Raw genomic sequence first — 216,257 nt, forward strand, 5'->3', positions numbered from 1 at the left:
ATCGGCGTGATGCAGGATTCCTCGCCCGGCTGGTGGGTGTCGGACGCCAAGACTAAAGCGCTCGAGGCGTTCAATCGAGAGTCCGACCCTGCCAAGCGCGCCGCGCTCTTCGGGGACGTCCAGAAGGTCTTCTATGACGAGGTGCCCGCCTTCAAGGTCGGCGACTTCAACGCGGTCGCGGCGAAATCCCCGGCGCTTCACGACGTAACGCCCGCCCCTTGGCCGTATTTCTGGAACGCGTGGCTTTCGCGCTGATCCAGCCGCTACGCCCGTCAGGAACGCTTCCGGCCTCGAAGGGGGCCAAGCGTTCCGACCACCGCCGCCGCCGCGCCGAGGGACCTATGATCCGCACCATCGCCCACCGCCTCCTCGGCATGCTGGTCGTCATGCTGATGGTCGTCACCATCGTCTTCGTGATCGTTCGCGTGACGCCTGGCGACCCGGCGGCCGTGATGCTGGGGCCGGACGCGACGCAGGCCGACATCGCGGCCTTGCGCTCGCAGCTCGGCCTCGACCGTCCGCTTCTCGTGCAATATGTCCAGTATCTCGCCGATGTGGTGCGCGGCGATTTCGGCCAGTCGATCTTTCTCGGCCAGCCGGTTCTGTCGGCGCTGGCCGACCGGGCCGAGCCGACCTTCTTTCTCACCCTGTTCTCGCTCGGCCTCGCCGTCGCCATCGCGCTGCCGATCGGCATCTATTCGGCCTATCGGCGCGGCTCCCTGTTCGATCAGGCGGCCACAACGCTCGCCATGCTGGCCGCCAGCATCCCGAGCTTCTGGCTCGGCCTCATCCTGATCCAGTTCTTCGCCGTGCGGCTCGGCTGGTTTCCGACCTCCGGCTACGGGGGTCCGGGGGCGAGCTTCGCGGAACGGATGAGCCATCTGGTTCTGCCGTCCGTGGCGCTCGGGATCGTGTCCTCCGCTCTCATCATCCGCTTCACGAGAGCTTCCATGCTGGACGTCCTCAACGACGACTATGTCCGCACCGCCCGCTCCAAGGGCATGGGCGAGGCGCGCGTCGTGGTGCGCCATGCCTTGAAGAACGCCCTGATCCCGATCCTCACCGTGATCGGCCTGACGGCGGCGCTTCTGGTTTCCGGCGCGGTGGTGACGGAGACCGTGTTCAGCCTGCCGGGCGTCGGCAATCTCGTGGTGAACGCCGTTCTGCGCCGCGATTATCCGGTGATCCAGGGCGCGCTTCTCGTGATCGCGGGTCTCTACGTTCTCATCAACTTCGCGATCGACATGCTCTACATCATCGTCGACCCGAGGGTGCGGTACTGATGGCCGCGGTCGCATCCGCCGCCGTCGGGGCAGCGCCGGGCGGGGCCGGCCAGATCCTTCGCGCCCTTCTTCGGCGCAAGGCCGTGCTCCTCGGCCTTCTGGTTCTTCTCGCCATCCTGCTTCTCGCCGTGTTCGGCCCGTGGCTTTCGCCTTATTCGCCGTCGCGCTTGTCGCTGGCGAGCCGCCTGCGGCCGCCCTCCGGGGTCAACATCCTCGGCACCGACGATTTCGGCCGCGACGTCTTCACGAGGCTTGCCGTCGCTGGCCGCTTGTCGCTTTTGGTCGGCTTTTCGGTGGTCGTGGTGTCGAGCCTCATCGGCGTGACGCTCGGGCTTCTCGCCGGCTTCTTCCGCCGCCTCGACACGCCGCTCGCCCGGCTGATCGACGCGATGATGGCCTTTCCGGACATCCTTCTCGCTATCGCCCTCGTGTCGGCGCTCGGGCCGTCCGTGGTGAATGTCGTGGCCGCGCTCGGCATCGTCTACGCGCCGCGCCTCGCCCGCATCGTGCGCGCTTCGACGCTGGTGATCCGCGAGCTTCCTTATGTCGAGGCCGCCCGCGCGCTCGGCGTCTCGACGCCCCGCATCATGACGCGCCACGTCTTGCGCAACCTCCTGTCGCCGATCCTCGTCCAGGGCACCTTCATCTTCGCCAGCGCCATGCTGGCGGAAGCGGGGCTCTCGTTTCTCGGCGTCGGCGTGTCGCCGAGCGTGCCGACCTGGGGAACCATGATCGCGCAAGGGCGCCAGTATCTCGACCAAGCCCCTTGGATTCTGTTCTTCCCGGGGCTCGCCATCGTTCTCGCCGTTCTGTCGCTGCAACTCGTCGGCGACGGCTTGCGCGACCTCCTCGATCCCCGTCTTGCCAAGGATATCTGAATCCGTGGACGATCAAGCTCTTCTCATCCGCAACGTGCGCCCCGTCGGCTTCACGCCAGGCTCGGCCCCTCAAGGCCACACCGACATCCTCGTCGGCACGGACGGGCGCATCGCCGCCGTCGGCCCGTCCCTCATCGCCCCGCCGGGTGCGCGCGCGATCGACGGGGCGGGAGGTTTCGTGTCGCCCGGCTGGACCGATCTCCACGCCCATGTCTGGCATGGCGGCACGGACATCTCGATCCGCCCGAAGCTCGCCGGCCTTCAGCGCGGCGTCACCACGATCGTCGACGCGGGCTCGGCGGGCGAGGCCAATTTCCACGGCTTTCGCGAATACATCATCGAGCCGGCGCAAGAGCGCATCCTCGCCTTCCTCAATATCGGCTCGATCGGCCTCGTCGCCTGCAACCGGGTGAGCGAGCTCATCGACATCCGCTCCATCGACATCGACCGTACGCTTGCCGTGGTGGAAGCCAATCGCGACCTCATCGTCGGCATCAAGTGCCGGGCGAGCCATGTGATCCTTGGCTCCTGGGGCATCACGCCGGTGAAGGTCGCGGTGAAGGTCGCCAAGATTTTGAAGCTGCCGATGATGATCCATGTCGGCGAGCCGCCGCCGACCTACGACGAGATCCTCGAACTCCTGCGCCCCGCGACGTCATCACCCATTGCTTCAACGGCAAGGCCGGCGGTTCGATCGTCGAGGACGACGACCTTTGGGACCTCGTCGTGAAATGCGCCGACAAGGGCATCCGGCTCGATGTCGGGCACGGCGGGGCGTCCTTTTCCTTCAAGGTCGCCGAGATCGCGATCGAGCGTGGCCTCCTGCCCTTCTCCATCTCCACCGACCTCCACGACCATTCCCTGAACGGGCCGGTCTGGGACATGGCGACCACCATGTCGAAGCTCCTGTCGGTCGGCATGCCCTTCGAGGCCGTCGTCACCGCCTCCACCACCGCGCCGATGTCGGCCGTGGGCCTTTCGACCAGCGATCTCTTGAGCGTCGGCACGAAGGCCGAACTGACCGTGTTCGACCTCGTGGATAGCGATCTGAAGGTGCGGGACTCGCAAGGCGCGCTCGCCACCCTTCACCGGATGTTCGAGCCTCACCACGCGATCCGGGGCACGGTGCATGTGCGCGCTTCGCGCCATATGCCGAAGGAAGGCGAGGCCAAGGTCTGCACCTGCGGGGCGCACGCCTGATGGCGGAGCCCCTCGCCCCCGACACGCTGCTTTCGGTGCGCGATCTCCAAACGCATTTCGTGTCGCGCTCGCAGGTGGCCAAATCCGTGGACGGCGTGACCTTCGACCTGAAGCGCGGCGAAACCGTCGCGGTGGTCGGGGAATCGGGCTCGGGCAAATCGGTGACGAGCCTGTCGATCATGCGGCTTCTGGCCCATCCCGGCCGCATCGTCGGGGGCGAAATCCTCTACCGCGACCGCAAGGGCGGCGTGCGCGATCTCGCCCAAGCCAGCCCCCGTGAGATGCGGGCGCTTCGCGGCACCGAGATCGCCATGATCTTTCAGGAGCCGATGACGAGCCTCAACCCGCTCTTCACCGTCGGCGACCAGATCGCCGAGATGATCCTTGTTCACGAGCGGATCGGGCGCGCGGCGGCGATGGACCGGGCGGGCGAGATGCTGGAACTCGTGGAGATTCCGGCGGCGCGCCGACGCCTCCATGATTACCCGCACCATATGTCGGGCGGCATGCGCCAGCGCGTGATGATCGCGCTGGCGCTGGCCAACAAGCCCTCGCTTCTTATCGCCGACGAGCCGACCACCGCGCTCGACGTGACGATCCAGGCGCAGATCCTCGATCTCTTGCGCAAGCTCCAGCGCGAAATGGGCATGAGCATCCTGTTCATCACCCACAATCTCGGCGTCGTCGCGGAGATCGCTCAACAAGTGGTGGTGATGTATGCGGGCCGCGTGGTGGAGCAGGCCCCGGTCCGCGACCTCTTCGCCCGGCCCAAACACCCCTATACGGAAGGGCTTCTGGCCTCGACGCCGAACGCTGCCCGCGACATCGCGCCCGACGGAACGCGCCGTCCGCTGGTGCCCATACCCGGCAGCGTGCCCTCGATCACAGCCCTGCCGCCCGGCTGCACCTATGCGCCGCGCTGCCGCTACGCCGCCCCGAAATGCACGACAACCGTGCCGCCGCTCTTCACGGTCGGCCCCGCCCATCTCAGCCGCTGCCTGAGGCACGAACTTCTATGAGCGCGCTTGCCCGAACCCGTCCCGAAACGGCTGCTCCGATCCTCGAGGTGGAGGACCTGAAGACGCACTTCCCGCTGCCCCACGGCACGGTGCGCGCGGTGGACGGCGTGTCCTTCACCGTGCGGCGTGGCTCGGTCGTCGGGCTCGTCGGCGAGTCCGGCTCCGGCAAGACCACGGTCGGGCGCTCGATCCTCCGGCTCGTCGAACCGACCGGGGGCGCGGCGCGCTTCGAAGGGCGGGACCTCCTGCGGCTCAGCCCCAAGGAGATGCGCGGCTATCGCCGTCGCCTCCAGATCATCTTTCAGGACCCTTATTCCTCGCTGAACCCGCGCATGCGCGTCGGGGCGATCCTCGCCGAGGCGCTCGACACGCACGGTCTCGCGAGAGGTCCGGCGCGGGCGGGACGCATCGCCGAGCTTCTCACCCGCGTCGGCCTCCAACCCGAACACGCGCGGCGCTTCCCGCATGAATTCTCCGGCGGCCAGCGCCAGCGCATCGGCATCGCCCGCGCGCTGGCCGTGGAGCCCGATCTGATCGTCGCCGACGAGCCGGTCTCGGCGCTCGACGTTTCGGTGCAGGCGCAGATCCTGAACCTCCTGCAGGAACTGCAGCGCGAGTTCGGGCTCACCATGCTCTTCGTCGCGCACGACCTTTCCGTGGTGGAATATCTCTGCGACGAGGTGGTGGTGATGTATCTCGGGCGCGTCATGGAGCGGGGCCCGAGCCGCGAGGTCTACCGCCGCCCGCGCCACCCCTATACCAAGGCGCTGATCGCCACCGCGCCGGTTCCCGACCCGACATCCAAGCGCGACCGACCCATCCTCAAGGGCGACATCCCGAGTCCGATCGACCCGCCGTCCGGCTGCGTCTTTCGCACGCGCTGCCCTCATGCCGAGGCGGTCTGCGCGCAAACACGCCCGCCCGAGGAAGAACTCGGCCCCGGCCACTTCGCCGCCTGCCTGCGCCAAAGCGATCTTGCCGCCGCCGGCCTTCTTTGAGCCGGCCCCTCCCCTTTCCGGAGTTCCCCATCTTGTCCTTCGCTGAAAGCGCCGCTTCGCCGGCCGCCTCCGATCCAGAGCCGCTTGTGCGTCTCGCGGCGCTCGGGATCGTCCTGCCCCCCGCCCCGCCGCCCGTCGCCAATTTCGTGACGCACGTTCTGGAAGGAAAGCTCCTTTACCTTTCCGGGCAGGGCCCGCGCGAAGCAAACGGGCGCATGCATACCGGCAAGGTCGGCGCCGATGTCACGGTGGAGGCGGCCTATGCCCATGCCCGGCTGACCGGGATCAATCTTCTGGCCGTGATGCAGGACGCGCTCGGCGACCTTTCGCGCGTGCGCCGGGTGGTGAAGCTCCTCGGCATGGTGAATGCCGAGCCCGACTTCGCCGAGCATCCCGCGATCATCAACGGCTGCTCGGACCTCTTCGTCGAGGTCTTCGGCGCGGCCGGACACCATGCCCGCTCGGCCGTCGGTTTCGGCTCGCTGCCCGGCCGCATCACCGTCGAGATCGAGGCGATCGTCGCGATCGATTAAAAGCGTGCGCTCAAGGATGCCTTGCCCAGCCGAGCCGCGTTTCGATCCGCGCCGCCGCTTCGCGCACCGCGCCGGCATAGCGTTCACGCGCCTGCTCGACCTTGAAGTCCGGCAGAACGACGGAGATGGTGGCGTTGCAGGCACCATTGCGGTCCACGATGGGAGCTGCGACGCAGGCCACCGAATAAGCGGACTCGCCCGCCTGGATCGACAAACGGTCGCTGAGCGCTGCGGCGGCCTGGCTGGCGAGCGTTTCGGCGTCGGTTTCGGCGCGGCCCGTGGGGGACACGGTGGAACAATGCCGAAACAGCGCGATCCGCTCCTCGTCCGGCAGGTGACCGGCCAGAAGCCGGCCGGACGCCACCCAGTTCAACGGCACGCGCGAGCCGACGCGCGAGGTGACCTGGAAGTGGTCGCGCCCTTCCGCCATGGCGAGCACCACCATCATGTCCGCGTCGCGCCCGCAGATCTGGATCGTCTCGCCGAGCTGGCGGTTGAGATCCATCATCTCTTCCTTGGCGATCGCCATCAGGTCGATCGAGCGTTCGTAGGCCAGCCCGTAATGGTAGAGGCGGGGTCCGAGCCAGATCGAGCCTTCCTCGCCGCGCACCAGAAGACCCTTGCCGACGAGGTCCTCCACGATCGTATAGATCGTGGACAGCGGCGCACTGATCGAATGGGCAAGGTCGTAGGCCGTCGCCGGGCGCCCCGTGTCGCGCAACTGATCCAGAATCTGCAGGATGCGGTCGATGCCGCTGACGCGCGAGCGCCGCGCCGGCCGCTCGGCCTCCCCGCCCTCGCCCGCTTCCTCCGATGCCGCCACCTTCACGTTCATGCCCTTGATCTTCACCCAGCCGGAGCGATCCCATCGCCCGATCATATCGGCCGCCCGCTCCCCGTCCAACCACCTTCGCAATCGAGAGAATGCCGGACATGACCGATGACATCCGCCTCCAGATGGGCCTTCGCCCGATCATCAACGCTTCCGGCACGATGACATCGCTCGGCGCCTCGATCGTCGTGCCGGAAGCGGTGGCGGCGGTCGCGGCGGCCCTGCGGCAGTTCATCGAGATCGGCGATCTGCAGAAACGGGCGAGCGCCACCATTGCCCGGCTGACAGGCGGCGAAGCGGGCTTCGTGACGGCGTCCTGCGCGGCCGCCATCACCTTGTCGGTCGCCGCCACCATGACCGGCGACGACCGCGCCGCCATCGAGCGCCTGCCCGACACGCGGCGCCTCTCCCGCGACGAGGTGGTGATCCAGTCCGGTCATATGGTGGGCTACGGCGCGCCCGTGGATCAGGGCATCCGCCTTGCCGGCGCCAAGCCCGTTCCGGTCGGTCAGGCGACAAGCGCGGAAGGCTGGCAACTGGCGGGCGCCATTACCGAGCGCACCGCCGCCGCGCTTTATGTCGTGTCGCACCACGTGGTTCAGTACGGGCAGATGCCGCTCGGCGAGTTCATCGAGGTCGCCCATGCCAGGGGCGTCCCGGTGATCGTCGATGCGGCCTCGGAATACGATCTGCGCGGGTTTCTGGCGGCAGGGGCCGATCTCGCGCTTTATTCCTCGCACAAGTTTCTGGGCGGGCCGACGGGCGGGATCGTCGCGGGCCGCAAGGATCTCGTGCGCGCCGCCTATCTCCAGAACAACGGCATCGGCCGCGGCATGAAGGTCGGCAAGGAAGGCATCGTCGGCACGATCGCGGCGCTGGAGGCCTGGGAGCGGCGCGACCACCACGGCATCCGGGCGCGCGAGCGCGCGGCGCTCGGTCTCTGGCAGGAAACGCTGGAGCCCTTCGCCGGCGTCGCCCCGGTGATCGAGCCCGATCCGACCGGCAACCCGCTCGACCGCCTGCGCGTCGCTGTCGATCCTTCCGCCGCCCATATCACGGCCTGGGACCTTGCCGACGGGCTCGGCCGGGGCGCGCGCCCGGTGATCGTGCGCGACCACGAGGTGGAGCACGGCTACTTCTACCTCGACCCCTGCAATCTCCATCCGGGACAGGCCGAGATCGTCGCCGAGCGCTTGAACGAGGAACTGGAGATCGCCCGGCGCTCCAATACGGTGATCGCGACGGATCTGACGGAGCGCCGTCGCCGAAGGGCGCGGAGCACCTGGCCGGACTGACAAAGGCGAAGGCTTCGCCGAATAATGCGAAACCGGGCCAGCGGATCGCCGGCCCGGTCTTATATGGTCGATGCGGCTTCGCCGACCGTCCTTACTGCGGGATCGGCGCGTACTTGCCGTCGTTCCAGCGGTTGATGTCGTAGCTGGCGTTCTTCAGGTCGCCCTTTTCGTCGAAAACCACCGGGCCGACCACCGTGTCGATCGGCTGGCCGTTCTTCAGCGCTTCGGCGACCTTGGTCGGGTCGTCGGACTGGGCGCGCTCGATGCCGGCCGCGAAGGCCTGGATCACCGAATAGGAGAACAGGGTGAAGCCTTCGGGCGAGAAGCCGCCGGCCTTGATCTTCTCCACCGCCGCCTTGGCTTCCGGCTTGCCCTGCGGATCGGACGGGAACACGAACAGCGTTCCTTCGCCCGCCGCGCCCGCCACCTGCCAGAATTCAGGGGTGGCGATGGAATCGGGCATGATGAGCTGGAACTTCGTGTCGCGCTCGGCCGCCTGACGCAGGATCAGGCCGGCTTCCGGGTGATATCCGCCGAAATAAACGACATCGGCCTTCGCGCCCTTCAGCTTGGTGACGAGGGCCGAATAGTCCTTCTCGCCGGCATTGATGCCCTCGAACGAGATTTCCTTGAGGCCGCTCGCGTTCATGCTCCGCTGCACGGCCTCCGCGATGCCCTGCCCATAGGCGGACTTGTCATGGAGGATCGCGACATTCTTGCCCGGATAGTTCTTGGCGATCCACGGCCCGATAAAATCGCCCTGCGCGTCGTCGCGGATGTAAAGGCGCATGACCGTCTGCCACCCGTTCTCGGTGGCGGCGTCGGTGAGCTTCGGGTTGGAGGAGGCGGGCGTCATCATCAGCGCGCCGCCATCGGCGTAAACCGAGGATGCGGGGATGCTGGAACCCGAGCAGGCATGTCCGTCGATGAACATGATGCCTTCGCTGATGATGCGGTTGGCGACCGACACGGCCTGCTTGGGATCGCAGACGTCGTCTTCCATCTGCAGGCTGATCTTGCGCCCCATCACGCCGCCCTTGGCGTTGATGTCGTCGGCGGCCGCCTGCGCGCCCTGCTTGAACTGGTCGCCGAGAGCGGCGAGCGGGCCGGTCAGCGGGCCGGCGACGGCGATCCGCAGATCGTCGGCCTGCGCCGCCGTCGCCAGAACCAAGGCGGCCACGGTGGAAAGGAGAGTGATGGGCAGTCGCATGAAGTTCCTCCGGAAAAACTCGCCTCGCCGGAACCCGAACTCTTCCGGCAATTCGACCGTGCCTATGAATTGTTCGAGGTCATGAGTCCACCGACCATCCCGCCTCCCGCGCCTTCCGGCGGACCGAAAGCGCGGTGACGCATGGAAAACTTATCGTGAGCTCGCCCCACCGGTCAGCGACCCGAGCCGGACATCCGTCGCCATCCACCAGTTCCCGGCATTTCGAGCGGCCACGACGAAGCGCAAGGATATCCGCGCCGATCGTCCCGCGTTCCGGACGCATAGGTCGCGTCCAAGCGATCAGCAGCCTCGATTGGGCGCGGCGCGATCTCGATCCGCAGGCGATGGAGGCTGCGGCGGCGCCAAGGTCATCGCCGTCACCGACTCGCGCAACACGCTCGCCGCCCATTGCGACATCGCCCTGGTCGTGCAAACGCTGGAGAATACCGATGTCTAAGAACCGGGGACAGAACCTAGCGGAGGAGGGCTGGCGAGGACTTTTTGTTTCCGGCGAGGCGCCGAGCGCAGTCCATGCAGCGCATGGGCGAGCATCGGCAACGGTCCGAAGGACGGGCGAGACAAGCGGCTCGCCCCGCAGGGGGCGGAAAGGACCGTCAGACCGACCCGCTGGGTTCTGTCCCCGGTTCTAAACGCCGACCCTTTCGCGCATCGCCGCACTCGTCGTCATCGACATCCTGTCGACGACCGTGGCGCCGCGCCGCAGCGACGCCGCCGCCGACCGCATCGACCTGATGAAGCGGCGGCTGAACAACCCTCGTCTTTCCGACGAATAATGAAACCGGAGGAAGCCTCTTGTATCTCGAACGCTTCAAGCTGACCGACAAGATCGCCGTCGTCACCGGCGCGGGCCAGGGCATCGGCCAAGCCACCGCCGAAGCGCTGGCGGAAGCCGGCGCCCACGTCGTCGTCACCGACATGAACGGCGCGGCAGCCGAAGCGGCGGCGGAAAAGATCCGCCAGAGCGGGGGCTCGGCCGAAGGAATGAGCCTCGACGTGACGCGCTCCGACGATGTCGAGCGCGTCCGGCAGGCCGTCATCCAGAAGCATGGCCGCGTCGACATCCTCGTCAACAATGCCGGCATCGCCATCAGCAACCGTCCGGCCGAGACCATGACGGACGATGTCTGGCTGAAGGTCGTCGACGTCAATCTCAACGGCTTGTTCTGGTGCTGCCGCGCCTTCGGCTCGGCCATGCTGGAGCGCGGCAGCGGCAATATCGTCAATGTCGGCTCGATGTCCGGCTTCGTCGTCAACCGGCCGCAGGAACAAGCGCAGTACAACGCCTCGAAGGCGGGCGTGCATCACCTGACGAAGTCGCTGGCCGCCGAATGGGCCTCGCGGGGCGTGCGCGTCAACGCCGTCGCGCCGACCTATATCGAGACTTCGCTGACCGCCTATGTCTATGACGACCCGGAACTGATGAAGCACTGGATCGGCGGCACGCCGATGGGCCGGATGGGCCGCACCGACGAGATCGCCTCAGTCATCCTGTTCCTCGCTTCCGAGGCGTCGAGCCTCATGACCGGCTCGATCGTCACGGCCGACGGCGGCTATAGCTGCTGGTGAAGCGCCGCGGCGCATCCGGTTTTCGGATGCGACGCCGTTGTGGCCGTTTGATCCCTAACGCGTTTGGAACGAACCGTAGTCCATGCCTTGCAGGTCCTCGATGAGGCCGGGACCTTCGGGCCGCCAGCCGAGGCGCTCGCGCGTCCACGTGCTCGACGCCGGCATGTCCATCCGGGCAAAGCCGGCAAGCCAGCCGAAATGCGGCGACGCTTCGTCGGGCATCAGCGACCTGACCGGGAGGGCGAGCCCGGCGCCGATCGTTTCGGCGATCTCGCGAACCGCAACGCCTTCTTCCGCGACAGCATGCCAGCGCGCGCCGTCCTCGTGCTTCTCCAACGCCAATCGGTAGAGACGGGCCGTATCCTCGATCGGCGCCGCCGGCCATCGGTTCTCGCCGTTTCCGACATAGGCCGAGAAGCCCTTCTCGCTAGCCAGATCGATCAACGGCGTGACGAGGCCCTGCTTGCGCGTGTCGTGGACCTGCGACAGCCGGACATAGGCCACTCCAACGCCCTTCTCAGCCACCTCGATACCGGCAAGCTCCGACACGATCCGAGGGTTCGGATGCTCGCGATCGAGCACGTCCTCCCGCGCAGGCTCGCCATGGCCCGGGCTTCCCATGCCGATACCGGAGGTGATCAAGAACGGGCGTTTGGAGCCGGCGAGGACCTCGCCGATCGCTCGGATCACGCCTCGGTCCTTCTCGCAGTTCTGGACGAAGCGTGAGAAGTCATGGTCGAAGGCCGTGTGGATCACGGCATCCGCGTTCTCGGCACCTCGGGCCAGCCCGGCTGCGTCATCGAGATCGCCTCGGAAGGTTTGCGCACCAGCCTCCTCCAGCCACCGCGCGCCCGCATCGGACCGCGCAAGGCCGAGCACCGAATGTCCGGCCTCGATGAGTTCGGGCACGATCCGCGAGCCGATGAAGCCGGTCGCACCAGTCAGAAATACACGCATGGGACATCTCCAGTATCGTCGGCAGCAGATGTCGCGCTGTCGCTTACCGTGTTAAAGTAGTGATCTTATCAGGGTATAATCGCCAACTGGATCGCCTTGTGACCGTATCGACCGCCAACCCGCTCGGGATCTATCTTCGCGATCGCCGGACGCGGCTCGACCCGGCGACGTTCGGGTTCGCCGGCGGACGGCGGCGGACGCAAGGGTTGCGGCGCGAAGAGGTCGCCCAGCGCGCCAATATCAGCCCGACCTGGTACACCTGGCTCGAGCAAGGGCGCGGCGGAGCGCCGTCGGCCGACGTGCTCGATCGTATCGCCAAGGGGCTGATGCTGACGGAGCCGGAGCGCGAGCATCTCTTCATGCTCGGTCTCGGCCGACCGCCCGAAGCGCGCTACAAGCCCGTCGAGGGTGTCACGCCGCGCTTGCAGCGTCTCCTCGATGCGTTCGAGATCAGTCCGGCGATCGTCAAGACGGCGACCTGGGACGTCGTCGGCTGGAACCGTGCGGCCGCGATGCTTCTCACCGACTATGCCAAACTGCCGCGAGAGAAACGCAACATCCTGAGGCTCGTTTTCGCCGATGCGGGGGTGCGGGCTCGGCAGGACGACTGGCAAAGCGTCGCGCGCTTCGTGGTCGGCGCGTTCCGCGCCGATGCCGCGCGGGCCGGCGCAAGCCGCGAGATCACGCAACTCGTCGAAGAGCTTTCGCAAACCAGCCCGGAATTCGACGCGCTTTGGCGTGACAACGAGGTGATCGCCCACGGCGAAGGCGTGAAGCGGCTGCACCACCCAGAACTCGGCTTGGTGGAACTGGAATTCTCTGCCTTCGCCGTCGATGGGCGTCCCGAACTCGGCATGGTCGTCTACAATCCCGCGACGGACGCGGAAGCAACGCGGATACGGACTTTTCTCAAAACGGCTGCGTCATAGCCTGCGCTCATGATCCACGCGATCGATACGTCATTTGGATGGCCTTCGGAGCGCCCTCGCATTCTGCCGCTCACGAAAGGCGCACGGATGCCAAGGCCCTGCTGCTCTGGCGTTGGTTCGCACGGCGCAGGCCTTCGGTGCCGACCGCAAAGGTACGGCGATCCGCTGCATGGGACCACTCCACGGGACGCTTCGTCCCGAACGGTCTAGGGTTCAGGATCCATTGATGTGGAAGGCGCGATCTGATTCAGGCTCCGCAAGGACACCGAATATGAGCGATCTGTATTGGCTGACGGACGAGCAGATGGCGCGGCTCGAGCCGTATTTTCCCAAGAGCCATGGCAGGCCGAGGGTAGACGATCGGCGCGTGCTGAGCGGGATCATCTTCGTCAATCGCAACGGGCTGCGCTGGCGGGATGCGCCGAAGGATTACGGCCCGCATAAGACGCTTTACAATCGTTGGAAGCGCTGGGGTCAGATGGGCATCTTCACGCGCATGATGGAAGGGCTGTCGGCGGGCGCTGAGCGCAAGACGGTGATGATCGACGCGACCTATCTGAAGGCGCACCGCACGGCGTCGAGCCTAGCGGTAGAAAGGGGGATCTCGGCCGCCTGATTGGCCGAACCAAGGGCGGCATGAACACCAGGCTTCATGTTGTTACCGATGCCAACGGCCGTCCCTTGAGCTTCTTCATGACCGCTGGCCAGATCAGCGACGACACCGGGGCGGCAGCCTTGCTGGACAATCTGCCCAAGGCTCAATGGCTGCTTGCCGACCAAGGCTATGATGCCGACTGGTTCAGGGACGCGCTGGAGGAGAAGGGCATCAAGCCCTGTATCCCGGGCCGGAAATCGCGCAACGAGCCCATCAAACACGACAAACGCCGCAACACACGCCGCAACCGGATCGAGATCATGTGTTTGATCCCAGGATTTGATGGTGCAATCTTTTCGCAGGAGTGGAAGGAGGCACTGTGGGCCAGGTTCACCACGCAAGCGCCGCAACGACAGCGGCAGTCCGTCGAGCGATACAGCATAGTCAAGAGAGCCTGAGATCTCTGGCCAAGCGCTACGGCATCAACCCGAAGACCGTGGCCAAGTGGAAGAAGCGGACCTCGACGGCCGATCGCAGAAGCGGTCCGATTGAGCCAAAGTCGACGGTGCTGTCGGTCGAGGACGAAGCCGTCATCGTCGCTTTCCGCCGCCACACGCTGCTGCCGCTCGACGACTGCCTCTACGCGCTTCAGGCATCGATCCCGCATCTGACGCGGTCATCATTGCACCGGTGTCTTCAGCGCTACGGCATCTCCCGCCTTCCTGATGTCGAAGGCGACAAGCCGCGTCGCTCCAAGTTCAAGCACTATCCGATCGGTTACTTCCACATCGATATCGCCGAAGTTCAAACGGCCGAAGGCAAGCTCTACCTTTATGTCGCCATTGATCGCACGAGCAAATTTGCCTTCGTCCAGGTCGTGCGCAAAACCGGACGAACCTCTGCCTCTGCCTTCCTGATCGCCTTGATCGAAGCGGTGCCCTACCGGATCCATACGGTGCTCACCGACAATGGCATCCAGTTCACGTTCCCGCCCCGCTACGCCGATGGGCCGACCGCCCGGTACATGACGCACATGTTCGACATGCGCTGCCGGGAGAACGGCATCGAACATCGACTGACGAAAGTGAAGCACCCCTGGACCAATGGCCAAGTCGAGCGGATGAACCGCACGATCAAGGAGGCTACCGTCAAACGCTTTCACTACGACGACCACCAACAGTTCGAAACGCATCTCTCGAACTTCGTCTCAGCCTATAATTTTGCACGCAGGCTGAAGACCCTCAAAGGGCTCACCCCGTACGAGTTCATCTGCAAACAGTGGACTTCTGAACCGGAACGATTCACGCTCGATCCAATCCATCAAATGCCGGGACTAAACAGCTAGACCGTATCCGACAAAAGCGGGACGCTTTGCATGTCGCCGCCGTCATCGCCGTGGGATTGATCTTGCGCTGAAGGGCCGGAAGGAGCCTGTTCGCTCCGGGGGCCTGCTGCCGAGGTAAGTCAACATTTCAGCGCGGAACCGACCTTATCCGGCTAGTTGGCCGCGCGAGACCTGGCGGGCGCTGTCGCGTCCGATCCCTTTCGCGCCAGATAGACTTCGATGCCGGCGCGGGTCAGGAACGAGGCTATGGCGATCAGAATGGCCACCCAGCGAATGCGCTGCTCGTCCCTCTCGACCTTCGTTTGCCGCGATGCCAGCAACGCCTTCTCGTTCTCGGTGATGTCGCCGATGGTATGCCGGATGGCGTCCATCGTCGCTTGTTCCATCATAGCGACCTCGCGTCGGCGAGCGGCCTCGAAGCCTTGAGTATCGTGCAGCCGGATCGACGCGGCCAGTTCGTGGAGCTTGCCGTCGACCAGCTCGTTCAATCGTCCGACGCGCGCCACCTGTCCGGCATTGTCGGCGATCTGCGCCGAGAGGGTCATGCGCAGCGTCGAAAGGCGGTCGAGAGCTTTGTCGTAAGGGTCGAGATAGCGCCGGTCGCCGCTGAGGAGATAGCCGCGCTGGCCGGTTTCCGCGTCGTCGAGCCCGATCAGGACGTCCTTGGTGGTATCGATCGCTTCATAGGTATGAACCACCAGCCCCTGGTGGTCGCTGAGCAGGCGGTGGGTCCAGGTGGTGGCGATCACGCCCGCCGCGATCACGATTCCGACCGGGATCGAGCGCAAAAGCACGGGCGTCGTCAGATAGTGCTCGCGCACCGCCCGCCACGACCAGACGCTCACCATCTGCGTCCGTTCGCGTCGGGCCCGAGACGGCCACCCGGAATGCCATGACGGGGCCAGGAGCGAGCCGAATGATCATCGCGCCAGAGCGCTGCGCTCGGACCGCGTCGCGGACGCTCCCGCGCGCCCCTCACCGGCACCTCGACCGTATCGGCGTCGCTCGATCCATCCGCATCGGTCGCCGTGACACCGAGCCTATGGAGACCGTCAGATGCCCGGCTTCGACATCTTGGTCGCCGGGCAGGTTGAAGAGGAGCGGCCGGACGCGCGCGGCGACGTCGGTGACCTTGCAGACCTGCTCGGGTGTCGCCTGATTGGCGTTATGAGCTTCGTCGCCGAGCGTTTCGAACATCCGCAAACCTGCCCGGCCGTCGCCTTCGCACGCATGGGAATCGCCGAACTGCAGCCATCGAAGCATGACGCGAGCTTTCCGAAGAAGGGAAACGGACAAGAGCCCACCTAGCTCTCCGTTCGAGATTTCCAACGCTTCCCAGGGTCGACCGAACACATGTCCGACAGCCCTGTCGGCCGGTGCGCTCGCGCCCGTGAAGCGACAGGTCTCGTCACGGGCATGATGAATTTCGCTATCCATCGCCGTTTTCCGCATGGGGGCGGGGAATAAAGCGCCTGGGGGTCCGGTTTCTTTCGCGAAGGCACTGCCATTCGGGGAGGGGGCGCATGCGGCATCACTCGAAGGTTTCCAAGGACGGCGCAACGCTCGCGACCCGGTGGGCGGCGTGACGTCGCGCGCGTCTGCCTGAAGCTCGCGTGCGCCGGCGATGCCTCCGCTCGAACTCCTCCTGCCGTTCGCGCTCGGCCTGATGGCCCTGCAACTGACGCCCGGTCCGGACATGCTGCTGATCCTCGACCGGGGCATCTCGCATGGCGGCCGGATCGCCTTCTCCACGATCGCGGGCATCGTGGTGATCGCCGGCGCGATCCAGCTCGGCCTGCTCGTTCTCGGGCTCGGTACCCTCCTTCGCGAGCGGCCCGAGGCCATGTTGATCCTTCGCGCGGTGGGCGCCGCCTATCTCTGCTATCTCGGCTTCCGGATGATGACCACGAGGCTGTCGGTCCTCGATCCGGGAAAGGGGCGGCCGGTCGGCCTCCTCGCAGCGCTTTGGGAAGGCGCGTTCAGCAGCCTCACCAATCCGAAGTCGTTTCTTTTCCTGTTCGTCGTCCTGCCGCAATTCGTCGATCCCCATGCGGGACCGATCTGGCTGCAGATGCTGGCGCTCGGCCTCCTGCACAAGCTGGCCGGTCTCGTGACCCTCGGCTCCGTCGCCCTCGCGGCCGAGCGCATCGGCCGGCTGGTCCGCCGATGTCCCCGCGTGCTCGTCGTCCAGCGCGGCCTTTGCGGCGGGCTGATGGTGGCGATCAGCGCCGTTCTGGCGACGCGCATTCCGTTTCCGTCGTGAAGGGGGGAACCGTTCGACAACGATGCATCTGGCCAATCCCGGCCGGACGTTGCATGCTCGGCGGCATCCGCAACTTGTTCCCCATCGACGAACGCTTTCGCTGAACGGAAACATCGCCATGCCGATACGGATGGTCCGGACCCTCGGCCGGTTTCCCCGCGAACGGTCGTTCGACCGCGCTATCGGCCGCCGCAAACGGCGCGACGCGGCTTTTCCATCTTGAGCGCCGATTCCAAGGCCAAGTTCGATCGTCTCATCCTGCCGCGTCTCGACGACGGCTTCCGCCTCGCCCGCTGGCTGACGGGCAACCCGACGGATGCCGAAGACGTGATGCAGGAGGCCTGCCTCAGGGCGTTTCTCGGTCTGGAGCGGCTGGTCGAGAACAATGTCCGCGCTTGGTTCCTGACGATCGTGCGCAACGCCTGTTATTCGTGGCTGGAAAAGCATCGGCCGGGAATATTTCTGTCCAGCGAGCAATTACAATGGAAGGATCAACGCATCCTGGAGACTGGCAGCCATGAATCCGCGGCCCTCCCCAGCGCGGAAGACATGCTGATCGCGAAGGACGAAGCCCTCCGGCTTTCGCGCGCCGTCGAGGGGCTTCCGATCGCCATGAAGGAGGTTCTGGTTCTCAGGGAATATCACGACCTCACCTATCGGGAGATCGCCGAGATCAGCGGCGTGCCGATCGGCACGGTCATGTCGCGGCTGGCGCGGGCGCGCCAGCATCTTCTCCTCCGGCTGGAGCGAGATGCCGATGAATCCTGACGACAAGACCCATCTGATGCTCGCCGCTTATCTCGATGGCGAGCTGTCCCCCGCCGAAGCGATCGACATGGAGCTGAGGCTCGACGGCGATCCGGTTCTGCGGCGCCTTCGCGACGATCTGGCGGGGTTGTCGCGGGCGGTCCGTCCGCTTCTCGCCGAGCCGCCCGTTCCGGAAGGTCTCAGTGCCCGGATCGCGCAGCGTCTCGACGAGGTCGCCGTCGTGCCGACGCGGCGCGAACCGAAACCCTGGCGGGCGATGGCAGCGATGCTGCTGATCGGACTTCTGGCCGGAGGCGCGCTCGGCTACGGCCTTTCGCTCGCAGGGCAGGCATCCCGAAGCCAGGACCGGGTGCTCGATGCCTTGTATGCCGGGCACCTTCGCGCGCTTGCCGCGCCGCAACCCTTCGACATCGCGTCCTCCGACAGGCATGTCGTGAAGCCGTGGTTCAACGGGCGCACGAGCATCGCGCCCGACGCGCCGGATCTTGGCCCCGACGGCTTTGCGCTGGCCGGGGGGCGGATCGACATCGTCGATGGCGAGAAGGTGCCGACGCTCGTCTACCGGCGGCGCGAGCACGTCATCAGCGTCACCGTCGTTCCGCGCAAGGAAGCGCCGGATGTTGCGGCGCTCGCCCGGCGCGAAGGCTCCAATGTCGAGCGCTGGGACGCTGGCGATCTCACTTATTTCGCCGTGTCCGACCTGAACCGTGCCGAACTCCGCCAATTCGCGACGATCTTCGCGTCGCGCACGGCACCGCGACCCTGACGCCGCTCAGGCATCGGCGGGCGCGGCCGGCTGCGCGCCCTTCGCGACCGAGCGAAGCGACTGCGGTTCGACCAGCATGGTCAGATCGAGCGCGGGCAGGGTGTCGCCGGCCTCCATTGCGTCGGCAAGCACCATCAGCAACAGGAAAACGTCCTCCCGTTGCAGACCGTTTCGGCAGCGTATCTTGCGCAATTCCATCCTCCCTTCCGCGCGGTCCGTTCGCATGCGGGAGATGCGTTCGGTCCTGAGCTCGGGTCCCTCCCTTCGAAACAGGCGGCGAGCTGGATTTATTCCGTCGGCACTCTCATCCGAGCTGAGCTTCCGAGCTACAAGCCGTGCTCGCCTCGTCTTGCGAAGGGCCGGACCGGATCGGCGGAGGACGACACCACGAGGAGCGGTCTTCGCCACTGAGCGGCGTTCGCCAGCGAGTTGTCCGCTCTCAGCTCTTCCGCAGCCGTGCCATGGCAAGGACATCCGCGTCGCGACCGTTGCGAAAGGCGTAGCCGCGCAGCGTGCCTTCGGTCTCGAAACCGGCTTTGTCGTAGAGCCGGATCGCCGGCGCGTTATCGGCGAACACCGTCAGTTCGATGCGGCGAATGTCCAGCCAGTCGTCGGCTGCCTCGACCAGGGCGCGAAGTAACGCCGTGCCGATCCCGCGCCCGGCATGGTCGTCGGCGACCGTCATGCCGAGGCTGGCGACATGGCGGCGTCGGCCGCCGAGCCGCTCCAGCCCCCCATTCCCGACGACGAGATCGCCCAGCACCGCGACGACGTGCAGACGGTCGGCGTTTCCGCTTTCGAGCCAGCGCCTCGTGTCCTCGACGCGGCCGAAGGGCGGACGCAGCGTTCCGGCCCGCACAAGCGGCATGTTGGCGATGGCGGTCAGCCGCTCGGCATCGTCCGGGCGGGAGGCGCGCAGAAACGGCTAGAGCCGGCTCTGGTTCTGCGAAGGTTCGGGCTGGGGCATCGTGGATTCGTCCTTCATCCTTGGCTGAGCCGGACGGGACAGAGGCATGATGGCCATGCCTGCAGACCCGTCACCGTGGCGGCGGGTCTTACGGAACTGATCGCTTCGGCCTAGTGCCGCACGTGTCCCGCACACCCGGCAAGCCGAGTGGGCATGATTGCGTGCGTGAGGCGATGCTCGATCATGGAGTGATCATCATCGGTTCGCCCAGCAGCGTCAAGGGTTGATCCATGCGAGGCAGGGTGACCGCCTTCGACGCGGAAGGCCATCCACCTCGATCGACGAGGCTCCTTTCGCGCCCCATCGCCGCGATCGGGAAAGCGCGCTTGCGTCGCGCCGATCTTTGCCGAAACTATCGGCCAGTGCATTCGGGAGGAACGAGGACGATGCCGATCTTGACGCAAGTAGTTCGAGGCATCCGCGCGCGCATGGGCATGCCGGCCGCATGGCTTTCCGTCGGCGCGGTTCTGGGCGCGGTCGGACCGGCCTTGGCGCAGGACGCAGCCCGCCCGGAAAGCGGCGGGCGCATCGGCACGGTGGAGGAAATCTACAACGGAAAGCTTCTGCCGGACGACGCGGTGGCGACCTTCCGCAACATCGACCGCCTGTTTCCCACCCGCCGGATCGAGGCCGGCGGCGCGGTTCGCGAGCTGCCGCGCGCCGAGCGGCAACTGGGCGAGGTCTCGTTCGGCGTCGGCGAGAAGTTCTACGACCTTTACGACGTGATGGCGCTCGACAGCTTCACCGCGCTTCTGGTTCTGAAAAACGGCAAGATCGCCTTCGAAACCTACCAGCGCGGCAACACGCCCGATACGCGCTGGATGTCGATGTCGGTCGCCAAGTCCATCACCTCGACGCTCGCGGGTATCGCCATTCGGGAAGGCCGGATCGCCGGGCTCGACGCTTCCGTCACCGAGCATGTGCCGGCCTTGAAGGGCAGCGCCTATGAGGGCGTCACCCTGCGCGACGTCCTGATGATGTCGTCGGGCGTGAAATGGAACGAGACCTATACCGACCCGGCCTCCGACCGCCGCGCGCTCCTGAAGGCGCAGATCGCGCAAAAGCCCGGATCGGCGATGAAGCTGATGGCGAGCCTGCCGCGCGCCGCCGAGCCCGGCACCGTCAACAACTACAGCACAGGCGAAACGCAGGTCCTCGGCGAAATCGTGCGCGGCGCGGTCGGCAAGCCGCTCGCCGAGTATCTGTCGGAAAAGATCTGGAAGCCCTACGGCATGGAAAGCGACGCCACCTGGTGGCTGGACTCCCCGGACGGCAGCGAGATCGGCGGCAGCGGCATCAGCGCGACGCTGCGCGACTACGGCCGGTTCGGCCTGTTCTTTCTGAACGAGGGGCGGATCGGCGAGGCGTCCATCCTGCCGGAGGGATGGCGCGACGAGGCCTCCCGGCCGACGCGGTTGAAGGACGGCAAGCCGCTCGACTACGGCTATATGTGGTGGACCGGATGGACGGAAGCGTCGATCGCCGACAAGGCCTTCGCTGCGGTCGGCATCCAGGGACAGAACATCTACATCAACCCGACGCGCAACGTCGTGATCGTCACCTTCGGCGCGCAGCCCAAGCCCACCGACAAGGAGCCCGTCGATCCCCTGGCCTTCTTCGACGCCGTGGCCAAAGCGCTGGATTGAGAATGCCGGCGACATCGAGCGAAGTTCAGGCGCGGACAGGTCCCGCCTGAACGAAGCTCGCTCGAGAGGCCGCGCCGCCGCGGCGATTTTTCCCGTGCCGAGACATCTCGCCCGTCAGGTCGGTGCGTTTTGCGCCGCTTCGTTCCCGGATTTTCGAAGGCGTGGTGCGGCGCGCCGGATCGATGATCGGCGTGATGAAGAACGCGGGCAACTGGCCGACGCGCCGAGATCCGTCGCGAGGGCGCGTGGCAGCGCCCTTTCGCTCGCGTGACCGCAATCTTTCGCTCCACCCTTTGGCAGGCGGCGTTCGCGCTCCAGAATCACGGAACATCGGACTCGACAGCGAGCGATCGGTCCCGAACCTGCCCTCCGCTGCGAACTCGCGCGTCACCGACCGAAAGCTTGGAATGTTCCACCTGAACTTCTCGATACCCTGCCTCTACGTGCTGGCGCGCTTCCTTCTGCCGCTGCCGTGGCGGCGGCGATCGAAGATCGCGGTCGGTGCCCTGCTCCTTTTCGGATCGCAGTATCACCTTTGGAGCCGCCTTTCGTCGGGCTCGGTCTTTTCGCCCGAGTTCCCGCAAGCCGTGGTGGTGGCCTTCAACTGGGCCTTCGGCGCGATCCTGTTCCTGGCGATCATCCAGATCGCGCTCGATCTCGTCGGCCTCGCCAGGCTCGCCTTCCGCCGGCGGACGCCGATCGTTTCGACGCGCGCCCGCTATGGGGCAGCGGTCACCGCGATGGTTCTGGCCGCCGTCGCCGTCGATCAGGCGACGCGGGTTCCCGAACCCAAGGACATCGAGGTCGCGATCCGCGGCCTGCCGTCTGAGTTCGACGGGTATCGCCTTTTGCAGATCACCGACCTGCACCTCAGCCGCCTTTTCCAGGGGAATTGGGCGCGCGCCGTCGTGGAGCGCGCCAACGCGCTCGACGCCGATCTGATGGTGGTGACGGGCGACCTGATCGACGGTTCGGTGGAAGCGCGACAGGCCGATGTCGAGCCGCTCCGCGCGCTTCGTGCGCGGGACGGCGTTTGGATGATCCCCGGCAACCACGAATACTATTTCGGCTTCGAGGCGTGGATGCGTCGGTTCGGCGAACTCGGTCTTCGCGACCTCACCAACCGCCACACGGTGCTGCGCCGCGGCGATGCCGGGATCGTCCTTGCGGGCCTCGCCGATCTGAGGGCTCCGGCGAACGGCCAGGAGGGCCCGGATCTCGACGCGGCGCTGGCAGGCGCCCCGACGAACGCGCCCGTGATCCTTCTGGAGCATCAACCGCGCAATGCCCCCGAGCGCGCCGGGCGCGCGGCCCTGCAACTGTCCGGCCACACGCATGGCGGCATGATCCTCGGCCTCGATCGCCTGTTCGCCCTCGCCAACAACGGCTTCGTGTCCGGCGCCTACCGGGTCGGCGAGATGACGCTTTACGTCAGCAACGGCACGGGTCTCTGGCCGGGTTTCGCCCTGCGCCTCGGCAAGCCGCCCGAACTGACCCGCATCACCCTGCGCCCCGCTGCCTGAAAGCTTGGCGCAGACCAGAACCGTTGGCGGGATGTTCGCTCGACCGCATCCGGCCGGGTTCGACCCGCCTCCTCGGTTTGACCGCGCGGCGCGGATCATCGAAAGCGGGCGGGGCGACGGATTTGGAACGGGCGACGTGCTGCGATCGGAGCGAACGGGACAGGAAGGCAGGCCGTCGCCGACCGGGCTTTCGAAGGTCGCGGGTGACGTGGTCGTCGCGTTCGATGACGTCTCCGTCGGCGCGTTCGGCGATGGCTGCCCGCTTCTTCTGCTGCACGGCGCGGTGCAGACCCGTGCGGTCTGGGAAGCCCAAGTCGGTGCGCTCGCACCGCGCCGGCGCCTGATCGTTCCCGACCTTCGCGGCCACGGCGACACATCGCTGGGGCATTGCCCGCTGACGGTGGAGCGGCTCGCATGCGACGCCTTCCGGCTTCTGGACGCCCTCCAAATTCAGCGCGCCGCCATCTGCGGCGTTTCGCTCGGCGGCATGGTCGCGTTGGAGATGGCCGCACGCTCGCCCGATCGGGTGGCGTGTCTCGTGCTTTCCAATACGCCCACGTCGCTCACCTCGATCGCGTGGCTTCGTTGGCTGATCGATCGTCTCGACCCGCAGGAATTGTTGCCGATCGCCTTTCGTTTTCTCGGCCAGGCGGCGACCGCGCGGCTGGGCCTCGGCATCGCATCGAGGATCGTCGGACCGCAATGGGTGGGACACGTGGCGCGGCGCCACTTCATCCGTGGCTTCCAGCACATGAGCCCGGAGGCGATCGTCGCCACCTACGGCGCGATCGTTTCGGCACTGCCGGTCGATCCTGGCCGCATCCGGTGTCCGGCCCTTTTGATCGCGGGCAGAAGGGATGCCCCCTCCATCGTCGCGCAGATGACGGAACTGGCCGGGACGTTGACGGATGCGCATCTGGAATGGGTGCCGGCCGGGCACGTCGCCTCGCTCGACGACCCGGACGGCTTCAACCGCTTGGCTCTTCGCTTTCTCGATCGGCAGGGCGTGTGAGGCCGAAGGGCCGCGGCCACTGCCAGCCTTCGAGCTTTTCCAGATCGCCGCGGACTTCCTCCGCCATCCGTCCGGCGGTGCCGGCATCCACCAGTCCGGCCTCTTCGGCATGGAGTGCGGCGGTGTCCAGGGTCTCGCACGCGACGAGCGGCACGCCGTGACGCTGGATACGCCGCATCGCCCGCCGAACGAACGGGCTGAAGCCGCTCGGGGTCACGTCGCGAAGATAAACGGCGACGATCCGGTCGCGGTGACGCTGGACGGCTTCGGCATAGATCACGGCGTCGTCCTGCCCCGTGTCGCCGATCAGGAGGAACGACAGCGACGGGTAGCTTGCCAGAATGCGCTCGATGGCCGCGAGCTTGTGACGGCGATGGCTGCCGGTCAGCCACTTCGTCCTGTCGATCCCGAAGTCTTTCAGGAACATCGGACCCGCCGGGATGTCGCGAAGCTGCATGAATGTCTCGAACAGATCGTAGAGGTTCCACGGGCTCGACGAGACATAGAAGATGGGGTTCGTGTCGGCACCCTTCCGTCCGGCGGCAAGCGCCCGGAACAGGTAGGCGACGCCCGGAAACGCGACGCGGCCCTCCGCCGAGTTCAAGGACACCGTGCGCCAGTGCTTCAGGAGGTTCTGCGCGCCAGTCTCGATCAACGTGTCGTCGAGGTCCGAGATGATGCCGAATTCGGGTTCGGCCTCGACGACCCGCACATAGGTCGAGGCTTCCATCGGCTCGAAGCCGTAGCCCGGCGCGCCGGTCAGCGTCATGTCGACGCGCGCCCAGGGTGCCTGGAGGGCGTCGGGCGCAAGCGCGATGTCGACATGAAAATAGCCATCCCTGTCGGTCACGGCCGTGCCGCGGGCATCGCCGATCCGCCATTCCACGCGCGCGTCGCGGATCTCGTCGGTCTCGTAGCGCCGGAAGGTCCGCTTCAGGTTGGTCCAGCGCGAAAGGCTCGGCGGGGCGTTCACGACGCCCTCGTCCTCCACGACGCGGCCGCCGAAACGCAGCCGGCCGTTCGCCGCATAGCCGCGATAGGGCAGCAGCAGCGGGCGGGACACCAACCCGAGCCGCAGCTTGATGCGATAACGCCAGTCATTCCACGCATTGGCTGCGGCGCCGACCGCCCGCAGCGCTGTTCGCTCGAACTTCATGCCCGCTTCATTTGCCAGGTTCGCACCTCGGGGCAAGAGGGAGGCATGCGAACCCGCCACTCGTCCCTCGCAAAAGCCCCTTCGGTCGCCACCCGACTTCCGAACGCGCCGGCGTTGCGCCACAACATCGGCGCTGAGCATTGGGAGGATCGATGACCACAACGGGACGGCTAAGCGGCACATCGGCGATCAACAGGCTGCGCGAGCTCTACGAGGGCGAGAGCGCCGCCGCGCATCGCTTTCGCTACGCGTTGTTCGCCTTCGACCTTCTGACCATCCTTTTCGTGATCGTCACCTCGTTCACGTCCCACGGCCCGATGTTCAAGACGCTCAGCGCGCTTCTCGGCTTGGTGGTCCTCGCCGACTTCCTGGCCCGGCTGGCGATCAGCCGCAGACGCCTTCGCGAGTTCCTCCATGCCTCGACCTGGGCCGACCTCGTCGCGATCGTGTCCTTCTTCGGCGTGGCGCTTGGCGAAGGGGCGGGCTTCCTGCGCATCCTGCGCACGCTGCGGCTTCTTCGGAACTACCGCTTCCTTCAGCGCCTGCGGGGCGACAGCCGGTTCTTCCGCCGCAACGAGGAAGCGGTGCTGGCCGCGATCAACCTTGCGGTCTTCATCTTCGTGATGACCGGCGTCGTCTACGCGACGCAAGCGGAGCGCAACCCGGACATCCGCAACTACATGGATGCCCTCTACTTCACGGTGACGTCGCTGACGACCACCGGCTTCGGGGACATCACGCTGCCCGGAACGGTCGGCCGGATCATCACCGTGGTGATCATGATCGCAGGCGTCACGCTGTTCCTGCGGCTGGCGCAGGTCCTGTTCCGCCCCTCCAAGGTGCGGTTTCGTTGCCCGCAATGCGGCCTGTCGCGACACGACGCGGACGCCGTCCACTGCAAGGCCTGCGGCATCCTCCTCAACATCCCGGACGAGGGTGCCGACTAGCGGAAATCAACGACCTGCTACGGGTGCTGACGCCGGACGGCGTGCGTGTGGCAGCGCTCGCGACACGCATGGGAGAGGACGTACGGGCCCTGGAGCGGCTGGCGGCCGGCGCGCGCTCCGAACTAGCCGGCGAGGTCACGATCAGCGCGCCTGCGGCCTATGCCGCCGCCGTGCTGGCGCTGAAGCTGGCCGAACTCGGACGCCGTCATCCCGGTCTCTCCATTCGCCTTCTCGGCGAGGCTCACCTTGCCTCGCTGGAGCGACGCGAGGCTGACATCGCGGTGCGCCTCAGCCGACCGGAGCGCGGCGAACTCACGGGCGTCAGGTTCGGCACCATTGCCTTCCGCCTTTATGCCGCTCCGGCCTATCTCGCCGAAACGAGCGAGACCGACTGGCGCTTCATCGGCAACGATGGACCGATGGCCGGATCGCCGCAGCAGGCGGCGCTTGGGCGCATTGCCGGCAAGGATCGGTTCGCCTTCCACGCCGACCATGTCGGCATCCAGGCATCGCTCGCCCGAGCCGGCGTCGGCATCGCCATGCTGCCGGACTTCATGATCGGTGAGGACGAAGCGCTCGTCCTCGTCCGTTCCGACGATCCGCCGCTCCTGCGCGAAGTCTGGCTCGTCTTCCACACGGATATGAAAGCCGCCGCGCCGGTTCGCGCGGTGATCGACTGCTTGAGAGAATCTTGATCGGGACGCTGCTTTCCAGAGCGGTCGGCACAGGTCGGACAATCGTGCAGCCGTGAGCGAGTCGTCTTGGGCGGCGATTCGACCAGCGCCTACCTCTATCGAAAGGCGGGGGATGCAGGGTGAACGGGGAAATTTACGACGCGCATCGCTGGTCACCACGAAAGGATCGGTGGTGATCTAGTGGTGACCAAATCGAATCAACCTGAAGGATCAGGCTGAACGGCCGTCCCAACTCACTGCTTTCTTTTGAAAATTTGGAGCGGGCGAAGGGATTCGAACCCACGACCTCAACCCTGGCAAGGTTCAGCATGTGAGAAGCTGGCGCACCCGACAGGATTCGAACCTGTGACCTCTGCCTTCGGAGGGTAAGGCCCAACGCTCAACCACTCTCTTCTGACGTCTATGATGCCCCTGAAAGCCAGCTTCTGCGGGCTTTTTGTCGTTTGACCTGTTATTGACGTCGTAGGCGTTCACTGATGTCTGTGTGGGATGATCTGTGGGACGGCCGGATGGAGGCCCGACATTGGCGGCGAGCGAGATCGATACCCCTTCGAAGAGAGTGCGGCTTCAGGCGCGGCGAAATCCGTATTGGCAAGGCGTCAGCGGTGGCCGAGGGGGCGTCTCGATTGGATATCGTAAGCCAACGTCTGGACCCGGCGCCTGGATTGCGAAGATCGTCGTGGAAGGGAAGCGGATCGAAGAACGGCTCGCTGGTGCGGACGACGATGGCGCTCCGCTCGGCTCGTTGACCTTCCGCGCCGCGATTTCAGCCGCGATCGAATGGAGCCGGCAGCGCTACGCCACCATCGAAGGTCAGAAGGAGGCCGGCTGGACCGTGGCAGGACCGACGGTGCGATCCGCGATCGAAAACTATGCCGCCCGCCGGAAAAAGGCTTCGCCCGTCGCCGGTGGGATCACCGAGGGGCGACTGCGAAAACATGCGCTGTCCGACGAGGCATTCGCCAAAGTCTCGTTGTCGAAGCTGCGCGCCTCGACGATCGAAGCTTGGCGCGGCCGGCTTGCCGTGCGGGACGGCAGCGAAGCGCCTGACGAAGACGAAGGCCCGACGCTGGCGCCCGCAACGCTCAATCGGCTGCTGAACGATGTCCGCGCGGCCTTGAACTCTACCGCTGAAACGCACCGTCGCGAGTTGCCGGCGCACCTGCCGAACGAGATCCGCGTCGGCACGCGCGCCGTTGCGGTGGAAGACGAGGCGCGCAAGCAGCTCCTGACGGACGACGAGGTTCGGCGCGTCGTCGCAGCGGCATTCGAGATCGACGATACGGGCGATTTCGGCCGGCTCGTCATGCTCGCCGCGGCGACGGGCGGCCGGTATTCGCAGCTCCGCGCGCTGAAGGTCGGCAGCCTGCAGCCGGCGGCCTCGCGCATCATGATCGGCGGCTCGAAGAAGGGGCGCGCCGCCAAAGCGAAAGCCCCGGTCGCGGTGCCCCTCGCGCCCGACCACATCGAACGAATGGCGGCAGCGACGGCCGGCCGGGCCCCGGATGAACCGCTTCTAATGCGTTGGGCCTATCGGCGCGCCGAGAAGCCGGCACGCTGGGAGCGGCACGAGCGCCGTGCTTGGGGGCCAGCCTATGAGATCGACAGGCCGTGGGCAGCGACCGTGAAGAGGGCAGGACTGCCGGTGGACACGATCATGTATGCGCTTCGCCATTCGTCGATCGTGCGCGGCCTGCGAGCGAATCTGCCGATCCGCCTTGTCGCTGCGCTTCACGACACGAGCGTCGAAATGGTCGAACGTCATTATGCGGCCTTCATCGTCGACGCGACCGAGGATCTGGCCCGGCGCGCGACCATCTCCTTCGCCGCGACCGTTGCGCCAGAGGACGGATCATAACCCCGATTGACCGCTGCACCCTTACGCCGGTTCTACCTCGTCTTTGTATGTCGTTTGTAACACGTTGCTTGAAGGTTCAATGTAAATCACAAGCATCACTTGACGAACTGAGTTTCTAAAAGCATATTCACGCTGCAACAGCGAAACAGCGGGCTAGATTGCCGATGATCGAATGAGATAACCTCAGCGAGCACTTCCACATGCTCGCCATTCGGAAGCTTTGACATGGCAAGCCGTAACGCAGCCCAAGCCGCGCCCGCCGTTTCGTCGGCAGCATCTCTCCATAACTCGTCTGTCGTGCCGTGGCGCGATCGACCGCTTTTGACCATGCAGGAAGCAGCCGGCATCGCCGGCGTTTCGCAAGCGTCGCTCTACGCGCTCGCGCAGAAGGGCAAGCTGACCCTTCGCAAGTTCGCCGGCCGCACGATGGCCGAGAGCGCCAGCCTCGCCGCGGCACTGGACGGTGCGGAGGCTTGGACACCATCCGACAGGAACGGAAAGGCGCTCGCTGGGCGGCTTGAGCGCTCGCGTGCTGCCTGGGCCGAGTGATCGGCTAAGCCCTTTCCCGTTTCCTCAAAAAGAAACGACGCCCGGGTGCCATCCGCAAGCGTCGTTGGATATTCTTCACGTGGATATTGTAGAGCCTTCGGGCAAACCTGACAATCTGTGGGCCGCCGTTCGCGAACAGCATCGCTCGGTCGCGCCGATTAACGAAAAGCGTGCGCCCTCAATCGAGGCGACGTCTGAACCTCAGCCTCTTCGTGCGGATACCGCCGAGCTGCGGCGCTTCGTCGATCTGGTGTTCCGGCACTGCGCCGGCGTGAAGGGCTGGGTGGCGCTGCGCGGCTTCGAGCACTCGGGTAAGTCGGGGCGGCCGGCGCAATCAGCTTGGTGCCCCTGGGGGCCAAACGGCAACGAGGCCGTTGAATGGTCCGCGAACATGGCGACCGATCTCGCGCGGCGCACGGGCGACGAACGCGCCGTGTTCTCACCGCCCGTTGCGCTGTTCGGCGACGAGAAGAACGCCAGCGAAGCCCGCGCCGCGTCGGCCGCCAACGTCGTCGCGGGACCGGTGATCGCGGTCGAGCTCGACAGCCGCCCTGCGGAGAGCTTGGCGACACTCGAAGGCGTTCTGGGGCCGGCCACCATCATCGTCGCGAGCGGCGGCGTGTGGACCGCACCGGACGGATCGAAACAGGAAAAGCGTCACGTATACTGGCGCTTGGCGCAGCCGGCGACCGACAGGGAAACGCTTCTGGCGTTGACCCGGGCGCGGCGCATCGCGTGCGATCTGGTAGGGGCAGACGCCACAGGCGTCAGCGTGGCACACCCGATGCGCTGGCCGGGGTCATGGCACACGAAAGGCGAGCCGCGACTATGCCGGATCGTCGGCGGCGACGCGGAGCGAGACGTCGATCTGGACGAGGCGCTTGCGGCGCTGGAAGAGGCTGCCAAGGCTGCCGGGGTTTCGGTCGACCAACGCGGTGCCGCGCTGCGAGACGAGCGTCACGGGTTCAAGACGCAACAGCCCTTGTCGGCGAAGACGCTGTCGGACGCCGCGCGGTTGATCCCGAATGGGCCGTACCGCGACGAGGCGGACGCCTGGGCCAAGTGGATTCGCGTCGGCATGGGGTTCTACGACGGCTCGTGGGCTTCGGTCGACGGGCTGGAGGCATTCCACGCCTGGTCCGCGAAGCACGAGTTCTACGATGCCGAGAAGACCGACCAGAAATGGCATCGGTTAACATGCTCGCCGCCGACCGACACGTCGGCCGGCACATTGCTCAAGCTGATGCGCGACGTCGATCCCGAATACGTTCAGGACCGTGAGATCGTCGAGACATGGTTCGAAGAGCCTGGTCGCACAGGGCTGGAAAGCGGAGAAGGTCGTCCCGAAAGCCCTGCTCTGCAGAGCGTTGCAGCGAATGAAGCCGCGAACGGGAATCAGCAGGCTGACGACGCCAGCGCGCCCGTGTTCATCCGCGAGTTGAACAAGCGCCACGCCTTCGTCATGGACAAGGGAAACGCGTTCGTCGTGAACCTTGAGGACGGTTCGGAGATCACGTTCTCGCGCAAAGCCCATTTTCTCGACAGATACGCTAACCGCACCGTCATGAACGGGAAGAAGGAGTCCACGCAAGGCGAGATCTGGTGGGCGCACGACAAGCGTTGGCAGTTCCTGAAGGGCGTGGACTTCGATCCGAACGGCGTGCGGCCCGGTATCTTCAACATGTGGCGCGGCTTTCCGGTCCTCGGGACGCGACGCGAATGGCCGAAGCCCGAAGACGGCTGCGCCCTGATCCTACGCCACATCCGCGAGGTCGTCTGCGCCGGCGACGATAAGGTCGCGGCCTATCTTCTCGGCTGGCTGGCGCACATGGTGCAGCGGCCGGGCGAGAAGCCTGGCGTCGCCGTGATCCTCAAAGGCCGAAAAGGCGTCGGCAAGGACACGCTCGGCGATTACGTCGCCCGCTTCCTTGGCCCATACTACGTCAAGGTTTCCCACCCTTCGCAGCTCATGGGCCGGTTCAACGCGCACCTGGGAGGCAAGCTCCTCATCCATGCGGAGGAGTTGGTATGGAAGAACAAGTCCGAAGAGCAATCGACGCTGCAATCGCTGATCACGGCGTCCGAGATCGCGATCGAACCAAAGGGCGTCAACATCATGATGATGAAGTCGCAGCTCCGGTTGATCGCGACGTCCAACGCCGAGCACGTGGTGCCGGCCTCCGACGACGAGCGGCGCTATCTGGTGCTCGACGTGACGGACGACAAAAGAGGCGACCGATCGTGGTTCGGGGCCTTGCGCGCCGAGATGGAGGGGGACGGCCCCGCCTGCCTGAAACGCTATCTCGAGGGCTACCCTCTCGAAGGCTTCGAGGTCAGGGACGTTCCGGACACCGAAGCGCTATGGCGCCAGAAGGTCGCCTCGGCCTCGCCGTTGGATCGATGGATTCAAGACGAGCTTCTCGGCTCCGACGGCACGATCTGGGAGGAGCCCGACCAGCCGCTCGTCGTCTCGGTGGAGTTCCTTCACAGCCGATATGAAAAGGACACCGGAAGGCGGAATCACGCCCACGTCGACAAGACGGTGCTGGCGAAGCATCTCCAGAAGATCTTCCGGCTCGGGCCTTCGACGCAACCGAGATCTGAGAACCGGGTGCGCGTTCGTACCTTCCCCCCAAGAGAAGAAGCGCGGAAACTTTTCGAAGAGCATTTGGGCGTCAGGCTCGATTGGCCCTGATGGCAGCTTGCCCCGTGACAGGCGTGACACCCTGTGTCGCTGAAAGCCCTGTGGCGTAAGGCTTGGCACGCCTGTCACGCCTGTCACAGCTAATTCTATTCAGTATTCAATTCTATAGAACGACGTGTCGATGTGCGAACCGGACATCCGTAAAATTCCTATAAACGAGTTGGCCGAAATCAGGCGTGACAGGCGTGACAGGCCGTTTTCCGAAGCGTTTTCAGACGCTTGCCTGTCACGGGTGCCTGTGACGACCCCGTGTCAGCGGGGAAAGACCCGTGACGCCGTTCGCGCAGGCTTAGCCGAAGGGCGATATCCCTCCGGGGCCGGGCGTTCATTCGCCAAGATGCCGCCGCTTGATATCCTTCAAGAGTGCTTCCGGCTGGAACCGGCCACGGGCAAGCTCTTCTGGCGAGTTCGACCCGAGGCGCATTTCGCCACGGAGCGAGGGGCGCGGATCTTCAACGGCGCCTGGGCCGGCAGGCCCGCGCTTAACGCCCGCATGGGCAATGACGGTCCGCGGCACGGAACCCTGACGTTGCGTGGTGAGCGCTACCGCCTCCTGGCGCACCGCGTTGCGTATGCTTTGCTGACCGGAGCTGCCCCAACGCTAGAGGTGCGCCATCAGAACGGTGATCGCAGCGCGAACCTGCTCGACAATCTGGTGGAGGCCGCTCATCGCGACATTGCCGTGTCGGCGGGGCGGAAACGTCCGGGTTTGGCGGGCGCATATAAGACGAAAAACGGCAAATGGTGGTCGTGCATCGTTGTAAACGGCCGCCAGATATGGCTTGGGACTTTCGAGACGTATGTAGCGGCGCATCAAGCTTGGCTTGCGGCGCGAGCGGAACGCGAAGCGACTCTGATCGCGGCGAAATCTCCCAACGCGTTCACCTGATGGCGTCAGCGGCAATTTATGCCCGTCTGACGTCGTTAAGTCATTGCTTGTATTAAGCAATCAGGCCAATTGTCGTCAACGCGGAGCGGACGGTCGATATGCGATCCCCGGCAGCTAGAGAAGCTGTCGGCGCTAAACCTGGACAGCTTGTCCAGCACCGAAGCGTCTTTCAGAAGCGAGTTGCTGAATATTTGGTATCGGCAAGACGCTGATTTGATTGAAGAAATCGGCATGCTGCATATTTTCGGCTGTGAATTAGGGGCGGCCTGGTGCTGCATTGTCGCTTCGGCAGATGCTCGGCGGAAACCTCGCACCGCCGAGCCGCCCTTCGCAGCCTGCCCCTGTGCCACGAAGGACCACGCTATCAGGCGCGCTGCAGCTTCAGGCCACTGCGATCAATGGGTCTCGCGCGCCAACCTTGGCCTTCGCCGTGAGGATGCGGTGGACGCTTCCTTTGCCGATCCCGATCTCGGCGGCAATCTGGCCCATCGACAGGCCCCTCGCCGCCAAGGCTTCCACCTTCTCCGCCTGCGCCATCGCGGTCGGCTTGCGGCCCTTGTAGAGCCCGGCCGACTTCGCCTTGGCGATTCCCTCGCGCTGGCGCTCCAGCATCATCTCGCGCTCGAACTGCGAGATCGACATGAGCATGTTGAACATCAGCCGCCCGGTCGCGGTCGACGTGTCGAGACCGCCTTCGCCAGTGCCGAGCGCCAGCACCCGCAGCGCCACGCCCTTCGCGTCGAGCCGTTGGGCAATCTCACCCATATGGACGACGGAGCGAGCCAATCGGTCCAGCTTCGTGACGACGAGCGTGTCGCCTTTTCGTGCGAACGTCATCGCCGCCTCGAGCTGGTCCCGTTTGGCGATCGACGAGACCTGTTCGGAGAAGACTTGTTCGCAGCCGAGTTGCGTCAGGTCGCGCACCTGCGCTTCGAGGCCGGCTTCCTGTTCCAACGTGGAAGTGCGGGCGTATCCGATAAGCATGACGTCCATCCGTTCCAATGACGTCTATGACATTCACAATCTATCGTTCCAAATGTCAATAGTGGTCTATATGGAACGGCCTTCGTTATGATTTGGAACGGTCCGCTGGACCATGCCCTGTGGAACGACAGGGGTCTGGAACCGCGGCCTTCACCCCGGCTTGTTGGCTAGGATGTTGTCGAAACGTGGGAACAGAGCGATGCGGCTAACGAGGCTAGGAGCGATGGCCGCGGTCGCCAATCTGCTGGCGCTGGTGGGCTGCGTGTCCGCCACTCCTACGAGATCGCCGTTCGAGTCCTATAGCCTAGTGCCAGCCACAGGCGCGCGCGGCACGCCCGCGTTCTGCACCGGCTACGCCCGCAATACTTTCGCCAGCACGTTCGAGCTTCACGAGAGTGCCTATAGCGATGCATGGGCCGAACAGCAGGCGAAGGTCAGCGCCGAAGCCGCCTATGAACGCTGCCTGACGGGCCGCACCAACTAAGCCCAACGACCTGTTCACCTGCTCGCGGTATCGCGTTCTGCCTTCGCAAGCCGAGACGGCCGCCATGCGGCAGATCCTCCGCCCGGCCCCCGGTCCACCCCCTGCCTGCACTCCGAACGCGTCAGTAGAAACCGCGGCAACCCCTCGTTAAAATTTGTGGCGCTGAAAAGCAATCGTGCCACAAACGACATACATATACATTGACAAACTAGTATACCGGAAAAAATCTGCGCGAATTTAACTGAAATTCAGTTGACATCTATACCTGTATATTTACGCTCGTTCGCATGCGAACGAAATCGAGCCCTGACGCCTCGCCCCCGCCCGAACCGCCTGCAGCCCCATCACCGCTCGCGATACAGCCTGCGGTACAAGGCAGCGCACCAGTCCCGTGTGATCGCGCCCGAGAAGCCCTCCGGCTGTTCCACCTCGCCGCCGACGTCGAACTCGGTCTCTCGGGCGTCGCCGAGGGTCTTCGCCAGGTGATTGCCGGTATATTGACCGGCGAGCTTGCCGCCGCCGATGCGCGCGATCTCGACGAGCTGCGCATCGCCATGGCGGCAGCCTGCGATCCGACGATCACCGCGGCGCATCGCATGGCGCCCGAAGCGATTCTCTTCGGCATGGGCGCTGCGTCGGGGCTCGTCGCAAACGCGGCCCTGCCCAACGGACAAGGTGATCCGCTGGCGATGATCTTGGACCGCCTGGATCATGCCACCATCCTCGCGGACGAACTGGACGCGATTTTCCGCCGTCGGCGCATCGAGGCGCGCGGCGATCCGCTTCGCCGCCAGGTTCGTTTTCGCAACGCGCTCGCCGACAACGGCGTCGGCGTCGTCCGCCAGTAAGGGGTAGCTATGCCGATCGTCCAAAACCCCGCCATCGCCCAAGGGATCACGAACCTGTCGAAGATGTTCGCGCCGCCGTCCGGTGCCGAGGCGGCAGGATGGGCGCTCGCCAACGAGCGGAACGAGAAGGCGAAGCGCGAAGCGGAATCCTATGCTCGCATGACAGCCGAAGGCGCCTCGCCGTCCATCATCGATCAATTCGGGATCGCATCTGGCGCTTTCACTCCTTCGCAGAGCTATCGAGCCGTCGACGTAGAGAGTGCGGACCGGCGCTATGGCACCGATCGCTCGTTCGAAGCGTCGCGCCTCAACAACACAGCCGACAACGCTCGCGCCATCGCGACGAACGCCGCGACCGTTGCGGGCGATGTCCAGAAGCAGCGCCTGCAAAGCCTCGCCGGCTGGTACGGCCCGATTGCGCAAGACGCTGTTCGCCCGGCCGTACCGTCCGAAATCGCGGCGCTTTACGGTGCGCCCGGCGCGCTGCCGGTCGCGCAGGGCAACCGCTCGCCGATGTCCGAAACCGAAGTCAAAGGCGCAGAGCGGCAGGACCTGCGCGCCCGCGGTCTGCTCACCGACGACGACATGCTCGACGCCATCATCGGCGACCGCGCGCCCGTCGAAGCGATCGGCCCCGACGGCCGGCCGCGATACATGAGCCCAGGCGCCGCAGTGCGAACCGGCGCGCAGCCCGCGCCGCGCTCCCCGCTCGTGAACGTCAATACCGGACCAGGCGGCGACGGGAAGTTGCGCGAGAAGCTCGACGAGGCCGAAGGCAAGCGGTGGAGCGATCTTCAAGGCGCCGCGACCACCGCGTCGGGCTTGCAACAGGATCTCGGCCTTCTCGGCGAGCTGATCGACCAGGCGCCGCAAGGCCCGATCGTCGGACGTTTGGCAGAATACTTTCCCGAGGCGACCACGGCCGGGGCCGCCTTCCAGTCGATCATCTCCCGCGCCGCGCCCGGCCTTCGCGTCGAAGGCTCCGGCGCGACGTCGGACATCGAATATAACGGCATGGTGCGGAGCCTGCCGCGCCTGCGCAACGACCCGGAAGCGAACCGCCTTATCGTCGGCATGATGAAGGCCAAGGCTGACGTGAATGTGCGGCGCGGCGAGATCGTGAACGCCTACCAGAACGGCCGGATCGATGCGGCGCAGGCGCGCGACCAGCTCGGCGCCCTGAACCGGCAGTCGATCCTTTCGCCCGGGCTTCGCGCCATGATCGAACGAGCGGGCGGAAACGAAGCGCCGAGCGCTGCCCCGGCCGCCACGCCCTCCCCCGGGTCCATCGTGGACGGCTTCCGCTTCCGCGGCGGCGACCCCTCTTCCCCCGATAGCTGGGAGCAACTCTGATGCCCGGACCGTGGGAGAAGTACCAGAAGGACGCCCCGCAGCCGACCGGATCGGCCGGCGGCGCGCCGAAGCCGTGGGAGCGGTTCACAGCGTCGGCGCCGTCCCCTGCCGGCGGCTTCGTTGCGCCCGAACCGCCGCCCGGCGTGATCATCCACGGCGGCGACGGGCGATCCTATGTCGCTGACCATCCCGAGATCGGCGTCGAGCGGACCGCGCCGGCCGGCTCGCGCGACGAGGCGATCCAGATGCAAGCCCTTCGCGCCCGTGCCGAGACTGACGGCATGGTCAGCGACGTCGCGCGTGCAGCGCGCCCCTTCGCCCAAGGGCAAAGCCTCAATTTCGGCGATGAACTCGTTTCCGCGATCTTCGCCGGTGCGGAAGGGCTTCGCGGCGGTGACGTCGGCGACGCCTTCGATTTCGGGCAGGAATTTCAGCGCCAAGAGCTGGATCGCCGCCGCCAGGAAGCGCCCCTGACCAGCCTGGCGACCGAGATGGCGGGCGGATTCGCCACCGGCGCGGCGGCAGCGCCGCGCGTCTTTTCCTCGGGCGCGGGCCTCCTGGCGAACACGCTTCGCGGAAGCGCGGCGGGCGCGGCTTCCGGTGCCGCGGCTGGCTTCGGCGGCGGCAGCGGCCTCGACGATCGCCTCGAAGACCTGATCTTGAATGGCGGGATCGGGGCCGGCGTCGGCGCGCTCGTGCCGATCGGCGCGGCCGGCGTGCGCAAGGGCGTGGAAGCCTTCAACGGCGCCCGCGCGGCGCGCGACATCCTTCCGCCCGTCGGCATCGGCCGGCGTACCGCTGACCAGATCGGGCGCGAGTTGCAGCGCGACGCCCTCTCCCCCGACGCGGCACGCGCCGAAGTTCAGCGCATGGGGCCCGACGCGATGCTGCTCGATGTCGGCGACAACCTTTCCGGCGGCGCGGAAGCCGTTGCCAACGCGCCCGGCGCCGGCAATCGGCAGATCCGCGATCGGCTGCGCGAGCGTACCGCTGGCGCGCCCGGGCGCATCGTCGCCGCCGCCGACGAGGCGCTCGGACCGCAACGGAACATGGCCGAAACGGTCGACGACATCATTGCGCGCCGCGGTCGCGAAAGTCGGCCAGCCTACGACGCCGCGCTTGGCCGGCCGATCGAATGGAACGATCGGCTGCAGCAATTCATCGACGAGCCGATTGTGCGCAAGGGTCTGCGCGATGGCGTCGAGCTGCAGCGCCTGGAAAGCCTCGCCGACGGTTCGCCGTTCAACCCGTTGGATTTCGCCGTGACAGGCTTCGACGAGGCCGGCGACCCGATCCTCACCGGCGTTCCCAACATGCGCACGCTTCACGCTGCCAAGCAGGGCTTGGATCAGACGATCGAAAGCTATCGCGATCCCGTCACCGGCCGCCTGCAGCTTGATCCGCGCGGGCGCGCCGTGAACAACGTGCAGCGCGCCTTCATCGACGAACTCGACGCCGCCAATCCCGACTATGCCGCCGCCCGCGCGGCCTGGGCAGGCCCGACGCGCGTTCGAGACGCGATGTCGCTTGGGCAAGACGTGTTCGACAATTCGACACGCCCTGACCAGCTTCGCCAGCGCCTCGCGGCGATGTCCGACGACGAGCGCCAAGCGTTCCAGATCGGCGCGCGCGACCAGCTCTCCGAGATCATGGGCACGGCGCGCCGCGATGCCACGGCCGCGCGCGGCAAGTTCGAGATCGGCTGGAACAGGGAGAAGCTTGGCCTCGTGCTCGGCGACGACGAGCGCGCTGCCGCCTTCCTCGATGCGCTCGGCACCGAAACGCGCTTTGCCAACGGCGCCAACGCGATCACCGGCAACAGCGCCACCGCGCGCCGCCAGGAGCGCATGGGCGAATACAACGGGCAACGCGGCGCGGCCCGCACCGCCGTTGATCCGGCCTCCGGCTTGTGGGGTGACGGCAAGCGCGTTCTCGCGCGTCTCGCCGACGGCGTTCTCGATGGCCGCGCCGCGCGTTCGGCCGAAGAGATGCGCGCCGAGTTCGGCGACGCCGTGTCCCGCCAGGGCGCCGAGCGCGACGAGCTTCTGGACGCGATCATGGGCTACCAGGGCGCCCGGCGCGCCGCGACGGATCGGGCGATCCCGAAGGAAGAACTGACCCGCGCCATCCTCAGCGGCGGCGCGCTCGCAACCATCCCAGCCGTCGGAGGACGATAAGTGGCCGATCCCGTGAAATATACGCCGTCCTACAGCTTCACCGGCAACCCGTCGTTCTTCCCGGCGACCCCGCTCAACGTCGAGTTTCTGAACGTGTCGCAGAGCGTCGCGCAGACGGTCGAAGCGCTGAAGGACGTCCGGCGCTCGGACGGGCGGCTGAAGAACAAAATCGTCACCTTCGACAGCCTCGATGCCGCGCTCCGTTTGCGGCTCGACACGCCGGAGTTCCAGGCCGCGCTCGCCAAGCTGACGCTGATCGCCGCGTCCGACGGCTCCACCGCGCTGCCGCTGACCTACGAGCTTATCCAGGGCAAGCCCTCGTCGCTGGCGGGCTACGGCATCGCGGACGCTTATACGAGCGCGCAGACCGACGCCGCCATTGCCGCGGCCATCGACGCGATTCCCGATCCGGTCCCCGGCGGGGGCGGCGTCCTGTTCGCGACCGAGGCCCAGGCCGTTGCCGGCACGTCCACGGGCGTCGTGATGAGCCCCTTGCGCACGCGCCAGGCCATCACCGGGCTGCGCGCCAAGCCCGACGGCATCGCGGGGCTGGACGCCGACGGCAAGGTCCCCAAGGCGCAGCTTCCGGCGATCTCCACCAGTGCGCCCTCCGTGAAGGACTACGGCGCCAAGGGCGACAACACCACCGACGACACGGCCGCCTTCGAGGCCGCGCTTGCCGCCAACAACGTGCTCTACGTGCCCGCCGGAAAATATGTTCTGACCCGGGCATTGACCAAGACTGGCAATCTCGTCCTGTTCGGCGATGGGCCGGCCGTCACGCAACTGGTGTGGGCCGGGTCCGCCTCGCGAGGCATCCAATCCAATATCTGCAACAGCGGCGATCCGCGCGAGGCGTGTCAGGTTCGCGGCATCGCCCTCATCGCTCGGGAATACGTGGCGGGCAGCGTCGCCCTCAGCATCAAGCGCGCGCAGACGGGCTCCGATGTATGCATGTCGGTCTTGATCCGCGACGTCCTGATCGGCCGCGACACGAATGCCTTTCAGCAGGGCTGGACGCGCGGCATCGATCTCGATGCCTGCACGAACGTCTTCATCGACACCTTCACCTTCGCCGGCAAGGTGACGGGCGGGCCGAGCGGTGGCGAGCCGCAATACGACTCGACGCATGGCATCCGCTTCCACAATGACAGCGGAACGTCCCCGCATCCGACCGTCTTGAACCTCAGTAACTCGGTGATCTTCCATTCCAACAACGGCGTTACGGCCAACGACATGGAAGGCCTTCTCGTCAACGGGTGCCAGATCGTCGGCTGCAATTACGGCGTCGTGGGCCAGGGCACGAGTTCATACGGCGACCCGCATTTCTCCGTCATCGGGTCCCACATCAACTGTTCGGTGCGGTCCATCCTCGTCAAGCGGATGTCCCAGATCGTCATTTCGGGGAACGTCCTCTACTCCCAGCTTCACACGTCCGCCGCTGCGGCGCAGATCGAAGTGTCGGGCGGGTCGAACCTCGTGAAGGTGATCGGCAACGACTTCGAGAACCTGTCGAGCACCTATGCGGCAGATTCGGTCTATTTGGACGACGTTCTTTATGGCGTCGTTTCCGGCAACACGTTCCGTCGGACATCGCCGAACGGCGGCGCTGCGGCGGGAGCCGCCGTCACGCTGGGCGCCAACACGCGGGGCGTCGTGGTCGCCAACGACAACGTCTATACGCCCGAGGTCGCCACGAAGGTTCGGGATCTCGGCACCGGCAACATGCAGCCGGGCTACGGCGGGCGGTTCACCAAATCCGGCAGCCAGACGCTGACCGCGGGCAGTCTGCGGATCATCAATTTCGAGACGACGGATTCGACGATCGGCAATCTTGGCGACAACCTTGCCGACGGCGCTTTCGTCGTTCCGAGCGCGGGGCTTTGGGCGATCTCGGCATCGATCCAATGCAGCTCGGTCGCCATCGACGACACCGTGACCATCAACATTCAGAAGAACGCGGTTTCGGGGAGCCCGATCAAGTCGTTCTCCCCCTTCTTCCGTGAGAATGCGCCCGTCGTCGCGGCGATCGAACACACGACCTGGCTTGAGAAGGACGACGTGATTCGGATCGGTATCAACTCGTCGCAGGCGAGAAGCGCCCTTGCGACCGTCAACACGTTCCTGGAAGTGCGGAGGGCGGCTTGATGGGAACGATTTGGGTTCGCGAGTTCACCGGCGGTCTCGATACGCGCCGCCTGCCCGAGACGTCGCCCGGCGGCGTTCTCGTCGAGGCCAGCAATGGGCACATCAACCGGGGCGGCGAGTTCGAACAGCGCGCGGCCTTCGTGCCCGAGTTCTCGCTGCCGGCCGGCACGGTCGGGTTGGCCTACGATCGCGGCGGGCTCGTTGTGTTCGGCTCGGGAGAAACGCCGGCCGGACTGCCTGAAGGCGTCCGCTATCAGCGTTTGCAGATCCCGAGCGGTTCGCCGGTGGTGCGAATCCATTCCTTCGATCTCTACGCCGGCAAGCTCTACGTTTCCGCCGAGGTTGCCGATGGTGGTATGATTCACTTCTACGACGGTGATTTCATCCGCGACTGGTTCGACGGGCGCGCCCGTGCGTCCTTCGACGTGGTGGAAGCCAACGGCGGCGCCACCATTCAGGTGCTCGTCAACGGCGTGGCGATCTCGCAGGCCGTTGCCTGGGCCGGCACCGCGACCGCGACGGCTTCTGCGATCGCCGCCAGCATTAATGCGCTGGAAAGCGATCCCGAATACACGGCGACGGTCGAAGGCACGAAGGTCAACATCCGCGCGTCGGAAGGCGGCCCGGGCCCGAACGGGCGCCCTGTGACATTCACGACGTCTGGTGATTTCACCGTGTCGCCGGACAGCGGTCTTTCGATTGAAGGCGGCGTCAGCCCCGCCAACACCTACCAGCCCGGCCCCTTCGTCAAGACGATCGGCTCGAAGATGTATTCGGTCTCCGGCCCGAACACGCACTTCTCGGGCGTTCAGCAGCCGACGAAATGGACGACGGACGTGGCGGGCGCCGGTTTCGTCGATATGTCCTCGGAAAGCTCGGGCTCCGAAGAGCTGACCGCGCTGGCGAAGTACCAGAGCTTCGTCGCGATCTTCGCCGAGCGCGTGATTCAGATCTGGTACGTCGATCCCGATCCGCAGCTCAACAAGCAGGCCCAGGTGCTCAACAACACGGGCACCGCGTCGCCGCGCAGCGTGACGCAGTTCGGCGACAACGATCTCTTCTACCTCGACGAGAGCGGGCTGCGGAGCTTGCGGGCTCGCGATGCGTCCAATTCGGCTGCCACGACGGATATCGGCATACCGGTGGACGATCTTGTTACCGACGCCATCCGCGAGCTGACGGAAGCGGAAAGAAGGCGGATCGTCGGCTTGATCGAACCGCGAGACGGACGGTTCTGGTTGATCATCAAAGATCGGATTTTCGTCTTCTCGTTTTTCCCCGGATCGGAGGTCAGCGCGTGGTCCACCTACTCGCCCGGCTTCACGATCGACGAGGCCATGACCTTCAACCGCCGTACCTATTTGCGTTCCGGCGATACGATCTACGTTTATGGCGGCTTAGGCGTCGAAGCGGTCCACGACGATACCGTTGCCGTCGCGCGCCTGCCCTACCTCGACGCCGATACGCCCGTCGTGATGAAGGCCCTCACCGGGGTCGACGTCGCGGCGACGGGCGCCTGGGGCATCGGCATCTCGTTTCGTCCGCAAACGCCGGCCATCTTCGATCGGATCGCCATCGTTCGGGAAACATCGTTCGGGTCGGGCCGCATATGGGCGCAGGGCCGATCGACCCATTTCGGACTGGAGCTGCGCTCCGAAGGCGTCGGGCCGCATCGGCTCGGCTCCGTCGTGCTTCATTACGACAGCAGCGAATGAAGCGGGCGCGTCGAGAAGCGCCGAGGCAGTACGCAACGCGCCTCGGCGCTTCGTGCACGCGGCGGCCGGCAGGAGACGCGCCGGGACGCCGTTGGGCATCCTGACGCGAAGTCGTTGATGATCGGTCACCGGGTGACGGGGGAACCAGATGGAACGGGAACGCTTCTGGACGCGATTATGGGCTACCAGGGCGCCCGGCGCGCCGCGACGGATCGGGCGATCCCGAAGGAAGAGCTGGCGCGGGCAATCATGAGCGGCGGGGTATTAACTCTCGGTGCGGAGCGCTCGCGTTAGAGTTCAGAATGCGCTGGAATCGCAAAGACGCGGTGTTCATTCGAAGCTGAGCGATCACCGGAAAGTTCACTTCAATTCGGGTGTTGCACCGCATTCGGGTGTTGCACCGCATTCGGGGATTTCGAACACATCTGGAACACAAGCGGAAGTTTGACGGAAGTTTGATTGTACCCTACACAGTGGAGGGCTGCATCAAACTCGCATCAATTAATGATCACCATTATCGACCAAGCTGAAGCTGCAATCCGTCGCGTTGAGGAGGGGGAGAAAGCGGCCGATCTTGAAAGCTCTACCCTCGATTTTAAGGAAGATAAGGGATCGCTGGGAGATACAGAGCGTACCGTCGTCGATGCGGCAATCTGCTTCGCCAATTCTGCAGGTGGCATGATCGTAGTCGGAGTTGCAGACAAAGGACGTGGTCCTACCGCCTTCACTGGATGCCGGTTGCAACCTGCTGCAATCCAGCAACGGATTTACGAGCTAACCACCCCTCATTTGTATGTGTCGGCGAGCGTCTCCGATGTCCGCTCAGACTGCCTTCTAATTCACGTCCCCCAGAGTTCTGAAGTTCATTCGGACACGAAAGGGCGTGCAACACAACGGATCAACACCGATTGCATCCCTTTGACGTCCGATGACCATCGACGGATTCGGGAAGAGAAACAGGGGGTAGATTGGTCCGCTTCCCCGACCGACTACGCAATCGATCAGGTCGACGAGTTGTCGATAGCTGAAGCGCGTACTTTGCTTTCTCGATTCTCTGACGAGCGTAGGTTTCTCGCTGAAGCCTCCACAGAAGACTTATTGCGCGGGCTGGGAGCAATAAGTTCTAGAGGAACTTTGAATAGAGCCGGTTATCTTATGTTCTGTCCGAGCAGCGAAGCGGCGGATCTTTTCATCTACCAATATCGCAATACTCCTGGCGGAGAGCCGCGCTTGATCCAGCGGCTAAAACAACCTCTACTGAGTTCGTTTTTGCGTATCATGTCCTTCATTGAAGCGCGTCAATCTACGACGCCAATAACGCTACCAAACGGGCAACAGATATCGATCGAAGATTTCCCAGAAATTGCCGTTCGAGAAGCGTTATCGAATGCACTGTGTCACCGCGATTATGTGCTTTCAGCGCTCACGACGATTGATCATTCTCCTGAAGTTTTCAACGTCACGTCGCCTGGGCCGTTAGTGTCAGGCGTTACAACAGAAAACATTCTGACGACGTCTTCACGTCCCAGGAATCCAGCACTAACGCGCATTGCACGCCATCTCGGAGTTGCTGAGGAGCTTGGTCGTGGCATTGATCGGATGTATCGCGAGCTGATACGATCCGGACGCCAACTGCCAACAATATCTGCAATGAGTGACCATGTTAAACTAACATTTGTCGGCGGGGCTATCGATACGCAAATCGCTCGTTTCATTGCCGGACTGCCCGAAGCAGAGCAGAACGACGTCGATACAATGTTGATTGTTTATCGACTATGCACCACGAAGAATGTGTCTTCCTCGACACTTGCAGGATTACTCCAGAAAACAGATTCCGAATGTGAGGCTATTCTGAAGCGACTTGCCACCGATACGGTTGCAATCTTGGAGCCCACGCGTTCCACATTTAGGCGCTCACATCCCACATACCGGCTAAGAGCATCAGCTCTGAAGGAACTAGGCTATGCAGTCACCTATCAAAGACGCACCACCGATGAAATCGATAGAAAGCTACTCTCGCACCTTTCTGAGTACGGCAAGATAACAAACCGCACGATACAGAACATACTTGACGTAAATGTCTATCGAGCAAGGAATATTATCTCAGATCTAAACAACCGGGGTGTTATTAAGATTATATCTGAACAAAATCGTGGGCCAAAAGTGGAATGGGGACCTGGTCCGAAATTTCTGGAGGTCGCACCGTTGAAAAAAGGGAGGAGAAGAAAATCTGATGCAGATCAAAATAGGAACCCCTCTCTATTCGACAACATGAACGAAGAGTCTATCTATCCTGAGCCTGAAGAATAGTCCGAGTCATTTTAATGATGCGCTGCTGAACGTAACAATCATTTGGCCGTATTATTTGAAGAGTCAGAGTTTAAAGATCTGGGTAGATATCGATAAAGCCCGCGAGATCTATGGCAAACGCCGCAAGCCAGTCGGCGGCGTCCACTTCGACAGATCCTCGCGTCCCATGCCGTCGATCGGCACATAGCGGGCGTCGCTCGTCAGCGTTCGGCACCATGTGCAGCGCCAGCGCAAAGCGTCGATCTGGGCGGCCGGCGCGATGAACCCCACGAAGTCCCAGGCTCGATAAGTCACCCGTTTGCCGCACGCTCCGCACCGAACGACGATCCCGAGCCCTTTGCGGCACGATTCCTCGAAGCTTCCGATCCGTTGCGCCATTCCACAGCCCGTCGCTACGCTGTGAACAAAATAGGAACATTGTCTTCCCATCAAGCCCGATAGCGGGCATGATCGCGGTCACACCGGACGGAGAGCCGCCATGCGCAGACCGATGAAGACGATTCCCATCGAGGATCTGGAAGACGTTGTGGACGAAGTGCTGGCGCTTGTCGGCGGCGATCCCCGCCAAGCCATCATGGCGCTGGTGCGCGGTCAGCACGACATCGCCGCCGAACTGTCCGAAAAGATTTCGGCCGGCTACGAGCGCCGCGGAACACTCCATTGATCGCCGCCGGCCGCCCGAACGCATAACGGAGACGTACCCATGCTTCGCTTCGACAAGCCCGCCCAGCCTGCTCCTTCGGGCAAGGACGCCGAAACGATCGGCATCGACGCCCTCGGCTTTCTCGCCAGTCATGATGAGCTGATGCGCCGCTTCCTGGATCTCACGGGCCTGGAAGTGACGCAGCTTCGCACCGAAGCCGCCAAGCCGGCATTCTTCGTCGGGTTGCTCGACTTCCTTCTGGCGAATGAAGACGACCTGATGGACTTCGCTGGATCGGCCGGGCTGGACCCGAGCGAAGTCGAACGGGCGCGCGATACGCTGACAGTCTGATGGCCGATGATTTGCGCAGGTTGCCACTTTCTTATTGGTGATCTCATGATCGGTAGAAAGGAGGACAACGATGCCACGCAAAACAAAAGAGTCATCAAAGCGTTTGCGTCGCCTACTGGTGGCGGCCCTGCAACAGACCGACCCGGACGCCTATCTGTTTCCGCTAGGCTTCAACCAGAGGAGCCTTTTCAGCGAAATCGAAGCCGCTGAGCAAGAAGAGAAACTGGAAAGGAGCCACGGGATCGAAACGTCGGACAGCAGCACCCCGCCTGTCGGATCGAAGATCTAACCGGATTAACGCCGGTCGCTCCACTGGAATGGCCGGCATAGGTTGTGAGATCCGCTTCGGTTCGCGGCATGGAAATCCGCGAGACGGCCGGGCAAGTCGCTATTCCCACGCAGGATCTTTGCCCGGGTAGTGCAGCCCATTCCGGCGGTAGATGCGGCGCCGGCCGTACAGCTTCTCGGTAAGGCCGTGGAGCCGGTAACGGCCTTCCCATTGCAGCCCTTCCATTATGTCGCCAAGCCTGCAGCCCGGATTGTCAGTCACGAACCGTTCGACACGCACGAGTTCTTCTTCGGTGTGCAATGGGTGCTTAGGTTGTCGCCGCGGTGGAGCCTTCTCGGCTTCTTCCCGCTTCTGCGTTTCCTCTCGTTCTCGAAGCGGCTGCGGCGCGCGCGGATGCTGCTTTGAGTTTGCTCGCTTCTTCGAAGGTGGCGGTACGAGCTGCCATACTGCAGCACGTCGAAACCCGAGCATTTGAATGTGACCGGCGTTGCGCAGCCGTTTCAAAAGGTAGTGCAAAGCATAGCGGTTAAGGTGCGGTAGCTGCTTGCCCAAACCGCTGGCCGCCATTCCCTTGCTCGCCCGAAGAATGGACAAAATGACTTTCGCGTCCGAAGCGAGATGTAGATCCTCCTTCGGCAGCCGCCGCCTGCCTGGCGGGTCCATCGGAGCGTATCCCTCCTTGGATTGAGATAGAAAGGGGCCATTCTGCCGAGCGAGGGCTTCGACTTCTGCCGATTTCGGCCGTGATGCGCGCAAAATGCCTGTCGTCTCCCAAACAGGCCCGTCGGGAGTTGAAGACCGCCGTATCTGTCCGCCCTCTTCGGCATCAGCGAGAAGTTCTCCGAGCCTCTTCGGGTCGATGCCCACCAGCACGCCTAGAAGTTCGTCGAAGGTGGCTGTCTCCCGCTCGCGTATATGTGCGAGCATGTTCAGATACTCGATACTGTCCCCCGGCAAACCAAGCCAACGCGGATCTTCGACGTGCCATTCGTCACCGACTAGGACTTCAATCGGGTTTTGGCGCCTTTTCGCTTCGAACTGCGCGCGCGACAGAAGGCCAGTCCAAAGCGGCGGGTCCTCATCCCGCTTCCTCTTAAGCAAATGGTAGGCGTATTCGCTCGCGGCTTCGGACGCAGACATATCCTCTGGAATGTATTCGCTCGTGTAGACCGCCATGGACATTCGCAGCACACTTTCATCGGGGTCACCGGCTGACGCTGCAGCGATGGCGGTGTGCATGATCGTCAGAAACATCTGCTTCTTGACCGGATCGACATACGGCGGTGGCGAATCCTTACGCGATGGCATGTTCAGGTCCTCCGCAAAGCAGAGGATGAAGCGCAGAACACCAAGCCTTGTCGACAAATATTTTGCCGACCAACGAAGGCCTACAGAACCTACAGCGGAGCGCGCATCCGTTCGACCCGGGCCGCGACGCGGTGCTCAAGATCGCCTTGCGGCTCGGCCGAGGCGGCGAAGCGTTCGGCGACGCGCTGGCAAAGCCGTGGGAGCTGCGTCGCATCCATCTTCAGCCCCTGCGGCCGACCGACGTTTTCGATCATGATCCGCGCGATCATGGCGTCGATCTCGGCGCCGGTGGGAACGCCCCTCGCCTTCTGCCGCTCGCGATAGGCGCGCGAATGGCGGGCCGCCGCGGCCCGGCGCCGGCTGATCCGCCCGCGCCGCGATCGGGCTTTCGGTCGTTCGTCCCGTTCCGCATCCGTCATGGCTCATCCTCGACGATCGGAGCGCCGCCGGCTGCATCGAGGCCGCGACGGTTCCAGGGTGGGTTGAGGCGGTGTATCAAACCGGCCTCGACGCCCAGGGGCATATGGAGCGGCAACCCGTCGACTTCGGCAACCGGATCGGCGAACGGGAGGACGAAAACGGCGATCGGTCCGGCGACGAGCGCCTCGGCAAGCGAGGCATGGACATAACGGGACTGCGATCCCCTCCGCTGGTGCCGAAGGTAGCCCTGCAATCGGGCGCGCGTCCGCTTCGCGCTGCCGACGTACGTCCATTCACCGCCCCGCCGGAAGGCGTAGACGCTCCAGCCGGTCGGTAGCGGCTGGCTCTCATCAAGCCGAACCGTGCTGCCTTCGAGGACGAAGCGGCCATATTCGGCGAAGCCGTCCATCATGCGCCGGACTTCCGCAGCCGCACGCCGGCCCCGCCGCCGTTCTCGGCGATGAACTCGACGCCGGCGGCTTCGAGCGCCGATCGGATCGCATCGACCTTATCGTCGGACACAGCGCGGCGGGAGCGCTCGAAGTCGACGACCGTCGACAGGCCCAACTTCGCCGCTTCCGCGAGCTGCGGCTGCGTCATGTCCAGAAGTGCGCGTCCGGCCCGGGATTGCGACGGCGTCATGGTTCAACATTTTCTGTTGACAGAGGGTTTCGATGCTCCTACCTCTTCAACATTAAATGTTGATTGATGGAGAAGCAAGATGACCAACGTCCCCACCGGGCCGGCCGGCGAAGCCATGTCCGATCCCAGATCCGTTCTCAGCGGATACCACGCGGCGATGTCCGCGCGGATCGCCGTCGATCCCATGCTGGCGATGATCCGCGCGCTTGAGAGTGAACGCGAGCGCTTCAACGCCTCGGACGACCCGGACGACGAGCGCGCCGGCGGGCAGTACTTCTGGCTCTTCGACCAGCTCAAGCGCCGCACGCCGCCGATCTACACCGACGAAGGCGCCATCGCTGCGCTGCAGCTCGCTGCGCGAGAAATGGAGCATTCGACCGGCGGGCTAGAAGAGCCGCTCGTCGCCGCGGCCCTGGCGTTCATTCGGACGGGGCGGGCCTGACGAACAAGCGCGCGTCGACCGATCGACCGAAAAAAAAGACCCCGAGCGATCGCTCGGGGCCTTCTTATTTACCAGAGAGCAGCAGCGATCAAACGCCGACGTCATCTCCGATAGTGCGAAAATTCGTCATGCTCATCTCCTCTTCATAGGCCTCAGTTAATCGCTTTTATGGTCACTATCAACCATAATGAGCCTGAGGTCGTAGACATGCTGCCCTGGCTCAATGTCCGTCAGGTTAACGACGACAGCCGCCTCACCGACGCGAACAATCTCCGAACGGTTAGGTTGCCCCGGTATCTCGACTAAAACGTTGACCTCACGATCTGGAAGGTCGTTGACTAAGCTGACCTGAAGCTTTTGCGCGAACCGTTTGGCCGAATGGCGATTTGGTTCATGTCGACCCCTCACCCAACAGTGGAACTTATGCTCTACCGTTACGGTGGAATTTGGCTCCACCTGAGTGGGATAGGGTCCCTTATCGAAGCTATCAGTGAATTCAAAAGGGCCACTCATTTGGATCCCATTGACCCTGATAAAAGCTAGTTTCGAAGGTTCACCATTGTCTGGCGGCGGAGTTGCGTTGCGGTAAGTAAAATGCGGTTCAAATTCGCACGAAATATCATTGAGATAAGAACGCAAGGTAGCGTTGCTCGTGTGGACTATTCGAAAGCAATCACTGGCTTGATCGTAACCAACTATGCGAATTTCCTTCGTAATAGACTCGGTATATAGCTCGAACAATCTACTCATCTGAGCTGTAATATAATCGATATGACGACCTTCTTGCCCTCTAAGAAGAGCTCGCGCACGGGAGAGAAAGAAGTCTTGTTCCGGCCTAGCCAGCGAGACGAGCACTGACACGAGACCAAGCACAAAAATCAGATACCCACCAATCCAGCCTGCAAAAACCGCGCCTCCAAAGGTTGTTGGGTCTGTCGCAGAGGAGATAAATAACCCAACGCCTAGAGTCATGAGCCCGCTCACGATAGCTAAGCAGACGACCACCTGTGCACGCCAATCTGTTACCAATACCGCCTTTAGGCTCGTCGCAGCCTGTCCCAAACTTTTGGCCAGCTCACGCAAAGATTTGTCCTTCAGAGAATCGTTCTAACACAGCGTCACACGCGGAAGACGAACTGTCGAGACAACGGGCTTAGGCTACCAACCGTAGATAACTTTCGAAGGTGCGGCCAGAGTAGGTTCAGAACGTGGCATAAATTGAAGACGGCTCACAACGTGAGGCCAGCCCCTTGTGTGGGACCGTCCTGTGGGACGCTTCGTCCCGAACCGTTTAAACCGTTGATTTTGTTGGCGCGCCGGTCAGAATATAACTGCGAACACGTATGTCATTGAAATAACAACAGGAAAATGAACGCTCGTCTTTGCGGCTTTGATCAGGAAGCAGCGTTTCGTTAGCACTCAGAGACATGGCCAATCAAGAGCGGCCCATCGCGGCTTCGTTATGCCCCTTGCCGTTCAACGGCCGGAAAGGTTGCGTATGTTTGCCTCCACATGCGTGGACCCGCGACCAGACGCGATCAGCCAATTCCGGCAATCTGTCGGACAGGTCGTCTGTCTAGATCCGCAGCGTATACGTCACTCGATCGGTCGGAGTGACCAGAAGGGAAAATGCGATTGGGCCCCCCTTCGCGTCGAAGACGGTCTTCTCGATACGGAAGACCGGCTGTAGCGAAGACGTCTTCAGAAGAGCGGCTTCCTCGGCCGAGGGGAAGTCGACGTTCAGGACACGCTCGGCGCTGCGAGGGCCGATACCGTAGACATGCTGCAAGGCGGCGTGGAACGAACCGCCCTTCTCGACCGACGCGACGACGCCGCCATAGCGGGGCTTGAGAAAGACCAGGGTTTCGAGCGTCAGCGGTCGCTCATCGGCCAGGAGAATGCGCCGGATCGAGACGGCGATCTCGTTTCCCCCGCTGGCAAGACGCGCCCGCAGGTCACCGGCGAGGGAGCTCTCTCGCACATCGACCACCAGATAGCGGTTGGAGATTCCCTGCTCCTGCAGCGTTTCAGTGAAACCGCCGAGCGAAACGAGGGCTTGATTCAGCTTCGGCGTGCTGACGAGTGTGCCGCGTCCATGCACCTTCTTCAGCACCCCTTCCGCGCAGAGTTCGGCAACGGAGCGGCGCAGCGTGATGCGGCTGACACCGTAGATCCGGCAGAGTTCGGGTTCGGCCGGGAGATAGGAGCCCGGCTCGTAGCGGCCGCTCTGCAGGTCGCCGAGAAGGCGCAGCCTCACCTGATCGTAAAGCGGCGTGCTGTTGTCGTATTCAGAATCCATGACCGCCCGCCGAAGCTCCGAGCGGCTCCCGCGAGCGCGGCTCATGCGCAGTTTCGAGCACGAAACCGGCCGGGACGGCAAGCCGCTACGGCCGATTCCGCGAGGACAAGAGCCGCTCGTCAGTAGCTGATCTTCTTCATGTAGCGGCGCGCTTCCAGCATCGTCTGCTGACGGATATCGGCGATGCGATAGGCGAAGCGCCAGAGCGTATCGAAGAAGATCAGCGGCAGGAGATTGCCCTTGAATGCCTCGTCGAGGCCGGAGAGATCGAGGTCGGCTGCGTCCAGCACCATGATCTTCTCCGGTGAGCCGAACCGGTGGAGAAAGGCGTCGGCCCGCTCGTCCATGCCGCGTGTTTCACTAACACCCTTGAGGAGGATGAAGGCACGCTTCTCGTCCAGCACCTCGAAGGGGCCGTGGAAGAACTCGTTGGCGTGGATCGCCTGCGAATTGATCCACTGCATCTCCATGAGAACGCAGATCGAGAACGAATAGGCCGCGCCATAGGACGGGCCGCTCGCGACCGTATAAACGACATCCTCCCTGGCGAGACGCGGCGCATAGTCGGCGAATTTCGCCGCGAAGCTTTCATGCGCCCGGTCGATCACCGTCTGAAGATTGCCGAGACTGGCGAGAAGCGGCGCCAGCTTGTCCTCGCCGTCATGGTGCCGCACCAGCCCCATGACGATCTGGTAGAGACGCGAATAATTGCTGTCGGCCGCATCGATCGGCACGCCGGTCGTATAGGGCGCCTCGAAGCCCACCGGGAAATCGACGGCGCGCGACAGCGGCGATTGCGGATCGACGCTGAGGCCGATCGTGGCGGCGCCCTTGGCCTTCGCATGTTCGGCAGCGCGCAACGTTTCGCGGGTCGTGCCGGTCATCGAGCATAGGATCACTAGGGACTTCGTGGTGAGAGTGCGAGGATCGCGGCAGACGAACTCCTCGGCGTTCAGACAGTCGGACGGCAGACGGGAATGCCGGTCGAGCAGGTATTTGCCGGGCTGCATGACGGCGAAGGAGCCACCGCAGGCGACGAAGAAGACGTGATCGATCGGACGTCCAGAAAGCCCTTCGAGGGCCTTGGCGACATCTGCATTCAGTTCGATAGGGCTCATGGTCGCTCCTTTCAGGTGATCGTCCTTATTATGACGTCATATGATGTATATATCAATGGCGAGATGAAACCGTTTGTTTGACAGCGCAACGCCGCGTGTGCGAACGTTCTCATGAGCGGAGAATGCGATGATGACAAGAGTTCTGGCTGTGGGCGACAACGTGGTCGACTGCTATCCGGCGACGAACCAAATGTTTCCCGGCGGAAACTGCCTCAACGTCTCGGTGCTCGCGCGTCGGTTCGGGGCGGAGACGGGCTACGTCGGCGCCGTCGGGCAGGATGCGGCCGGCGCGGCGATCCGGACGGCCCTCGCGTCCGAGGGGGTCCGCCTCGATCGCCTTCGCGTCCTGCCCGGCACCACGGCCTATTGCATCATCGGCCACCGAGCGAACGGCGACCGCGTCTTCCTGAAATTCGACCTTTCCGTTTCGATGTTCGAGCCGGACGAGGCGGATGTCGCCTTCGCGGCGGGTTTCGACGCCGTGCATATCGGCCAATCGAGCGGTCTCGACGCGCATCTGCCGCGCTTTGCCGGCGTCTCGCGCCTGTCATACGACTTCTCCATTCGCCGGGAGGCCGAGCATCGCCGTGCGATCGCGCCGCTCTGCTTCCTGGCATCGATCTCGGCGGGCGACCTTTCGCGGGACGAAGCCGACGCCCTGATGCGCGAAACGCTGGCGGCCGGGGCGAAATGGTGTCTCGTCACGCGCGGCGAGGAAGGCGCGCTTCTTGGGGCCGGCACGCATCGCTACGAGACCGCCGCCCATCCCGTCGAAGTCGTGGATACGCTCGGCGCCGGGGATACGTTCGTCGCCCGAACGCTGGTTGGCCTCCTGCGCAAGGAAGACCCGGCCGAACTCATGCGCGCGGCGGCCCGCGCGGCGGCCGAGACCTGTACGCGCGTCGGGGCGATCGGCCATGCGAGCGCAATGGCGGTCGATGCCAGGGACATTCCCGCCCTTGCCAAGGCCTGCTGAAGCGCCGGCTCAGACGGCTTCGGCGAGTTCCCGAACCGAATTGCGCAGGCTCAGACGCGCCGGCAGTACGAGGTGCTGCGGTGGACCGCTTTCGCCACCGATCCGGGCCAGCACGAGCCGCGCCGCCGCGCGGCCCATCTCGTTCAGCGGCTGCTCGATTGCCGTGATACCCGGGCGTACGAAACGCATCCAGTCAAGATCGTCGAAGCAGGCGAGCGAGATGTCGCCCGGAATGTCGAGCCGAAGCGCGCTGACGGCATCCATCACGCCAGCCGACATCAGCCCATCGGCGGTGAAGAGCGCCGTCGGAGCCGGTCGGCCGGAGAGGAGATCGATCGTCTCCTCCTTGGCCGCAACCGCCGAATAGGAACCGACGCGCCGGACAAGGGCCGGATCGACCGGCAATCCGGCCTCCCGATGCGCCTGGAGATAGCCGAGAAGGCGCTGCCAGCTCGGATAGAGCGAGACCGGCGGCGTCGCCGAGAAGGACGTTCGATCGAGGAACGAGCGCACATCGCCGACATCCGAACGCTCGAGTTCCGCGATCATCGCGATTCGTCGGTGGCCGGCACGGATGAGATGGGCGACGCAGTTGCGCGCCGCATTCGTGCTGTCAACCGTGACGGCGTCGGCGGCAAGTTCCTGCACGACGCGATCGATCTGCACGACGGGGCAGCCGGACGCGATCACGCTTTCGAGATAGCGGGCGCTGGCAAGATCGGACGGCGTGACGATCAGTCCGTCGACCTGCTTCTCCACCAGGAGTTCCACCGCCTCGCGCTCGCGCTGGAAAATCTCGTCGCTATTTGTGACGACGAGGCCGAAGCCCTTGGAGCGCGCCACATCCGCGATACCTCGAAGAATGCTGGCATAGAACGGGCTTTCCACATCGCCCGCGACGACGCCGATCGTCTGCGTCTGCCCGGTGATGAGCCCGCGCGCCAGGGCGTTCGGCCGGTAGCCGAGGCTTTCGGCGGCGGCCCGCACCTTCTCGCGGATGTCCTGGCTGGCATAGCCGTAGCCGCCGAGGACGCGGCCCGCCGTGGCAGTGCTGACGCCCGCCAGGCGCGCGACCTCGATGATGGTGGTTTTCTTGGCGCGCTTTTCGGCCATGCCCGTCTTTCCCGGCGGCAGAAACCGCCCTTCTCTTCCGTTTGGTGGCAAAGCTTCGGCCGCTTCGCAACCGACATCGGCAGCCTCTCAGCAAACTCCGTTTCGCCAGAAGGGCTTGACGGGTGCCGCATTTCGTTGAACATATCCTGAGAACGTTCGCACAGTCCATCGTAAACGCGGCCGCATAGGCCCCGCACCGGTGACTGGTCCCCGTTGGCCTCGCGAGCGTCGCCTTCCATCACCCATGCCGGAGACAAGGATGAAGACGTTCGCATCAGCCCTCAAACCCAGTCTCGCGCTCTCGGCGGCTGTGATCGGCCTGCTGGCCGGCGCTGCCCTCGCCAATGCCGCGGAGGTCGTCCCCGCCCTTCACGACGCGCTGCCGGAAGCCTATCGCGCCAACGGCATCAAGATCGCGGCTTTCAACGACTGGCCGCCGGACGAGTTCATGGAGAACGGCGAGTTGAAGGGCTGGAGCATCGACATGGCGAAAGCCATGTCCGAGCGGCTCGGCGTGCCCTTCCATTTCACCGGAACGAGCTTCGACGCGATCATTCCAGGCCTCGTCGCCAAGCGCTTCGATGTCGGCTTCTCGTCCTTCGGCGTCACGCCCGAGCGCCTGGATTCGCTCGATTTCGTACCCCAGCGCATGGAAGGCACCGCCTATGCCTTCCCCTCGTCCAAGTCCTACGAGATCGATTCCGAGGACGATCTCTGCGGCCATAGCGTCGCGGTGATGACCGGCGCCTGGGACTATCAGTACCTCCTCAAGGTCAGCAAGGCGACCTGCACCGATGCCGGCAAGCCGGCGATCGACCTCCAGCAGTTCACCAGCCAGAACGCCGCCGAACTCGCCGTCTCTTCGGGCCGCGTCGAGATGGTGGGCGCGGGCTCCGCCAAGCTCATGTACCTCGCCAAGCAGACCGGTAAGTTCAAGGTCTCGACCCTCATCAGCAACCCGGTGCAGAACGGCATCGGGTTGCGCAGCGGCGATCCGCTGGGTCCCGTCCTGCGTGATACGCTGCAAGCGATGATCGACGACGGCTCCTACAAGGAGATCCTCGACAAATGGGGCGTCGGCGGCGGCGGGCTCCTGACGAAGGCGGTCTTGGTCACCAAGGCGGACCCCGATCCGAAATAACCGTTCGGACCGAGAGCGACGGTTCCGCCCCTCCGGCGGAACCGTTCCATCCACCGTCCCGCGACGACGCCCATGCGACATTCCTCCGACTTGCGACGGGAGCCATGACGACACCCTCCCCCCAACAAACGCCCGGGCGGCCCGACGCCGCGCTGAAGCCGATCCCGCGCAGCCATCCCTCCTGGTGGATCGGCAGCGCCGTCCTCATTCTCGGCCTCGGCATGTTCGTCGCGGCGCTGATCGGCAACGAGAACCTGCAATGGGGTGTCGTTGGCCGCTATCTCTTCGATGCCGAGATCATCGCCGGCCTTGGCCGAACCCTGCTGCTCACCGCGCTCGCCATGGTGATCGGCCTCGCCATCGGCATCGTGCTCGCCGTGATGCGCCTTTCGGCGAACCCGGTCTTCAACAGCTTCGCCTGGGGCTGGATCTGGTTCTTCCGGGGCGTGCCGCCGCTCGTCCAACTGATCTTCTGGTATAATCTGGCGCTGCTCTTCCCGACGATCGGGATCGGCCTTCCCTTCGGCCCGCAGCTCGTCACCTGGGATACGAACAGCCTGATCACGCCGTTCAGCGCCGCGATCCTCGGTCTCTCGCTCACCGAAAGCGCCTATGCCGCCGAGATGATCCGCGCCGGCATCCAGGCCGTCAGCCACGGCCAATCGGAGGCCGCCGCCTCGCTCGGCATGACGGGGGCTCAGACGCTGCGCCGCATCGTCCTGCCTCAGGCGCTGCGGATCGTCATTCCGCCGATCGGCAACGACACGATCTCGATGCTGAAATTCACCTCTCTGGTTAGCGTGCTCGCCCTGCCGGACCTCCTTTATTCGGCGCAGATGATCTATTCGCGCACTTACCAGACCATCCCGCTGCTCCTCGTCGCGACCTTCTGGTACTTGACACTTTCCACCATCCTCACCGTGATCGAGCATCGGATCGAGAAGCATCTCGCAGCCGACCGGCAGGCCAAGGCGGCACGGCCGCGGATCGCTTGGGCCAAACGCATGTTGCTCGGCAGCCGCCGCATTGAGGGAGCCGCGTGATGGAGAGCGAATCGCTGCTGCGTGTCGACAGGATTTCGAAAAGCTACCATCAGCATCAGGTGCTGAAGAGCATCAGCCTCGATGTCCAGGCCGGCGAGGTCACCTGCATCGTCGGACCGTCCGGGTCCGGCAAGTCGACCCTGCTCCGCTGCCTCAACCGCCTGGAAACGCCGGACGAGGGCGTCGTCTACCTGGAAGGCGCGCCGGTCGGCCTCCACTGGAAGGGCGGCAAGCTCTACGAGATGGCGCCGAACCAGCTCGCCGCCCAGCGCCAGCACATGGGCATGGTGTTCCAGGGCTTTCATCTCTTCGCGCACAAGACGGCGCTGGAAAACATCATCGAGGCGCCGATGGTGGTGAAGGGCGTGCCGCGCGAGACGGCGGTGCGCGAGGCGATGGCGCTTCTCGACAAGGTCGGACTTCGCGAACGCGCCGACTATTATCCGCGCCAGCTTTCCGGCGGCCAACAGCAGCGTGTCGCCATTGCCCGTTCGCTGGCCATGCAGCCGAAGGTCATGCTTTTCGACGAACCGACCTCGGCGCTTGATCCCGAACTCGTCGGCGAGGTGCTCACCGTCATGCGCCGGCTCGCCGAAGACGGCATGACGATGGTCGTCGTGACGCATGAAATGGCGTTTGCGAGAGACGTCGCCGATACGCTCGTCTTTATGGATGGCGGGGTCGTGGTGGAGAGCGGTCCGCCGCAGGACGTCATGTCGAACCCACAGCACACGCGAACCAAAGCCTTTCTGTCGCGCGTTCTCGAACCCGCCGCCTGACATTTCTCATTCCGGTCGCAAGATGCAGTTCATCGACGCCGAGGCGGTCCACCGCCTTCTCGACTATCCGAGCCTCATCGCCGCCTTGCGCGAAGCGCATCGCATGAATGCCATGCCGGCTTCGCAGGCCCTCGTCATGGACGAGCCGGGCGCGGGGGAGAACAAATTCGTCTCGCTCCTTGCCTGGGCCGGCGGCGACGTCGTCGCCTCGAAGCTCGTCGGCGTCTTTCCCGGCAACCTGTCGCTTCGCGAGCCCCAACCCTCCGTGCAGGGCCTCGTCGCGCTCTTCGACGGGCGGACCGGCGCCCCGCTCGGCGTTTGCGACGGAACCTCGCTGACCTTCCGAAAGACGGCCGCCGATTCCGCGCTGGGAGCGAGTTTCCTCGCCCGCCAGGATGCAGAGGTGCTGCTCGTTCTCGGCGCTGGCGGACTCGCACCGCATGTCATCGAAGCTCACCGGGCCGCGCGCCCGTCCCTCCGCCGCGTCCTCGTCTGGAACCGGACAATGCAGCGGGCCGAAGCGCTCGTCGCGGAACTCGGACCGGCTGTCGAAGCAGAAGCGGTCATCGATCTCGATGCAGCCTTGGGAGAAGCCGACATCGTGTCGGCGGTAACGATGGCAACGGTGCCGATCATCCGCGGTGCCAGGCTTAAACCCGGTGCGCATGTGGACCTTATCGGCGCCTATCGCCCCGACATGCGCGAGGCGGACGACGACGTGGTGCGGCGCGCGCGACTCTTCGTCGATACGCGCAGCGGCTGCACGGGCTCGGGCGAGATCGCCGACCCTCTGGCACGCGGTCTGATCTCCATCGATGACATCGAAGCCGATCTTTTCGAGCTATGCGCCGGCACGCACGAAGGTCGCCGTTCACCGGACGAGATCACCATGTTCAAGAATGTCGGCGGCGCACATCTCGACCTATTCACGGCGCGCCATCTCCTCGCCCGGGCGAGAGCGGACGGCTGAAGGCGCCGTCATTCCCGCTTGGAATGGCAATCGCGAACAGCCGGTCCGGACATTCCTGCAAGAACGCCTTCGCCTTCCGGCTTGAAAATGCGGACTCGAAGAACATTCGAACCGTGAAGCTCGTCGTCCTTCGGCCCGGGCTCACGCTGCGGTGACGCGCCTCAGCCACTGTCGAAAAGCCTGCAATGGCGGGAAGGCCGTGCGCTTGCTCGGCCATGCGAGATAGTAGCGCTCAGTGCTTTCCATCGGGGCGTCCAGCGGCTCCACCAAGTCGCCGCGGGCCAGTTCCGCTTCGATGAGAAAGCGGGGCAGCAGCGCGACGCCGAGCCCGCCGATAGCCGCCTGGGACGCGATGGCGAACTGATCGATCAGCATTCCCGAAAGCGGCGGGAAAACCACGCCTTGGTTACGAAACCAGCGCTCCCAGGCATCCGGCCGGCTTTCCAGATGGATGAGCGGCACCTCTAGAAGACCCTCCGGACGCGACAGATCGAATTTCCTTGCCAGCGCTTGGCTGCAGGCCGGAACGACGGTCTCGCTCATCAGGAAGTCGAGTTCGGCGCCGGGCCAATGCGGCGCGCCGAAATGAATAGCTGCGTCGAGCTGATCCTCGCCGAAGTCGAACCTTGCGAGACGCGTCGAAAGGTTCAGGGTGATCCCGGGATTGGTCTCGGTGAACTGCGGTAGCCGCGGAGCCAGCCACCGCGTTCCGAATGTCGGCAAGATCCCGAGCTTCAAGGTTCCTCCGGTCGGATTGGCCTTGAAATTCAACGTAGCCTTCGAGATGCGCGACAAGGCTTCGCGAATTTCCTGGGCATAGGCCTCGCCGGCGAGCGTCAAGGTCACTGTCTGCCTTTCGCGCACGAAGAGATTCGATCCCACCGCCTCCTCCAGCGCCCTGACCTGCCGGCTGATCGCGCTCTGCGTCAGATGCAGTTCGGCTGCCGCTGCGGTGAAGCTCTGATGCCGAGCCGCGGCCTCGAAGGCACACAGGAGCGACATCGATGGAAGGAACCGCCGCGAAACACTCATGCCGCCCTCAGCCTGCGTCCACCGACCTTGGGTTCGATGGCGAGTCATTCATTCAATTCATGACATGATACCTCATCATCGTTTGAACGCGGAACGCATCCCTTCCAAAATGGTGGAGGATCGTGGGCACCCCTGCCCGCAATTTCGAGCCTATGCGGAACCGGCGACGAGCGAGATGATGAACGAGCGCACATTCGTTGATGCCGACGAGATCCGGACACGCTTCTCGCGCAGGATGTCAGACATGTACCGCTCCGAGGTGCCTCAATACGGCACACTCATGGAGCTCGTTGCCGATGTGAATGCTGCGACGCTGACTGCAAGCCCGGCCTTGAAGGCCGATCTCGAGCGCACCGACGATCTCGAACGCATCGGGTTGGAGCGGCATGGCGCCATCCGTCTCGGCACGGCGGAGGAACTCTTCACCATCCGCCGGCTCTTCGCCGTCATGGGAATGGTGCCGGTCGGCTATTACGATCTCTCCGTCGCTGGCGTCCCGGTCCATTCCACCGCCTTCCGGCCGGTGCGTGCGGAGAATCTTGCCCGCAATCCGTTCCGCGTCTTCACCTCCCTCCTGCGTCTCGAACTGATCGAGGAGGAGGCCCTTCGTGCCGAAACCGCCGCCATCCTCGCGCGGCGTCGCATCTTCACGCCCGGCGCATTGGCACTGATCGAGCGGTTCGAGGCGACGGGCGGGCTGACCTCGACCGAGGCCGACGACTTCGTGCGCGAGGCCGTGGAAACCTTTCGTTGGCATTCGGAAGCGACCGTCGATGCCGACACCTACGCGCGGCTCTCCAAGGTTCACCGGCTTATCGCCGATGTCGTCTGCTTCAAGGGCCCGCATATCAACCACTTGACGCCGCGCACGCTCGACATCGACGCCGTGCAACACGCGATGCCGGCGCACGGCATCGCGGCCAAGGACGTCATCGAGGGACCGCCGACGCGCCGCTGCCCGATCCTCCTGCGCCAGACGAGTTTCAAGGCGCTGGAGGAGCCGATCCGCTTCCAGGGCGAAGGCGAAGGACAAGCCGGCACGCACACGGCGCGCTTCGGCGAGATCGAACAGCGGGGTCTGGCGCTCACCCGAAAGGGCCGCGCCCTCTACGACGAGCTTTTGTCCAGCGTCCGCGACGCCGGGGGCCAGGGCAATGCCGGCGTGGACTACGCCCGCCGGCTCACCGAAGCTTTCGCTTCCTTCCCGGACGACTACGAGACGCTCCGCCGCGAGGGTTTCGGCTATTTCCGATATGTCCTGACGGACAAAGGCGACCAGGTCAGCTCCGCCGGCCTCGACTCGATGCCGATCGAGGCGCTCATGGCGAGCGGCTATGTCGATGCCTATCCGATCGTCTACGAGGATTTCCTGCCCGTCTCTGCGGCCGGCATCTTCCAGTCCAATCTCGGCGGACATGAGCAGCGCAGCTTTGCTGCCAACGCCAATCAGGGCGCCTTCGTCGAAGCTCTCGGTTCGGCCGTTGAAGACGAGTTCGCCGTTTACGAGAAAGCCGAGGCGCGGTCGATCGCGAGCGTTCGGGCCGGCCTTCGCCACGCCCTCCACCATAGCGCCGCCTGACGTCATGGAGGGGAGGCGCATCCTTCTGGATGAAGAGCCGGATTTCACCGGTTTCGCGCGCAATCTCGCCTCCGAAGGCTTTGCCGGCGACGTCACGGATGGGGTCGCGCAGCGCCTCCTCGCTGCGACGGACAACAGCATCTATCAAGTCCGCCCGGCATTGGTGCTCCACCCTAAATTGGGTCCGGACCTCAACGCCGCGGTCCGGGCGGCCTGTCGCACGCCTGGCCCCGCGGTTGCGTTGACCGCGCGGGGCGGCGGCACCGGCACGAATGGGCAGTCGCTGACGCGCGGTGTCGTCGTCGATATCTCGCGCCACATGAACCGCATCCTCCGCCTCGATGCCGAGGCGCGGCTCGTGACGGTGGAGCCGGGTGTCGTGCTCGATCAGCTCAACGCGGCTCTTGCCCCGTACGGCCTGTTCTTCCCGCCTTCGGTCTCCACCGCCTCGCGCGCGACGCTCGGCGGGATGGTGGCGACCGATGCCTCGGGCAAGGGCTCGCGCATCTACGGCAAAACGTCCGCCTGGATCGAAGCGCTCGACATCGTCCTGTCGGACGGCAACGATTGGACGGTGCGCGCAATGCCGATCGCGGAAGCCGAGGCAATCGCCCTGAGGCCCGATCTCGTCGGCGCGATACACCGAACCGTGCTCGACATCGTCCGCGACAAAGCCGAAACGATTGCTCGCGTATTTCCCGGCCTGAACCGCAGCCTGACCGGCTACAATCTCGAAGGGGTGATCCGCCCGGACGGGCTCTTCGACCTCTCCTTCCTCCTAGCGGGATCGGAAGGCACGCTCGCGATTACCAAATCGATCACCTTGCGGCTCGCCCCACAGCCGAAGCTGAAGGCTCTGGTCGTTGCGCGCTACGCCTCCTTCGATACGGCGCTGCGCGACGTCCAGAACCTTCTCGCGGCGGAGCCTTCGGCGATCGAGGTGCTCGACGATAAGGTCCTGGCGCTGGCATCCCAGGATATCCTCTGGACGGGCATCGAAGGCGTCCTGGGGGGCAGGGCGTCCGAGCCGGTCATGGGTCTGAACTTCATCGAATTCGTTGCCGAAGACGAAGCGACGCTGACGGCTTCGCTGGCGGCGGCGCAAGCGCTTTTGGCCGCCTCGCCGCATCGGGCGATGGACTGGAAACTCCTGCGCGATGCGGGAACGATCCGGCGGCTCTGGCAGCTGCGCGAGAAGTCGGTGGGCCTTCTCGGCCGGCTCGATGGCAAGCGCCAGGGCACGGCCTTCGTCGAAGATACGGCCGTGCCGCCGGAGCGCCTCGCCGATTACGTCGCCGACTTCCGCTCCATCCTCGACCGTCATGAGCTTCGCTACGGCATGTTCGGTCATGCCGATGTCGGCTGTCTCCATGTGCGCCCTGCGCTCGACATGACCGATCCGGCCGACGCGCGCATGATCCGGCTCCTCTCGGACGAGATAGCCTCGCTGACGAAGTCCTATGACGGCCTGCTCTGGGGCGAGCACGGACGCGGCTTCCGGGGCGAGTATTCGCCGCTCTTCTTCGGTCCCGAACTCTATCCGGCGCTGGAGGCGATCAAGGCCGCCTTCGATCCCGCCGACATGTTCAACCCCGGCAAGCTCGCCTCGCCGAACGGAACGGGCCGAGTAGACCCGATCGACGGCGTGCCGCTGCGGGGCGAGGCCGACCGGGCAATCGACGCCGAGCGGGCCGCGGCCTTCGATCGCGCGCTCGCCTGCAACGGCAATGCCGCTTGTCACTCCTGGGCGCTCTCGGAACCGATGTGCCCGTCCTACAAGGCGACGCGAGACCGCGTGCAGTCACCGAAGGGCCGCGCGGTGCTCCTGCGGGAATGGGCTCGGCTCTCTTCCGAGCGCGACCGGGGCTCGCCCGTCGCGCCTGAACTGGAGACTGTCGCCGCCGCGCTGAAGACGAGCCTCGACACCTGCCTGTCCTGCCAGGCCTGCACCAGCCAATGTCCGGTGAAGGTCGACGTGCCGACGATGCGCTCCCGCTTCCTGGCGGACTACTATCGCACGCGGTCTCGCCCATTGCGCGACCGTCTGATGGGGCGGATGGAGCTGGCGCTGCCGCTGGCGCGCCGCTTTCCGCGTCTCGCCAATGCGCTTCTTTCGGCGGCTCCAGTGCGGCGCGGCATCGGGCGACATCTCGGCCTCGTGGATCTGCCGGCGCTGCGTCCGGCGCGCGACATTAGAAGGACGTCGGCGTCCTCCTTCGCCCGCAAGGTCGTGCTCCTTCGCGACAGCTTCACCGCCTCCTTCGACGGCGCCGTCCACGAAGCGGCCGTTGGCGTCTTGGAGCGCCTAGACTACGAGGTGATCTCCTCGCCTGTCTGGCGGAACGGCAAGCCGGAGCACGTCCTTGGATTCTCTGATCGTTTCGCCCGCAAAGCCGAACGTGCCCAGATCATGCGGGAGCGGCTCGGAGCGGATGGGGTTCCGCTCGTCAGCCTCGACGCCGCGACGGGCCTCCTGTTCGAGCGGGAGTACCAAGCCTGTGCGCCACGATCCGAAGCGCCCCGGGTCCAAGCGATCGAAGCCTTTTTGGCCAAGGCCCTCGACGAAGGTGGACTGACCGAGGCGCAAGGCGCATCCGAAAGCGAATTCCGGCTGCATCTTCACTGCACCGAACGCACGGCACGCCCTGAGACGGGAGCGACATGGCTGAAGGTCCTGGCGCATTTCGGCTTGAAGGCGAGCGTTCCCTCGCTTGGCTGTTGCGGCATGGCAGGCATGTTCGGCCACGAAGCCGAGCATGCGGCACTGTCGCGCACGATCTTCGACCAGAGTTGGATACCGGCCCTGGCTGAACATACGCCGGGGATGATCCTGGCGACGGGCTTTTCCTGCCGCTGCCAGACGAAGCGCTTTGCGGGCTTTCGCCCCGCCCATCCGATCGAAGCGATCGCGACGAGACTTGGAGTCCGAGCCCCATGAGGAACGATCCGCGCAGCCACGGCCTCTGGGAAAATTCTGCCCCACCGGCTCCGGTGACGAAGGCGCTGGCGGATGAAGTTCAGGCCGACGTCGCGGTGATCGGCGGTGGCTTCACCGGCTGTTCGGCGGCGCTGCATCTGGCGGAAGGCGGCGTCGATGTCGCCGTGCTGGAAGCAGAGGAGATCGGCTTCGGCGGCTCGGGCCGCAATGTCGGCCTCGTCAATGCCGGCATGTGGGTGATGCCGGACGATCTACCCGGCGCGCTGGGCGAGGTGTATGGCGAGCGGCTGCTGCGCCTTCTCGGCGATGCGCCGCGCACCGTCTTCGACCTCGTCGAGAAGCATGGCATCGATTGCGAGGCCGAACGGCAGGGTACGCTCCATTGCGCGGTCGGGGCGAAGGGCCTTGCCGAGTTGCGGGAGCGCGAGCGGCAATGGCGGGAGCGCGGCGCGCCCGTCCGCCTGCTGGATGCCGAGGAAACCGCCGCCAAGGTCGGTACCAGAGCCTATGCCGGCGCGCTGCTCGACAAGCGGGCCGGCACGATCCAGCCGCTCGCCTATGCGCGGGGCCTTGCCGGCGCGGCGATCGCGGCGGGCGCGAAGCTCTTTACGAGAAGTCCGGTCGTCTCGGCGACGGACGAGGGGCGGACTTGGGCATTGCGGACCCCGAACGGCACGGTGCGCGCGAGGGCCGTCGTCGTCGCGACGGATGCCTATGCGTCCGGCATCTGGCCGGAAGTCCGTCAGGAGCAGCTGCATCTGCCTTATTTCAACATGGCGACACCGCCGCTCGGAGACAATGTGCGGCGCTCCATCCTGCCGGAGCGCCAGGGCGCCTGGGACACCAAGGAGATCCTGTCGTCCTTCCGCTTCGACCGAGCGGGTCGGCTCGTCTTCGGCTCGGTCGGGGCGCTGCGCGGGCCAGGTCAAGCAATCCATCGCGACTGGGGCCGGCGATCCCTCGCCAGGCTCTTCCCGCAACTCAGCGGGATCGATTTCGAATATCAATGGTACGGCAAGATCGGCATGACGGCGAACAGCCTACCGCGCTTCCACCGCCTCGGGCGCGACGTCTTGTCCTTCAGCGGCTATAACGGCCGGGGCATCGCGCCGGGAACGGTGTTCGGCCGCTGTCTCGCCGACCTCCTCCTGGGAAGGATTTCCGAGGCCGAGCTTCCGCTGCCCGTCACCGAAATCGAGACCGTGCCGCGCCGGGCCATACGCGAAGCCTATTACGAGGTTGGCGCGCAAGTCGCCCATCTTGCCGGCGCTCGATTCTAAACTTCTCGCCGCATCCAAACGACAGGACCGACCAAGACATGATCAGCACGTCCGCAGCCCTCGCCCATGAAGCCCGCGACATCCTCGCGAGCCTTGGCCTTTCCCCGGAACAGGTGAGCGACGGCGCCCATGACGTCGTTTCGCCGGTCGATGGTTCGGTCCTCGCCTCGATCCCCCTCGCTGGACCGGCGGAGGCTGCCGAAGCCATCGGCCGGGCTCACGCTGCCTTTCTCGAATGGCGGGCCGTTCCTGCGCCTCGGCGCGGCGAACTCGTCCGCCTGCTCGGCGAGGAACTGCGCGTGCACAAGGACGCGCTCGGCCGGCTCGTCAGCCTCGAAGTCGGTAAGTCGCCCTCGGAAGGTCTTGGCGAGGTCCAGGAGATGATCGACATCTGCGATTTCGCGGTCGGGCTGTCGCGGCAGCTCTACGGGCTCGTGATCCAGTCCGAGCGGGCCGACCACAAGCTGACCGAACAATGGCACCCGATCGGCGTGGTCGGCGTCATCTCGGCCTTCAACTTCCCCGTCGCCGTCTGGTCGTGGAACGCGGCGCTGGCATTGGTCTGTGGCGATGCGGTCGTATGGAAGCCTTCGGAAAAAACGCCGCTGACCGCGCTGGCCGTGCAGGCGATCTTCGATAAGACGGCGGCGCGCTTCGGCGGCGTGCCGGCGGGGCTGTCGACGCTTCTCGTCGGCGGGCGCGATGTCGGGGAGGCCTTGGTGGACGATCCGCGCGTGCCGGTCGTTTCGGCCACGGGCTCGACCCGCATGGGTCGCGCGGTCGGCGAGCGGCTGGCGCGGCGCTTCGCGCGGGCGATCCTGGAGCTTGGCGGCAACAACGCCTCGATCGTCACACCCTCGGCAGATCTCGACCTGACGCTGCGCGCCGTCGCCTTCGGCGCGATGGGCACAGCCGGCCAGCGCTGCACCACGCTGCGCCGCCTGATCGTGCATGAAAGCGTCTATGACCAGCTCGTGCCGCGTCTCGCCAAGGTCTACGGCTCGATCTCCGTCGGCGATCCGCTGACGAGCGAGGCGCTAGTCGGCCCGCTGATCGACTGCGCCGCCTTCGAAGGCATGGGCAACGCGCTGGAGGCGGCGAAGGCGGCAGGCGGCACGGTCCACGGAGGAACGCGCGTCGACGTCAACGGCCCGAATTCCTTCTATGTCCGCCCGGCCCTCGTCGAGATGCCGTCGCAGACTGGTCCCGTTCTGGAAGAGACCTTCGCGCCGATCCTCTATGTCCTGAAGTATCGCGATCTCGACGAGGCCATCGCGCTGCAGAACGGGGTGCCGCAGGGCCTCTCCTCCTCGATCTTCGCCACCGACATGCGCGAAGTCGAGCGCTTCCTGTCGGTGCAAGGCTCGGATTGCGGCATCGCCAACGTCAACATGGGCACGTCCGGCGCCGAGATCGGCGGGGCCTTTGGCGGCGAGAAGGAAACCGGGGGCGGGCGCGAAAGCGGCTCGGACGCCTGGAAGGCTTACATGCGCCGCCAGACCAACGCCATCAACTACGGCCGCTCCCTGCCGCTCGCTCAGGGCGTCAAGTTCGACGTCGATGGCGGCTCGGCCAAGGCATGAGCGCACTTCCCAAAACCGAGCCTCGCGCTTTCGAGCCGGCCGAACGCATCGCCTCGATCGGCGTCTCGGAAATCCTGAAGATCACGGCCAAGGCGGGCGCGCTGAAGCGCGCCGGTCGCCCGATGATCATCCTCGGCGCAGGCGAGCCGGACTTCGACACGCCGGACAACGTCAAGGAAGCGGCGATCCGGGCCATTCGCGATGGCAAAACCAAATATACCGCGCTCGACGGCTCGCCCGAATTGAAAGAGGCGGTGCGCCGCAAGTTCGCGCGAGAGAACGGCCTTGTCTTCACGCAGGACGAAGTAACCTGCGGTGCCGGCGCCAAGCAGGTGCTCTACAACGCCTTCATGGCGACGTTGGATGAGGGCGACGAGGTGGTGATCCCCACCCCCTACTGGACGAGCTACAGCGACATCGTGGCGATCGCGGGCGGAACGCCGATCCTCGTGCCCTGCGGGGCCGAAGCGGGCTTCCGCTTGAGCGCCGAACAGCTCGAAGGCGCCATCACGCCACGCACCCGCTGGCTGCTGTTGAACTCACCCTCGAACCCGTCCGGCGCGGCCTATACCGCGGATGATCTGGCCGCTCTCGCCAAGGTTCTTTGCCGCCATCCGCATGTCTGGGTCATGTCGGATGACATGTACGAGCACATCCTCTATGACGGTCTCCGCTTCGCCACGTTCGCGGCCGTCGCACCGGACCTTCGCGACCGGACGCTGACCGTCAACGGCGTCTCCAAAGCCTATGCCATGACGGGCTGGCGCATCGGCTATGGCGGCGGTCCAGCGCCGCTCGTCAAGGCGATGGCCGTGGTGCAGAGCCAGGCGACGTCCTGTCCCTCCTCGGTCAGCCAGGCGGCGTCGATCGAGGCGCTCTGCGGACCGCAGGCGATCGTCGCCGAGCGGCGCGCCGCCTTCCAACATCGGCGCGATCTAGTCGTCGCCGGTCTGAACGCTATCCCGGGTCTCGACTGCCCAGTGCCGCAGGGTGCCTTCTACACCTTCGCCTCCTGCCGGGGGCTTCTCGGTGCGCGCACGCCGGACGGGCGCATTATCGCAACCGACCGCGACTTCGCCGACTACCTTCTGGACTCCGACGTTGCGGTGGTGCCGGGGTCGTCCTTTGGCTTGGAGCCCTTCTTCCGTATATCGTACGCTACCGCGGAAGAGGAACTACAGACCGCCATCGGGCGCATAAGTACTGCTTGCGAGAAACTCCGTCGATAGACTGTCACGATGAGGCGACGAAGGCGGCCGAAGACCAATCATAGCCGCGCTGGGTCATCCTCATATGCTTTCGGGTGAGCAAAAACGGTTCCAGTGAAGGGTATCTGGCTTGTGACTCTCGCCAGTACCGTGACCGCAACCGCATCGAGCACATGTTCAACCTAGGGCACGCTGGCACGTGAGATCCGGAGACCCGTCGGGTGGTATAGGTGGCGGTGCTCGGCGCTAGAGCGGCGGCGATAGGCGCTCGGCGTCGCACCGTAGCGCTCCTTGAACGCCCGGCTGAAATGAGCGCTGCTCTGGAAGCCGGCAATCTCGGCGACGTGACGGATCGTGTCGTCGGTGTAGAAGAGTTGGTCACGGGCCCGCTCAAGACGGAGGCCAAGATAGTGGGTCGCCGGCGAAACGCCCGAGACGCGCTGGAACAGCCGCTCCACGGTGCGCCGCGAAGCGCCCGCCTGCCGGCATAGCTCGTCGATCGGCAATGGGTAGGAGACATTGGCGACCATCAGCCGAAGCACGCGCTGCCAGACCGGCGAGGAGACGTCCTCCAACGCCGGACGCTGCGGTGTCGTGCCGACGCGCGCGCGCCCGTGGACGAAGCCGTTTGCGACGATCTGCGCGAGCCCCGGCCCGTGATCTTCCTCGATCAGCGTCAGCATCATATCGAGCGCGGCGGTGCCGCCTGCGCAGGTCCAGCGGCCGCGATCGATGACGAAGAGTTCCTCCACCACGTCTGCGTCGGGATAGAGGTCGAGATAGGCCGGGATCGCCTCCCAGTGCAGCGTCAGGCGATAGCCCGCCAGCACGCCGGCCGCGGCGAGCGCGAAGGCGCCGGTGTCGAGCGCGCCGAGCCGAGCCCCGAAGACGGCGCGCCGATGCAGCCAGTCGAGGAGATCGCGTTGGAGCGTGCGGGTGGGGTCGTTGCCCGCGCACACGATGACGAAACCTGGCGAATAGCTCGGCGAGACGGCGCGCGTCGCCTCGATCACCATGCCGTTTCCCGCCGTCACTTGGCCGCCGTCGCCGGAAGCAAAGGCCCAGTCGTAGAGCGTTTCGCCGGCATTTTGGTTGGCGAGACGCAACGCCTCGATCGCCGGCACCAGCGCATAGAGGGGAAATTCGGGCAACAAGGCGAAGCAAATGTCGCGCATCGACTCATCCTCACATATTGGCGCACATGGTCAATCCTGTGGCGCAATCAGTCAATGATCTAGGAATGTAATTCTGCAATCATCGTCGTCGAACAAAGATAATATCGCACCGCACGCAGTTCGAAACGACCCATTCGATAGGATCGAAGGCGACGAAGGTGCGTCCGCGCCCGCGTCATCGCCGTAACGACAAGATTGAGATGAAAATGGACGCAAGTGCGCTGAAAGCCGAACTTCGGGGATGCTACATTACCATCCCCACGATGTTTCGGGACGACGATCTCGAATTGAACACAGGAGCGATCACCCGGCACGTGGACTTTTTGCGAAGCAATGGCGTCGCACGTGGCAATGGGGTTCTCTTGGCAGGCGGCGCGGCGGGCGATTTCTCGACGATGACCTTCGACGAGCGCGTGTGTGTAGCCGAGACGGTGGCGGAAGCGGCGAACGGCGCCGTGCCGCTCGCCATGGGTGCCCAAACGACCAGCACGCGCGAACTCGTCGCGCTGGCACGGGCCGCCGAACGGTTGAAATTCCAATTCATCCAAGTCTCGTGCCCCTTCTACTTCAACCACACCGAAGCCGACTTCCTCGACTACGTGAAGGCTGCGGCCGAAGCGGCTGATGTCGGGCTCATCATCTACAACACGTTCTGGACGAGCGCCGGGGTGTCGTTCCGCACGGTGGAAAAGCTTGCGGAGATTCCGAACGTCATCGGCTTGAAATGGGCGACGCCGCGTACCGACGCGATGGAGTTCGAGGACGTGGTCTCGACCTTCTCCTCGCGCCTCTCGATCATCGACAATCACCTGATGTTCCCACTCAGCCACGCGCTCGGCGCGCGCGCCTTCGAGGTGCACCTCTCGAACTACTGGCCAGCCTGGGGTCTGAAGCTCCTTGCCGATCTGGAGTCCGGCCACTACGCCGAGGTCCAGCGCAATCTCGTCTCCGAAGCCATGCCCTTCTACAAGCTCTGGATGGAGATCGAGGCCGGCTTCACCAGCGGCGACGGCTATCTCGACAAGCTCTGCATGGAACTCGTCGGACTGGATTCCAGCCGCTGCCGCGCGCCGACGCGCGATGTGCGCCACGACTACCGCGAGAAGTGCCGTGACATGCTTCTTCGAACCGGCGTCCCCGGCGTCCTGCCGCACGCCGCGGCCTGACGCGACACACCCATACGATTTTCAAGCAAGGTGCATGAACCGATGCCTAGGAATGTCAGCCATCATACGATCTGGCACGACTCCAACCGATCCAACAATCAGATCTGCACGCGTCTTCTGAAGAATGGCGACATCCTAGCCGTCTTCAACGAGGAGCGATTTCCCTTCCATCACGACAGTGGGCAGACGGTGATGATCCGCTCCCGGGATGGCGGACGCACCTGGGATCCGGCGACGCGCAAGGTCGTGCTGCCCATGACGCAGACGCAGGGAAACTGGGACTGCGGCATCTGCGAGCTTTCGGACGGAACGCTTCTCGTCAACCTCACCATCACCGGCTTCTTCAAGCGTGGCGTGCGCAACGAGCAGCCGTCTTGGAGCGCTCATCCCATGACGCGCGAGTACGGCGACTGGACCTGGGCCTACAAGCTTCAGGGCTGGCTCGGCACCTATGTCCTGCGCTCGACCGACGGCGGCGAAACCTGGAGCGAACCGATGCCGGTGAACATCCGGCCGCTGAAGCATGGTGGCTGCCGGCTCGGCATCTGGGAGTTACCCTCGGGCTCGCTTCTGATGGGCCTGTACGGCCGAATCCGCGGCTACGGCGAGGAGGGCGAAGGCGAATCGACGCGCTCGGCCCTCATGCGGTCGGATGACGGCGGAGAGAACTGGGAGTATTTCTCGACGCTCGCCTATGATCCCGCCAGCATCATCGACTACGAGGAGCCGGCGCTGCTTCGGCTCGCCGACGGCCGGCTCGTGTGTTTCATGCGCACTCACGTCAATCCGTCGAGCGACGCGCGCAACATGGTGATGACGGTCTCAGAGGACGACGGCTTTTCCTGGACGCCGCCCAAATGGACCAACATTTGGGGCTTTCCGGCCGAACTCATCACTCTCCAGGACGGCCGCTACCTCATGGTTTACGGCTATCGCCGTCCGCCTTACGGCGTGCGCGGCGTTATCTCGGAGGATGGCGTCACCTGGGACATCAAGAACGAGTTCGTCATTCGCGAGGGCGGTCTGCCCGGCCAGACCTCGGAGGCCAAGCCGGGCTCCAGTGTGATGACGCCCGGCACCGGCGAATCCTCGGCGGGAGTGGTGTCTCTGACCCATCCCGGCGGGTTCCAGCACATTGGCTATCCCAGCGTCGTCCAGATGCCGGACGGCACGATCGTCGCCTCCTACCATGAGTGGAGCGACGATCCAGCGCCCGTCCAGTATGTGCGTTGCACACGCTTCGAACTCGATCGCTAGGGGCGCAGCGCGATGACCTCCGGCGAGCGGACCATTCTGCGGGACGACAGACGCTATATCGCCCATCCCCATATGGTACGCCTCGCCGGCGGAACGCTGTTGCTCGTCGCGACTTCCGGGCCGCGCCGACCCGTCACGCTCCATCCCCCCCTCGATCCCGATTTCGTCAATCTCGTGATCCGCTCGGACGATGAGGGCGAAACTTGGTCTGCTCCGGTTTTCGCACCGTCACCGGACTTGAGCGGCATGGAATGCGCGGGTCTGACGGCGCTTCCCGATGGCTCGGTGCTGCTCAACCAGTGGCGCTTTCGTTGGTACGCCGAGGAGGAGGCGCCGACACGCTCGGCCGAGCCGCTGCTTGCCGTTGCCGGAGAGCTTCGCGGCGAACTCGACGCCTCGCTCGAACTCGATGGCGGGCCGACTGACACGATCCGCTGGTCGCGCGGGGGCGGCTCCGTCACCGTCTGCCGCAGCCTCGACGCCGGACGTTCCTGGTCGAGCCCCTCGGCGATCGACGTAGCGCCCTATAGCGGCGGTTACGGCCTGCGCGGCGGGCTGGTCCTTCCCTTCGGCGAAATCCTCCTGCCTTTATCAGACGTGCCGCACTACGCGCGGATCTTCCTCGTGCGTTCGCACGACGGTGGCTCGACCTGGTCGTCGCCCGTGCCGGTTGCGGCCGTCGACGGATACGCCTTCGAGGAGCCGGCACCTTATCTGGCTTCCGACGGCTCCATCCTCCTCGTGCTTCGCGAGAACGCCACGCGCCGGCTCCACTCCGTGCGCTCGACCGATGGCGGGCGGAGCTGGAGCACGCCCGTCCCGAACGGGCTCACCGGCTACCCCGCCGATCTCGTCGGCCTCGGCGAGGGGCGCGTCGCGGCCGTCACCGGCTGGCGCGACGCGCCGGGCGAAATCCGACTGCATGTGTCCGAAACCGACGGACGGGCCTGGACTTGCGAGCCCACCTTCGTGGCGGGGAACTTCGGCACGCGCGACTGCGGCTACCCCACCGCCGTCCAACTCCGAAACGGCGACCTTCTCGTAGCCTACTATCGCCGGGACGAGGCGGGGGTCACCGGAATCTATGCACGCCGGGTGGCGCGGGGTGCAGCCGGGTTCGCACAATCACATCATCGGCGGCCGAAAGCGGCCTGAACAGCGGCAACGAGAAAAAGGGACGAACGACATGAGCACTTTCAACATTTCGCGCCGCCGGTTCCTAGAAGGCTCGGTCGCGGCCGGCGCAGCGATGACGACCGGCGGTCTCTTCGCCCCGGCCATAGCGCAGGGAACGACCGAGATCGTCCACTGGAGTTGGCTCCAGGCCTCCGACGGCGAGGTCTGGACGAAAGCGATCGCCGCCTTCAATCAGGCTCATAAGGACAAGGGAGTCCAGATCCGCATGGAACTGGTGCCCGAAGAGCAGTACCGCACCAAGATCCTTGCCGCCACCGCCTCAGGCAGCGCCCCGGACTTCGGTTGGGGCACGGCGGGCAAGGACGCCGCGCTCGCCAAGGACGGTGTGACCGTACCGCTCGACGATCTGGCTAAGGCTGCCGGTCTCGATCTCGCCGATTTCTCGGAAAGCTCGCTGAAGGCGGCGAAGTACCCCAAATACGGTCCCGAGCTGCAGATGGTCCCGATGGACCTGATGAGCCTGCAACCGCTCCTCAACGTTGATCACGCGGTCGCCGCCGGCCTCGACCCGAACGCACCGCCTACCGACGAGGCGAGCCTCATCGAGTGGGCGACGAAGCTGACCCAACGCCAAGGGGATCAGATCACGCGGTCGGGGATCTTGATGACCGGCACCGGCCTTCAGCCAGCAGTTACCTGGGGCATCGTCGCCGAGCAGATGGGCTTTCGACGTGCCAGCGACGATCTGAAGACCGCTGCGGTTAATCCCGAGGCCGGCAAGGCCGCGATGCAGTGGGTGATCGACCTTTTTGACAAGCACAAGGTCTCCGATCGGAACGTCACCGACCGCTACAAAGCGTTCGGTGCGGGCGAGGGATCGATCTTCTGGACGGGCCCTTGGACGCTCGCTGGCTACAAGGAGCAGGGGCTAAACTTCAAGCCGTTCCTCTTCCCAAAGATCGGCAAGGAGCAGGTCACCTATTTCGAGATGGGTGGCCTCCAGCTCTACCGGCAGAAGGACGAAAGTCGGCATGCTGCCACGATGGCGGCCGTGAAGTGGCTGTCGGACAACAGCTTCCTGTGGACGACGGAAGGGCGCGGCGCCTCGCCGCGCAAATCGATTCTCGACAAGCCCGACTACAAGACGGCCGGACTGTCCTGGGATCTGCGCGGCCCCTTCGTCGAGGGCATGAAATTCGCCACCGTCGGCGAGGTCCCGGTTCCCGCGGGGCCCGACTTCACGATCTACACCAATACCGGCTATCTCGCCCGAGCCCTGGAAGGCGTCTGGGTCGGCCAGAAGTCGATCGACGACGCGATGGCCGAGATCACCCAGCAATGGCAGCAGGATCTCGACGACGCCTGAGACCCTCGCGGGCGGCCTTAGCCGCCCGCGCCTGACATCGGGCGGCCGACAAGCTACCCGATCCGCGATCCGCAGGCCTTCGAAGGACAGACCGCTTGGTTGCCATCCACGAGACGATCGCATCGAAGAGCCGCCGTCGCCCCTCCGAGTCGCGCACGGACTGGGTGGCCTATCTCTTTGTGTCGTTTTTTACCGTACCGTTTCTTCTCTTCAACGTCCTGCCTGTGCTGTTCGGCTTCTATCTCGCATTCACCAACTGGTCGATTATCGGGACCCCCAGCTTCGCTGGCTTCGACAACTTCACGCGCGCTTACAACGACCGCCTGCTCTGGCAGGCGTTCTTCAACACGCTGCGCTATGCGCTGGTGATCGTGCCTTCGGTCGTGATCTTGGCCTATCTCGCAGCTCTTTACGTGCATCAGCGCTGGGCTCTTTCTGGCTTGGCGCGCACACTGTTCTTTGCGCCGAACGTCGTGGCCGCGACGGTCGTCGGTCTTGTCTGGGTGGCCGTTCTCGATAACCGGACGGGACCGGTCAACGAGCTTCTGGCGCTCGTCGGCGGACCGTCGATCCCGTGGTTGACGAGCACGCAGTGGGCCTGGGTCGGCATATCGGCGGCTTCGATCTGGTGGGATCTCGGTCTCGCTTTCGTGCTCTTCCTCGCCGCGCTCCAGGACGTGCCGAGGGAACTCGAAGAGGCTGCCACCGTGGACGGTGCGCGTTGGGATCAGACGCTGCGCTATGTGATCCTGCCCGCAACCTGGCCGACTATCGTCATGGTTCTAACGCTGCAACTGATCTCGACGCTGCGTATCTTCAGCCAGGTCTACCTGATGACGGCGGGCGGCCCGGCCGGCACCACGATGTCGGTCATCCAGCACATCTATAACTCGGCGGTGGTGCGCAACATGATGGGCTACGCCTCGGCGGTCTCGATGATCCTCTTCGTCGTGATCCTGACGTTGGCTGCCCTGCAGGGCCGATTCTTGAAAAGGCGGGGCCGATGAGCGCACTCGATCTGTCCGGCGAGCCCGATCCGTCTGCCGGACGCCACACCGGCCGCCCCCTTGGCAAGGGCCTGCTCTGGCTCGTCGGTATGAGCTTCGCGCTGCTCTGGGCGTTCCCGTTCTTCTGGATGGTCTCGACCTCGTTCAAGTCGCCCGGCGAAGCGCTCACCGGCGGTTTGTCGCTGCTGCCCACCGTGCCGACGCTCGACAACTACGCCCGGGTCTTCGCACAATATCCGATGGGCCGCTGGGCCCTTAACAGCCTCGTCGTTTCGGCGACAGCGACCCTCTTCGGCGTCCTTTTCGGGGCGATGGCGGGCTATGCCCTGGCGCGCCTGACCTTTCCCGGACGCAACGTGCTGTTCGCCCTGTTCATCGCCTCGCTCATGATTCCAGCCGAGACGACCGTCGTGCCGATGCTGATCGGCTTTATCAAGGTCGGCTGGGCCAGTACCTATCAGGCGCTGATTCTTCCCTCGATCGCGCAGGTCATCAGCGTCTACATCTTCCGCCAGTTCTTCCTCGATTTCCCGAAGGAGCTGGAGGAGGCCGCCATCGTCGACGGCGCAAGCCGCTGGACGATCTTCTGGCGCATCGCCTTCCCGATCGCGCGGGCCCCGGCGATCGCGGCGACCGTCATCCTCTTCAATCTCAACTGGAACAACTTTCTGTGGCCACTGCTCGTCACCTTTGAGGAATCGATGAAGACGATGCCCGTCGGCGTCGCTGCCTTCGCGCCGACGATCGGCTCGCACACGCAGCTGGAGGGCTATGGCATGGGCATGGCGGCGGTGACGCTGCTCAGCCTTCCGAGCCTCGTGCTCTTCTTCCTGCTGCAGGGCTACTTCATCGCCGGCATCCGCGCCGGCGGCGTGAAGGGGTGAGCCGATGAAACCTCGCCGTCTTCGTCTCTCAGTGTTCGGATAGGCCCCATGGCATCGGTACAGCTTCGCAACGTCCAGAAATCCTACGGGCCGCTCGACGTTGTCCAGAATGTGTCGATCGACATAGCGGACGGCGAATTCGTCGTGCTCGTCGGTCCATCCGGCTGCGGAAAGTCGACGCTTCTGCGCATGGTGGCGGGATTGGAGGCCATTACCGGCGGCGATATCGCGATCGGTGCCAAACGCGTCAACGACCTCCCTTCGAAGGCCCGCAACATCGCGATGGTCTTCCAGAACTACGCGCTCTATCCGCATATGACGGTTGCCGAGAACATGGGCTTTTCCCTGACGCTCGCGGGCACCGGCAAAGGGCAGATCAAAAAGCGCGTGACGGAGGCCGCCGACATCCTCGGCCTCGATGCCCTTCTCGGACGCTATCCCCGCGAGCTCTCCGGCGGCCAGCGCCAGCGCGTCGCGATGGGCCGCGCCATCGTCCGTGACCCGCAGGTGTTTCTGTTCGACGAGCCGCTTTCGAACCTTGACGCCAAGCTGCGCGTCCAGATGCGCGCTGAAATTAAGGCACTGCACCAGAGGCTGGGGACGACAACGATCTACGTCACGCACGATCAGGTCGAGGCGATGACGATGGCCGACAAGATCGTCGTCCTGCGCGGCGGTCGTATCGAGCAGGCCGGCCGACCCCTCGACCTCTACGACCGCCCGGCCAATCCGTTCGTTGCGAGCTTCATTGGCTCGCCCTCGATGAACTTCCTGTCAGGCAGCGTCGAAGGCGCTGCCTTTCTGACCGACGCCGGCGAGTGTCTGCCGGTGCCACCCGGCTGCGCAAGTGCCGCGTTGTACGGCGTCCGGCCCGAGCATGTGGCGATCGACCCCACCGGTCCGATCGCGGCCGAGGTCCTGCTCGTCGAACCGACGGGCTCGGAGACGCAGGTGACGTTCCGCGCGACAGGCGACGCCGCGCGGTCCGAGATCGTCGGTCTCTTCCGCGAACGAACCGATCTCGTTCCGGGTGCAAGGGTCCGTCTCCGGCCCGATCCCGCGAACGCCCATCTTTTCGGTGCCGACGGCTCGCGTCTGAACTGAGCGGCTTCACCCGACCCTTCCATTGGATCGTCCCTTGTCAAAGCCCGTCCTCCTTCTGCGGCCCCTCGACCCGATCGGCATTGCGCTCGGCGATCTCGAACGTGGGGATGCAACCGGCATCGCGGGGCTTCTCGCCACGACGGCCATTCCCAAGGGCCACAAGATCGCACTTCGTGCGATCCGCGAGGGTGAGGCGGTGACGAAATTCGGTACCGTCATCGGCACGGCCTCGGCGGACATCGCTGCCGGTGCCCACGTTCACACCCAGAACGTCGCCTTCCGCGCCTCCGCCGCGAGCCGCAATCTCCAGGCGGTCGGACGCCTCGCTCGTGTGCGCTCCGAGATCCGCTCCGCTTCGACGTTCGAGGGTTATCGTCGGGCGGATGGGCGCGTCGGCACACGCAACGTCCTCCTGGTCATGGCGACGGTGAACTGCTCGGCGACCGTGGCCAAGCGCATCGCCGCGGTCTTCAAGGAGCGGGTCGATCTTACGGCCACCCCGTCCGTCGACGACGTGATTGCGCTGACGCATCAGCATGGCTGCAGCTTTCAGGCCGCTGGCCCCGGTATGGATATCCTGCGCCGGACGCTCGCCGGTTACGCGACGCATCCGAACGTTGCCGGCGTCCTCGTTGTTGGCCTCGGCTGCGAGGACAATCAAGTCGACGGCTTCCTCGCCACCGCCGGCCTTTTGCCGACACCGCTCCTGCGGACCCTCGTGATCCAGGAGAACGGCGGCAGTCTGGCGACCATCGAGGCCGGCGTCGCAGCCTTGCGCGATATGCTCCCGCTCGCGGCCGCTGCGGCACGAACGACGATGCCGGCGAGCTATCTGACGCTTGCTCTCCAATGTGGCGGGTCCGATGCGTTCTCTGCCATCTCCGCCAATCCGGCGCTCGGCGTCGCCGCCGATCTCCTGGTTGCAGAGGGCGGCACCGCCATCCTCTCGGAAACCCCCGAAATCTACGGTGCCGAGCAGCTTCTCCTCGATCGTGCCGCGACGCCTGAGATCGGCGAAAAGCTCATCGGTCTCCTCGAATGGTGGGAGCGGAGCGCGGCCGAGGATGCAGGCAGCCTCGACAACAATCCATCGCCTGGCAACAAGGCGGGCGGCATCACCACGATCCTCGAAAAGTCGCTGGGCGCGGTCGCCAAGAGCGGGTCGAGCCCTCTGGTCGGCGTCTACGCCTATGCGGAGAGGATCCGGACACCCGGCCTCGTCTTCATGGATTCGCCGGGCTACGACCCGGTCTCGGCCACCGGCCAGATCGCGGCAGGCGCCAATGTCGTCTGCTTCACCACAGGGCGCGGCTCTTGCTTCGGCTCTGCTCCCGTGCCCTCGCTGAAGCTTGCCACCAATTCCGCGCTTGCCCGCCGGATGCCGGACGACATCGACGTCGACTGCGGCACCATCGTCGAGGGCATCGCGACCCATGACGAGGTCGGCCATCGGATCTTCGAGGAGATCCTTGCGGCGGCATCGGGCAGGCCGACCAAGAGCGAGGCGCTCGGCTACGGCGAAGCGGAGTTCATCCCCTGGGCGATGGGGCTCATCTATTGAGGACGACTGACATGCGTTACGCACCTTCCGAGCTCAGAGCCTTCGCGGCCGCCCTTCTGGCCGCCGCCGGCCTCGACGGTGACAAGCCGGCCATCGTCGCCGAACGGCTCGTCGCCGCCGACGGGATGGGTCACACGACCCACGGCCTCGCTCAGCTCGGCGACTATCTCGAGGAGATCGAGGCCGGGCGCATGGCCAAGACCGGCGAACCCGCCATCCTCTCCGACCGGGGTGCGGTCGCGGTCTGGGACGCCCGGCGGTTGCCGGGGGTCTGGGTGACTGCGCTCGCAGTGACAACGGCGGTTGAGCGGGCGCGCATTTACGGCTCGGCGTCTATCGCCATCCGGCGCAGCCATCACATCGCCTGCCTTGCCGCCTTCCTGCCTATCGCGACCGACGCCGGCATGATGGTGCTTCTGTCGAGCAGCGATCCCTCCGATGCGCATGTCGCGCCCTTCGGCGGCACGAAGGCGGTCTTCACGCCGGACCCGATCGCCATCGGTATCCCGACGAGCGGCGACGCCATCCTGATCGATACCTCCGCCTCCATCACGACGGCTGGCCTCAGCGCGCGGCTGCGCGGCGAAGGCGGCCGCTTCCCCGGCCTCTGGGCGCAGGACGCCGCGGGGCGGCCAAGCGACGATCCCGCCGTTCTCATCGCCGACCCCAAGGGCACGCTTCTGCCGACGGGCGGAGCCGACCATGGCCACAAGGGTTACGGCCTCGCTCTCATGGTAGAGGCTCTGACCCAGGGACTCTCCGGCTACGGACGGGCGGACGGCGAGAGCGAATGGGGGGCTTCGGTCTTTGTGGAGGTCTTCGATCCCGAAGCCTTCGCCGGCCGAGCGGCCTTCCTGCGCCAAACAGATTTCGTGGCCGAAGCCTGCCGCGCCAATCCCCCGATCGACCCCGCACGGCCCGTCCGGCTGCCAGGCGCCAAGGCGCTGTCCGGCCTCCAGCGGGCCGAAACCGAGGGGCTGACGCTTCATCCGGGCATCCTCTCCGGTCTCGAGCCCTTCGCCAATGCCCTTGGCGTCGCGATGCCGGACGTCCGAACCTAGACGCCCCCTTGTTCTTGATCGACGGAACCGTCCGATGACCCTGTCTCCAGACACGAACCGCTTCCACGACATCGCTGGCCGGCTGACCCTGCCGTCCAATGCCTTCATCGACGGCGCCTATGTCCCCGCGCGTTCCGGCAGGGTCTTCGAGACGCTGAATCCCGCGACATCGGCGGTGCTCGGCACGGTGGCGCATGGCGATGCCGCCGATGTCGACCTCGCGGTCGCGGCCGCGCGTCGCAGCTTTAAAGAAGGTGCATGGTCGCGCTGCGCCCCGGAACACCGCAAGGACGTGCTCCTGAGACTCGCCCAGCTCGTGCGCGATCACGCCGAGGAGCTCGCAGTGCTCGAAAGCATCGACAGCGGCAAGACGATCACCGACTGCCTGGCGGAGATCGGCGAGCATGTGCCGACCTTCTTCCAATGGTACGGCGAGCTTGCCGACAAGAGCTTCGGCAAGGTCGCGCCGACCGGCGAGGACGCGCTCGCGCTGATCCTCAAGGAGCCCGCCGGTGTCGTCGGCCTCGTCCTGCCCTGGAATTTTCCGCTGCTGATGGCCGCCTGGAAGCTCGCGCCGGCTTTGGCAAGCGGCTGCTCGACGGTGGTCAAGCCCGCCGAACAGACCCCGCTCTCGTCACTGCGCCTCGCGGAACTCGCGATGGAGGCTGGTCTGCCCGCCGGCGTTCTGAACGTCGTGCCGGGCTTCGGCGAGACGGCGGGACAGGCCATCGGCCGCCACATGGACATCGACGTCGTCTCTTTCACCGGATCGACGGAGGTCGGCGCGCTGTTCCTTCGCTACGCCAGCGAAAGCAATCTGAAGCCTGTCGGGCTAGAGATGGGCGGCAAGAGCCCGCTAGTGATTCTCGACGACGCCGTGATCGACGACCATCTCGTCACGAACGCGGTCAACGCTGCCTGCTGGAATGGAGGACAGAACTGCTCCGCCAACATGCGCCAGATCGTCCATGCCAGCTTGAAAGACGAGTTCCTCCAGGCCGTCGTCGAAAAGGTCGCGACTTTCAAGGTCGGCGATCCCCTCGATCCCGAGACGCAGATGGGATCAATGGTGACGGACGAGCACCTGCGGCGCGTTTCCCGTTATGTCGAGACCGGCAAGAGCGAGGGGGCGCGCGTCGCCTATGCCGATGAGAAGGTGCGCCCGGACGGCTTTTTTCTTAATCCGACTGTCTTCGATGGCGTTACGCGCAACATGACGATCGCGCGCGAGGAGATCTTCGGTCCCGTGCTCGGCGTTATCGACGTCGCGGACAACGCCGAAGCCCTCGATGTCGCGCTCGACACCCCCTACGGACTCCACGCCAGCGTCTTTACGCGAGATATGGACAAAGCCATGCATTTCGCCCGGCGCCTTCCCTGTGGCACCGTCTCGATCAACTGTTTCAGCGAGGGCGATGTGAAGACACCCTTCGGCGGCTACAAACAGTCGGGCTCGCTGGCGCGTGACAACGGCGTCGAAGCCATGGACCAGTATGTTCAGACGAAGACGGTCTGGGTTTACCTGCGCCCGATGTAGGGCGACCTTTCCCACCGATCGGACGGTGCGATACACAGGTTGTCAGGCCGGCAAGCGTGTTCCACAAAGCGATGGTCGGAGCCATCAAACGCGACTTGAGCTACGGGCGTAGAGGAGTGATCTGGGCGTTCAGTTCCGGTATTTAATGCATCGGATTGACGCACCAAGAATCTTGCTTGAAAGCTCTTGTTCGCCCGACGTTTCCGTGAAGTGCCGGCACACCGAGCGTCTCTGACCGGTAGTGAACCCATTCAGCTACGGCGCTTCGAGGAACAGGTGGTTCGCAGTCAGACTAGGTTATTGGCGCACCCGACAGGATTCGAACCTGTGACCTCTGCCTTCGGAGGGCAGCACTCTATCCAGCTGAGCTACGGGTGCTCCGGCTTTCTCGAAACGAGAAAGGGCGGCGACCGGGTTTCGGTTGCCGCCCTTTCCTAGCCCATCGCTCCCGTCCCGGCAAGGCGCGAATGCGATCGGGAAACCATTCCACGCTCAGGCGAAGGCTCGTTCGCCGGAGCGTTTCACGTGAAACGCGGCTAGCGCACCAGGGCGAGCGCCGGACGGGCCGCCGACAGCGGCATCTCGATGTCCACTTCCAGCGTCGAGACCACGTCGCCGCGATCCATCTTGACGCGGACCTTGTCGCGCTCGATGGCCACGTGCTTGGCGATCACCGCGATGATCTCTTCGCGCAGGACGCCGACGAGGTCGGCCTGGCCGATCTCTGCCCGCTCGTGCTGGAGCAGCACCTGCAGGCGCTCACGCGCCGCCGGCGCGCTGGAAAGCGAGGAACGCTTCTGGAAAAGGGAGAAAAGACTCATGCCGCCCTCCGACCGAAGAAGCGCCCGAACAGGCTCTTGCGATCGCCGGGAACCGTCATCGCGACCGTCTCGCCGCAGAGGCGGCGGGCGGCGTCGCGATAGGCACGGGCCGGCGCGCTGGTGTTGTCGGACATGGTGACCGGCGTGCCGAGGTTGGAAGCGCGCAGCACTTCCATGGATTCCGGCACGATGCCGAGAAGCGGGATCGACAGGATCTCCAGAACGTCGTCCACCTTCAGCATGTCGCCGCGCTCGGCGCGCATCGCGTCGTAGCGCGTCAGGAGAAGGTGCTTCTCGATGCGCTCGCCGCGCTCGGCCCGCGCCGTCTTGGCATCGAGAAGGCCGATGATGCGGTCGCTATCGCGCACCGAGGAGACTTCCGGATTGGTCACCACCACCGCGATGTCGGCATGGCGCATGGCCAGCGTCGCGCCGCGCTCGATGCCGGCGGGGCTGTCGCACACCACCCAGTCGAAGCGCTCGTGCAGTTCCTGCATCAGGACGCCGACGCCTTCGATCGTCAGGTTGTCCTTGTCGCGGGTCTGCGAAGCCGGCAGGAGGTGCAGCGTTTCGATGCGCTTGTCGCGGATCAGCGCCTGGGCGAGCTTGGCGTCGCCCTGAACGACGTTGATGAGATCGTAGACGACGCGGCGCTCGGCGCCCATCACGAGGTCGAGATTGCGCAGGCCGACGTCGAAGTCCACGACGCAGACATTCTGTCCGGTTTCGGCGATCGCCGCACCCAGAGCCGCCGTCGTCGTCGTCTTGCCCACGCCTCCTTTGCCGGACGTCACAACCACTACTTTCGCCATCTCGTCGCTTCCTTCTTGAATTTCGTTGCCGGGTTGGGATTCAGGACAGGGGCTGGGTCTTCAGCATTTCGCCGTCGAGCCAGGCCTGCATGGGCCTTCCGCGCAAGGCCGGCTCGATGTCCTCGGCGGTCTTGTAGAGACCGTCGATGGCGATGAGTTCGGCTTCGAGCTTCTGGCAGAAGATGCGCGCCTTCGGATTGCCGGCGGACCCTGCGAGCGCGCGGCCGCGAAGAGCGCCGTAGATATGGACGGAGCCGCCGGCAATGACCTCGGCTCCGGAAGAGACCGAGCCGAGCACGGTCACGTCGCCTTCGGTGAAGACGATCTGCTGGCCCGATCGCACCGTCGTCTCGATGATGAGCGAGGGCTGCGAAGGGGGCGCGGAATAGATCACCGGCTGCACGGGCGCCAGTTCGGGCGCCGGGGGGGTCGGCGCGTCGGCGGCGCTCTCAGACGGCGCCGCGTCGCTGGACGACTCCGCCGCCGCCGCCGCGGGAGCGGCCGGCTTTTCGGGCGGCTGGGGGAAATCCTCCACCGAGCGCCCGCCCTGCATCAAGGGCGGCATGCCGGGGCCGACCTGGCTCGGGTAAAGGCCTTCGAGGCCCATGATGCGAACGTTGCGTTCCCCCAGCGCCGCGATGAGGTTCGACACGTCCTCGCGGGTCACTTCGAGGCCGGAGAAATCCAGAACGATCGGACGGTTCAGAAAGAAGCCGGTGGACCGGCGCGCCAGATCGTCGAGGCTCAAAAGCCAGTCGGCCAAGGGCAGTTCCGGCGAAAGCACGAGCGCCAGGAAGGAACGGCCACGAAGGCGGACGGGCTTTGGCGTGGAAGGGCGGTCTGTCATCATGGGCATCCGGGCCGACGGGGTTCCGCCGGTTAACGAAGCCTTAAGCTAGTCGCCGGAACTGACCGGGGCCTTGCGTCCCAACGTTCGAGCCTTGGAACGCGCCCGGCCCGACACCATTCTTTTGTTCTGTACCCAACGTTCCCGAAGAAAGGTCCGCGATGCTGAAGACATCGATCGCCGCGCTTTGCCTCACCGCGCTTTGCGCTTCCCCCGCCTTCTCGGCCGAGCCGATCCTCGGCAAATGGCGCTCGCCGGGCGGGCGCATCGTGGAGGTCACCGATTGCGGCGGCAAGTTCTGCGCCACCGTCCTGACCGGCCAGCACAAGGGTAAAAGCGTCGGCACGATGAGCGGCGCGGGCGGCGACTACCGGGGCACCGTCATCGATCCGCGCGACGACAAGAGCTACAGCGGCACGGCGCGTGTGGAAGGCGCTCGGCTCGTGATGGAAGGCTGCGCTTTGAAGATCTTCTGCAAGAAGCAGAGCTGGACGCGCGCTTGACGGGACAAGGGGCGCCGCGAACGGCGCCCCGCAGGGCTCAAGCCTTCAACTGTTCGCCGACGAAGCGCCAGTTGACGAGCTTGTCCAGCACCGCTTCCACGTGGGCCGGACGGCGGTTCTCGTAGTCGAGATAATAGGCGTGCTCCCAGACGTCGATGCCGACGAGCGGCACCTTGCCTTCCGCCGGCGGGTTACCGGCATCCTGCAAGGACAGGACCTCCAGCTTGCCCTGCCCATCGGCCGCCAGCCACACCCAGCCGGTGCCGAACACCTTGTCGGCCCCCGCCAGCATCGCCTTCTTCAACCCGTCCATGCCGCCGAAATCGCGGGTGACGGCTTCCTGCAGCCGGCCCTCCGGCGCGGCCGGCCCTCCGGCGAACTGGTTCCAGTAGAAGACGTGGTTCCAGGCCTGCCCCGCCTGGTTGAAGATCGCGGTATCGTTCTTCTTGGCGGACTCCACCACCACCTGATCCAGCGTCATCTCGCGATAAGGCGAGTTTTCGGTCAACTGGTTCAGCTTGTCGAAATAGGCCTTGTGGTGCTTGCCGTAATGCAGCGCCACGGTGCGGGCCGAGATGGTGGGGGCAAGCGCGTCCTCGGCATAGGGAAGCTTCGGCTGCTCGAAGCTTTTGGGTGTTTGTGCACTGGCGGGCCGCACGAGGCCGGCGGCGGCCACGGCCCCGCCTGCCGCCAGAAGGGTCCTGCGGTCGATCGGCATGAATGTCTCTCCCGTTGCTTGGTCAGTCCGGGAATTAGAAAGCCCGCCGCTTGGGGAAGCGGCAGGCTGGTAGCCGAGGCCTGAACTTGTCGTGATGGGCGGGCTTCAGCCGCGCAGCGGCTTCAAGGCCTCCGCCCATTTCTTCAGCTCGTCCAGCATCTGCGTGGCGGAGTTGATGTGCGGTTCCTTCGGCTCGAAGCCGTTCTCGCCGATATGTTCGAAGAAGGCGGGGATCGCGACCTGCTCGGGGATCGGCATGGCTTTCAGCGTCGTCACGATGGGCTTGGCCGCCTGCACGGCGCGCGTGCCGCCCGACACGCCCGCATAGGACACGAAGCCGACCGGCTTGTAGTGCCATTCACGGTGCAGGTAGTTCATCGCGTTGATGAAGGACGGTGGCGGCATGTAGTTGTATTCGGGCAGGACGAAGACCACCGCGTCGGCGGGCGCGATCGCCGCGCTCCAGCGCTTGGTGTGCTCGTGGTGGTAGTTGCCCTTGATCGGGTGCTCGGGCTCGTCGAAGATCGGCAGGTTGATCTCGGCGAGATCCACCGGCGACACGTCGAAGGCGCCGTGCTGGCGGGCATGGGTTTCGAACCATTTGGCGAACAAGGGGCCCTTGCGGCCGGGGCGCGTCGACGTGGTGACGACGGCGAGGGTGAGAGCCATGAATGCGCTTCCGTCATGTTCCAGAGGTGCGCTCCATCTAGACCTTTCGGTGGATGCGGTAAGCCCGGCAGCCATGAAACGCAGCGTTCAGCCTTCTTCTCCCTGGGTGCGGGACGCCAGGCGGCAGCCGCCCAAATAGCTCAGTGCATAGTTTTCGGGCGATGACTGCGGCTGCTTATAAACCCCGCGAAAAAGCTGGACACCGTTTGATCCAGGGTGTTCAACCTGCGCAAGAATATGACGAAAACGTCAATCTTTCGTCGTTCAACCGACAGGAACCGCTTCATGCGCCAGTTCTCCCGCGCTTCCGCCGCCGGCCTTCTCGGCACCACGCTTCTTGCCGCGCTTCTGTCTTCCACCGCGCTCGCGGCGGCCGAAGTCGTGCTCCATCGCGGCAATGGCGGCGAACCCCAAACGCTGGATCAGGCCCATACCTCGATCGACGTCGAAGCGAACGTCCTGAAGGATCTTTATGAGGGGCTGACGGTGTACGATCCCGCCGGCAAGGTGATCCCGGGCGCGGCGGAAAGCTGGACGATCTCGGACGACAAGACCGTTTATACCTTCAAGATCCGCGACAATGCCAAGTGGTCCGACGGCTCGCCCGTCACGGCGGAGGATTTCGCCTTCTCCTTCCGCCGTCTTCAGGACCCGAAGGAAGCGGCGGGCTACGCCAATCTCACCTATGTCTTCAAGAATGCCGAGGCCATCAACACCAAGGGCATGGGCGTAGACCAGCTCGGCGTGAAGGCGGTGGACGCCAAAACACTGGAAATCACGCTGGAGCGCCCGACGCCTTATCTTCTGGAGCTTCTGGCCCATCAGTCGGCACTGCCGGTCAACAAGGCGAGCGTGGAAAAGAACGGCCCCGATTTCGTGAAGCCGGGGGTCATGGTCTCGAACGGTGCCTTCAAGCTCACCGAGAACGTCGCCAACGACCGCATCGTGGTGACCAAGAACGAGAACTACTGGGACGCCGCCAACGTCAAGCTCGACAAGGTCGTGTTCTATCCGCTGGAAGATCAGGCGGCCGCCGTTCGTCGCTTCCAGGCGGGCGAACTCGACGTCAACTACTACTTCCCGACCGACCAGACCGACTTCCTGCGAAAGGAACTCGGCGACCAGGTGCATATGTCGGCATCGCTGGCGAGCTACTACTACGTCTTCGACACCCGCCAGGAGCCCTTCAACGACGTGCGGGTTCGCAAGGCCCTGTCCATGGCCATCGACCGCGAGTTCCTGAGCCACGAAATCTTCCAGGACGGCCAGATTCCGCTCTACAGCGCCGTGCCGCCCGGCATCGCGAGCTATGGCGAGCCGGAAAAGGTCGATTACGCCGCGATGGACCAGCTCGACCGCGAGGACAAGGCGAAGGAACTCCTGAAGGAGGCGGGCTGGGGCGAAGGCGGCAAGCCCTTGAAGATCGACATCCGCTACAACACCAACGCCAATCACGAGAAGGTCGCGACCGCCGTCGCCGACAACTGGAAGTCGCTCGGCGCCACCGTCACGCTCACCAATCTCGACGTGAAGTCGCACTACGCCTACCTGCAGGAAGGCGGCGCCTTCAATGTCGCGCGTGCCGGCTGGACGGCCGACTACGCCGATGCCGAAAGCTTCCTCGGCCTCAACATCTCCACCAACAAGACCTTCAACTACGCCAAGTGGTCGAACCCCAAATACGACGAGCTGATGGCGCAGTCCTATACCGAGACCGATCCGGCCAAGCGCTCGGCCCTGCTCCACGAGGCCGAGAAGATCCTTCTGGCCGAGGAGCCGATCTCCACCCTGATGGTCTTCGGCTCGCCCTGGCTCGTGTCGAACAAGGTCAAGGGCTGGCAGGACAATCCGGTCAACGACCACCTGTCGCGTTTCCTGTCGAAGGAACAGTGATCGTTTAGGCCTCCCGACAAGTGCTCCGCTTCATCCTGCGTCGGCTGGCCAGCGCCGTGCCGACGCTCTTCATCGTCGTCACCCTGTCCTTCTTCCTGATCCGCTTCGCGCCGGGCGGGCCGTTCAGCCTGGAACGCCCCCTCCCCCCGCAGATCATGGAGAACATGATCCGGGCCTATAAGCTCGACCTGCCGCTTTGGCAGCAATATCTGAACTATCTCGCCAACGTCGTTCAGGGCGATTTCGGGCCGAGCTATGTCTACCGCGACTTCTCGGTCGGCCAGCTCATGCTGCAGAGCCTGCCCTATTCGATGCAGCTCGGCTCCTATGCCCTGATCCTCGCTTTGGTGGGCGGCGTTTCGGCCGGCGTTTTCGCGGCGCTGCGGCGCAACGGGCTCGTCGACCATCTGGTGATGAGCGTCGCGACCGTCGGCGTCACCGTGCCGAACTTCGTGATCGCGCCGGTCCTCAGCCTCGTTTTCGCGGTGTTCCTGCGCCTTTTGCCGGCGGGCGGCTGGGGCGACGGCTCGGCGCGCTTTCTCGTGCTGCCCGCCCTCGCCCTGGCCCTGCCCCAGCTCGCCGTCTTCGCGCGGCTGACGCGCGGCGCGATGATCGAGGCGCTTGCCGCCGATCATATCCGCACCGCCAGAGCCTACGGCTTGTCGGCGCGCGCCGTGGTGGTTCGCCATGCCATGCGCGGGGCGCTTCTGCCGGTCGTGTCCTATCTGGCGCCAGCCGCCGCCGCGCTTCTGACGGGCTCGGTGGTGATCGAGACCGTGTTCGGCATTCCCGGCGTCGGCCGTTATTTCGTGCTCGGCGCCTTGAACCGCGATTACACGCTGGTGATGGGCACGGTGGTTCTCGTCGCCGTCTTCATCACCGTCCTCAACCTCGTGGTCGACATCGTCTACGCGCTTCTCGACCCGCGGATTCGCCATGACTGACTTCACCTCCCTTGCTCCCGCGCCCGATCCGGGGCCGCAGCCGGGCACTCTGCCCCATGGGCCGGAGGAGGGCGCCGGGCGCAGCCTGACGCGCCTCGCCTTTCGCCGCCTCCTGCGCAACCGCCCCGCCATGGCGGGCCTGTTCGTGCTCATCGCGGTGACGCTGTTTTCCTTCGTCGGACCCGCCTTCGTGTCCCACGGCTACGACCAGATCTTCACCTCCTATGTCGCCGTGCCCCCGAGCCTGGAGCCGCGCCCGACCGACGAGCGGCTGGCAGAGGCCATGACGGACGCGGCCAAGCGCGGGCGGGCCGGCGTCGAGGACTTCACCATCGAGGGCAAGACCTTTGCCGCGACGCTCACCTCCGACAAGCCGCTCGATCCGCGCGTCACGCGCTATATCGACCGCGCCGAGGAGTTCGAGAACACGGTGGTCAGGGCCGAAACCGACGAAGGGCGAAAGCTCGCCATCGCCGGCACGGTGGAACGGGAAACCTTCGTCTTCGGCACGGATTCCTCGGGCCGCGACCTCCTGCCCCGCGTCATGATCGGCGGCCAGATCTCGCTCACCGTCGGCATCCTGGCGAGCCTCGTCAGCCTTTTCGTCGGCGTCACCTATGGCGCGATCTCCGGCTATGTCGGCGGGCGCACCGACAACGTGATGATGCGCTTCATCGAGATCCTTTATTCGCTGCCTTTCGTCTTCATGGTGATCATGCTGGTGGTGTTCTTCGGCCGGTCCTTCATCCTGATCTTCCTGGTGATCGGCCTCACCGAATGGCTCGACATGGCGCGCATCGTGCGTGGGCAAACCCTGTCGCTGAAGCGCCGCGAGTTCGTCGCGGCGGCGCAAGCGATGGGCCTGACGGATTGGCAGATCATCCGCCGCCACGTCATCCCAACACGATCGGCCCGGTGATCGTCTTCATCACCGTCGTGGTGCCGAAGGTCATCCTTCTGGAAAGCTTCCTCTCCTTCCTCGGCCTCGGCGTTCAGGCGCCGCTGACGAGTTGGGGGGCTCTCATCGCCGACGGCACCAACACCATGCAGGCCGCTCCCTGGATGCTTCTCATCCCTTCCGTCTTCTTTGTCGCGACGCTCTTCTCCCTGAACTTCCTCGGCGACGGTCTGCGCGACGCTCTCGACCCGAAGGTGCGCTGATGGACGGCGAGTTGATGGGCCAGAGCGTTCTCGCGATCCGGAACTTGCGCGTTTCCTTCGCCACCGAGGACGGGGTGCTGGACGCGGTGAAGGGCGTCGATCTCGACATCCGCAGCGGCGAGACCTTCGCCGTCGTGGGCGAGTCGGGCTCGGGCAAGAGCCAGACCATGATGGCGCTGATGGGGCTTCTCGCCTCCAACGGTCGCGCCACCGGCTCGGCGCTGTATCGCGGCCAGGAACTCATCGGCCTGAAGCCTTCCGCCCTCAACAAGGTGCGCGGGGCGAAGATCACCATGATCTTCCAGGAGCCGATGACCTCGCTCGACCCGCTCTACCCGGTCGGCAACCAGATCGAGGAAGTGATCCGCGCCCATGGGCGGGCGAAGAAGGAGAGCCCACGCGAGCGGGCCCTGGAACTCCTGACCCTTGTCGGCATCCCCGATCCGGGCCGGCGCATCGACGCCTATCCGCACGAACTCTCCGGCGGCCAGCGCCAGCGCGTGATGATCGCGATGGCGCTCGCCAACGACCCGGACGTTCTCGTGGCCGACGAGCCGACGACCGCCCTCGACGTCACCGTCCAGGCGCAGATTCTGGCGCTTCTCGCCGATCTCCAGAAGCGCCTCGGCATGGCGGTGATCCTTATCACCCACGATCTGTCGCTGGTGCGCCGCTTCGCGACGCGCGTCGCCGTGATGCGGCGCGGCGAGGTGGTGGAAACGGGGCCGGCGGGGCAAGTCTTCGCCTCGCCTGTCCACGACTACACGAAGATGCTGATCGCCGCCGAGCCGAAGGGCGAGAAGGCCCCGCCGCCGGAAGGCACGCCGGTCCTTCTCTCGGCCGACCGCGTCACGGTCGACTACAACCTTCGCAAAGGTTTCTTCGGGGGCAAGGCCGGCACCTTCCGGGCCGTGGACGGCGTGTCGCTGTCCTTGAAGCGCGGCCAGACGATCGGGGTCGTCGGCGAGTCCGGGTCGGGCAAGTCGACGCTCGGCCGCGCGATCCTGCACCTTCAGCCGGCGAGCGGCTCGATCCGCTTCGAGGGCCGCGACATCGCCGCCCTCGACGGCGCGGCGCTCCGCCCGCTTCGGCGCGAGATGCAGCTCGTCTTCCAGGACCCCTACGGCTCGCTGTCGCCCCGCCTCACGGTCGCCGAGATCGTGACGGAAGGCCTTCGCATCCACGCGCCCGGCCTTTCCGCCAAGGATCGCTACCGGCGCGCCGGCGAGGTGCTCACCGAAGTCGGGCTCGATCCCTCCGCCCGCAACCGCTATCCGCACGAATTCTCCGGCGGCCAGCGCCAGCGCATCGCGATTGCGAGGGCGATGATCCTGACGCCGAAACTCGTCGTTCTCGACGAGCCGACCTCGGCGCTCGACCGCTCGGTGCAGGCGCAGATCGTGGAGCTTTTGCGCCGTCTCCAGCGCGAGCACGATCTGGCCTACGTCTTCATCAGCCACGATCTGGCGGTGGTGCGGGCGATGGCGGATTTCATCATGGTGATGAAGGACGGCAAGCTCGTGGAAAGCGGCGCGGCAGCGGACATCTTCGAGCGCCCGCAAGCCGACTACACGAAGAACCTCATCGCCGCCGCGACCGGCAGCGACTTCCACGAGGTGCACATGCCGGTGGCGTGAGCCCAAGCCTTTAGAAAGCCTTCGGCAGGCCCGCCTGCCGGAGGATCACATTTGCCGTATGCCGGCTCGCCACACCGACCTGGACGGGAAAGACATTTCCCGTGATCGGGCTGCGCCAAACTTCGTGGCTGCCCTTGCCCTGTCGAAGAAACTCGCAACCGGCATCGCGCAACATCTGACGCAAAGCGCGGTCGAAGGTTCGCGGCGACATCAATCAGGCCGCCGCCAGAGGAGCGTCCATCTCGCGCAGTGCCGTCATCTGGAAGTAAACGGAAGCCGGATCGACGTCAGGATGGTTGTCGGCCAGAAGATCCGCCGCCATCGCCTCCACTTTCGCAAGCAAGCCGTCCAGCGTTTCGGCATCAGCGGCGGCCGGAAGAGCGTCGCACGAGCCAGACCAAACTTGCGCCTCGGCATCCCAGATCGCCGAGACCGTGAAGATCGTCGGACGTAGTGCGTTCGCCATCACTTGCTCCCGGCATCCCTGCCATGAAGCCATTCATAGCACATCGCTGACCAGACCGACTCCGCAATGCGACAATGCGCCCTATCTCCTTCGTCATAGGCCTTTAAGGAGACGGTAGCGTGAGCGTCCTCATCAGCATCCTCATCACATTCCTCGTCATCATCCTCGTGCTTTGGCTGGTGCAGCGCCTGCCGCTCGACGGCAAGATCCGTCAGATCGTGCAGCTCATCGTCATCATCATCGGCATCGTTTCGCTGCTGCGCTACCTCGCGGTTTTCTGAAGCCAACCAAGCTTGCAGGTCGAAACGCGGAGGCTTCAGGCTGCGTTCATCCTGTCCGGCCAATCATCCGGCCCAACCCGCGCGGGGTTCCCCGCGCGGCGGTATATGATGGAGCATGACATGAAACGCATCGTCCTTGGCGCACTCGGCCTCTTGATGGCGACGTCGATGCCGGGCCTCGCCCAGACCTATCGCGCCGACAGCCGCGACGCGCGCCAGAACCACCGCATCGTGCGTGGTGCGGTGAACGGCGAACTGACGGGCCGCGAAGCGCGCCAACTCGCCCGCCAGCAACATCGCATCGACCGCACGAGGGCGCGCGCCGCCCGCGACGGCGTCATCACGCGGGCCGAGCGCCGTGAGATCGCCCGCCAGCAGGACCGTGCCTCGCGCAACATCCACCGCAAGACGCACAACAACCGCACCGCCTACTGAGGACGGCCAAGCGGAGATATGAAAAAGCCCCGCCGGCACGGACCGGCGGGGCTTTTCGTTTGAACGAGTTGGCCCCGTGTCAGGCCGCGATCATCGACTGTTCCGGTGCCTTGGCGCCTGTCATCAGCGCGACCGCATCGGACATGCTGGCGCTTTTCGGATCGATCACGCACAGGCGCCGCCCGAGACGGTGGATGTGGATGCGGTCGGCGATCTCGAAGACATGGGGCATGTTGTGGGAGATGAGGACGATCGGCAGGCCGCGCGCCCTCACTTCCAGGATGAGGTCCAGAACCTTCCGCGACTCCTTCACGCCGAGCGCGGCGGTCGGCTCGTCGAGGATCAGCACCTTGGAGCCGAAGGCCGCAGCGCGGGCCACCGCCACGCCCTGGCGCTGGCCGCCGGACAGCGTTTCCACCGGCTGGTCGATGTTCTGGATGGTCATGAGACCGAGTTCCGACAGCTTCTCGCGCGCGATCCGGCGCATGGTCGGCTTGTCGAGCATGCGCAAGTATTGCCCAAGCGGGCCTTCCCGCCGGATTTCGCGGCCGAGAAACATGTTGTCGGCGATGGAAAGCGCCGGCGACAGCGCGAGTTGCTGGTAGACGGTCTCGATGCCGGCGTCGCGCGCCGCCTGCGGATTGGCGAAGGTGGTGGGCTGGCCGTCGAGCCGGATTTCGCCGGCATCGGGGCGCACCGCGCCCGACACCGCCTTGATGAGGGTCGACTTGCCGGCGCCGTTGTCGCCGATCACGGCGAGGATCTCGCCGGCCCGCAGATCGAAATCCGCGTTGTCGATGGCGACGACCTTGCCGTATTTCTTGACGAGGTTGCGCGCGGAAAGAACGGTCTGCGGGGCGGTCATGCCGAAACCTTTCTGATCCATTGGTCGGCCGCGACGGCGAGGATGATGAGCGCGCCGACGGTGAGCTGGGTATATTGCGGGTCGGTGCCCCAGATCCTGAGGCCCATGGCGAAGACGCCGACGATCAGGGCGCCGATGAGCGTGCCGACCACCGAGCCGCGCCCGCCGAAGAGCGAGGTGCCGCCGATGACGACCGCGGTGATGGACTGGATGTTGGCTTCGGCGCCCGATGTCGGCGAGATGGAGCCGAGGCGCCCGACGAGGGCCCAGCCGGCGAGCGCGCAGACGAGACCGGAAATGGCGTAGACGGAGATCAGCGTGCGGTCGACGCGGATGCCCGACAGGCGCGCGGCGTCAGGATCGTCGCCGATGGCATAGACGTGCCGGCCCCAGGCCGTGTTGTTGAGGATGTAATAGAAGACGGCGACGAGCAGCACCATGAAGACCGCGCCATAGGTCAGGACGGCCCCGCCGACGCGGAAACTTTCGCCGAAGAAACCGAGAAGCGGCGCGCTGGCCTGCACGTCCTGCGCCCGGATCGTCTCGTTGGCGGAATAGATGAAGTTGATCGCCAGGAAGATCGACCAGGTGCCGAGCGTCACGATGAAGGGCGGCAGCTTCACGCGCGCCACCAGCCAGCCGTTGGCGAAGCCGAAGGCCGAGCCCACCACGAGGCCGGCGAGAATGGCCAGCGGCGAAGGAATGCCGTGATGGATGGCGAGTTGGCCCATCACCACGGACGAGAACACCATGATCGCGCCGACCGACAGGTCGATGCCGGCGGTGAGGATGATCAGCGTCTGCGCGATGCCGACGATGCCGACGATCGTCACCTGCTGCAGGATCAGCGTCATGGTGAAGGCGGAAAAGAAGCGGCTGCCGAGAAGCACGCCGAACACGGCGACGCTGAGCACCAGGACGAGCACCGGCACCATGGTCGGATGGCCATGGAGGAAGTGCTGGAGACTGCCGAGCGGCGAGCGCCGGGTGGTCTCGAATTCCGCGACCTTCACCTCCTTGGCGATGGCCGCCTCGAAGCCGGTCGGCGTCGAGCGCTGGGGTTTGGGGTTGTCGGGCGTTGCCGCGGTACCGCTCATGCCTCTCCTCCTTCTTCGTGTGATGGAGCCAGACGTCCGATCGATCGGCGGCCGGGCGAGGAAGAGTGCGCTTGGGGCAAGCCTTCCTGCGCCTTGCATTCGCGGGAACGGTGCTGGCGAAAACCGCATTCTCCGGCGGTTCGTTGCCTTCGGTCTTCGGCGGGACGCTCATGTGCGGCCCGCCGAAGACGTCAAGTTATCGGCCCCGCGCGAGCCTTGAAAGCCGCGCGGGACGTTTCGTTGAAACGTAGAGGCTGCGGGCGATCAGCCCCAGCAGGCCTTCATCGCCTCGTCGGAGGTCATGGACTTCACGCCTTCCACCGGCTTGTCGGTGACGAGATCGACGCCCGTATTGGTGAAGTTCAGGCCTTCCGTCGTCTTCGGCTTCTCGCCGCTATCGGCGAACTTCTTGATCGCCTCGACGCCGAGGGCCGCCATCTTCAGCGGGTACTGCATGGAGGTCGCGCCGATGATGCCGGCCTTGACGTTCTTGACGCCCGGACAGCCGCCGTCGATGGAAACCAGCGTGACGTTGGCTTCCATGCCGACCGCTTTGAGCGCCTCGTAGGCGCCCGCCGCCGCCGGCTCGTTGATCGTGTAGACGACGTTCACCGAGGGGTCCTTCTGGAGAAGGTTCTCCATGGCGGTGCGGCCGCCTTCCTCGTTGCCGTTGGTGATGTCGTGGCCGACGATGCGCTTGTCGCTTTCGTCGCCGATCACCGACTTGTCCTTCAGGTCGATGCCGAAGCCCTGCATGAAGCCCTGGTCGCGCAGCACGTCGACGGAGGGCTGGGCGGGAATCAGGTCGAGAAAGGCGATCTTGGCGTCCGCCGCCTTCTCGCCCATCGTCGACTTCGCCCACTGGCCGATCAGCTCGCCGGCCTGGAAGTTGTCGGTGGCAAAGGTCGCGTCGGCCGCGTCGATCGGGTCGAAGGACGTGTCGAGGGCGATCACGAGGATGCCGGCGTCACGGGCCTGCTTGACCTTCGGCACGAGGGCCTTGGTGTCGGTCGGGGTGATGAGGATGCCCTTGGCGCCGCCCGCGATGCAGCTTTCGATGGCCTGGACCTGCGCATCCACGTCGCCGTCGATCTTGCCGGCATAGGCCTGCAGGTTGACGCCGAGTTCCTTGGCTTTCGCCTGGGCGCCTTCCTTCATCTTCACGAAGAAGGGGTTGGTGTCGGTCTTGGTGATCAGGCAGACGAGCGGCGCGGTTTGCGCGCTGGCGGCAAGGGTGCCGAGGCCGAACATGGCGGTGGCGCAAAGCGCAGTGGTGGCGGCAAGCGACTTCAGGGTCACGAATTTTCCTCCCAAACGAACCGACGGCGCGGCCGCCGGCCCCGCAACCTCCTCGTCGCGGGCTTGGGTCTTAGGGAACATGCAACCGAACCTTAAGTCAAGATAAATAAATCAGGTGGATTTAATTATTGGATCGGCGCATTCTCCTCCCTGGTCGCCGGGCTTGGAGGCCCGGCAGTCAAGCACCTGCCGATGCTGCCGAAAGCGAAAGGAACCGGCTATTCCTTTCGCCGGCAAAAGACCGCAGAAGGCTTGAGGCGAAGCGGCCGAGCATCGCAAGGAAGGGAAGGGTCGGGACGGGGCCCTTCGGGAGGACGAGTGACATGAGCGAGACCGCGACGGTTCCAAGTCCCGACGAGCGTCTGCGCGGCTCGACGCAGGCCAATCTTCGCGCCCGCAACGAGCGGGCGGTTCTAACGCTGATCCGGTCCGAAGGGGTGATGGCGAAGGCCGAGATCGCCCGGCGCACCGGGCTGTCGGCACAAACGGCCTCGGTGATCATGCGCTCGCTGGAGGGCGAGGAACTGGTCTTGCGCGACGCGCCGCAGCGCGGCCGGGTCGGCCAGCCTTCCGTGCCGATGCGCCTCAACCCGGACGGCGCCTTTTCCCTCGGCCTCAAGATCGGGCGGCGCTCGGCCGACATGATCCTCATGGATTTCGTCGGGCGAACGCGCGGCCGGGTGCGCGAAACCTATTCCTACCCGACGCCCGCCAGCATCGGCGCCTTCACGTCGCGCGCCTTCGCTTCGCTTCTGTCCTCGCTCGATCCTCAGCTTCGCAGCCGCGTTTCGGGCGTCGGGGTGGCGATCCCTTTCGAGATCTGGGACTGGGCCGCCGAGATCGCCGCGCCGCCGGGCGCCATGGACGAGTGGCGGCGCACCGATATTGGCGATTTCGTCAGCGACCTGACAGGACTGCCCGTCCATGCCGCCAATGACGGCACGGCGGCCTGCGCGGCCGAACAGGTCTTCGGCACGAGCGGGCGCTCCGACTTCGTTTATTTCTTTATCGGCACCTTTGTCGGCGGCGGGATCGTGACCGACGGCAATCTTCTGGGCGGGCGACGCGGCAATGCCGGGGCGCTCGGCTCCATGCCGGTGCCGCTGGAAGGGGGCGGCACGGGGCAGCTCATCAACGCCGCGTCCATCCACCTTCTGGAAAAGGCGATGGCGGAAAACGGCCTCGACCCGCGAACGCTCTGGGCCGAGGAAGGCGTCTGGCCCGCCGAACTCGGGCCCCTGCTCGACCGCTGGATCGAGACCTCGGCTTCGGGCCTTGCCCATGCGGTGACGGCGGCGAGCGCCGTCTACGACTTCGAATGCGCCCTGATCGACGGTAGCCTGCCCGTTTCCGTACGCGACCGCCTGGTGTCCGAGACCGCCCGCCGCCTCGCCAACCACCGCCTTCCGGGCCTCATCCCGGTGGAGATCCAGGCCGGCACAATCGGCGGCCCGGCGCGCGAGATGGGCGCGGCCAGCCTGCCGTTCTTCGACCGATTCCTGCTGGATCAACGGCTTATGATTTAGATAAGCCGGCGTATTTATAGGGCCTTTCGCCCGCTTTGGTTTGTCGAGATGCAGAAGAGCGTATTCTTCGCCACCTTCGTCATTCGATTGGGAATGCTTTCCCCAGGAACCAAGCGGTAGCCGACGATCCGCAGCCCATCCTCACAGAAACACTCCCAAGCCGTCCAAGCGCTCAACGTCCCGAACCGCCGTCCACGTATTGCCGGACGCATTGCTGACGATCTGAAAGATCCAACCGGTATCGAGGTCGATCCGCACAATCATGTCCGTGGGCGTATAGGTCACCTCCGCCATCCATTCGCGCCCCTTGTGCTGGGAGACGAAAAGACTTCTCGGATCGTTCAGAAGTTGCGGATCGCGAGGCGATCCCGTGAACATGCAGTCATGCCTGCCAGCCGGCGGCCACTCACCGTCATGCTGCGCGAACATCAGGAAGCCAAGGTCTTCTTCGTTTTGGGTCCAGATTACAAAACTGGTCACGCTGGGGCCCTCGTTGTTTCATCTGACGGCAGCAGCTTGCCATCGCTCAGCTTCGAAGACCGGGCGCCCACAAGCCGCTCGAACAGCTTGCGCTCGAAAACCACCCCGCTCGCCTCGCTCTCTATCGCGCGACGTTGGCGATCCGCCCATCCGTATAAGCCTGATAGGGCTCGTTCTGCTTCTTGAGATAGTCGATCAGCACGGTTTCCAGCGCGGGGCCGAAATCGTAGGGGTCGATGGCCTTCTCGTTGAAGAGCCTGTAGCCGTCGCCGCCGCGCCGCATGTAGTCATTGGTGACGACGCTGTAGGTGGCGTTCGGATCGATCGGCGTCCAACGGTCGCCGAAGCGCACGCGCACCGCCTCGATGCGGTTCTGGCCGGCGATCCCCTGCGGCGTCCAGTCGATCTGGAGCCCTGCGACCTGCGGGAACTTGCCGGCGAGATCCTGCACTCCCGACACGCCCTGTTCCAGCGAGGCGACGATATCGGCGCCCTTCAGCTTCATCGTCGCCAGCGTGTTCTGGAAGGGAAGAACGGTGAGAACCTCGCCCATGGTCACGTCGCCGGCATCGATGGACGCGCGCAGGCCCCCGCCATTGGCGATGGCGATCGTGACGCCTTGGCTGGCGACGCGGTCGAGCATCGCGTCGGCCATCAGCGTTCCCATCTCGCATTGTGAAACGCGGCAGTTCTCGCGTGAGCCGTCGAGGGGCGCCGCGACCTTCGCCACCACCTCGGCGCGAACGGCCTCCAATGGCTTGGCGAGTTCGGCGACGCGCGCCTTCAAGGTCTCGTCCTCCGGGATCGAGGCGTCGAGAAGGATCGGATCGCCCTTGGCCGCTGTGACCTCGCCGGCGTCATCGAAGGTGAGCGTCAGCTTGCCGAGATATTTGCCATAGGAAGCGGCGCTGACGATCGGCACGTCGCGGCCGGCCGGGTTCTTCACGAGCGTCGGGTAAGGGCCGGCCACGTTCTTTTCCGTGTTGGACAGAAGCGTGTGCGAATGGCCGCCGACGATCGCGTCCACCCCATCGACAGTCGCCGCGATGCGCTTGTCTTCCGCGTAGCCGGAATGGCTGAGAAGCACGATCCGGGTCACGCCCTGCGCCTGGAGGCTAGCCACTTCCTTCCTCACCGCCGGCACCGGATCGGCGAAGGAGATATTGGGGCCGGGACTGGCGAGATCGGGCGTATCCAAGGGCGTCAGACCGATCACGCCGATGCGCTGGCCGTTCTTCTCGATCACCGTCGAGGGTTTGATGCGGTTTTGGAGAAGCGGCTCGCGCGAAACATCGACATTGGCGCTGAGAAGCGGAAGCTTCAGGAGATCGGCGAAGGCGGACAGCACCGCCGGCCCGTCGTCGAATTCATGGTTGCCGACGGCCATCGCCTCGAAGCCGAGCCCGTTCATGAACTCGGCCGCGTCCCGGCCCTTGTAGGTCGTGTAGAAGAGCGAGCCCTGGAACTCGTCGCCGGCATCCAGAAGAAGGACATTGGTGCCGTCCTTCCTGTTCTGGTCGATCGCCGTCTTGAGGCGCGCGATGCCGCCGAAGCAGGCATTGGCTTCCGCGTCCTTGGCCGAGCAGGTGGAGTCGGTCTTGTTGATCGGCTCGACGCGGCTGTGGAAGTCGTTGATATGCAGGATCGTCAGATCCTCGGCCGACACCGGCGTCGAGAAAAGAACGGTTCCGGCAAGGGCCGAGGCGAGAAGGCGAAGCATGAACGGTCTCCGGCAGGGGTCGGTCGGACGGTTCTACAAACTGCATATGACAGCCACCCATGCAACCTGAGAGGATGCGGGATCGCAATTCCGACATCGCCGCGTCGCGCGGGGGCCGGAGGTTCCTGCCCGCCTTTGGCATGTCGAAGGGCGGAACAGGCATCGGGGAGACACGCGCATGAAGGTGATCGACGAAGCCGATTATGTCGTGGTCGGTTCGGGCTCGGCCGGCTGCGCCCTCAGCTTTCGCCTGTCGGAAAGCGGCGCGGAGGAGGTTCTGGTGGTGGAAGCCGGGGGCACCGATGCCGGCCCCTTCATCCAGATGCCGGGCGCGCTGTCCATGCCCATGAACATGCGCCGCTACGACTGGGGCTACCGGGCGGAAGCGGAAGAAAGTCTCGGCGGACGCCGCCTCCAGACGCCGCGCGGGCGCGTCATCGGCGGCTCCTCCTCCATCAACGGCATGGTCTATGTGCGCGGCCACGCGCGCGACTTCGATCATTGGGCGCAAACCGGCGCGGCCGGCTGGTCTTATGCCCACGTCCTTCCCTACTTCAAGCGCATGGAAGCCATGGACGGCGGCGATCCTCTATGGCGCGGGCTTCTGGGGCCGCTCAACGTCAAGCGCGGCGCGATGGAGAACCCGCTCTACGGCGCCTTCGTGGAAGCGGGTCGGCAGGCCGGCTATCCGGTGACGGAAGACTACAACGCCGCCGCCCAGGAAGGCTTCGGGCCGATGCAGCACACGATCTGGCGCGGGCGGCGCTGGTCGGCGGCAAACGCCTATCTTCGCCCCGCGCTTCGCCGCCCGAACTGCCGCTTCGCCACGGCGGAAGCGACGCATGTGGTTCTGGAAGGGGACCGCGCGGTCGGCATCGCGGTGCGGCGCGGCCGGCGGCGGCTGGGATTGATCCGCGCGCGAAAGGAGGTCGTGCTGGCCGCCGGCGCGATCAACTCGCCGCTGCTTCTCCTGCGCTCCGGCATCGGGCCTGCCACTGACTTAAGCGAAGCAGGCGTGGAGGTGCGCGTCCCGCGCGAAGGCGTCGGCCGCAATCTTCAGGATCATCTGGAACTCTATATCCAGCAGTCCTGCACTCAAGCCATCACGCTCAACGGTTATCTCAACCTCTTCGCCAAGGGGCAGATCGGCATGGAATGGATGCTGCTTCATACCGGCTACGGCGCGACCAACCATTTCGAGGCCTGCGCCTTCGTCCGCTCGGGAGCCGGTGTCGATTATCCCGACATCCAGTACCATTTCATCCCCGCAGCGGTGCGCTACGACGGGCAGGCGGCGGCCGAGGGCCACGGCTTCCAGGCCCATGTCGGGCCGATGCGCTCCCAATCGCGGGGCGCGATCCGCCTGACGGGCTCCGGGCCGGACGACCCGCCCTCCATCCGCTTCAACTATATGAGCCATCCTCAGGACTGGCGCGATTTCCGCACCGCCATCCGCCTGACGCGCGAGATCTTCGCGCAGAAAGCCTTCGACCCCTATCGCGGCCCGGAAATCCAGCCGGGCGCTGCCGTTCAGAGCGACGACGAACTCGACGCCTTCATCCGCGACCACGCGGAAAGCGCCTACCACCCTTGCGGCGCGGCACGAATGGGAGCCGCCGACGACCCCCTGGCCGTGGTCGATCCCGAATGCCGGGTGATCGGCGTCGAAGCGCTGCGCGTCGCCGACTCCTCGATCTTTCCGCGCGTCACCAACGGCAATCTCAACGCGCCGTCCATCATGACGGGCGAGAAGGCCGCCGACCATATCCTCGGCCGGCAGATGCTGGCGGCGGAAGGTTTGGCGCCGGTGATCGCTGAAGGCTGGGAAACCCGGCAGCGCTGAAGCCGGGAGCACTCGCGCCGTCCGGCAAGGGGCGGTTGGCCGCATCCCCCATTGGGCCCATCCTTCCATATCCGCCGCTGTCACAGGAAACCGGCGCCGGTTCGGGCCGGGTTTCGAGCCAATGGAGGAGCCGGCAATGGCGGCACGTTTCACCAAGCTGACCCACGCCCTGGAAAAGGGCCTGAAGGACATGGCAGCCAAGGCCGCGATCGAGCAGATCGAATATTGGGAAGAGCAGTTGCAGGGGGTCGAGGTGTCCGGCACCAAGGGCATCGTCACGGACCTCCATGCCCTGAAGACCAAGCTTCAGGCCGACGACATCGACGGCGCGGCTGTCGCCAAGCTTCTGGACGATCTCGGCGCGAAAACGGTGCGCGTCGCCGGCCGCGTCGAGGACGAGAAGCTGTCCGCCACGTTGCGCCAAGTCGGCGAAGGGCTCGAAGCCTCCGCATCCGACTGATCCCGACCTGGCCGGACGGTTCGCGTCCGGCCATTTTTCTCGGCGGTTCAAACCACCGGCGATCTCGGGTAAACCCGCCTCCATCCGACGCCTCGCGCGCCGCCGTTTTGGAACATGGAGGCCGCACATGGCCGATCTCGACAGCGTTCTGGGCTGCCTCGACCTCAATCTCGACCGTTCGGTGGAGCGCTTGAAGGACCTCTTGCGCATCCCTTCGATCTCCACCGACCCGGCCTATGCCGCCGATTGCCGGCGTTGCGCCGACTGGCTGGCGGGGGATCTCGACGCCATCGGCTTCAAGGCGCGCGTCGCGGACTCGGCCGGCCATCCGATGGTGATCGCCCATCACGACGGCGCGGGGCCAAACGCGCCGCATGTCCTGTTCTACGGCCATTACGACGTCCAGCCGGTGGACCCGGTGGAGCTTTGGGACACCGATCCCTTCGAGCCGACCGTCCGGCAGATGCCGGACGGCACGAGCCGCATCACCGGGCGCGGCTCGGCCGACGACAAGGGTCAGCTCATGACCTTCGTGGAAGCCTGCCGCGCTTACATCGCCGAAACGGGCTCGCTTCCCTGCCGCGTCACCATCTTCCTGGAAGGCGAGGAGGAATCCGGCTCGCCCTCGCTCCTGCCCTTCATGGATGCGAACAAGGCGGAGCTTTCCGCCGACATCGCCCTCGTCTGCGACACCAATATGTGGGACCGCGAGACTCCCGCCATCTCGACGGGCCTGCGCGGTCTCGTCGGCGAAGAGGTGACGATCCGCTGCGCCGACAAGGACCTTCATTCGGGCTATTTCGGCGGCGCGGCGACGAACCCCATCCACGTCCTGTCGCGCATCCTCGCCGATCTCCACGACGCGGACGGCCGCGTGACCTTGCCGGGCTTCTATGACGGCGTTCCCGAATTGCCGGAGGAAGTGCGCGAGATCTGGAAGGGCCTGAACTTCGACGAAGCCGCCTTTCTCGGTCAGGCTGGCCTCACCACGTCGTCCGGCGAAAAGGGCCGCAGCGTGTTGGAGCAGACCTGGTCGCGCCCGACGGCGGAAGTGAACGGCATTTCGGGCGGCTATACCGGCAAAGGCTTCAAGACGGTGATCGCGGCGGAAGCCTCCGCCAAGGTCTCCTTCCGCCTCGTCTTCGATCAGGACCCGGCCAAGATCCGCGAAAGCTTCCGCCGGTTCGTCTCCGAGCGCCTGCCGACCGACGCCAAAGTGGAATTCCACGAGCACGGCGGCTCGCCGGCGATCCAACTTCCCTTCGATTCCCCCGCTTTGACGGCCGCGCGCGAGGCCCTCTCCGACGAGTGGCCGAAGGCGGCAGTGATGATCGGCATGGGCGGCTCGATCCCGGTGGTCGGCGAGTTCAAGCGCCGGCTCGGCATGGGCTCGCTCCTGATCGGCTTCGGCCTCGGCGACGACCGCATCCATTCTCCGAACGAGAAATACGAGATGACATCCTTCGCCAAGGGCCAGCGCTCCTGGGCCCGCGTCCTCGACGCGCTCGGCAGGAAGGGCGTCTGAGGCGTCAGGCCACCTTCAACATGGCCTCGCGGCCACTTTCCGGGTCGGTGAAGACGAAGTTGCCGTCGTCACCGGCCCGAAGCTGCTCGTTGGCATTGAGAAGCTCGATTCCGTAGACCGATCCATCAGGCGCCAGATCGATCAGGACGGACGCGCTGATCTCGATCGTTTCCACTTCGACGCGTTCGTCCTTGAAGCGGATATAGGCAGCGTTCGCTTGTGGGTCGTAGGTCAGTCTCACGAAGCCCTCCCGAATTTCACGATGACGGTGATGACCAGCCATTCATGGTTCTCGAACACAGCATAGGCTTCGACGCGTTTCGTGTCGAAGACCTTGGCACGCCATAGATAGTGACCTTGGAACGTCCGGTGAAAGCCGGTCCGGTCGAACTTGGCGGGAAATTCCTCGCCAAGCTCAACGGTCTCGACAACCTCTTCGGCCGTCGCGCCTCGCAATTCGAGCCGCGCGGCAGCGTGAGGATGGATGGCGACCATGTCCTCTTACCTCAGCGCGGCCTTCAACTCGTCCAGCTTGTCGTTGACGAGCCAGCCGTAATAATTCTCCTCCGGCAGCTTCGGTGCTTGGCCCGCGGCGGCGCGGCGCTTGTTCTCGGCGGCCAAAGCCGCCGCGCGGGCACTCGGGTTGCCGACATTGTAGAGGGTCGCGGTCAGGCCCGGATTGTTCGAGATGTCGAAGCCGGCGACGCGCTTGTAGCTGTCGACCGAGGAGCGGATCACCGCGGCCATGTAGGCGAGCGACTTGTCCGGGTCCATGATCGCGGCATAGACCTCGCCGGCATCGCGTGGGTCGAGTTCCGGCAGGCCCGACACCTTATGCACGACATCGGAAACCGACAAAGCCGTCAGCGGGTTGAGCTGGCCGAGGCCGAAGGTTTGGCCGGCATAGAAGGGCTGGAAGAACACCACGCCGAAGCGCTTGTCGGGAAAGCTCCTCCCTCCCACCCGGCGGCCCCGGAACTCCGCGTTCCAGACGCCCTCGCGGCAGGTCCACAGGGCCTCGTCGCTCCCCTCTCCGCCGCAGTTCCGGAACTCCGGGCGTTTCACGAAATCGGCCACCTCCTCGCCCTCATAGGCGAACTCGACCTTGGAGGTCATGTAGGACATGGCTTTGACGTAATAGGTCTGGAGGCGGTCCAGCGCGTCGACATTGTAGGTATGTTCGCCCACCAGCGCGCCGACGATGTGGATCGGATCGATGCCGTAGGCGGAAGCCGCCTTGCGGATCTTGCCTTTCAATTCGCCATTGCGGGCGATGAGGTCGCGGATCTTCTCGTATTTCGCCTGAAAGGTGCCGCGCGTGTCGCCGGTGCGCTTCATCGACCCGTAAGGCACGGCGGGCTGCGCTTCGTTGCGGTTGCCGGGCGGCACCGTGGTCGCCGCCAAAGCGGGGGATGCAACGGCGAGGCAGAAAACGAGCGCAAGCCGCGAAAAGGAACGGAGCATGGGAAAGAACCGTGAAAGGCCGGACGGCGCTCCGATAGCGCTTCTTCGCCGGCCGATGCAAATCATGCCGCCGTGTTCCACGTGAAACATTGCGGCTTCTGAGTTCAGTCTTTTGTGGGATCGTGGCCCCAGTTCTTCAGGGAATAGGTCCAGTTGGTGTCCTCGATATCGCCCTTCGGCTTCTGCTTCAGATGGCGATGGACGTAGCCGACGACCTTGGCCATGTGGTCCCAGTCGTCTTCTTCGAGATCGGTTTTCTTCTTCGCCTTGATCTCCAGAATGCGCTCGCCGCTCTTGTGCCCGGTGGATTCACCGCCGCCCGTCTTGCCGGACGACGCCGCGCCGGACTGCGTGTCGCCGACGCTTTTCGACTCTTCCGTGTCCAACCATTTCTTCAGGGCGGCGGGCGTCATGTTCACCGCCTCCTCCCATTCCTTCCAGATCGTGTCGTGATCCTTCGCCATCCACCGCTCTCCCGTGTCACCTTGGCGGCGAACGGAAGAGTTCGTCGCCAAGTTCCCGGAAATGACGGCGTGCCGCAGGCTCTCAGGCGTAATGGGTCGGAAGCGCGCTGCCCGCCTTCAGCGTTTCCATGGAAATGTAGGCCGACATATCGAAGAACTCAATGCGCGACACCAAGCGCTTGTAGACGGCGTCGTAATGCTCGACATCCGGCAGGACGAGCTTCAGGATGTAATCGAAATTGCCGGTCAGCCGGTGCACCTCGACGATCTCGGGGATGCTGGACACGGCCCGGCGGAACTCGTCCAGCCAATCGGCGGAATGGCGCTGCGTCTTGACGATCAGGAAGATCGTCGTCGGCAGCTTCATTCGGGCGCGGTCGAGAAGCGCCACGCGCCGCGCGATATACCCTTCCGCTTCCAGGCGCTGGATGCGGCGCGAACAGGCCGAAGGCGACAGCGAAACTCGGGCGGCGATCTCCGCCACTGGCTTCTCAGTGTCCTCCTGTAGCAGGGCCAGAATGGTGCGGTCGCGATCGTCGAGCATAAAGGCGAAGATTGCATATCGAACTTCGCCAGCGCAACAGCGATGCATCTTCCGCGTAAAATCCGCCTTATAAATGCAGAAGTCTGTCGGCCTTTGCCATCAAACGCGCGCCGTTGGCGGAAGGTTTGCATCATCCTCTTTTCATCAGAAGGGGAAGGACGACACGATGAAGACGATCGGGCTGATCGGGGGCATGAGCTGGGAATCCAGCGCCGTTTATTACCGCCTTCTGAACGAGGCGGCGAGGGCGCGGTTCGGCGGGCTGGCCTCGGCCGACGTGCTTCTCCATTCGCTCGACTTCTCCGCCGTCGTCGCCCTTCAGAAGGCCGGACGCTGGGATCTCGCTGCCGACATGCTGGCGGCCAGCGCCGGCAAGCTGCAACTGGCCGGGGCGGACTGCGTGCTGATCTGCACCAACACCATGCATCTCGTCGCCGACCAAGTCGCTGCCACCCTGTCCGTTCCGTTGATCGACATCGTCGCCGAAACCGGCGCGGCGATCACCGCCTCCGGCCGGCACCGCCCCCTGCTTCTGGCTACCCGCTACACGATGGAGCACGGCTTCTATGCGAAGCGGATGCAGGAGACGTCTGGCATTTCGCCGATCGTGCCGAACGAAGAGGATCGCGCCCTCGTTCATCGCGTGATCTTCGACGAGCTTTGCCAGGGGATCGTCAGCCAAGCTTCGCGCGAGGCGATGCTGGCCGTCGTGGAGCGCGGCCGGATGGCCGGCGCGGACTGCGTGATCCTCGGCTGCACCGAAATCTGCTTGCTGCTCGACCCCGATGCGCTGGTTCTCCCCGGCTTCTGCTCGACGCGCATCCATGCCGATGCCGCCGCCCGCTTCGCCTTTCCGGATGTCGTGCGTCAGTTTCACGACAAGGTCGCCGCATAGGCTTCAACGGATCGGGACGCCGGGCACTGGGAGGGGTGCCAGGCGTCGCCCTTACGCGAAGAAGAGTTCGAGCCCATGTGCCGTTTCCTCGCCTATGCCGGCCCGCCGGTCTTTCTGGAACAGCTTCTCGTCACGCCCCGCGCGTCCCTGATCGCGCAGGCCTCGGCCGCGCGCGAGGCCAAGACCGCCGTCAACGCCGATGGCTGCGGCGTCGGCTGGTATGGCGAGCGCGAGGAGCCCGGCCTTTATCGCGGCATCCTGCCCGCCTGGTCCGACGCCAATCTCGTGTCGCTTTGCCGCCAGATCCGCTCGCGCTTGTTTCTTGCCCATGTGCGGGCGGCAACCTCCGGCGAGGTGTCCACCGCCAACTGCCATCCCTTCGCGCAAGGCCGGCATCTCTTCATGCATAACGGCCAGATCGGCGGCTACGAGCGCCTGCGCCGGCGCGTCGATGCCCTGATCCCGGACGCGCTTTATCCTTCCCGCAAAGGCACGAGCGATTCCGAGGCGATCTTTCTGGCGGCGCTTGGCCAGGGGCTGGAACGCGACCCCGTCGGCGCGATGACGCAGACACTGACCCAGATCGTCGCCGCAATGAGCCCGGCGGACACCGGCGAGCCTCTGCGCTTCGCCGCCGTTCATACCGATGGCGAAACGCTCTACGCTTATCGCTGGGCGAGCGACGGTCAGCCGCCCTCGCTTTATTGCCGCGAGGAAGGCGAGGGACTGGTGATCGCCTCCGAGCCCTGCGACGAAAATTCCGGGCGCTGGGCCCCCGTCCCGTCCGGTGGGCTTCTCACCGTCAGGGGAAACGGCGAGGTGTCTTTGCGCATGCTGGAAATCGACGGCGCGAAGGCGGCAAGCCCGTCCCGCGCCGCCTGATCGTTCAGGCGAGCGCCACGCGCCGTGTTTCGACATCCACCAATGAGACCAGCACGGCGGCGAGCGCCAGAAGGCCGGCGAAAGCGCCGAGCGCCGTGCCGAAGCCCGCCGCCATGGCCGGGGCCAGCAGCGAAGGGGCGAGCAGCGCGCCGATCCGCGCCATCGCCCCGGCGCTGCCCATGCCGGTGGAGCGCAAGGGCGTCGGGAAGACCTCCGGCGTGAAGGCGTAGAGCGCGCCCCAGGTGCCGAGGAGCGCGAAGCTCATCAAAAGCGTCGCTCCCGTCACCAGCGCGCCCGATGTGCCGAGCGCGAACAGGAAGCAGCCGAGCGCGCTCAAGATCAGGAAGCCGATCAGCGTCGGCTTGCGGCCCCAGCGCTCCACCCCGTAGGCGGCGAGCGCATAGCCCGGAAGCTGGGCGAGCGCGACCATGACGAGGAAGAGATGGCCGCGCACGAAGCCGAGCCCGCCCGCCGCGAGCTTCACCGGCAACCACACGAAGACGCCGTAATAGGACACGGACACGAGCAGCCAGACCAGAAGAAGCGGCACGGAGCGGCGGCGCAGTTCAGCCGAAAACAGGGCGGAAACCGGCAGCTTCGCGGGAATGGCGCTCACTGTCCCTCGATCGAGGGCAAGCGCGCGAGGCCTCCGCCCGTTGACGCTCGCGACGCGGTCGAGGACGGCCTGCGCTTCATCCACCCTCCCCTGGCGGAACAAGAACAGCGGCGATTCCGGCAGGCCGAGGCGCAGAACGAGGCCGATCAAGCCCGGCAGCGCGATCACGAGGAAAATCGTGCGCCACGGGTCCACACCCCCGACATTGGCGGCCAGAAGCGCGAGCAGCGCGACCGCTACCGTTCCCACGGCCCAGAAACCCTCCAGCGCCACCAGCCACCGCCCGCGCCGCTCGGCCGGCAGGAACTCGGCCATCATGGCGTAGTCCACCGGCAGGGTGCCGCCGACCCCGATGCCGGTGAGGAAGCGCAAGGCGAGGAGCCACGCGAAGTCGGGCGCGAAGGCCGAAGCGATGCCGAACACGGCGTCGATCAGAACGCCCGCGATCAGAACGGGGCGGCGGCCGATCCGGTCCGCGAGGCGGCCGAACACGAAGGCGCCGACCATCATGCCGAGAAACAAGGCCGTTCCCGTTTGCAGCGCCTCGGGCACCGTCAGATCGAAGCTCGCCGCGATGGCCGCGGCGGTGAAGCCGACGGCCAGAACCTGCATCGCGTCGGCCGCCCAGACGAGACCGAAGATGCCGAGAAGCCGGCGCTGAAACCGCCCTGTTCCGGCCGAGGACAAAGCTTGTTCGAAGGAAGAACCGCTGCCGGACATAGGCTCGCTTCTCAAAAAGGCTTGGCTGCCCTGGATCGCGACCGAACTGACGCAAGAAGACCTGCACCCAGCTACGATCAATTTGAAATATAGCCGCCTAAAAAGCGCGCCGACGCAAGTTCCGATTAACGTCGATCAACAAGAATATTCAACCGAGAAGCAACCCACCGAACGAAGATTGCAACCGAGATGAGCACGCCCAACGCCGCCAAGACCCTTGATGAGCGGCTCGCCTTTCTGGGGATCGACGAAGCGTCGAAAACGAGGTTGCGCAGCCTCGGCCCCACCATCGAAGCCTCGATCGGCAGTGCTCTCGACGCCTTCTATTCCAAGGCCGCGACCGATCCCAATACGCGGGGCTTCTTCCGCGATCCGGCTCACATCGCGAGCGCGAAGGAGCGTCAGGCGCGCCATTGGGGGCTGATCTCGCAGGCGAGCTTCAACGATCGTTACGTGGAAGGCGTGTCGGCGGTCGGGCGCGTCCATGCCCGTCTCGGGCTCGAACCGCGCTGGTATATCGGCGGCTACGGCCTCATCGTCGAGAAGCTGATCGCCGAGATCGTGGAAGCGCGCTGGCCCTCGCGCTTCGGCCGGAGCCATTCCGCCCGGCTGGCGCAGGAAGTGGCGGTGGTGGTGAAGGCCGCGCTTCTCGACATGGATTACGGCATATCGACCTATCTGGAAGCGCTCGATGCGCAGCGGCGTGCGTCGGAAGAAGCACGGGCGAAAGGCGAGGCCGAGTTGAAGTCCGCGCTCGCGGCCTTCGCCCAGGCTTTCGCGGATCTTCGCAAAGGGGATCTCGCGGCGCGGATCGAAGCGGATCTCGACGGCGATTTCGTCGGCATGGCGAAGGACTACAACGAAGCCGCCGCCGCCCTGGAAGACACACTCGGCAAGGTGACGGGCTCCATTTCCTCCATTCGCGGGGGCCTTGGCGAGATCACGGTGGCGGCGGGCGACCTGTCGCAGCGCACCGAGCAACAGGCGGCGAGCCTGGAAGAAACGGTGGCGGCGCTCGCCGAAGTGATGCGCGGCGTCGACGGCACGGCGGGACGCGCGGCCGAAGCGCGGGGGGCGGCCGCCGCCGCCCTGATGAACGCGGAAAAAGGCGGCGTCATCGTGGATCAGGCCATCAGTGCGATGGGGGCGATCGAGCAGTCCTCGGAAAAGATCGGCCGGATCATCGGCGTGATCGACGAGATCGCCTTTCAGACCAACCTCCTGGCGCTCAACGCGGGCGTGGAAGCCGCGCGCGCAGGCGAAGCCGGCCGAGGCTTCGCGGTGGTGGCGCAGGAAGTGCGGGGCCTCGCGCAGCGTTCGGCGGAAGCCGCCAAGGAGATCAAGGACCTGATCTCGACCTCCTCGGCGCAGGTCGCGCAAGGGGTCGATCTCGTCACGGCCTCGGGCAGGAGTCTCGGCGAGATCGTGTCGACCGTCGGCACGGTGGCCAATGTCGTGTCCGAGATCGCGGCCGCCTCCCGCGAGCAGGCGGTGGCGCTGAAGGAGGTGGCGGTGGCCGCCGATCAGATGGACAAGGTCACGCAGCAGAACGCCGCCATGGTGGAGGAAACCACCGCGGCGGCGCAGTCGCTCGCCAGCGAAACGGAGGAACTCGCCCGTCTCGCCGAACGCTTCGTCACCAGAACCGGCAACACGGACCCGCGCGCCGCGAAGGCTCCCGCCCGCCGCGCACCGCCTGCCCCGTCCCGCGCCGCGCCGGTGCGGCAGGCGAGGCCCATGATACAGGCCAAGCCCGCCAGCGACGATTGGGAGGAGTTCTGATCCCTCGTCAGAGGATGTAGCGGGACAGGTCGACGTTTCCGGCGATGCCGTCCAGCGCCTTCCGGACATAGTCGGCATCCACGGTGAAGCTCTGACCGCCCCGGTCGGGCGCTTCGAAGGAGATTTCGTCCAGAACCCGCTCCATCACGGTCTGGAGCCGGCGCGCGCCGATATTCTCCACCGAGCCGTTGAGGCTGACGGCAAGATCGGCGATCGCATCGATGGCGTCGTCGGTCACCTCCAGCGTGACGTTCTCGGTCTTCATCAAGGCGATGTACTGCTTGATGAGGCTCGCCTCCGTTTCCGTCAGGATGCGGCGGAAATCGTCCTTGGTAAGCGCCCTCAGTTCCACGCGGATCGGCAAACGGCCCTGGAGTTCCGGCAGGAGGTCGGAAGGTTTGGCGACGTGGAAGGCGCCGGACGCGATGAAGAGGATGTGGTCGGTCTTCACCGGCCCGTGCTTGGTGGCGACGGTGGTGCCTTCCACGAGCGGCAGAAGATCGCGCTGCACGCCCTCGCGCGACACGCCCGCGCCGCCATAGCCGTCCTTGTTGGCGACCTTGTCGATCTCGTCCAGGAAGACGATGCCGTTGTTCTCCACCGCGCGGATCGCTTCGGCGACGACCTGCTCGCCGTCCAGAAGCTTGTCGGATTCCTCGTTGATCAAAAGCGCGTAGGAGTCGCGAACCGTGGTGCGGCGCTGCTTGGTGCGCCCGCCCATCGCCTTGCCGAACATTTCCGACAGGTTCAAAACGCCGATATTGGCGCCGGGCATGCCTGGGATGTCCATGCCGCCGAGCGGATTGGCGGTGTCCGCGACATCGACGTCGATCTCCTTGTCGTCGAGTTCCCCGGCGCGCAGGCGCTTGCGGAAACTGTCGCGCGTCGCCGGCGAAGCGGTCTTGCCGACAAGGGCGTCCAGCACGCGGTCCTCGGCGCCTTGATGGGCTTTCGCCTTCACTTCCTCGCGCTTCTTCTCGCGCACGAGGCCGATGCCGATCTCAACAAGATCGCGCACGATCTGCTCCACGTCGCGGCCGACATAGCCGACCTCGGTGAACTTCGTGGCCTCCACCTTGATGAAGGGCGCGCCAGCCAACCGCGCGAGACGGCGCGAGATTTCGGTCTTGCCGACGCCGGTCGGGCCGATCATCAGGATGTTCTTCGGCATCACCTCCTCGCGCAGCGCCCCTTCGAGCTGCTGACGGCGCCAGCGGTTGCGCAACGCCACCGCCACGGCGCGCTTGGCGTCCTTCTGGCCGATGATGTGGCGGTCGAGTTCGGAGACGATCTCACGAGGGGAGAAGTCGGTCATGGATGGGTCCAGGCTGGCGCCCGGCGAGGAGCCGGGCCGTGGTCGGGCAAGCCGCGCTTCATGCGGCGACCTCCCACAGATGGGGCGTCGCGCTTGGCGGTTCCACTCCCGCCGTCAAACGGAAAATTCGCTGCCATTCACATAAAATTCGATGAGTTTTCCCGCCTATTGATCAACGCTTTCGCTATGATGCGATTCGGCCTCCGGGAATGTCCGCTTTATCGGTGGCCGAGCTTAACACTATGAATGGTCGCGGGGATCGTTGTATCCCTTCGCGTCGATCGGCGACGCGCGGCGGCTTCTCTCGGCTCGCGTGGCCGGCGGGAACGACTTGGCGGGAAATGGAATGTCCGCAGCAGCGATATTGGAAGCCCTCCCGACGCCCTGGGACGAAACCCTGCTGCACGATGCCTTGAAGGCCATCATCAAGGCCTATGGCTATACCCACTACGCGATCTTCACCATTCCCTCGCCGGACGACGTCCGGGCCGAACTGAAGCTCATTCTCGGCAACTGGACGCCGGAATTTCAGAAGGGCTACGAGAAGCTCGGGCTTCAGCGCTATTCGCCGGTGATCCGCGCGGTGAAGGCCGGCCCGACGCCTTTCGTCTGGGACCTGGAGTCGCTGTTTCCCGACGACGAACCGACCCCGACCGTGCGCTTTCTGACCGCGAATGGCATCCGTGGCGGCGTCTTCGTTCCGGTGCATGGAATGTCGAGCTTCGCGGGGGCGCTCGGCCTTTACGGCGAGCGAACCGATCTGTCGGCGCGCGAGGCCTGCGAATTGCAGTTCGCGAGCTTCGGCGCCTTCGGCATCCTGGCCGCGTGCCGCCTGGAAGAGAACCGGCGTTCCAATCCGCTGACCCCGCGCGAGCGCGACTGCCTGAAGCTCGCGATGCTCGGCAAGACCTCGTCCGAGATCGGGATCATCCTGTCATTGTCGGAATATACGGTGTCGCAATATCTGACGGCGGCGACGCGCAAGATGAACGCCTCCAACCGCACCCATGCCGTCGCGATCGCGGCTCAGATGGGTTACTTGAGCTGAGGCCAGCCGGTCTCAGCCCATCACCTTCTCCACCGCCCGGATCATCAGATCGGCGCTGAAGGGCTTGGCGATGAAGCGCGCCTGGGGCGGCAGATCGCCCGGCCCCACCTTCACGCGGCCCGAGCACACGACGACGGACACGTTCGGCCAGCGCTTGACGACCTCATGCGCCAGTGCGATGCCGTCGATCGGACCCGGCATCTCGATATCGGTGAAGAGGAGTTCGATCGTCTCGACCTCTTCCAGATGGCGCAGCGCATCGCGCGAGTTCGCCGCTTCCAGAACGGTGAAGCCCGCCTCCTCCAACGTGTCGGCGGCGTCCATCCGAAGCAGGGGCTCGTCCTCGGCGACCAGCGCCACAGCGTGTTTGAATTTCGCGACCATGCGCCACAAATTCGCCAGAGAAGGAAAGGTTGCGCCCTTCCTCAGCGAATGGCGTCACCCTTCGCCGCTGAGACCGGCGAGTGGTGCCGAGATCCGGCACCGCAATCCCTCGGTCCGGAAGTCGAGATCGACCTCGCCGCCGATCGTTCCGGCAAGCCCCCGCTCGATCAGCCGCGAGCCGAAACCGCGTCGCTCGGGCTTGGTGACGGTCGGGCCGCCGTGCTCGCTCCAGAACACGTCGAGCCGCGCGTCGTCGGCTTTCCCCGTCACCGTCCATTCCACCGCGACATGCCCGTCCGGCACGGACAAGGCACCATATTTGGCGGCGTTGGTGGCGAGTTCATGGAGCACGAGGGCAAGCGACAAGGCGGCGGAGGCGCCAAGCTCCAGGGATGAACCCGACAAGCGCACGCGGCCTTCGCCGTCGTCATGAACGGCGAGCGTCGCCTGCGTCAGGGCCGCGATGTCCGTGCCGTCCGTCGTGCCGGACAGAAGCAGTTCGTGCGCCCGGCCGAGCGTCGCCAGCCGGTTGGACAGGGACAAGCGCGCCGCCTCCAGGCTCGGCGCGTTGCGCAAGGTCTGCGCGGCGATGGCCTGCACCATGGCAAGGTTGTTCTTCAAGCGGTGGCCGAGTTCGCGGTTCAACAGCCGCTGCTGTTCCTCGGCGCGCAGGCGTCCTATGGCGGCCTGCGTGCGGTCGCCCACCGCGCGCACGAAGTTCAACTCGTTTTCCAACCAGAGATGCGGCTTGTCGTGATGCACGAAAGCGACCGCCACCAGATGGCCGTGTTCCATGATCGGCAGGTTGACGAGAACGCGAATGCCGAGCGCCAGCAGCGCCTCGGCGTTTTCGCTCGTGCGCGGATCGGCCGTGACATCGCCGATCACCACCGCTTCGCCGCGCTTCAGGTCTTCGATGAAGCTGCCGTAATCGCGGAAGCGGTGGAGGCCGGCGATGCTCGCCACCCCCGGCGCCTGCCAGTCGGGCTGCATCATCACCGTTTCGTTCAGGACATCCACCGTGCCGAAGCCCGCGCGCGTCGCGCCGAGCGTCCTCGCCATGACTTCGGCGCAGGTATAGGCGATGCGCTCGACGCTGTCGGCTTCGCGCAGGCGGTCGCCGAGTTCCACGAGGGAGAGCTTGCGCAGGTCGCCGAGCTTTCTCGCCGTGATGTCCATGGCGACGCCCGGAAAGCGCGAGGCCTGCCCTTTCTCGTCGAGATAGCAGTGGCCGCGCGCGTGGACCCAGGTGACCGTGCCGTCGCGGTGGAGAAGGCGGTATTCCTCCATGAAGTCGCCGCCGTCGTTCAGCGTCCTGGCGATCCGCCGCCCCGCCTCCTCGCGGTCCTCGGGATGGATGCCGTCGACGAATTCGGCGATCGGCACGCCGGCGGCAGCCCGCTCGGGATCGACGCCGTACATGCGGGCGAATTGCGGACTGGCATGGAGAATGTCGCTGCCCACGTCCCAGTCCCACCAGCCGAGGGAGCCGGACGCCTCGAAGGCGAGCGCCAGCCGCTCCTCGCTGAGGCGCGCCCGCGCCCGGCTGAGCCGCAGCTCGGTCAGGAGATCGGCGTGAACCGCGAGCCTGTCGCGCGTCGCGTCGTCTACGCCCGCCTCCGTCCCGCCGGGCTCGCCGGAACCGGCCAGAAGACGCCGCAGGCGCGCATTGTCCGCTTCCAGCTCGTCGCGGGACAAGGCCTGCATTTCGTCGGCGCTCATCGCGAGGACCTTCGTTGCATGTGGGAACGATCCGCCGCCGAACCGGGTTCGGTCGTCGGTCGATCCCACCGTGAACCCGATCGGAATGACGGAACTGGGGCGGAAGTCGAGCCCATCCCGATTAAATCGGATGGCCTGCGCTTGTTCTCGGCGTTTGGGGTGGAAACGCCGTTCGCGAATTTCCTCATCAGGACAAGGATGGGGCCGACAAGCGCCGAGAAAAGGGGGGGCGCCCGAAAGGCTCGAGCGAAAACCCATGGATTTCGTGCCGGGACGATTGATCGCGCTTCCCTCCCCCGGTCAAGCTAGTTAAAGATTTAGACCTAGGGGTTGCCGCGGGGGCGGGTCGCGACAAAAGCCATGCACGAGGAATCCGACGTCATCGCCGGAACGTCCTCGCTCAAGATGCCGCGCGAGCGGACCTTGGAGCGAAGCGGATTGCTGGAAGTCTCCGGTCGGCAGGCGCTCGACCGTTTGATCGCCCTCGTGCGCGACGTCATGGACGTGCCTGTCGCATTCATCTCGCTGTGCCAGGACGACCGGCAGCTTTTCATCGCCCATCGCGGTCTGCCCGCCAGCCATGCCGATGGCTGGCCGCTGGCCCGCACGCTGTGCCGCCATGTGATCGCCAGGGGCGCGGCGCTCGCCGTCGCCGATGTCGCCACCGATCCCGCCTTCAACACAAGCGCGGCGGAAACCGGGCTGGCCATCGGCGCTTATCTCGGCATTCCGGTGAGGGTCGGCGGCGCGGTCGCCGGGGTCCTGGCAGTGGCGGATTGGCAACCGCGCCTGTGGAGCGAAGGCGCGCGGCGGCGGCTCGGGGATTTCGCCCGCATCGTCGGCGACGAGATCGACGCCCGCTTTTCCGAAACGCGCTGGCGCGTCCTATTCGAGGACACGCAGGAAAGCTTCTATGTCGCCGAAGCGATCCGCGACTACGGCGGGCGCATGGTCGATTTCCGCTATATCGAGGTCAATCCCGCCTTCGAGCGCCTGCCCGGCCGCGCGGGCGCGGCGGGCCGCACGGTGCGCGAACTTCTGCCCGCCCAGGCCGACAAGCTCGTGGAGGACTACCGGACGGTCGTGGAATCCAGCGAGCCGCGCTTTTCGGAAACCGAGACCGACGGCGAATGGTACGAGGTGCGCGCGCGGGGTCTCGGCGACGACCGCTTCGCCGTGACCTTCCATTCCATTGGCGAGCGTCGGCGCCAGGAAGCGCTCGCGGCGCAGGCGAACCGGCGCTACCGGATGCTGTTCGATTCCATCGATGAGGGTTTCTTCCTGATCGACGTGATCTTCGAGGGTACCCAAGCCGTCGATTATCGCTTTGTCGAGGTCAACGCCGCTTTTACCCGCCATACGGGGCTTTGCAGCGTCGTCGGCAAGCGGATGCGCGCGCTTCTGCCCGGCCACGAGGACCATTGGTACGAGACCTATGGGCGCGTGGCGAAAACCGGCGAGGCCTTGCGCTTTCGCAACATCGCCGCCTCGCTCGGCAATCGCTGGTACGAAAGCTACGCGTTCCGCGTGGACGGCGAAGCGCCGAACCGGGTGGCGGTTCTTTTCAACGACGTGACGGAGCGCGTGGCGGCCGAAACGCGGCGTCAGGTGCTGAATTCCGAACTCGCCCACCGCCTGAAGAACACGCTGGCGATCGTATCCTCCATCATCTCGCAGACCCTTCGCTCGGCGAGCGACATGGAAACGGCGCGCCAGTCGCTGTCGAACCGCATTCAGGCCCTGTCGAAGGCCCACGACGTGCTTCTGTCGGGCCAGCGCGACGCGGCCTCCGTCGCCGCCATCGTGGAAGGCGTGGTGGCGATCCACGACGGAAGCGGCCGCGTGCGCTTGAACGGCCCCCATCTGCCGATCGGCCCCAAAGCCAGCCTGTCCTTGTCCTTGATCGTCCATGAGCTTGCGACCAATGCCGGCAAATACGGCGCTCTTTCCGCGCCGGAGGGCGTGGTGGATGTGGAATGGGGCATCGCCATACCGGAGGGTACGAACATTCCCTGCCTCGCCTTCGCCTGGGCGGAGCGCGGCGGGCCGCCGGTGGGCCAGCCGCCGCGCAAGGGCTTCGGCACGCGGCTGGTGGAAATGGGCCTGTCGGGAAGCGACGGCGCGTCCGTTGTTCTCGACTACGCGCGCGACGGCTTCCACTGCCGCCTCACCGCCCCCCTCGCCGAGATCGCCACCGCCGACGAAGCGGAAGCGGGATAGAAGGATCAGGCTTCGGCCGAAGCCTTGCTGCCTTCCGAGCGCAAGAAAAAGGGCCCGGATCACTCCGAGCCCTCCTTGTCGAACGTTGCTCTGTTCAGCCGCCGAGCACCGTCGGGGCCGGCAGGAACTGGTAGGCCCAGGTTTCGGTCAGCGTTTCCTCGCCTTTTTTGAGGTAACAGCGAAGCTCCACCGGCTCGTTGCCTTCCGCCATCAGGTCGAAGGTGACGCGCCAGGAGGTGTTCACCTTCACCGAATAGGCGTCCACCTTGCCGATGGTGCCGCGCGAAGCGGAGACCACGGGCTCCACGCCCTTGGCTTCGCGATCGAGCGCCGCGACCAGCCCCTCGTCGAAGTCGATCACGATCTTGGTGACGCCCGGCGGACGGGGCTGGCCGGGAATGCCGCCGCGCCCGATGCGCGTCGCCACCACCTCGCCGACATTGCCCCGGTTAGGCTGATCCTTCGCCCAGGTGAGGCGGTAGTCGTAGGCCAGCGCATCGCCCTTGGACACCGGCTTGTCGGCCAGGAAGTAGAAGGCGATGTTGTCGTGGATTTCGTCGTCGGTCGGGATTTCCACGAGCTGCACCGACCCCGTCGGCCATTCGCCCTTGGGCTCGATCCAGACGCTGGCGCGCTTCTCGTAGAAGACGCCGTCATCCTCGTAGTTCTCGAAATTGCGATCGCGCTGAAGAAGGCCGAAACCCTTCGGCACGCCCGTCCCGAAGGTCGAGGTCATGACCTGCGGCGGGTTGTTCAAGGGGCGCCATATGCGCTCGCCGGTTTCGGTAATCATCGCCGCGCCGTCGGAATCGTGGACTTCCGGCCGCCAGTCGACGCGCCGGCCGCGATCGGTCTCGGAATACCAGAACATGGAGGTGAGCGGCGCGACGCCGACACGCTGGATCGCGTCCCGCGCGAAATAGCGCGAGCGGATCTCCATCACGATCGGCCCGTCCTTCTTCACGTCCATTTCCAGGACGCCGGCGATGCGGGGCGAGTTCATGCGGCAGGCGATCTTCACGCGGCCGCCGATATCCGAGGGTCCGAGATAGAAGTCGGTGAAGCGCGGAAACTCTTCCGGCGTCGGCATGGCGACGTCGATGGCGAGCGCACGGGCCGACAGGCCGAACTGGTCGAGCTCGCCGCTCGTGCGGAAATAGGCGGCCCCCAGAAAGGCGATCCAGTCGCGCTCGGAATTGGGCTCCAGAATGCGGAAGCCGGCGAAGCCGATATCCGCCGGCAGTTCGGTCGCCGGGGAATCCGACGGGATCTCGAAGAGCTTCGGGTCGAAGATCAACTGGCGGGACGTGTCGCCTTCCACGATGTTGATGCCGACCGGCATCTTGAAATAGCGCCCGAGATAGAAGAACCGCAGCGGTGCCCGACCATCGTTCAGTTCCAGCGTCTGGTCGCGGCGATAGCGCAGGCGCTGGTGCTGGTCGTAGTCGATGCGCTCGATCACGTCGCCGAGGCGCGGCACTTCCGGCACGTAGGGCTTCTCGGCGAGCTGGCGGGTTTCCTCCACCAGGCGCTCGAAGGAATAGGGCACCGGGTCCTTGAAGCGGATCGAGGTGCCTTGCGCGGCACTGGCCGCCACGTCGGCGGCGGCGGCGAAAGCCCCCTTCCCCAATGGCAAGGCAAGCCCAAGGGAAGCGAGAAAGGCGACCAGGTCGCGGCGGCTGAGATCGGTCATCGAGGCTCCGTTCGAGATCGTCGCGGGAACGGTTCGGCGGCCGAGCCGCATCTCCATCCCCGAAGCGATTCGGCTCGTAGGGGGCGAATGTGACATCCCGATGCCGCCGCGCAAGGGGCGGATCGGAGGCATCCCACGTTTTCCGTGCGACTTCCCGGCCACTTCGCCCGTCCCCTTTCGGTCGTGCCGGACCCGGCGCTAGGTCACGCAATCCGTAAGGGTAGCCCGAAATTCCCGTGCGATTTTAAGGGATGGGGAAGCCCGGCCTTAAGTATTCAGTAGCCCATAGCAGGCACTCTTGGTCGCAGCCAAAGATCGCCGGGAGGCGGCGGTCCCCCCTTTCGGAACCGAACCCGATGTCATTCGCAAATCTCAAGGTCAACCGCAAACTGGTGGTCGCCTTCGCGCCGATCCTCGTCGCCGTGACCGGCATGGCGGGCATGGTCTGGAACAATATTTCCGATATCCAGACCGCTTCCTACTGGGACGTCCACACGACCAAGGTCCTGGCGGAAGCCCAGAAAGCCCAGCAGGGCATTGTGGAGCAAGTCGCCGGCATGCGGGGCTTCCTCATCTCCCCGCAAGACGTCTATATCAATGCCTACGATGCTGGTCTCAAGACCTTCCAGGACGCTACCGCCCAGATCGGTGCTCTGACTGCGGACAACCCGGAACAGCAGAAACGCGTCGCCACCCTCCAAAAGGCCGCAGCCGATTACAAGACCAATGTTGCCGACGTCCAGCGTCAGCGCGCGTCCAATCCGGCCACCTTCGAATCCGCCAAGGAACTGACGAAGAACGGCGCAGCGCTCTCCTATGTGGCGCAGGTCAAATCCACCATCGCCGAGATTTCCGGTGCCGAGCAGACGCTTCTCGTTTCGCGTCGTGCGGCGGCCGAGGAATCCTTCACCGCCGGCTTCATCACCCTCGCGGTCGGTGCCTTCGCCGTGTTCGCGATCGCCGTCTCGATGGGCCTTCTCCTGTCGCGCGGCATCGCTCGCCCCATCGTGGCGATGACGGATGCCATGAAGCGGCTCCAGAAGGGCGACAAGACGGTGGCGATCCCCGCGATCGGCCAGCGCGACGAACTCGGCGACATGGCCGGGGCGGTGGAAAGCTTCAAGCAGGCGGCCATCGAGAAGGATCGCCTGGAATCCATGACGCAGGAAGAGCGTGAAGCGGCGGAAGCGCGCCGTCGCGCTTCCGAGCGCGAAGCCACCGAAGCCGCCCGCCAGGCCTTCGTCGCGGCCGTTCGCCCGAGCTTCGAGAAGCTTTCCGCCGGCGACCTGACGGCGCGGCTCGATCCGGCCAAGAATGCCGGCTATGTCGAGGTCTGCGATCTCTTCAACGAAAGCGTCGGCAAGCTCGAAGACACCATCGGCTCCGTGGTCGGCGCGGTTTCCTCCATGCGCGTCGGCTTGAGCGAGATCAACACGGCCGCCGGCGACCTGTCGCAGCGCACCGAGCAGCAGGCGGCGAGCCTGGAAGAAACCGTCGCGGCCTTGTCGGAGGTCATGCGCGGCGTCAACGTGACGGCGCAGAGCGCCGACGACGCGACGGCCGCCGCGACGCTCGCCGAAAAGGAAGCGCAGAAGGGCGGCGCCATCGTCGGGCAGGCCGTGTCGGCCATGAGCGAGATCGAGCGTTCTTCCGCCGAGATCGGCAAGATCATCGCGGTGATCGACGAAATCGCCTTCCAGACCAACCTCTTGGCTCTCAATGCCGGTGTCGAGGCGGCCCGCGCCGGCGAAGCAGGACGCGGCTTCGCGGTGGTGGCCCAGGAAGTGCGCGGGCTTGCTCAACGCTCGGCGGAAGCCGCCAAGGAGATCAAGAACCTGATCTCCACCTCCACGGCGCAGGTGAGCCAGGGCGTCGATCTCGTCACCGCTTCCGGACGCTCGCTCGAACAGATCGTGGATCAGGTGGCCGGCGTTTCGCAGGTCATCGCCAAGATGGCCCATTCCGCCCGCGAGCAGGCCGTGTCCTTGAAGGAAGTGTCCACCGCCGCCGACCAGATGGACAAGGTCACCCAGCAGAACGCGGCCATGGTGGAGCAGACGACGGCGGCCGCCCAGAACCTGATGAACGACACGAACCGCCTGTCCGCGCTGGTGGAAAGCTTCAACACGAGCAATGCCGGCAGGTCGGCCGCGATGCCCAAACCCGCTGCCCGGCCCATTGCCACGGCCCGTCCCGTGCCGCAGATGCGCTCCACCGGTCGCGGGGGCGCCGCCCCGAAGGTGCAGGCGCAGGCCGCGCAGGACAATTGGGAAGAGTTCTGAAGGCTGAAGGACCCCGGCGGTCCTACCCACGTGAAACAACAAAGGGGCCTCAAGGGCCCCTTTTCATATCGCCCGTCAGGCCGGGAGGAGACGGAAGCCGCTTCCCTGCGAGCGCACCCAGCGAAAATCGGGCAGGTGCCCGCCGCTGACGATCCAGCCATAGCGCACCGCCTGTTCCAGAACGCTCCGGCGCGTCATGGCGGCGGTTTCGGGATCGAGGTCGAAGACCAGCCCGGCATTCGGGTCGGGTCCCTGCACCTCTTCCAGATGCATCGCATCGCCGAAAAGCAGGAGCCCTCCGGCGGCATCATGGATGAGGTAGCCGACATGGCCGGGCGTATGGCCCGGCAGCGCCAGGGCTTCGATCCCCGGTGAAACGATGCCGTCCATGATCGGAACGAGTTTCGCGCCGTAAACGCGCTTGAGCCGCGCGGCGAGGTCGAACGCGCCCTGACGCGGCGCCGGGGCTTTCTCGCGCTGCCGGGCATCCAGGAAGAAGGCGAGCTCGGCCATGGGCACGAGGATCTCGGCTTCAGGGAAATAGCGCTCGTCGCCCTCGAAAAGGCCCTGCGCATGGTCGCCATGGATATGGGTCAGGAGAACACGCCGCACAGCGTCGCGCTCGATGCCGAGATCGGCCAGTTCCTGCCGCAAATGACCGAAGGTCGGCCCCCATTCGGTGCCCGCTCCCGCATCCACGAGGGTCACGCCGGAGGCGTCGCGCAGGAGAAAGACGTTGACGTCGACCCGCACCGGCGCTTCGCCCCAGTTCTTGCGAAGCTCCGCTGTTGCGACCTCGCCATCCGCATGGATCAGCACGTCGGGCGGGGCCTCGAACACGCCGTCCTGAAGGCGCAGGACCTCGAAGGGTCCGAACCGGCGCGACGCTTTCGGCTTTCGGGATGATGTCATCCGTCCCGTCCCCTTTCCTTGTTCCTCTTCTGCGAACCGCAAATACCGTCAGAGCTTCCGCAGCGCCACCCGATCGACGCGATGGTTCGAGCCCTTGCGCAGGATCAGGTCGGCGCGCGGGCGCGTCGGCAGGATGTTCTCGTGGAGGTTCCTGGCATTGATGTCCCGCCACAGGCTTTCGGCGATCTCCAGCGCTTCGCCTTCCGCGATCGCGGCATAGCGGTGGAAGAAGGAGCGCGTGTCGCGGAAGGCGGTTTCGCGAAGGCGCATGAAGCGGTCGAGATACCAAAGGCGGATATCGGCCTCGTCGGCGTCGATATAGATCGAATAATCGAAGAAGTCGGACACGAAGGGCACAGCCTTGCCGTCCGGCGGCATGGGGCGCACCTGCAGGACGTTGAGCCCTTCGAAGATCAGGATGTCCGGCTGGTCCACGGCGACCTGCGCGCCCTTCACCACGTCATAAACGAGGTGAGAATAAACCGGCGCCTCGACATGCCGACGCCCGGCCTTCAGATCCGACAGGAAGCGCAGGATCGCGCCGACATCGTAGCTTTCGGGGAACCCCTTGCGCCGCATCAGTCCTTCGGCTTCGAGGACAGCGTTCGGATAAAGAAAGCCGTCGGTGGTGATGAGGTCCACCTTGGGGCTCGACGGCCAGCGGGCGAGAAGTTCCTTCAGGATGCGCGCCGTGGTGGACTTGCCCACCGCCACCGAGCCGGCGATGCCGATGATGTAGGGGGTCTTCACCGCGTCCTCGCCCCCTAAAAACCGGCGGCGCTGGCGAAACAGGGTCTGGCTTGCCTCGACATGGGCCGACAGAAGGCGGGAGATCGGCAGGAAGATGCGGCCGACCTCGTCGAGATCCACGGGATCGCCGAGCGAGCGCAGGCGATCGACTTCGGCCACCGTCAGCGTCAGCGGCTGGCCAGCACGGAAATGCCCCCATTCCTCCGCCGCGAAGAAGCGATAAGGAGAGAACTGCGAAGGGGTCAACTGATCCATGGATCAGACCACGTCCTTGGGGCGGCGCGCTTTTTCCTGAAGACCGGTCTCGGCGGTGCGCCGATCGAGTTCCGCCATCACTGCGGACAACGGCAGGCCGCGAAGATGCAGCACGACCATCAGGTGGTAGAGAAGGTCCGCGCTTTCGCCGACAAGGTTCGCGTCGTCCTCGGCAAGCGCCGCGATCACCGCTTCCACCGCTTCCTCGCCGAGCTTCTTGGTGGCCTTGGGCAGACCCTTGGCGACGAGCTTGGCGGTATAGGATTGCGGATCGTCCGAGGTCGCGCGGCGCGCGACGATGCGTTCCAGATCGGCGAGCGTGAAGGCGGTCATGCGGCGGCGTCCTGGCGCATGGCCAGACCGGCGGCGGCCATATGGGCCTTGGCCTCGGCGATGGTGTGGGTGCCGAAATGGAAGATCGACGCCGCCAGAACGGCGCTCGCCCGGCCCTCGCGGATGCCGTCCACGAGATGGTCGAGACTGCCGACGCCGCCGGACGCGATCACCGGCACGTGCACCGCGTCGGCGACCGCGCGCGTCAGGCCGAGATCGAAGCCGATCTTGGTGCCATCGCGGTCCATGGATGTCAGGAGGATTTCCCCCGCCCCGAGCGCCACGACGCGGCGCGCGAATTCCACCGCATCGATCCCCGTCGCCTCGCGCCCGCCATGGGTGAAGATTTCCCAGCGCGCGTCCTCTGTTCCACGTGAAACACGCTTGGCGTCGATGGCGACGACCACGCATTGGTCGCCGAACTTGTCGGCGGCTTCGGCCACGAGTTCCGGGCGCTTCACCGCCGCCGTGTTGACCGACACCTTGTCCGCGCCCGCCACGAGCAACCGGCGGAAGTCGGCGACCTCGCGCACGCCGCCGCCCACCGTCACCGGCATGAAACAGCGCTCGGCGGTGCGGGCGACGACATCGAGGATGGTGTCGCGGTTCTCGGTGGAGGCGGTGATGTCGAGAAAGCAGAGTTCGTCCGCGCCCGCAGCGTCATAGGCGGTTGCGGCTTCCACCGGATCGCCGGCGTCGATTAGGCCTTCGAAATTGACGCCCTTGACCACGCGGCCGTTTTTCACGTCGAGGCAGGGAATGATGCGGCACTTCAGGGTCATCGGACGCCCCGGCAGAATTTCAGGGCCTTATGCGATGCCCTGATAGAGGTCCGCAAGGGGCAGAGACGTCGTGAGACCCGGCAGTTCCACCGTTTCCTCGCGTCCCGCGATCATTTCGGGCGGACCGAAGCGCCCTTCCCCGTTGCGGCTCCACACCCAGACGCGCGGCTCGTCCTGCGCCAGAACGAGGTAGTGGCGCAGGGATGAGAACGCCGTATATTCCGCCGCCTTCTCGTTGAAGTCGATGGCGAGCGAGGACGGCGACAGGATTTCGGCGGTGAAAACTGGTTCGGTCGTCGCCAGTTCCTCCCCAGGGCCGTCGCGATGGAAGATAACGACATCGGGGTAGCGTATGCCCGCGAAGGTCCGCACACCCCATTCCACAGCAATACCGAGGCCCAAGGCGGATGCAGAGCCGTGCAGGAGGAGATAGAGTCTCCCACACAGTTCCGCATGACGCCGCGTTCCGCCCGTCATCATCAAGACATTTCCCCCGACGAACTCGTACTTGCCCTCGCGCCCTTCGGCCCAGCGCAGGAACTCGTCAGCGGTCCAGATCTTCGATTGCGGATGATGGACGTTCATGGCGGCAAGATAGGCCGACGCGTCCTAGTTGTCAGCCTTCTTCCGGCGCCTTCAGCCAGACCTCAACGGGGCCTTTCAGCTTCATGGTCATCGGTCGTCCGTGGCGGTCTTTGGAATTACCGGCGGCGACGCGAATCCAGCCTTCGCTCAGGCAATATTCCTCGACATTGGTCTTCTCGACGCCCTTGAAGCGCACGCCGATGCCCTGGCTCAAAAGCTCCTCGTTGAAGAACGGGCTTCCGGGGTCGGCCGACAAACGGTCCGGCAGGTTGTCGCTCATGAAACTTCACTCCGTCTCGATGGCCCCGGATAATACGGCCCGGCGCAGGATGCAAAACGAGCCTTCGCGGATTGACGCGGTGAGCGCTCTTTGGCACTCGAGATACAGAACAGGCCTTGCCGAGGATAGACGCTCGGGGATAGACGGATATCCCGAAAGGTCTATCCCATGCCGTTTCACGTGAAACATCCCGAAGCCGACGCGCTCGCCCGCGAACTCGCGACGCTGCGCCGGTCCGGCCTGACGGAAGCCGTGCGCCACGCCTTGGTCCTGGCGGTGACGGCCGAGAAGAAAAAGGCGTCGCTGGCCGACATCGCCATATCCTTTGCAAAGGAAATCGACGCCGCGCGGGCTCAGCGCTGATGCTCGTGGACGCTTCGGCGCTCGCCGCGATGTTGGACGACGAGAACAAGGCGCGTTCTTTCGCCAATCGCCTCCAGCATGTGGAACAGCGCGTCACCACGCCGGCCTGCGTTCTCGACGCGGTCGTGCTTCTGAATGAGCGAACCGGCATCGGCACCGAACGCCTCGCGGAGATCATGGCGCGCTTCCTGCCAGCCATGGGCATCCGCACATTGACGCTCGCGCCCTCGCTTTTGCCGGCGGCGACCGAGGCGATGGTGCGCTTCGGCGAAACACCCTCACGATCGGACGGACTCACTGCCAACCAGTGCCTGTCCTATGCCGCGGCGCGCTATTTTCGCATGCCGCTTCTGTTCGACGATCCGCGCTTCGCCGCCACCGATATCGAAGCTGGTTGACGCTTCATCGAAGCCGGTTGACGCTTCGCGCCGATCGGTGTTCACACCGCCCTGTTGTTCAAAGTCGAAAGCTCAAAGCTCATGACGATCCGCGTCCACAAGGGCGATCTTCCCGACCTGTCGCGCTATACCGGACCGGTGGCGATCGACACCGAAACGCTCGGCCTCGATACGCGGCGCGACCGCCTTTGCGTGGTGCAGTTATCGCCGGGCGACGGCACCGCCGACATCGTGCAGATCGCCAAGGGGCAGCGCGAGGCGCCGAACCTCGCCAAGCTTCTCGCCGATCCGTCCAAGACCAAGATCTTCCATTACGCGCGCTTCGACATCGCCGCCCTGTTCCACGCCTTCGGGGTGATGACGACGCCGGTCTTCTGCACCAAGATCGCCTCGCGTCTGGTGCGCACCTATACCGACCGCCACGGTTTGAAGGATCTGGCGCGCGAACTCATCGGCGTCGATCTGTCGAAGCAGCAGCAGTCCTCCGACTGGGCGGCGGAAACGCTCACCCCCGCGCAGATCGAATATGCTGCGTCCGACGTGCTTCACCTCCACGACATCATGGCGGTTCTGATGAAGCGCTTGGAGCGTGAAGAGCGCGGCGATCTGGCCAAGGCGTCCTTCGCCTATCTGCCGACGCGCGCCCGCCTCGATCTCATGGGTTGGGACGAGCAGGACATCTTTTCCCACTCGGTCTGAAGTCGCCTAGCGGGCAAACCGGCTCGCCACCGCGTCGATCAGCGCGTTGGCGACCGTCATGCGGGAATTGGCGTGGTCGCGCCGGTTCGCCGGAACGCGGTCAGGATGGTTGGAGCGGGCGAAAAGCCGGCGCACCATCTTCAGATCTTCCAGCGAGGTCACGGCGTCGAGCCCGAGCTCGAAGGCGATATCGGAGGGATCGAGGCTCGGCAGCGGGCCGGTGGAACCTTGAACGGGTGTGGAGGCGATCGGCGGAACGAAGGTGCTGTGCCGGCCCTCGTTCTGGCGATAGGCGGCGCGGGACGCTTCGCCGTCCACGTCGCCAGCGCGCGAGAAGCCGTCGAGTACCTGCCAGAAATCCGCCCCGGCCGCCCTCGCGCGGTATCCCGGCCCGCCGTCGGCCGGGCCGGACTTGCGGCCCATGTCCTGAAGGATGTCAGCGAACTCCATACGACGCTACTCCCGACCCATCCCCACACTACACTGGAGACGCGACGCAGCCTGCACGGTTCCCCTGAAGGAGAAGTAAAGCCTCATGGGAACTCTGCTCGCCCGCTCGGCTTCCCTTTCAATAGATGTGGGAGGATGCCATGGCCGACATGAAACTACCGGGAAAGACTTCCCCAAAAGATACAGATAACCACGAGGACGGCCCGTTGCGGGGTGGAAAGCCCGTTCCGCCCGAACAAAGCGACGATCATCCGAGCAAGGAAGCCGAGGAGCGCTCGCGGCAGGTGCGCGAGGGCGATCACCCGCAAGGCCAGGAAAACCAGTAGTTCCCTACCGTATCCGCGCGCCTTTCCTGGTGCCGCGCGCGGCCGCTTCTTCCAAGACGGCGAGAAGCCGCTCCACATCGTCGGGCTTCAAGCTGTCCACCGTTTCGGCAAGGCGATTGGCGAGGCGCGTGGCGGCGGGCGACAAGCCGCCCGTATCGATCGCGACGCGCGGATGGGAGAGTTCGGCCAGGCGCTCCAACTCTTCTGCATCGTCCCAGATGACGTTGAGATAGCCGATGATGCGCTGGAGCATGTCCCAGGTCGGGCGTCCGCGCCGTCCGTGTTCCAGCGCCGACAGATAGGCGTTCGACACGCCGAGCGCTTCGGCCATCTCGCGCTGCGTGACGCCGCGCTGGCGGCGAAGCAGGCGGATGCGCTCGCCGAAGGGCGTCACCGGCGGCGAAGGCGCAGGTAGAACGCCCCCTCCCCGCCATGGCCGCGCGCCGCGCTTTCGAAACCGGCGACGAGCCCGCGAAATTCCGGCGTTTCCAGCCAATAGGGCAAGGCCCGGCGCAGCGCCCCGCGCGAGCCCATCGACGCGCCGCGCCCGGTGATCACGAGGACGTGGCGCATGCCTTCCGCGCTGGAACGGCGCAGGAAGCCGAGAAGCGCATAATGGGCGACCGCTTCCGTCATGTCGTGAAGGTCGATCCGCCCTTCGATCGGCAGCCTGCCCTTGGCGAGCTTGCGCCGCACGGGGCGCTCGATCGGATGAAGCGGCGGCGGGCCGATGCGCTTCGGGGCAGGTTTCGCCGCGAGGGGACCGGGCGCCTGGGACGCGGCTTGCGGCTTGGGCAGTTCGGGCGGCGGCGGGGCCGGCGGCTCGGGGACAGACGGCACGAGGCGGCCGGGAAGCGGCAGAACGGATCGGGCGACGCCCGCCCAAAGGCGCGCTTCCTCCTCGCCCAGAACCCTGCCCTTTCGCTTTCTCACGGCAGGCGGTCCGCGAGAGCCGTCGGCAGAAGCGCGAAAAAGTCGCCCGGATGCCGCACCCGTCCCGCCTCCCGGCCCGCTTGCCTGCCCGAGCCGACGAAGATATCGGCGCGGGCCGGCCCGAGGATCGCCGAACCGGTATCCTGCGCGACCACGAGATGCGCGAAGGGCGCGTCGTTCAACACCAGCGATGGCGCATGGATGAAGAAGGGCGTGCCGAAGGTGTGAAGTTCGCGGTCCACTGCAATGGAGGCCATCGGACTCAGCGGCACCTTGGCGGCGGCGACCGGCCCGAGCGTCTCGTCGGCGACCTCCGCCTCGCGAAAGAAGATGAAGGAGCGGTTGCGGTCGAGAAGCGCGCGAACGCGTTCGGGATGGGCGGCGAGCCAGGCGCGGATGCCGTCCATATCGGCTTGCTGAAGCGTCAGTTCGCCTTCCCCGACGAGGATGCGGCCGATCGCGGTGAAAGGGTGGCCGGTCTTGGCGGCATAGGTGACGCGCAGGCGTCGCCCGTCCGGCAAAGCGAGGCGGGCCGAGCCCTGGATATGGATGAAGAAGGCGTCCACCGGATCGGCGAGCCACGCGATTTCGAGGCCCCGTCCTTCCAGGAAACCGGCCTCGATCGCCGCGCGATCGGGATATTCGTCCAGCATTCCGTCTTCGCGGCGCAGGGCGAAGCGGAAATACGGGTCCATGCCGGGCGGACGCGACACGTCGTCGATCTTCACGAGATCGTGCGGCTGGCGATAAAGCGGAAAGCGGAAACCGGCGTCGGGATGAAGGCGGGCGTCGACTTCCGGCTCGTAGTAAGCGGTGCAGAAGCCCTTTGCCGCCGGATCGTCGGCTTTCGCGGAAACGAAGACCGGCGTGAAATGCGTCTCGAAGAAGCGCTGGGCATCGCTTGGGGAGGTGGTCCCGGCAGCTTCAGCGGCGGCGCGAAAACTCTCCGCCTCGATCCCGAGCGAACCGGTCTTCACCTCACCTTCGATGAAACGGGGAGCCGAGCGGCGAAAGGCGGCGAGCGCGAGCGCATGGTCGGCCGCATCCCAACCGGAGAGGTCGGCGAAGCGGCGCTTGGAAAGAAGGGGAGACAGCATGGCGGCCGGAAGGTGCTTTAGGAGAAGGCTTCCGGGTTGTGGCGCGCCGAAGCTAAGGGATCAAGCCCCGGCGCACCCGCAAGGATCAGGCTTCGGCGGTCTGCGTTTCCACGATCTTCCAGTTCGGATCGCGCGAGCGCGGATCGCGGGCGAAGGTCCAAAGGTCGTGCACTTCGACCACCGCCTCCGGATCGCCGTCGATCACCTGACCGGAAGCGTCCGTGACGGAACTGATGAGCTGCGAGACGATGCGCACCGTCACGAGGATTTCGCGGTCGCGCACCGCGCCGGACACGATCTTGGCCTCGTTGATGCCGATGAAAGCCGACTTCATGGTTTCGCCGCGCTTTTCGCGCTCGCCGATAGCCTGCTCGAAGCCGGCATAGGCCTCCTGCGACAGAAGATTGCGAAGCGTCTTGCGGTCGCCCTCGGCAAATGCGGTCAGCACCATCTCGTAGGCGACCTGCATCCCGTTCAGGAATTCGGCCGGGTCGAAGGCACGGTCGGCGTCGCGGATGCGGCGAAGATCGGCATTGGCGGGATCGCTCGGCGGCACAACCTTGTCGATGGCGGCGTAGCGGTCTTCCGTGGTCGCGTCGATCACCACCGGCTCGCGACGGCCGGGCAGCGTGACCACCGTTCCTTCGCGGTTCGACGGCGGCGGGGCCTTGTCGGTCCGGGCTTCGGGCCGGCTATAGGGATCGAAGGGCGGACGCTCGTTGCCGGTACGCTGCCCGAGGACCCTGCGTAGCTGGAACAGGACGATCACGGCCACGACGATGATGATGATCGTCCCGAAACTCATTCGCCGATGGTCCTTTTCAAAAGCATCGTGGAAAACCCGTCTTCGGCATATAAGCGGGGTCCTCGATCATTCAAAGCGGCCCCTTGCAGTTCGGGGCTCCGTTTTCGAAATGTTGAAGGCTCCCACCCCGCCTTTCGCGCGTTAAGGGAAACAAGGACGCGAGAACGCCACGCCCGATTCATGAACCGGAATTCGCAGATGCCGCTTGCCCTCATCCCTCTTCTGCTTCTCGCGGTGCCGATCGTCGAGATCGCGACCTTTATTCTGGTCGGCAACTGGATCGGCGTTCTGCCGACGCTCGGCCTCGTCGTGTTCAGTGCCGTCGTGGGTGCCTTGCTCTTGCGCCGACAGGGCCTGTCGACGCTTCGGCGCATCCAGACCGAGACGGCGGCGGGCCGCGTTCCGGGCCGCGATCTGGTGGACGGCGTCCTGATCGTCGTCGCCGGAATGCTGCTTCTGACGCCCGGTCTCGTCACCGACGTCTTCGGCTATCTCCTGTTCGTGCCGGCGGTGCGGGACGTGGTGCGGCGGTTCCTCGCCCGGCGCGTCGTGGTGTCGGCATCCGCCCGGATGGGCGGAGCTGGACGGCGTGGCCCGAATGACAAGCCCGCGGGCGGCCAGCCGGAGATGGTGGAACTGTCGTCGGAGGATTTCGAGCGCCGCCCCGACCCGGACTCGCCTTGGAACGGACCGCACGAAGGCAACCGCACCCTTCATTGACGCTTCAGGGCGAGGCCCGAGACGCAGCCGCCCTCCTTGTCAGTGGCGAGGCGATGGGTTAGCGCTGACGCCCGATTTCGAGCCGATGGCCGAGGGCGTCATTCGCCCTTTCACGCGAAAAAGAGGTTCCCGATGTCCGACGCCACCAGCCAGACCAACGGCACGCCCGCCGAGGTGTCCCCGACGCTGAACATCCTCGCGCAGTACATCAAGGACTTCTCGTTCGAGAGCCCGAATGCGCCGGCCTCGCTGCGCCAGAACGGCCGCAACCCAACCATCAACATCGGCGTCAATGTCGGCGCCAATCCGGTGAACGGCGCGGCGGGCGAATACGACGTCAAGCTGTCGCTCGACGCGAAGGCCGGTGAAGGCAACGAAACGCTGTTTCATGCCGAACTCGAATATGGCGGCGTGTTCCGCTTGCAGAACTTCCCGCAGGAACACCTCCTGCCGGTGCTCTTCATCGAATGCCCGCGCCTTCTGTTCCCCTTCGCGCGCCAGATCATCGCGGACGCCACGCGCAATGCCGGCTTCCCGCCCTTGATGATCGACCCGATAGACTTCGCGCAGCTTTTCCAGCAGCGCATGGCCGAAGAGCGCGCCCGAGGCCAGGTCGGCAACGCCTGAGAACGGCGGATATCAAACGACAAGGGCGCCTCGCGGGCGCCCTTTTTCGTATCGGCCTTCTTGAAGGTTCAGGGCTTGGCGGGAAGCTCGTCCTCGTTCGCTTCCTCGTCGTCGTCGCCGATATCCTCGCCGATGAGGCTCTGGTCCTTCACGCCGCGAAAATCGTTGTCGGTCCGGCGCACGAAATTGCCGAGAAGGTCACCCTGCTCGACCTTGTCGCCGCCGGTGTCGACATCCGCTTCCGACTTCTTCTCGCTATGCATCGTGTGCCACATGGAGGTCGCACTCCTTTCGAAATCCGGAAAGGGTAATCCGTCAGGCGGCTGCGGGTTCCAGCCGCGTCAGGCGGCAGGCGTCTCGGTCGCAGGCTCCAGATGGGAAAGCCACAAAGCGTCGCTTCCCAGCGTTCCGATAAAGGCGCGATGGCGTTCGATCTCGTCCGGGGACAGGCGGCTGCCGAGCGGCACGGGGCGCGGCCGGATGCGGGACGCCCCGCCGGTTTCGCTGCCGCCCGCACCGTTGTCGCCGGCCGACACGAGGCCGAGCGCGGCCTGACGCCCGCCGATCAGCTCGATATAGACTTGCGCCAGAAGCTCGGAGTCGACCAGCGCGCCGTGCTTGTCGCGCTTCGTGGTGTCGATCTGGAAACGCGAGCAAAGGGCGTCGAGGGTGGCGGGGGCCATCGGGAACTTGCGCCGCGCCATCTGCAGCGTGTCCACCACGCCTTCCATGGAAATCGCCGGGCGCTGGAGACGCGCGAGTTCCGCGTTCATGAAGCGGATGTCGAAGCTGGCATTGTGGGCGATCAGCCTCGCATCGCCGAAGAATTCGAGAATATCCTCCACGACCTCGGCGAAAAGCGGCTTGTCGGCCAGCATCTCGTCCGAGATGCCATGGATCGCCAGCGCTTCCGGGTGAACCTTGCGGTCGGCAGGGCGGATGAAGCGATGGAAGCTCCGGCCGGTCGGGATATGGTTCCAGAGCTCGATGCCGCCGATCTCGATCAGGCGGTCGGCCTCGAATTCGAGGCCCGTGGTTTCCGTGTCGAAGACGATCTCGCGCATGGAAAGAGATGTCGCGCGCCGCGCGGCGTCCCGCAAGGGGCCCCGGGCATCATCCCCTAGGAAAGCCGCTCCACCAGCGCCTTTACCTCGGCGCGCGTGGTCTCGATCCCCTTCGCGGTGTCGAGAACGAAATCGGCGCGGGCGCGTTTTTCGGCGTCCGGAACCTGCCGCGCCAGGATCGCCTCGAACTTTTCCGCCGTCATGCCGGGGCGAGCGAGAACGCGGGCGCGCTGGACGTCCTCGGGTGCAGAGACCACCAGCACCTTATCGACGCGCCCTTCCCCGCCGGTCTCGTAAAGAAGTGGAATGTCGAGAAGAACGAGCTTCTCGCCCTTTTCCCGCCTTGAGCCGAGAAAAGCCGCTTCCTCCGCCCTGACGCGCGGATGGACGATGGCCTCCAACCGCTTCACCTTGTTCTCGTGCCCAAGCACCTGTTGCGCCAGACGCACGCGGTCGACCCGGCCCTCTGCCACCGTGCCGGGAAAGGCCGCCTCGATTTCGGCGGCGAGCGGGCCGGCATAAAGGCGGTGCACCGCCTCGTCGGCGGAATGAACGGGCACGCCCGCTTCGCCGAACATGGCGGCGACCGTGGATTTGCCCATGCCGATCGAGCCGGTGAGGCCGAGAACGATCACGGGTTCGCCGCGATATCGGCGAGGACGGCCTCCCGCAGCGCCTCGTCCACAGGGGGGCGGCGGCCGAACCAGCGCTCGAAGCCCGGCACCGCTTGATGGAGCAGCATTCCGAGCCCGTCGGCGGTGCGAAGCCCCCTCGCCCGCGCCGTCGCCAGGATCGGCGTTTCGAGGGGCACGTAGACGATGTCGGTGACAAGGGCGTGGTCGGGAAGCCTGTCCAGATCGGGCACGGCGAGTTCGCTGGCGGGAACCGTGTTGACGAGAAGATCGCAGGTCGGGAGTGCCTCGGTGATCCGCGCCCATTCGAGGGGATGAACGCCCGGTCCGAAGGCTTCGCTCAAAGCCTCGGCGCGCGCCATTGTCCGGTTCGCCACATGAACGCGCGCGATGCCGCGGACGAGAAGCGCGTGGACGACCGCCCGCGCCGCGCCCCCTGCCCCCAGCACCAAGGCCTCGCCCGCATCCCCCCAGCCGGGCAGGCGCTCGTCGAGATTGGCGGCAAAGCCGTGAGAATCCGTGTTGCCGCCGACGAGCGTTTCGCCCTCGAACCAGAGCGTGTTCACCGCGCCGATGGCCTCTGCCGCCGGATCGAGGCGGGACGCGGCGCGATGGGCGGCTTCCTTGTGGGGGATCGTGACATTGCCGCCGGTAAAACCTTGGGCAACGAGGCTCGCGAAAAAGGCCGCCGCATCCTCCGGCGCGACCGCGATCCTCTCGTAGGAGCCGGCAAGGCCGAACGCCCGCAGCCAGGTTCCGTGGATCAGCGGCGAGCGCGAATGGCGGATCGGCCAGCCGCAAACGAAGGCTCTGGGGAAGAACGGGTCGGTCATGCTTCCCTTCTAGCGGGCGAGCGAGGAGGGAGACAATCGGCCTTCCGCTTCACCATCGCAGACCGTAGACTCCATCGCAGCCGGAGGGAGGACGAGCGTCGTGGATAAGGAGCACAGGAACGGCCCATGCCACTGCGGTTCCGTTCGGTTTCGCGTGCGCTTGTCGCAAGGTCTTGCAAGCGCGAGGCGCTGCAACTGCTCCTATTGTCGGATGCGCGGGGCGGTCGCCGTCACCGCCGGGATGGGCGATCTCGAAATCCTCGAAGGCGAGGATATGCTGACGCTCTACCGGTTCAATACCGGTGCCGCGCAGCATTGGTTCTGTAGCCGTTGCGGGATCTATACCCACCACCGGCGTCGGTCGAACCCGGATGAACTCGGGGTCAACGCCGCTTGTCTGGAAGGCGTCAGTCCCTTCGATTTCACCGAGGTGCCGGTCAACGAAGGCGTGATCCATCCAAGCGACCATCACGGGCCGGCACGTTCGCAGATCGCCGGCGTCCTGCGCTATTTTCCATCCGGCTGAAACCGTCACCCCTCGATCGCACCGAGACGACGAAGCTCGGCCAGAAGCGGCAGGAGCGGCAGGCCGACGATCGTGAAGAGGTCGCCCTCGATCCGCTCCATCAGTTGGATGCCGCGCCCCTCGATCTGGTAGGCGCCGACGCTGGTCAGCACCCCCTCGCCCGCCGCCGCCAGATAATGGCCGATGAATTCCGGCGAAAGATCGCGCATCGTGAGACTCGCCACCCCGACGTGACGCCACACCGCCTCGCCGTCGCGGGCGATCACCACGGCGCTGTTCAGGCGATGCGTCTGGCCGGACAGCGCCAAAAGGGTGCGGCGCGCTTCCTCCATGTCGGCGGGCTTGTGGAACACGTCCGGCCCGAGACTCAGCGTCTGGTCGGCGCCGATCACGAAGGCGTCGGGGTGCTTTTCGGAAACATCCACGGCCTTCGCCTCGGCCAGGATCTCGGCGACATCCTCCGGCCCCGCGCCGGAATCCTTCAACGGCGCTTCCAGCGCGCGCTCGTCCAGCGTCGAGGGCACCACGTCCAACCGGAGCCCCGCATCCAGAAGGAGCTTGCGCCGGTGAACGCTGCCGGAAGCCAGAACGAGGCGGGTCATGAAAAGGGCTCCTTCGAATGGACCGGACAGGCTCGGCGACGGACTCGATTCGGGGTGGGAAGGCAAGGGGAAGCGGCAATCATCCCCCTTTTCCTTCGCCCCCTGTTGATGGCGGCGGGACAGCCAGGCACCTTTCCCGCCGCGTCGAGCGAGGACGGGAAAAGCGCCGGTTTGTCCACATCGCGACGCAGTGCCTGCCCTGGTGAAGGGCGATTGTGGATTCCTGGGGACGAACCGCGCCGTCCTCCGTTGTTCAAGACTTATCCACAAGGGGTGGAAACGCGCGGCCTGTCGCAAGCTATTGGCGTGGCTGGCGAAATCGAACCTTCCCCCGATCCCGCCAGCCGCCCCGTCGATTGTCCCCCGGCAACGGCTGTAAGCGGCATTTGCGGTGGTGCCCTTGAAGCGGCGTGAATTCCGGCTATCCACCGACTCTAAGAAATAGAATCTCTCAAGAAAGAGATTTTAAGATGGGAAGGGAAGGAAAGCCGGCATGGCGAAGCGACGGCTCATCCAAGTCCTCGAAGGCGAGAGGCTGACGCCTCCCCCGATCTGGCTGATGCGACAAGCGGGCCGTTATCTCCCCGAATATCGGGAAACGCGCGGGAAGGCCGGAGGCTTCCTCGACCTTTGCTATAATCCAGACCTCGCCTGCGAGGTGACGCTTCAGCCGATCCGCCGCTTCGGCTTCGACGCCTCCATCCTGTTCTCCGATATCCTCGTGATCCCGGATGCGCTCGGGCGGAACTTGCGCTTCGTGGAAGGCGAGGGACCGCGTTTGACGCCCATCACCGAAGAGGAGATCGGCAAGCTCGATCCCTCGCGCGGCGAAGAGCACTTAAGGCCGGTGATCGAGGCGGTGAGGCGCATCCGCGACAGCCTGCCGGACGAGACCGCGCTGATCGGCTTCTGCGGCGCGCCCTGGACGGTCGCGACCTACATGATCGCCGGGCGCGGCACGCCCGATCAGGCGCCGAGCCGGCTTTTCGCCTATCGCGCGCCCGACGTGATGGACCAACTTCTCGCCACCCTCGCCGATATGTCGGCCGATTATCTGCTGCGCCAGTTGGAAGCGGGCGCGGACTGCGTGCAGATCTTCGAGTCCTGGGGCGGCGTCCTGGAAGAGAACTCGTTCCGCCGCTTTTCCATCCTGCCCACCAAACGCATCGTGGAGCGCGTCAGAGCGCGGCGGCCGGATGCGAAGGTCATCGGCTTCGCCAAGGGCGCCGGCGCGCTCCTGGAGGCCTATAAACGGGAAACAGGGGTGGATGCGGTCGGCCTCGACTGGACGGTGCCGCGCGAGGTCGGGCAGCGCCTTCAAGAACAGGGAACGGCCGTCCAGGGCAACCTCGACCCGCTTCGCCTCGTTGCCGGGGGCCGGGCGCTGAATGAGGGGGTCGACGCCGTGCTCGACGCCTTCGGCCAGGGCCCTCTCGTGTTCAATCTCGGGCATGGCATCACGCCCGACGCACCGCTCGCCCATGTCGAGGCGCTCGTCAGGCGCGTGCGCGACTTCAAAGGATAGGCATGGATCTCGATCTCTGGATCAAGGCGTTCCACATCGTCTCGCTGATCGCCTGGATGGCGGGCATGCTCTACCTGCCGAGGCTCTTCGTGTATCACACGGAAGCGGGGCCCGGCACGCCGCAGGCCGAAACCTTCAAAGTGATGGAAAAGCGCCTGCTGCGCGGCATCATGACCCCGGCGATGATCGCCACCTGGGCCGCCGGCCTTTGGCTCGCCTGGAGCATGTACGCCTTTCAGGGCGGCTGGCTCCACGCCAAGATCGCCCTCGTCGTGGCCATGAGCGGCCTTCACGGCTATCTCGCCGCGTCCGTGAAGAAGTTCGCCACCGATCGCAATACCAAAAGCTCGCGCTTCTGGCGCATGCTCAACGAGGTCCCGGCGCTGATCCTCGTCGCCATCGTCATCCTCGTGGTGGTGAAGCCGTTCTGAGAAACGGGCGGATGAGCCTTCCAACCAACAAGGACATCGTGCCGCCGGCGCGCCCGGCGGTGCCCAAGCATGTCGAGGAAACGGTCAAGCTGACCGGAACCTTCGTCAACAATATCGCCGTCGGCATCACCCTATCGGGCGGGGTCGTGCCTTTGATCGGGCTGGCGCTCGGATCGCTTCCCGCCGGGACGTCGTTGTATCTCATCGTCGGCGTGTCGGCCGTTTGCATCTTTGCCGGAACGGTCCTACATTTTCTCGCACGCCACTACGTTCGACAGGAGTTGAGCCGATGAGTGCGACGGATCTTGCCCTGATCATGACCGGACCGGCGCTGCTCTTCATCGCCGGCGTCGCCACGATCGCGATCGCCAAGAGACTGCGCTGACACGGGATCGCGAAAGCACCGCTATCGCCGAAGACCGGAGCTGTCTTTTGGCGCTGGCGGAACTCCAGTGCCTTGCTACGCAAGGTTTGGAAAGTGGCGGAAGCGATCGTTCCAAGAACGAAATCCTGGCAGCCGCTCGCGCCCGCTACGCCTCTCACCCTTACGCTTTACCTCTGTGAAACCGGCGGAGCCTCTTCGCTCGAAGCCCCGCCTCCGCTTTCTCCGCTATTCCTTCGGCAGTTTCCACGCGATCACGGCATCGCCGAGTTTGGTGCCGAAAGAGCCGTGGCCACCGGCCACCGCGAGAACATACTGGCTGCCGTCGCGGCCCGTGTAGGTCATCGGCGTCGCCTGGCCGCCGGCGGGGAGGCGGCCTTTCCAAAGTTCCGCGCCGGTCTGGGCGTCGTAGGCGCGCAGGTAGTAATCCAGCGTGCCGGACAGAAAGGCGACGCCGCCTGCCGTCAGGATCGGGCCGCCGAGATTGGGAACGCCCATCGGGAAGGGGATCGGCAGGACGGGCATGGAATCGCGCGTCGTGCCGTTCTTGTGCTTCCACACGATCTTGCCGGTGGTGAGGTCCGCACCCGCCACATAGCCCCAGGGCGGCGACTGGCAGGGCAGGCCGATCGGCGACAGGAACGGCTTCAGCTCGATCGCGAAGGGTGCGCCGAAATTCTCGTTGAGGGCCGGCAGGTTGCCTTCCGGGCTCTGCGGGTTGACGTAGAGCCGGTCCGGGTTCTCGCGCGGGATCAGCTTCGACACGAAGGCGAGAGTGGTCGGCGTCGTGAAGGCGGTGCCGTTGCGCGGATCAACCGCGATCGAGCCCCAGTTGAAGACGCCGAGATTGCCCGGATAGATGATCGAGCCCTGTTCGGAGGGCGGCGTGAAGCGGCCCTCGTAGCGATAACCTTTCAGCGCGATGCGGCAGGCAAGCTGGTCGAACATGGTCGCGCCCCACATGTCGCGGCCGGAAAGCGGAGCGGGATCGAAGGAAAGGGCGGATTTCGGCTGCGTCGGGTTGGTATGGTCGCCGCGCGCCGCGCCGCCGGGGGCGGGCACCTCGTCGATGGGCAGAACCGGCTCGCCGGTGCGCCGGTCGAGCACGAAGAGTTCGCCCTGCTTGGTGGGTTGCACCAGGGCCGGAACGCTTTGGCCGTTGATGTCGAGGTCGATCAGGCTCGGCTGGGCGGGAACGTCGTAGTCCCAAAGATCGTGATGCACGGTCTGGAAAACCCAGCGCAGCGCCCCGGTCTGGAGATCGAGCGCGATCACGGAGGAGGAGATGCGTTCCACTTCCGGGGAGCGGTTGCCGCCCCACTGGTCCGGCGGCTGGTTGCCCATGGGCGCGTAAACGAGGCCGAGCGTCTCGTCCACCGCCATGGTGGACCAGGAATTGGGCGAGTTCGGCGTATAGGTTTCCCCTTCCGGCAGGGGCTGCGTGCTGTCGGGCTTGGCGCTGTCGAAGGCCCAGCGCAGCGCCCCCGTCTCGGCGTCGTAGCCGCGAATGACGCCCGACTGCTCCTTCGTGGAAACGTTGTCGAGAACCGTGCCCGCCACCACGATCAGCCCGCGCGCCACCACGGCGGGGGAGGTCGAGTAATAAGCGCCGGGCTTCACGTTCGGCATCTGGCTCCAAAGGTCGATCTGCCCGGTGCCGTTGCCGAAAGCGCGGCAGACATGGCCGGTTTCCGGATCGAGCGCGATCAGGCGGCCGTCCGCCGTCGGCATGAAGAGCTTCGCCGGGCAGGCGGCGGCACTTTCGCCCGTGCTGGCTGCCACCGGCAGGCGCGCATCCTCGGTGCCGGAAGCGGCGGGCGCCGCCGTTTGGGCGGCGGCCGCGGGCGTTCCGTCCATCAGCGTTGTCGGAGCAGGGGCGGAGGCGCCGGTTTCGGCATCCTGACCGGCGGGGGCAGGGGGCACGTCATTGGCGGCGACCGCGCCCGTTCCCGCATGATAGGACAGGCCGCGACAGGTGAGGTGCTGCAGCGCGAGTTCGCCGCGTATCTGCGGCTGGTAGCGCCAGATCTCGCGGCCGGTTTCGGCGTCGAGCGCGATGACGTTCTGGTGCGGCGTGCACAGGAACAGGCGGTCGCCGATCTTCAAGGGCGTCGCCTCGAAGGTGGTTTCCTCGGGGTCCCCGGGCCCTTTGCGGTCGCCGGTGTTGTAGGTCCAGGCGACTTGGAGGCGCGAAACGTTTTCGGGCGTGATCCCTTCCAGCGGCGAGAAGCGCTGGCCGAAGCCCGTGCGCCCATAGGCGTGCCATTCGCCCGCCGGGATGGAGGCGGCGTCGGCTGGAATGGCCCCGCCGGCATCCGCCAGACGGCCCTCGATCCGCGTCGGGTCCTTGAATATGCTGATCCCCGCGACACCGAGCGCGAGGGCGAGCGAGGCGGTGAGAACCAGCCCGCCGCCGTGGAGGATGCCCGGCACCGTGCGCCGCCGGTCGAGAGCGTCGGCGACGCTCGGGCGGTCGAGCGAGCGCGTGATCCAGGGCAGAAGGAGGAGGGCGCCGAGCACCATCACCACGTCGCCGCGCGCGGCCAGCGGCCACCAGTCGAGCCCGACTTCCCAAAGCGCCCAGGCGAGGGTGGCCAAAACGAAGATGCCGTAGACGACGAGCGCGGCGCCCGACCGCCGGGCGAGAAGAACCGCCGTCACCAGAAAGGCAAGCCCCGCGACGACGTAATAGGGCGTGCCGCCGAGCGCCACCAGCCAAAGGCCGCCGATGCCGGACGCCAGCCCGCAAAGGGCAAGAAGAACCACAAGCGTCCAAAGGACGATGTTGCGATGGCGCTGCATGGGCTCGACTTCCCTCGAAAGCTCGCGGGCGCATCTCTTTGCAGAAAGCCCCGCACGCCAAGGATGTGGCGGCGCGTTGTCATGGCAAGACCGCCGCTTCGCGGATGGAACGGGAGGAGCTTTGCCGCCGACCGACTGGACAGGAAGGCCCGCCACCCCATACTGCCGGGCATCCAAGGGAGGAGCGGCATGGCCGAGGACGGGCAGGCGCGAGCGATCGCGATCGTGGTGATGGGAACCTCGGGGGTCGGCAAGACCACGGCGGCGGAAGGCATCGCAAAGGCGCTTGGCTGGCCGGTGGCCGAGGCCGACGAGTTCCACCCGCAGGCCAATATCGATAAGATGACCTCCGGCACCCCCTTGAACGACGAGGATCGCTGGCCGTGGCTGCGCGCCATCCGCGACTGGATCGGCGGGGAAGCGGCAAAGGGCGTCAGCACGGTGGTGACCTGCTCGGCGCTGAAGCGGCGCTACCGCGATCTTCTGCGGGAAGCCGACGCCGATGTGCGCTTCGTGTTCCTGTCTGCCGACCCCGCGTTGATCGGCCAGCGGATCGGCGGGCGCTCCGGCCATTTCATGCCGCCGGCCCTCCTTGCCTCGCAGCTTGCTGACCTTGAACCCCTGGAAGCCGACGAGCCGGGCGTGAAGGTGAGCGTGGAGGCCTCGCCCGAAGAGGTGGTGCGTCTCGCCGTCGAGGGTTTGGGGCTGGACCCCGCCCGCGAAAGGCTAACGAAGCCTTAAGCGGATGGCGCGGATGCGCATGGCTCCCATGCGTCATGCTGCATTGCGGTATAGATCGGGCGAGCCTAGTTTTCTCCTTGAGAAAGGAGACCAAGCCCATGGATTTCAACCGCATCCGCAAGGCATTCCGGCCCGTGCGCTTCGACCCGGCAGAGCGTTACCTGAACGAGGCGACATCGCTTCTCGATCTGGAACAGCGCGAACGCGAAATCGCCAAAGGCCGCTTCTCGAGCCGTGGCTCGATCCGCTGATCACGGTCGAACGATCATCATTCCCCAGCGCGGCCGGTCTCCTTTGAACGGGAGGTCGGCCGTTTTCTTGCGCCGATCTTGCGTCGGCCGACGCCCTCCGCTATAGGATGCCCACGCCCGCCGCAGCCCTTTCGCGGCGATGCGTGCTTTCCCCGCCTTTCTGCCTCGTTTGCTTCGACGCAACCGGCATATCCCGCCCTTTTCCTTCTCGCGTGTTCCCGCCGCAGGCTGTTTCAGCCGCCGAACGCCCGAGGACCATTTCCGAGACCATCCATGGCCGAAATGAAGCTTCAGGACCTGAAGAACAAGAAAGCGCCCGAGCTCATCGCCTTTGCCGAGGAGAACGGTGTCGAGAACGCCTCCGTCCTGCGCAAGCAGGAACTGCTTTTCGCCATTTTGAAGAATCTTGCCGCCGGCGGCACCGACATCATCGGCGAGGGCGTCGTGGAAATCCTGCAGGACGGCTTCGGCTTCCTGCGCTCGCCCGACGCGAACTACCTGCCCGGTCCCGACGACATCTACATCTCGCCCTCCCAGCTTCGCCGCTTCCAGTTGAAGACCGGCGACACGGTGGAAGGCCAGATCCGCTCCCCGAAGGACGGCGAGCGCTATTTCGCGCTTCTCAAGGTCAACACGATCAATTTCGACGACCCCGAGCGGATCAAGCACAAGAGCCATTTCGACAATCTGACGCCGCTTTATCCGAACGAGCGGATCAAGATGGAGATCGACAATCCGGGCTCGAAGGACCTGTCGTCGCGCGTCATCGATCTCGTGGCCCCGCTCGGCAAGGGCCAGCGTGGTCTGATCGTCGCCCCGCCGCGCACGGGTAAGACGGTTCTTCTCCAGAACATCGCCCACGCGATCACCGCCAACCATCCCGAATGCTACCTCATCGTGCTGCTCATCGACGAGCGGCCCGAGGAAGTCACCGACATGCAGCGCTCGGTGAAGGGCGAGGTCGTGTCCTCCACCTTCGACGAACCGGCGGTGCGCCACGTGCAGGTCGCCGAAATGGTGATCGAGAAGGCCAAGCGCCTCGTTGAGCACGGCCGCGATGTGGTGATCCTGCTCGACTCCATCACCCGCCTCGGGCGCGCCTACAACACGGTGGTTCCGTCCTCCGGCAAGGTGCTGACGGGCGGCGTCGACGCCAACGCCCTCCAGCGCCCGAAGCGCTTCTTCGGTGCGGCGCGCAACATCGAGGAAGGCGGCTCGCTCACCATCATCGCGACCGCCCTGATCGACACGGGCAGCCGCATGGACGAAGTCATCTTCGAAGAGTTCAAGGGCACCGGCAACTCGGAAATCGTGCTCGACCGCAAGGTCGCCGACAAGCGCATCTATCCGGCGATGGACATCCTGAAGTCCGGCACGCGCAAGGAAGACCTCCTCGTGCAGCGCTCGGACCTCCAGAAGATCTTCGTGCTGCGCCGCATCCTGTCGCCGATGGGCACCACGGACGCGATCGAGTTCCTGATCGACAAGCTGAAGCAAACGAAGACCAACGCCGACTTCTTCGATTCCATGAACACCTGACGATGCGGGGCCGGACGCGAAAGCGGACCGGCCCTAGAGCATCGTCCTCGAAACCAAACGCTCCTGCCGGGTCCATTCGGTCCAATCTCGTCGGCCTCGGTCTGCGGCCGTAGCCCGCTACGACCTTGCCCGCGCCCTCGATCTTGAACCGAATGCCCTCCGGCAGGATGCGTCCGGTTTCAAGGACGATGCTCTATTTCTATCGAAGCAGATTTTCCAGTTCCGCCGCCGTGAAAACGGGCGGGCGGCAGGCGAAATCCCGGCAGAGATAGGCGGCGGGCAAGCGCTCCGGCCGCATGGACGCCGCCGGGTGATCGGCGGGGAGGGCGCTCGGACCCGTGGCCACGAGATCGAGACGGTCGATGTCGAGCGCGCGGATCGCCGCCTGTCTCATCGCCGCGAAATCCGGGTCGCCGGGATCGCCGAACAGAACGAGCTGGCCGGCGCGACTTGCCCGGTCCGCCGCCGCCAGAATGCCCGGCGACAGGCCCGGCTGGCCTTCCAGCCGCCCGAAGGCAAGCGACAGGGCGCGCTCCAGCCGCTCCCCGATCGCGGGATCGCCCGTCGCTTCAGTCAGCAGCGCCAAGCCTTCCAGAACCAGCGACGTACCGCCGGGTATGGCATCGTCCGCATCGCCGCGCGGGCGCAGGATCACGTCGCCGGCGTCCGACGCCGTCAGGTAATGGCCGCCCTCGCCATCGCCATGCCAGCGGTCGAGTTCGTCCGCAAGGCGGCGCGCTTCGGTGAGATAGGTGCCGTCGAGCGTCGCTGCGAAGAGCGCCACGGCGGCACCGATCAGCGCGCCATGGTCGAACGACAGGGCATAACCTTCCGCCACGCGCCCGTCGCGCGCCGCATGGCGAAGACGCCCATTCACGGTGAGCGTGGACAGAACGTCGGCGAAGGCGCTTTTTGCGAGTTCCAGCGCTTCGCGATCCTCGAAGACCTGCGCAGCCTCAGTGAGCGCGCGGATCATGAGGCCGTTCCAGTCGGCGAGCACCTTGTCGTCGCGCGCCGGGCGAAGGCGGTTGTCGCGAAGGCGTCGCAGGGTTTCGCGCTCGGCGGCGAAATGGTCCGCGTCGGGTTCTGCCGCGCCGAGGCGGTGCAGGATGGTGCGGCCTTCGAAATTGCCTCCCGGCGTCACGCCATAGGCCTCCGCGAAGTCGCCCGCGCGTGGCCCAAGGGCCTCGGTGATCTCGTTCTCGCGCCAAACATAGAAGGCGCCCTCGTGGGAATGGCCCGTCTCGTCCAGGCTGTCCGCATCGAGCGAAGCGGCGAAGGCGCCGACCCCGACGCGCATCTCGCGCGCCAGCCAGGAGACGGTTTCCTTCGCGCGGCGGCGAAACAGTTCTTCGCCCGTCGCCCGCCAGCCCCAGGCGAGATGGCGCAGGAACTGCGCGTTGTCGTAGAGCATCTTCTCGAAATGTGGCACCAGCCAATGCTCGTCGGTCGAATAGCGCGCGAGACCACCGCCCAGATGATCGTAGATGCCGCCTTGGCAGAGGGCGCGCAGCGTCGTCAGGAAACCTTCGCGCAGCGGCGTCGGGCCATGGGGAAAAGCTCCGCGCGCCACGATCTCCATGAACGGAGCATTCGGAAATTTCGGCGCGCCGCGCGTGCCGCCGCGCTCCGTGTCGAGCATCCCCGCGATGCGGTTTGCCGCGTCCGCGATATCCACCCGCACCTCGGCGCTCCCCGCGCTGGCAGACAGAAAGCCGGCAAGGCGGGCCGTGGTCTCGGCTGCGCTCCGGTCGATCTCCCCGCGCCGCTTGTTCCAGGCTTCCGCCACCGCTTCCATCAACTGGCGAAAGCTCGGGCGGCCGTGCATGGGGCGCGGTGGATAATAGGTGCCGCCGAAGAAGGGCTCGCCCTTTGGCGTCAGGAACATGGTCATCGGCCAGCCGCCATGTTCGCCCATGGCTTGGAGCGCCGTCATGTAGATGCCGTCGAGATCGGGCCGCTCCTCGCGATCCACCTTGATCGGCACGAAAAGGCGGTTCATCACCGCCGCCGTTCCCGCATCCTCGAAGCTTTCATGCGCCATGACATGGCACCAATGACAGGCGGCATAGCCGACCGACAGAAGCACCGGACGATCGAGCCGCGCGGCCTCTGCCAGCGCCTCGGCCGACCATTCGCGCCAATGAACGGGATTGTGCTCGTGCTGGCGCAAGTAAGGGCTGACGGCATTGCCCAGAAGGTTGGCGGCGGGTTCCAGCATGGACTGTCCTTCGCGCGAAGCGTTGTTCCCCTTGTGCGCGATGGGCTAGGAGGAACCTCATCTCAACCGGAAGGGAAAGCTTTTGGTTTCAGCCGCGAACAACACGATCGCCGCGCTTTCCTCAGGCGCCTTACCGGCGGGCATCGCGGTCCTGCGCGTCAGCGGGCCGGCGACGAGGCTGGCGCTCGAAGCTCTGGCGGGCGGCGTTCCCGAACCTCGACGCGCGAGCCTTCGCACCATTCGGAATGGCAAAGGCGAGGAGATCGACCGGGGGCTCGTTCTGTTCTTTGCCGGTCCCCATTCCGTTTCGGGCGAGGACCTCGCCGAATTTCACCTTCATGGCGGTCGGGCGGTGGTCGCCGCCGCGCTTGAGGCTCTGACGGCACTGCCGGGCATCCGGCTGGCGGAAGCCGGCGAGTTCACCCGCCGCGCTTTTCTGAACGGGCGGATCGATCTCACCGAAGCCGAAGGCCTCGCCGATCTTTTGGCGGCGGAAACGGAAAGCCAGCGGCGGCAGGCCTTGGCGCAAGCCGGCGGTGCGCTTCGCGCGCTCTATGAGGGCTGGGCGAACCGTCTCCTTCGCGCCCGCGCGCTTCTGGAAGCGAGCTTCGACTTTTCCGACGAGGGCGATGTTTCGGAGAACGTCGCCGGCCCCGTCGCGGACCTCGTCGGCAAGCTCATCGCAGAGATGGCAGCGCATCTCGACGGGGCACGGGGCGGCGAGATCTTGCGGCACGGCTTTCGCGTCGCCATCGTCGGCGCGCCGAACGCCGGCAAGTCGACGCTGTTGAACGCGCTGGCCGATCGGGACGCCGCCATCGTCACCGATATCCCCGGCACGACGCGCGACGTGATCGAGGTGGTGCTGGACCTTCGCGGCGTGCCGGTGCGCTTGTTCGACACGGCGGGACTGCGCGACACGGAAGACACTGTCGAGCGGATCGGCATTTCGCGGGCGCGCGAAGCGATGAACTCGGCCGATCTCGTTCTGGCGCTCGAAGCGCCCGATGCGCCGCTGCCGACGGAACTCATCGAGGCGGAAGATGCCCGGCCCATCTTGCGCCTTCGCACCAAGAGCGACGCCTCGCCCGCCTCCCCCGATGCCTTCGCTTTATCGGCCCGAACGGGGCAGGGGATGGAGGAACTGGTGAACCGCATCGCCGCGCTGGCGAGCGACGCCGCCCCGGACCCCGGCCGCCTCGTCCCTGCCCGCACCCGCCATCGTGAGGCGGTCGCCGCCGCGCTGGCGATCCTCACCGAGTTTCAAGCCGGCGACAGGCCCGCCGAGATCGGCAGCGAGTTCCTGCGCCTTGCCGGCGACGAACTCGGCCGCCTGACGGGGCGAACCGGCGTCGAGGATTTGCTGGGCGTCGTGTTTTCCGAGTTTTGCATCGGGAAATGACACACGTGAAACACTGTTAGGTTTCCAGCACGACTCCTTCGTAGCATTCCGAAAGAGCCAACGAGACGCCGATCCCGTCCAGATCGAGAACGGCGTCCAATCCCTTCAAGACCTCGTTGCGCCATCCACCATCGGTTCCTTTCTGCCAATGGATCGCTTCCGCCCGGTTCGGCTCCATGAAGACGAGATGGCGAAGGCTTGTCACACCCTGATACTCGTCGAGTTTCGTCAGAAGGTCGATGGTTCTGGTCGATGGAGAAAACACTTCGAAGACGACGACCGGTTTTGCGGCTTTTCGATCATTCGGATCGCGGGGTCCGCAGTCCACCCCGACATCCGGGCGTCTGATCCGGTCGGGCAGAGTTTGGATGCTGCCATCCGCGGTAAACGGGCGGCAACCGCTGCCGCGCAGTTTGGTGCCCAGCGAGATGATGATATTGACCACGACATCGTCGTGTCCGTTCAATGCTCCCGTCATCATCCGATGCGGTTGCGGAAAGCCGTCAACGAGTTCGTAGCGTTCTTCCTGGGTTTCCTGCCAAGCGAAGAATTCCTCGACGGTCCATTGGGGTCTGCTCGTCAGAGCGCTCATCGGCCAATCTCCATACGCCTTCAGGATAGATCAAATCGTTCGCGCGTGCAGCACCATCGCTTTCCATTGACACGCCCTTCGCTTCGCGGCTTATCCCCTTCATGGACAAGTTCGATGCATCCTTCGACGTCGTCGTGATCGGCGGCGGGCATGCCGGTTGCGAGGCGGCGAGCGCGGCGGCCAGAACCGGCGCTGCGACCGCGCTTCTGACGCACCGCTTCGCCACCGTCGGCGAGATGAGCTGCAACCCAGCGATCGGCGGGATCGGCAAGGGTCATCTCGTGCGCGAGGTGGATGCGCTCGGCGGTTTGATGGGGCGCGTGGCCGACAAGGCCGGCATCCAGTTCCGCCTCCTCAACCGGCGCAAGGGTCCCGCCGTTCGCGGACCCCGGACGCAGGCCGACCGCAAGCTCTACCGCACCGCCATGCAGGCGGCGATCGCCGGTCACGCCAACCTGACTGTGGTGGAGGGCGACGCCTTCGATCTCATCCGCGACGGGGAAGGCGCCATTGCCGGCGTTTCGTTGAAGGACGGGCGGCGCGTCGCCGCGCACACGGTGGTGGTCACCACCGGCACCTTCCTGTCCGGCCTCATCCATATCGGCGACCGCCGCATTCCGGCGGGGCGGATGGGCGAGGACCCCTCGCTCGGCCTGTCCGGCACCTTCCGCCGCCTGGGGCTCACCCTTGGGCGTTTGAAGACAGGCACCCCCGCCCGGCTCGACGGCCGCACGATCGACTGGGCCGGTCTCGACAAGCAAAGCCCCGACGACGAGCCCACTCCCTTCTCGTTCCTGACGACGCGCATCGACACGCCCCAGATCGACTGCGGCATCACGCGCACCACGTCCGAGACGCACCGCATCATTCAGGACAACTTGTCCCGTTCGGCGCTTTATTCCGGCCAGATCGAGGGCGTCGGGCCGCGTTATTGCCCATCGATCGAGGACAAGATCGTCAAGTTCGGCGAGCGCGACGGCCACCAGATCTTCCTCGAACCCGAGGGCCTCGACGACGACACGGTTTACCCGAACGGCCTGTCCACCTCGCTGCCCGAAGACGTGCAGAACGCGTTTCTTCGCTCCATTCCGGGGCTCGAAAAGGTGTCGGTCCTGAAACCCGGCTATGCGATCGAATACGACCATGTCGATCCGCGCGAGCTCCACGCGACGTTGGAAACGAGACGGCAGAAGGGCCTTTTTCTCGCCGGCCAGATCAACGGCACGACGGGCTACGAGGAAGCCGCCGCGCAAGGCCTTTGGGCGGGGCTCAACGCCGCGCGCCGGGCCGGCGGGCTGGAGCCCGAAACGCTGTCGCGCGGCGAGGCCTATATCGGCGTGATGCTGGACGACCTGACGCGGCGGGGCGTGTCCGAGCCCTATCGCATGTTCACGAGCCGCGCCGAGTTCCGCCTCAGCCTTCGCGCTGACAATGCCGACCGCCGCCTGACGCCGCTGGGGATCAGTCTCGGCCTCGTGGACGGCGAACGCCATGCCGTGTTCAGTGCCAGCGAAGCGGCTTTGAATGACGCGCGCCGACAGCTCGAAGGTTTGAGCCTGTCGCCGTCGCGGGCCTCCAGCTATGGGCTTCAACTCAACCAGGACGGCCGCCCCCGCTCCGCCTGGACGCTTCTGTCGCAGCCCGATATCGACCTCGCGCGCCTTACGGCCATCTGGCCGGAACTCGGCGCCATCCCGCCCAAGGTCGCGGAGCGGGTGGAGATCGAGGCGTCCTACGACGTTTATCTTGACCGCCAGCGGTCCGATCAGGCGCGGTTGAAGCGCGACGAGGCGGTGGCGATCCGGGTGGATCTCGACTTCGCCGGTTTGGCGGGCCTGTCCAACGAGTTGAAGCAGAAGCTCGCGCTTCACCGCCCGAAGACTCTTGCCGAGGCCGAACGCATCGACGGCATGACGCCGGCGGCGCTCGCCCTCGTGCTGCTCGCGCTTCGCCGCGCCACACGCGATGCGGCCTGACATGAGCATGGTGGAAGAGCGGCGGGCGGTTCTGGCACGCGCCGATGTTTCACGTGAAACGGCGGACCGGCTCGACCGCTATGTCGCGCTGCTGGAACAATGGCAGGCCAAGACCAACCTCGTCGCCGAGGCGACCTTGCCGCATGTCTGGTCGCGCCACATCGCCGACTCGCTCCAGTTCCAGCCCTTGTTTCCCGAAGCCCGGCGCTGGGTCGATATCGGCTCGGGGGGAGGCTTTCCGGGCCTCGTTTCGGCGATCCTGCTCGCGGGTCGGGACGGCGCGGATGTTTCCTTGATCGAGAGCAACGCCAAGAAATGCGCCTTTCTGCGGACCGTGGCGCGGGAACTCCGCCTGCCGGTCACCGTGCATATGAAGCGGATCGAGGACTGCGCCGACGTCATGGCTCAGGCGGAGGCGGTCAGCGCCCGCGCGCTGGCTTCGCTCGACCTTCTTTGCGGCATGGTCTCAAGGAGGATTTCGCCACAGGTCCCCTGCTTTTTCGCCAAGGGCCGGAACCATGGTGAAGAAATCGTTGACGCCTCGGCGCATTGGCGGTTCACAGTGACCTCCCATGCCTCGCAGGTCGAGGACGGTGCCGCGGTGCTCGAACTTCGCGATATCGCTCCCCGATCCTAGCGACACATGATCCAGTTGAAGCCTCGGCTCGCCTTTCGGGCCCGATGGCTTTCGGCAGGCGCCGGAAGGAACAGGAAATGGGCGTGGCAGCGCCAAGACGAATGCGGGTCATCACCATCGCCAACCAGAAGGGCGGGGTCGGCAAGACCACGACGGCGATCAATCTGGCCACCGCCCTGTCGGCGGTCGGACGATCGACGCTGCTCATCGATCTCGACCCGCAGGGCAATGCCTCGACGGGCCTCGGCATCGACAAGCAGGATCGCGAAACCTCGTCCTACGACGTGCTTCGCGAGAACGCCTCCATTGCGGAAGCCGCCATGCCGACGGCGGTGCCGAACCTGTCGGTGATCCCCTCGACGCTCGATCTTCTCGGGCTCGAAATGGAGATCGCCGGCGCGACGGGCCGCGCTTATCGCCTGCGCGATGCGCTGCATTTCCACGCCGTGGACGGGGCGCTCTTCGACTTCGTTCTCGTGGACTGCCCGCCTTCCTTGAACCTTCTGACGATCAATGCCATGGCGGCGGCCGATTCCATTCTGGTGCCCCTCCAATGCGAGTTCTTCGCGCTGGAAGGCCTCAGCCAGTTGCTGCAGACGGTGGAGCAGGTGCGCGATACGTTGAACCCCGCGCTCGATCTCCACGGCATCGTTCTGACGATGTTCGACGGGCGCAACAATCTCGCCGCGCAGGTCGTCAACGACGTGCGCCAGGTGATGGGCGATCAGGTCTACGAGACCGTGATCCCGCGCAATGTGCGCGTGTCCGAAGCACCGTCCTTCGGCAAGCCCGCCATTCTCTACGACATGAAATGTTCCGGCAGTCAGGCCTATATCCGCCTCGCTTCCGAGATCATCCAGCGCGAGCGCCGGCTGGAGGTGGCATGACGACCATTTCCGCCCCCGTTCCCCGCCGCCAGGAAAGCCCGACATGAACGAAGACAGATCGCGCCAGCGCCTCGGCCGCGGCCTCGCCTCGCTGATCGGCGGGGGCGACCGTCCCGTTCTGCCGCGTCCGGGCTTTGCGGCCAGCAACCCGCTTCAGGGCGTGCCCTCGCCCGTCGCCGCCATACCGGGCGAGCGCAGCGTGCCCCATGGGTCGCTGTCGCCGAACCCGCGCAATCCGCGCCGCGTCTTCAATGAGACCGACCTGTCGGAACTCTCCGCTTCCATTCGTGCCCATGGCATCGTGCAGCCGATCTTGGTGCGCCCGGTGGGTGCGGAAGGCCGCTTCGAGATCGTCGCCGGCGAGCGGCGCTGGCGCGCGGCCAAGCTCGCCGCGCTCGCCGAGGTGCCGATCGTAGTGCGCGAGATCGGCGACCGCGAAGCGCTCGAAATCGCCATCATCGAGAACGTCCAGCGCTCCGACCTCAACGCCATCGAGGAAGCGGAAGCCTACCGGATGCTGATCGAGGAGCACGACTACACGCAAGCCGATCTTGCCGACGCGCTCGGCAAAAGCCGCAGCCATGTCGCCAACACGCTGCGTCTCCTGAAGCTTCCCGAGGGCGTGAAGCACATGGTGACGGTCGGCGAGTTGTCGCCGGGCCATGCGAGAGCCGCCGTCACTGCCGCCGATCCGGAGGATTTCGCCCGGCGCGTGGCGGAAAAGGGCCTCACCGTGCGCGAAGCCGAAGCCATGGCGCGCCAGGATGCGGAAGGGTCGGGCGAGGGCGCCAAGCCTCGCGCGGGCCGCAAGCGTGGTGGCGAGGCGGGGGAGACTTCTGCGCCGGCGACGCAAGCGTCGAACCGCGATGCGGATACCGTAGCGCTTGAAACGCTTCTCACCGACACGCTGGGCATGCCGGTTTCCATCGACCTGCCGGGCGAGGGCGGACGCCTTCGCATCGACTACGGCACCCTGGAAAAGCTCGACGAGCTTTGCCGCCTTCTGCAAAGCCTCGGGGGACGTTCGACGGGTCCCCGGATCAGGGAGCTTTGAAAACGCCAGCCTTCGAGGATCATCTCCCCGTGGAGATGCACAATCCGCCGCTGCGCGCCGGCAACTCGCCCGTACCGGCGGGTATGCTGGCGACCGTCGTCACCTGCCTCGAAACGCGGGATCGTGAGGCGCGGCCAGAGGGCGAGTTGCCGCCCGGTCTTAGGCTCCAGCCTTTGAAAGGCGGCGATCTCTCCCTTTATCGCGCGCTCTACGACGCGGTAGGCGCGGATTGGCTTTGGGTGTCGCGCCTCTTCATGGGCGACGACGCCTTGCGCGCCCATCTCGACCATCCCGCCACGCAAGCGCAGATGCTGGTGGACGGCCAAACGCCGATCGGCCTCGTGGAACTCGACTTCGCCAGCCCAAGCGACTGCGAGGTGGTGTATTTCGGCCTCGTTGCGTCCGCCACCGGGCGGCGTTTGGGTCCCGCCCTCATGGCGAAGGTGTTGGATCTCGCCTGGGCCCGGCCGGTGGAGCGGGTCTGGCTCCATACCTGCCATCTCGATCATCCGGCGGCGCTGTCCTTTTATCGCCGTATGGGCTTCTCGCCCTTCGCCACTTACGTCGAGGTTCTGCCGGACCCGCGCTTGAAAAGCCTTCTGCCGCGCGAGGCCGCGCCTCATGTGCCGTTGATCGAAGGCTGATCGGCTTGGGGCGCTTTCAACGAGCGCCGAGCATCCCCAGCACCATCCCGACGATCGCCGAGCCGAGGACGATGATCCAGGGCGGGCATTTGAAGGCCGTCAGGAGGACGAAGCCGGCAAGGGCGAGGGCGAAGTCTCTCGGAAGATGGATCGCGCTCGTCCAAACGGGATCGTAGAGGGCCGCGCCCAGAATGCCGACCACGGCCGCGTTCGCGCCGCGCATCGCGGCCTGCACTGTGGGTCTGGCACGCAAGCTCCCCCAGAAGGGCAGGGCCGCCGTCACGAGAAGAAGGCCGGGCAGGAAGATCGCCGCAAGCGCGATCATGCCGCCGAGGAGGCCGTTCGGGGCCGTTGGCATTGCCGCGCCGAGATAGGCGGCGAAGGTGAAAAGGGGGCCTGGAACGGCTTGGGCGAGGCCGTATCCGGCGAGAAACGTCGCGGGATCGATCCAGCCGGGCTCCACCACGGAGGCCTGAAGGAGCGGCAGCACGACATGCCCGCCGCCGAAGACCAACGCGCCGGAGCGATAGAAAGCCTCGAACAGCGCCGCGCCTGAAGCGGCGAGAAGCGGCAAAGCGAACAGGAGCGCGAAGAACAAGAGGAGGGCCGCGAGGCCGACCGTTCGCGTCACCGGAACGGGGAGATGAGCGTTTGCCGATAGCGCCGTGCCCCGGCAAAGCCAAAGGCCCGCCAGGGCTCCCAGCGCGATGCTCGCCACTTGGCCGAAGGGGCCGGGAAGGAACACGGCGATCAGAACCGCGATGAACGCGATTCCGGCACGGGGCCTGTCGGGGGTGAGGGTCCGCGCCATGCCCCACACCGCCTGCGCCACCACCGCGACGGCCACGAGTTTCAGCCCATGAAGAAGCCCCGCGCCGACCGGCCCCTCCAGAACCGCAGCGCTTGAGGCAAAGGCGACCAGAAGAAGAGCGGAAGGAAGCGTAAAGGCGCACCAGGCCGCAAGAGCGCCGAGCGGCCCGCCCCGAATGAGACCGAGCGCGAAGCCGACCTGGCTGGACGCGGGGCCCGGCAGGAACTGGCAGAGAGCGACGAGATCGCCATAGGTCGCCTCGTCCACCCAGCGGCGGCGGATCACCAGCTCGTCGCGGAAATAACCGAGATGAGCGATCGGACCGCCGAAGGAGGTGAAGCCGAGCTTCAAAAAGGCGCGGAACACGTCGCCAGCTCCCGAGGTGGAGCGGGCCGGCAGGCTTTGGTCTGGGGACGGCGTGGTCAGGACGATCGCTCGCGACGAGAAGGCATCCGGCGGATCATATCGCAGTTTCGTGACAGGACGCCGGGGCCGCGAAACTGCCCTTCGGAGGCGGGCACTCCAACCCGCCCGCCTTCAGCGCTTGCCGCCACGCAGCCGAGCGCGCGCTGCTTCCACGGCCAGATCGGTCAGGAGCTTGGCGGTGACGGCTTGTGCCAGCGCGCCTTCCTTGCGCCCCGTGAGGATCGCGGCTTCGATGCGGATCAGCGCTTCCGGCAGGCTGGCCAGCGTCCAGGCGCCGAGCGCGGCCTCCATCGCGGCTTTGCGGCGAAAGTTCGGGCGGCGCGCTTCTACCGCGCGCGTCACGCTTTCGCCGTGGCGCTCGACGCGCTCGCGCATCAGGAGAAGCGCGTGGAAATGGCGCAGCACCGCGCCTTGAAGGGCGAAGGGCTGGGTGCCGGACGACAGGAGGCGTTCCACGAGTTCGGGCAGGCGCTTCACCTCGCCCGATGCCGCCGCATCCACCGCTTCGTCCAGCGTTTCGGCCGACACGTCGCCGACAACGGCCTCGACATCGGCGACGCTCACCTCCTCCTGCCCCATGCAGTAGAGCACGAGCTTCCTGACCTCGCCACGCGAGGCGAGGCGGTTGGCCCCGAGGCGCTCTTTCAGGACCTCGCGCGCGTCGCGGCCAATCCTCAAGGAAGCGTCCTTCATTTCCGCGTCGATCATCGCGTCAAGCGCGCGGCCCTCGTCCGGGTAGCAGGGAAGGGCGATGGCAGCGCGGGCCTTCTCGACCGCCGCCCTGAGGGAAGAGGAGGGCTTCAGGTCGCCGGCTTCCAGAACCACCGTCACGTCCGGCGGCGGCTGGTTGCCGAGTTCCGCCACCGCCGCCGATAAGGCGCGATAGCTGCCGCCGCCCGCGCCGCGCACCCGCACGAGGCGGCGGCCGCCGAACATCGACACGGTGCGCGCTTCGTCATGAAGGCGGCCCGCATCCTTTTCCACTTCGTCGGCCGACAGGCTGACGGTGGCGAAGGGGTCGGACAGGTCGGCGCCGGACAGGCTCGCGACGCGCGCCGCGCGCTCCGACACGAGGCCGGCATCCGGCCCGTAAAGGAGCACGATCGGAAAGCTCGTGTCGGGCCGCGACAGAAAGGCCTCGACCTCGCCCGCCTTGCGCTGCGCCACGGGTGCTTAAGACTTGCCGGCGGGCGCGGAAGCCAGAAGGTTCGGCAGGTCCTTGCGGATCGCCGACAGGGCCACGAGGCGGATCTGGTCGGCGACGTCCTTGCCGGCCCGCTCCTGCGCGTCGCGGAAGGCGCGCGTGGCGGCGAAAAGCTGGCGGTTGCGGTCGAAGGGCGCGTTGGCGAAGCGCGAGCCTGTCGTGATCACCTTGCCGTCCGTGGTGCGCGTCACCGAGTAGTTGGCGACGAGACGGTAGATGCTGGCCGCCGGAATGCCGGTGCCCTGCTGGATCGACACGACCGATTCCGTGCCCGCCGCCGTCACGACGATGCGGTAAAGCGGCGCGGACGGCGTGTCGCCGCCGTTGAAGCCGAAGAGAAGCGTGTTGCGGACGATCTGCGTGGTGCGGTCGGACACCGGCGCGACGTCGATCCGGCCCTTCAGGTCGGCGATGGCGGGCGCGGGCGCGCCGCCGAGGCTGAGGCCTTCGCCCTGCCCGTAGAGCGGCCTGACGTTGCAGGCGGAAACCAGCGGCAAGGCGAGAGCCAAAAGGCCGAGCGCGAGGGGGCGCAGACGCGGCCGGCGGTCAGAGAACGACATTCACGATCCTTCCCGGAACCACCACGATACGCTTGGGTGTCTGGCCGTCCAGGGCCGCCACCACGACATCGAGCGCCATCACGGCCGCCTCGATCTCAGGTTTGCCGGCCTTGGCCGACACCGTCAAGTCGCCGCGCTTCTTGCCGTTGATCTGGACGGGAAGCGTGATCTCGTCGTCCACCAGAAGCTGCGGGTCGGCTTCCGGCCAGCGCGCCTCGGCAACGAGTCCCGTTTCTCCGAGCTGCCCCCAAGCGCTTTCCGCCAGATGCGGCATCATCGGCGCAAGGAGGCGTACGAGGAAGGACAGAGCCTCGCGCGACGCCGCGGCCATTGCCGGCGACGCGGGGAAGGCGGCATCCGAGAAGGCCGAGGACAAGGCGTTGACGAATTCGTAGAGCCGCGCGACGGCCTTGTTGAAGGCGAGGCGCTCGATATCGTCGGACACGCCGGCGACCGTCTTGTGGGCGAGGCGGCGAATGGCGTTGGCCGCAGCATCGTCGCTCGCCGCAGTCGCGCCGGCATCCTTGAGCTTCGGCGCGGCTTCCGCCACGAGGCGCCAGACACGCTGCACGAAGCGGTGCGCGCCTTCCGCCCCTGCTTCCGTCCAGATCACGTCGCGTTCGGGCGGCGAGTCGGACAGAACGAACCAGCGCGCCGTGTCGGCTCCGTAGGAGGCGATGATGTCGTCCGGGTCCACGACGTTCTTCTTGGACTTCGACATCTTCTCGATCGGACCGATCTCGACCGCCGAGTTGTCGGACAGACGCACGGCATGGCGGCCCGCGCCTTCGCCGAGGATCTTCACCTCGGAAGGCTCGATCCACTTGCCGTCCTGCCGGTAGGTCTCGTGAACCACCATGCCTTGCGTGAAGAGGCCCTTGAAGGGCTCGTCGAGGCTCAAGTGTCCGGTGTCGCGCATCGCGCGCACGAAGAAGCGCGAATAAAGGAGGTGCAGGATCGCGTGCTCGATGCCGCCGATATACTGGTCCACCGGTAGCCAGGCATCGGCGACAGCCGGCACGGTCGGCGTGGGCGCGTGCGGGCTCGTGAAGCGCGCGAAGTACCAGGACGAGTCCACGAACGTGTCCATCGTGTCGGTTTCGCGCCGGGCCGCACCGCCGCATCGGGGGCAGGTCGCATGTCTCCAGGTGGGATGGCGGTCGAGCGGATTGCCGGGCTTGTCGAAGTCGATGTCGTCCGGAAGCCGGACGGGCAGGTTTTCGCGCGCTTCCGGCACGATGCCGCAAGTCTCGCAATGGAGCACCGGGATCGGGCAGCCCCAATAGCGCTGGCGCGACAGGCCCCAATCGCGCAGCCGGAAATTCACCTTCCGCTCGGCTTGCGGGCTTCCGCCGAGATCGGTGTTTTCCAGGCGCTTGGCCACTTCCGCGAAGGCGGCTTGCGGCGACAAGCCGTCGAGAAAACGCGAATTGATCATCGAGCCGTCGCCATCATAGGCGACATCGTCCACCGTGAAGTCGGACGGGCTCGTGTCGAGCGGCAAAACTACTGGCAGAACCGGCAGGTCGTAGGCCCGCGCGAAGTCGAGGTCGCGCTGGTCGTGCGCCGGGCAGCCGAAGATCGCGCCCGTGCCGTATTCCATCAACACGAAGTTCGCGACGTAAACCGGCAGCGTCCAGGACGGGTCGAGCGGATGGACGGCGCGGATGCCGGTGTCGAAGCCCCGCTTTTCGGCGGTCTCGATCTCAGCCGCCGAGGTGCCGCCATGGCGCAGCTCGGCGATGAAGTTCGCCAGCTCCGGGTTGTTCCCGGCCGCAGCCTTGGCCAGCGGATGGTCGGCCGCGAGCGCCAGGAAGGAGGCGCCGAACAGCGTGTCGGGGCGCGTGGTGAAGACGGTAAGCGTATCGGATGGCTCGGCCATAGCGATCTTGGCCTTGGCGAACGTTTCGTTCTTCTCCAGCGCCCAGCGCAGGGAAAGGCCTTCGGAGCGGCCGATCCAGTTGCGCTGCATCAGCCGCACCTTTTCCGGCCAGCCGGGCAGGCGGTCGTCCAAGGCCTGCAGCAGGTCTTCGGCGTAAGTCGTGATGCGGAAGAACCATTGCGTCAGGTCGCGCTGTTCCACGAGCGCGCCCGAGCGCCAGCCGCGCCCGTCGATCACCTGCTCGTTGGCGAGGACCGTCATGTCCACCGGGTCCCAGTTGACCTTGGCGCTGCGGCGATAAGCGAGGCCCTTGTCCAGCATGTCGAGGAAAAGGTGCTGCTGCTGCGCGTAGTATTCCGGGTCGCAGGTGGCGAACTCCCTCGACCAGTCGAGCGACAGGCCCATGGACTTCAACTGCTTCTTCATGGAAGCGATGTTGGCATAGGTCCATTCGCGCGGATGGACCTTGTTCTGCATGGCCGCGTTCTCGGCCGGCATGCCGAAGGCGTCCCAGCCCATGGGATGGAGGACGGCAAAGCCCTTGGCGCGCTTGTAGCGGGCGACGACATCGCCGAGCGTATAGTTGCGCACATGCCCCATATGGATGCGTCCCGACGGATAGGGGAACATTTCCAGGACGTAGTAGGTTTCGCCCGACCCATCGCTCGCCGTTTCGAAAAGCTTCTTCTCGTCCCAGGCCTTTTGCCAGCGAGGCTCGCTTTCGCGTGGATTGTAGCGTTCGACGTTCGACATGCGGGGCGCTTCGATCAGAAGATTTGTCACTAATGACTAATCTGCCGTTCAACACACCAAAGCTCGCCAAGGCAAGGGCAAGCATCGTGTGACAGGACACGGGCAGCGATTTCGAGGGCGAAAGCAGGGTGCATCGGGCCAGCGATGCCACCGGGGAGGACGGGCCACCCCGGCCAAGGCGAAGGCCTCGCCTTTGAAACGGAGATGATGAGGATGTGGCTTCTACCACTCAGCATCATGCTCGAGGTGAAGAAGACCCGGAGACACTGGCGAGTGACGCTCCGGGTCCAATTCATGCTCTAGCAAAAGGGCGGCGGCGAAAGCCGCCGTCCACTCCGCCAAGATAAGCCGATCCCTCGTGATTTCAAAGCGGCGAGTTGTGCGGGACGCCGTCGCCGCGATATGAGCCGTCCCGTTTCGAGAACGAAAGCAGGGCGCATCGGGCCAGCGATGCCACCGGGGCGGATGGGCCACCCCGGCCTTGGCGAAGGCCTCGCTCTCGAAATGGAGATGATGAGGATGTGGCTTCTACCACTCAGCATCACGCTTGAGATGAAGAAGACCCGGAGCGGCTGGCAAGTCGTGCTCCGGGTCAGACTCGTCTTCTAGCGAAACGGGTGTCGGCCGATGCGATCGGTCGGCATCCACTCCGCCAAGATAAGCCGAACCCACGCCATTTCAAAGCGGTTGTTGTGCGGAAAGCCGTCGCCGCGATATGAGCCGTCCCGTTTCGAGAACGAAAGCAGGGCGCATCGGGCCAGCGATGCCACCGGGGAGGACGGGCCACCCCGGCCTCGGCGAAGGCCTCGCTCTCGAAATGGAGATGATGAGGATGTGGTTTTTGCCACTGACCATCACGCTTGAGATGAAGAAAACCCGGAGCGGCTGGCAGGCCTCGCTCCGGGTCACATTCATCTTCTAGCGAAACGGGCGGCGGTGAAAACCGCCGTCCACTCCACCAAGATAGATCATTCGTGACCTGTTTCCAAGGACGCCCATGAGCGCCGTCGATCGCCTCGCCTATGTCCGCCATTCCATCGCCCGCGCCGAGCGCGAGTACGGGCGTCCTGCCGGCTCGGTGCAGCTTGTCGCCGTGTCGAAGACCTACGACGCTCCGGCGATCCTGCCTGTCCTCGAAGAAGGCCAGCGCGTTTTCGGCGAGAACAAGGTGCAGGAAGCGAAGGGGAAATGGCCTGCCTTGCGGACACGCTTTGCCGATGTCGAGCTGCACCTGATCGGCCCGCTCCAGTCCAACAAGACGGCGGAAGCCGTGGCGCTTTTCGATGTGATCGAAACGGTGGACCGCGAGAAGATCGCGCGCGAGATCGCCAAGGAGATCGCCCGCCAAAGCCTTGCTCCCCGCCTGTATGTTCAGGTCAACACAGGCGAGGAAGAACAGAAGGCCGGCATTTCCCCGCGCGAGGCGGTGGCTTTCGTGGCGCGCTGCCGCGCCGAGTTCGGCCTCGCGGTCGAGGGCCTGATGTGCATTCCCCCGGCCGAGGACGCGCCCGGACCCCATTTCGCGCTTCTGGAAAAGCTCGCCCGCGAGGCCGGCGTTGCGAAGCTCTCCATGGGCATGAGCGGCGATTACGAGACGGCGGTGGGCTTCGGCGCGACCTCCGTGCGCGTCGGCTCGGCGATCTTCGGCGCGCGGAACTACGCTTGAACGGTCAGGAGCCGCGCGCCCGCCGCTTGCGCCGGAAATCCACGGCGAGCCAGATGGCGCCGCCAAGAAGCGCCACCGCCACGGCGATGTCGGCGACGTGCATCACCGTCTTCAGGGTCGCGCTGTCGTGCCAGTTCTCGTCGAGGCGCATGCCGACATAGGCAAGCGCCGCGCACCAGATCAGCGACCCGGCGAAGGTGTAGAGGTGGAACACCCAAAGGTTCATCCGCGCGATGCCGGCCGGCAGCGCGATGAAGGTGCGAACGATCGGCAGCAAGCGGCCGATGAACATCGCCCAAGCGCCGTAGCGGGCGAAGAACCGGTCGGCGAGTTGCAGTTCCCGCTCCCCGAAGACCGAATGGCGGCTCCAGCGCTCGGCGAGCGGCCGCCCGCCCTTCGCGCCGATCGTATAAGCGACTTGGCTGCCGAGATTGCAGCCGAGCGCGCCGGCAAGCGCCACCGGCCATAGCTCGAAGCGGCCCGTCGAAACGAGATAGCCCGCAAAGGGCATGATCAGCTCGGACGGAATGGGAATGCAGGCCGACTCCAGCGCCATCAGGAAGCCGACGCCGAACAGGCCGCCGAAGGAGATGGCCGCAAGCACGGCGGAAAGAACGGGGGCGAGAAGTGTTTCCATGAAGCGACTTTATCGGCAGGGAGGGCGCTCGTCTGTCGTCGCGCGGGCACGTTCCTCGCAAAACTCCTGCGCGGCAGTGGTGGGACGGATGCGTCGCCGCCTTAGATTCCTCGTTTCAGCGCCGGCATCGGGTTCGGCGGGGAACCGGCATCCGACATGACTTCCGACTCCACATCCTTTTCGCTGGGCGGGCTCTTCAAGGGCGACGCCGCGTCCGTCGACGATCCGCGGCGCAAGCGGCTGGCCGGCGACACGGTGGTCGTCACCGCCATCGTTCTGGCGATGGTGCTGGCCGCGCTCACCCTCTATGCCGCCGCTTCCGCCTTTCTTCTGATCTTCGCCAGCCTCCTCGTCGCGGCGATCTTCTGCGGGATCGGCCGGCTCCTCCAGCGCATCGGCCTGCCGCGCGGGGTGGCGATGATGCTGGTCTATCTTCTGTTTCTGGCCGCCCTCGCCGCGCCGCTCGCCTGGGGCGGCGTGGCGCTGGCCCAAGACTTCAACACGCTTCTGGCCGCCGTGAAGGATCAGGCGCAGACGCTGGCGGGAAAGCTTTCCGATTTCGGCCTGCCGGTCGGCGATATCGGCCAGGACATGCAGAACGCGTCCGGCATTTTCTCATCGGCGCAGAAGGCGGTGTTCGGCGCGCTCGGCGGCGTCGGCAACCTTTTCGTCGTCCTGTTTCTGGCGATCTTCATCTCCTGGCAGCCGGGTCTCTACCGCGACGGCCTCGTGTCGCTTCTGCCCAAGGCCAAGCGTGCCCGCGTTTCCGACGTTTTGAAGAAGAGCGCGCATTCCCTGATCATGTGGGTGGCGGGCGACGCCATCTCGATGGCGCTGATCTTCACCATCTCCTGGATCGGGCTTTGGGCCATCGGCATGCAGAACGCCTTTCTCCTGGCGCTCCAGGCGGGTCTCCTGGCCTTCGTGCCGACCGTCGGCCCGTTCGTCGCCGGCGTCGTGATCGTGCTGGCGGGCCTCGGACAGGGCACCGAAATGGCGCTCTGGGCGCTCGGCGTCTATGTCCTGATCCAGGGCGTTGAATCCAACGTCGCCCAGCCGGTCGCCCAGCGCTTCACCTCGGCCCTGCCGCCGGCCCTGACGCTCGGCGTCCAGGTCGTGTTCGGCCTTCTTTTCGGCCTTCTCGGCTTCGTCCTGGCGGTGCCCATGGTGGCGGTGATTGTGACGCTGGTGCGCGAACTCTACGTCGAGGACGTCCTCGGCGGCCCGGAGGAGAGCGGTGATGATTGAGACGGGTTCACCCGTGCGATCTGGACCGCCGTTCCGAGCGGTTCTAAGGAAGAAAGGACGAGCCGGCTCGGGAGGCCGGTTCGGACCATGAGGAGGATCGGGCCATGGCGCAAACCATCGCCGTCAAGGACGAGTGGGCGCAGGGCGCTTCGCTGACCGACGCGCGCTATCGCGAGCTTTATGCCGAGAGTGTCAGTGATCCCGAAGGCTTCTGGCGGAACCAAGCGAAGCGCGTGGACTGGATCGAGCCCTTCGCAACGGTCAAGAACACCTCCTTCGAGCCCGGCAACATCTCGATCAAATGGTTCGAGGACGGCGTCCTCAACGCCAGCGCCAATTGCCTCGACCGCCATGTCGCGAGCGGCAAAGGCGATGTGACCGCGATCGTCTTCGAGCCGGACGACCCCGCCGAGCCGGCCCGCCGCATCTCGTACGCAGAGGCCCTCGAAGAGGTCTGCCGCATGGCGAACGTCCTGAAGGATCAGGGCGTGAAGAAGGGCGACCGTGTCACGATCTACCTGCCGATGATCCCGGAAGCGGCCTTCGCGATGCTCGCCTGCGCGCGGATCGGCGCAGTGCATTCGGTGGTCTTCGGCGGCTTCTCGCCGGATTCCATCTGCGGCCGCATCGTGGACGCGGCCTCCACCTTCGTGATCACCGCCGACGAGGGCGTGCGCGGCGGCAAGAAGGTGCCGCTGAAAGCCAATGTCGACAAGGCCATCGCCGGCGCCGCCAAGGCGGGGCAGCAGGTCGATAAGGTCCTTCTCGTGAAGCGCACCGGCGCCGATGTGCCCGTCGAGGCCGGGCGCGACGTCTGGTGGCACGAAGCGCGAGGCACCGTCGCGGCCACGTGCGAGCCCGAGCCGATGGGTGCGGAAGACCCTCTCTTCATCCTCTACACGTCGGGCTCCACCGGCAAGCCGAAGGGCGTCCTCCACACCACCGGCGGTTATCTCGTCTACGCTTCCCTGACGCACCAACACGTCTTCGACTACCGCCCCGGCGAGACCTATTGGTGCACGGCCGATGTCGGCTGGGTCACGGGCCACAGCTACATCGTCTACGGGCCGCTCGCCAACGGCGCGACCACGCTGATGTTCGAGGGCGTGCCGAGCTATCCCGATGCCGGGCGCTTCTGGCAGGTGATCGACAAGCACGAGGTGAGCATCTTCTACACCGCGCCGACCGCCATCCGCGCCCTGATGGGGATGGGCGACGATTTCGTGAAGCGCTCCTCGCGCAAATCCCTGCGCGTTCTCGGCACGGTCGGCGAGCCGATCAACCCGGAAGCCTGGCTCTGGTATTATCGCGTGGTCGGCGACGAGCGTTGCCCGATCTCCGACACGTGGTGGCAGACCGAGACCGGCGGCATCCTGATCACGCCGCTTCCCGGCGCGACCGCGCTCAAACCCGGCTCCGCGACGCGACCCTTCTTCGGCGTGAAGCCCGAACTCGTGGACGGGGAGGGCAAGGTGCTGGAAGGCGTCGCGGAAGGCAATCTCTGCATCGCCGACTCCTGGCCCGGCCAGATGCGCACCGTCTACGGCGATCACGAGCGCTTCGAGCAGACCTATTTCTCGACCTACAAGGGGAAATACTTCACCGGCGACGGGGCGCGGCGCGACGAGGACGGCTATTGGTGGATCACCGGCCGTGTCGACGATGTCTTGAACGTTTCCGGCCATCGCATGGGCACGGCGGAGGTGGAGTCGGCTCTCGTGTCCCACAAGGCCGTGTCGGAAGCTGCCGTGGTCGGCTATCCGCACGACGTGAAGGGGCAGGGCATCTATTGCTACGTGACGCTGATGGGCGGCACGCAAGGCTCGGAGGATCTGCGCCGCGAACTCGTGGCCCATGTGCGCTCGGAAATCGGGCCCTTCGCCGCGCCCGACAAGATCCAGTTCGCGCCTGGCCTGCCGAAGACGCGTTCGGGCAAGATCATGCGGCGCATCCTCAGGAAAATCGCCGAAGACGAGCCGAGCGCGCTCGGCGACACCTCGACCCTCGCCGACCCGACCGTGGTGGACGATCTCGTGTCCAACCGCCAGAACCGGCGCAAGGAAGCGGCTGCATAAACGATGAAATGCGACAAAGCGGCAGGGCTGGCGATTTTTTCGACAATGCCCTTGTCCTGCCGCTTTTCTCATCCCATACTCTTCTCGTGTTCAACGTAATGGAAGGAGGTGATCCAATGTCGAGTGATTTCCTGGTGCCGGTTGGATCTTTGTATCTCGGTGCGTCGATGGAGCAGTCTCCTTCCTACGCGTAATAGATATGTCGATCCGGGAACGGTTCGTCTGATCCCGGCACTTCAGACAATCACGGGGCCGCTTCTCCAATGGGGAAGCGGCCTTTTGTATTCTTGGTGATGCTTGGCGTGCATCTCCTGGGATGCGGCGAAGAGCTTTCCGCTTTTGTTGGATGGAGAAGATGGCGGCCAGCGGCAGGACGGCGCCGCCTGACGGTCTTCTCCCCGCCGCGCGGCCGATCATCCGCCGCGATCCCGATCGTGAACCGGACCGATGCGATGAAAATCATCCGCGAAGGTTCGATCGGTAAAATCCAAGTAGAATTATAATAGACTGTTCCGGATTAATAGTTACCAATCTATTATTCGAGTGAGCGCCTGAACTATCTTTACGGAAGGATCGGTTTCAGCGATGTATCTCTCCGTAGCCGGAAGGAATTGTTAACCAGTCGGCACCGAGGAACGGCCTTTCATCTGCCTCCGACGGTGCCGTGGCGTCCTTTTTTCCTGCGTAGAGTTTTTGGGGGAATTGATTATGACGACTTTCACGACCACTTCGCCGACCTCGAAGGGCGCTCTTCCGACCGGCGTCACCGAAATCGGTGGACTCGTTCTCGATCTCGTCGGCCTCAACGGCGTCAGAATCGTGAGCCAGATTTCCGCGTCGAGTCTTTACGAGGGCTACCCGACCACTACGCCCGTCACCATCGGCACCCAGTCCGGCTTCGATGCCGCCACGATCGCTGCCCTCGGCGGCGGACTGAAGGAAGCGGCCGTGCGCGTCACCCTCTATGACGGCGACTCCGCCGCCGGCGATTTCGATTTCCACGACAACGGGCTCTTGCTGAACGGCATCAATTTCGGCGACTGCAGCAACGTCTCGACCCAGGTCACGACCAACGACGGCAAGACCGGTTCCTCGATCCAGAACGGTTTCCCCGACGATAGGCTCGCCACCGGCTGGTTTTCGTCAACCGACGCATCGGTGCTGAAGAGCTTTTACGACAGCCTCACGAGCAAGCATGCCGTGACGTTCGGCTTCCTCGACAAGGACGTGAACGACAACCAGCTCAACTTCAAGCAGGGCCTTGCCGGCAATCTGATCGACATCGGCAAGCCGCCGGTGCCGGTGAACCAAGCGCCTGTCATCGACCAGCACACGCTGTCGCCGGTGCTCGGCGCCTGCGACACCCATGCCAGGCTCGGCGCGGACGATCTCCACGCCACCGACGCCGAGGGTGCCGCGCTCACCTATACCGTCACCGCCGCTTCGGTCGGCACGCTGCTCGTCAACGGCGAGATCGCCGGCGTCGGCACGCATTTCACGCAGAGCGATATCGATGCCGGCCGCGTGACGCTCTACGGCGGCGCCGTGCAGCCCGCCGCGAACGGCACCTTCTCCGACAGCTTCCATTTTTCCGTGTCGGACGGCGTCAATGCGGTCGCCGGCTCGTTCGACGCCGCCTATGCCGGCTTCGACAACGTCCAGACGCAGGCCCAGTGGGGCGGCTACTGGGGCGGCAGCGGCAAGGACTACCTTCTCGGCACGAACGGTGCGGACAACATGTCCGGCGGCGACGGCTGCGATACGCTGATCGGCAACAAGGGTGACGACAACCTCCATGCCGGCGAAGGCAACAACCGCGTCTTCGGCGGCGAGGGCCGCGACAACCTGACGGGCGGCAACGGCAACGATCTTCTCGACGGCGGGGCCGACGACGACCAGATCAGCGGCAACGGCGGCAACAACATCCTGTTCGGCGGCGCCGGCAACGACCGCATCACCGCCAATGACGGCAACGATGTCGTGTTCGGCGGCGACGGCAACGACCAGATCGACGTCAATGGCGGCAACAACCGCGTGAACGGCGGCGCGGGCAACGACCGCATCACCACCGGCAACGGCAACGACACGATCGTGGCGGGTGCCGGCGACGACGTGGTCTACGCCAATGGCGGCAACAACAAGATCCAGCTCGGCGGCGTGTCCGGCGCGGTTTCCGACGGCAACGACCAGTTCTGGACCGGCAACGGCGCCGACAAGTTCGCCCTCTTCCTGGAGGATCGCGACGGCAAGGCCGCCGGCTTCGGCAACGACACGATCAACGGCTTCCGCATCGCCGAAGGCGACCAGCTTCTGGCCTTCAACAGCAAGGCCGGCTTCTGGGACAACAAGGCCGATCTCGCCTCCATCACGCAGAACGGTTTCGTTTCCGGCGCCCGCTCGGCCGATGGCGGCGACCTGACGCTGTTCTTCGCCAAGGGCCAGGCCAACGAATCCTCGGTGACGCTGAAGTGGTTCTTCTGGGACAACGGCCAGTTCCTGTCCAACGACGAGCGCTCGACGGCCTTCGGCCAATACATCGCCGCCGACAAGCTGGCCGGCATTCTGGAAGACGTGATGCAGGACGGGTCCTCGGTCGGCGTTTCCGGCACGGACTTCGTCGCCAAGGGCCTGAACTACGTGGCCGGCGACTTCCACCTTTAAGCGCCCTCGCTCCGCATCGAAGCCCCTGAAAAAACCGCCCCGGTTCACGCCGGGGCGGTTTTTCACGTCGTCGAATACAGATCCTCCCGTGTCGGCGGCAGGCCGGAAGAACCGCGGCGGCGGCGGGAGGCGACGGTCTGGTAGAGGCAGACGGTGTTGCGCTCGAAGGCGATGGAGCAGGCGGCGAGATAAGCGAGCCAAAGGCGCGTCTTCGGCGCGCCGACCAGCGCCACCGCCTCGGGGTAGCGGGCGAGAAGCCGGTCGTGCCAATGGCGGCAGGTGCGCGCGTAGTGCTCGCGAAGGTCCTCCACGTCGTGGACCTCGAAGCCGTGCTTTTCGAGCGACTGCACCGTGGAGCCGATATTGTCGAGCTCGCCGCCGGGAAAGATGTACTTGGTGAGGAGCCGAAATTCCGGGTTCTGGCGCTTCAGGAGCTTGGTGCGCCGCTTGGCGGGGCGCGTGATCGCCTGATGGAAGTAGAGGCCGCCTTTCTTGAGGACGCGCCGGACGGTCTCGTAATAGGCGTCGTACTGGTCGAAGCCGAGATGCTCCTGCATGCCGACGGACGAGACCTTGTCGTATTTGCCCGTGACGTGCCGGTAATCGCCGATCTCGATCGTGACGAGGGATTCCAGCCCGAGCGCGCACACCTTTTGCCTGGCATAGGCCACCTGTTCCTCCGACAGGCTGACGCCATGGGCGTGGACGCCGTAGTGTTGCGCGGCATGGATGCAAAGCGCCCCCCAGCCGCAGCCGATGTCGAGAAGTCTGTCGCCCGGTTTCAGGCGGAGCTTGCGGCAGATATGGTCGAGCTTGGCCTCCTGCATCTCGTCGAGGCCGGCATCCCAGCGCGTGGCGTAGCCGCAGGTATAGACCATGCGGGAATCCAGAAAGAGCGCGTAGAACTCGTTCGACACGTCGTAATGGTAGGAAACGTTCTCCTTGTTGCGCCGCTTGTCGCCGCCTTCCTTTTCGGTGGCGATCTCCTCCAGCGGCCAAGGGCCACCGCGCGGCAGGAACAGGAACTTGAGGCCGGTAGTGAGCGCCAAACGGCGGTCGAGCGTGCGGCGGATCTCATTGGTGCGGACGCTCGGGCGCCGGGCGACGAGATCGAAGATCGAGCCGTTCAGGATGTCGATGCGCTCGGCCACCCAGAGGTTGGCGAGCGTTTCGGCCTTGGGGGCGCGAAGAAGGGCGGCGACCACGTTCTCGTCGGCGATCGCGATGGCCGGGGCGTCCTGCGGCCAGTCGGAGGGAACGAGGCTGCCATCCCAAAGGCGGAAGCCGAGATCGAGCCGAAGCCGGTCGCGCGCGTGATCGAGAAGCCTGCGGAAGGATGTCAGCCGCTCGCTCGCCTTGGTATCCATGGGCATCCGTCCCCTCCGCTCGGCGCTTTTCTATCAGATGACAGGAGTTCGACCAGCGTGTCCGCGTCTTCGATCTTGACGGAACACGCTCCGACACTGTTTCCAAGGGATCGCGAAACGCCGTTCGGTTGTTTCACTTCTCGATTCATTCCTTCAAACGGAGCCCGCTTTCATGCGATCCGGTATCCTCGCGGCGGTGACGGTCGCTTCCGTTCTGTGCTGGGGCACGGCAAAGGCGCAGGTTCCCGACTACGTGCCCTTGAACGGGGGACGGGAAGAAAGCTCGCCCCGGCCCGATCCGGTGTCGCCCAACGCCTATCCGAATGTCGACGGCACACCCTCCACCCCGTCGGATGTCGCGGTGGAGCCGCTCGATCCGGCAGCAGGCCAGCCCTCCACCCAGCAGCCGCGGCAGCTCGACCCGACCGCGCAGGCCGCACCGGCTTTGTCGCCGCCCGCGCCTGGGAGCCCGGCCCCGACCCCTTCCAACCTGCCGCCGCTCGATATCGACCGGGTGATGGATAAGGTGAAAACCTGCTGGACGGCCATTCCGAAGGTCTATGGCACGCCCGCGCAAGGAGGCTTTGCCCGCATCCGGGTGAAGCTGACGCCGGACGGGGCGCTCGACGGCTCGCCCATGATCATCGACAAGCCGGCGGGGCCGATCGGCGCGAAGTTCGCCACCAGCGCGGCGGACGCGATCAATCGCTGCCAGCCCTACAAGTTGCCGGCCGAGCGCTATGCCGAATGGCGTCAGGTGGAAATGCGCTTCGACACGATCGACCCGGACAATCCGCCTCCCGCGCCGCCCCCGCCCGCCCAGCCGACCGGTCCGGATGCGATGCCGTCTTCGCCGCCGCCCGGCACGCCGGCCCCGGCGCAAACGCAAAGCACCTTCGACAACTACGTGCCGAGCGTTCCGGCCCCCGGTCAGTAGAAAGCCTCAGCCGGAATTTCCGCCGCGCGGGGTTTGGAGGGCCGTCGCCGCGCCATCAACGCACCAGTCGCGCCGCTTGTCGCCGCGATAAGGCGCGACGAGCCCTTCCTCGACGAGTTGGCGGGACACGTCGGGCGTGCCGGGCACGGCGACTTCGGCGAGAACCCGGCCGAAATATTTGTCGCCGGAAATGTCGGTGAGTTCCAGGCGGTTCTGACCGAGAAGCGCGGTCAGGCGGTCGCGCGCCACGACCGCCGCCTCGCGCTCGGCCTCGCAGCGCCCTTTCAGTTCCGGTGCGTCGATGCCGCGAAGGCGCACGGCGGTGCGCACGACCTGCTGCGGCCAGATGAAAGCTTCCACCTCCACCGTGTCGCCGTCGCGAACCTTCAGGACGCGCGCGGCCACCGGGCCGGAAACGGTGCGCTCGTCATTGGCGCCCTCCGCCGCATGGGCGACGGGCGAGACGGCAACGAGCGCCAGCGCGAAGCAGAGGGTGGAGAATGGAATGCCGCTCATATGGGATGAACCCGAAACAGCCGAATTATAGGAACATATTCCTCGCGCGTGCCGGCGTCAAATCGCGATCCGCGTTCTGGACAAGAAAGCGGATGGAAGGGCCGGTTGGTTCCGTCGGCCTAGAGGGTGTTACGTATCTTGGGCAAGTGTTGTGTCGGGTCAGCGAGGTTCAGTCCGGTAGGAGGGAAGTCGATCCAAGACTTTCCGTCTTGGTTCGACTGGCCGACGCCCCGGATGACCTCGCTCACCCGACCCTTCGGGCTGTGCGGGCTTGGCTGCCGGAGTGCGTCGCCATCCTTGCCGGTAGCCCCGCTACCGGCTGCCTCAGGCTCCTACCCGGCAGCCAAGCCCGCACAGCACAACACATGTCCAAGGTCCGTAACACCCTCTAGAAGTCGGAAATGATGCCGTTCTTTTCCCAATCGCCAAAACGCGTCGGCTCCGGCCCCTGGCGCCCGTTGATCTCGCGGGGCCGCTCACGCTCTTCCTCGGCGACGAGGCGGCGGGCTTCTGCTTCCGCCAGCGCGCGGGCCGCGGCCGGCGACAGGACGCGCGGGGGCGTCGAAAGGGGAGAAATAGTGGTGCGGTCCGGGGTGTCTTCGCTCATTTCACTGGACATCGGATCGCCGGGGCCGAATTGCAAGCGGGCGAAAGAGGATTCAAGGCGAAAGGCCCAAGGCGATGGACGAGGCGAAGGGGAACGTGCCGTTCCGCAAGTCGGCGGCGCACCGGCAACGGCTGGAGCGGGCGGCCGACCAGTTGTTCGCCTTGTTCGAGGAGAACGCCCTCGACCCGGCCGGCGGCTTCTTTCCGCTGGACGGGCAGGGAAGGGCGCTGACGGGAACGGCGGGCTGGCCGCGCGCGCTCCACGACGTCACCCGCAACATCCACTGCTTTTCCATCGCCAAGCTTCTCGGGCGATCCTCGGGCGAGCGCTTCGTGGATCACGGCCTCGCCTTTCTGAACCGCCACCGCGACGAGGAGCATGGTGGCTTCTTCTGGAGCGTGGCGGAAGATGGGCCGGTGGAGGACACCAAGCAGGCCTATGGCCATGCCTTCGTGCTTCTGGCCGCTTCCAGCGCCAGCGCCGCCGCCCATCCGAAAGGCCCGGCGCTCTTCGAAGAGGTCGACCGGCTTCTCGACGAGCATTTCTGGGAAGAGGATCGCGGCGCGGCCGTGGACGGCTTTGCGCGCGACTGGTCGCCCTTGTCATCCTATCGCGGCCAGAACGCCAACATGCATCTGACCGAAGCCCTGATGGCGGCCCATGAGGCGACGGGCGATCCGAAATATCTGGAACGGGCCGAGCGCATCGCCGGGCTTCTGATCGAGCGCCATGCGGCCGGCCTCGCATGGCGCGTGCCGGAACATTTCACTGCCGATTGGACGCTCGACCGCGATTTCACCGGCGACACCATGTTCCGCCCGGCCGGCATGACGCCCGGCCATTGGCTGGAATGGGCCCGCCTTCTGCTTCAGCTTTGGCTGGCCGGCGGCAAGTGTCATGGCTGGATGGTGGATGGCGCCGAGCGCCTCTTCGCCAACGCCGTGCGCTGGGGCTGGGACGAGACCCATGGCGGCTTCTTCTACACCACCGACTTCGAGAACAACCCGGCGATGCGCGAGAAGCTCTGGTGGCCCGTGGCGGAAGCCATCGGCGCGGCGCATTATCTGGCCGAGCACCGACCGAGCGACTTCCACGAGGAATGGTATCGCCGCGCTTGGGAGTTCGCGGAAGGGCACCTGATCGACCCGGCGACGGGCGGCTGGCGCCCGGAACTTTCCGAGGACCTTCGCCCGCAGAACCGATTGTTCCACGGCTTTCCCGACCTCTACCACGCGCTCCAGGCCGTGCTGATCCCGCTTTATCCCGCGACGGGCAGCCTGACGCGGGTCGTCACCCCGCCGCGTTGAAGGCACAGGCACCCGACACCATTTCACGTGAAACATTTTCCCGCGTGAGAACCCAACGGAGAACCGGAGCCCCATGAATACCGTGAAGACGGCCATGCTGATCGCCGCCATGACGGCCTTGTTCATGGGGCTCGGATTTCTCGTCGGCGGCCCGCGCGGCATGATGGTCGCCTTCGTCGTGGCGGCGATCACCAACCTCCTCGCCTATTGGAACGCCGATAAGATGGTGCTGCGCATGCACCATGCGGTGGAGGTGGATGAGCGCACCGCGCCAGAATATTACGGCATCGTCGCCCGGCTCGCCGCCAATGCCGGCCTGCCGATGCCGCGTGTCTACGTTATTCAGCAGGACCAGCCGAACGCCTTCGCCACCGGCCGCAACCCGGAGAACGCCGCCGTCGCGGCCACCACCGGCTTGTTGCAGATCATGACGCCGGAAGAGGTCGCGGGCGTCATGGCGCACGAACTCGCCCATGTGCAGAACCGCGACACGCTGGTGATGACGATCACCGCGACGCTGGCCGGCGCGATCTCCATGCTCGGCAACTTCGCTTATCTTTTCGGCGGCAACCGGGGCAATGGCGGCAATCCGCTGGGGATGATCGGCATGCTTCTCGGCGTCATCGTCGCGCCCTTCGCCGCGATGATCGTGCAGATGGCGGTGTCGCGCACCCGCGAATATTCCGCCGACCGGCGCGGCGCGGAAATCTGCGGCAACCCGGCCTGGCTCGCTTCAGCGCTCGCCAAGCTGGCGCAGGCCTCGGGCCGCCTGGTGAATGCCGAAGCCGAGCGCAATCCCGCGACCGCGCATATGTTTATCGTCAATCCCTTGAGCGGCCAGCGCATGGACAGCTTGTTCTCCACCCATCCCGACACGCAGAACCGCATCGACGCGCTTTTGGCGATAGGCGGCGGAGGCGGGGACGGGCGGTTTATGCCGGGCATGGCGCCGACGCAGACGATCCGAAGCGACGATGCGGCCGGGGGACCCTGGTCGCGCGGCCTCGATCGCAACAAGAGCCAGAGCGATGGCCAGAGCCGGGGGCCCTGGGGTTGAGTCATTCCGTGAAAGCCGCGCCCGCGCCTGAGCGCGCGGGCCTCGCCTCGCGCCTCGTCGCCGCCAAGCTTCTGTCGGCGGTGGTGGATGCCCGAACCTCGCTCGACGGCCTTCTCGACCCGAAAGGCGGGCATCCCGGCTACCGGGCGCTGGAAGGCCGCGATCAAGCGTTGGTACGGGCTATCCTCCTGTCCGCGCTTCGCCATCGCGGCACGATCGAGCGGCTGATCACCGAGCGTCTGGAACGGCCCCTGCCGGAAGGCGCGAGAGGTCTGGTCCATTGCCTCCATGTCGGTGCGGCGCAGGTCTTGTATCTCGACGTGCCGGATTCGGCCGCCGTAGATCTCGCCGTTGCGGCGGCGGAAAGCGATCCGCGCAACCGCCGCTTCAAGGGGCTCGTCAACGCGCTTCTGCGCCGGCTGGCGCGTGAAAAGGCCGATGCCCGCCCGAACCCCGGTGAGAACCTCGCTCCATGGCTGCGCGCCCGGCTTCTCGCCGCCTATGGCGAGGCAGTGACCGACGCCATCGCGGCAGCCCATCTGACGCCCCCGCCGATCGACCTCACCGTCAAATCCGATCCCGAGGGCTGGGCACGCCAGCTCGGCGGGCATGTTCTGCCCGGCGGCACGGTACGCCTCGCCTCGCTGGAGATGGCGGTCTCCGCCTTGCCGGGATTTGGGGAAGGTCAGTGGTTGGTGCAGGACGCCGCCGCTGCGCTTCCAGCCCGGCTCTTCGGCGATGTGCGCGGCTGCCGCGTCGCCGACCTTTGCGCCGCACCCGGCGGCAAGACGGCGCAGCTCGCCCAGGCCGGCGCGCTTGTCACCGCGCTCGACCAGAACGCCAACCGGATGAAGCGCCTTCAGGAAAATCTCGCCCGGTTGAAGCTCTCAGCGCAAACCGTCCTCAGTGACGCGGCCGCGTTTCAGCCGGATGAGCTCTTCGACGCGGTGCTCGTGGATGCGCCCTGTTCCTCCACCGGCACGATCCGCCGCCATCCCGACGTTTCCTTCACCAAGGACGCGGCAGAGGTGGACAAACTGGCCGTGGTGCAGCGCCGTCTTCTGGATGCCGCCGCGCGGCTGGTGCGGCCGGGCGGGCGGATCGTCTTTTCCAATTGCTCGATCGACCCCACTGAGGGCGAAGCGATGGTGGAGGCTTTCCTCCGTGAACGCCCGGATTTCCGCCTCGATCCGGTGGAGCGTCATGAATTGCCCGGCCTCGAATGGGCGATCGACGCGCAAGGGCGGCTGCGCACGCTGCCCTCCATGCTGCCCAACCCAGAGGACCCGCGCCTTTCCGGCCTCGACGGCTTCTTCGCCGCGCGGCTCGTCCGGCAAGGGTGACGCTTCGTTCGCTTTTTTCGGGCCTTTTTCGGAAGGGTCGCCGACCATAGCTCTCCCCGACCGGTAGACGGCAGGAGAGAACCCATGAAGATCGGCATCATCGGCGCGGGCAATATCGGCGGCGCTCTGGCCCAGCGCCTCGCCGCGCTCGGCCACGACGTGACGCTCGCCAATTCGCGCGGTCCCGAAACGCTGAAAACCTTCGCCGAAGAGCACAAGGTCACGGCCGCGACGGCGCGTGAAGCGGCGCAAGCCGGCGAGATCGTGGTGGTGACGATCCCGCTCGTGAACGTGCCCAAACTCGGCCGCGAGCTTTTCGAAGGCGTGGGCGAGGATGTCGTGGTGATCGACACCAACAATTATTATCCGCGCCACCGCGACGGGCGCATCGCGGAGATCGAGAATGGGCTCACCGAAAGCGCCTGGGTGGAAAGCCAACTCGGCCGCCCCGTGGTGAAGACCTTCAACAACATCGCCGCCGCCCATCTTCTCGGCAAAGGCCAGCCGAAGGGCACGGCCGGACGCATTGCGTTGCCCGTCGCCGGAGATGACGCGGCCAAGAAGGCGAAGGTTCTGGCGCTGGTGGAAGAACTCGGCTTCGACGCCGTGGACGCCGGTTCGATCGCCGAATCCTGGCGCCAGCAGCCCGCGACGCCTGTCTACGGTACCGATCTCGACGCGGCGGGCGTTTCCCGCGCCCTTCAGGAAGCCTCGCCGGAGCGCAAGGCCGAATGGCGCGCCACCGACCAGAGCCCCGGAACGCTTGCCAACCCCGCCTGACGCATCGCAAATCCCTTTAGCATTCCGTTTACCATGATGGCGCATGATGATCCGGCCGGCTTCCCCTCGGGGACCGGTTGGGCCATGCGCCGAAGCGGCGCTGACAAGGGAGCGGAGAAGCGACCGTGGAACTCGTGGCGGCACATCTTGCCGGACAGCCGCGCTTGCTGCGGCTGGCTTTCAGCGAAGCCTCCCGTCGCGCCCGCCATGCGGCCCGCACCGGATTGTTCGCGCGCCTCCTCTTGGCGGGGGTCGCGCCCGAAACCCTGCCCGTCATTCCCGGCCGGCTGACTGAGGGCGATCCGCGGCTTGCCGCCGAGATCTATGGCGGCTCGTTTCGTCTGGCCAATCGCACCATGGAAACCGGTGGGCGCTCGCCTTTCCTCGTTTCGGCTCCCTCGCGCGGCTGGCAGGTCGAACTGCACTCCTTCGAATGGCTGCGCCATCTGGAAGCGGCCGGCGACGCGCTGGCGGGCGCCAATGCGCGCATTCTCGTGTCCGACTGGATGCGCCTCGTCGGCTCCAAGCCCCGCGCCGTCAGTCACGACGCCGATGTCGCGGCGCGCCGTCTCCTGTCCTGGCTCGCCCATTCCGATCTCCTGCTCCACCGCGCCGACCAGGGTTTTCGCCGCCGCTTCCTGAAGTCGCTGGCCGGCCAGCTTCGTTTCCTGCGCCAGGCCGCGCCCGAAGCGCCGGACGGCTTGCCGCGCCTTCTGGCGCGCATCGCGCTCGTTGCCGGCACGCTGTCCCTTCAATCGGGCACGCCCCAGCTTCGCCTCGCGTCCCGCCTTCTGGCGGAAGAACTCGACCGGCAGGTCTTTGCCGACGGTGTCCACGTTTCGCGCGATCCCGCCGCCGCGGTGACGATCCTCGCCGAGCTTCTGCCCCTGGCGCGGCTTCTGGAAAACGAGAACCAGCCGGTTCCCAAGAGCCTCGTCACGGCGGTGGACCGCATGCTGCCGATGCTGCGCTTCTTTCGCCATGGCGACGGGGCGCTCGCGCTCTTCAACGGCGCGGGCACCGTGGATGCGCATCTCGTCACGACGCTGATGCGCCACGACCCGACGCTCGGCGAGCCGATCTCGCATGCGCGCCAGGGCGGCTACCAGCGCTTGTCGGCCGGCGGCACGGTGCTGATCGCCGATACCGGCGCGCCGCCCCCTTTGAGCTTCTCGGGCAACGCCCATGCCGGAACGCTCGCCTTCGAGTTCTCGGCCGGCAGCCATCGCTTCGTCGTCAATTGTGGCGCGCCGCAGGGCTCCAGCGCCGACATGCGCCGCCTGGCACGCACCACGGCGGCTCATTCCACGCTGACGCTCGCCGACCATTCCTCCTCGCGCTTCGAGACCACGGGCACCATCGAGCGCCTTCTCGGCCAGCCCCTGATCGCCGGGCCGACCCATGTGCCGGCGAGCCGCGAGGACGCGAGCGACGGCATGGGCATCCTCGCCTCGCACGACGGCTACGCCGCCCGCTTCGGCCTGACCCACGAGCGCACCGTGTTCCTGTCGCGCCGGGGCGATCGCATCGAGGGCGTCGACCGGCTGGCGGGGAGCCCACGCGGGCTGGGCGCCGGCGAGCGGGCGAATGCGGCGATCCGCTTCCATCTTCATCCCGACGTCGCCGTCCGGCGCGAAGGGGAAAGCGTCGTCCTGTCGGCTGGGCCTGAGTGCTGGAGCTTCCACGCCGACAGCGCGGTCGCCATCGAAGACGGCATGTTCCTGGCCGATCCGGCCGGGCCGCGCCGCTCGGTGCAGATCGTTTTGAGCTTCGATCCGCGTCGGCGGCAGGACGTCGCATGGTCCTTCATCCGCCGGAAATGCCCCACGGCCGACGCAATGGCGCGCCAGAACGCAGGATAGATGACCCGCGCGCTTCTCATCCTCCTCGTTCTGGCGATCCTGGCCGGCTGCGGAGGCATGACGCGCGCCGTCGGCGTGTTGCCCAATACGCTGGACGACCTTTCCGCCAAGACCGAGCCCTTCCGCCGGGGGCGCGAGCCGCAAAAGCCCGCAGCCGAGCCCGAACGAGTCCAGGCGCCGCTCGGCGGTTTGTGAGGCCTCTGGACGCCGCGCCTTGTTCGGTTCACGCTGTGCGTTCGGGACGGGCCATTCCCCGTTCGCGGGACGTGGAGGGACGGCGGCATGGACCGGTTCATGGGCGGTTGCCTTTGCGGCGACATCCGCTTCGAGGCTTCGGGGCAACCTTATCGCGTCGGGCTTTGCCATTGCCTTGATTGCCGCAAGCATCACGGCGCGCTGTTTCACGCGTCCGCGATCTTTCCCGTCGGGGCGGTGACGGTGAAAGGCGAGGCGGCCGAATATGAAGGGCGGTGCTTCTGTTCGCGCTGCGGCTCGCCCGTCTTTGCCCGCGAAGGGGACGAGGTCGTGGTCAATCTCGGCTCTCTCGACGCGCCCGACCAATTGACCCCGACCTACGAGCTTTGGACGGTGCGCCGCGAAGCCTGGATGCCGCCCTTTCCGCTGGCGCGCCATCATGAGCGCGACCGGGATGCGACGACCCGATTCGAGGAATAGAGTCTTCTTCGTTGCGGCGGTTCCTTGTGGCGGTTATCACGCGGCCGAAGCCTGAACCGCTACAAGGAACCGTCGTCATGGCCGTCGCCGCGAACCTCACCCCCGTTCCGGACCGCGTGAGGCCGAAGCGCGCGCTCTTGTCGGTGTCCGACAAGACAGGCCTCGTGGATTTCGCCAAGGCTCTGGCCGGGCACGGAATCGAGCTCGTTTCCACCGGCGGCACGCGAAAGGCGCTCACTGAGGCGGGCCTTTCCGTCAAGGACGTGTCGGACCTGACCGGCTTTCCCGAGATCATGGACGGGCGCGTGAAGACGCTCCATCCGCTCGTCCACGGCGGCCTCCTCGCCATCCGCGACGACGCGGCCCATGGACAAGCCATGGCGGATCATGCCATCCAGCCGATCGATATCCTCGTCGTGAACCTCTACCCGTTCGAGGAGGTGATGCGTTCCGGGGCCGAGTTCGGGCATATCCTGGAGAATGTCGATATCGGCGGGCCGGCGATGATCCGCGCCAGCGCCAAGAACCACGCCTATCTGACGGTCGCGACGGACCCCGCCGATTACGCCGAAATCCTCGCGGCCCTTGGGGAGAACGACGGAGAGACGACGCTCCCGCTCCGCCGGCGTCTCGCGGCCCGCGCCTTTGCCCGCACCGGCGCCTATGACGCGGCGATCTCGCAATGGTTTGCCGGCGTAGTTGAAGATGACGCGCCGCGTCACGTGAGCTTCGCGGGCCGTCTCGCTGAAACGCTGCGCTATGGCGAGAACCCGCACCAGACGGCCGGCTTCTTCGTGACCGGCGACAAGCGCCCGGGCGTCGCCTCCGCCCGGCAGGTGCAGGGCAAGTCCCTGTCCTACAACAACATCAACGACACGGATGCCGCCTTCGAATGCGTCGCCGAGTTCGACCCGAACCGCACGGCGGCGGTCGCCATTATCAAGCATGCCAACCCATGTGGGGTCGCGGAAGGGGGAAACCTTCTCGAAGCCTACAAACAAGCTCTCGCCTGCGACCCGGTCTCCGCCTTCGGCGGCATCGTCGCCTTGAACCGTAAGCTCGATGCCGAGGCCGCGAAAGCCATCGTGGAAATCTTCACCGAAGTCATCGTCGCCCCCGACGCGGACGAGGAAGCGATGGCGATCGTCGCCGCCAAGAAGAACCTCCGCCTTCTTCTCACCGGCGGCCTGCCGGACCCGCGCGCTCTTGGGCAAACGGTGCGCTCGGTCGCGGGCGGGCTTCTCGTCCAGTCGCGCGACAACGGCGTCGTGGACGATCTCGATCTTCGCGTCGTCACCAAGCGCCAGCCGAGCGAGGCCGAGATGACGGATCTGCGCTTCGCCTTCCGCGTCGCCAAGCACGTGAAGTCCAACGCCATCGTTTACGCCAAGAACCGCGCGACGGTCGGCATCGGGGCGGGGCAGATGAGCCGCGTGGATTCCGCCCGCATCGCCGCCCGCAAATCCGAGGACGCCGCGCGCGCCATGCTTGCGGAAGGCACGGGACGCGAAATGGCGGCGGGACAGGCGCTTGCCGGCGAGGTCAAGCCGCTGACGCTCGGCTCGGTGGTCGCCTCCGACGCCTTCTTCCCCTTCGCCGACGGCCTTCTCTCGGCTGTGGAAGCCGGCGCGACGGCGGTGATCCAGCCCGGCGGCTCGATGCGCGACGCGGACGTCATCGCGGCGGCCGACGCCCACGGCATCGCCATGGTGCTGACCGGCATGCGCCATTTCCGGCATTGATCGGGGGATGGCGGCGGCGTTTGTGCGCCGCCGTCCCTGCCGCTATCCTGTAGCGGTGCCAAGTCGAAGGGCTGTTCCGATGGCTGTCCCCAATCTCCAGCCGATGTCGGCAAACGAGTTCCTGGCATGGGTTCGGGACCGATCGGAGCGTTATGAACTGGTTGCCGGCCTGCCCGTCTGTATGATGGCGGGAGCAAAACAAAGCCAGGCGGTTGTGGCGAGCAATATCCTCGTTTCCCTCAGCCCTCAGGCCAAGCGTGGCGGATGCCGGACGACAGCCAGCGACACCGCCGTCAGAACCACCCCCGACTCCATCCGCTATCCCGATCTGGTGGTGGATTGCGGGCCGCCGGACTCGCAGGCGCTCGAAGCCTCCGTTCCAACCATCCTCGTTGAAGTCTCCTCGCCCGGAAAGTCCGCGATCGACGTGACGGACAAGCTCGAAGAGTATCAAAGCCTCCCGAGCACGAGGGTGATCGTCTTCATCGATCCCGACGTGGTTTCGGTGAAAACCTATCGCCGCGCGTCGGAGGGCGATTGGACGACCGAGCGATATGACGACCTCGACCAGATCGTTCCGATGCCAGAGATCGGCGCGGCCTTGAGCCTTGCCGACATCTACGACACGCTGACCCCCGAAGAGCGACCCCGCTTGCGGGTCGTGAATGCCACGCGCTGACGCAAGATCGACGAAAGGGGAGCAATGTCCATGACCGGTGCGAGCGACACCGCGCTCGTCCTGTTTTCGGGCGGGCAGGACTCCACCACCTGCCTTGCCTGGGCGCTGGACCGTTTCGCCCATGTCGAGACGGTCGGTTTCGACTACGGCCAGCGCCACCGCGTGGAACTCGATGTGCGCCCGCGCATCCTCGACCGCCTGCGGCGCGACTTTCCCGCGTGGGGCGCGAAGATCGGCGAGGATCACCTCATCGACATGGGGGTTCTCGGCCAAATCTCCGACACGGCGCTGACCAAGGATGCGGCCATCGCCATGCAGGAGAACGGTCTGCCGAACACTTTCGTGCCCGGCCGCAATCTCCTGTTCCTCACCTTCGCCGCGGCGCTAGCCTATCGGCGGGACGCGAGGCGCCTCGTCACCGGCGTCTGCGAAACGGACTATTCCGGCTATCCCGACTGCCGCGACGACACGATGAAGGCGATGCAACTCGCCCTCAATCTGGGCATGGAAAGCCGCTTCGTCGTCCACACGCCGTTGATGTGGATCGACAAGGCGGAAACCTTCGCGCTCGCCGAACGGCTCGGGGGAACAAGCCTTCTCGATCTCGTCTGCGAGGAAACCCATACCTGCTATCAAGGCGACCGGGAGCACCGCCACCCCTGGGGCTATGGCTGCAACGCCTGCCCGGCCTGCGACCTTCGCGCCAAGGGCTGGGAAGCCTTCGTCGCGGCACGCTGAACTTTATCCATCAGGCAGCAGAAGATGGCCGTCGGGATCGCGCACCGGTGCCGACATACCGGAGAGTATGAGGCGGGTTGCGGCGATGCTTTTCTCCTCTGCCGGAGGTGAGGCGATGGCTTCGGGGCGGCGGTAGCAGAGGAGTTCGAGATGGGGCGGGGCGCTGCCCGGCGGGGTGAGGGAGGTGACTTCGACGGCCGGATCATCGAGGACAAGACCGTCCAGCCGCGCTTGTTCGGCGCCCCGATTGGTCTGGCGGGCGGCGAGGGTGAAGCCGAGGCGGGTGTAGAAGGCGATACTGCGTTCGGTGTCGGACACGCCGATGGCGGAATGGTCGATGCCGAGGTGAAGGCCGCTGCGGGCGTTCCAGGGCGCAGGGGCCTTGCCTTCGGGAAATTGCAGAAGCTCCAGCGGATGGCCTTCCGGCGAGTGGAACTTGAAGGCGGTGACGCCGCCGGACGCTTGCGGAAGCTGCTCCGGGCCCCGTGTCGAAATCGGCGTCCAACCTTTCACGCTCTGCAGTCGAACATAGGCGGCGTCCATGTCCGACACGATCACCGCGAAATGCTGAAAACGCGTGTCGTTCGAAACGAGGTCGGCCGGGGTGGGTGCGCCCTCCGTTCGCTCGATCTCGACGCGCTCTTCACCGAGGTGGAGTCCGCCAGCATTGTTCCACTTGAAACCAAGCGCTTCGGCGAAGAACGCGGCGAGCGCCTGCGGTTCGCGCGACATCAGGCGGATGGCGGCAATCCTCAACCCGGCCATCGCGCGCCCCGCCGGTTGAGATAGACCGCGTAGAGCGAGTGCGACACGCCGAGAAACAGGCGGTTGCGGTAGGGACTGCCGCCGAAACAGAGGTTGGACACGAGGGCCGGCGTGAAGATGCGCCCGAGAAGCTTGCCCTCCGGCGAGATGCAATGAACGCCGTCCTCGGCGCTCGACCAGATGTTGCCATCCGTATCCACCGCCAGCCCGTCCGTATAGCCGGGCTCGACCTTGTAGAAGTCCCGAAGGTTCGACAGCGCGCCGTCCGGGGAAACGTCGAAGACGCGTAAGACCTGGACCGGGTTCTCCTGCCGCTGGTCGCCCGTCTCTGAAACGTAGAGGCGGCGCTCGTCCGGCGAAAAGGCGAGGCCGTTCGGCCCATCGAAATCGCGCGACATCGACTGGAGCGAGCCGTCGCGCGGGTCGAAGCGGTAAAGCGCCGGCGGCTGCTCGATCTCTTGGCGACCGCCCTCGTAATCGCTGAGGATTCCGTAGAGCGGGTCGGTGAACCAGATCGTGCCGTCCCCTTTCACCACGACGTCGTTCGGGGCGTTGAGGCGCTTGCCTTCGAAGCGGTCGGCAAGGAGCGTCACCGAGCCGTCGTGCTCGGTGCGGGTGATGCAGCGGCCACGATGAGAGCAGGCGATCAGACGGCCCTGCCGGTCGCGGGCGAGGCCGTTGCTGTAGTCGGAGGGCTCGCGCCAGACCGAAACGCCTTCCGCTTCGCGCCACATCATCGTGCGGTTGCGGGGAATGTCCTCAAACAGGAGGCAGTTCCAGTCGCCCATCCAGACGGGGCCTTCGATCCAGCGAAAGCCCTCGGCGAGGCACTCCATCTGCGCGTTGCCGAGGATGTAGCTCTTGAAGACGGGGTCAGCCGCCTCGAAGCGGACGTCCGTCGGGGCGGGAAGGGGGCGGCTCATCGGAAGCGGCAGGGGGAGGTCTCGTCCCGCTTGGTATCGAACTGCACCACCATCAGAACCGCCGGCTCGTCGCCGACCGTGCCGGAAAGGTGACCGGTCTTGGTCTCCTCCACCGTCCTGCAGTTCTGGTCCTCGCCGAAGGAAATCTCGCCCGGCCCCATTTCCACCCGCGTGCCGTCCATCGATTCCACGAACCAGCGGCCGGAAAGGGGGATGATCCATTGCGGCGCGGGGTTCTCGTGCCATTGCCCCGTCCAGCCGACGGGCTGCACCGTCACCATCACACTCATGCCGTCATGGTGCTTCTCTCCCTGCCATTGGGGGGCGGCGGGCGGCTTCATGCTTTTGAGATCGAACTCCGTCATCGCGCAACGCTTCTGCCGGCTGATGCCGTCCGCATCGGTGTAAAGGTGCCAATAGGGCACGTTCGGTTTCTCGCCGGCCTCGCTCATGGGGCGGTCTCCGTGATGGAATAAGGATGGGTCGAGCCGAGCGGGTCGGCGAAGAAGGCGTCCACCGTGCGGGCCGTGGTGCCGAAGGTGATGAGGAGAAAGCCGCCGGCGAGCGCGAAGTTCTTCCAGAAGTCCCACATCAGTTCGCGGCCACGGCTCGGCCCCGTGAAGGCGAAGTCGCCGGTCGCCCAAAAGCGCTTCCAAAGGACGGCGGTCGCCATGCAATAGAGCGCGAGGATCAGCGCCGCCGCCTTATCGAAGAAACCGGTGAGGACCCCGAGCGACATCACGATCTCGACCGTCAGCCCCGTGAAGATCAAAAGCTTGGCGAGGCCCCGGCTCGGCGCGAGTTCCGATGCCTGACTGACGGCACCGGAAAAGTTCACGATCTTGTCGGCCGCGCTGAAGGGAAGAAACAGGAGAACGAGGATCAGTCGGATCAAAAACGCGATCACGATCTCCATGGCGGGCCAAGCTCCTTGTCGAGGTCCGAGGAACGCGGCTCGCCCGCCTTTCGTTCACGCCCCGTTGGACGGAGAGCTTAGGTGATGCAGGACGAACGCTTCGATGTGATCGTGATCGGGTCCGGGCCGGGCGGCGGCACGATGGCGGCCAAGCTCGCCGAAACGGGCAAGCGCATCCTCCTCGTCGAGCGCGGCGATTACCTGAAGCGCGAGAAGGCGAACTGGGACACGGACGCCGTGTTTCGCAAGGCGCGCTATCAGGCCGACGAGACCTGGATGTCCTCGGACGGCCAGAGCTTCAAGCCGGGGCTGCATTATTTCGTGGGCGGCAATTCCAAGGTCTATGGCGCGGTTCTGTTTCGCCTGCGCGAAGAGGATTTCGGCGGCATCCGCCATCCCGACGGTCTGTCGCCGGAATGGGCGGTGAAATACGACGAGTTCGAGCCTTATTATCAGGCGGCGGAGGAATTCTTCGAGGTGCGCGGCCGGCGCGGCGAGGACCCGACCGAGCCGTGGTCAAGCAAGCCCTACAAGCATCCCCCGATCCGGCACGAGCCGCGCATCCAGAAGCTCTCCGACGATCTGGAGAAAGAAGGCCTCCACCCGTTCCACCTGCCGATGGGCGCGCTTCTGACCCAAGACGAGAAGGGGAATGCCACGCCGGAATCGGCGCTTCTCCGCTGCGACCCGTTCGACGGTTATCCGAGCCTCACCAACGGCAAGGCGGACGCGCAGGTGATCGCGGTCGATCCGGCGTTGAAGCTTTATCCGAACCTCACGCTTCTCAAGAACGCCTATGCCGAGAAGCTTCTGACGGACGCTGGCGGAAAAAGCGTTTCGGGCGTCGAGGTGGTGATCGAGGGCAAGCGCCATCGTTTGGCCGCCGATATCGTGGTGGTGGCCTGCGGCGCGCTTTCCTCCGCGCTGCTGCTTCTGCGCTCAGGGGTGGATGGCGATGCCAAGGGCCTTGCCAACGGCTCCGGCCTCGTCGGGCGCAACTACATGCGCCACAACAACGCGACGGTTCTCGCCATTTCCAAGGAGCCGAACGAGACCGAGTTCCAGAAAACGCTCGGCCTCAACGACTTCTATCACGGCCACGACAAGAGCCCCGCCAACGACTGGGAGTTTCCGCTCGGCCATATCCAGATGGTCGGCAAATCCGACGGCACGCAGATCGAGGCGGAAGGGCTGCCGGCCTTTCTGCAATGGTTTCCCGAAAAGCCCTTCGATTGGATGGCCAAGCATTCCATCGACTTCTGGCTGACCTCGGAGGATTTGGCGAAACCCGAAAATCGCATCTTCTACCGCGACGGGCAGGTGCATCTCGACCTGACCGAGACCAACATGGAAGCGCACAAGCGCCTTCGGCAAAAGCTGCGCGACATCTGCGACAAGGCCGATATCCACCCGCATCTTCTCGACCGCACGCTTTATCTCGGCAAGGACACGCCGATCGGTGGCACGGCGCATCAGGCGGGAACCCTCGTCTTCGGCGAGGACCCCGCGCGAAGCGTCCTCGACCGGAACTGCAAGGCGCACGAACTCGATAATCTCTATGTCACCGATGCGAGCTTCTTTCCGTCCATCGGCGCGGTGAATCCGACCCTCACCATCATCGCCAATGCGCTGCGCGTCGCCGACGTGATCACTGACCGCCTCGGCGCGGGGCGGATGGAAGTGGCGGGCGGCGCCAGCGCGGTGTCGATGGGCGTGACGTAAGGGACGGGCGGCGCTTGCGTCACAGCGAAAGCTGAACTAGCCTCGGTCCGTCTTCGATCCGAACCAAGAAAGGGGCCCCGAGTGACGTATTTCAGGCATCACCGCCAGCGCGGCCCCGTTTTCGCCCTGCAGATGCGTTTGCAGGGCTGATCGAACGACGGACGCGGAGGCGTCCTCTTCCCGATCGGCTCATCCCTTGAGCATGTGCTTTCGCGCCTTGACCTTCATGCGTCGGCCGGAAGTCGTGGAAGACGACACCATGTCCCTGATCTCCCTGTCTTCGCTCGGCATCACGCTGGGCGCGCCGCTGTTCGCAAATCTCAATCTCGATATCCGCAAGGGCGACCGGCTCGGTCTCGTCGCGGCCAACGGGCAAGGCAAATCCACCCTTCTGCGCTGCCTTGCCGGTTCGGCCCAGCCGACGGAAGGGGCGCTTCGCTATGCCCGCAACACCCGCGTCACGCTCATGTCGCAGGAGGTGGACGACGCGCTGCTTCCCCTGACGGCGCGCGAGGTCGTTTTGAGCGCGCTGGCCCCCGAAAGCCGGGAATGGGAGGAATGGCGCGCCGATATCGGCCTCGACGAGTTCCAGATCCCGCCCGAACTGAGCCGCCGTCCGTTCGGAACGCTCAGCGGCGGCTGGCAGCGCATGGTGCTTCTGGCGAGAGCCATGGCGAGCGAGCCGGACGTTCTCCTGATGGACGAGCCGACCAACCATCTCGATCTCGCCCGCATCGGCCAGTTGGAGCGCTGGATGAAGGCGCTGGCTCCGAGCCTTGCGGTGGTGGTCGCCTCGCATGATCGCGCCTTTCTGGATGCCGTCACCCACCGCACGCTGTTTCTGCGCCGCGACGCGTCCCCGGAATTCACGCTGTCCTATTCGGCGGCGCGGATGAGCCTCGCCGAGCGGGACGCGGCGACCGCCCGGCGTCACGAAAGCGATCTGCGCCAGGCCGCGCTCCTTCGCCGGCAGGCGGCGAAGCTCCACAATATCGGCGTCAATTCCGGCTCCGACCTTTTGACGGTGAAGACCAAACAGTTGCGCGAACGGGCAAGCCGCATCGAAACGGCGGCGCGCCCGGCCCATCGCGAAGCCTCGGCCGGCCGCATCCGCCTTGCCGAAAGCGCCACCGAGGCCAAGGTTCTCCTGGCGCTGGAGGACGTTCTCGTATCGACGCCGGACGGGCGCGCGCTCTTCGCGACGGGGCGCAAATGGATCTCGCCCGGTGACCGGATCGCGCTTCTGGGCGCCAACGGCACCGGCAAGTCGCGCCTTCTTGGGCTCGTCGCCCGTGCCACGAGAGGGGAGACATGCGAGGACCTGCGCTGCAATCCCTCGATCGTGCCCGGCATCTGCGACCAGTCGCTGAGTCATCTGTCACCCGGCGAAACGCCGTGGAGGGCCATCGGCAGGCGGTTCAGCCTTGGTGACGACCGCCTCCGCTCGCTTCTGGCCGGCGCCGGCTTTTCGGTGGAACGGCAGGACCGGAACGTCGCCGCCCTTTCGGGCGGGCAGAAGGCACGCCTTGCGATGCTGATCCTTCGGCTGGAACAACCGAACTTCTTTCTTCTCGACGAGCCCACCAACCATCTCGACATTGAGGGCCAAGAGGCGCTGGAAGCCGAGATCATGGCGGGCGAGGCGGGTTGTTTGTTCGTGTCGCATGACCGGCGTTTCGTGGAAACCGTCGCCAACCGCTTCTGGTGGATCGACCGGAACCGCCTCGTGGAAGTCGACGGGCCCCATGCCTTCTTCCAGGCAGCAACGGGCGTGACGTAACGGGCGTGCGGGTCTAGAGCGTCGTGCGGAAGGTCGGGCGCGATGATGCCGAGGGGATTTTGGTTCGAGGCCGAGGGGATCGACAAGGTCGTAGCGGTGCGACAGTCGCAGGCGAGCGCCGAAGGATTCGAAGCAAAAGCGCAAGGCAGCATGCGTCCAACCTTTCGCACGACGCTCTATCCCTGGGGCGGAAAGACCCCATGTCGTCCGCGACCGCCGCCTCGGAGTGTTTCATGTCGAACGCCATCGATCCTCGCCCGACGCTTCAAGCGCCCGACGACGATCCCCATCTTTGGCTGGAGGAGGTCGAGGGCGAGCGGGCGCTGCGCTATGTCCGCGAGCAAAACGCCCGGACGCTGGCGCTTCTGGCCGACAAGCGCTTCGAGGCCGATCGCGACGGGCTGGCGGCCGTGCTCGACCGGGCCGACAAGATCCCCTACGTCACCCGGCGCGGCGGGCTCCTTTACAACTTCTGGCGCGACGAGACCCATCCGCGCGGGCTTTGGCGGCGCACGACGACCGAGAGCTACCGCTCCGCCGAGCCGGAATGGGAGGTGCTGCTCGACATCGACGCGCTGGCGGCAGAGGAAGGCGCGGACTGGACCTGGGCCGGCGCCCATTCGCGTGCTCCTCACCACGACCGCGCCGTGATCCGCCTGTCGCGCGGGGGCGGGGATGCCGTCACCTTACGCGAGTTCGACCTCGCCTCGCGCCGCTTCGTGGAGGACGGCTTCGTCCTGCCGGAGGGCAAGTCCGGGATCGACTGGCTCGACCGCGACACGGTGCTGCTCCAGAGCCCCCTCGGGGAGGGGATGGCGACGAGTTCCGGCTATCCGCGAACCGTCCGGCTTTGGCGGCGCGGCGAGGCCCCGATGAGCGCCCCCGTCATCTTCGAGGTGCCCGAAACCAGCATGGTGGCGGGGGCAGAGGTGCATCGGCGCGGCGCGGAGGAATGGTGCATCTTCGTGGATCGCACCGGCTTCTTCGAGGCCGAGATCCATCTCGGCGACCGCACCGGCCCGAAACGGAAGATCGACGTGCCGAGCGACGTGTCCATCTATTGGGACGACCATCACGTCGCCTTGAGCCCCAGGCAAGACTGGACGGTGGGCGAGCGCACCTTTCCCTCGGGCAGCGTTCTGGGTCTGGGCCTCGACGCCTTTCTCGACGGCGACCGGGGCTTCCACCTTCTGTTCGAGCCCGAGCCGCGCCGCGCGCTCCAGCATTTCTTTTGGTCGAAGGGCCGGCTCGTCCTGTCGGTTCTCGACGATCTGAAGGCGCGCTTTCCGGTGTTCGATCCGGCCAAGGACTGGCGCGAGGGGAGCCTGCCGGGCCTGCCGGAAATCGGCAGCGTTTCGGTCTGGTCGCTGGACGAGAGCCACGAGGAGGACGCGGGCGATCTTCTGGTTCATGCGCAGGACCCGATCACGCCGCCGACCTTGTCGGATCTCAGCCTTGGCGCTTCAGCCCCCGCCGTTTTGAAGCGCGCGCGTCCCGCCTTCGATGCGAGCGGCCTCGTCGTGACGCGCCACGACGCGGTGTCGGTGGACGGCGAGCGCATTCCCTATGTGCAGATCGGCCCGCCCGGAGAAACGGGCGAAGCGCCGGTGCACCTGTCGGGCTATGGCGGTTTCGAGGTGTCGAACATTCCCGGCTATTCGGCGGGTCTCGGCCGGCTTTGGCTGGAAAAGGGCGGTACGACGGTGGTCGCCAATATCCGCGGCGGCGGCGAGTTCGGACCATGGTGGCACGAGGCGGGACGGCGCGAAAAGAAGGCGTTGAGCCACGACGACTTCGCGGCGGTGGCCGCCGATCTCGTGCGGCGCGGCGTCACGCGGCCGGGGCGGCTGGCGGCGGAAGGCGGCTCCAACGGCGGGCTTCTGATCGCCAACATGCTGACGCGCTACCCCGAGCGCTTCGGCGCGCTGCTTTGCACCGTGCCGCTCATCGACATGCGGCGCTATCACAAGCTTCTGGCGGGCGCGAGCTGGATCGCGGAATATGGCGACCCCGATGTCGCCGAGGACTGGGCCTTCCTTCAAGCCATCTCGGCCTATCATGTCGCCGAGCCGGGCCGGCCCTATCCGCCGATCCTGATCGCCACCACGCGGCGCGACGACCGGGTGCATCCGGGCCACGCCCGCAAGATGGCAAGGAAGCTTCAGGCGATGGGCTACGACGCGCATCTCTTCGAGCAGGAAGGCGGCGGCCATGGCGCGGGCCGCGACAACCGTGAAATCGCCTCCTTCGCCGCGCTCGGTCTCGCTTTTCTGCGCCGGGCGATCGGCTGGGAAACCGCGCGCGAGATTTGAGGGCCGGCAAGCCATTCGAGGGCATCGCCTTCGGCGGCGCGACGGGCTAGAGCATCGTCCAGAATATCGAACGCGAGTCTGCCTTGTGCTTTTGGCCCAAATCCATCGGGTTCCGCCTGCGGCCGTAGCCCCGCTACGACCTTGGCGAACCCCTTGACCTTGAACCAAAAGCCCGGCGGCATACCCGCGACCGATATCCCGGACGATGCTCTAAATCGGATCACCAGGATCAAGGGGGAAAACCATGGCCAAGGGTCAGGTGCGTTCGAACAAGGAAGTTCGCAAGCCGAAGAAGGACAAGAAGGCGGCCGGTGCCTCGGCCAGCGCCGCGCCCGCCGCGCCGGCGGGTTCGAAATTCGCCACGGCCCAGCCCGAACTCGTGCGCAAGAAGAAAGAGCGCCCGGCCTGACGAGCGCGTCGACGCGGCGCGCGGGGCGGGCCTGAAATGCGGCCCTTCCTGCGCGCCTTCCTGCCCAACGCCGCCCGCGTCAGCGGGCGCGAGCGGCTGCGCTCGGCCCTCGGCGCGGCCGTCGGCGTTCTTCTGACGGGGGTGGTCTCCAAGCTCGCGCTCGGCAGTGCAGGGGGGCCGGCGCTGCCGATCCTGATCGCGCCGATGGGCGCTTCCGCCGTGCTTCTGTTCGCGGTTCCCGCGAGCCCCTTGGCGCAGCCATGGTCGATCCTCGGCGGCAACCTCGTGTCTTCGCTCGTAGGCGTGACGGTCGCCGGCCTCGTGCCCGATCCGTTTCTGGCGTCCGGCCTCGCCATCGGCGGGGCGATCGCCGCCATGATGGTGTTGCGCTGCCTCCACCCGCCGAGCGGCGCGGTGGCGCTGACGGCGGTGCTCGGCGGCGCGGCGATCCGCGATCTCGGCTACAACTTCGTTTTGTGGCCCGTTCTCGCCAACTCAGCTTTGATGCTTATCGTGGCGCTCGCCTTCAACAACCTGACCGGGCGGTCCTATCCGCACCGGCCGTTGGATGCGCCCGCCGGCCATGGCACGAATGACGTGGCGCCCGCCAACCGCGTCGGCTTTGCCCGCGACGATCTCGACGCCGTGCTTGCCGAATACGACCAGTTGATCGACGTCGACCGGGGCGATCTGGAAGCGATCCTGCGACAGGCCGAGATCCGCTCCTATCGCCGGCGCGCGGGAACGGCAAGCGTTTCATCGGTCATGTCGCGCGATGTCGTGGCGATCTCGCCGGACGCCCCGCTTCGCGAAGCCCTGGCGCTTCTACGCGCCCACCATATCAAGGTTCTACCGGTCACGGACGAGAGCGCCCGCGTGCTCGGCATCGTCACGCAGACCGATCTTCTGGAAAAAGCGGCCTTCGACCGGCAGGGGCCACGCCTCGCCTGGGGCCACCGCATGAGGTTGACGGCGAGCCAGGGCCGGGCGCCGAACGGCCGGGTCGCCGATATCATGACGGTGCCTGTCCGATGCGTGGAGCCTGAGGGGCTTCTGGCCGATGCCGTTCGCCTGATGGCGGCGACGAACCTCCATCACCTGCCGGTGGTGGACGCGGACGAGCGCCTTGCCGGGATCATCTCGCAGTCGGACCTGATCGTCGCGCTTCTGGCGGAAGCGGCGGGGCGGGAAGGGGAAACAACTCCCGACCCGCCGCGAAGCCCGCTCAGCGCATCGTCGTCATGATCTCCCGCGCAGGCGCGTAGGCCTTTTTCGGGGGCCCGACCATCCAGGTGCCTTCGGGCGATTTAACCACCGATATCAGTCCCATAAAGGCTTCGAAATTCGGCGCCCATTGCGGCTCGTCGAAGAGTTCGTAGATGTGTGCGGCCTCGATATTGTACTGCGTGCGAAGGGCATAGATCCCTTCCATCATCTGTTTCAGGCCGGCCGCCTGGGCCTCTTCGCCGTCCTTGGCGCTTCCCTGGCTATGGTTGAACTCGGTGATCCAGATCGGCTTGCCGTACTTCTGGAGTTCCTTGAAGGCCCATTCGTCCTTGAACTCGTACATATGCCAGATGGTGATGTCCCAAGTGATCTTGTCCTTGGCGAGCCGCTCGAAAAAGCCGACATGCCCCCAGCCGGCGGTGCCGATCGCGCGACGAGCATTGGGCGCGGCTTCGGCCGTGCCTTCCGACAGGCCGCGCAGAATGGCGGCGACCTTCTTGTAGCGCGGGGTGAAATACTCGTCCGCCCCCACACCTCCGGCCGGACCCCATTCACAAGGATATTGCGAACCGTCGTCGCGCATCTCGCAAGGCTGAAGAATGGCGAAGTTGTCCAACTCGTTTCCGAGTTCCCAAACCTCGATCTCGGGGAAGGCGGTGGCATAGTATCGAGCGAAGGCCTTGCTCTTGGAATAAAGGTTCTCCTCCGACTCCTTCTCCGGCTCCAATGGTGGGATGAGGATCGGCAGGATGGTGATCCCCTTGGACTTGCCCATGGCGACCAACGCCTTCAGCCCGTCCATATAGTCGAGGCTCGAAACGTTGACGCGGTAGGACGTCCCGCCCAAAGCCTTCAGTTCGTCGATCTGCTGTTGAAGGGTCAGGTTCGGATAGGCGGTGAAGGGATGGCCGTTCACGCCCCAGATGAATTCGGCGCGGGCAAGGGACGGCACAGCCGCCATGAACAACGCCAGCGCGAGACAGCAGGATTTCCGCATGACCGACCTTCCGATGGGCTTTTCGTCAGCGACTAATTGATGCAGTGCGATAGCTTCTCAACCACACCGGCTCATCCAATGCGAGCAAATCCTGTTTACCGCCGCGTGTCCTCCCTAAACGCCGCCAACTCTATCCCGGTACATCCGACAGAAGACCCGCCGCGACGGTGAGGCGGGCGACCGAGGTTTCGCCCGAGCCTGCGAGCTGCGCCAGTTGCGGGCGGATGCGGGCGAGAACGGACTCGCGATGCCGCGCCCAGGCCTCGACCGGCGCGGCCTCGTCGCCATGGCGCGACAGGGCGGCCACGGTGAGGCGGCGGCGGGCGGCGACGATCTGGGCGTTCGCCCGGTCCAGCGCCAGGATCTCGTAATAATCCGTCGGGGCAAGGCGAAGCAGCGCGGCTTCCAGCCGACCGATCTCCAGAAGGTCCGTCACGGCGAAATAAGCGGTCACCGCGGTCTCGACTGGTTTCTCCGTTTCACGTGAAACAAGCGCGATGTCCGGGAGAAGTGCGAAAAGCGGTAGGCACGCCACCATCGCGGCGACCCCTTCCGGCACGCCGGCCTGCACCAGACGGTCTTTTTCGGTGGTGGCGGCAAGCCGGGCGGGCTCGCTGGCGAGTTCCAGAAGACGCGGCCGAAGCGGGGCGATCCGCTCCCGCATCTCGTTGATTCCTTCCGCGAAGCGCTCGCGCCGCTCGCCATTCGTCACGAACCAGCGCGTCGTAATCTGGAGGAACAGGCCGAGCGCGTCGTAAAGGCCGTTCTGCACGTCGCCGCGCACCGTCCCGTCGAGAGCGTCGACGCTGGCGTAAAGGCGCTCGGCCTCGAAGACGTCGGTGGCGGACACGAAGGCGCGGCCGATATCGCTGAAGGACGCGCCGCTCGCGTCGCGGATCGCGGTGACGATCGTCGGCCCGAGCCGGTTCACCATGGCATTGGCGAGGTTCGTCGCCACGATCTCGCGGCGCAGACGGTGGGCGTCGATATCGGCGGCGAAGCTCGCGCGCATCGCCGCCGGGAAATAAGCGTGGAGCCTTTGGGTCAGATAGAGCTCGTCGGGCAGGGAGCCTGAGGAAAGCTGATCGAAGAGCGCGATCTTGGCATAGGCGAGGACGACCGCCAGTTCCGGCCGCGTCAGCCCGTTGCCCGCCGCGCGAAGATCGGCGAGCGCGGCCTCGGATGGCAGGAACTCCACCGCGCGGTCGAGAAGGCCGGCTTCCTCCAAGCTGGCGAGGAAGCGCGACTGGAGGGGCAGGCCGCTCGCGCCCCGCCGCTCTTCCAGGGACAAAGCCAGCGTCTGCTCGTAGTTGTTGGCGAGCACGAGGCTTGCCACGTCCTCCGTCATGCTCTTCAGGAGGATGTCGCGCTCGGGCCGCGCCAGCCGGTTCTGGTCCATCGCGCCCTTCAGCGCGATCTTGATGTTGACCTCGACGTCGGAGGTGTTGACGCCCGCCGAGTTATCGATGGCGTCCGTGTTGATGCGCCCGCCCGACCGCGCATATTCCACGCGCCCGCGCTGGGTCAGGCCGAGATTGGCGCCTTCGCCGATCACCTTGGCGCGCACCTCCGCGCCGGTGATGCGTACCGCGTCGTTGGCGCGGTCGCCGACATCGAGATTGGTTTCGGTGGAGGCGCGGATATAGGTGCCGATCCCGCCAAAGAACAGAAGATGGACCGGGCTTTTCAGGATCGCGGTGATGATCTCGGCGGGGGTGCCGGAGCGCTTGTTCCAGCCGATGGCGCTCGCCGCTTCCTCCGACAAGCGGATGACCTTCTCGCGCCGCGAAAAGACGCCGCCGCCGCCCGAAATCACGGAACGGTCGAAATCGGCCCAGGAGGAGCGGGGGAGGGCGAAAAGGCGCTGCCGCTCTTTGAAGCTTCGCGCCGCGTCGGGGTTCGGGTCGATGAAGATGTCGCGATGGTCGAAGGCGGCGACGAGGCGCGTTTGTTCCGACAGGAGCATGCCGTTGCCGAAGACGTCGCCCGACATGTCGCCGCAACCGGCGGCCGTGAACGGTTCGGACTGGATGTCCCAGGCTTTGCCGTCACGCTCGATCTCGCGGAAATGGCGCTTCACGGCTTCCCAGGCGCCGCGCGCCGTGATGCCCATGGCCTTGTGGTCGTAGCCGGCCGAGCCGCCGGACGCGAAGGCGTCGTCCAGCCAGAAGCCGTTGGAAACGGCGATGGCGTTGGCGGTGTCGGAGAAGGTCGCCGTGCCCTTGTCGGCCGCGACCACGAAATAAGGATCGTCCCCGTCGAAGCGTTTGACACCCGAAGGCGGCACGACGGCCGAGCCTTGGATATCGTCGGTGACGGTGAGGAGCGAGGCGATGAAGACCACATAGGCCGCGCGCCCCGCTTTGTTCCAGGCCTCGCGATCCGACGGATCGGGCAGGGTTTTGGGCAGAAAGCCGCCCTTGGCGCCGACCGGCACGATCACCGCGTTCTTCACCTGCTGCGCCTTCACAAGGCCGAGGATCTCCGTGCGGTAGTCTTGGCTCCGGTCGGACCAGCGAAGGCCGCCGCGCGCCACGCGCCCGAAGCGCAGGTGAACGCCTTCCACCCGCGCGTCGAACACGAAGATTTCGCGGAAGGGCACGGGAGCGGGGAGGCCTTCGACAAGCGCGGATTCGAGCTTGAAGGCGAGCGCCGGCTCCACCCGGCCGGGTTCGGATGCCGGATCGGCCGAGGTGCCGTCGACAGTGAAGAAATTGGTGCGAAGCGTCGCGACCACGAGGTTGAGGAGACGGCGCAGCACCCGGTCGTCGTCGAGGCTCTCCACCGCGTCGAGCGCTTGGCGGACCGCGCGGTAGGGGCCGGCGACGCCCTTCTCGGCGGCGATGCGCAACTGCCGGTCTTCCGTATCCTCGCCTTCCGGCACGGTTTCGGGCGCTTGGGTTCGGGCGGGATCGAAGGCCCCGGCGAAGAGGTCCCACAGAAGGCGCGCGATGCCCGAATGGCGAAGAAGGACCTCGGCGATGAAGTCCTGGCCGACCGAAATGCCGGCCTGACGCAGATAGCGCGAATAAGCGCGGATCACGTTCGCCTGGCGGAAGGAAAGGCCGGCTTCCAGAACAAGGGCGTTGATCGCGTCGTTCTCGATGCGGCCCGCGAAGACCGCCGCGAACGTGTCCTCCAGCGCCCGACCGCCGTCTTCGAGGCGAATGTCGCCGCCGCGCCGAGGAACAAGGTCCATGTCGTGGAGATGCACCGTGTCGCCGCCCGGCCGGCGGATGCGGAAGGTGCGCTCCGACACGACGGAGAAGCCGAGATTTTCCAGGATCGGCACGCGCACCGACAAGGGCACGGCATGGCCGAGATGGTAGATCTTGAGGCGCAGCGCGGAGGTCGGATCGCTCAAGCGGCGGTAGAAGTCGATGGCGAGGGCGGCGCTGTCGTCGAGCTTCGCGATGCGGCCGGCATCGGTCACGGCTTCCGCCGGCTCGATCACGTCGCGATAGCTGTCGGGCAGGCCCGCCGCGAGGCCGAGAAGCGCGGGGTCCATGCCGGCGAGCGCTAAAGCGCGGGCGAAATCGTCGGCCCAGGCCCGCGCCAAGGCCGCGACCTCCTCTTCGAGTTCCGCGACATCGGGCTCCGGCGTCTTGCCGCCGCGCCGTCCGAGAATGAAGTGGATGCGCGCCAGCTCGCCTTCCGGAAAGGCCGGGTAGTAGGTCGTCAGATGCCCGGCATAGCGCTCGGCCAGAAGCGTGCCGACCCGCTCGGCGAGGCGCGTGTCGTAGCGCTCGCGCGGCACGAAGACGAGAACCGACACGAAGCGGTCGAAGCGATCGATGCGCGGCAAAACGCGAACGCGCGGGCGCTCGCCGAGATCGAGGATGCGCCCCGCGAAGGCTTCCAGCCGGTCGACGCCGATCTGGAAGAGATCGTCGCGCGGATAGGATTCCAGGACGTTGAGAAGCGCCTTGCCGCTATGGGAGGCACGGCGCAGGCCAAAGCGGCGGATGACCTCTTCGACCTTCGGCCTCAGATACGGGATGGACAGGACGGAGCGCGTATAGGCCGAGGAGGTGAAAAGGCCGACGATGCGGAGTTCCCCCCGGAAGGCGCCGGCCTCGTCGTAGCGCTTGACGCCGACATAATCGAGATAAGCGCGCCGATGCACCGACGAGCGCGTATTGGCCTTGGTGACGATGAGGGGGGCGGGGGCCGTGAGAAAGGCGCGGATCTCCGGCGTCGCCTGGACTGGCGCGCCGGGGCGGCCGAGAACGCGCACGCTCGGATCGCGCAGGATGCCGAGGCCCGTATCGCCGCGATCCACCAGAACGTCGCCTTCCGCGTCGTCGCCGGCATAGTCGAGCTCGCGAAGGCCGAGGAAGATGAAGTTGTCGGCTATGAGCCATTCCAGGAACTCGATCGCCTCGTCGACGGCGGCGGAGGCTTCGCTCGCCCCGTTGGCGCGGCGGTTCCCGAGCGTTTCCACCGCCTGACGCACGCGCGCCGTCATGGCCGGAAAATCGCCGACGGCGGCGGCCACCTGTTCGAGAATGCGCCGGACGGCGGCTTCGAGGGACGCGTCGCCGGCAGGATCGGGGTCGGGCTCGAAGGCGATCTGGATCAGGCTGACCGGGCCGGACGGCGCTTCGATGATCGGGTGGGAAACATAGGCGACGGCGCGGCCGCGCGCGGCGATCTCGGCCGTGACGGAATCGAACAAGAAGGGCATGTCGTCGTTGACGACGGTGAGAAGGGCGAGCGGACTGCCGCGCCGCGTCAGGCTTTCGGGCCGCGCGACATGGACGTCGTGGCCGCCGGGGCGATGGCGGCCGAGGGCGTCGGCCGCCGTTTCGGCCGCAAGGCCAAGGCCGGCGGGGTCGATCGGGCGCAGGTCCTCGGCCGGCGGGCGGGCGAAGAGAAGGGGGCCAAGCCCGCGCGCCGCTTCGCTCGAAGCCGCTCGTTCCAGCGCCGCGAAGATCGCGGCCTTGCCCTCCATGCCGGTCATGCCAGTCGTCCCCCTTGCGAATGCCCGTAACAACAGCAATGTGGGCCGTGATCGCGGGTGGCAAGCTAAGAGTGCCTAACAAAACCTCGCGGGGTCGGCTGGCCGGGTCTTTCCGTCGCCCGAAGGGGCGAGCCGCTTGTCTCGCCCCGTCCGCATGGACCGTTGCCAATCCTCGCCGATGCCGCCGGCATCGACTGCGTTTGGCGCCTTGCGGGCAACAAAAATCCCTTGGCCATCCTCCGCCCGGAGGTATTGTTAGGCACTCTAAAATCGTCGCGCGACAGGTGTACGACTTGCCCTCGGATGCCGATTGCGTCAGGATTTCCCGGCCATGCGACAGGTCCCCCACGACAATCCCCGAGACGCGGAAGACGCAGCGCGCCTCGCCGAATCCGCTGCGATCCTGAAACGCGTGCGCCAGGAAACCGAGCCGCAGGTCGGCGCGCATGTCGCCAGCATGGCGACGGGCGCCGTTGCCCATTTCGCCGCCCGCGACGCGGACCAGAGCGACCGCCTGGAGGTGATCGGTACGCGGATCGGGCGCGTTGCCGGGCTCGTCGGTTTTCTCCTTCTCGGCCTCGCCCTTCTGTCGCAACTCGCATGAGCGGGACGAGACGCCCTGACAAGGCGGCGGTGATCGCCATCTCCAGCCATGTGGTGCGCGGCACGGTGGGCAACCGCGCCGCCGTTTTCGCGCTGGAAACGCTCGGCCATCCGGTCTGGTCCGTGCCGACCGTGACGCTGCCCTGGCATCCGGGCCACGGACCCTCGACGCGCATCGTGCCCCCAGTGGCCGATTTCGCCTCCATGATGGCCGATCTCGAACGCGCGCCCTGGCTCGGCGAGGTCGGCGCGGTTCTCACCGGCTATTTCGGCTCGCCCGAGCAGATCGAGCCGACGGCCCGGCTCGTGGAAGCGGTGAAGCGCGCCAATCCAAACGCGCTCTACGTGCTGGACCCCGTGACGGGCGACGGCGGACGATTGTATCAGCCGGAAGAAACGCTTGCCGGCATCCGCGACCGCCTCGTGCCGCTCGCCGATATCGCGACGCCGAACCGGTTCGAGCTGGAATTCCTGATCGGCCAGGAGCTTTCCACCAATGCCGAACTCGTGGAAGCGGCCTTGTCGCTCGGGCCCTCGACGGTGGTGGTGACCTCGGCCTTTTCGCTTCTGAAAGGGGGCACCGGCAACCTTCTGGTAGACGGCCGGCAGGCGCTTCTCGCCGAGCATCGCGAGATCGCACGGGCCCCGCACGGGCTCGGCGACCTCACCGCCGCCGTTCTTCTGGCGCGAACGTTGAGCGAGATGCCGACCGATAAGGCGCTGCAGACGACGACTGCCGCCGTCTACGAGATCCTGGCGCGCACCACGACGCGCGGCGCGGACGAACTGACGCTGGAAACCGACACGGACAGCCTCAAACATCCCATGGCCATGGTGCAGATGCGCCGGCTCGGCCTGCCGATCGGCGACCGGCGCGCTTGAACCGGACGCTCGCCGGCGTCGACGGCTGCCGCGCGGGATGGATCGCGGCGGTGCGAGACGGAAACGGGCAACTCGCGTCCCGCGTTTTTCCCGCCTTCGCCGAACTCGTCGCGGGGTTGGGACCGGGCGCGGTGATCGCGGTGGATATGCCGATCGGACTGCCGGAGCGCATCCAAGGGACGGGGCGCGTCGCCGAACAAGCGGGACGGGCGGTTCTCACCAAACGGAAATCGAGCCTGTTCTCCATTCCCGCCCGTGCGGCGGTGGAAGCTTCCACTGGCCCGCTTCGTGATCCGGCGGAGCGCAAGGCGGCGTGGGACAGGGCCTGCCGCCTCGCCCGGTCCTTGTCGGACCCGCCGCGCGCTTTTTCCATCCAGGCCTTCGGCATCCTGCCCAAGATCGCGGAAATCGACTGCCTGCTTCGCGCGGAGCCGGAGCTTGCGGCCCGAGTGATCGAAAGCCACCCCGAAATCGCTTTCGCCGTGTTGAACGAAGGGGCGGAAATGCGCCATCCGAAGAAGCAGCGCGACGGCGGCGCATGGCCGGGCCTCGCCGAACGATGCGCCGTGCTTCTTGGCAAAGGGCTTGCTGCCGAATTTCTCGATCGAAGCCTGCCGCGCGGCACCGGGCGCGACGACTGGCTGGACGCCTGCGCGCTTCTCTTGGTGGCCGAGCGTTACGCGAGGGGAGAAGCTCGATCCTATCCCGACCCGCCCGGACGGGACGCGCACGGACTGCCGATCACGATCTGGGCTTGAGTTCATCTTTCCGCCGAGGTGAGCTTCAAGGCGAGACCGACAAAGGCTGCGGCAAAGGCGCGACGCATCCAGGTGATGACGCTCGGCCGTTCCGTCACATGACGGCGCACCGCTGCTGCGAAGCAGCCGTAAACCACGAAGACCGCGAAGGTCATCAACATGAAGACGAGTGAGAGCTTCCCCATCGCGAGAACCGGTTGCATCTCGTGCGGCCCCACGAATTGCGGCAGGAAGGCGAAAAAGAAGATCGAAAGCTTCGGGTTGAGGATGTTCACCAGAACTGCGGAAACCAGAACCTGGCGGGTCGATCGGTCGGTATTCGCGCTTTCAATTCTCAGGGTGCCGCCTTCCCGAAGCACGCTCCAAGCCATGAAAAGAAGGTAGGCGACGCCAGCATACCGGATCGCTTCGAAGGCGAGAGCGCTGGCATGAAGCAATGCCGCTAACCCCGTCATGGCGGCCACCATTTGAGGGATGATGCCGAGCGTGCAACCAAAGGCCGCCAGAACGGCCGCATGCCAGCCGCGCGACAACCCCGCGGCGAGGGTCACGAGAACGCCTGTCCCGGGCGAGGCGATGACGATCAAGGAGGTAAGAAGAAACTCGGGTCCCATCGGCGGTTTCCTATGATCAGGGTATCGGTGCCTGCATTGGGAATTGCAACACGTCGCCGTGCCACCCGTTTTCCGAACAAGCGAACTCTCCGCCGTTCGCTTGACGCACCGCAACATCGTTCCTAACTCGCCAGCAAACGAAGATCAGAGGTTTTCATGGCGCTGCTTCCCGACCATCTGCTCGCTGGGCACGAGAGCTTCATGGAAGGACGCTACGCCGCCGAGGAAGCGCGCTATCGCGCTTTGGCGCGCGAGGGGCAGGCACCCGAAACGCTGGTGATCGCCTGCTGCGACTCGCGCGCGGCGCCCGAAACCATCTTCGACGCGGCGCCGGGCGAACTCTTCGTGGTGCGCAACGTCGCCAATCTCGTGCCGCCCTTCGGGCCGAACGAGGATTACCACGGCACGTCCGCAGCCATCGAGTTCGCGGTGGTCGGCCTCAAGGTCAAGAACATCCTGATCCTCGGCCATGGCCGCTGCGGCGGCATCAAGGCGGCCTTGACGACGGGGGGCGAGCCCTTGTCGCCCGCCGACTTCATCGGCCGCTGGATGAGCCTCGTCACCGAGCCGGCAAAAAGCGTCAACGCGCTGGAGCACCTGACGACGGGCGAGCGCCAGACCGCGCTGGAGCGCATCTCGATCCGCTATTCCATCGCCAATCTGCGCTCGTTTCCTTACGTCGCCGAGCGCGAGGCGGCGGGGGAACTCGCGATCCACGGTGCATGGTTCGATATTTCCACCGGCGAGCTTTGGGCGATGGACACCGAGACCGGCGACTTCCGCCGCCCGAAGGTGGAAGACGCGGCGGCCTGACGCGGGTTCTTCCCGGGCGTTCCGGCGCGGGCAAGACGGCAACGGTCGAGCCTTTTCGGTGGCCTTGCGAGCGCGAGGCTGTTGACGCCTCGACTTTATGATAAATCTTTGCGGATATCGTCCGGCCCGTTTTTTGATCGCGGCTCGATCGCCTTTCGAAAAGGCCGGCGGCTGAATGGGGACGACGGGCCCGACCGCCGAGCGGCGAGCGGCCTTTTTGGGGATCGGGTGCATGAAGCAGTTCTTGAGGTCGGGCGCCGCGATGGCGGTACTTGCCGCGCTGGCGGCCTGCCAGAGCGCCTCGCCCGCCGCCGATTACGGGCGTCCCGCGCCCTTGACCGCCGCGCCCAGCGGCGTCGTCCAGTCGAGCCAGCTTCCCCCGCCGCCCCCGCCTCCGCCCCCGGTGGAGCAGGCCGCGATCCCGCCGGCCTCGCCGGTGACGGCCTCTTCCGCCGCGCCCGCCACGCCCGGCGCGGCGTCGGCTCCCGCGCAGACCGCCTCCGCCGAGCCGTTGAAGCGCGAAGGCCTCGTCGGAGCCTGGAAGGTTTCGGCCGGCGGCGGCTCCTGCCAGATCTTCATGGCGCTGACGAAATGGACCGGCGGTTATCGCGCCGCCTCGCGCGGTTGTCCGGGGCAGGTGGCCGATGTCACCGCCTGGGACGTGTCGGGCAACTCGGTCGTCCTGAAGGATTCGGGCGGCTCCACGGTGGCCAACCTGTCCTCGTCGGGCGGCACGCGCTACGACGGCTCGACCTCCGGCGGCCAGCAGATCAGCCTTTACCGCTGAACGGCCGATTGATAGGCCTTCGCGCCAGGGCATGAGTGCCGGCAGCTTTCCGACGGTCGCGCATCTTCGACCGTCGGGAAGCGAAGCGCCGCGCCATGCTTCCATGCCGCGACCCGAGCCGTTCATGACCGCCTATGATCCCCGATCCGCGCCGCGTCCCGGCAATGTGCGCCAAAGCCTGGAGCGGCTGATCGCATCCGGCGAGATCGAGGCGGACGGCAACCAGCGCCGCCTCGCCGACCGCCTCGACCGTCTCGACAAGGATCTGTCCGCCACCTCCCTCGCGGCCAAAAGCAGCGCGCTCGGCTGGCTGTTCGGGCGCTCGAAGCCCGCGGAAGCGGCGAAGGGCGTCTACATCTACGGCGAGGTCGGGCGCGGCAAGACCATGCTGATGGACATCTTCTTCCGGCACGCCAGCGCCGGAAAGAAGCGGCGCGTTCATTTCCACGCCTTCATGGGCGAGGTTCACGAGGCGATCGGCCGGCATCGGAAGGCGGTGGCGGCGGGCAGCGTCTCGGGGGGCGATCCGATCCCGCCGGTGGCTGCCGAGCTTGCCGCCAAGGCGCAGCTTCTGTGCTTCGACGAGTTCACCGTCACCGACATCGCCGACGCCACCATCCTGTCGCGGCTTTTCGGCGCCCTGTTCGAGGCGGGAACCGTTCTCGTCGCCACCTCCAACGTCGCCCCGGACGATCTTTACCGCGACGGACTGAAGCGCGGCGACTTCCTGCCTTTCATCGACCTTTTGAAGCGGCATGTGGACGTTCTGAAGCTCGACGGGGCGGAGGACTACCGCCTGGCGACGATCGGCCAGGAGAACCTCTATGTCACGCCCCTCGGCCCGGACGCCGACCGGATGATGGACGAGACCTTCCGCGTGCTTCTGGCCGGCGACAAGCCGAAGCCCGCGTCCTTGTCGGTGAAGGGCCGCACGCTCGGGGTGCCGGCGGCCGGCAACGGCGTCGCGCGCTTTTCCTTCGACGACCTGATGCGCCGCCCGCTCGGCGCGGAGGATTTCCTCGCGATCGCGGCGCGGTTTCATACGGTGGTTCTCGACCGCGTGCCGGTGATGGGATTGCCGGAACGCAACGAGGCCAAGCGGCTGATCCTTCTCGTGGACGCGCTCTACGACGCGCGCCGGCGCATCGTTCTGTCCGCCGAAGGGCCGGTCGAGAAGCTCTATACCGCGCCGAAGGGAACGGAAGCCTTCGAGTTTCAGCGCACCGTGTCGCGCCTCATCGAGATGCGCTCGGCGAGCTATGGCGAAGGCGAGGCGGCGGGCTGAGGCGCATATATCTCAGCCTTCGAGCGGCTGAAGCGAAAAAAGCCTTCGTCATCGTCGCGTCAACCGATCCCGTTATGACTATTGAGCTTCTTCATTGACGCTTACGTAAGCGAAAAATGGCTTAAACGTTTGAAAAACCTTGGGGGCTTCCCGCCCCGTTGCCAGCAAGGCACATAGCCTTTATAGCCCCGTCCCGAAAGGGATCGTGCGTGCCGGACCGTTCGGGCGCCGATCTTTCGAGATGCATCTCCACGGGTTTGGCCGACGCTTCGCATCGGCCGCCCGGAAACAGTCTCCCCGGCCATCTGACGGCGCGGGGCCAGCCGCAAAGAAGGGCCAGCATGGCGCGCAAGAAGATCGCACTCATCGGTTCGGGCATGATCGGCGGGACGCTCGCCCATCTCGCGAGCCTGAAGGAACTCGGCGACATCGTTCTGTTCGACATTTCGGAAGGCACGTCGCAGGGCAAGGCGCTCGACATCGCGCAGTCCGGTCCGGTGGAAGGCTTCGACGCCAAGCTTTCGGGCGCCAACGACTATGCCGCGATCGAGGGCGCCGACGTCTGCATCGTCACCGCCGGCGTGCCGAGAAAGCCCGGCATGACCCGCGACGATCTTCTGGGCATCAACCTGAAGGTCATGGAGCAGGTCGGCGCAGGGATCGCGAAATACGCGCCCAACGCCTTCGTGATCTGCATCACCAACCCGCTCGACGCGATGGTCTGGGCGCTCCAGAAGTTCTCCGGCCTGCCGAAGAACAAGGTCGTCGGCATGGCCGGCGTTCTGGATTCGGCCCGCTTCCGCCACTTCATTGCAGACGAGTTCAACGTGTCGGTGGAGGACGTCACCGCCTTCGTGCTCGGCGGCCATGGCGACACGATGGTGCCGCTGACGCGCTATTCCACCGTTGCCGGCATTCCGCTGACCGACCTCGTGAAGGCCGGCTGGGTGACGAAGGAGCGCTTGGAAGAGATCGTCCAGCGCACCCGCGACGGCGGCGCCGAGATCGTCGGCCTCTTGAAGACCGGCTCGGCCTATTACGCGCCCGCCGCTTCCGCCATCGCGATGGCCGAAAGCTACCTGAAGAACAAGAAGCGCGTCCTGCCCTGCGCCGCCAACCTGAAGGGCGAGTACGGCAAGAAGGACCTTTACGTCGGCGTGCCCTGCGTGATCGGTGCGGAAGGCGTCGAGCGCGTCATCGAGATCGAGCTGAACGGCGACGAGCAGAGCGCTTTCGACAAGTCCGTCGGCTCGGTCGAGAGCCTGATGGAAGCCTGCCGCGGCATCGCGCCGAGCCTGAAGTAATTCCGACGAGAACGGCGGGAGCACCCCTATGAACATTCACGAATATCAGGCCAAGCAGGTCCTCAAGGGCTTCGGGGCTCCCGTGGCATCCGGCGTCGCCATCACGGCGGCGTCCGAGGCCGAAGCTGCGGCCAAGCAGCTTCCTGGGCCCCTATACGTGGTGAAGAGCCAGATCCATGCCGGCGGTCGCGGCAAGGGCAAGTTCAAGGAGCTCGGGGCGGACGCCAAGGGCGGCGTGCGCCTCGCCAAATCCGTCGAAGAAGCCGTGTCCCATGCCAAGGAGATGCTCGGCAACACGCTCGTCACCGCGCAGACGGGCGACGCCGGCCGCCAAGTGAACCGCCTTTACATCGAGGACGGCGCGGATATCGACCGCGAGCTTTATCTTTCCCTCCTCGTCGACCGCTCGGTCGGCAAGGTGGCCTTCGTGGTCTCCACCGAAGGCGGCATGGACATCGAGGCGGTCGCTCACGACACGCCGGAAAAGATCATCACCGTCGCGATCGACCCGGTCGCCGGCGTGACCGAGGCGGATGTCGCGACGATCACGAAGGCCTACGGCCTTTCGGGCGCAGCCGCCGAGGATGGCAAGTCGTTGTTTCCGGCGCTCTACAAGGCCTTCGTCGAGAAGGACATGGCGCTGCTCGAGGTCAATCCGCTGATCGTCATGAAGGACGGACACCTTCGCGTTCTCGACGCCAAGTGCTCCTTCGACGGCAACGCCCTGTTCCGCCACGACGACATGAAGGCGCTGCGCGACGAGACCGAGGAAGACGCCAAGGAGATCGAGGCGTCCAAGTGGGACCTCGCCTATGTGGCGCTCGACGGCAATATCGGCTGCATGGTGAACGGCGCCGGCCTCGCCATGGCGACGATGGACATCATCAAGCTCTACGGCAAGGAACCGGCGAACTTCTGCGACGTCGGCGGCGGTGCCTCGAAGGAAAAGGTCGCGGCGGCCTTCAAGATCATCACGGCCGATCCGCGCGTCCAGGGCATCCTGGTGAACATCTTCGGCGGCATCATGAAATGCGACGTGATCGCGGAAGGCGTGGTCGCCGCCGTGAAGGAAGTAGGACTCAAGGTCCCGCTGGTGGTGCGCCTGGAAGGCACCAATGTCGAACTCGGCAAGAAGATCCTGAACGAGAGCGGCCTCGCCATCACGGCGGCGGACGATCTCGACGACGCGGCCAAGAAGATCGTCTCGGCGATCGGCTGAGGTCGGCGAGGGAGCAGCCGAGCCGAGAGGATGAACGCACCCGCCCTTCAGTTCAAGCGGCATCGGTTCGACATCGAGGATGTTCGGACCATGCGTCGGATGGGTGTGCTCAGCCATTCGGCGAAAACCGAACTGGTGGACGGGGAAGTCTACGATATGCCGGGTGACGGTTCCCTTCATCGTGACTGGTCGGATGAACTCGGGCGGTGGCTGCATCGCAACCTCGATGCCGCCTACCGCATCATTCCCGCCTCGACGCTCGTTCTGTCCCCGCACAACGCACCGATGCCCGACTGGTACGTTTATCCCGCAAGCATTGGAACACGGAATGTTTCGGGTCCGGACGTTTCGCTCCTGATCGAGCAGTCGGATACGAGCCCCGCCTACGATCTCGGCGAGAAAGCTCTTCTCTATGCGCGTTTCGGCGTGCGGGATTATTGGGCCATCGATCTCAAGACGCGACGCATCGTCGTTCACCGGGAGCCCACCCAAGAGGGCTACGGCTTCGCAAAGCCTTTCCAGGCCGGGGAGGCGGTCGAAGCGATGCTGCTGCCGGGCCTGATCCTCGATACCAGCCTTTTCCGCGTCGGCTGAAGCCGGACGCCCCACAACACTCGGAACAATTCGCTCATGTCCATCCTCGTCGACAAGAACACCAAGGTCATCGTGCAGGGCCTGACCGGCAAGACCGGCACGTTCCATACCGAGCAGGCCAACGCCTATCATGCCGGGACGATGGTCGCGGGCATCCACCCCAAGAAGGGCGGCGAGAACTGGACGGGCGCCACCGGCGAAACGCTGCCGATCTTCGCCACCGTCGCTGAAGCCAAGGAGCGCACCGGCGCGACGGCTTCTGTGATCTACGTGCCGCCCGCCGGCGCGGCCGACGCCATCATAGAGGCGATCGATGCCGAGATCCCCTTCATCACCTGCATCACCGAGGGCATTCCGGTTCTCGACATGGTGCGCGTGAAGGCCAAGCTCGAAAAGTCGAAGTCGCGGCTTCTCGGGCCCAACTGCCCCGGCATCCTGACGCCGAACGAGTGCAAGATCGGCATCATGCCCGGCTCCATCTTCAAGAAGGGGAACGTCGGCATCGTGTCGCGCTCGGGAACCCTGACCTACGAGGCGGTGTTCCAGACCACGAATGAAGGCCTCGGCCAGACCACGGCGGTCGGCATCGGCGGCGACCCGGTGAAGGGCACCGAGTTCATCGACGTGTTGGAAATGTTCCTGGCCGACGACGAGACCAAGTCGATCATCATGATCGGCGAGATCGGCGGCTCGGCCGAGGAGGACGCGGCGCAGTTCCTGATCGACGAAGCCAAAAAGGGCCGAAGCAAGCCGATGGCCGGTTTCATCGCGGGCCGCACCGCGCCCAAGGGCCGCACCATGGGCCATGCCGGCGCCGTGGTATCGGGCGGCAAGGGCGACGCCGAGTCCAAGATCGCGGCGATGGAGGCGGCGGGCATCCGCGTGTCGCCCTCGCCGGCACGCCTCGGGACGACGCTGGTCGACGTCCTGAAAGGCTGAATCGAACCCGGCGGGCGTTTCTCGCCCGCCTCAATCGAACCTAAAGGGCGCGGTGACCGACAAGGCGTCGGCATCGCGGAAAACATCCGATGTCACGCGAATCCGCGAACGAATTCTTCTCCCAGACCTCCTTCCTCTACGGCGGCAACGCCGACTACATCGAGGAGCTCTACGCGGCCTACGAGAAGGACGCCGCCTCCGTTTCGGCGGACTGGGCCGAATTCTTCAAGGAACTGAAGGACGACAAGGCGATCGTCCTGAAGAACGCGGAAGGCCCGGCCTGGAAGCGCGGCAACTGGCCGCTCGCCGCCAATGGCGAACTCGTGTCCGCCCTCGACGGCAACTGGGGCGAGGCTGAAAAGAAGATCGAGGCCAAGATCAAGACCAAGGCGGCGGAAGCCGCTGCCAAGGCCGAGAGCGGGCTGGCCGGCGACGTGTCCGAGGCCACCATTCTCCAGGCGACGCGCGATTCCGTGCGCGCCCTGATGCTGATCCGCGCTTATCGCGTGCGCGGCCATCTCCATGCCAAGCTCGATCCGCTCGGCATCGCGGCCCAGCCGGACGAGGACTATAACGAGCTTTCCCCGAAGGCCTACGGCTTCGAGGACGGCGATCTCGACCGCCGCATCTTCATCGACGGCGTTCTTGGCCTCGAATTCGCAACCATCCGCCAGATGGTGGAGATCCTGGAGCGCACCTATTGCTCCACGATCGGCTGGGAATTCATGCACATCTCGAACCCGGCCGAGAAGCAGTGGATCCAGAGCCGCATCGAGGGTCACGACAAGGCCGTCGGCTTCACGCCCGAGGGTCGCCGCGCCATTCTCAACAAGCTGATCGAGGCGGAAGGCTTCGAGAAGTTCCTGGATGTGCGCTACAAGGGCACCAAGCGCTTCGGCCTCGACGGCGGCGAAGCGCTGATCCCGGCGCTGGAACAGATCATCAAGCGCGGCGGGCAGCTCGGCCTGAAGGAGATCGTTCTCGGCATGGCCCATCGCGGCCGCCTGAACGTGCTTTCCCAGGTGATGAACAAGCCGCATCGCGCCATCTTCCATGAGTTCCAGGGCGGCTCCTACAAGCCAGAGGACGTGGAAGGTTCGGGCGACGTGAAGTACCATCTGGGCGCTTCGTCGGACCGCGAGTTCGACGGCAACAGCGTTCACCTGTCGCTCACTGCCAACCCGTCGCACCTCGAAATCGTCAACCCGGTGGTGATGGGCAAGGCACGCGCCAAGCAGGACCAGCTCGCGGGGCGCAACCGCACCGAAAACGTGTCGCAGGAAGAGCGCTCGCGCGTTCTGCCACTCTTGATCCACGGCGACGCGGCCTTCGCGGGCCAAGGGGTCGTCGCGGAATGCTTCGGCCTGTCGGGCCTGCGCGGCCATCGCGTTGCCGGCACGCTGCATTTCATCATCAACAACCAGATCGGCTTCACCACGAATCCGCGCTTCTCGCGTTCCTCGCCTTATCCGTCGGATGTCGCGAAGATGGTCGAGGCGCCGATCATCCATGTCAACGGCGACGACCCGGAAGCGGTGACCTTCGCGGCCAAGATCGCCATCGAGTTCCGCATGCAGTTCCAGAAGCCGGTGGTGGTGGACATGTTCTGCTATCGCCGCTTCGGCCATAACGAGGGCGACGAGCCGGGCTTCACCCAGCCCAAGATGTACAAGGTCATCCGCTCGCACCAGACGACGCTGGAACTCTACACCAAGCGTCTCGTGGAAGAAGGCGCGGTCAGCCAGGAAGAGGTGGATGCCCGCCGCGCCGAATGGCGCAAGCATCTGGATGCCGAGCACGAGACGGGGCAGAACTACAACCCGAACAAGGCCGACTGGCTGGACGGCGCCTGGGCGGGTCTTCGCCGTGCGGCGGCCGAGGACGAGCCGCGCCGGGGCGCGACGGGTGTTCCGGTGAAGACGCTGAAGGAGATCGGCGCCAAGCTGTCGACCGCGCCGGAGGGCTTCGAAGTCCACCGCACGATCGGGCGCTTCATGGAAAATCGCGGTAAGGCGATCGAAAGCGGCGAGAACATCGACTGGGCGACCGCCGAGGCGCTCGCCTTCGGCACGCTCGTCACCGAAGGCCATCCCGTCCGACTGTCCGGCCAGGATTCCGAGCGCGGCACCTTCTCGCAGCGTCACTCGGTGCTCTACGATCAGGCCGACGAGCGGCGCTACGTGCCCTTGTCGAACCTCGCCAAGGGGCAGGCGACCTACGAGGTCATCAACTCGATGCTCTCGGAAGAAGCGGTGCTCGGCTTCGAATATGGCTATTCGCTCGCCGAGCCGAACGCCCTGACGCTCTGGGAAGCGCAGTTCGGCGACTTCGTGAACGGCGCGCAGGTGGTGATCGACCAGTTCATTTCCAGCGGCGAGGCCAAGTGGCTGCGCATGTCGGGCCTCGTGATGCTTCTGCCGCACGGCTACGAAGGGCAGGGGCCGGAGCACTCTTCGGCGCGGCTCGAACGCTTCCTCCAGGCCTGCGCGCAGGACAACATGCAGGTCGCCAACGTCACGACGCCGGCGAACTACTTCCATATCCTGCGCCGGCAGTTGAAGCGCGACTTCCGCAAGCCGCTGATCCTGATGACGCCGAAATCCCTTCTTCGTCACAAGCGCGCCGTGTCCGACCTGTCGGAAATGGCGGGTGAGACGAGCTTCCATCGCCTTCTTTGGGACGATGCGGAGATGAAGAAGGACGCGGCGATCAAGCTCGCGAAGGACAACAAGATCCGGCGCGTCGTGATGTGCACGGGCAAGGTTTATTACGACCTCTACGAGGAGCGCGAGAAGCGCGGCGTGGACGACGTTTATCTCCTGCGCCTCGAGCAGCTTTACCCGTTCCCGGCCAAAGCCCTGATCGGCGAACTTTCCCGCTTCAAGCAGGCCGAGATGGTGTGGTGCCAGGAAGAGCCCAAGAACATGGGTGCCTGGAGCTTCATCGATCCCTATCTGGAATGGGTGCTCGACCATATCGGCGCCGACAAGCGCCGCGTGCGCTATACCGGCCGCCCGGCCGCTGCTTCGCCGGCGGCCGGCACGATGTCGAAGCACGTTTCCCAGCTTCAGGCGTTTCTGGACGAGGCGCTCGGTTGAGAAGCCGGACGCCCGCCCCTTCATCCTTCCCTAGTCGAACGCTTTTCTCGAAGAGACCGATCATCCGATGAGCACCGAAATCAAAGTCCCGACGCTCGGCGAGTCCGTGACGGAGGCGACCGTCGGCCAGTGGTTCAAGAAGCCGGGCGACCGGGTGGAGCAGGACGAGACCATCGCCGAGCTCGAGACCGATAAGGTCACGGTCGAGGTGCCCGCGCCCGCCGCCGGCATCCTCGAGGACATCGCGGTGAAGGAAGGCGAGACGGTCGGCGTCGGCGGCATTTTGGGTTCGATCGGCGAGGGTTCGGGTCAGGCCGGCGGCGACACCGGCGCGAAGAAGGCGACGGAAGCCGCGAAGCCCGCAGCGGCTGCAGCCGCGCCGACGGCGACCGCCGACTACGGCTCCAGCGAGCAAGGCGCGAAGGAACAAACGCCGGAGCCGGCCAAGGCCGACGCGCAGAACAATGCGGGCGGCAACATGCCCGCCGCGCCGTCCGCGCAGAAGCTGATGGCCGAGAAGGGGCTGTCGGACGGCGATGTCGACGGTTCGGGCAAGCGCGGACAGGTGCTGAAGGGCGACGTTTTGGCGGCGATCGCCAAAGGCGCTCCGTCTTCCGCGCCCGAAAAGCCGCAGGTTCCGGCTGCCGCGCCCCGCGCAGCTTCCGCCCCGGCCGATGGCGCGCGCGAAGAGCGGGTGAAGATGACGCGCCTGCGCCTCACCATCGCCAAGCGCCTCAAGGAAGCGCAGAACACGGCCGCGATGCTGACTACCTTCAACGAGGTGGATATGTCGGCCGTGATGGCGCTTCGCAACCGCTACAAGGACGTGTTCGAGAAGAAGCACGGCGTGAAGCTCGGCTTCATGGGCTTCTTCACCAAGGCGGTGACGCACGCCCTGAAGGAGATCCCGGCGGTGAACGCCGAGATCGACGGCACCGACCTCATCTACAAGCACTTCTGCCACATCGGCATGGCGGTCGGCACCGACAAGGGCCTCGTGGTGCCGGTGGTGCGCAACGCCGACGAGATGTCGATCGCGGGCGTCGAGAAGGAACTCGGGCGCCTTGCCAAGGCGGCGCGCGACGGCTCCCTGTCGATGGCCGACATGCAGGGCGGCACCTTCACCATCACCAATGGCGGTGTCTACGGCTCCCTGATGTCGACGCCGATCCTCAACTCGCCGCAGTCCGGCATTCTCGGCATGCACAAGATCCAGGAGCGGCCGGTGGTGGTCGGCGGCAAGATCGAAATCCGCCCGATGATGTATCTGGCGCTTTCCTACGATCACCGCATCGTGGACGGCAAGGAAGCCGTGACCTTCCTCGTGCGCGTCAAGGATTCGCTGGAGGACCCGGAGCGTCTGGTTCTCGATCTCTAAAGACCGACCGGATCGGAGATCGCCGATGACCACGCCCTGGATGCTCGTGACCGGCGGATCGCGCGGGATCGGTGCGGCCGTGGCGAGGCTCGCCGCGGCGAAGGGCTGGGCGGTGGCGGTCAATTACGCATCCAATGAGCGGGCGGCGGCGGATGTCGTCGCCGCCATCGAGACGAACGGCGGCACGGCGCTGGCCGTCCGAGGGGATGTCGGCTCCGAAGCCGATGTCCTTCGCATGTTCGAAGCGGTGGACCGTCGAGGTCCGTTGAAGGCGCTGGTGAACAATGCGGGCGTCGTCGATGAGGCCAGCCGCCTGGACGCCTTCACCGCCGAGCGCCTGGACCGCATGTTCCGCGTCAACGTTCTTGGCACGATCATCTGCGCCCGCGAAGCAGTCCGGCGGATGTCCACGGTGCATGGCGGGACGGGCGGCGCGATCGTCAACGTGTCGTCGGCCGCCGCCAAGCTCGGCGCGCCGGGACTCTATGTTGATTACGCCGCCGCAAAGGGCGCGGTCGATACGTTGACGGTCGGGCTGGCGAAGGAAATCGCGGGCGAAGGCGTGCGCGTTTGCGCGGTGCGCCCCGGCATCATCGAAACCGAAATCCATGCGTCGGGCGGTCAGCCGAACCGTGTGGCGGAGCTTACCCCCAGCCTCCCCATGCGCCGCGCCGGCAGCGCGGAAGAGGTGGCGAAAGCGATCTTGTGGCTCGTGTCGGACGAGGCGAGCTATTCCACCGGCGCCATCCTCGACGTCTCGGGCGCCCGCTCGGTGCTGCCATGACCAGAGATCTACTGAAAAAGCGTTCGATCGCTGTTCTTCTACTGTCGGTTCTTGCCGTGCCTTCCCTGGCTTATGCGCAAACCGCTCCGCAGCCCGCGCCCGATCGCTCGACGGCGCCCGAACCGGACTATCTCGACGACCGCTCCAGCCCGGAAAGCGTGATCCGCTCGCTCTACAACGCGGTGGACCGCAAGGAATATGCGCGGGCCTTTTCGTATTTCCGCGACGAGCCGGACCGCCCGGATTTTGCGACATTCGCCAAGGGCTATGCGAACACGGCCAAGGTGGAGTTGAGAACCGGCAAGGGGACAAGCGAAGGCGCGGCCGGGTCGGTTTATTACACGTTGCCGGTCGCGGTCCGCTCCGTCGACACGAGCGGGGACAGAAAGACCTATATCGGCTGCTACGAGCTGCGCCTCGTCCAACCGGCGGCGCAGGTCGAGCCGCCTTTCCACCCGCTCGGCATCGTGAAGGGGCGGTTGGCGGAAACCGCCGAGTCCTTCGACGGGGCCATGGGGACCTGCCCCGAGGGCGGGCTTTGAAAGCCGAAGCTCGAAAACCCGCGAGGATACGCTTCTAGATGCTACCCATGACGACGATGCCGATCGAACTCACCCTGCTCGCCTGGTCGGTGCTGCTGCTCGTGGCCCATATCTCGCTTCAGGGCCTCACCGTCACGAAGGAGCGCGGCCGCGAATGGAACGCGAGCGCGCGCGACGGCGAGGTCAAGCCGCTCGGGCGCTATGCGGGCCGGGCCGACCGCACCCTGGCGAACTTCAAGGAAACCTATCCGGCCTTCGTCGCCGCCGTTCTCGTGGTCGTTCTGTCGGGGCGCACCGGCACATGGTCGGCGACGGGCGCATGGCTCTGGTTTCTCGCCCGCATCGTCTACGTGCCGCTCTACATGCTCGGCATTCCCTATATCCGCTCGCTCGTCTGGATCGTGTCGCTTCTCGGCATTCTCCTGATCCTTTTCCAAGCCATCTGACGCTCACCAGAGACCCTTCCCCATGTCCGACACCTCCGCCCCCTTCGATCTCGTCGTGATCGGCTCCGGCCCCGGCGGCTATGTCTGCGCCATCAAGGCCGCGCAGCTCGGCCTGAAGGTCGCCGTCGTGGAAAAGCGCAAGACCTACGGCGGCACCTGCTTGAACATCGGCTGCATCCCGTCGAAGGCGCTGCTGCACGCTTCCGAAATGTATGCCGAAGCGCGCCATTCCTTCGGCGAGCTTGGCGTCGTGGTGGAGCCCAAGCTCGATCTGCCCAAAATGCTGGCCCACAAGGACAAGACCGTTAAACAGAACGTCGACGGCATCGCCTTCCTGTTCAAGAAGAACAAGATCGAGGGCATCATCGGCACCGGCACCATCAAGGCCGCTGGCGAAGTCGAGGTGACCGGCGAGAACGGCGCGCGGACCTTGAAGACCAAGGCGATCTGCATCGCGACCGGCTCGGAAGTCGCCGGCATTCCGGGCGTCGAGGTGAAGTTCGACGGCCGGACCGTCGTTTCCTCCGACGACGCGATCAACCTCCAGAGCGTGCCGAAGCACCTCGTGGTGGTCGGCGGCGGCGTGATCGGGCTCGAACTCGGCTCCGTCTGGTCGCGCCTCGGCGCCAAGGTGACGGTGGTGGAATATCTCGACAAGGTGCTCGGGCCGATGGACGGCGACGTGTCGAGCACCTTCCAGAAGCTGATGGTCAAGCAGGGCATCGACTTCCGCTTGTCGGCGAAGGTCACGGGCATCGAGACGGCGGGCGAGGGCGCGAAGGTCACCTTCGAGCCGGTCGCCGGCGGCGCTGCCGAAACGCTCGACGCCGATGTCGTGCTTGTCGCCACGGGCCGACGCGCCTTCACCGAAGGGCTGGGCCTGGAAAATGTCGGCGTGGAGCGCGACAAGGCGGGCCGGGTCGAGATCGACGCCCATTACAAGACCACTGTGGACGGCATCTACGCCATCGGCGACGTGGTGAAGGGGCCGATGCTGGCCCACAAGGCCGAGGACGAGGGCGTGGCGCTCGCCGAAATCCTCGCCGGCCAGAAGGGCCACGTGAACTACGGCGTGATCCCGTCGGTGGTCTATACCTCGCCGGAAGTCGCCTCGCTCGGCGCGACGGAAGAGGAACTGAAAAAGGCCGGCACCGCCTACAAGGCGGGCAAGTTCTCCTTCACCGCCAATGGCCGCGCCCGCGCCATGCTTCACACGGACGGCTTCGTGAAGTTCCTGGCCGATGCCGAAACGGATCGCGTGCTCGGCTGCCACATCATCGGCTTCGGTGCCGGCGACATGATCGCGGAAGTCGCGGTTCTGATGGAGTTCGGCGGCTCGTCGGAAGACCTCGCCCGCACCTGCCACGCCCATCCGACCCTGTCCGAAGCCGTGCGCGAAGCCGCTTTCGCCACCTTCGCCAAGCCGATCCATTCCTGATCGGCTTCCGCATCATGCAAAAGGCCCGGCACTCCTGCGAGTGCCGGGCCTTTTTCTTGGGAAGGCGGCTGTCAGCCCTGCCGGTCGACGGGCGGCGGGGGCGGGTTGCCCGAATCCGCCGTGGTGACCGGGGCCTGAGGTTTGGCATCGGCTGAGACATGGCCGGCGCAATCGGCGAAAGCGGGGGCAGAAGCCGCCACCAGAAGCCCGAAGGCGAGTGTTGCTGCAAGCGTTCTCGTCATGCCGTTCACTCCGTTTCCGATGGAAGACGGCCAAGCTGCGCTTCATTCCCGATCACCGCAACCGGTGCGCCATCACGATCGAGTGCGCGCCGCCCGTTTCAATCGCCGCGCGTCACCCGGTAGCCTTGCGCCCGCAACAGTTCCACCAGCCCATCCTCGCCCGGCAGATGCAGCGCGCCGACGGCCACGAACACGCCGCCCTTGGCGAGATGGGGTTTCAGGCCCTCGGCCATGCCATGGTTGCGATCGGCGACGATGCGCTTTTCGAACGCGTCATAGCCGACACGCGCGGCTTCCGGCATCTCGTCGAGCCCACCCGCGATATTGCTGAGCGGCGTGATCGCAGCGATCCGGCCTTCGAGATAGAACTCGGTCATCGTCTCGAAGAGATCGGGAATCTCCGTTTCGAGTTTCAGGACGGAAACGAGATTGGCGGTCTGCAACTCCATCGGCATGGAGGCCATGGCGCGCAACTGATCGAGCGCGCTTTCGAGCCCGACGAGTTCCTTGCCCGCCTCTTGCGCTTTTCTGGCGATATCGATGTCGAGCGGTTCGCTTCCGGCCGCGATCCGGCTCGCCTCGCAGGCGGGCAGCATCAGGCCCATGGCGGTGAACCAGGGCTGAAGCGTGCGGATCGACGCCAAGGGCATGCCCCGCGCATCGAGAAGCCCTTCCAGCTCGCGCTTCTCGTCCGGCTGCAGATAATCCTCCAGACCCTTGCCGGCGGGAAGCGTCAGGAGTTCGGGATGGGCGAAAACCAGAAGATCGGCACCCTTGCCATCGAGAACGTCGAGCGTTTCCACCACCACCGTGCGCGCTTCGCGCTCGGCCGCCTGAACGGATGCGGGACGCGCGAGGATGCGCGGATCGGTGAGATGCATCGTACCGAATAGGAAGGACGGCGGGAGCCCCTCCCGTTCCACCCGCCAGAAGCGCCCCGTTCCGTTCGGGGTCTTGGCGGCTTCCGTCTCGATGCGGGCGAGATCGCCATTCGCTTCGAGCTTCGGGACGAGGCTTTCACCGGTCTGGCAGGTAGGCGTGGCAGGCGTGGTTTGGGCAAGGGCGCTGCCGGCAAAAGCGAGCGCTGCCCAGAAGGCGCTGCCGGCAAGGCATCGGGTCCATCGTCGCGGCCGCATCTTCCTGCCCTTTCCAGTGCTCTTTTCGCCGGCGGTTCTAGCGCGGGAGCGAGCGGGAAGCGAGATGTCAGGCACGGCGGGCGCGGGGATGGGCGTCCTCGTAGATCGACAGAAGCCTCGCCGAATCCACCGCCGTATAGCCTTGCGTGGTGGAAAGGCTGGCATGGCCGAGAAGGTCCTGGATGGCGCGCAGATCCCCTCCGGCGGCGAGAAGATGCGTCGCAAAGGAATGGCGCAACGCGTGCGGGGTCGCGGAAGGGGGCAGGCCCAGCGCGCCGCGCAGGCGAGCCATTTCGCGCTGGATGATCTGGGGCCGCAACGGCCCGCCCCGCGCGCCCCGAAAGAGCGTTTCCTCCGACCCCAGCGCGAAGGGGCAAAGGCGGCGATAATCCGCGACCGCCGCATGGACAGCCGGCAGAAGCGGCACGAGCCGCGTTTTGCCACCTTTGCCGAGGATCGGCATCGTGCGCGCGCCCTTGTCGATCAGTGCGTCGCCGGACAGGCCGAGGGCTTCCGAAATGCGCAGGCCACAGCCGTAGAGAAGGGTCAGGACGGCGACGTTCCGCGCCGCGATCCAGGGCTCGAAGGCGAGCGCGCCGGCTTCTTCCGCAACGCTCAGCGCATCCGGCACGCTCAAGGGCCGGGGCAGCGAGCGGCCTTGGCGGGGCGCGCGCATCGCCCGTGGGCCCGCCGAGGAGGCAAGCCCCCGCCGCTCCAGATGGCGCACGAAGGAGCGGATGCCCGACAAGGAACGGCCGAGCGATTTGGCCTCCAGCCCGTCGCGGCGACGGTTGGCGAGAAAGGCGCGCAGATCCAGCGTCTTCAAGTCTCCGAGATCGGCAAGCTCGGCCGGGCGTCCATGATAGCCGGTGAGAAAGGACAGGAACTGCCGAACGTCGCGTTCATAGGCGGCAAGCGTGTGGGGGCTGGCGCGCCGTTCTTCCTCGAGGCCGCGCAGCCAAGCGGTTTTTTCGGCGAGAAGGCCGGCGGATGCGACCACGAGAAAGGCTTCGGCCATGATGGAGGCTTTCGCGAAAAACGTCGAGGGAACGGTTCTTGTGGCAGGCGACGCTGGCGCGAAGCGGATGCCCTCCGAGCGCTGGACGACGGGGCTCGGCTTCTTAAGTCCCGCAGCATCGGCAACGCGGTGACGCCCGCAACAATCAGGAACCTCCCATGAAGAGACATGCAACGGCCGTTTGGCAAGGCGCGCTCGGCGACGGCAAAGGCCAGATCACCACCCAGTCCGGCGCCCTTTCGCAACATCCCTATTCCTTCAAGGCGCGCTTCGAGGACGAGAGCGGCAAGTCCGGCACCAATCCGGAAGAGCTTCTGGGCGCTGCCCATGCCGGCTGCTTCGCCATGCAGCTTTCGCACTTCCTGGCCGAGAACGGCACCCCGGCGCAGGAGCTGAACGCCCGCGCGGTGGTGTCCGTGGAGCAGGCCGAAGGCGGGTTCGCGGTGAAGTCGAGCGCCATCACGCTGGAAGGCAAGGTTGCCGGCATCGACGACGCGACGTTCCAGGAGCTGGCGACCAAGGCCAAAGAAGGCTGCCCGATCTCCAAGGCCCTCGGCGCGATCGAAGTGACGCTGGACGCGAAGCTCGCTTAAGGCAAGATTTCCACGGGTTCCGTATCTTCGGGACATCCGTTCGACCCCATCGTTCTGGTGACCCGGTTCAAGAGCATGACGGGTTGACGATAGGGAAAAACGTTTGGAAGCAACGACTTCCCAAGCAGCAGGAAAAATCGCGTGGTTGCGATTTTTCCTGACGAAGGCCTGTTGACTTCATTCGGGTGGGTGGCCTATATCACGGTCATCGACGGACGGGGCGTCGCCGGCGGGTTGTATGCTCGTCTCTGGGAACTGGTTTTGGCTAGTTTCTGGTATGGCGTTCCGGTTTGTTTTTTCGGGTTTGGCGGTTTTG

General features: G+C 65.6%; 207 protein-coding genes, 1 tRNA gene and 3 pseudogenes (1 of these 211 cut by a window edge). 131 read left to right on the top strand and 80 right to left on the bottom strand.

The features are described 5' to 3' along the window. From F9929_RS09535 to F9929_RS09565, 7 genes and pseudogenes are all read left to right on the top strand, one after another. Nucleotides 1–255 carry the 3' portion of an ABC transporter substrate-binding protein gene (locus F9929_RS09535; RefSeq protein ID WP_152046330.1) on the top strand. The gene continues 1,278 nt to the left of window position 1, outside the view, so 255 of the gene's 1,533 nt are visible here — the last part of the coding sequence; its start codon lies beyond the left edge, outside the window; its stop codon occupies nucleotides 253–255. Between the two features lie 86 nt (nucleotides 256–341). Beyond that, nucleotides 342–1,283, top strand: a complete 942-nt coding sequence (locus F9929_RS09540) for an ABC transporter permease (RefSeq protein ID WP_193227677.1) — start codon at nucleotides 342–344, stop codon at nucleotides 1,281–1,283. Next, on the top strand, nucleotides 1,283–2,161 hold the full coding sequence (locus F9929_RS09545) for an ABC transporter permease (protein WP_152046331.1): 879 nt from the start codon (nucleotides 1,283–1,285) through the stop codon (nucleotides 2,159–2,161). Before F9929_RS09540 ends, F9929_RS09545 begins: the two co-directional genes overlap by 1 nt. Further along, nucleotides 2,154–3,361 (top strand): annotated as a pseudogene (locus F9929_RS09550) (amidohydrolase/deacetylase family metallohydrolase). The gene F9929_RS09545 and the pseudogene F9929_RS09550 overlap by 8 nt, the downstream one beginning before the upstream one ends. Continuing rightward, nucleotides 3,361–4,380: an ABC transporter ATP-binding protein gene (locus F9929_RS09555; protein ID WP_152046332.1), complete on the top strand. Its 1,020-nt coding sequence runs from the start codon at nucleotides 3,361–3,363 to the stop codon at nucleotides 4,378–4,380. Before F9929_RS09550 ends, F9929_RS09555 begins: the two are co-directional and overlap by 1 nt. Continuing rightward, the gene (locus F9929_RS09560; RefSeq protein WP_152046333.1) at nucleotides 4,377–5,378 is read left to right on the top strand and encodes an ABC transporter ATP-binding protein; all 1,002 of its coding nucleotides are present in this window, start codon (nucleotides 4,377–4,379) and stop codon (nucleotides 5,376–5,378) included. The genes F9929_RS09555 and F9929_RS09560 overlap by 4 nt, the downstream gene beginning before the upstream one ends. Before the next feature lie 32 nt (nucleotides 5,379–5,410). Further along, a complete protein-coding gene (locus F9929_RS09565) occupies nucleotides 5,411–5,911 on the top strand; it encodes a RidA family protein (protein ID WP_152046334.1) in 501 nt (166 codons plus the stop codon). A 10-nt stretch (nucleotides 5,912–5,921) separates the two neighbouring features. On the opposite strand, the gene F9929_RS09570 is transcribed toward F9929_RS09565, so the two are convergent. Further along, on the bottom strand, nucleotides 5,922–6,791 hold the full coding sequence (locus F9929_RS09570) for an IclR family transcriptional regulator (RefSeq protein WP_407922217.1): 870 nt from the start codon (nucleotides 6,789–6,791) through the stop codon (nucleotides 5,922–5,924). A gap of 53 nt (nucleotides 6,792–6,844) precedes the next feature. Here F9929_RS09570 and F9929_RS09575 point away from each other — a divergent pair, with 53 nt between their 5' ends. Then, nucleotides 6,845–8,038 (top strand): aminotransferase class V-fold PLP-dependent enzyme, encoded by a 1,194-nt coding sequence (locus F9929_RS09575; RefSeq protein WP_152046335.1) that lies wholly within the window; start codon nucleotides 6,845–6,847, stop codon nucleotides 8,036–8,038. 91 nt (nucleotides 8,039–8,129) lie between these two features. Here the strand turns inward: F9929_RS09575 and F9929_RS09580 are convergent, their stop codons facing one another. Further along, complete coding sequence (locus F9929_RS09580; RefSeq protein ID WP_152046336.1) at nucleotides 8,130–9,248, bottom strand: ABC transporter substrate-binding protein; 1,119 nt, start codon at nucleotides 9,246–9,248, stop codon at nucleotides 8,130–8,132. 313 nt (nucleotides 9,249–9,561) lie between these two features. On the opposite strand from F9929_RS09580, the gene F9929_RS23955 reads away from it, so the two are divergent. Together F9929_RS23955 and F9929_RS09585 are read left to right on the top strand one after the other, a co-directional pair. After that, nucleotides 9,562–9,705 (top strand): hypothetical protein, encoded by a 144-nt coding sequence (locus tag F9929_RS23955; protein WP_193227678.1) that lies wholly within the window; start codon nucleotides 9,562–9,564, stop codon nucleotides 9,703–9,705. Nucleotides 9,706–10,061: 356 nt separating this feature from the next. Further along, the gene (locus tag F9929_RS09585; RefSeq protein ID WP_152046337.1) at nucleotides 10,062–10,835 is read left to right on the top strand and encodes an SDR family NAD(P)-dependent oxidoreductase; all 774 of its coding nucleotides are present in this window, start codon (nucleotides 10,062–10,064) and stop codon (nucleotides 10,833–10,835) included. A gap of 54 nt (nucleotides 10,836–10,889) precedes the next feature. On the opposite strand, the gene F9929_RS09590 is transcribed toward F9929_RS09585, so the two are convergent. Next, nucleotides 10,890–11,792: an SDR family oxidoreductase gene (locus F9929_RS09590; protein ID WP_152046338.1), complete on the bottom strand. Its 903-nt coding sequence runs from the start codon at nucleotides 11,790–11,792 to the stop codon at nucleotides 10,890–10,892. A 98-nt stretch (nucleotides 11,793–11,890) separates the two neighbouring features. Here F9929_RS09590 and F9929_RS09595 point away from each other — a divergent pair, with 98 nt between their 5' ends. The 3 genes and pseudogenes from F9929_RS09595 (at nucleotide 11,891) to F9929_RS09605 (ending at nucleotide 14,661) form a co-directional block, all read left to right on the top strand. Further along, nucleotides 11,891–12,721: a helix-turn-helix transcriptional regulator gene (locus F9929_RS09595; protein WP_152046339.1), complete on the top strand. Its 831-nt coding sequence runs from the start codon at nucleotides 11,891–11,893 to the stop codon at nucleotides 12,719–12,721. Between the two features lie 271 nt (nucleotides 12,722–12,992). Continuing rightward, nucleotides 12,993–13,639, top strand: a pseudogene (locus F9929_RS09600) (IS5 family transposase); the annotation flags it as partial. 56 nt (nucleotides 13,640–13,695) lie between these two features. Beyond that, nucleotides 13,696–14,661, top strand: coding sequence for an IS481 family transposase (locus F9929_RS09605; protein ID WP_152046340.1), 966 nt, complete (start codon nucleotides 13,696–13,698; stop codon nucleotides 14,659–14,661). A gap of 152 nt (nucleotides 14,662–14,813) precedes the next feature. Here the strand turns inward: F9929_RS09605 and F9929_RS09610 are convergent, their stop codons facing one another. Beyond that, entirely contained in the window at nucleotides 14,814–15,506 is a 693-nt protein-coding gene (locus F9929_RS09610) for a CHASE3 domain-containing protein (protein ID WP_210251320.1), read from the bottom strand. A gap of 211 nt (nucleotides 15,507–15,717) precedes the next feature. On the opposite strand from F9929_RS09610, the gene F9929_RS09615 reads away from it, so the two are divergent. The 4 genes from F9929_RS09615 to F9929_RS09630 all read left to right on the top strand — a co-directional run bounded on the left by F9929_RS09615 (nucleotide 15,718) and on the right by F9929_RS09630 (nucleotide 18,458). Continuing rightward, nucleotides 15,718–15,969, top strand: coding sequence for a hypothetical protein (locus tag F9929_RS09615; RefSeq protein ID WP_152046342.1), 252 nt, complete (start codon nucleotides 15,718–15,720; stop codon nucleotides 15,967–15,969). A gap of 316 nt (nucleotides 15,970–16,285) precedes the next feature. After that, a complete protein-coding gene (locus tag F9929_RS09620) occupies nucleotides 16,286–16,924 on the top strand; it encodes a LysE family translocator (protein WP_152046343.1) in 639 nt (212 codons plus the stop codon). A gap of 219 nt (nucleotides 16,925–17,143) precedes the next feature. Next, the gene (locus F9929_RS09625; protein WP_152046344.1) at nucleotides 17,144–17,692 is read left to right on the top strand and encodes a sigma-70 family RNA polymerase sigma factor; all 549 of its coding nucleotides are present in this window, start codon (nucleotides 17,144–17,146) and stop codon (nucleotides 17,690–17,692) included. Further along, nucleotides 17,676–18,458 carry an anti-sigma factor family protein gene (locus F9929_RS09630; protein ID WP_235919161.1) on the top strand — a complete coding sequence of 261 codons (783 nt, stop codon included), beginning with the start codon at nucleotides 17,676–17,678 and terminating at the stop codon, nucleotides 18,456–18,458. The genes F9929_RS09625 and F9929_RS09630 overlap by 17 nt, the downstream gene beginning before the upstream one ends. Nucleotides 18,459–18,464: 6 nt before the next feature. On the opposite strand, the gene F9929_RS09635 is transcribed toward F9929_RS09630, so the two are convergent. Both F9929_RS09635 and F9929_RS09640 read right to left on the bottom strand, forming a co-directional pair. After that, a complete protein-coding gene (locus F9929_RS09635) occupies nucleotides 18,465–18,656 on the bottom strand; it encodes a hypothetical protein (protein WP_152046346.1) in 192 nt (63 codons plus the stop codon). A gap of 241 nt (nucleotides 18,657–18,897) precedes the next feature. Continuing rightward, entirely contained in the window at nucleotides 18,898–19,377 is a 480-nt protein-coding gene (locus F9929_RS09640; RefSeq protein ID WP_235919190.1) for a GNAT family N-acetyltransferase, read from the bottom strand. Between the two features lie 434 nt (nucleotides 19,378–19,811). On the opposite strand from F9929_RS09640, the gene F9929_RS09645 reads away from it, so the two are divergent. Further along, nucleotides 19,812–21,071 (top strand): serine hydrolase domain-containing protein, encoded by a 1,260-nt coding sequence (locus tag F9929_RS09645; RefSeq protein ID WP_235919162.1) that lies wholly within the window; start codon nucleotides 19,812–19,814, stop codon nucleotides 21,069–21,071. A 25-nt stretch (nucleotides 21,072–21,096) separates the two neighbouring features. On the opposite strand, the gene F9929_RS09650 is transcribed toward F9929_RS09645, so the two are convergent. Beyond that, nucleotides 21,097–21,282 (bottom strand): hypothetical protein, encoded by a 186-nt coding sequence (locus tag F9929_RS09650; RefSeq protein WP_152046347.1) that lies wholly within the window; start codon nucleotides 21,280–21,282, stop codon nucleotides 21,097–21,099. 196 nt (nucleotides 21,283–21,478) lie between these two features. Between F9929_RS09650 and F9929_RS09655 the strand changes: the two genes are divergently transcribed. Continuing rightward, complete coding sequence (locus F9929_RS09655; protein WP_152046348.1) at nucleotides 21,479–22,594, top strand: metallophosphoesterase; 1,116 nt, start codon at nucleotides 21,479–21,481, stop codon at nucleotides 22,592–22,594. A gap of 31 nt (nucleotides 22,595–22,625) precedes the next feature. Beyond that, entirely contained in the window at nucleotides 22,626–23,606 is a 981-nt protein-coding gene (locus tag F9929_RS09660) for an alpha/beta fold hydrolase (RefSeq protein ID WP_152046349.1), read from the top strand. Here the strand turns inward: F9929_RS09660 and F9929_RS09665 are convergent. Next, the gene (locus tag F9929_RS09665) at nucleotides 23,563–24,762 is read right to left on the bottom strand and encodes an App1 family protein (protein ID WP_193227679.1); all 1,200 of its coding nucleotides are present in this window, start codon (nucleotides 24,760–24,762) and stop codon (nucleotides 23,563–23,565) included. The genes F9929_RS09660 and F9929_RS09665 overlap by 44 nt on opposite strands. Before the next feature lie 152 nt (nucleotides 24,763–24,914). On the opposite strand from F9929_RS09665, the gene F9929_RS09670 reads away from it, so the two are divergent. The 6 genes from F9929_RS09670 to F9929_RS09695 all read left to right on the top strand — a co-directional run bounded on the left by F9929_RS09670 (nucleotide 24,915) and on the right by F9929_RS09695 (nucleotide 32,404). Then, nucleotides 24,915–25,709: a potassium channel family protein gene (locus tag F9929_RS09670; protein ID WP_193227680.1), complete on the top strand. Its 795-nt coding sequence runs from the start codon at nucleotides 24,915–24,917 to the stop codon at nucleotides 25,707–25,709. A 47-nt stretch (nucleotides 25,710–25,756) separates the two neighbouring features. Next, nucleotides 25,757–26,404: a LysR family transcriptional regulator gene (locus F9929_RS09675; RefSeq protein WP_210251321.1), complete on the top strand. Its 648-nt coding sequence runs from the start codon at nucleotides 25,757–25,759 to the stop codon at nucleotides 26,402–26,404. Nucleotides 26,405–27,083: 679 nt separating this feature from the next. After that, nucleotides 27,084–28,262: a site-specific integrase gene (locus F9929_RS09680; RefSeq protein WP_152046352.1), complete on the top strand. Its 1,179-nt coding sequence runs from the start codon at nucleotides 27,084–27,086 to the stop codon at nucleotides 28,260–28,262. Between the two features lie 225 nt (nucleotides 28,263–28,487). Continuing rightward, the gene (locus F9929_RS09685; RefSeq protein WP_152046353.1) at nucleotides 28,488–28,811 is read left to right on the top strand and encodes a hypothetical protein; all 324 of its coding nucleotides are present in this window, start codon (nucleotides 28,488–28,490) and stop codon (nucleotides 28,809–28,811) included. A gap of 250 nt (nucleotides 28,812–29,061) precedes the next feature. Next, the gene (locus tag F9929_RS09690) at nucleotides 29,062–31,506 is read left to right on the top strand and encodes a DUF5906 domain-containing protein (RefSeq protein ID WP_193227681.1); all 2,445 of its coding nucleotides are present in this window, start codon (nucleotides 29,062–29,064) and stop codon (nucleotides 31,504–31,506) included. 346 nt (nucleotides 31,507–31,852) lie between these two features. Continuing rightward, nucleotides 31,853–32,404, top strand: a complete 552-nt coding sequence (locus F9929_RS09695; protein ID WP_193227682.1) for an HNH endonuclease — start codon at nucleotides 31,853–31,855, stop codon at nucleotides 32,402–32,404. 381 nt (nucleotides 32,405–32,785) lie between these two features. On the opposite strand, the gene F9929_RS09700 is transcribed toward F9929_RS09695, so the two are convergent. Next, nucleotides 32,786–33,388 (bottom strand): recombinase family protein, encoded by a 603-nt coding sequence (locus F9929_RS09700; RefSeq protein WP_152046356.1) that lies wholly within the window; start codon nucleotides 33,386–33,388, stop codon nucleotides 32,786–32,788. Nucleotides 33,389–33,611: 223 nt separating this feature from the next. On the opposite strand from F9929_RS09700, the gene F9929_RS09705 reads away from it, so the two are divergent. From F9929_RS09705 to F9929_RS09735, 8 genes are all read left to right on the top strand, one after another. After that, a complete protein-coding gene (locus F9929_RS09705) occupies nucleotides 33,612–33,872 on the top strand; it encodes a hypothetical protein (RefSeq protein ID WP_152046357.1) in 261 nt (86 codons plus the stop codon). A gap of 287 nt (nucleotides 33,873–34,159) precedes the next feature. Next, on the top strand, nucleotides 34,160–34,720 hold the full coding sequence (locus tag F9929_RS09710) for a hypothetical protein (protein WP_152046358.1): 561 nt from the start codon (nucleotides 34,160–34,162) through the stop codon (nucleotides 34,718–34,720). A gap of 9 nt (nucleotides 34,721–34,729) precedes the next feature. After that, on the top strand, nucleotides 34,730–36,073 hold the full coding sequence (locus tag F9929_RS09715) for a hypothetical protein (protein ID WP_152046359.1): 1,344 nt from the start codon (nucleotides 34,730–34,732) through the stop codon (nucleotides 36,071–36,073). Continuing rightward, a complete protein-coding gene (locus F9929_RS09720) occupies nucleotides 36,073–38,250 on the top strand; it encodes a hypothetical protein (protein WP_152046360.1) in 2,178 nt (725 codons plus the stop codon). Before F9929_RS09715 ends, F9929_RS09720 begins: the two co-directional genes overlap by 1 nt. Next, nucleotides 38,251–40,398 (top strand): glycosyl hydrolase family 28-related protein, encoded by a 2,148-nt coding sequence (locus F9929_RS09725; protein WP_152046361.1) that lies wholly within the window; start codon nucleotides 38,251–38,253, stop codon nucleotides 40,396–40,398. Beyond that, nucleotides 40,398–42,113 carry a hypothetical protein gene (locus tag F9929_RS09730; RefSeq protein ID WP_152046362.1) on the top strand — a complete coding sequence of 572 codons (1,716 nt, stop codon included), beginning with the start codon at nucleotides 40,398–40,400 and terminating at the stop codon, nucleotides 42,111–42,113. Before F9929_RS09725 ends, F9929_RS09730 begins: the two co-directional genes overlap by 1 nt. 117 nt (nucleotides 42,114–42,230) lie before the next feature. Continuing rightward, nucleotides 42,231–42,407: a hypothetical protein gene (locus F9929_RS23960; protein WP_193227683.1), complete on the top strand. Its 177-nt coding sequence runs from the start codon at nucleotides 42,231–42,233 to the stop codon at nucleotides 42,405–42,407. Between the two features lie 210 nt (nucleotides 42,408–42,617). Next, nucleotides 42,618–44,423, top strand: coding sequence for an RNA-binding domain-containing protein (locus tag F9929_RS09735; RefSeq protein WP_152046363.1), 1,806 nt, complete (start codon nucleotides 42,618–42,620; stop codon nucleotides 44,421–44,423). A gap of 108 nt (nucleotides 44,424–44,531) precedes the next feature. On the opposite strand, the gene F9929_RS09740 is transcribed toward F9929_RS09735, so the two are convergent. Beyond that, entirely contained in the window at nucleotides 44,532–44,717 is a 186-nt protein-coding gene (locus F9929_RS09740) for a hypothetical protein (RefSeq protein ID WP_152046364.1), read from the bottom strand. A gap of 184 nt (nucleotides 44,718–44,901) precedes the next feature. On the opposite strand from F9929_RS09740, the gene F9929_RS09745 reads away from it, so the two are divergent. The 3 genes from F9929_RS09745 to F9929_RS09755 all read left to right on the top strand — a co-directional run bounded on the left by F9929_RS09745 (nucleotide 44,902) and on the right by F9929_RS09755 (nucleotide 45,706). Further along, the gene (locus F9929_RS09745; protein WP_152046365.1) at nucleotides 44,902–45,087 is read left to right on the top strand and encodes a hypothetical protein; all 186 of its coding nucleotides are present in this window, start codon (nucleotides 44,902–44,904) and stop codon (nucleotides 45,085–45,087) included. Nucleotides 45,088–45,126: 39 nt separating this feature from the next. Then, entirely contained in the window at nucleotides 45,127–45,417 is a 291-nt protein-coding gene (locus F9929_RS09750; protein ID WP_152046366.1) for a DUF3572 domain-containing protein, read from the top strand. A 70-nt stretch (nucleotides 45,418–45,487) separates the two neighbouring features. Then, nucleotides 45,488–45,706 (top strand): hypothetical protein, encoded by a 219-nt coding sequence (locus F9929_RS09755; protein WP_152046367.1) that lies wholly within the window; start codon nucleotides 45,488–45,490, stop codon nucleotides 45,704–45,706. A gap of 99 nt (nucleotides 45,707–45,805) precedes the next feature. On the opposite strand, the gene F9929_RS09760 is transcribed toward F9929_RS09755, so the two are convergent. From F9929_RS09760 to F9929_RS09775, 4 genes are all read right to left on the bottom strand, one after another. Continuing rightward, nucleotides 45,806–47,014: a hypothetical protein gene (locus tag F9929_RS09760; RefSeq protein ID WP_152046368.1), complete on the bottom strand. Its 1,209-nt coding sequence runs from the start codon at nucleotides 47,012–47,014 to the stop codon at nucleotides 45,806–45,808. An 89-nt stretch (nucleotides 47,015–47,103) separates the two neighbouring features. Further along, on the bottom strand, nucleotides 47,104–47,433 hold the full coding sequence (locus tag F9929_RS09765) for a hypothetical protein (protein WP_152046369.1): 330 nt from the start codon (nucleotides 47,431–47,433) through the stop codon (nucleotides 47,104–47,106). Continuing rightward, the gene (locus tag F9929_RS09770; RefSeq protein ID WP_152046370.1) at nucleotides 47,430–47,846 is read right to left on the bottom strand and encodes a GIY-YIG nuclease family protein; all 417 of its coding nucleotides are present in this window, start codon (nucleotides 47,844–47,846) and stop codon (nucleotides 47,430–47,432) included. The genes F9929_RS09765 and F9929_RS09770 overlap by 4 nt, the downstream gene beginning before the upstream one ends. Continuing rightward, entirely contained in the window at nucleotides 47,843–48,034 is a 192-nt protein-coding gene (locus tag F9929_RS09775) for an XRE family transcriptional regulator (RefSeq protein WP_328595984.1), read from the bottom strand. The genes F9929_RS09770 and F9929_RS09775 overlap by 4 nt, the downstream gene beginning before the upstream one ends. 121 nt (nucleotides 48,035–48,155) lie before the next feature. On the opposite strand from F9929_RS09775, the gene F9929_RS09780 reads away from it, so the two are divergent. Further along, nucleotides 48,156–48,518 (top strand): hypothetical protein, encoded by a 363-nt coding sequence (locus tag F9929_RS09780; RefSeq protein ID WP_152046372.1) that lies wholly within the window; start codon nucleotides 48,156–48,158, stop codon nucleotides 48,516–48,518. Between the two features lie 156 nt (nucleotides 48,519–48,674). Here F9929_RS09780 and F9929_RS09785 read toward each other — a convergent pair whose 3' ends face one another. The 3 genes from F9929_RS09785 to F9929_RS09795 all read right to left on the bottom strand — a co-directional run bounded on the left by F9929_RS09785 (nucleotide 48,675) and on the right by F9929_RS09795 (nucleotide 51,935). After that, entirely contained in the window at nucleotides 48,675–49,601 is a 927-nt protein-coding gene (locus tag F9929_RS09785; protein ID WP_152046373.1) for a hypothetical protein, read from the bottom strand. A gap of 493 nt (nucleotides 49,602–50,094) precedes the next feature. Beyond that, the gene (locus tag F9929_RS09790; protein WP_193227684.1) at nucleotides 50,095–50,817 is read right to left on the bottom strand and encodes a GntR family transcriptional regulator; all 723 of its coding nucleotides are present in this window, start codon (nucleotides 50,815–50,817) and stop codon (nucleotides 50,095–50,097) included. A gap of 119 nt (nucleotides 50,818–50,936) precedes the next feature. Continuing rightward, nucleotides 50,937–51,935, bottom strand: coding sequence for an SIS domain-containing protein (locus F9929_RS09795; RefSeq protein ID WP_152046375.1), 999 nt, complete (start codon nucleotides 51,933–51,935; stop codon nucleotides 50,937–50,939). A gap of 130 nt (nucleotides 51,936–52,065) precedes the next feature. On the opposite strand from F9929_RS09795, the gene F9929_RS09800 reads away from it, so the two are divergent. Then, complete coding sequence (locus F9929_RS09800) at nucleotides 52,066–52,911, top strand: PfkB family carbohydrate kinase (protein ID WP_152046376.1); 846 nt, start codon at nucleotides 52,066–52,068, stop codon at nucleotides 52,909–52,911. A gap of 9 nt (nucleotides 52,912–52,920) precedes the next feature. Here the strand turns inward: F9929_RS09800 and F9929_RS09805 are convergent, their stop codons facing one another. Continuing rightward, on the bottom strand, nucleotides 52,921–54,024 hold the full coding sequence (locus F9929_RS09805; protein WP_152046377.1) for a LacI family DNA-binding transcriptional regulator: 1,104 nt from the start codon (nucleotides 54,022–54,024) through the stop codon (nucleotides 52,921–52,923). Nucleotides 54,025–54,283: 259 nt separating this feature from the next. Between F9929_RS09805 and F9929_RS09810 the strand changes: the two genes are divergently transcribed. The 4 genes from F9929_RS09810 (at nucleotide 54,284) to lhpI (ending at nucleotide 57,957) form a co-directional block, all read left to right on the top strand. Beyond that, a complete protein-coding gene (locus tag F9929_RS09810) occupies nucleotides 54,284–55,165 on the top strand; it encodes an ABC transporter substrate-binding protein (protein WP_152046378.1) in 882 nt (293 codons plus the stop codon). Between the two features lie 104 nt (nucleotides 55,166–55,269). Next, a complete protein-coding gene (locus F9929_RS09815) occupies nucleotides 55,270–56,208 on the top strand; it encodes an amino acid ABC transporter permease (RefSeq protein ID WP_152046379.1) in 939 nt (312 codons plus the stop codon). Beyond that, nucleotides 56,208–56,987, top strand: a complete 780-nt coding sequence (locus F9929_RS09820; protein WP_152046380.1) for an amino acid ABC transporter ATP-binding protein — start codon at nucleotides 56,208–56,210, stop codon at nucleotides 56,985–56,987. The genes F9929_RS09815 and F9929_RS09820 overlap by 1 nt, the downstream gene beginning before the upstream one ends. Nucleotides 56,988–57,009: 22 nt before the next feature. Beyond that, entirely contained in the window at nucleotides 57,010–57,957 is a 948-nt protein-coding gene (lhpI, locus tag F9929_RS09825) for a bifunctional Delta(1)-pyrroline-2-carboxylate/Delta(1)-piperideine-2-carboxylate reductase (protein ID WP_152046381.1), read from the top strand. Between the two features lie 141 nt (nucleotides 57,958–58,098). Here the strand turns inward: lhpI and F9929_RS09830 are convergent, their stop codons facing one another. Further along, complete coding sequence (locus F9929_RS09830; protein WP_152046382.1) at nucleotides 58,099–58,989, bottom strand: LysR family transcriptional regulator; 891 nt, start codon at nucleotides 58,987–58,989, stop codon at nucleotides 58,099–58,101. A gap of 178 nt (nucleotides 58,990–59,167) precedes the next feature. Between F9929_RS09830 and hglS the strand changes: the two genes are divergently transcribed. From hglS to F9929_RS09855, 5 genes are read left to right on the top strand one after another with little or no spacing between them, the layout of a single operon-like run. After that, nucleotides 59,168–60,568 carry a 2-oxoadipate dioxygenase/decarboxylase HglS gene (gene hglS / locus F9929_RS09835; protein WP_210251323.1) on the top strand — a complete coding sequence of 467 codons (1,401 nt, stop codon included), beginning with the start codon at nucleotides 59,168–59,170 and terminating at the stop codon, nucleotides 60,566–60,568. 4 nt (nucleotides 60,569–60,572) lie between these two features. After that, nucleotides 60,573–63,506, top strand: a complete 2,934-nt coding sequence (locus tag F9929_RS09840) for an FAD-binding and (Fe-S)-binding domain-containing protein (RefSeq protein ID WP_152046383.1) — start codon at nucleotides 60,573–60,575, stop codon at nucleotides 63,504–63,506. Beyond that, the gene (locus F9929_RS09845) at nucleotides 63,503–64,786 is read left to right on the top strand and encodes an NAD(P)/FAD-dependent oxidoreductase (RefSeq protein WP_152046384.1); all 1,284 of its coding nucleotides are present in this window, start codon (nucleotides 63,503–63,505) and stop codon (nucleotides 64,784–64,786) included. Before F9929_RS09840 ends, F9929_RS09845 begins: the two co-directional genes overlap by 4 nt. Before the next feature lie 38 nt (nucleotides 64,787–64,824). Further along, nucleotides 64,825–66,369, top strand: coding sequence for an L-piperidine-6-carboxylate dehydrogenase (amaB, locus tag F9929_RS09850; protein ID WP_152046385.1), 1,545 nt, complete (start codon nucleotides 64,825–64,827; stop codon nucleotides 66,367–66,369). Continuing rightward, entirely contained in the window at nucleotides 66,366–67,598 is a 1,233-nt protein-coding gene (locus F9929_RS09855) for a pyridoxal phosphate-dependent aminotransferase (RefSeq protein ID WP_152046386.1), read from the top strand. Before amaB ends, F9929_RS09855 begins: the two co-directional genes overlap by 4 nt. 161 nt (nucleotides 67,599–67,759) lie before the next feature. Here F9929_RS09855 and F9929_RS09860 read toward each other — a convergent pair whose 3' ends face one another. Next, the gene (locus F9929_RS09860) at nucleotides 67,760–68,752 is read right to left on the bottom strand and encodes a GlxA family transcriptional regulator (RefSeq protein ID WP_152046387.1); all 993 of its coding nucleotides are present in this window, start codon (nucleotides 68,750–68,752) and stop codon (nucleotides 67,760–67,762) included. 263 nt (nucleotides 68,753–69,015) lie between these two features. On the opposite strand from F9929_RS09860, the gene F9929_RS09865 reads away from it, so the two are divergent. The 10 genes from F9929_RS09865 to F9929_RS09910 all read left to right on the top strand — a co-directional run bounded on the left by F9929_RS09865 (nucleotide 69,016) and on the right by F9929_RS09910 (nucleotide 80,832). Next, entirely contained in the window at nucleotides 69,016–69,918 is a 903-nt protein-coding gene (locus F9929_RS09865; protein WP_268915648.1) for a dihydrodipicolinate synthase family protein, read from the top strand. A 42-nt stretch (nucleotides 69,919–69,960) separates the two neighbouring features. After that, on the top strand, nucleotides 69,961–71,175 hold the full coding sequence (locus F9929_RS09870; protein WP_152046388.1) for a sialidase family protein: 1,215 nt from the start codon (nucleotides 69,961–69,963) through the stop codon (nucleotides 71,173–71,175). A 12-nt stretch (nucleotides 71,176–71,187) separates the two neighbouring features. Further along, nucleotides 71,188–72,330 (top strand): sialidase family protein, encoded by a 1,143-nt coding sequence (locus tag F9929_RS09875; RefSeq protein ID WP_152046389.1) that lies wholly within the window; start codon nucleotides 71,188–71,190, stop codon nucleotides 72,328–72,330. Between the two features lie 31 nt (nucleotides 72,331–72,361). Next, nucleotides 72,362–73,678 carry a substrate-binding domain-containing protein gene (locus F9929_RS09880; RefSeq protein ID WP_193227685.1) on the top strand — a complete coding sequence of 439 codons (1,317 nt, stop codon included), beginning with the start codon at nucleotides 72,362–72,364 and terminating at the stop codon, nucleotides 73,676–73,678. A 95-nt stretch (nucleotides 73,679–73,773) separates the two neighbouring features. Continuing rightward, entirely contained in the window at nucleotides 73,774–74,685 is a 912-nt protein-coding gene (locus F9929_RS09885; protein WP_152046391.1) for a carbohydrate ABC transporter permease, read from the top strand. 89 nt (nucleotides 74,686–74,774) lie between these two features. Continuing rightward, on the top strand, nucleotides 74,775–75,569 hold the full coding sequence (locus F9929_RS09890; protein ID WP_193227686.1) for a carbohydrate ABC transporter permease: 795 nt from the start codon (nucleotides 74,775–74,777) through the stop codon (nucleotides 75,567–75,569). A 48-nt stretch (nucleotides 75,570–75,617) separates the two neighbouring features. Beyond that, nucleotides 75,618–76,673 carry an ABC transporter ATP-binding protein gene (locus F9929_RS09895; protein WP_152046393.1) on the top strand — a complete coding sequence of 352 codons (1,056 nt, stop codon included), beginning with the start codon at nucleotides 75,618–75,620 and terminating at the stop codon, nucleotides 76,671–76,673. A gap of 34 nt (nucleotides 76,674–76,707) precedes the next feature. Beyond that, nucleotides 76,708–78,234: a UxaA family hydrolase gene (locus F9929_RS09900; protein ID WP_152046394.1), complete on the top strand. Its 1,527-nt coding sequence runs from the start codon at nucleotides 76,708–76,710 to the stop codon at nucleotides 78,232–78,234. A gap of 11 nt (nucleotides 78,235–78,245) precedes the next feature. Continuing rightward, nucleotides 78,246–79,295, top strand: coding sequence for an Ldh family oxidoreductase (locus F9929_RS09905; protein ID WP_152046395.1), 1,050 nt, complete (start codon nucleotides 78,246–78,248; stop codon nucleotides 79,293–79,295). A gap of 34 nt (nucleotides 79,296–79,329) precedes the next feature. Continuing rightward, the gene (locus F9929_RS09910; protein ID WP_152046396.1) at nucleotides 79,330–80,832 is read left to right on the top strand and encodes an aldehyde dehydrogenase; all 1,503 of its coding nucleotides are present in this window, start codon (nucleotides 79,330–79,332) and stop codon (nucleotides 80,830–80,832) included. A 301-nt stretch (nucleotides 80,833–81,133) separates the two neighbouring features. Here F9929_RS09910 and F9929_RS09915 read toward each other — a convergent pair. The 4 genes from F9929_RS09915 to minC form a co-directional block, all read right to left on the bottom strand. Beyond that, a tRNA-Arg gene (locus F9929_RS09915) sits at nucleotides 81,134–81,210 on the bottom strand. 158 nt (nucleotides 81,211–81,368) lie between these two features. Continuing rightward, entirely contained in the window at nucleotides 81,369–81,653 is a 285-nt protein-coding gene (minE, locus tag F9929_RS09920; RefSeq protein ID WP_152046397.1) for a cell division topological specificity factor MinE, read from the bottom strand. Then, nucleotides 81,650–82,465, bottom strand: coding sequence for a septum site-determining protein MinD (gene minD / locus F9929_RS09925; RefSeq protein ID WP_152046398.1), 816 nt, complete (start codon nucleotides 82,463–82,465; stop codon nucleotides 81,650–81,652). Before minD ends, minE begins: the two co-directional genes overlap by 4 nt. A gap of 40 nt (nucleotides 82,466–82,505) precedes the next feature. Beyond that, complete coding sequence (gene minC / locus F9929_RS09930) at nucleotides 82,506–83,312, bottom strand: septum site-determining protein MinC (protein ID WP_152046399.1); 807 nt, start codon at nucleotides 83,310–83,312, stop codon at nucleotides 82,506–82,508. Between the two features lie 161 nt (nucleotides 83,313–83,473). On the opposite strand from minC, the gene F9929_RS09935 reads away from it, so the two are divergent. Then, nucleotides 83,474–83,815, top strand: a complete 342-nt coding sequence (locus tag F9929_RS09935; protein WP_152046400.1) for a DUF2147 domain-containing protein — start codon at nucleotides 83,474–83,476, stop codon at nucleotides 83,813–83,815. A 37-nt stretch (nucleotides 83,816–83,852) separates the two neighbouring features. On the opposite strand, the gene F9929_RS09940 is transcribed toward F9929_RS09935, so the two are convergent. Together F9929_RS09940 and F9929_RS09945 are read right to left on the bottom strand one after the other, a co-directional pair. Beyond that, the gene (locus F9929_RS09940; RefSeq protein WP_152046401.1) at nucleotides 83,853–84,533 is read right to left on the bottom strand and encodes a superoxide dismutase; all 681 of its coding nucleotides are present in this window, start codon (nucleotides 84,531–84,533) and stop codon (nucleotides 83,853–83,855) included. 105 nt (nucleotides 84,534–84,638) lie between these two features. Further along, nucleotides 84,639–85,202: an NADPH-dependent FMN reductase gene (locus F9929_RS09945; protein ID WP_152046402.1), complete on the bottom strand. Its 564-nt coding sequence runs from the start codon at nucleotides 85,200–85,202 to the stop codon at nucleotides 84,639–84,641. Between the two features lie 285 nt (nucleotides 85,203–85,487). On the opposite strand from F9929_RS09945, the gene F9929_RS09950 reads away from it, so the two are divergent. The 4 genes and pseudogenes from F9929_RS09950 to F9929_RS09965 all read left to right on the top strand — a co-directional run bounded on the left by F9929_RS09950 (nucleotide 85,488) and on the right by F9929_RS09965 (nucleotide 90,837). Next, a complete protein-coding gene (locus tag F9929_RS09950) occupies nucleotides 85,488–87,095 on the top strand; it encodes a peptide ABC transporter substrate-binding protein (RefSeq protein ID WP_152046403.1) in 1,608 nt (535 codons plus the stop codon). A gap of 20 nt (nucleotides 87,096–87,115) precedes the next feature. After that, nucleotides 87,116–88,039, top strand: coding sequence for an oligopeptide ABC transporter permease OppB (oppB, locus tag F9929_RS09955; protein WP_152046404.1), 924 nt, complete (start codon nucleotides 87,116–87,118; stop codon nucleotides 88,037–88,039). Further along, nucleotides 88,032–89,200 (top strand): annotated as a pseudogene (locus F9929_RS09960) (ABC transporter permease). Before oppB ends, F9929_RS09960 begins: the two are co-directional and overlap by 8 nt. Beyond that, the gene (locus tag F9929_RS09965; RefSeq protein WP_407922218.1) at nucleotides 89,200–90,837 is read left to right on the top strand and encodes an ABC transporter ATP-binding protein; all 1,638 of its coding nucleotides are present in this window, start codon (nucleotides 89,200–89,202) and stop codon (nucleotides 90,835–90,837) included. Before F9929_RS09960 ends, F9929_RS09965 begins: the two are co-directional and overlap by 1 nt. A 10-nt stretch (nucleotides 90,838–90,847) precedes the next feature. Here F9929_RS09965 and F9929_RS09970 read toward each other — a convergent pair whose 3' ends face one another. Both F9929_RS09970 and F9929_RS09975 read right to left on the bottom strand, forming a co-directional pair. Continuing rightward, nucleotides 90,848–91,048, bottom strand: a complete 201-nt coding sequence (locus tag F9929_RS09970) for a type II toxin-antitoxin system HicA family toxin (RefSeq protein ID WP_152046405.1) — start codon at nucleotides 91,046–91,048, stop codon at nucleotides 90,848–90,850. Between the two features lie 3 nt (nucleotides 91,049–91,051). After that, a complete protein-coding gene (locus tag F9929_RS09975) occupies nucleotides 91,052–91,303 on the bottom strand; it encodes a DUF1902 domain-containing protein (protein WP_235919165.1) in 252 nt (83 codons plus the stop codon). A gap of 119 nt (nucleotides 91,304–91,422) precedes the next feature. On the opposite strand from F9929_RS09975, the gene F9929_RS09980 reads away from it, so the two are divergent. Together F9929_RS09980 and F9929_RS09985 are read left to right on the top strand one after the other, a co-directional pair. Beyond that, on the top strand, nucleotides 91,423–91,584 hold the full coding sequence (locus F9929_RS09980; RefSeq protein ID WP_152046407.1) for a Thivi_2564 family membrane protein: 162 nt from the start codon (nucleotides 91,423–91,425) through the stop codon (nucleotides 91,582–91,584). A gap of 120 nt (nucleotides 91,585–91,704) precedes the next feature. Further along, complete coding sequence (locus F9929_RS09985) at nucleotides 91,705–92,019, top strand: hypothetical protein (RefSeq protein ID WP_152046408.1); 315 nt, start codon at nucleotides 91,705–91,707, stop codon at nucleotides 92,017–92,019. Between the two features lie 79 nt (nucleotides 92,020–92,098). Here F9929_RS09985 and F9929_RS09990 read toward each other — a convergent pair whose 3' ends face one another. The 3 genes from F9929_RS09990 to F9929_RS10000 all read right to left on the bottom strand — a co-directional run bounded on the left by F9929_RS09990 (nucleotide 92,099) and on the right by F9929_RS10000 (nucleotide 95,232). After that, nucleotides 92,099–92,905 (bottom strand): ATP-binding cassette domain-containing protein, encoded by an 807-nt coding sequence (locus tag F9929_RS09990; protein ID WP_152046409.1) that lies wholly within the window; start codon nucleotides 92,903–92,905, stop codon nucleotides 92,099–92,101. Then, nucleotides 92,881–93,981: an ABC transporter permease gene (locus tag F9929_RS09995; protein WP_152046410.1), complete on the bottom strand. Its 1,101-nt coding sequence runs from the start codon at nucleotides 93,979–93,981 to the stop codon at nucleotides 92,881–92,883. The genes F9929_RS09990 and F9929_RS09995 overlap by 25 nt, the downstream gene beginning before the upstream one ends. A gap of 264 nt (nucleotides 93,982–94,245) precedes the next feature. Further along, the gene (locus F9929_RS10000) at nucleotides 94,246–95,232 is read right to left on the bottom strand and encodes a sugar ABC transporter substrate-binding protein (RefSeq protein ID WP_235919193.1); all 987 of its coding nucleotides are present in this window, start codon (nucleotides 95,230–95,232) and stop codon (nucleotides 94,246–94,248) included. A 371-nt stretch (nucleotides 95,233–95,603) separates the two neighbouring features. On the opposite strand from F9929_RS10000, the gene F9929_RS10005 reads away from it, so the two are divergent. Next, entirely contained in the window at nucleotides 95,604–96,806 is a 1,203-nt protein-coding gene (locus tag F9929_RS10005) for an ROK family transcriptional regulator (protein ID WP_152046412.1), read from the top strand. A 141-nt stretch (nucleotides 96,807–96,947) separates the two neighbouring features. On the opposite strand, the gene F9929_RS10010 is transcribed toward F9929_RS10005, so the two are convergent. Beyond that, nucleotides 96,948–97,286: a hypothetical protein gene (locus F9929_RS10010; protein WP_152046413.1), complete on the bottom strand. Its 339-nt coding sequence runs from the start codon at nucleotides 97,284–97,286 to the stop codon at nucleotides 96,948–96,950. A gap of 121 nt (nucleotides 97,287–97,407) precedes the next feature. After that, entirely contained in the window at nucleotides 97,408–99,006 is a 1,599-nt protein-coding gene (locus F9929_RS10015) for a bifunctional metallophosphatase/5'-nucleotidase (protein WP_152046414.1), read from the bottom strand. A gap of 178 nt (nucleotides 99,007–99,184) precedes the next feature. Here F9929_RS10015 and betA point away from each other — a divergent pair, with 178 nt between their 5' ends. The 3 genes from betA (at nucleotide 99,185) to F9929_RS10030 (ending at nucleotide 102,834) form a co-directional block, all read left to right on the top strand. Then, the gene (gene betA, locus F9929_RS10020; protein ID WP_456236794.1) at nucleotides 99,185–100,849 is read left to right on the top strand and encodes a choline dehydrogenase; all 1,665 of its coding nucleotides are present in this window, start codon (nucleotides 99,185–99,187) and stop codon (nucleotides 100,847–100,849) included. 136 nt (nucleotides 100,850–100,985) lie between these two features. Then, nucleotides 100,986–101,309 (top strand): hypothetical protein, encoded by a 324-nt coding sequence (locus tag F9929_RS10025; protein WP_152046415.1) that lies wholly within the window; start codon nucleotides 100,986–100,988, stop codon nucleotides 101,307–101,309. A 127-nt stretch (nucleotides 101,310–101,436) separates the two neighbouring features. After that, a complete protein-coding gene (locus F9929_RS10030; RefSeq protein WP_152046416.1) occupies nucleotides 101,437–102,834 on the top strand; it encodes a dipeptidase in 1,398 nt (465 codons plus the stop codon). Between the two features lie 4 nt (nucleotides 102,835–102,838). Here F9929_RS10030 and F9929_RS10035 read toward each other — a convergent pair whose 3' ends face one another. From F9929_RS10035 to F9929_RS10055, 5 genes are all read right to left on the bottom strand, one after another. Then, complete coding sequence (locus tag F9929_RS10035; RefSeq protein WP_152046417.1) at nucleotides 102,839–103,075, bottom strand: DUF2283 domain-containing protein; 237 nt, start codon at nucleotides 103,073–103,075, stop codon at nucleotides 102,839–102,841. Next, nucleotides 103,072–103,329: a hypothetical protein gene (locus tag F9929_RS10040; protein WP_152046418.1), complete on the bottom strand. Its 258-nt coding sequence runs from the start codon at nucleotides 103,327–103,329 to the stop codon at nucleotides 103,072–103,074. Before F9929_RS10040 ends, F9929_RS10035 begins: the two co-directional genes overlap by 4 nt. 6 nt (nucleotides 103,330–103,335) lie before the next feature. Continuing rightward, nucleotides 103,336–104,298 (bottom strand): DUF1402 family protein, encoded by a 963-nt coding sequence (locus F9929_RS10045; RefSeq protein WP_152046419.1) that lies wholly within the window; start codon nucleotides 104,296–104,298, stop codon nucleotides 103,336–103,338. Nucleotides 104,299–104,402: 104 nt separating this feature from the next. Next, nucleotides 104,403–104,762: a DUF3140 domain-containing protein gene (locus tag F9929_RS10050; RefSeq protein WP_152046420.1), complete on the bottom strand. Its 360-nt coding sequence runs from the start codon at nucleotides 104,760–104,762 to the stop codon at nucleotides 104,403–104,405. An 82-nt stretch (nucleotides 104,763–104,844) separates the two neighbouring features. Then, a complete protein-coding gene (locus F9929_RS10055) occupies nucleotides 104,845–105,306 on the bottom strand; it encodes an Lrp/AsnC family transcriptional regulator (RefSeq protein ID WP_152046421.1) in 462 nt (153 codons plus the stop codon). Nucleotides 105,307–105,472: 166 nt separating this feature from the next. Here F9929_RS10055 and F9929_RS10060 point away from each other — a divergent pair, with 166 nt between their 5' ends. Together F9929_RS10060 and F9929_RS10065 are read left to right on the top strand one after the other, a co-directional pair. Beyond that, on the top strand, nucleotides 105,473–106,201 hold the full coding sequence (locus F9929_RS10060) for an aspartate/glutamate racemase family protein (protein WP_152046422.1): 729 nt from the start codon (nucleotides 105,473–105,475) through the stop codon (nucleotides 106,199–106,201). Nucleotides 106,202–106,276: 75 nt separating this feature from the next. Continuing rightward, a complete protein-coding gene (locus F9929_RS10065) occupies nucleotides 106,277–107,083 on the top strand; it encodes a class II glutamine amidotransferase (RefSeq protein WP_152046423.1) in 807 nt (268 codons plus the stop codon). 4 nt (nucleotides 107,084–107,087) lie between these two features. Here the strand turns inward: F9929_RS10065 and F9929_RS10070 are convergent, their stop codons facing one another. Then, nucleotides 107,088–108,419 (bottom strand): MFS transporter, encoded by a 1,332-nt coding sequence (locus F9929_RS10070; RefSeq protein ID WP_152046424.1) that lies wholly within the window; start codon nucleotides 108,417–108,419, stop codon nucleotides 107,088–107,090. Between the two features lie 189 nt (nucleotides 108,420–108,608). Between F9929_RS10070 and F9929_RS10075 the strand changes: the two genes are divergently transcribed. Continuing rightward, nucleotides 108,609–110,201, top strand: a complete 1,593-nt coding sequence (locus F9929_RS10075; RefSeq protein WP_152046425.1) for a globin-coupled sensor protein — start codon at nucleotides 108,609–108,611, stop codon at nucleotides 110,199–110,201. Nucleotides 110,202–110,208: 7 nt separating this feature from the next. Here the strand turns inward: F9929_RS10075 and hslU are convergent, their stop codons facing one another. Continuing rightward, nucleotides 110,209–111,516, bottom strand: coding sequence for an ATP-dependent protease ATPase subunit HslU (gene hslU / locus F9929_RS10080; protein ID WP_152046426.1), 1,308 nt, complete (start codon nucleotides 111,514–111,516; stop codon nucleotides 110,209–110,211). 346 nt (nucleotides 111,517–111,862) lie between these two features. On the opposite strand from hslU, the gene F9929_RS10085 reads away from it, so the two are divergent. Further along, nucleotides 111,863–112,564 (top strand): helix-turn-helix transcriptional regulator, encoded by a 702-nt coding sequence (locus tag F9929_RS10085; RefSeq protein ID WP_152046427.1) that lies wholly within the window; start codon nucleotides 111,863–111,865, stop codon nucleotides 112,562–112,564. Nucleotides 112,565–112,576: 12 nt separating this feature from the next. On the opposite strand, the gene F9929_RS10090 is transcribed toward F9929_RS10085, so the two are convergent. After that, on the bottom strand, nucleotides 112,577–112,948 hold the full coding sequence (locus F9929_RS10090; protein WP_152046428.1) for a response regulator: 372 nt from the start codon (nucleotides 112,946–112,948) through the stop codon (nucleotides 112,577–112,579). A gap of 54 nt (nucleotides 112,949–113,002) precedes the next feature. Beyond that, nucleotides 113,003–114,670, bottom strand: coding sequence for a sensor histidine kinase (locus tag F9929_RS10095; protein ID WP_193227687.1), 1,668 nt, complete (start codon nucleotides 114,668–114,670; stop codon nucleotides 113,003–113,005). Nucleotides 114,671–115,030: 360 nt separating this feature from the next. Between F9929_RS10095 and F9929_RS10100 the strand changes: the two genes are divergently transcribed. Next, nucleotides 115,031–116,890, top strand: a complete 1,860-nt coding sequence (locus F9929_RS10100; protein ID WP_152046430.1) for an HWE histidine kinase domain-containing protein — start codon at nucleotides 115,031–115,033, stop codon at nucleotides 116,888–116,890. 94 nt (nucleotides 116,891–116,984) lie between these two features. Here the strand turns inward: F9929_RS10100 and F9929_RS10105 are convergent, their stop codons facing one another. Continuing rightward, nucleotides 116,985–118,583 carry a glucan biosynthesis protein gene (locus tag F9929_RS10105; protein ID WP_152046431.1) on the bottom strand — a complete coding sequence of 533 codons (1,599 nt, stop codon included), beginning with the start codon at nucleotides 118,581–118,583 and terminating at the stop codon, nucleotides 116,985–116,987. A 356-nt stretch (nucleotides 118,584–118,939) separates the two neighbouring features. On the opposite strand from F9929_RS10105, the gene F9929_RS10110 reads away from it, so the two are divergent. Beyond that, on the top strand, nucleotides 118,940–120,865 hold the full coding sequence (locus tag F9929_RS10110) for a methyl-accepting chemotaxis protein (RefSeq protein ID WP_193227688.1): 1,926 nt from the start codon (nucleotides 118,940–118,942) through the stop codon (nucleotides 120,863–120,865). A gap of 75 nt (nucleotides 120,866–120,940) precedes the next feature. Here F9929_RS10110 and aidB read toward each other — a convergent pair whose 3' ends face one another. Genes aidB through F9929_RS10135 form a run of 6 tightly spaced genes read right to left on the bottom strand, consistent with a single transcriptional unit; the run spans nucleotide 120,941 to nucleotide 124,762 of the window. Further along, nucleotides 120,941–121,777: an AidB family quorum-quenching N-acyl homoserine lactonase gene (gene aidB, locus F9929_RS10115; RefSeq protein ID WP_152046433.1), complete on the bottom strand. Its 837-nt coding sequence runs from the start codon at nucleotides 121,775–121,777 to the stop codon at nucleotides 120,941–120,943. Nucleotides 121,778–121,825: 48 nt separating this feature from the next. Continuing rightward, a complete protein-coding gene (coaA, locus tag F9929_RS10120) occupies nucleotides 121,826–122,782 on the bottom strand; it encodes a type I pantothenate kinase (RefSeq protein ID WP_193227689.1) in 957 nt (318 codons plus the stop codon). A 3-nt stretch (nucleotides 122,783–122,785) separates the two neighbouring features. Further along, a complete protein-coding gene (locus tag F9929_RS23965) occupies nucleotides 122,786–123,115 on the bottom strand; it encodes a phosphoribosyl-ATP diphosphatase (protein ID WP_193227690.1) in 330 nt (109 codons plus the stop codon). Continuing rightward, entirely contained in the window at nucleotides 123,112–123,897 is a 786-nt protein-coding gene (hisF, locus tag F9929_RS10125; protein ID WP_152046434.1) for an imidazole glycerol phosphate synthase subunit HisF, read from the bottom strand. Before hisF ends, F9929_RS23965 begins: the two co-directional genes overlap by 4 nt. Nucleotides 123,898–123,924: 27 nt before the next feature. Beyond that, complete coding sequence (locus F9929_RS10130) at nucleotides 123,925–124,482, bottom strand: Uma2 family endonuclease (protein ID WP_152046435.1); 558 nt, start codon at nucleotides 124,480–124,482, stop codon at nucleotides 123,925–123,927. Nucleotides 124,483–124,513: 31 nt separating this feature from the next. Then, nucleotides 124,514–124,762 (bottom strand): DUF3297 family protein, encoded by a 249-nt coding sequence (locus F9929_RS10135; protein WP_152046436.1) that lies wholly within the window; start codon nucleotides 124,760–124,762, stop codon nucleotides 124,514–124,516. Nucleotides 124,763–124,930: 168 nt separating this feature from the next. On the opposite strand from F9929_RS10135, the gene F9929_RS10140 reads away from it, so the two are divergent. The 3 genes from F9929_RS10140 (at nucleotide 124,931) to F9929_RS10150 (ending at nucleotide 126,222) form a co-directional block, all read left to right on the top strand. Continuing rightward, nucleotides 124,931–125,125 (top strand): type II toxin-antitoxin system VapB family antitoxin, encoded by a 195-nt coding sequence (locus F9929_RS10140; protein ID WP_152046437.1) that lies wholly within the window; start codon nucleotides 124,931–124,933, stop codon nucleotides 125,123–125,125. Further along, nucleotides 125,125–125,523, top strand: a complete 399-nt coding sequence (locus tag F9929_RS10145) for a type II toxin-antitoxin system VapC family toxin (protein ID WP_152046438.1) — start codon at nucleotides 125,125–125,127, stop codon at nucleotides 125,521–125,523. Before F9929_RS10140 ends, F9929_RS10145 begins: the two co-directional genes overlap by 1 nt. Before the next feature lie 81 nt (nucleotides 125,524–125,604). Beyond that, entirely contained in the window at nucleotides 125,605–126,222 is a 618-nt protein-coding gene (locus F9929_RS10150; RefSeq protein ID WP_152046439.1) for a ribonuclease D, read from the top strand. Nucleotides 126,223–126,228: 6 nt separating this feature from the next. Here the strand turns inward: F9929_RS10150 and F9929_RS10155 are convergent, their stop codons facing one another. Further along, nucleotides 126,229–126,672, bottom strand: coding sequence for a hypothetical protein (locus F9929_RS10155; RefSeq protein WP_152046440.1), 444 nt, complete (start codon nucleotides 126,670–126,672; stop codon nucleotides 126,229–126,231). A 140-nt stretch (nucleotides 126,673–126,812) separates the two neighbouring features. Between F9929_RS10155 and F9929_RS10160 the strand changes: the two genes are divergently transcribed. Next, nucleotides 126,813–126,998: a hypothetical protein gene (locus F9929_RS10160; RefSeq protein WP_152046441.1), complete on the top strand. Its 186-nt coding sequence runs from the start codon at nucleotides 126,813–126,815 to the stop codon at nucleotides 126,996–126,998. A 4-nt stretch (nucleotides 126,999–127,002) separates the two neighbouring features. Here F9929_RS10160 and F9929_RS10165 read toward each other — a convergent pair whose 3' ends face one another. From F9929_RS10165 to F9929_RS10180, 4 genes are all read right to left on the bottom strand, one after another. Then, on the bottom strand, nucleotides 127,003–127,392 hold the full coding sequence (locus F9929_RS10165) for a helix-turn-helix domain-containing protein (RefSeq protein ID WP_152046442.1): 390 nt from the start codon (nucleotides 127,390–127,392) through the stop codon (nucleotides 127,003–127,005). Continuing rightward, nucleotides 127,389–127,931, bottom strand: coding sequence for a Smr/MutS family protein (locus tag F9929_RS10170; RefSeq protein WP_152046443.1), 543 nt, complete (start codon nucleotides 127,929–127,931; stop codon nucleotides 127,389–127,391). Before F9929_RS10170 ends, F9929_RS10165 begins: the two co-directional genes overlap by 4 nt. Then, complete coding sequence (mltA, locus tag F9929_RS10175) at nucleotides 127,928–129,028, bottom strand: murein transglycosylase A (RefSeq protein ID WP_152046444.1); 1,101 nt, start codon at nucleotides 129,026–129,028, stop codon at nucleotides 127,928–127,930. Before mltA ends, F9929_RS10170 begins: the two co-directional genes overlap by 4 nt. A gap of 85 nt (nucleotides 129,029–129,113) precedes the next feature. Continuing rightward, nucleotides 129,114–129,833, bottom strand: a complete 720-nt coding sequence (locus F9929_RS10180; protein ID WP_152046445.1) for a Tim44/TimA family putative adaptor protein — start codon at nucleotides 129,831–129,833, stop codon at nucleotides 129,114–129,116. 198 nt (nucleotides 129,834–130,031) lie between these two features. Between F9929_RS10180 and F9929_RS10185 the strand changes: the two genes are divergently transcribed. Beyond that, entirely contained in the window at nucleotides 130,032–130,553 is a 522-nt protein-coding gene (locus tag F9929_RS10185; RefSeq protein ID WP_152046446.1) for an FxsA family protein, read from the top strand. Between the two features lie 132 nt (nucleotides 130,554–130,685). Continuing rightward, nucleotides 130,686–131,180 carry a protein-export chaperone SecB gene (gene secB / locus F9929_RS10190; RefSeq protein WP_152046447.1) on the top strand — a complete coding sequence of 165 codons (495 nt, stop codon included), beginning with the start codon at nucleotides 130,686–130,688 and terminating at the stop codon, nucleotides 131,178–131,180. Between the two features lie 68 nt (nucleotides 131,181–131,248). Here secB and F9929_RS10195 read toward each other — a convergent pair whose 3' ends face one another. The 4 genes from F9929_RS10195 to F9929_RS10210 form a co-directional block, all read right to left on the bottom strand. Beyond that, nucleotides 131,249–131,455 (bottom strand): hypothetical protein, encoded by a 207-nt coding sequence (locus F9929_RS10195; protein ID WP_152046448.1) that lies wholly within the window; start codon nucleotides 131,453–131,455, stop codon nucleotides 131,249–131,251. Between the two features lie 66 nt (nucleotides 131,456–131,521). After that, complete coding sequence (gene dnaQ, locus F9929_RS10200) at nucleotides 131,522–132,244, bottom strand: DNA polymerase III subunit epsilon (RefSeq protein ID WP_152046449.1); 723 nt, start codon at nucleotides 132,242–132,244, stop codon at nucleotides 131,522–131,524. Nucleotides 132,245–132,300: 56 nt separating this feature from the next. Beyond that, complete coding sequence (gene coaE / locus F9929_RS10205; RefSeq protein ID WP_152046450.1) at nucleotides 132,301–132,879, bottom strand: dephospho-CoA kinase; 579 nt, start codon at nucleotides 132,877–132,879, stop codon at nucleotides 132,301–132,303. Further along, a complete protein-coding gene (locus F9929_RS10210) occupies nucleotides 132,876–133,709 on the bottom strand; it encodes a shikimate dehydrogenase (RefSeq protein ID WP_152046451.1) in 834 nt (277 codons plus the stop codon). Before F9929_RS10210 ends, coaE begins: the two co-directional genes overlap by 4 nt. Before the next feature lie 100 nt (nucleotides 133,710–133,809). Here F9929_RS10210 and F9929_RS10215 point away from each other — a divergent pair, with 100 nt between their 5' ends. After that, nucleotides 133,810–134,235 carry a GFA family protein gene (locus F9929_RS10215; protein WP_152046452.1) on the top strand — a complete coding sequence of 142 codons (426 nt, stop codon included), beginning with the start codon at nucleotides 133,810–133,812 and terminating at the stop codon, nucleotides 134,233–134,235. 5 nt (nucleotides 134,236–134,240) lie between these two features. Here F9929_RS10215 and F9929_RS10220 read toward each other — a convergent pair whose 3' ends face one another. Continuing rightward, nucleotides 134,241–134,837 (bottom strand): Maf-like protein, encoded by a 597-nt coding sequence (locus tag F9929_RS10220; protein WP_152046453.1) that lies wholly within the window; start codon nucleotides 134,835–134,837, stop codon nucleotides 134,241–134,243. Between the two features lie 493 nt (nucleotides 134,838–135,330). On the opposite strand from F9929_RS10220, the gene hemE reads away from it, so the two are divergent. From hemE to F9929_RS10235, 3 genes are read left to right on the top strand one after another with little or no spacing between them, the layout of a single operon-like run. Beyond that, complete coding sequence (hemE, locus tag F9929_RS10225) at nucleotides 135,331–136,362, top strand: uroporphyrinogen decarboxylase (protein ID WP_152046454.1); 1,032 nt, start codon at nucleotides 135,331–135,333, stop codon at nucleotides 136,360–136,362. Between the two features lie 2 nt (nucleotides 136,363–136,364). Next, nucleotides 136,365–136,793: a protoporphyrinogen oxidase HemJ gene (hemJ, locus tag F9929_RS10230; protein ID WP_152046455.1), complete on the top strand. Its 429-nt coding sequence runs from the start codon at nucleotides 136,365–136,367 to the stop codon at nucleotides 136,791–136,793. An 11-nt stretch (nucleotides 136,794–136,804) separates the two neighbouring features. Next, a complete protein-coding gene (locus F9929_RS10235) occupies nucleotides 136,805–137,086 on the top strand; it encodes a hypothetical protein (protein ID WP_152046456.1) in 282 nt (93 codons plus the stop codon). Between the two features lie 317 nt (nucleotides 137,087–137,403). Here the strand turns inward: F9929_RS10235 and F9929_RS10240 are convergent, their stop codons facing one another. Then, the gene (locus F9929_RS10240; RefSeq protein ID WP_152046457.1) at nucleotides 137,404–139,977 is read right to left on the bottom strand and encodes a glucose/quinate/shikimate family membrane-bound PQQ-dependent dehydrogenase; all 2,574 of its coding nucleotides are present in this window, start codon (nucleotides 139,975–139,977) and stop codon (nucleotides 137,404–137,406) included. Between the two features lie 189 nt (nucleotides 139,978–140,166). Here F9929_RS10240 and F9929_RS10245 point away from each other — a divergent pair, with 189 nt between their 5' ends. The 3 genes from F9929_RS10245 to rho all read left to right on the top strand — a co-directional run bounded on the left by F9929_RS10245 (nucleotide 140,167) and on the right by rho (nucleotide 142,508). Next, the gene (locus F9929_RS10245; protein ID WP_235919166.1) at nucleotides 140,167–140,718 is read left to right on the top strand and encodes a gluconokinase; all 552 of its coding nucleotides are present in this window, start codon (nucleotides 140,167–140,169) and stop codon (nucleotides 140,716–140,718) included. Between the two features lie 98 nt (nucleotides 140,719–140,816). Then, on the top strand, nucleotides 140,817–140,969 hold the full coding sequence (locus F9929_RS23970) for a hypothetical protein (RefSeq protein ID WP_193227691.1): 153 nt from the start codon (nucleotides 140,817–140,819) through the stop codon (nucleotides 140,967–140,969). A gap of 273 nt (nucleotides 140,970–141,242) precedes the next feature. After that, nucleotides 141,243–142,508, top strand: coding sequence for a transcription termination factor Rho (gene rho, locus F9929_RS10250; protein ID WP_152046458.1), 1,266 nt, complete (start codon nucleotides 141,243–141,245; stop codon nucleotides 142,506–142,508). A 199-nt stretch (nucleotides 142,509–142,707) separates the two neighbouring features. Here the strand turns inward: rho and F9929_RS10255 are convergent, their stop codons facing one another. After that, nucleotides 142,708–144,729 (bottom strand): thioredoxin domain-containing protein, encoded by a 2,022-nt coding sequence (locus F9929_RS10255; RefSeq protein ID WP_152046459.1) that lies wholly within the window; start codon nucleotides 144,727–144,729, stop codon nucleotides 142,708–142,710. Between the two features lie 82 nt (nucleotides 144,730–144,811). On the opposite strand from F9929_RS10255, the gene mnmE reads away from it, so the two are divergent. Beyond that, nucleotides 144,812–146,131: a tRNA uridine-5-carboxymethylaminomethyl(34) synthesis GTPase MnmE gene (mnmE, locus tag F9929_RS10260; RefSeq protein WP_152046460.1), complete on the top strand. Its 1,320-nt coding sequence runs from the start codon at nucleotides 144,812–144,814 to the stop codon at nucleotides 146,129–146,131. A 16-nt stretch (nucleotides 146,132–146,147) separates the two neighbouring features. Here the strand turns inward: mnmE and F9929_RS10265 are convergent, their stop codons facing one another. Beyond that, nucleotides 146,148–146,723: a Uma2 family endonuclease gene (locus F9929_RS10265; protein ID WP_152046461.1), complete on the bottom strand. Its 576-nt coding sequence runs from the start codon at nucleotides 146,721–146,723 to the stop codon at nucleotides 146,148–146,150. 101 nt (nucleotides 146,724–146,824) lie between these two features. On the opposite strand from F9929_RS10265, the gene mnmG reads away from it, so the two are divergent. From mnmG to F9929_RS10290, 5 genes are all read left to right on the top strand, one after another. Further along, the gene (gene mnmG / locus F9929_RS10270) at nucleotides 146,825–148,699 is read left to right on the top strand and encodes a tRNA uridine-5-carboxymethylaminomethyl(34) synthesis enzyme MnmG (RefSeq protein ID WP_152046462.1); all 1,875 of its coding nucleotides are present in this window, start codon (nucleotides 146,825–146,827) and stop codon (nucleotides 148,697–148,699) included. Between the two features lies 1 nt (nucleotide 148,700). Then, nucleotides 148,701–149,336 carry a 16S rRNA (guanine(527)-N(7))-methyltransferase RsmG gene (gene rsmG / locus F9929_RS10275; RefSeq protein WP_193227692.1) on the top strand — a complete coding sequence of 212 codons (636 nt, stop codon included), beginning with the start codon at nucleotides 148,701–148,703 and terminating at the stop codon, nucleotides 149,334–149,336. A 101-nt stretch (nucleotides 149,337–149,437) separates the two neighbouring features. Next, nucleotides 149,438–150,223: a ParA family protein gene (locus F9929_RS10280; protein WP_152046545.1), complete on the top strand. Its 786-nt coding sequence runs from the start codon at nucleotides 149,438–149,440 to the stop codon at nucleotides 150,221–150,223. 43 nt (nucleotides 150,224–150,266) lie between these two features. After that, on the top strand, nucleotides 150,267–151,277 hold the full coding sequence (locus F9929_RS10285) for a ParB/RepB/Spo0J family partition protein (RefSeq protein WP_152046464.1): 1,011 nt from the start codon (nucleotides 150,267–150,269) through the stop codon (nucleotides 151,275–151,277). After that, on the top strand, nucleotides 151,274–151,921 hold the full coding sequence (locus F9929_RS10290; protein ID WP_235919167.1) for a GNAT family N-acetyltransferase: 648 nt from the start codon (nucleotides 151,274–151,276) through the stop codon (nucleotides 151,919–151,921). Before F9929_RS10285 ends, F9929_RS10290 begins: the two co-directional genes overlap by 4 nt. Nucleotides 151,922–151,937: 16 nt before the next feature. On the opposite strand, the gene chrA is transcribed toward F9929_RS10290, so the two are convergent. From chrA to leuS, 4 genes are all read right to left on the bottom strand, one after another. Then, nucleotides 151,938–153,158: a chromate efflux transporter gene (gene chrA / locus F9929_RS10295; RefSeq protein ID WP_210251329.1), complete on the bottom strand. Its 1,221-nt coding sequence runs from the start codon at nucleotides 153,156–153,158 to the stop codon at nucleotides 151,938–151,940. Nucleotides 153,159–153,269: 111 nt separating this feature from the next. After that, complete coding sequence (holA, locus tag F9929_RS10300) at nucleotides 153,270–154,325, bottom strand: DNA polymerase III subunit delta (protein ID WP_152046466.1); 1,056 nt, start codon at nucleotides 154,323–154,325, stop codon at nucleotides 153,270–153,272. Nucleotides 154,326–154,331: 6 nt separating this feature from the next. Continuing rightward, on the bottom strand, nucleotides 154,332–154,922 hold the full coding sequence (locus F9929_RS10305; protein WP_152046467.1) for a hypothetical protein: 591 nt from the start codon (nucleotides 154,920–154,922) through the stop codon (nucleotides 154,332–154,334). After that, complete coding sequence (gene leuS / locus F9929_RS10310; protein ID WP_152046468.1) at nucleotides 154,909–157,557, bottom strand: leucine--tRNA ligase; 2,649 nt, start codon at nucleotides 157,555–157,557, stop codon at nucleotides 154,909–154,911. Before leuS ends, F9929_RS10305 begins: the two co-directional genes overlap by 14 nt. 997 nt (nucleotides 157,558–158,554) lie before the next feature. On the opposite strand from leuS, the gene F9929_RS10315 reads away from it, so the two are divergent. Then, nucleotides 158,555–159,223 carry a YggS family pyridoxal phosphate-dependent enzyme gene (locus F9929_RS10315; protein WP_152046469.1) on the top strand — a complete coding sequence of 223 codons (669 nt, stop codon included), beginning with the start codon at nucleotides 158,555–158,557 and terminating at the stop codon, nucleotides 159,221–159,223. Between the two features lie 4 nt (nucleotides 159,224–159,227). Here the strand turns inward: F9929_RS10315 and F9929_RS10320 are convergent, their stop codons facing one another. Continuing rightward, nucleotides 159,228–159,860, bottom strand: a complete 633-nt coding sequence (locus tag F9929_RS10320) for a DedA family protein (RefSeq protein ID WP_152046470.1) — start codon at nucleotides 159,858–159,860, stop codon at nucleotides 159,228–159,230. 156 nt (nucleotides 159,861–160,016) lie between these two features. Here F9929_RS10320 and F9929_RS10325 point away from each other — a divergent pair, with 156 nt between their 5' ends. From F9929_RS10325 to F9929_RS10340, 3 genes are all read left to right on the top strand, one after another. After that, a complete protein-coding gene (locus tag F9929_RS10325) occupies nucleotides 160,017–161,108 on the top strand; it encodes an AI-2E family transporter (protein ID WP_152046471.1) in 1,092 nt (363 codons plus the stop codon). A 104-nt stretch (nucleotides 161,109–161,212) separates the two neighbouring features. Continuing rightward, nucleotides 161,213–163,183 carry an acetate--CoA ligase gene (acs, locus tag F9929_RS10330; RefSeq protein WP_152046472.1) on the top strand — a complete coding sequence of 657 codons (1,971 nt, stop codon included), beginning with the start codon at nucleotides 161,213–161,215 and terminating at the stop codon, nucleotides 163,181–163,183. Between the two features lie 708 nt (nucleotides 163,184–163,891). Continuing rightward, nucleotides 163,892–165,844: a calcium-binding protein gene (locus tag F9929_RS10340; RefSeq protein ID WP_152046474.1), complete on the top strand. Its 1,953-nt coding sequence runs from the start codon at nucleotides 163,892–163,894 to the stop codon at nucleotides 165,842–165,844. A gap of 62 nt (nucleotides 165,845–165,906) precedes the next feature. Here F9929_RS10340 and F9929_RS10345 read toward each other — a convergent pair whose 3' ends face one another. Beyond that, nucleotides 165,907–167,217, bottom strand: a complete 1,311-nt coding sequence (locus F9929_RS10345; RefSeq protein ID WP_235919169.1) for an SAM-dependent methyltransferase — start codon at nucleotides 167,215–167,217, stop codon at nucleotides 165,907–165,909. A 166-nt stretch (nucleotides 167,218–167,383) separates the two neighbouring features. Between F9929_RS10345 and F9929_RS10350 the strand changes: the two genes are divergently transcribed. Continuing rightward, nucleotides 167,384–168,148, top strand: a complete 765-nt coding sequence (locus F9929_RS10350) for a hypothetical protein (protein WP_152046475.1) — start codon at nucleotides 167,384–167,386, stop codon at nucleotides 168,146–168,148. A 6-nt stretch (nucleotides 168,149–168,154) separates the two neighbouring features. Here F9929_RS10350 and F9929_RS10355 read toward each other — a convergent pair whose 3' ends face one another. Further along, on the bottom strand, nucleotides 168,155–168,664 hold the full coding sequence (locus F9929_RS10355; protein ID WP_152046476.1) for a thermonuclease family protein: 510 nt from the start codon (nucleotides 168,662–168,664) through the stop codon (nucleotides 168,155–168,157). A gap of 388 nt (nucleotides 168,665–169,052) precedes the next feature. Further along, nucleotides 169,053–169,271, bottom strand: coding sequence for a DUF1674 domain-containing protein (locus F9929_RS10360; RefSeq protein WP_210251324.1), 219 nt, complete (start codon nucleotides 169,269–169,271; stop codon nucleotides 169,053–169,055). Nucleotides 169,272–169,345: 74 nt separating this feature from the next. Here F9929_RS10360 and F9929_RS10365 point away from each other — a divergent pair, with 74 nt between their 5' ends. The 10 genes from F9929_RS10365 (at nucleotide 169,346) to queC (ending at nucleotide 179,454) form a co-directional block, all read left to right on the top strand. Next, nucleotides 169,346–170,578, top strand: coding sequence for an AGE family epimerase/isomerase (locus F9929_RS10365; protein WP_152046478.1), 1,233 nt, complete (start codon nucleotides 169,346–169,348; stop codon nucleotides 170,576–170,578). Between the two features lie 73 nt (nucleotides 170,579–170,651). Further along, entirely contained in the window at nucleotides 170,652–171,635 is a 984-nt protein-coding gene (gene htpX, locus F9929_RS10370) for a zinc metalloprotease HtpX (protein ID WP_152046479.1), read from the top strand. After that, the gene (locus F9929_RS10375) at nucleotides 171,569–172,978 is read left to right on the top strand and encodes an RsmB/NOP family class I SAM-dependent RNA methyltransferase (protein WP_407922220.1); all 1,410 of its coding nucleotides are present in this window, start codon (nucleotides 171,569–171,571) and stop codon (nucleotides 172,976–172,978) included. Before htpX ends, F9929_RS10375 begins: the two co-directional genes overlap by 67 nt. An 84-nt stretch (nucleotides 172,979–173,062) precedes the next feature. Beyond that, a complete protein-coding gene (locus tag F9929_RS10380; RefSeq protein WP_152046481.1) occupies nucleotides 173,063–173,758 on the top strand; it encodes an NADPH-dependent F420 reductase in 696 nt (231 codons plus the stop codon). Between the two features lie 125 nt (nucleotides 173,759–173,883). Beyond that, nucleotides 173,884–175,620 carry a heparinase II/III family protein gene (locus F9929_RS10385; RefSeq protein ID WP_152046482.1) on the top strand — a complete coding sequence of 579 codons (1,737 nt, stop codon included), beginning with the start codon at nucleotides 173,884–173,886 and terminating at the stop codon, nucleotides 175,618–175,620. Further along, nucleotides 175,621–175,815, top strand: a complete 195-nt coding sequence (locus F9929_RS10390; protein WP_152046483.1) for a hypothetical protein — start codon at nucleotides 175,621–175,623, stop codon at nucleotides 175,813–175,815. Between the two features lie 87 nt (nucleotides 175,816–175,902). Continuing rightward, nucleotides 175,903–176,295: a GFA family protein gene (locus tag F9929_RS10395; RefSeq protein ID WP_152046484.1), complete on the top strand. Its 393-nt coding sequence runs from the start codon at nucleotides 175,903–175,905 to the stop codon at nucleotides 176,293–176,295. 77 nt (nucleotides 176,296–176,372) lie between these two features. Then, nucleotides 176,373–178,037, top strand: coding sequence for a bifunctional phosphoribosylaminoimidazolecarboxamide formyltransferase/IMP cyclohydrolase (purH, locus tag F9929_RS10400; protein WP_152046485.1), 1,665 nt, complete (start codon nucleotides 176,373–176,375; stop codon nucleotides 178,035–178,037). Nucleotides 178,038–178,116: 79 nt separating this feature from the next. Continuing rightward, a complete protein-coding gene (locus tag F9929_RS10405; RefSeq protein WP_193227693.1) occupies nucleotides 178,117–178,716 on the top strand; it encodes a Uma2 family endonuclease in 600 nt (199 codons plus the stop codon). A gap of 24 nt (nucleotides 178,717–178,740) precedes the next feature. Further along, a complete protein-coding gene (gene queC / locus F9929_RS10410; protein WP_152046487.1) occupies nucleotides 178,741–179,454 on the top strand; it encodes a 7-cyano-7-deazaguanine synthase QueC in 714 nt (237 codons plus the stop codon). A gap of 3 nt (nucleotides 179,455–179,457) precedes the next feature. Here queC and F9929_RS10415 read toward each other — a convergent pair whose 3' ends face one another. From F9929_RS10415 to F9929_RS10430, 4 genes are read right to left on the bottom strand one after another with little or no spacing between them, the layout of a single operon-like run. Next, entirely contained in the window at nucleotides 179,458–180,219 is a 762-nt protein-coding gene (locus F9929_RS10415; protein ID WP_152046488.1) for a VOC family protein, read from the bottom strand. Then, nucleotides 180,207–181,142, bottom strand: coding sequence for an SMP-30/gluconolactonase/LRE family protein (locus tag F9929_RS10420; RefSeq protein WP_152046489.1), 936 nt, complete (start codon nucleotides 181,140–181,142; stop codon nucleotides 180,207–180,209). Before F9929_RS10420 ends, F9929_RS10415 begins: the two co-directional genes overlap by 13 nt. Then, a complete protein-coding gene (locus F9929_RS10425) occupies nucleotides 181,139–181,594 on the bottom strand; it encodes a cupin domain-containing protein (protein ID WP_152046490.1) in 456 nt (151 codons plus the stop codon). Before F9929_RS10425 ends, F9929_RS10420 begins: the two co-directional genes overlap by 4 nt. Next, entirely contained in the window at nucleotides 181,591–182,058 is a 468-nt protein-coding gene (locus F9929_RS10430) for a DoxX family membrane protein (protein ID WP_152046491.1), read from the bottom strand. Before F9929_RS10430 ends, F9929_RS10425 begins: the two co-directional genes overlap by 4 nt. Before the next feature lie 84 nt (nucleotides 182,059–182,142). On the opposite strand from F9929_RS10430, the gene F9929_RS10435 reads away from it, so the two are divergent. The 5 genes from F9929_RS10435 (at nucleotide 182,143) to F9929_RS10450 (ending at nucleotide 189,526) form a co-directional block, all read left to right on the top strand. Next, a complete protein-coding gene (locus F9929_RS10435) occupies nucleotides 182,143–183,780 on the top strand; it encodes a GMC oxidoreductase (RefSeq protein WP_152046492.1) in 1,638 nt (545 codons plus the stop codon). Nucleotides 183,781–184,039: 259 nt separating this feature from the next. After that, nucleotides 184,040–185,560 (top strand): ABC-F family ATP-binding cassette domain-containing protein, encoded by a 1,521-nt coding sequence (locus F9929_RS10440; RefSeq protein ID WP_152046493.1) that lies wholly within the window; start codon nucleotides 184,040–184,042, stop codon nucleotides 185,558–185,560. Between the two features lie 233 nt (nucleotides 185,561–185,793). Beyond that, the gene (locus F9929_RS10445) at nucleotides 185,794–187,872 is read left to right on the top strand and encodes a prolyl oligopeptidase family serine peptidase (RefSeq protein ID WP_152046494.1); all 2,079 of its coding nucleotides are present in this window, start codon (nucleotides 185,794–185,796) and stop codon (nucleotides 187,870–187,872) included. Nucleotides 187,873–188,116: 244 nt separating this feature from the next. Then, entirely contained in the window at nucleotides 188,117–188,281 is a 165-nt protein-coding gene (locus F9929_RS23975) for a hypothetical protein (protein WP_193227694.1), read from the top strand. Between the two features lie 36 nt (nucleotides 188,282–188,317). Then, a complete protein-coding gene (locus F9929_RS10450; protein ID WP_152046495.1) occupies nucleotides 188,318–189,526 on the top strand; it encodes an HPP family protein in 1,209 nt (402 codons plus the stop codon). Here the strand turns inward: F9929_RS10450 and F9929_RS10455 are convergent. Continuing rightward, a complete protein-coding gene (locus F9929_RS10455) occupies nucleotides 189,507–190,505 on the bottom strand; it encodes a glycosyl hydrolase (RefSeq protein WP_152046496.1) in 999 nt (332 codons plus the stop codon). The two genes, F9929_RS10450 and F9929_RS10455, sit on opposite strands and share 20 nt — an antisense overlap. Nucleotides 190,506–190,635: 130 nt before the next feature. Beyond that, nucleotides 190,636–195,468, bottom strand: a complete 4,833-nt coding sequence (locus F9929_RS10460; protein ID WP_152046497.1) for an NAD-glutamate dehydrogenase — start codon at nucleotides 195,466–195,468, stop codon at nucleotides 190,636–190,638. Between the two features lie 331 nt (nucleotides 195,469–195,799). On the opposite strand from F9929_RS10460, the gene F9929_RS10465 reads away from it, so the two are divergent. The 3 genes from F9929_RS10465 to F9929_RS10475 are packed head-to-tail and all read left to right on the top strand — an operon-like array spanning nucleotide 195,800 to nucleotide 197,711. After that, the gene (locus F9929_RS10465) at nucleotides 195,800–196,072 is read left to right on the top strand and encodes a hypothetical protein (RefSeq protein ID WP_152046498.1); all 273 of its coding nucleotides are present in this window, start codon (nucleotides 195,800–195,802) and stop codon (nucleotides 196,070–196,072) included. Further along, a complete protein-coding gene (gene pdxY / locus F9929_RS10470; protein WP_152046499.1) occupies nucleotides 196,069–196,953 on the top strand; it encodes a pyridoxal kinase PdxY in 885 nt (294 codons plus the stop codon). The genes F9929_RS10465 and pdxY overlap by 4 nt, the downstream gene beginning before the upstream one ends. Next, on the top strand, nucleotides 196,950–197,711 hold the full coding sequence (locus F9929_RS10475) for a DUF429 domain-containing protein (RefSeq protein WP_152046500.1): 762 nt from the start codon (nucleotides 196,950–196,952) through the stop codon (nucleotides 197,709–197,711). Before pdxY ends, F9929_RS10475 begins: the two co-directional genes overlap by 4 nt. A gap of 2 nt (nucleotides 197,712–197,713) precedes the next feature. On the opposite strand, the gene F9929_RS10480 is transcribed toward F9929_RS10475, so the two are convergent. Then, a complete protein-coding gene (locus tag F9929_RS10480; RefSeq protein WP_152046501.1) occupies nucleotides 197,714–198,325 on the bottom strand; it encodes a LysE family translocator in 612 nt (203 codons plus the stop codon). Nucleotides 198,326–198,481: 156 nt separating this feature from the next. On the opposite strand from F9929_RS10480, the gene F9929_RS10485 reads away from it, so the two are divergent. The 13 genes from F9929_RS10485 (at nucleotide 198,482) to lpdA (ending at nucleotide 212,952) form a co-directional block, all read left to right on the top strand. Beyond that, nucleotides 198,482–199,138 (top strand): carbonic anhydrase, encoded by a 657-nt coding sequence (locus F9929_RS10485; protein ID WP_152046502.1) that lies wholly within the window; start codon nucleotides 198,482–198,484, stop codon nucleotides 199,136–199,138. Between the two features lie 232 nt (nucleotides 199,139–199,370). Further along, nucleotides 199,371–199,925: a protease inhibitor Inh/omp19 family protein gene (locus F9929_RS10490; protein ID WP_193227695.1), complete on the top strand. Its 555-nt coding sequence runs from the start codon at nucleotides 199,371–199,373 to the stop codon at nucleotides 199,923–199,925. Nucleotides 199,926–200,049: 124 nt separating this feature from the next. Beyond that, nucleotides 200,050–201,210: a cell division protein ZapE gene (zapE, locus tag F9929_RS10495; RefSeq protein ID WP_152046504.1), complete on the top strand. Its 1,161-nt coding sequence runs from the start codon at nucleotides 200,050–200,052 to the stop codon at nucleotides 201,208–201,210. A gap of 341 nt (nucleotides 201,211–201,551) precedes the next feature. After that, nucleotides 201,552–202,514, top strand: coding sequence for a malate dehydrogenase (gene mdh, locus F9929_RS10500; RefSeq protein ID WP_152046505.1), 963 nt, complete (start codon nucleotides 201,552–201,554; stop codon nucleotides 202,512–202,514). 28 nt (nucleotides 202,515–202,542) lie between these two features. Continuing rightward, nucleotides 202,543–203,733, top strand: coding sequence for an ADP-forming succinate--CoA ligase subunit beta (sucC, locus tag F9929_RS10505; RefSeq protein WP_152046506.1), 1,191 nt, complete (start codon nucleotides 202,543–202,545; stop codon nucleotides 203,731–203,733). Nucleotides 203,734–203,763: 30 nt separating this feature from the next. Further along, entirely contained in the window at nucleotides 203,764–204,327 is a 564-nt protein-coding gene (locus F9929_RS10510) for a Uma2 family endonuclease (RefSeq protein ID WP_152046507.1), read from the top strand. Between the two features lie 36 nt (nucleotides 204,328–204,363). Then, nucleotides 204,364–205,266: a succinate--CoA ligase subunit alpha gene (sucD, locus tag F9929_RS10515; protein ID WP_152046508.1), complete on the top strand. Its 903-nt coding sequence runs from the start codon at nucleotides 204,364–204,366 to the stop codon at nucleotides 205,264–205,266. An 89-nt stretch (nucleotides 205,267–205,355) separates the two neighbouring features. Continuing rightward, entirely contained in the window at nucleotides 205,356–208,364 is a 3,009-nt protein-coding gene (locus F9929_RS10520; RefSeq protein ID WP_152046509.1) for a 2-oxoglutarate dehydrogenase E1 component, read from the top strand. Between the two features lie 67 nt (nucleotides 208,365–208,431). Further along, nucleotides 208,432–209,742: a 2-oxoglutarate dehydrogenase complex dihydrolipoyllysine-residue succinyltransferase gene (odhB, locus tag F9929_RS10525; RefSeq protein WP_152046510.1), complete on the top strand. Its 1,311-nt coding sequence runs from the start codon at nucleotides 208,432–208,434 to the stop codon at nucleotides 209,740–209,742. A gap of 25 nt (nucleotides 209,743–209,767) precedes the next feature. Beyond that, entirely contained in the window at nucleotides 209,768–210,526 is a 759-nt protein-coding gene (locus F9929_RS10530; protein WP_152046511.1) for an SDR family oxidoreductase, read from the top strand. After that, the gene (locus F9929_RS10535; RefSeq protein ID WP_152046512.1) at nucleotides 210,523–211,068 is read left to right on the top strand and encodes a hypothetical protein; all 546 of its coding nucleotides are present in this window, start codon (nucleotides 210,523–210,525) and stop codon (nucleotides 211,066–211,068) included. The genes F9929_RS10530 and F9929_RS10535 overlap by 4 nt, the downstream gene beginning before the upstream one ends. Nucleotides 211,069–211,106: 38 nt before the next feature. Next, nucleotides 211,107–211,514 (top strand): MAPEG family protein, encoded by a 408-nt coding sequence (locus F9929_RS10540; protein ID WP_152046513.1) that lies wholly within the window; start codon nucleotides 211,107–211,109, stop codon nucleotides 211,512–211,514. Between the two features lie 22 nt (nucleotides 211,515–211,536). Continuing rightward, nucleotides 211,537–212,952 carry a dihydrolipoyl dehydrogenase gene (gene lpdA / locus F9929_RS10545; protein WP_152046514.1) on the top strand — a complete coding sequence of 472 codons (1,416 nt, stop codon included), beginning with the start codon at nucleotides 211,537–211,539 and terminating at the stop codon, nucleotides 212,950–212,952. 71 nt (nucleotides 212,953–213,023) lie between these two features. Here the strand turns inward: lpdA and F9929_RS23980 are convergent, their stop codons facing one another. The 3 genes from F9929_RS23980 to F9929_RS10555 form a co-directional block, all read right to left on the bottom strand. Continuing rightward, complete coding sequence (locus F9929_RS23980; protein WP_193227696.1) at nucleotides 213,024–213,194, bottom strand: hypothetical protein; 171 nt, start codon at nucleotides 213,192–213,194, stop codon at nucleotides 213,024–213,026. A gap of 98 nt (nucleotides 213,195–213,292) precedes the next feature. Then, nucleotides 213,293–214,330 (bottom strand): TraB/GumN family protein, encoded by a 1,038-nt coding sequence (locus F9929_RS10550; RefSeq protein ID WP_152046515.1) that lies wholly within the window; start codon nucleotides 214,328–214,330, stop codon nucleotides 213,293–213,295. A gap of 67 nt (nucleotides 214,331–214,397) precedes the next feature. Further along, nucleotides 214,398–215,348: a tyrosine recombinase XerC gene (locus tag F9929_RS10555; protein WP_152046516.1), complete on the bottom strand. Its 951-nt coding sequence runs from the start codon at nucleotides 215,346–215,348 to the stop codon at nucleotides 214,398–214,400. Between the two features lie 158 nt (nucleotides 215,349–215,506). Here F9929_RS10555 and F9929_RS10560 point away from each other — a divergent pair, with 158 nt between their 5' ends. Continuing rightward, nucleotides 215,507–215,941: an OsmC family protein gene (locus tag F9929_RS10560; RefSeq protein ID WP_152046517.1), complete on the top strand. Its 435-nt coding sequence runs from the start codon at nucleotides 215,507–215,509 to the stop codon at nucleotides 215,939–215,941. The last annotated feature ends 316 nt before the right edge of the window (nucleotides 215,942–216,257 follow it).

The sequence above is a fragment of the Aureimonas psammosilenae genome (assembly GCF_009176975.1).
Lineage (GTDB): Bacteria > Pseudomonadota > Alphaproteobacteria > Rhizobiales > Rhizobiaceae > Plantimonas > Plantimonas psammosilenae.

Bases quoted from the DNA above. Each gene is read 5' to 3' on its own strand.
- F9929_RS10355 (WP_152046476.1), bottom strand. From the start codon at position 168,664: ATGAGCGGCATTCCATTCTCCACCCTCTGCTTCGCGCTGGCGCTCGTT.
- minE (WP_152046397.1), bottom strand. From the start codon at position 81,653: ATGAGTCTTTTCTCCCTTTTCCAGAAGCGTTCCTCGCTTTCCAGCGCG.
- F9929_RS10535 (WP_152046512.1), top strand. From the start codon at position 210,523: ATGACCAGAGATCTACTGAAAAAGCGTTCGATCGCTGTTCTTCTACTG.
- F9929_RS10060 (WP_152046422.1), top strand. From the start codon at position 105,473: ATGAAGACGATCGGGCTGATCGGGGGCATGAGCTGGGAATCCAGCGCC.
- F9929_RS09590 (WP_152046338.1), bottom strand. From the start codon at position 11,792: ATGCGTGTATTTCTGACTGGTGCGACCGGCTTCATCGGCTCGCGGATC.
- F9929_RS10245 (WP_235919166.1), top strand. From the start codon at position 140,167: ATGGCCGAGGACGGGCAGGCGCGAGCGATCGCGATCGTGGTGATGGGA.
- F9929_RS10160 (WP_152046441.1), top strand. From the start codon at position 126,813: ATGGCCGACATGAAACTACCGGGAAAGACTTCCCCAAAAGATACAGAT.
- F9929_RS09845 (WP_152046384.1), top strand. From the start codon at position 63,503: ATGAGGAACGATCCGCGCAGCCACGGCCTCTGGGAAAATTCTGCCCCA.
- F9929_RS10425 (WP_152046490.1), bottom strand. From the start codon at position 181,594: ATGAGCGAGGCCGGCGAGAAACCGAACGTGCCCTATTGGCACCTTTAC.
- F9929_RS09720 (WP_152046360.1), top strand. From the start codon at position 36,073: ATGCCCGGACCGTGGGAGAAGTACCAGAAGGACGCCCCGCAGCCGACC.
- F9929_RS09945 (WP_152046402.1), bottom strand. From the start codon at position 85,202: ATGGCTCTCACCCTCGCCGTCGTCACCACGTCGACGCGCCCCGGCCGC.
- F9929_RS10085 (WP_152046427.1), top strand. From the start codon at position 111,863: ATGTCCGCAGCAGCGATATTGGAAGCCCTCCCGACGCCCTGGGACGAA.
- F9929_RS09735 (WP_152046363.1), top strand. From the start codon at position 42,618: ATGATCACCATTATCGACCAAGCTGAAGCTGCAATCCGTCGCGTTGAG.
- F9929_RS10540 (WP_152046513.1), top strand. From the start codon at position 211,107: ATGCTACCCATGACGACGATGCCGATCGAACTCACCCTGCTCGCCTGG.
- F9929_RS10460 (WP_152046497.1), bottom strand. From the start codon at position 195,468: ATGACCGGCATGGAGGGCAAGGCCGCGATCTTCGCGGCGCTGGAACGA.
- hisF (WP_152046434.1), bottom strand. From the start codon at position 123,897: ATGACCCTGAAGTGCCGCATCATTCCCTGCCTCGACGTGAAAAACGGC.
- F9929_RS09695 (WP_193227682.1), top strand. From the start codon at position 31,853: ATGCCGCCGCTTGATATCCTTCAAGAGTGCTTCCGGCTGGAACCGGCC.
- hglS (WP_210251323.1), top strand. From the start codon at position 59,168: ATGAACGAGCGCACATTCGTTGATGCCGACGAGATCCGGACACGCTTC.
- F9929_RS10030 (WP_152046416.1), top strand. From the start codon at position 101,437: ATGGCCGATCTCGACAGCGTTCTGGGCTGCCTCGACCTCAATCTCGAC.
- F9929_RS09950 (WP_152046403.1), top strand. From the start codon at position 85,488: ATGCGCCAGTTCTCCCGCGCTTCCGCCGCCGGCCTTCTCGGCACCACG.
- F9929_RS09580 (WP_152046336.1), bottom strand. From the start codon at position 9,248: ATGCGACTGCCCATCACTCTCCTTTCCACCGTGGCCGCCTTGGTTCTG.
- sucC (WP_152046506.1), top strand. From the start codon at position 202,543: ATGAACATTCACGAATATCAGGCCAAGCAGGTCCTCAAGGGCTTCGGG.
- F9929_RS10510 (WP_152046507.1), top strand. From the start codon at position 203,764: ATGAACGCACCCGCCCTTCAGTTCAAGCGGCATCGGTTCGACATCGAG.
- F9929_RS09995 (WP_152046410.1), bottom strand. From the start codon at position 93,981: ATGAGCGGTACCGCGGCAACGCCCGACAACCCCAAACCCCAGCGCTCG.
- F9929_RS10180 (WP_152046445.1), bottom strand. From the start codon at position 129,833: ATGAGTTTCGGGACGATCATCATCATCGTCGTGGCCGTGATCGTCCTG.
- F9929_RS10015 (WP_152046414.1), bottom strand. From the start codon at position 99,006: ATGCTTCGCCTTCTCGCCTCGGCCCTTGCCGGAACCGTTCTTTTCTCG.
- F9929_RS10480 (WP_152046501.1), bottom strand. From the start codon at position 198,325: ATGGGACCCGAGTTTCTTCTTACCTCCTTGATCGTCATCGCCTCGCCC.
- F9929_RS09890 (WP_193227686.1), top strand. From the start codon at position 74,775: ATGAGCTTCGCGCTGCTCTGGGCGTTCCCGTTCTTCTGGATGGTCTCG.
- F9929_RS09815 (WP_152046379.1), top strand. From the start codon at position 55,270: ATGACGACACCCTCCCCCCAACAAACGCCCGGGCGGCCCGACGCCGCG.
- dnaQ (WP_152046449.1), bottom strand. From the start codon at position 132,244: ATGCGCGAGATCGTCTTCGACACGGAAACCACGGGCCTCGAATTCGAG.
- F9929_RS10360 (WP_210251324.1), bottom strand. From the start codon at position 169,271: ATGAGCGAAGACACCCCGGACCGCACCACTATTTCTCCCCTTTCGACG.
- F9929_RS09985 (WP_152046408.1), top strand. From the start codon at position 91,705: ATGAAACGCATCGTCCTTGGCGCACTCGGCCTCTTGATGGCGACGTCG.
- F9929_RS09630 (WP_235919161.1), top strand. From the start codon at position 17,676: ATGCCGATGAATCCTGACGACAAGACCCATCTGATGCTCGCCGCTTAT.
- F9929_RS10000 (WP_235919193.1), bottom strand. From the start codon at position 95,232: ATGTTCGGCCTCGGCACCCTTGCCGCCAGCGCGCAAACCGCGCCGCTC.
- F9929_RS10155 (WP_152046440.1), bottom strand. From the start codon at position 126,672: ATGGAGTTCGCTGACATCCTTCAGGACATGGGCCGCAAGTCCGGCCCG.
- F9929_RS10530 (WP_152046511.1), top strand. From the start codon at position 209,768: ATGACCACGCCCTGGATGCTCGTGACCGGCGGATCGCGCGGGATCGGT.
- F9929_RS09855 (WP_152046386.1), top strand. From the start codon at position 66,366: ATGAGCGCACTTCCCAAAACCGAGCCTCGCGCTTTCGAGCCGGCCGAA.
- F9929_RS09745 (WP_152046365.1), top strand. From the start codon at position 44,902: ATGCGCAGACCGATGAAGACGATTCCCATCGAGGATCTGGAAGACGTT.
- F9929_RS10550 (WP_152046515.1), bottom strand. From the start codon at position 214,330: ATGCGGCCGCGACGATGGACCCGATGCCTTGCCGGCAGCGCCTTCTGG.
- F9929_RS10040 (WP_152046418.1), bottom strand. From the start codon at position 103,329: ATGGTCGCCATCCATCCTCACGCTGCCGCGCGGCTCGAATTGCGAGGC.
- F9929_RS10105 (WP_152046431.1), bottom strand. From the start codon at position 118,583: ATGACCGATCTCAGCCGCCGCGACCTGGTCGCCTTTCTCGCTTCCCTT.
- F9929_RS10415 (WP_152046488.1), bottom strand. From the start codon at position 180,219: ATGGCCGGGTTGAGGATTGCCGCCATCCGCCTGATGTCGCGCGAACCG.
- F9929_RS09990 (WP_152046409.1), bottom strand. From the start codon at position 92,905: ATGGATCAGAAAGGTTTCGGCATGACCGCCCCGCAGACCGTTCTTTCC.
- F9929_RS09830 (WP_152046382.1), bottom strand. From the start codon at position 58,989: ATGAGTGTTTCGCGGCGGTTCCTTCCATCGATGTCGCTCCTGTGTGCC.
- hslU (WP_152046426.1), bottom strand. From the start codon at position 111,516: ATGACCGACTTCTCCCCTCGTGAGATCGTCTCCGAACTCGACCGCCAC.
- F9929_RS10430 (WP_152046491.1), bottom strand. From the start codon at position 182,058: ATGGAGATCGTGATCGCGTTTTTGATCCGACTGATCCTCGTTCTCCTG.
- sucD (WP_152046508.1), top strand. From the start codon at position 204,364: ATGTCCATCCTCGTCGACAAGAACACCAAGGTCATCGTGCAGGGCCTG.
- mnmG (WP_152046462.1), top strand. From the start codon at position 146,825: ATGGACAAGTTCGATGCATCCTTCGACGTCGTCGTGATCGGCGGCGGG.
- F9929_RS09800 (WP_152046376.1), top strand. From the start codon at position 52,066: ATGACAAGAGTTCTGGCTGTGGGCGACAACGTGGTCGACTGCTATCCG.
- F9929_RS09810 (WP_152046378.1), top strand. From the start codon at position 54,284: ATGAAGACGTTCGCATCAGCCCTCAAACCCAGTCTCGCGCTCTCGGCG.
- F9929_RS09840 (WP_152046383.1), top strand. From the start codon at position 60,573: ATGGAGGGGAGGCGCATCCTTCTGGATGAAGAGCCGGATTTCACCGGT.
- F9929_RS09905 (WP_152046395.1), top strand. From the start codon at position 78,246: ATGCGTTACGCACCTTCCGAGCTCAGAGCCTTCGCGGCCGCCCTTCTG.
- F9929_RS09870 (WP_152046388.1), top strand. From the start codon at position 69,961: ATGCCTAGGAATGTCAGCCATCATACGATCTGGCACGACTCCAACCGA.
- betA (WP_456236794.1), top strand. From the start codon at position 99,185: ATGAAGGTGATCGACGAAGCCGATTATGTCGTGGTCGGTTCGGGCTCG.
- F9929_RS10395 (WP_152046484.1), top strand. From the start codon at position 175,903: ATGGACCGGTTCATGGGCGGTTGCCTTTGCGGCGACATCCGCTTCGAG.
- odhB (WP_152046510.1), top strand. From the start codon at position 208,432: ATGAGCACCGAAATCAAAGTCCCGACGCTCGGCGAGTCCGTGACGGAG.
- F9929_RS09710 (WP_152046358.1), top strand. From the start codon at position 34,160: ATGCGAACGAAATCGAGCCCTGACGCCTCGCCCCCGCCCGAACCGCCT.
- F9929_RS10465 (WP_152046498.1), top strand. From the start codon at position 195,800: ATGCGACAGGTCCCCCACGACAATCCCCGAGACGCGGAAGACGCAGCG.
- F9929_RS09730 (WP_152046362.1), top strand. From the start codon at position 40,398: ATGGGAACGATTTGGGTTCGCGAGTTCACCGGCGGTCTCGATACGCGC.
- F9929_RS10345 (WP_235919169.1), bottom strand. From the start codon at position 167,217: ATGCCCATGGATACCAAGGCGAGCGAGCGGCTGACATCCTTCCGCAGG.
- F9929_RS10075 (WP_152046425.1), top strand. From the start codon at position 108,609: ATGAGCACGCCCAACGCCGCCAAGACCCTTGATGAGCGGCTCGCCTTT.
- mltA (WP_152046444.1), bottom strand. From the start codon at position 129,028: ATGCTGTCTCCCCTTCTTTCCAAGCGCCGCTTCGCCGACCTCTCCGGT.
- F9929_RS10045 (WP_152046419.1), bottom strand. From the start codon at position 104,298: ATGCTCCGTTCCTTTTCGCGGCTTGCGCTCGTTTTCTGCCTCGCCGTT.
- F9929_RS09895 (WP_152046393.1), top strand. From the start codon at position 75,618: ATGGCATCGGTACAGCTTCGCAACGTCCAGAAATCCTACGGGCCGCTC.
- F9929_RS10490 (WP_193227695.1), top strand. From the start codon at position 199,371: ATGAAGCAGTTCTTGAGGTCGGGCGCCGCGATGGCGGTACTTGCCGCG.
- F9929_RS10025 (WP_152046415.1), top strand. From the start codon at position 100,986: ATGGCGGCACGTTTCACCAAGCTGACCCACGCCCTGGAAAAGGGCCTG.
- F9929_RS09860 (WP_152046387.1), bottom strand. From the start codon at position 68,752: ATGCGCGACATTTGCTTCGCCTTGTTGCCCGAATTTCCCCTCTATGCG.
- lhpI (WP_152046381.1), top strand. From the start codon at position 57,010: ATGCAGTTCATCGACGCCGAGGCGGTCCACCGCCTTCTCGACTATCCG.
- F9929_RS09670 (WP_193227680.1), top strand. From the start codon at position 24,915: ATGACCACAACGGGACGGCTAAGCGGCACATCGGCGATCAACAGGCTG.
- F9929_RS09685 (WP_152046353.1), top strand. From the start codon at position 28,488: ATGGCAAGCCGTAACGCAGCCCAAGCCGCGCCCGCCGTTTCGTCGGCA.
- F9929_RS10090 (WP_152046428.1), bottom strand. From the start codon at position 112,948: ATGGTCGCGAAATTCAAACACGCTGTGGCGCTGGTCGCCGAGGACGAG.
- F9929_RS09545 (WP_152046331.1), top strand. From the start codon at position 1,283: ATGGCCGCGGTCGCATCCGCCGCCGTCGGGGCAGCGCCGGGCGGGGCC.
- queC (WP_152046487.1), top strand. From the start codon at position 178,741: ATGTCCATGACCGGTGCGAGCGACACCGCGCTCGTCCTGTTTTCGGGC.
- minC (WP_152046399.1), bottom strand. From the start codon at position 83,312: ATGACAGACCGCCCTTCCACGCCAAAGCCCGTCCGCCTTCGTGGCCGT.
- F9929_RS09880 (WP_193227685.1), top strand. From the start codon at position 72,362: ATGAGCACTTTCAACATTTCGCGCCGCCGGTTCCTAGAAGGCTCGGTC.
- F9929_RS09620 (WP_152046343.1), top strand. From the start codon at position 16,286: ATGCCTCCGCTCGAACTCCTCCTGCCGTTCGCGCTCGGCCTGATGGCC.
- F9929_RS23970 (WP_193227691.1), top strand. From the start codon at position 140,817: ATGGATTTCAACCGCATCCGCAAGGCATTCCGGCCCGTGCGCTTCGAC.
- hemJ (WP_152046455.1), top strand. From the start codon at position 136,365: ATGGATCTCGATCTCTGGATCAAGGCGTTCCACATCGTCTCGCTGATC.
- F9929_RS09635 (WP_152046346.1), bottom strand. From the start codon at position 18,656: ATGGAATTGCGCAAGATACGCTGCCGAAACGGTCTGCAACGGGAGGAC.
- F9929_RS10285 (WP_152046464.1), top strand. From the start codon at position 150,267: ATGAACGAAGACAGATCGCGCCAGCGCCTCGGCCGCGGCCTCGCCTCG.
- rsmG (WP_193227692.1), top strand. From the start codon at position 148,701: ATGAGCATGGTGGAAGAGCGGCGGGCGGTTCTGGCACGCGCCGATGTT.
- F9929_RS10135 (WP_152046436.1), bottom strand. From the start codon at position 124,762: ATGAGCGACAACCTGCCGGACCGTTTGTCGGCCGACCCCGGAAGCCCG.
- F9929_RS10485 (WP_152046502.1), top strand. From the start codon at position 198,482: ATGGCGCTGCTTCCCGACCATCTGCTCGCTGGGCACGAGAGCTTCATG.
- lpdA (WP_152046514.1), top strand. From the start codon at position 211,537: ATGTCCGACACCTCCGCCCCCTTCGATCTCGTCGTGATCGGCTCCGGC.
- F9929_RS09615 (WP_152046342.1), top strand. From the start codon at position 15,718: ATGCCCGGCTTCGACATCTTGGTCGCCGGGCAGGTTGAAGAGGAGCGG.
- leuS (WP_152046468.1), bottom strand. From the start codon at position 157,557: ATGTCGAACGTCGAACGCTACAATCCACGCGAAAGCGAGCCTCGCTGG.
- F9929_RS23965 (WP_193227690.1), bottom strand. From the start codon at position 123,115: ATGACCGCCTTCACGCTCGCCGATCTGGAACGCATCGTCGCGCGCCGC.
- F9929_RS09875 (WP_152046389.1), top strand. From the start codon at position 71,188: ATGACCTCCGGCGAGCGGACCATTCTGCGGGACGACAGACGCTATATC.
- hemE (WP_152046454.1), top strand. From the start codon at position 135,331: ATGGCGAAGCGACGGCTCATCCAAGTCCTCGAAGGCGAGAGGCTGACG.
- rho (WP_152046458.1), top strand. From the start codon at position 141,243: ATGGCCGAAATGAAGCTTCAGGACCTGAAGAACAAGAAAGCGCCCGAG.
- htpX (WP_152046479.1), top strand. From the start codon at position 170,652: ATGAATACCGTGAAGACGGCCATGCTGATCGCCGCCATGACGGCCTTG.
- F9929_RS09540 (WP_193227677.1), top strand. From the start codon at position 342: ATGATCCGCACCATCGCCCACCGCCTCCTCGGCATGCTGGTCGTCATG.
- F9929_RS09715 (WP_152046359.1), top strand. From the start codon at position 34,730: ATGCCGATCGTCCAAAACCCCGCCATCGCCCAAGGGATCACGAACCTG.
- F9929_RS09865 (WP_268915648.1), top strand. From the start codon at position 69,016: ATGTTTCGGGACGACGATCTCGAATTGAACACAGGAGCGATCACCCGG.
- F9929_RS09665 (WP_193227679.1), bottom strand. From the start codon at position 24,762: ATGAAGTTCGAGCGAACAGCGCTGCGGGCGGTCGGCGCCGCAGCCAAT.
- F9929_RS09660 (WP_152046349.1), top strand. From the start codon at position 22,626: ATGTTCGCTCGACCGCATCCGGCCGGGTTCGACCCGCCTCCTCGGTTT.
- F9929_RS09970 (WP_152046405.1), bottom strand. From the start codon at position 91,048: ATGTCGCCGCGAACCTTCGACCGCGCTTTGCGTCAGATGTTGCGCGAT.
- F9929_RS09705 (WP_152046357.1), top strand. From the start codon at position 33,612: ATGGCCGCGGTCGCCAATCTGCTGGCGCTGGTGGGCTGCGTGTCCGCC.
- F9929_RS10110 (WP_193227688.1), top strand. From the start codon at position 118,940: ATGTCATTCGCAAATCTCAAGGTCAACCGCAAACTGGTGGTCGCCTTC.
- F9929_RS09975 (WP_235919165.1), bottom strand. From the start codon at position 91,303: ATGGCGAACGCACTACGTCCGACGATCTTCACGGTCTCGGCGATCTGG.
- F9929_RS10220 (WP_152046453.1), bottom strand. From the start codon at position 134,837: ATGACCCGCCTCGTTCTGGCTTCCGGCAGCGTTCACCGGCGCAAGCTC.
- F9929_RS23960 (WP_193227683.1), top strand. From the start codon at position 42,231: ATGATCGGTCACCGGGTGACGGGGGAACCAGATGGAACGGGAACGCTT.
- F9929_RS10305 (WP_152046467.1), bottom strand. From the start codon at position 154,922: ATGTCGTTCTCTGACCGCCGGCCGCGTCTGCGCCCCCTCGCGCTCGGC.
- amaB (WP_152046385.1), top strand. From the start codon at position 64,825: ATGATCAGCACGTCCGCAGCCCTCGCCCATGAAGCCCGCGACATCCTC.
- F9929_RS10340 (WP_152046474.1), top strand. From the start codon at position 163,892: ATGACGACTTTCACGACCACTTCGCCGACCTCGAAGGGCGCTCTTCCG.
- coaA (WP_193227689.1), bottom strand. From the start codon at position 122,782: ATGGATCAGTTGACCCCTTCGCAGTTCTCTCCTTATCGCTTCTTCGCG.
- F9929_RS10560 (WP_152046517.1), top strand. From the start codon at position 215,507: ATGAAGAGACATGCAACGGCCGTTTGGCAAGGCGCGCTCGGCGACGGC.
- F9929_RS10195 (WP_152046448.1), bottom strand. From the start codon at position 131,455: ATGTGGCACACGATGCATAGCGAGAAGAAGTCGGAAGCGGATGTCGAC.
- F9929_RS10265 (WP_152046461.1), bottom strand. From the start codon at position 146,723: ATGAGCGCTCTGACGAGCAGACCCCAATGGACCGTCGAGGAATTCTTC.
- aidB (WP_152046433.1), bottom strand. From the start codon at position 121,777: ATGACATCATCCCGAAAGCCGAAAGCGTCGCGCCGGTTCGGACCCTTC.
- F9929_RS09570 (WP_407922217.1), bottom strand. From the start codon at position 6,791: ATGATCGGGCGATGGGATCGCTCCGGCTGGGTGAAGATCAAGGGCATG.
- F9929_RS10420 (WP_152046489.1), bottom strand. From the start codon at position 181,142: ATGAGCCGCCCCCTTCCCGCCCCGACGGACGTCCGCTTCGAGGCGGCT.
- F9929_RS10185 (WP_152046446.1), top strand. From the start codon at position 130,032: ATGCCGCTTGCCCTCATCCCTCTTCTGCTTCTCGCGGTGCCGATCGTC.
- F9929_RS10555 (WP_152046516.1), bottom strand. From the start codon at position 215,348: ATGGCCGAAGCCTTTCTCGTGGTCGCATCCGCCGGCCTTCTCGCCGAA.
- F9929_RS10005 (WP_152046412.1), top strand. From the start codon at position 95,604: ATGAGCGAGACCGCGACGGTTCCAAGTCCCGACGAGCGTCTGCGCGGC.
- secB (WP_152046447.1), top strand. From the start codon at position 130,686: ATGTCCGACGCCACCAGCCAGACCAACGGCACGCCCGCCGAGGTGTCC.
- F9929_RS09700 (WP_152046356.1), bottom strand. From the start codon at position 33,388: ATGCTTATCGGATACGCCCGCACTTCCACGTTGGAACAGGAAGCCGGC.
- F9929_RS09555 (WP_152046332.1), top strand. From the start codon at position 3,361: ATGGCGGAGCCCCTCGCCCCCGACACGCTGCTTTCGGTGCGCGATCTC.
- F9929_RS10150 (WP_152046439.1), top strand. From the start codon at position 125,605: ATGACGATCCGCGTCCACAAGGGCGATCTTCCCGACCTGTCGCGCTAT.
- F9929_RS10050 (WP_152046420.1), bottom strand. From the start codon at position 104,762: ATGGCGAAGGATCACGACACGATCTGGAAGGAATGGGAGGAGGCGGTG.
- F9929_RS10520 (WP_152046509.1), top strand. From the start codon at position 205,356: ATGTCACGCGAATCCGCGAACGAATTCTTCTCCCAGACCTCCTTCCTC.
- F9929_RS10130 (WP_152046435.1), bottom strand. From the start codon at position 124,482: ATGAACGTCCATCATCCGCAATCGAAGATCTGGACCGCTGACGAGTTC.
- F9929_RS09750 (WP_152046366.1), top strand. From the start codon at position 45,127: ATGCTTCGCTTCGACAAGCCCGCCCAGCCTGCTCCTTCGGGCAAGGAC.
- F9929_RS09790 (WP_193227684.1), bottom strand. From the start codon at position 50,817: ATGGATTCTGAATACGACAACAGCACGCCGCTTTACGATCAGGTGAGG.
- F9929_RS10450 (WP_152046495.1), top strand. From the start codon at position 188,318: ATGCGGCCCTTCCTGCGCGCCTTCCTGCCCAACGCCGCCCGCGTCAGC.
- F9929_RS09575 (WP_152046335.1), top strand. From the start codon at position 6,845: ATGACCGATGACATCCGCCTCCAGATGGGCCTTCGCCCGATCATCAAC.
- F9929_RS10365 (WP_152046478.1), top strand. From the start codon at position 169,346: ATGGACGAGGCGAAGGGGAACGTGCCGTTCCGCAAGTCGGCGGCGCAC.
- F9929_RS10070 (WP_152046424.1), bottom strand. From the start codon at position 108,419: ATGTCCGGCAGCGGTTCTTCCTTCGAACAAGCTTTGTCCTCGGCCGGA.
- F9929_RS09765 (WP_152046369.1), bottom strand. From the start codon at position 47,433: ATGACGGATGCGGAACGGGACGAACGACCGAAAGCCCGATCGCGGCGC.
- minD (WP_152046398.1), bottom strand. From the start codon at position 82,465: ATGGCGAAAGTAGTGGTTGTGACGTCCGGCAAAGGAGGCGTGGGCAAG.
- F9929_RS09560 (WP_152046333.1), top strand. From the start codon at position 4,377: ATGAGCGCGCTTGCCCGAACCCGTCCCGAAACGGCTGCTCCGATCCTC.
- F9929_RS09770 (WP_152046370.1), bottom strand. From the start codon at position 47,846: ATGATGGACGGCTTCGCCGAATATGGCCGCTTCGTCCTCGAAGGCAGC.
- F9929_RS10435 (WP_152046492.1), top strand. From the start codon at position 182,143: ATGCAGGACGAACGCTTCGATGTGATCGTGATCGGGTCCGGGCCGGGC.
- F9929_RS10405 (WP_193227693.1), top strand. From the start codon at position 178,117: ATGGCTGTCCCCAATCTCCAGCCGATGTCGGCAAACGAGTTCCTGGCA.
- acs (WP_152046472.1), top strand. From the start codon at position 161,213: ATGGCGCAAACCATCGCCGTCAAGGACGAGTGGGCGCAGGGCGCTTCG.
- F9929_RS09780 (WP_152046372.1), top strand. From the start codon at position 48,156: ATGACCAACGTCCCCACCGGGCCGGCCGGCGAAGCCATGTCCGATCCC.
- F9929_RS10315 (WP_152046469.1), top strand. From the start codon at position 158,555: ATGAGCGCCGTCGATCGCCTCGCCTATGTCCGCCATTCCATCGCCCGC.
- F9929_RS23980 (WP_193227696.1), bottom strand. From the start codon at position 213,194: ATGACGAGAACGCTTGCAGCAACACTCGCCTTCGGGCTTCTGGTGGCG.
- F9929_RS10455 (WP_152046496.1), bottom strand. From the start codon at position 190,505: ATGCGGAAATCCTGCTGTCTCGCGCTGGCGTTGTTCATGGCGGCTGTG.
- purH (WP_152046485.1), top strand. From the start codon at position 176,373: ATGGCCGTCGCCGCGAACCTCACCCCCGTTCCGGACCGCGTGAGGCCG.
- F9929_RS10095 (WP_193227687.1), bottom strand. From the start codon at position 114,670: ATGAGCGCCGACGAAATGCAGGCCTTGTCCCGCGACGAGCTGGAAGCG.
- mdh (WP_152046505.1), top strand. From the start codon at position 201,552: ATGGCGCGCAAGAAGATCGCACTCATCGGTTCGGGCATGATCGGCGGG.
- F9929_RS10140 (WP_152046437.1), top strand. From the start codon at position 124,931: ATGCCGTTTCACGTGAAACATCCCGAAGCCGACGCGCTCGCCCGCGAA.
- F9929_RS10235 (WP_152046456.1), top strand. From the start codon at position 136,805: ATGAGCCTTCCAACCAACAAGGACATCGTGCCGCCGGCGCGCCCGGCG.
- F9929_RS09940 (WP_152046401.1), bottom strand. From the start codon at position 84,533: ATGCCGATCGACCGCAGGACCCTTCTGGCGGCAGGCGGGGCCGTGGCC.
- F9929_RS10255 (WP_152046459.1), bottom strand. From the start codon at position 144,729: ATGCTGGAACCCGCCGCCAACCTTCTGGGCAATGCCGTCAGCCCTTAC.
- F9929_RS09775 (WP_328595984.1), bottom strand. From the start codon at position 48,034: ATGACGCAGCCGCAGCTCGCGGAAGCGGCGAAGTTGGGCCTGTCGACG.
- F9929_RS10445 (WP_152046494.1), top strand. From the start codon at position 185,794: ATGTCGAACGCCATCGATCCTCGCCCGACGCTTCAAGCGCCCGACGAC.
- F9929_RS10380 (WP_152046481.1), top strand. From the start codon at position 173,063: ATGAAGATCGGCATCATCGGCGCGGGCAATATCGGCGGCGCTCTGGCC.
- F9929_RS09795 (WP_152046375.1), bottom strand. From the start codon at position 51,935: ATGAGCCCTATCGAACTGAATGCAGATGTCGCCAAGGCCCTCGAAGGG.
- F9929_RS23975 (WP_193227694.1), top strand. From the start codon at position 188,117: ATGGCCAAGGGTCAGGTGCGTTCGAACAAGGAAGTTCGCAAGCCGAAG.
- F9929_RS10065 (WP_152046423.1), top strand. From the start codon at position 106,277: ATGTGCCGTTTCCTCGCCTATGCCGGCCCGCCGGTCTTTCTGGAACAG.
- pdxY (WP_152046499.1), top strand. From the start codon at position 196,069: ATGAGCGGGACGAGACGCCCTGACAAGGCGGCGGTGATCGCCATCTCC.
- F9929_RS09965 (WP_407922218.1), top strand. From the start codon at position 89,200: ATGGACGGCGAGTTGATGGGCCAGAGCGTTCTCGCGATCCGGAACTTG.
- F9929_RS10145 (WP_152046438.1), top strand. From the start codon at position 125,125: ATGCTCGTGGACGCTTCGGCGCTCGCCGCGATGTTGGACGACGAGAAC.
- F9929_RS09755 (WP_152046367.1), top strand. From the start codon at position 45,488: ATGCCACGCAAAACAAAAGAGTCATCAAAGCGTTTGCGTCGCCTACTG.
- F9929_RS10350 (WP_152046475.1), top strand. From the start codon at position 167,384: ATGCGATCCGGTATCCTCGCGGCGGTGACGGTCGCTTCCGTTCTGTGC.
- F9929_RS10390 (WP_152046483.1), top strand. From the start codon at position 175,621: ATGACCCGCGCGCTTCTCATCCTCCTCGTTCTGGCGATCCTGGCCGGC.
- F9929_RS10325 (WP_152046471.1), top strand. From the start codon at position 160,017: ATGACTTCCGACTCCACATCCTTTTCGCTGGGCGGGCTCTTCAAGGGC.
- F9929_RS09805 (WP_152046377.1), bottom strand. From the start codon at position 54,024: ATGGCCGAAAAGCGCGCCAAGAAAACCACCATCATCGAGGTCGCGCGC.
- F9929_RS09655 (WP_152046348.1), top strand. From the start codon at position 21,479: ATGTTCCACCTGAACTTCTCGATACCCTGCCTCTACGTGCTGGCGCGC.
- F9929_RS10280 (WP_152046545.1), top strand. From the start codon at position 149,438: ATGCGGGTCATCACCATCGCCAACCAGAAGGGCGGGGTCGGCAAGACC.
- F9929_RS10055 (WP_152046421.1), bottom strand. From the start codon at position 105,306: ATGCTCGACGATCGCGACCGCACCATTCTGGCCCTGCTACAGGAGGAC.
- zapE (WP_152046504.1), top strand. From the start codon at position 200,050: ATGACCGCCTATGATCCCCGATCCGCGCCGCGTCCCGGCAATGTGCGC.
- F9929_RS10100 (WP_152046430.1), top strand. From the start codon at position 115,031: ATGCACGAGGAATCCGACGTCATCGCCGGAACGTCCTCGCTCAAGATG.
- F9929_RS09910 (WP_152046396.1), top strand. From the start codon at position 79,330: ATGACCCTGTCTCCAGACACGAACCGCTTCCACGACATCGCTGGCCGG.
- F9929_RS10240 (WP_152046457.1), bottom strand. From the start codon at position 139,977: ATGCAGCGCCATCGCAACATCGTCCTTTGGACGCTTGTGGTTCTTCTT.
- F9929_RS10320 (WP_152046470.1), bottom strand. From the start codon at position 159,860: ATGGAAACACTTCTCGCCCCCGTTCTTTCCGCCGTGCTTGCGGCCATC.
- F9929_RS10440 (WP_152046493.1), top strand. From the start codon at position 184,040: ATGTCCCTGATCTCCCTGTCTTCGCTCGGCATCACGCTGGGCGCGCCG.
- F9929_RS09760 (WP_152046368.1), bottom strand. From the start codon at position 47,014: ATGCCATCGCGTAAGGATTCGCCACCGCCGTATGTCGATCCGGTCAAG.
- F9929_RS09820 (WP_152046380.1), top strand. From the start codon at position 56,208: ATGGAGAGCGAATCGCTGCTGCGTGTCGACAGGATTTCGAAAAGCTAC.
- F9929_RS09935 (WP_152046400.1), top strand. From the start codon at position 83,474: ATGCTGAAGACATCGATCGCCGCGCTTTGCCTCACCGCGCTTTGCGCT.
- F9929_RS10210 (WP_152046451.1), bottom strand. From the start codon at position 133,709: ATGACCGACCCGTTCTTCCCCAGAGCCTTCGTTTGCGGCTGGCCGATC.
- F9929_RS09645 (WP_235919162.1), top strand. From the start codon at position 19,812: ATGCCGATCTTGACGCAAGTAGTTCGAGGCATCCGCGCGCGCATGGGC.